Genomic DNA, 230,686 nt, shown 5'->3' on the forward strand with positions numbered 1-230,686 from the left:
TCCCACGAGCACCTGTTTGACCTGTTGCCTTACGAGGCGCGCCTGGTTTGTATTCGACTTCTAAGCCATACGTAGACTGGTGAAGCTTAAAGTCGTCGACGTCAGCTGGATTGCCTGGGTTGTAAAAGCTGATCGCATAGTCTTTACGTTCAGGGTGGGCCGTATAGACGTAATAGCACTGGGACAGCGTTCTCCAGCAAGGATCAATTGCCCGAAGTAGGCGCCCATCAATGAAGTCGTCCAGGGCCTCAAGCATTGCCGCACAGATAGCGTTGTGCTCTTCGGGGAAAACTGGCCTAGAAGGTGCGATCACAATCCGAAAGCGCGGTGCGGCAAGCGTATGGCTATGGCTGGTGTACACGAAGTGCTCAAGGTTCAGATCGAGTAGGGCATCTTCCACTTCCTCCAGAGCAACCATGTCGTCGTCATAACCCATACCAAGCTTCTGGTCGATATCGAAAATGATGACTGACGAGGAGATCACGTTGGAGTCGTTGCGTGTGGGTAATCTAAAAGTGGCCGGCACGAACGTCTTGGCATTCGTTTTCTCGACCAAAACTGTTGGGAGTTCAAAGTGTGTCTTGAACAGGGACTTCAGGGAGTCTGTTGTTTGAGTGGTTACATGGCCTGTCGCGGCTGATGTTTGTGTTGAATACTTGATTGTCATTTTGGTTGCCTTCTTTGCTTTAAGGGCTCTCACCGCCCTGATGTATCCAGTATTAAAAATGAGCAAACCTTCGCGCAACACTTTTCTAAAGTATTTGGGCTTCGCTAGTTAGTGGAAAGCAATCAAGAGCTGAGCAGCGTGATGTATATAGGTCGAAGCGATGAGTTCCGTGCTTCTGGGCTTTCAAGTAGTAAGTTGAGCTGAGGCGTATTTACAAGAAGTCTTCCTAAGCCAAAGATGTGGCCCATCACCCCCGTCCTGGAGCTACCCCCACTACCCAACTCTCTATTAAGAAGAAAAAAGAAATGGGCTACCCCCACTACTACCAGGGCAGTGCTTGGGCCGCTAAAACATTTGGTTCAGGAGGACTTTTTCTTGGGTCGTTTGATTGAGGCTATGTATAGGTAACTTATTTAATTTGCCTATTTATTTGGTTTGGCATTGATTCAGTAGTTGCTCATTTTTAATACTAGATACATCAGAGCGGTGAGAGCTCTGAAAACATCAAAGAAGGTAATTGATATGAATGCAGTTAAATCAATAGGCGCCAAGGTAGAAGCCGAGCGCAAAGTAATTATTATCGACAACAACGAACAATCCCTGGACAAGGCGCTTGAGCTTAAAGAGTACGCCAACGTCACTCGCTTAGTGTCAGTCGACGGCAATGTCCTCCGCGCAGTCTCTGTCGCTTATAAGACCTCATCAGGACTCCACAGCGAAGCTCAGGGTCAGATCACTAAGTGCATCTACAGCATGTCGAAGCTGTCCATCGCTCTGCTCATCGCTACAAACGACGGCAGTGACAAAGCGTTCGACAGCTCTGCATTCGAGATCGCCCGTGATGCTTTCGTAAGCGGCAAGCTCGAAGAGAAGGCAAACGTCCTGGCCACGGCCACTGGCCGCGCACCCGAGGCCTGCTTCAATCTGATCCAACGCAAGCTCGCTCAGATGAATGAGCAGATGAACGCGAAGACAAACCTTCTCACAGCTCCTGGCGAGACCGCAGAGAGCCCAGAAGCGATCACAGCGATCATCCTGAAGGATGGAGGCAGGTTCGCCGTTAGCCTGCCCACGGGCGACGGCAAGACGTCCAAGATCAACAACCCAGTCATCCAGCACTACCTCGACGCCGGCAAAAAAGTCCTGGTGATCTCCCACCGTCGCTCGATCAACAAAAACGCGGCAAATATGGAAGGCATTGTCAGCTACGACGAGTGCGACCACCCAGAAATCCTAGCCAATGCAAAAGGCTTGAAAATAGTCGTCAACTCTCTCTCTAACTACAAGTTCAAGCATTTCATCAGCGGCGTCGACCTGGTGGTGATCGACGAAGCCTCGCAGGTCATCAGTCACGTCCTCGGTGGCGAAGTTAAGAGCCGCCAGGCCGTATGGGACACCCTGAATTTTGTCGTCAAAAACACCGCTAACGTGATTTTCAGCGATGCAGACATCGACAGCCGCTGCATGACGATGCTGGGTGAATGCAGGCTTTTCAGGAAGGCCGCTGACCACTCGAATATTACAGTCCGCACCGGTGACATCAATCACGTCCGCGCCTTGGCAGTTGAAGCTGCTGTAGGCACTGATGAGGTAGCTCCAAAAACCGTGCTGATCGCCTGTGACGTAGTCAAAGAAGCAATGGCCTTGGCAAAAGCAATCGAAAAGAAAGGCGGCCCCAAGGCTCTGGTGATCAATGCTGACAATGCGCGATGGCCGGAGCAGGCGGCGTTCATTGCGAATCCCAACTCAGATTTGCATAGAGTCGTAATTTACAGCCCGGTCATCACATCTGCGCTGTCGATTACGTCAGGCCACTTCAAGTCGCACTTTGGTATTTTTCAAGGCCAGATCGTGCCGGGTGACGCCATTCAGATGTTACGCAGGGACAGGACTGCCGAAACATTCGTGGTCGGGATCAAGCACCCGCAGTACAACAAGCTTGAAGCAGTGGAAGTGGCTTACAAAAATGACGAAGTGAGGATGGAGGAGCTCTTGGCATGTCTCACAATCGACGACGAGGCTAAAGACAAGATTCGCTCCGTTGCGTTTGCAAACGTCAAGCTAAGCGAGTTCCAGTGCCTTGAGTACACACATCGTTCCCAGGAGGCATGGTTGCGGGACAACATTCAGAACTGCTTGCCTGCAAGCCTGATCGCCCGTGGATTCAACATCGAAGTTCTTGAGTACGACGAAGTACAAGCCGAGGCTGGCTCGCGAGCTGATGGCCAGGCACGCAAAGCAGTTAAAAACGAGATCGCAACCAAGCTCATCAATAGCGCTAAAGGCAATGAGGCGTTGATCCAGGCCGTTGTGGAGGCCGGCTCAGCAAACGAGGAAGAGTTCCTGCAAGCGGTTAGAGGCCAGGCTGCAGCGGTAATGAAGGTCAGTGACTTCAACAAGTCGGATGCCAAGCTCTGGGGGTTCGGCGAAGGTGAAGCGAAGATTGTGAAATACCGAAAGCTGCACCAGCACTTCCACTGCGACCAGTTCGTCGAGTTGAGCGCACCGAAAGTCCTGTCTCTTCTCAAACCTGTCGTCCAGGTGATGAGCGAAACGAGTGATTGGTCGGGAGATGACAGTGTTGCGCTCTTCGACAAGCTCAACGCCATTCGCTCTGACGTCATCAACTTCGGTATCAGAATTGGATCAGCTAAAAGTGAGCAAGCGAAAAAGGCAGACATCACCAAGATCTTCGGCCAGTTTGGACTTAGCGTAAAGCGTCGTGAGCGCACCAAGGATGTTGACGGCAAAAAGAACTTCTTCTACGTGATTACCCCAGATTCACTCGCTCAGATGAACCGCTACATCTAAGTACAAGGCGCCAAGGAAGGCGCACTAATATACCCAATATAAATATTTTGCCAAACTTGCTAAATGCTATTGAACGGCCAAAAGCTCATATTTATTATGGAAGGTATAGCAAGAATAAAAAAGGAAAGCTATATGACCGCTGCATTGAATATACCTGAGCTCATCAATATGGGCGAAGTGATGGATGTTAGAAATCTGTTTCTGAAACTGAATGGCTACAAGAGCGCAGACCTGGATCTGATTTATAAAACAGGGATGGCTTGCAGGTATGCCGGACAGAATTTCAACTGGAACGAACGCAATGATCAGGTTTTCGGGCGTAAGCCAGTTACTTTTGAGGAAGCCTTGTTCCCACCAGAGCTGCCCCCAGTCCCTAAACCATTTCGTAGCTGGCTCGAAGTGATGGTTTCACTATTTGGCGGTCTGAATGACTGTGAATATGAGCCAAGGAAATACAAGATGAAGTACGTTACCGAGCATACCTATCAGCCGGATTGGGTGGACTCCCTTAACGATAGGTTGGTCTGGGAAGGGAAAGGAGTCATACCTAGTCTCCAGGATGCCAACAAATATAGATGCGTGGCCAGACAGAACGGTGTTCACTTCATCTTCATCTTCCAATGCAAGAACATCAACTGTCCATGGGCCAGGCCTCGAAAAGACGGAACTCGTATGACTCTTGAAGAGTGGTGTAAGAAGGAAGGCTTTGACTTCACATTCGAGGGTGAGGAAGCTGAGTTTAGAAAAACGCCACGATATCTTCATCTGGTCAAAACGTTCGGTAAAGACCGGGTTTCATTGATTGATCAATTGCTTGCCAAGTAACTCTAGATAAACCACATGACGTACAGAACACAAGGGCCACGATGGCTCTTTTTTTTGCGCACAAATAAGTGCTTTTAATAGTGTTATAATATTTACCATAAGAATAATAATAAAGAGCACGACATGCGTAAGATCTTGGGGATCGATCCAGGTCTCTCCGGTGGACTATCAATCATCGACGAGCAGTTCAACTTAATTGCTTGTATTCCAATGCCTACTGTTTTTGTTGACGGCAAAAAGCGTCGGGTTGACCCGCGTCCTGTATTTGACTTCATCAGTCTTCATCAGCCTGAACTAGCGGTTGTGGAGCTGGTTGGTGCAAGGCCTGGCCAAGGTGTCGTGTCGATGTTCAATTTCGGCGATGCCTTCGGTGCCGTCAGGGCTGTCGCTGAGTGCCTGTGCCCTGAGGTTAGGTACTCCAGGCCTCAGGAATGGCGCGGGCATCAGAGCCTTACGGGGCTGTCTAAAGAGCAGATCGCTGAGGTTGCCTATGAGGTGTTCCAGGCTGAGCAGATCTATGGCAAGCCACGGGCTGGCAAGCGTGCTGTACGTGACGGTATATCCGACTCTCTGATGATCGCCAAGTACGGCGTGCGGTTTCTGGAGTAACGGATGGCACGTCGGACTTCACTCACCGAGAAGGTCATCAAAGACCTGGAAAAGCACATTATGCAAACCACGAGCATTCGTATTGCTTGTGGCTGCGCGGGCGTTCCAGTGTCGACCTACTTCTTCTGGCTGAAACAGGCCCAGGAGATCGCCGATGGTGAGGAAGACGAGTCTCTTTTAACCAAAGAAGAGATCCTTTGCTGGAATTACTGGATCGCACTGAGATAGCGAAAGCGAAGTCGTGTAAGCCTGCAATTGACACAGTCATGAAAGCTATCAAGAACGGTGATGCAAACCAGGCGTCTCGCTTACTTAGCAGGCGGCTGCCTGAAGAATTCGGTGACTGGAATCGCAAAGAAGTAACCATCAAGCAAGAGTCCGCAGAAGAATCCAGTACCGGCATCGCCTTAATTCCGTCCATGGGCGCAGACAACGACCTCGATCTGATGCTCCAGCAGCAACAAAGTGATGCGCATTTGCTCGCAAAAACAAAAACAAACGAACTCTCATAATAATAAGAAAGGTTCTCAGATGATTAAGCAAAGAAGTTGGGGTGATTGCGGTGTTGTAACACTAATCAATGCACTAAATGACAATGGTATGACTTTTTTCAATGGCCCACTAGGATACGAGCAAATGGTGGCCCTGTTGAATGACCGTGACAGCGGTCTGACGATTCAAGAGGTAAGTGCGGTACTTTTCTTCACTGGATTCCACCCGACGTATCTGCCACTTGAGGGGTTCCAGGCCGCATCCGGTATAAAAAATGCCTATGTAATTGGAAATAGCGCTCTGCAGTATGGTCTTAAAGGTGAGAAAGCTATCTTTCAAGTTAAGACTAAGTCCGGGCTACTTCATCTCGTATATTTTGATGGTTCCTTCATTTGGGATCCGTCTGTCAATGCTCCAGAACATCCTGGCTTTGAAGACTATGAAGCTATCGTTGATGCTGTTTTCTTCAAACCCACTGCATCTAGAAAGAAACATAATCGCGAAGAATTCATTCGGGTTTTGACTTCAAAATCCAAGCTTCTAACATGGTGCCAAGGAATTCCACGAAGAATTCTGCTCAAAATTCATGGGGCAACTGACAATATTGTTGGTCAGGAATACTTGGTCAAACAGAAAATTGCTGAGTATGAGGCTGGCCGTAAAGTTACCGGAAACAACACTATTTACTCTTCACCGGTTCTAAAGGACGGCGAGACTATTGCGATCCTTGACCCAAACGAGGTGATCCTGCCATGTAGCCATGCAAGCCGGACTTTTAGTTTGTGATCAAAAACAGCCAGCCGCTTGTGCGCAAACAAAGCTCTTCTGATGTGCTGCATACGGTACGGGAAGGTGCTTTGTGAGCTGTATGCAACACATTCGACCTGCGGCCAGGGCTGTCAGGAATGTCGTGTGGGAGCCGATCCCAGGCGCAGGTGGTGGCCTCAGCTCTCAGGGCATGCTGCTCATCACCGGCCAACCTCAAAATCTGGTCAAGGAGGTTCTCTTCCATGGTTCCAGGGGTAACGGTAAGTCCGAATGTCTGCTCATGGCGTTCGGTCAGCATGTAGGGAAGGGGTGGGGGAGTTACTGGCGTGGGGTGATCCTGCGTCGTCAGTTCTCGTCCCTCAAGGACTTGATCGTCAAGAGCCACAGGCTGTTCCCGAAGCTGTTCCCTGGTGCCACGTTCAACAAGTCGATGCGTGAGTGGACGTTCCCGAGCGGGGAAGTCCTGATCTTCGACTACATCGAAAAGAAAGAGCAGTACGAAGCCAAATTCCATGGCCAGGAATACTCGTTTATCGGGTGGGACGAGCTGACGACATGGGCGACCGATGACATCTATGAATCAATGATGTCGACGCTCAGGACGTCATTCAGGCCTACGAAAGCTCAGCCACTCATGCCGCCGCTCCAGGTTAGGTCGACCACGAATCCATGGGGTGTCGGTAAGCGTTGGGTTAAAGCGCGGTTTATTGACGGCAAAATCAGCGGGCAGATTGAGTACAAAAACGGCCAGCGTGACAAGTGCGCGATCTTCGGCACCGTGTTCGAAAACCCTCACCTCAACGACGAGTACAAGCATTGGCTGAGGACGATCAGTGATCCTGCTAAGCGTGCGTCGTGGCTTTTGGGCGATTGGGAAGCGGTCGATGACAGCGCTATGTTCGCTCCGCTTTGGAAGAAAGACCTGCTGCTGATGGCTCCGTTTGAGATCCCGGCGCATTGGAAAGTCGAGAGGTCATTCGACTACGGTCAGTCGACTCCTTTCTGCTGTCTCTGGACTGCTGAGGCCAACGGCGAGTCCGTCTTAATCAATGGCAGACCCTTCTGCCCGCCGAGGGGATCAATCATCGTCGTGGGAGAGGATTACGGTACTCCGCTCAATCCTGACGGCTCACAGCAGAAGCGCGATCTGGGTCTCTTCTTGAGCGCCGGCAACATCGGCAAGCGCCTGAAGTCCAGGGAGTTGAAGCTGCAGGAATCTATCCTAAAGAACCATCCCAAGGTCACTCCAGGCCCCGCAGACAACCAGATTTACAACGGCAGTAAGGTTGACCAGGGAAGTGCTCCCACTGTTGCGAAAGATCTGGCCGCTGAGGGTATGACCTTCGTCAACTCGGACAAGTCTCCGGGCTCAAGGGTAACCAGCGCGCAAATCATGTTCGGTCGTTTGCAAGCAACAATTGAGCAAGATCCAGGAAAGCCTCATATCTACTTCTTCACTAACTGCAAGTTTCTCAATTCGTCTCTTCCTGAGCTTCAGCGAGACGAAGATCAGTTGGATAGCGTTAGTAAGTGCGGTGATGACCATGCCTGGGATGCCCTGGCTTATCGCTTAACTTGGAAGCGCCCAGTAACTTCGATCCAACAAGGTATTCGCTAGTCTCAGAAGTTTGCCGTCAAACAAAGTACAATAGTTGTAGCCAAATAATAATAAGAATAGGCACTAATATATGTCGGTTAGTCAACGCTCCATGCGCAGTCAGAAAGATTATGAGATCCGAAAAGTAATTCGCACTCTTCAAGGTGGAACTGTGGCTATCCGGGCTGCAGGGATTGAGTATCTACCCAAAGAACCCGGCGAAACACCAGAATCTTATCGAAGACGCTTAAACAGGTCTTTCTTAACCAACTACTTCCAGCGCACTGTTGCCAACCTGGCATCGAAACCATTCAGTATGCCGGTAGGTATCAAAAGTGAGCGCTTCCAAGAACTGGCTGCTGAGTACCTCGCAGACGTCGATGGTCGAGGCACAAGTGCTACAACTCTGGCCCATGCATGCACTGCCGATGCCGTGGCAATGGGGTCGACTTTCCTCGCTGGGGACTGCGCGGTCAACGGTGGTAGGCCTTACCTTTATCTGTTGCCTGGCGAAAACATCCTGGCTGCCCGTAAGAACGAAGATGACAAGCTCATCCACATTCGCATCCTCGAAACCGCAGTCGTACAGGACGGCCAATGGGGAGAAAAAGAGGTCAAGCGTGTCAGGGTCTTCGACCGGGATGGAGATGTTGTTACGTGGTCTCTTTACGACGGCGAGACGGATGCCCCAATCGTTCTGGATCAACCGTTTGCCCTCAAAGAGATTCCCGTGACGCCAATCCATGCAGCTGAGGCGATTGCGTCCGATCAGCTCCAGTCTTCTCCGCCGTTGCTGGATCTGGCGTACATGAACATCCAGCACTATCAGGAAAGCTCCGACCAGTCGAACATCCTCCGTATTGCTCGGGTTCCGGTGCTTTTTGCTTCTGGGGTCGCTGAGGACGCTGCTATCACCATCGGTTCGGAATATGCCATCAAAGGTGAGGCAGGCGCTGACCTAAAGTACGTTGAGCATTCTGGTGCTGCGATTGGCGCAGGTCGTGACTCACTCAAAGACCTGGAAACCAAAATGGAGTCCTACGGCCTTGGTCTACTCGAAAACAGTGGTGTTGCGCAGACTGCGACTGGCCACGCATTGAGAGCCGGCGAAACGAATAACAGGATTGCCATGCTTGCTCTGAACGTCGCTAACGCTATGGAGATCGGCCTGGGCTGGGTCGCGTATTTCAACAAGATTGCCGACCCAGACTTCCAAGTGCATATCGATACCGAATATGGAATCAGTTCGTCGACCGAAGACCTTACCGCCTTGGCAAGTGCGCGCACCATGGGCGACCTATCTCGCGAGGACTACCTCCAAGAGATGAAGCGCCGGGGCATCCTGCGCAACGAGTTCAGCCTGGCCGACAACGAGGATCGCCTCTCAGTTGAGCTTGCGTGATGATCTGTGGCCTACTGCCAGCTGGTGGGCCACAGGACATGGACAGCTATGATTCCAGATGCATTCACTCATGACGATCAGCCGGTCTTCGCTGGTCAGTACACCAATGCTGAATGGGACGCCCTGAAGGCCCAGAGTCTTGAAAGCCCGTTTGCATTCAAAATGGGCTGCTGCAAGTCCAGGGCCGTGCTCAAGACCAGTAGCAATGGCCTGCAATTCTTTGCTCACTACTCGGATGAGTGCGCCACGGCTCCCGAGACTGCCTGGCATATCGCGGGTAAGGATCTTGTCTTTGGTGCGCTCAACCTATTCGGTGTCAATCCTCGCAGTGAGGTGCCAGGTGGTACAGGAAGGGATCGTTGGAAAGCTGACATTTACTTCGAGATAGGTGAGCGGAAGATTGCCATCGAGCTTCAGCGGTCGACTCAGCATTTGAAGGATTTCGTGGCGCGCCAAGAACGCTATGCACGCTACGGCGTTGAGTGCTATTGGCTGATCAGGTACGAAGTAGCTATGAGGCTCCTGAACGCGATCATGAAGAAGCGATTCAAGGAAGAATTTAACAGGGTCGTTCCACCCCTTGGCTATATGATCAACACGTGGCCTAATTTTTATTTCGGCATACTCAACCCCGAAAACGACTCCACTAACGTCGTGACTCCTGGCTTCGCTATTTCTCATTTTGAATTGCTAGCCAGCATCATTAACAACGACCTTCACTGGAATGGTATGCAGTGGTCTATTACACCTAATCTGTAGTAGCGATAGCCTGCTTTCGGACTTTTCCCTATACTAGCCATACTAAAATATCTGAGGTGTTAAATGTCCCGTCTTGCTGAATACCGTCAACTTGAAAAACACCTTGCTGAGCAACTGGCCGCACTTGAAGCAATGAAGGGCGACGAGGGCCTCAAGCAGGAAGTCGCGTTCGAAACCAAGCTGCGCGCATTGCTTGCCGAGTACGGCTACAGCCTGCGGAACGTAATCGCTTTGCTAGATCCACAGGCCTCGCGCCGTGCTCCTGCTGCTGTCGACACCAAAGGCACTCGCAAGCCGCGCCAGGTCAAAATCTACAAAAACCCTCACACTGGTGAAGTTGTCGAGACCAAAGGCGGCAACCACAAAACGCTGAAAGAATGGAAAAGCGAGTTCGGTTCCGACACCGTTGAATCCTGGCTGTCCTGAGTCAGTTTGAGTTCAAATGAGGGCCCTGCGGGGCCCTTTTTCGTAGCCATACATGCGGGGTAATCATGGAAAGACATCTCTACAGATTCAGGACAGCGGATCGTCTGCTCGGAAAAGATGCCAGCGAGACTAAAGAGGCCGTGCCGGGTGAGCTTGAGAAGCTTGAGATCTACTTCGCACCGCCTGAGCAGTTGAACGATCCCCTAGAGGGGTACAAAGAAATCTATTGGTCAGGTGATGAGATCGTCTGGGCGAATTTCTTTAGGCATTACCTATTGATACTGGCGCTCCGAAGCTGGGAGGTTGATGACGCGGTCATGAATGGCGTGCCACTTCCTAATGAGCTCCCGATTGGCCAGTACCCTGGAAATCTTCGAGGTGTATTCCTCTTGGCCTTTCAGGAAATGGATAGTCTTTTCCAAAACAATGAGATATTCCAAGGGTACATTAAGGCACTCTCTAAAGCCGAGAGAAAGCACTACAAGCCACAGCTGTTGTTTTACCTGAGCACTCTGCATACGCGTTTCTTAACTATCGTACTTTCAGTCAGTCATAAATACGAGTTAACCGGGGCACATCATCCTGATAATCCCAGTGATCCACTGGGGGACAATGACTTTCATCTGCAGATAATATCGAATATCGAAGCATACGATGGCCTGCATAGAGATTTTGAGTCATATAGGCAAATCGCTGTCACAACCTCGGCTTTCTCCATTAAAGCTGCGCACGTATGGGTCAATGACCATCATGGTGTGAACGACCTAGTAACGGTATTTGCTCCTCGTTATCTCGATCAAATTGACCAGCTTATGCATCCGAAATGGTATGTGGCCTGTTTCATGAAAGAGTGTAATAACTCCGCAATTTGGGGTAGCTACGGAGACAACCACAAGGGTATCTGTCTGAAATATAAAGTTTCAGGTGAAGGTGAAGATCCAGCCCTGTCCCTTGAGATGAATAAGCCGATAGGACTTGGTCGTAGTGGTATCATCTATGGTTTCCAGGGTATGCAGTTCAAGGAGGTTTTTTACGACCGAGAACACTCGGAAATAGACTTCTTTAGATCATTAGGCAACGTCCCAAACGAGGCTTTAGAGGGCTTCTGGTACAACGACGGCCATGGAAATCTGAGTACCACCAGCGAGTGGTTCCAAACCGATTCCAGTGATCTGCGCGAGAAGCACTGGAGTAACCTTGATTTCGCTTTGACCTCAAAGCTTCCCCAGTGGGAGTCCGAAAAAGAGTATCGCTTAGTTCTCAACTCCGGAATGAACATCTCTGACAAAAAGCATCGAATATTGAAGTATCGGTTTTCGAGTCTGGATGGCATCATTTTCGGGATCAAGACGCCATTGGAGCACAAGCTCAAAGCCATCAGGATTATCAAGGCCCACTGTTTGCTTGAAGGACGTGAAGAGTTTCAGTTTTACCAGGCCTATTACGACCCCGAGACGAAAAGCATCCAGCATGGCTTGCTACCCATTTCGATAAATGACGCTGATATAAATGTTGACCCTACAGAGCTTGGATCTTCATCAGCTGAAAGCTAGCTGGCAAAGTGATGCCAGTTTGAGTACAAAGGGCCCTGCTGGGCCCTTTTGTTTTGGAGGTTTCATGGATGCGAATCGTGAAGTTGAGCAGTTCTCTGCCCTATGTGCGCTCGTAGGTCGGCCCATCCTGATTGATTCGGCAGAGCGCTGCTCGGAGCTGTTTCATAGTGGTCAGCGTGCTGGTCTGACGCTGAAGGAGTTGATGTTAGGGCTCTCCGTCGCACACGACCTTGGTAGCCCTACGCCCGATTATGGTGATCTCAATAGACTGATCGTTTACCAAAAGCTTTCCAAGGTCGCGGCTGAATACCGGAAAAATCCTTCAGACAACTCCTGGATGCCCAAAGAAGCTTTTAATGACTCGATTGCGATGAAATCGGTTGATCGCCGTGAGTCCTTTCGAGCGAATATGGAGCATTTCGCACCACTGATAGACGAGATGTACGACGATCTATACGAGCAGGTAGATCGAGAATTTCCTGGCTATCTGAAGCCAAAAGGAGAGCCATTTTCTCATCCCGGTATCGAGTTCATGTTGAGTTGTTCCGTGATTTCAATTGTGCAAAGATTCCGAGCGGCTGTTGAGCACGTGATCAGTGTTCATGGGGCGCCGATGCACATTGAGGGCTTCCCAAGCGGGTGCTGCGGAATCATTTCAGAGCTAATGGGCGACCACCTGAACTCCTTGGAGATTGGTGAGTTCTACTACGTGTCCTCGATGCTGGACGGTGCCTCCCATGCGTGGCTGGAGGTCGATGGTCTTGTGGTGGACATCACTGCTGATCAGTTCCCTGGCCGTCCTGGAGTTTACGTAGATAGGCCCGATGACTGGTATCACTCATGGGAACCAGACACCAGGCACCTAGCAACTCATTGCAGGTCAGCTTTTTTCTACAGCGAAGAGCGCCAATTTTTGGATAGGGTTGTCACCGCCATGGCTAAGATGAACGGCTCCTGACCTCTGTGCTGGCGGAAAACAATCTGAACAACTTTCACTTTAGGACTTTTCCTACATCTTCAGCGTGGCGCGCTTGGTAACATCGGAGTTTTGCTCGACCATCAAAGGAATGCCATGGCTTTTGTTATCAGGGAGGGAGACCCTACGACTACTGGCGGCAAGGTAGTCAAAGGCTCAACAAATACGACTGTCGAGTATCAAAAGGCAGCACGCATCAGTGATCCGGTGTGGTGTCCAAAATGCAGTTCGATGGGTTTTATCGCCGAAGGCAACCCCACAGTCATCGACGAGTTCGTAGCTATCGCTACACATGGCCATGTCGTGCAGTGTGGTTGCCCATTCGGTAGCAACCGGCTGATTTCTACTCAAACCAGCACAATGGCCGCAGAGGATGTAAGCGTTGCCATTGCTCCTGACTTTGCTGCCAAAGCCCAGGCCGCGACCCACATCTGGGCTCAAGCCATCAGCGATGGATCGTATAAAAGCGAATTCACGGCTGGCATCCCTACAAATAATTTAAGCGGTTACAAGCCACCGAAGCTCTGCGTTTTCGCGAAGTCCTGCACAGTCCCTGCTGGCTCTATAGAAGCTGGGAAGGGTAAAGAGCCGGCAGATAATTTCGGTAAAGTCGCGGTTCTTGGGGCTGTTGGAGCCCCTGCAAGTGTTGAGGCTGGCTCCGGTGGCATAACGTACCTCGGTCGGATCGCTGGTCAGCTTGGCACTGAGGGACTTGGTAGGTGGGCCCTTCGAAGCGCTGTGGTAGCTGGCTCGGTCGCTAGCGGATTACTTCTTGCGTTCTGGCCTGCCGACATAGCTGATGGCAGTCTCTATACCGAAGAGCAGCTGAGGGCCATGAGTGAGGCGGCGACGAGGGTTCGCTTCCAATTCCGAAAGGACGAAAAAGGACAGACCCAGGTCTACGGGATTCACACCGCCCAGTCGTCAGGGATGGCGAGTGTCCCTGTTGTGAATGCTCAGTGGAGCGCAGACAAGCAACACATCGAAGCACATGTCGGCGGCATCACTATCATCTGGACTCCAAATGATGGCCCGGTGATCACTGCTCCATCGCCGTATCCTGGTGTGTCAGACGAGCTTTCAAAAGTATTGGTACACCCAATAGCCGAGGACACTGATACCCAGATCGAGATTTATCCCGCCGAAAATGACATAACCTGGCAGGACTGCATCCTGGTGTTCCCGCCAAAGTCAGGTATTCCACCGCTTTATATTGTTTTTGCGAAGCCGGCAGTAAAGCCATTAGAAGTCGGTGTTTACAAGGATCTGAGTAACCGAAGTGTTAAGGATACGCTTGATATAGATCACATCACATCTCAAGCAGCTCTAAGAACATATATCGTTGATAACTTCGATAACGTGACGCCAGAGGAGATTAAATATCTACTGTCTCAGGCGCCAAGTATCGCGATTCCGCAATCGGTACACAGAAAGTATAGCGAAACCTACGCTGGGCGAAATGTAAAGGCCAAACAAAGACTTGACGCCTCAAATCTAAAGGCAGCAGTTGATAGTAACTTTGACGCTATCAAACGAGGATTGCTTGAAGAGGGTTACGCAGAAAGTGATATTGAAAAGGCTCGCGAAGAATTGCATAATCTGCACAAAGAGCAGGGGTGGTACAAATGACTACTAAAATAGAAGACTGTGCGAAGGGTATAGGCAAGAGCTATTCGGGTTTAGTGGCAGAAGGCGTTATTCCGAATAAGAGTCTTCAGTTTCAATTTAAGGGCGATGATGAGCCATACATGTCCATTGAAGACGGTTTGAGCCTGGGGTTCTCTGAGGGGAAGATTCTTCAACATGTCTATGTGACACTTCTCAAAACTGTTGAGGGCACCAAGGAGTACAAGGGCCCTTTGCCGGAGCCTCTGGTCAAGCAGATCAACCAGAGCTGGGTGAGAGAAAGATTCGGCGCTCCGGTAGACTCAAAAGGCCCGGTAACGCTTCCAGTGCTTGGCAAGAAGGGCGGTTGGGATGCCTACAGTCTAGATCCTAAGGTGTACGGATCTGTTCGCATGATCTTTCAGTACACCGAGTCGCTGGCCGTCAACGTCATTCACTTCAAGCAACAGTAGGAATTGCGGGGTAGGGCTTAGCGGTTCTACCCCAGAGCCTTTGTTGTCAAACCACTGATGCTCAGCCCCTGCGCACCAGGTACTTCAATCTTTCCCTTTCCTGAATAACCTGCTCCCTAAGTTCGGAGGGATCGATACTCATGCCACCACGGTCTGTGACTCTAAGCGTCTTTAGGGAGTTGATGGCTAAGATGAACTGCTCTTCCTGGATCTCCCAGACGGTCTTAGGTCTACGCGAGAAGAGCTTCATTGTCCTTCCTCCAATCTGGAATCCATGACAAATCAGCGTCCGGGCTCAGCGCCTTGAGATTGCCCCTAATCATCCCCTGCACTGAATAGCACTCGAAGTTAAACTTGAAAACCTCATGAAGCCGGCTTGCAATTACCTTTCGGTCTTCAGCACTGAATTGCTCTAAGGCTTTGAATATAGCAGAGCCATCCGAAGTGCTGATATGAAGGGATTTGAATGTTTCATTGTATCTTGCAACTGCGTCCATATAACCTCCAGAAGTGACCATGGAAGTATTGTGCTAAATGAGGCCGGGCAATGTCTATATCTATTTTTTGGGAAAAATCGTCATGTTTGCTCAAACCATGCTGCGGGTATTGAAAACACAGATGCGTATATCAGCGGCATACTCTTAAAATAATATCTGCAGCTGCCTTGCCAACAAACCTTGGCCGAAGTAAAAGCCTAGGGAAGCTGCTGAGTGGTTTGCGGCTTAGACACCTGCGCGGGTTAACTTTTTTGTATTGTTTCAAAAAACATGTACATATCTACAGACTCTCCTCTAACAATTTCATTAGAGTCGAAATGAATATGACTATAACTGGGGGCTCCGCATGCCTCTACGCTATTCCTGCCAATCATCGCTGGAAAGTCAAGCATGGTTTTACGGGCTTCTCTCTCTGATAAAGGGTCAGGAATAACAACGTTATATTGCAAATTTCCAAAGTTGATAACTAGGACATACTTAAAGTATTGACTTTCAAACTCGTTTTTGACTTTGAACAAGCCACATCTTAGCTTGCTAGGATCAAAAAAACCCTGAAACTCCCACTGCGCAACTGGAACACCTGAGAACATCTTCGTGTGATCCTTATTCAGAATCCACTCTCTCAATTCGTCCAGCTGGCGAAACTCAACGTCTGGCATCAAGGCAAGTGCCATTTTCACAAACATCTTGTATATGGTTATAGGTCGGTAGGATTGCCTGGGGAGGTTGCATTTTAACTGATGACCACCATCCACACTTACTGTCTCAAATCTAGCCTCACCACCTGCCAGCACGTTTACCGAAATATTTCCGCGCCCTGAAACACTAATTTCAAATTCGTCATCCTTATGCTTAGGATTTTTCCTTCCCTTGATGGTGTTAAAAATTCTATGTGGAAGTGTGTACTTGGAAAATCCATCTTCCAAATAAATAGAAAAGTGATTGTTGCATGCATCACACTCTAGGCGATCTATTAAAGTTCGATTTCCAAGTGACATAGGAATGGCATGGGATACAGACTTAAATGTTGTTTCACCAGGGCCCTTGCCGCAGTATCTGCAATTCCTTGTCGGCCTTTCACGACTAACATCAATAACTAATTGCTCTGTAGAGTCGAGAGCCTTAACAAAAAGCACGTCATAAATAGACTCTACGTCCTTAAATCGCTCGTCATTTTCTAAAAAAAATTCTTCAGACATTAGTCATCCTCACCAAATAGAAGTATTTGTCCATGTAGCTATGAAGGCAATTCATTTGAGCAGTTCTGTACGGCCAACTGGAGCGCGTGCGCATCTAACAGTGCCCGATGCCCCTTGCGCACAGGAACTCTCCGCAATATCTCCGACGCCGCTTCACGGCCTACAAATGACTCGATGGGTTTGACTTCAAATGTCGCCTCAATACCAGCGGCCTCGTACAGGACATCCAGCCAGTAGCAGTCTGCAGGGTTGTCGGAGCACAAGATTTTGCCGTCAAACAGCTCATTCATCCTCTCAGCCACCTGAATAGCCGGGGAGCCTTCGTTCACCAGCTGCTCACGGGTGATCTGATGCATGTCCTGGGCATCGTAGCTCCAGTGATCCCAGTACGAGGCTGGCTTGATCAGGGCCTGGTACTCACCACCAGGAAAGACAACAGCTACTTCGATTGGGTAGCTATCGGGGGCAATCCCGGATGCTTCGAAGTCTATGAAATGAGTTGGGCGCTCGATCTTCATTGGGGCCGTGGTGTGTCCCGAGGATATTCTTCGGCAGGCTCTGCACTGATTTGGCCATCATCAGCAAAAATGCGAATCAACGTCTGAACCAGCGGCTTGGCGAGTCCCATATCCTCGAAGTGTTCGATGAGCATCCACGCCTCGCAGGCGGTGTCGTGCTCATCCATGTCTGCAGTGATCTGATTTGAAACTTCGACCAGGTCAAAATCCTGCAGGGCGACCATTGGCTTGTTGCTCTCGTCACGAATGCCGTGCATGAGCGTGAAAACCTCGTCTTTCTTGATCAGCATGGGCGGCTCCTTGTGTGGATATCATCCTGCCGTGGTGGCAGTTTGGAGTCAAACCGCGTTGCGAGACCTTGGCGCACGGAGCAGGGAAAGCCACTGCTGAGTTAGCCAGTGGATTTTATGTTGGCTAGTTGTACTGAGGGCGAACAATCGACGACTCAGAGCAACCGCAGCCGTATTCTTTCCAGAAAGCATCATCACTCAGGGCCGCCACAGCAGCCTGGCGAGCTCTGATCAAATCAGCTTTCTTCGTCCAGCCTTGGACAAAGACGTCATCTTCAGCCACGAAGTCCGGGCGATTCTCCTTTTTCAGATCAGTAAATTCTTTGATCTGAGTTTCGAATGCATCAATCTCTTTCTGGCTATCAGCGATCTCACGCTCACGGCCTTTGCCGATGAAGTAAAGCCGGGTGTCTGCAACTTCCTTCTGGAACTCGTCCTTGTCTTTGCCACCCAGCGCCTTGGCGAACTCTTCACCTTTGTACCGGGCGTGCAGCATTTTTATGTCGACTTCCATGTTGTAACGATCAGAGTTTTTCATTCCCTGCATCATGGCCTTGAGCGACTGATCAGCCATGGACGTAGAGCTGCCATCGATTTCGGTAATCTTGGAATCACCACAAGCGGTCAACGCGAGGAACGAAGCAACAAGTAAAATCTTTTTCACGTAAAACATTCCTTTGATTTCGAGAGGTTTTTTATACCACAACAATAGTGGCTATTCAATATCGTCGCATAGATAAATCATTGTAATGGTTGATCGGTAACATAAAATCTGCCAGGTAACATTGCCACCGTTACAATGCAAAAATAGCGTTACACCAACTAACGGTATGCCGTAACGATACTTTACTAAAAAGCAACAGCTTGCATTTATATATTGCTGTGGGTCGAGCTCATCCAATACAATACAAATATAAGAAGAAGGGCCAAAGCCCCATGGGTCAAAAATGCAGACAATTACGATTAAATCACTTACGCCTGAAACCGAAGAAATCTGCGCAATCCGACTTGTTGGTGGGTTTGATTCGAAGCACAGACATTACCCGGCACTCGACTTGCTGAGGTTTGACAACAAAGCGCAGTTTGAATTGATTGCTGATTATGCTGAGGCGGGTTGTGCTCAGTCTGTCAGGACTATTGAGAATCTGCTAATCGGCGAGTTGATTCGAGCAAAGGATCTTGTGTTTGAAGGCGTCAGGTACGTGTTTGACGTACAGAGTTTCACTGAGCCAAGCAGTCTGAAGTACCTGGTCTGGGAAGTCCTAGCCCAAATCATTGAAGAATAATAAAAAGGGGAATATAGAATGAGCAGATTCGTAGAGCAGTTCGACATGTACATGCAAGCACACGAGGCATTCAGGCGAGGTAACAATGCTGAAGGCCTCAAAGCTACGCTGTTCCTGATGGCCAACGGAATAGTTAAGCCGGACGCACGCCACCTGTACGAGCTTTGGGAGTCGTCTGTGTATGGAGGCAGTGGCTCAGAAGAACTTTTCCTTACTATGCTTGACCAGGGAATGATCCCGGAGATCCTGAGAGAGGCCAAGGCTGGAAAGTTCGATATCTTGAAAGACTTTATAGATGCGGTTGGGCGGCTAGAAGAAGACACTCGTTATCAGGTGCTGAAAGCTGTTTAATTAGTCAAGAGTTATTTTGCACTAAATCCCCCATGCCATTTTTTATGATATTATGGCTGTACAACATAAAACAATAATAAGAATCCTTGGGGGATTTAATCAATGTTGATGCACAACGGTCTTGTTGTATTCAAAGCCTATGGCGATGAAAACGAAGAGACAAAAGAGCCAGGGGCTCAACCTGAAGTAGATCTTTCCAATCCTGCAATCCAAGCACTCTTGAAAGCTGAGCGTGATCGCCACGCGCAAGAGATGACTGGCCTCAAGAACAAGAACACTGAAATTCTTGGTGAACTCAAGTCTGACAGGGATAAGAGAAAGGCTTTCGAATCTCAAATTCAAGACAAAGAAGATCTTGAAGCTTACAAAGCTGGAAAACTCGACATCACTGCTTTCTCCGATAAGCGAGTGAATGCTGCTGTAGATTCCTACAAACAGGTTCTCGGCGAGAAAGACTCCAGCATTCAAGAACTCGAAAAGAAACTTCAAGAATCTGATATGCGTATCAAACGCATGCATGTAGGGCAGACTATCGGCCAGCTTGTACTAGCCAACGAGTTTGTACACAAAAGCGCCGCCGAAGACATCTCTGATCTTGCTATCCGCGAAGGTGAAGTCGATGCACAAGGTAATCTGGTCTTTCGTGATGAGTATGGCAATGTAAAGCTTGGTCGTGATGGAAAGCCGCTCCAGGGTAAAGAGTGGCTTGACGGCCTGCTGCAAAGGAAACCTCACCTGGCCAAAGATCTCCCTGGATCTGGTGGTAAACAAGGTACAGGTGGGTCAGGTAAAACTGTTACCAAGGCCGACTGGCAGAAGATGTATATGAACGCTAGCGAAAAAGAAGGCAAAGAACTTCTCGCTAGACGTAATAAGGGCGAAATCGTAATCGTCTGAACGAAATACCCGTTGGGGCTCGCCTGAGCCCCCGGTTCCAAATGCTGGCAGGGCCGGCGACTGTTTTGCTCAGTGAGCGACAGATATCCTCAAAAGTACCAAATAAAAATAATAATAAATAGGTATATCAAATGACCCAGAGTAATGCACTCGTCGTTTTGCCGGCTTTTGGCAACGACATTGAAGCGTATGTTAATGAAGTTGTACTGCCTGATGCTATGAAGCGTCTGCGCGCCCGTGTTGTTGCGCGCAATATGGTAACTGTAAACAACGAAGATGAGTCTAAGGAAGTCGGTGATACTGTCCGTGTTCCAATGCCAGTAACTTTCGATGACGTCGACCAGTTTGATGAAGTCAACGGCACAACTGCAACACCTATCTCCGTTAAGAAAGTAGACGTAAAAGTCGACAAGCACTTCTACAAGCAAGTTGAATTCAGCGACATGGAGTTCACTGGCAGCATGTCGGGATCGATTGAGAACGCCCTGGGCGGAATGATCGATGTGATTGGCCGTGGTGTGAACCGTTCGATCTCAAGCCTTGCTCTCGAAATCCCAGGCTTCTCTGGCAACCTTGCCTCCACAAACAAGCGCGACGGCAGCGACCTGATCAACCTCCAAGAGGCTATCGAGCAGGCCAACGTTTACGACAACCGTAAGCTGTACCTCACCAGCCGTTCAAATGCTGATCTATTGAACGTGTACGCGAACTACAACTACAAAGACGCTGAAGCTTCGGGCGTTCTCGGCAACAAATTCAACTTCGACATCATGAGCGACAATCAGGCCATCACGCACAAAGCAGGCTCCGCGTCTGCCAATGCCGGCCTGAAACTGGCTTCTGACGCATCTGCCGGGACACTGGTACTCAACATCACCGCAGCTGTAGGCGACCGGTTTGTCAAAGGTGATGTCATCGTGATTGCCGGCACTGAGCAGACCTTCGCTGTTGGCTCCACCGTTGTCGCTGTAGCCGGTGCCAATGCTGTTCCAGTCACCACCGCCGTCATCGCAACCATCTCGGCAAACTCGGCAGTAACTGTTCTTGGTGATCACCGCATCGACCTGGCCTGCACTCCAACGTTTGCAATGATGGTCACTCGTAAACTGGAAAGCCCAGCTGGTCAGCCAGGTGTCATCTCCGGGTACATCACGGATGAGGTTTCTGGCCTGACTCTGCAGTCGATGATTTGGTACGACGCTTCACGCAGGAAACACCAGTTCCGCCTGGAAACCCTGTTTGGTCTGAAAGTCCTCGATCACTCCCGCGCACTGCGCATGGGTGGTCACTAAGAGCTCCGGGGCCTAGCAGCTAGCAAAGCCCCACGTTCACCAGACCTCCGTTCGCTTACCGGCAGCGGAGGTCTTTAACTTTCAGGAGTCTCAAAATGAGCGAAGTAACCGCTACAAAAGATCGCACGGGCGAAGTGCTGCCAATCGTTCGACCAGGCAAATCCATCGGCAAGTCAGCCTTATCCGGCACTCAGACATTCACGTCGACAGCTCCAGATGGTGAAGCTATCTACATCTTCTGCACGTCCCTGATTCATGTAGCTGAAGGCGCCACGGTCACAGACACCGACGCACCAATCGATGCCAGGGGCGGTGTCTATTTGAATGCAAACCGTGGCCGGTCAATCAGCGTGAAGCTGTTGGCTGGTGAAGATCCGGCTGTCGTATGGATTCACGAGGTTCGCTGATGAATATCCTTGGCCGAAACCTCTTATCGTTGACTGTGTACCACTTGCGCCGTGTTGTGTACGTCGTGATCGGTTTGCCAGTGATCGACAGCGTCACCACGAATCCTGACGGGACTGTTGTCGTCGGTGGTAGCGGCGGCACGCCTGGGCAGACAATCGTCATCACTTTCCCTGACGGCTCCGTGGGCACTGGAATCGTTGGCAACGGCGGTGGTTGGTCGGTGACGTCGCCGGGGGTAGTTGCGCCTGTTCCAAGACCTGAGGATCTCGTCGTCGACCAGGTTCCTACTCCTGATAAACCTACCGTTCCCGAACCAGGCGAAGTGAAGCCAGGCGAAGGTGGTGGGACTGTGATTGGAGGTGGTGGAGCGAATCCAGGTGATGATGTTGAAGTCACGCTACCGGGCGGTGAGACGGGGTCTGGTGAGGCTGGGGAAGACGGCGACTGGGAAGTTGAATTCCCGGATGTTCCTTACGATCCTGAACTTGATCCTGGCGACGTCGGAGTGATCACAAACCCGAAGCCGGGTGAGCCAGTCGTTGAGGATGTCACACCGAATTCGGATGGCACTGTCACCGTTGGTGGTGGAGCGAACCCAGGTGATCAGATCACAGTGACGTTCCCGGACGGATCGACAGGCACTGGCACTGCTGACGAGAACGGGGATTGGACTGTCGTATCTCCTGGAGCCCAGAGCCCAGATCTTGGTGTAGGTGATGTGACGGTGATCGCAAAGCCAGATCCAATGGCGGGTTCAATCTCGGCACCGGACGCAGTCTACGCAGACATCGCGGGCTTGGAGTTTGTTGAGGTTGATGACGCCGGAAACTATATCGCCTGGGAAGAACTGATCGAGCAAATGAAAAAGATTGTCGGGGTGAGCGCTACTGCCAGCGTAACTTCGAAGCTCGGATATAACGGCGGATACGCAAAGAGCGTTATTAAAGTTGGTAGTGCCTACCTGGTTACATTTGACTTCAAAATATTCATTTTTGATAGCCTTCAAGATCTGAGCAGCGGTACAGCAAGAGTCATCGAGAAGAACTATCTGCACAATGGATACTGCGGAGTTTTTAAGACCAACCATACAGGCTATTACCTAAGATCCGATGGCGGCAGAAATAGGCTTGTACGATTCGATGGTGCTGATACTGGACTGGTCTTTGATGTTGTCAATGATAATGTCCCGGATATCGTTAGTCTTGGCTCTGTGGACTGGATGTACAACTCAGACTTCAGCATTTCGTATCTGATCGATCCAGTAACGTTGTCAGTAACACCTGGCCCGGTCTTCAACGATATAAGTTTAAGTTTCGCAGGGTATTCAGGTTGGGCAGCAAATGGGGCAGGGCGCACATTCATCACAGCTGAATCAAACACGACTGGCTATTCTGGAGTGTACGAAGTCAGCGCAGGTGGGGCGAAGTCACTTGTTGTAGAGATTCCTGGTGAGTTAACTGCCGGGGATAAATACCTTTACATTAAGAGTGGCACATCCGTCTCAAGGGTCACTCTGGGCACGATGTCTGTTACTGAATTCAGCTTGGGCCACAAGTTATTGGAAGGCTATTCCCGTGGCGACTTCGCTGTTTTCAGAAACTCAGAGTCATCAGTGACAGTGACATACGATGCCGGTGTTACATTTGAAAAAATCTTTGTAATTCAAAATGACGCGAGCCTGATGTGGGTTGACATGGAAGATGATAGGTTGGTGTTGACAAGGAACTACAGAGAGTTTGATCTACTCGAATATCAGTTGATCGAAGAGTGATATAATATTCACATAATAAGATTTGCATTCAAAAGCAAACAGGATTTCGGATGACAACTAATAAGAAACGTCCCAGTGACCTTGTAACGGTTTGGGACAAAAACCTAGATTCAGTGATTCACGTTCATAGGCCAGGCAATTCTCAGAAAGCTACTGTTCGTCAGGTTGTTGATGCAGTAGTCGCTGCCATTCCGACACCTGACCCAGGTGAGGAAGTTCCTGTCTCTGGCATTGAAACTGGCGCCGTAGTTATGTTGCCAGAGGGCTCATATGCAGATTACTTCGAGTGCGATGGGAGTATTAAGCAAAGCTCGCTGGCCTCGGAGCTGGCCGGAATCATCAATGGTGGGACTCCGAAGTATCAGAGCATCCTGTCGAGCAGTGTGGCCAGGAAATCGCTGACTACTGGTGAGGTTTTGGATGCGGTTTACTTCAAAGGCCTGCTGTTTACCGTCAATAGCGTTTCTCCATTCATAACAGCCTACGACTCTAGCTTCAACTTGGTGTACTCAAATGCTACGGCATTAAGCCACAAGCGGCTGGTAGTTACTGACAATGCGGTCTACTTCCTGAACGGCAGCTACAACATTTACTGCATTCAAGTAAGCGGATCTACAGTAACTGCTGCTTATACCGGCGAGTCCTCCCAGGCATCAAATGGCGGGTTCAGTGCTGTTAGTGTGTCTGCCGATGAAGACCTTTTTTGCTGGATCTCCCTGCGTCGACTGTACAGCCCAAAAACCAACACGAAGAGAATAATCAACGGTGTTTTTTCTATCGGTGGGCTCGATCAGGGCAGCACAATATTAAAGACAGATAGTGGTCGCATTTTCTTCGTCGGTACGTTTGGCGCCTCTGCACCTGGCCTCTATGAGATGTTTCTAGATACTGCCGTCCCTACCGTCTCATCGGCCAGGCTCATCCAGTCAATTTACCCGGCTCCCGACACGATTAAATGCACTGGTGATTTCGTGTATTTCGGCGTTGCAGGGATTCAGTACAAGCTAAACGCCAAGACGGACAGGGTCACATCAGTAACATCACCGTTTTTCGTAAACGCATCCGCTGTCACTCACAGCATCGCATGCCACAACAACTTCCTATTTGTGAACGGCCTCCGAGCTACGGCGAACAATTTTGGCCACGTCTCTTTCGACTACGGCAACACGTTCTCCAAGCTGCCGGCGTTCAACACAAAGATTGCCGGGATGCTCATAGATCCAGTGGCACATAAGGCCTTGTACTTCGGTGACTCCGGCACCATCGGATCTGCTGACGGCTCAGCTGGCAACGTGGAAATCCACCAGCTCACACTGCTCGATAACAACTATTTCAAATTGCCTCTCGTGACCGGGGCGTGCGAGGGGTACAGGTTCTATGTCAAAAAATAAGCTGCACTACGATGACGCCGGCTACGTGTACGGGTACGGCGACCTACCGGGCAATCAGTTCATCGAGGTCGACAATTTTGAGGAAGCGCTCCAGGCGTTCTCAAGCCGGAAGTCCCTGAGGATTGTTGATGGCGAGCTGGTGATCGAGATTTCAAGAGAGGAGAAGCTGAAAGAAGTCACAAGGGCGCGTGACGAGCTGCTGGCCGAGTCAGATCTGCTGCGCGTGAGGCTGCATGACGCTGAAGACATTGCCGGAACCATCGACACCGTATCCAGACAGCGCCTTGCTACGTACAGACAGGCTTTGCGTGATGTGACACTGCAAGATCCTTTCAGCGTGATCTGGCCGGCTTTGGAGACAAACAATGAGTAAGTATTCTGTGTGGCTTGAGAATTCTGGGGATCGGGTGCTTGTGGATGTCGGCAGCAAGGCAGAGCAACATTGGCGTGCGGAGGGGTATGCAGAGCCGGGATTGGTTGTTGATGCCGTTTCTGTGATTGAGGATAAGGCTGTCAAGAAGACCAGGGGCAGGAAGTCCGTGGAGGCCTAGGGTTCTGGTTGGTTAAGTTTACTCACAGTCCCAAATCTTGTTCGATTCGCATTCCCTTCATCAAATTGTCGTTAGAAAACATCTCAAGCGCTCGCTGCTTTACTGCGTTTGCAATATCAACTATCGGATGTCCGTTTGTAATTGACTCCTGATGTTCCGCAGTAGCTCGCTCGATCACTTGTAAATAAATATGCTCGCCATGCTTTTTAATGGCCAGGTGAAAAGGGTTGCTTGAATCAAAGTTTGATTCGACTTGCTTGGTCATTGAAAGGGTTTGGCTCACGACAACACTCCGTTGTTTTAAGTGATACAATAAATAATAGACTCACATAATAATAAGAAGAAAGTCTAATGTCAATTTATCAGGACGTGGCCGTCGAGGCTACTAAGTCTGCACCACCTGTTGCTGTGACCGGCGCGATTATCATGGGCATGTCCATGAGTGATTGGGTCACCATTCTTACGCTTGCATATCTAGTTCTTCAGATATATTTCTCCGTCTTAAAAAATAGACGAGAAACAAGGGAGAGTTTAGTAAAAGAGAAGAATGCTAATGGCTCTAAGTAAGCGTCTTCTCGCCGCTAGCATCGCCGCAACAATCAGTATTGCTTCAGTGCTGGTTGCAAAACATGAAGGACTAGAAACCTCTGCCTATAGAGATCCAATTGGTATTCCAACTATTTGCTATGGCCATACAGCGACAGCGTATATCGGTCAGGTAAAAACCATTGCCGAATGTCAGGAGCTTCTTTCGTCTGATCTTCTAATTGCAATCAGTGATGTCGAGAGCAGGGTGAAAGTGCCAATGACGATTGAGCGTCGGGCCGCCATTGTCTCCTTCGTGTACAACGTCGGAGGCACCAGGTTCGGCAGTTCAACGTTGCTCAAGAAGTTAAATGCCGGTGACGCTCGTGGTGCGTGCGCGGAGCTCAGTCGCTGGATTTATGCCGGTGGAGTGAAGCTAAGAGGACTCGTCTCAAGGAGAGCTGAGGAGCGTGCGTTGTGTGAGGTGGGGCTATGACCAAGTACCTACTGATCGCTGTGTTCGCCCTGGCGGCGCTTCTGAGTGGGATCTACATAAAGCATGACCGGGATCGGCTTATAGGTGATCTGAATACAGCTACCGAACAAATGGCCCGGCTGAACGCGGAGGCGGAGTCTGCGCGCCTGGCGTTGGTGGCAAGGGACGAGCTGGATCGCAGGTTTTTTGAGGAAATGACTAATGCCAAGAATGAAATCGATAGCCTTCGTGCTGACCTTGCTGCTGGTACTAAGCGGTTGCTCGTCCGCGCCTCCTGCCAAAAGCAAGTGCCAGTTGCCGGAACCTCCAGCGTGGATGATGCAGCAGACGCAGAGCTTACAGCCGTTGCTGGACAAGATTATCTACGTCTCCGAGAGCAAATAATCACTACCGAAAGCCAGCTGGCAGGGCTCCAGGAGTACGTCCGTCAGGTTGTCCGGGTGGTGAAGTAATGGCCAGTCTTGCGGACAAAACGATCAAACATCAGATCGCCCTCAGGGGGCAGTTCACTCGTGTTGCCAAACAAGCGGCTCTGCATCTCCAAGCCCTGAAGGTGTCGGTCAAGGCCGAGCTGGATGAGGCCATGACTGCGCGTAATTGGAACGCGGTGGCTCGTTTGCGCAAGACTTTTGTGACCATCGACAAGCTAATCGATGACGAATATTCGCTGATGTCCAGCACGCTCAAATCGGAGCTAGGCGACCTATTTGTCTATGAGTCCGAATTCACAAGCAAGCTCCTTGGATTCGATTTCAGCAACAACATGGTCAGCGAAAAGCTTGTCGAGAGCATCGTCAGCCAAGATCCCTTTGACGGCAAAATTCTAGGCGAGTGGCTCGACGAGCAGAAGCTGGCAACGCAGATCAAAGTGAAACAGACCATTCGCGCGGGCGTGCTCAATGGCTTGCCTACGTCAAAGATCGTTGGAGCGTTGTATGCGGAGCCTGGGAACCCGTTCATAGGTGCCAAGCGTAATGCCGAGATCATGGTTCGTACTGCGTCTGCGCATGTGACATCCCAGGCATCACTGAAGACTTTTGAGCGTGTGGGATTTGGTTCGTATCAGCTCAGTGCTGTGCTCGACTCTCGCACTACGCCGGTATGTCGCGCCCTGGATGGCCAGATCTATCGATTGAGCGACAAGGGCCGGAAAGTGCCACCTTTTCACCCAGGCTGCCGCACTGTGATGATCGCGATCTCTGATGACGAGCCGGCATTCACTGACGGATACCAGGACTGGCTTGGGCGTCAGAGCCCGGCAGAGCAGGAGTCAATCCTTGGGGCTGCTAGATACAGGCTATGGAAGTCTGGGCAGCCGCTGGAGAGCTTTGTTGACCTCGACACGCATCACGTCATTCCGCTCGACCAGCTTAGGTCAAAAGAAGTCCTTCTTAGCCGCTGAGTATCACGGCCAACATCCACCCCCTCTAGTACCACTCTCTTTATAAGAAGAAAGAAGAAAAACGGTAGTAGTGGGGGTGGATTGAAACCCGCTTTATGGCGGAAAACTAAAACTATTGGTTCAGAGAAACGGCTCCTATGTCATACGCAAATTTTGAAGATTACAGAAACGAGTTTGGAGACGACGATCTCCCCGAAGATGCTGAAACCAGGGTCATCAGAGCCATCGACCGCGCCTCGAAGCTCGCAGATACTTACATCCGCTCGAATGGCATCACCGTTCCGCTGACAGACCCTGTGGCAATCGCTGACGTGCGTGGGTCTGTACTGGACATTGCCAGATATAACGCATGGCCTGACACCGACAACGAAAACCTACGCAAACGCTACGAAGACGCCATAGCCTTTTTTGAAGGCATCGCAACGGGCAAGATCCACCTCGTATCCAGCGGCCAGACCACTACCGGCTCCAAGCTCACAAACATCCGCTTGTTCCGTGCGTAAACCATGATTCCATTCATAGCCAGGGCATTCGCCGCTTCCTCGTCAGGCGACCGATCTATCGAGCTCGTGGCCAACACCAAGCAGCTCCAGCTGTTGGCGGCCAAGGTCAGCAAGCTCGGGGCCAACAACCCACATATCCGCGCCGGTCTCCAGGAAGTCGCGGCACTCTGGGAAAACCGGATCAAGGCCAACTTCCGCCGCTCTGTGAATCCCTATGGAGAGAAGTGGCCCGACCTCAAGCATCGCAAAGGCCAACCACTAATCGACACTGGCATGCTGCGTAACAGCGTCACAGGTGAAGTCCGTGGACTCAGCATTGTGCTCGGATCACCACTCGAATACGCAGACACCCATCAAAACGGCATTAGAGTTAAACAGCGCATGTTCCTGCCAAGTAAAGAGCGTGGCCTGCCAGATAAGTGGAAGAATGAGTATGTTAAAATACTAATAAAGAACGTCGAAAAGGCGCTGGCATGAATATCTCTGATCATTTAGAACTAATAAAACTGCAAATAGAAGCTTTGCCGTCAAACCCCACGATCAAATTCTTTTCCGGCGAACTCGAAGTAGATGACCTCAAGGATCTAAAACTTGATGGCAAACGACCGTATATCTTGCTGTCATGCGGTGGCGGAAACGTCCCAGACAAAAACACAAGGGTGAAACTAGAGCTCGATGCAATATTTGGCGCCTGGATTATCGGCAAGGTCGATCCTACATCACACGGAATGTCTTCTATAGCCGCCGACACTGCTGTTGAGATTGCCAAAATGATTGAGAACTTCCGTGGCGACTCCAAAACAAATACAAAGACCCCCGTGTTACAATTAATAAAAGAAGCATTCAACGGTGTAACTGACGGAAAGTCTGGCTATAGCGCATGGACGGTTGTCTGGTCGCAAAGAATCGTGCTTGTTTGAGCTCAAACCAAATACCAACAATAATAAGAATAGGTAATAACATGTCTCTAGGATTTAACGCACCGGATACCACAGTTGGGTACATCGGCAACGGCGGGATTTTGTTTGGCCTGCTGGACGCCAACGATCTTCCCGTTAATGGCTTTTTCAACGTAGGCCAATTATCATCAGTTGTATTGGCTCTATCTTCGGATAAAGTAGAGATGCAGGATATGGTCTATGGCACGCTAGGTGTGGCCAAGTCTAAAATCATCAAGAATACTGCTGAAGTAACATTAAACTTGAAGTCGATTGCTCCTGAGATCGCAGCTCTTGCCCTCAATGGTGCAGTAATTGATGATATTGCTGAAACTGGGGCCACTGCGAAAGTGAAAGCATATAGAGGTCGCAGTGTTATTGTAAATGGGGTGATTGCTGCCGTAACCAGCATTAAAGTCAGCGGTGAAGATACCATTTTGCTGCCAGGGGTGGACTATGTCGTCTCGAACGGGTCTATCTACTTTCATGCAACAGCTAGCATCGTTGATGGCGATACTGTAGATGTTATCTACGACAAAGCTGCCGTAAAGCGTATCGAAGGTATGACTAACTCCGGAGTTAACGTAATGGTAATCTTCGACGGGATCAACATTGCAGAGAACGACTCACCAGTGAAGGTGACATACTACAAAGTAGCCCTTTCACCGGCAGCTCAGCGTCAGCTCCTATCCAGTGACTACGCTGACCAGGAGATCAAGGGTACGCTGCAGGTATCGAAAGCAGTGACGGGCAGTGGACTATCCAAGATGTTTAAGGAAGAGCACGTCGTAGCGGAATAAGTCGCGATAGTATTGTAACTAGGGGGCTAGAGCCCCCTTTTTTTATTTGTCGTCATCAACTACATTGACAATGTTAGTTGTTGATGTATATGGATAGAAGTCCGGAAGATTACTTATAATCTGTCCTTCGTCAAAATAATGATGAGCGATTGATGGGAAAAGCCCTGGATGGACTGGATGAAGCGCGTTCGGATTATGGAACATAGACAGACCTTCAGCCCAACTTTCGTTGGATTCGCCGGTAATTTCAAATGCAAATGTTTTCGGTAGTGAGGCGTTTTCATCATGGTCATGACAGAAACCAGTACGAAACAGCATCACATTTTTAGCACCAAAACCTGACTGCTTGCCCATCCTATTAAATTTTGAAATGGTGCCGCTATTTGAGAACATAACAGCACTGATATGCTCTGAGTCAGGCTGAAAGAAATAGCCCGAAGGGATCTCCTTATCACCTAACTTGTGAGTGTCAATCTTGATAGGCTCTATTACTAGCTTGCCATCCTCATCATAGTGAGATTCGTGCCGAACGCCATAGAGATAGTTAGGTAATGAAGTAGAACTCCACAACATAGACTGCTTGTCATGGAAATCAGCAATAGCAATCACGAGTGGATTACCTTTCACGTGCTCGTGTGTCCAATATTTCTTTTGAAGCTTGCTATAGAGCGGACTGCCAAACTTAATGGGCATTTCATCCATGGACTTTTCTAGCAACTGTTCCCTGGTGTAATTCTCAGCTGGTATGCGAGCCTCATCCTCAGTCAATGGCTTTTTACGCCCGACAATGGTCGCCTCAATGCATACTTTATGCCCATACTTGTTGACGTTAAAGTCGGGGGCGAAGTGAGACCTATCGAACTCGAATTCTTCCTCAATAAGGTAGGCGTTCAGATAAAGTTCCCAAACTCGCGCATCAAACCCGGCTGATTGAAACTGCTCTACAAAATTGCCATCAATGTCAATATAGTGGGGCATCATTTCGCCAATGATGCCTTTTGCAGATGAAAAAGATGGTTCTTCACAGAGACGCCTGAAGAATGGATGGATCTTTTCTTCAGTTACGATAATATTGAAAAGATCCAATGCTTGGCCCTTGTCCCCTTGGGGGAAGACGTTTTGTCCGGTTGCTGTTATTTCTTGCATCTTGCTGATTAGTTGTTTTTCGGCTTCTTCGTGAGTCACTATGCAGGCTTCAATATCGAAGTTTCTATACCGGCCAATCTCATCACGACCTAGTGTCAGCCAGACATAGTCATTATCAGCAATGTCGAGTAGTACAATGCCGAGGACTGATTCATCCTCATTGCTGAACCAATCTACCTCCTTACTGAAAAAGGCAGCACGAGGACTCCGCGAAGGGCCAACTAACGCGGTGAACCTCTTAAGATCTATTCGAGTGATCTTGATATCTTCGCTCACACTACTCTCCATGTATCCTGGGCTTAATCAACAACCAATGTGACATTGCGAATTGTAAATCCACCGCTGCTTATCGTGATTCAAGTATAGGCACTCACCATTTCTGATCGTGTTGGCCAAGTCGTAGGCTCGAAACGATCTCATAGCTTCAGAGTCTATCCGCTCAGGTGATGTCACCACCAGCCACCTCACGGCTTGCATGAACTGCCCATGCCCGAAGATCACCACGGTGCCTGTCATTCCGTGAAGCCGACGCAGTACAGACCTAGCTCGCTGAATGAGGTGACTGAAAGACTCTGTGCCTGGCCCGTCCTCAAAATCAGGATCAGCGGAATTCCAGTAAGCCTCGACCCAAGGCTTCCGCTCAGACGCAGTGGTATTCGCACACCTTGCCGGCGCCAGGTACGTAAATTCCTCAACAGGCCAAATCTCGACCGCGCACTCAGGGAATCTCTGGATCGTCGGCAACGCAGTATCCTGAGCGCGCTCAAACGGCGACATGACGATCAGATCAGGATCTGCTTCGAATGACTCAGCCACAGCTTGTGCTTGAGCCAGGCCGCGTTCGGTAAGGGGGATCAAAGCGGGATCAGAAGAGGCATTCCCAGCGTTCGCAGCGCTCTCGCCATGGCGCACGAAACGTACTCTCAGCATACGACCGGCTCCAACTCGTCCCTAGCCGCAGCCTCGGCAATTCTGAAGAGCTCATCAGTCAGGCGATGTACATGATCAGCGCCCGTTTCAGTCAGCATATTTTCAAACGCCTCCTTAACTTGCGTGTCATCGCGCTTATGCTCCAGCGCAAATGCAATACAGTTGAAGACACAGTCCAGCACATCAAATCTAAAGCCTGGCGCAGAATCCGAATCAACTAAATATTCAAGTGCCACGGACTCCGGCATGTCATAGCCGCTGGCTCGCATGACAGCTGCGCTTTGACGGCAAACATACTCATCTCGCTCGCTCAACGTCAATTCTGAGATCTTTTGCATTACCCGGCCTCATGCCTTTTTTTGAGCTCAAACTGGATTGTATCCTGCGGCTCAATAAACATAAAGAAAATGATATGATGTAGGTATAAGAATAATAATAAGAAAGGCAATCCAATGTCTCTGCTTGACCTCGTTGTGCCATTTAAGAAAGTTGTTATCACTCAAGATATCCCAGGCGTCATGGGTACGAAAGGTAGGAAAGAAGTATCTTTCGATGTCTATGGACTCACCACTGTCGACTTCATTCGACTCGTTGAACATCATGGCAAAATCCTAGCCACTATCTTTCTGCACAATTCGAAAGAGGATCTCAAGAATACTGATAACTCTAAATCGATCATGTTGCAGTTCCCTGAGTTTGGCGCTGCATGTATCGCTGCCGGCTGCAAAGAACCAGATCTTGCTGAGCATGTCGTAAACCTTCCATTGATGACCCAGGTAGAACTAATGGGAGCTGTATTCTCATTGACCTTTCCTGAAGGGGTAAAAAAAAGCCTGGAGAAACTCGCCCCGACAATCGCACTTCTGCTGAAAAAGTAAAAGACTACGAGGCGGAGCGTAAGAGACAAGAAAGTGCCACTGAGGAGTCAGGGCTAGAGAGCTTTCTTGATTCTCTCGTTTCTAACTGTGAATTTCTTATTTCTTGTGGGCATAACACTTCTCGACTCGACCCTTACAACTATTCGATTCGCAAACTATTCAAACTTGCCGTTGTTCAGAAAGAACTGAAGCGCGGTGAGTTGGTGGGAGAGATGTATGCGAATCATATGAGCAGGGTTTCTTGCGTCTCGGGAGATGCAAAACCATTCAATGACGTCATGTCTAAAATTGCCGGAGAGCAATAAAGATGGCCAGTAATGCAGTAATTAATTTAATCCTTAAAGCTAAGGATGAAGCCTCTGGTGTATTGAAAAGCACTGCCGCCAAGGTCACAGCTCTTGTAGCAGCGTTCGGTGGTGCCGTTGCGATTAAAGAAACAGTCCAGAGTCTCACCGAACTGGACTTCGCAGCAAAGCGCCTTGGCATCTCTATGGAGGATCTGACGGCAGCGCAGTACGCGGCGTTCAGTGGTGCAAATGTAAAACCTGATCAGTTTCTTGATGCCCTTGATGAAGTGAGAATAAAAGTTGAAGAGTTCAGCTCCATCGGCTCCGGTGGTGCAGTGGATTTCTTTGAAGTTCTGAATATCTCTGCTGACAAATTTAATAAGCTAAATCCGCTGGAGCAGTTGGACAAGATTTCTGAAACGATAAAGGGGATGTCTGATAACTCCGCCTTTACTTTCCTAGACCAGATTGGATCGGACTCCCTACGAAATCTTCTGCCGGTACTGCGAAATGGTGGTGCCGAGTTCAAAAGACTACGAGCCGAGGCCGAGAGACTCAATCTGACTCTGTCTGATGTAGACACTATCTCAGTAAGTCAGCTTGGGAAGTCTTTTGCTCAACTCGAAAAGGTAGGGAGTACGGCATTCAGTAAGATAGTGGCTGATATTGCACCCGAGCTTACAGCACTTACTGAGCTAGTAACAGAAGCCATCGTTGGTATATCAAAGGATACCAAGGCGCCAGTAAAAGACATTGGTCAAACATTCCTTGACGTCTTTTCGGGTGTTGTTGCAAGTCTTAATTTTACCGTCCAGGTTAAGAATGCGTTCGTAGTTGCTTACAGTGCGATGAAAGAAGTGGTCTTGTCTTTTGCCATTTTCAATCTGAAGCAATTTCAGTTCCTGGACTCTATCTATACTAAAAGCGCTAATGGACTGGTCAACGTCTTCAGAATGGCATTCGCCAAGAATCTGGAGTTTTTGAATTCCACATTCATTGAGCCGATGAAACAATTCGCTGATACCTTCAATTTGGATGGAGCATCAGGCCAGATATCGAAATTTCAAGGCGTTCTAACTAGCCTTCAAGAATCGTCCAGCAAGCCAATCCAAGTGGCAACTGAGAGTAAGAGCATCGGCGAGACGATCAAGCAACTCCAGGTACTGAAAGATGAAGCTCATAAAACTGGCTTGAAGATTTCAAGATTTTTGATGATGGTGATTATCAAAAACAAACCGAAGAAACGATGGCAAGGATCAAGACAAAGGTTCTTGAGAATGAGGACAAAACTAATGCTGAGCTAGCCAGGCGAAAAGACAAGTCAGATCAAGACAAAATAGTAAAGCTTCAAACCAAAAACGCCGCCGCCTCAGCTCAAATTGCGGCTACCCAGGCCCAGCTTCAAGCCGATCTCGCCAAAAAAGAGATCGACATCACCATCTCCAAAATCGACACCAAAAAGCAGATCGAACTCTCTGGCCTGCAGGAACGTGCTCGTCTCGAAAATCTGTCCGCTGTCCAGATTGCTGATGAACGGTTCCGCATTGAAATGGAAGCAGCGAAGAAGCTCAGCGCTCAAAAAAGCGATCCCTTGAAGTCGACATCAAAGCGCTACAGGGCAGCCTGGCCGGTCAGCAAAAACTCCTGGGCGCTACAAAGAATCTCAACGACACGCCAGGCATTCTCGCAGCCATCAATCAACTTGAAGCGGACATCACGAGCAAGCGTGCAGACCAAGCAACTATCGGCGCCGAACTCGTCAATCAAAGTGCTCTGCTCAAAGCGGACAGGGCCGCTCAAATTGGCCAGATCAAAGAGCAGCTGGCTCAGATCAAGGCCGACGCACAGATCGAGCTCCTGGCAATTGGCGGCGATCAGTTCTCATCAGACATCAAGAAGATCGAGTCGGACTTCAAAGACACGATCAAGAATATGGAGTCCCTGGGCGACGACTCCACCGCGATCCAAAAGCTGATCAACGCCAAAAAAGCCCAGGCCGAGATGCAGGAGATCGAGCGCCAGTACGCGACTTTGAAGTCAAAGTTGGAGAAGCATCAGATCTCACCACTGGACTACCTCGACAAAGCGAACGCACTTGAAGATCGTGGTACTAAAGCTGCTGAAATCACCGGGAATCCAGCTGATCTCGAAAAGGTACAGGCAGCAGCGAAGGCAGCCAGGGCTGAAGTATTCGATCTGGGGACTCTCACTGACACTGTGTCGAATAGCCTCCAGGGTGGCCTTGAAGGTCTGTTCACTGACTTTATATCCGGCACCAAATCAGCAAAAGAAGCCTTCGCAGACTTTGCTCAGGGCGTGCTGACAGAGGTATCGAAGATCATTGCGAAGCTGCTGATTCAGCTTGCCATTCAGTCGATGCTTTCGGCGTACACCGGGGGAGCAAGTGCAGGTGCTGGCAGCCTCATGGGGATGGTCGGTGCCGGCGTTAAGCACAGCGGTGGTGGCATCGGTGATTCTGGTCGCAGCCGTAACGTCCCATGGAGCTTCTTTAGAAACGCACCGAAATACCACACTGGAGGTGTGATGGGACTGAAGCCGAACGAAGTTCCGATTATTGCCGAGAAAGGCGAAGAGATGCTGACAGCAAGTGATCCTCGTCATCGCAATAATATTGGTAAAGGAAGTAAAGGCGAATCTAATCCAGCAACCAATATTGGTATTTACAATGTCCTAGATTCTCAATCGCTCGCAAGCTCAATGGAGGGAAAAGATGGTGAGCGCATGGTCATGAACCATATTCGTGCGAACAGAAGTGAGATTAAAAACATGTGATAATATATAGCTACTGACTAATAAGAATAAAAACAATGACAGTAGCTATAAATACATATGCCAGTGGTGCTGCTTGGCTCTCATCTTTATGTGCTGATATTTTGCCGTCAAACTCTTGGTCGGTGGTTCGAAATACTTCTTCCGAGAAGGTGTTTGGGCTGCCGAATGGCCAGGGATTTGTCGCGTTTGTGATTGGTGCTGGAGTGATTGGTGCTGGAGTGATTGAGGTTCAGGCATTCCCTGTTTTCGATCCTGGTAAACCTGTGTCTAACCAGGCAGGTGGTTTTAGCTATGCCTATTCGCCTTTTCTACCGCGTTTTGTGCTGCCCGCTGGTTCGGTGAAGGTTTGGACGTTGGTGAATTCTCGCCGGCTCTGCGGAGTCATCAAATCGGGGTCTTCGTACTACTCGTTTTACGCAGGGCTGATCCTGCCATTCGGGTCGAATCGCGTGTATTCGTTTCCGTGTTTTATCGGTGGTTCAGGTGAGCTCGGTGGTTCCAAGGAGTCTGCATTCCCGTTTATGAGTGGTGGTAATCAATACTGCCCAAAGGTGTGCCTGCCGACTGCCGTGTGGCAAATCGTAGGTGGTAATTCTGGCGGCAACAGTTCGTTCACGAACGAATTTCCATACTCGTATTCCTATTCGTTCATTCATCCCTTTGATGGGAAATTTCACAGGCTGCGGTCGAAGATCGATGGCGGTGCTGTGGTTTACCCATGCCTTGTTGTTAGCTCCGGTCGGGTGTCAGATTCTGATGGACTGAATTCGGATGATGGTACGTGGCTCGGCTACCTCGACGGTGTGTTTGCCATTCCTCAGGGGCGTGCAGCTGAGTCTGTCATCGCGGTTGATGGTGTGGATTATCTGGTCGTGCCGAACGTAGCCAAGGCTTCCGAAACTTACGGGTTGAGGTTGTCATGAAGCACTACTCATCTCGCTACACATCAGCTGATGATCTCGTTGCAGTTATCAGACAGCGGCTGGAGATCGAAGGTTGGACTGTGAACCGTTACGGCGGCTTTTCAGACCCGCGAATTGGCATTCAATTGATGATCTCTAAGGCTTCCTCCTTCTTTTGTTTGAGAAGCTTTGGTGAGTCCAGTCCATACGTCGATTACTACAGTGCGAGCAGCATTGGGCAACGCGGTGTGATCATTTCTGCGGCCAGTGGCTATAGCGGTTCAGCGGGTTTCACGAATCAACCTGGATTTCAGTCCTCGCCAAAGTGCTACGTAGAGTCCGGAGCGGATGCCGGTGTGTGCCATTTCTTCGTCTCGGGCGACCTGGTGATGTTCGTAACGGAGCGTACCGGTGGGAAGTATTCGTGCCTTTCTTTCGGTGTGCTGCCAGTGCTTTCGGCGGGGAGTGGCGGGCAATTCGTAACGTCTACGGAGAGCTACCTGAGCACACAGAGGCAGCCTTTGTTTGCCAATGCTTACGCAACGTTTGGTGTCAGGCTTGCGCATACTGAGTGGTCTGGTTGGGATGTAGGCGGACGGACGTGGGGGCCGCTGAGGCCGAACGGCCAAGGGACACTCATTGGCGTGCCTCACTTCCACCAAAATGGCACGAGCTACGGAAGCGTTGGGGCTGTATCGCGGGCGAAAGGACTCATAGGCGGGCTGGATGGCCTGATCCCGATAACGCTTTTCACCGAGTACGGTGGTGGGTTTGCCCCATACGCAGAGCTGCCTGAGATCTTTCTGCTGCCTATGGATTCATTCGAACCAGGTGCTGTGTACGAGCTTGGATCTCACAAATTCATGATCTTCCCGCAGTACGTGAAAGCGTTTCCGGCTGATCGTAATTACCCACATTTTAACTTGGGCATTGCGGTGCTTTTGGATGGTGCTCAATGAATCAAATCGCTCGAAGCTTCGGGTCATTCTTTTTCGATAATGTCTTCCTGTCGCCTGCCGTGATTGATGCTGGCGTGGTGGTGCCCGGTGCAGAGTTTGCGTTTGAGCTTTGGCATTCTTTCACTGATGCCAAGTCCCTAGCGGGGGTGAGTCAGACAGGTGCATTCGGTGTTGATCTCCAGGGTGAAACGTCCGGGATCATTTACTCGTTCACGTCTGTTGCCTACGGCGTTTCTCTGAGCCAAGCGAATGGCCTGATCGACTACGCGGCCAACTTCGATTTCGGCACTGGGTCTGCGTACAAATTCAGCCTGATTGCTTCGATGGCTCTCGTAATGCCCGAACGGATCGACTGGTCAACACAGCCGGAAATGAGCATTCAGTACCTGACTGAAGTGATCGAGGCATTCGACGGAACTGAGCAACGTATCGCTCTGCGTGACACACCAAGGGTCTCGCTTAACTACATGTATAGCGTGACAGACGATGAGCAGTACAAGTTTGATAACAAGCTCGGGAACATCGGTGGGAGCATGATCGTGCCGGTCTGGCCCCTGCAGTGTCAGCTGGGAATGGCAGTTAAACCTGGTGATACCTCACTCGTGCTGACCAAGATGAACGCTCATGTGGCAGCATCAAATACATTACTGATCTCCGATGGTGAGCTGTCAGAGATCGTGAGTGTCGAGTCCGTTGCAGGGGGCGTGATGACCTTGACCGCCATGGTTAAGAATGACTTTTCCATCAATGCGATTGTGGTTCCGGCTCACATTGCCTACACATCGGACGAGTCCAATTCCAAGTCGCTTACGAACAGTTTTGATCAACATACAGTGTCATTCGAGCTCGACGAAACGGTCTTCATCAAACCCGCCCCAGTAGACAATTTCGAGCGATACAACTCCAGGCCTGTCTTCCCGTTTCGCACCGACTTCTCTGATGACGTAACTACTCAGTACCAGCGCCTGCGTGAGACCCTCGACCCGCTGATCGGTGCCCGCAGGATCTACGAGCGCACCACTGGTGCAGTCCGGATTTTCAGCAAAACCTTTACCTTCTTTTCAGAAGCAGACCGTCAACGATTCGAAGACTTCGCTGAAATCATGAATGGTGCTCAAGGCGAGTTCTACATCACAGGCCCAGGCCGAGCCTTTGAGATCAGCGAAGATATTTTCGACGCAACATACAAATTTAGGATTAAAAGCTCAGGCTATAGAAACTTCGGAAACAGCAAGTCATTCGCCCCGGCTATCGCGATAAAACTGTACAATGGAACTTACATTTACAGAACATTGGTGGGCGCTGTAAGTAATTCCGACGGCACAGAAACCATCACAACAAAAGAAACAACCAGCAACCTAAAAATGCAAGATATTGAATACGTCGCACCATTGTTTCTGGCTCGTTTTGACTCTGATGAATTTCGCTACATCTTCGACACCAACGAAGTGTCGACTATAACTAAAAATATAAGGCAACTCCTGCATGCTGACCCTGAAATCCATTGAAAGAGCGCTTTCATTATCTAGGCCTATTGAACTGTTCCTCTTTGAGCATGGTACGGAAAAATACGCCTATACCAGCGGCAGTAAGCAACACCTCCACACCGATGGCCTGGTCTACAAACCTCTTACCCTGAAGCGCGGTAAAGTCCAGCGGACAGCTGAAGACTACAAAAATAAGCTTACTGTAGAAGTCCCAGGTGACTCACCTGTGCCTCTGCTTTTCCGCAGCCATTTGCCGTCAAACCACGTGACGCTCAAGGTCTTTCAAACACAGCGCGATCTGCCATCTGAGTCGATCAACATCTTTGCCGGTGAGGTCACTAGCGTAACCTGGAACAACAGTATTGCGTCCCTGGAATGCAACCCCGTCTCCAGGTCTTTGGGTCGCCAGGTGCTGCGCTGCGGCTATCAGAGTCAGTGCAATCACCACCTGTATGACACCCGCTGCGGACTCCAAATCCAGGATTGGCAAGAAGACAGCTCCGTGATCGCGATCCGGGACAATGGCTTCACAGTCGAAGTGGCCTCAAAGGAGCATGCTGATGATTACTACCTGACCGGTTTGTTATCAAAGAACGGGAGTGATTTCCGGATGATCACCCAGTCAGTAGGCAATACGTTCAAGCTAATGTCACCTATTGATGGCCTCAAGGCAGGGGATGCTGTCCAAGTTGCTAAGGGATGTGATCACTCAGCTGCTGCATGTCACTCGTTCGATAACTTTGAAAACTTTCTGGGGTTTCTAACCATTCCTACTGAAAACCCGTTTCAAGTCTATTAACAGATACCTATAAGAAAAATAAAGAAGGTACTCAATGATTTATTTTGTGCTGGCGTTGATGGCACTCTCGATCTATATGAATATAAGAGGTCAGCAGAAGCCGCAAAAACCGACAGCGGCTGGCCTTGAAGACTTCAGTTTTCCATCTGCTGCTGAGCGACCGATTCAAGTGCTCGCAGGCACACGACGTATCTCTGGGCCAAACGTCCTGTGGTACGGCGACCTTCGAAATACTGCAATCAAGCAGGTCACCAAGGGAATGTTTGGCTCAAAGAAAACGGTCGTTGGCTACAGGTACTACATGGGGGTTCAGCTTGGCATGTGTCATGGCCCTGACGTGATGTTGAGAGAAGTGAAATTTGGGGATGACGTAGCTTGGTCTGGCCTCAGTACCGGGGGCGCCATCCTAATCAACAAGCCCACGTTGTTTGGCGGTGATGAAAATGGATCCGGCGGGGTATCAGGCACGCTGCGATTTCATCCAGGCACGTGGACTCAGACCGCAAACGACTATCTGGTAAGCAAGGTTGGTAGCGATCTCGTTTCAAGTATTCGTGGTGTTTCGTACTGCGTCATGGAAGGCATGTACATCGGCAACTCAGCAAGCCCACAAGCCACTAGCTTCGTCGTTTCTCGGTTCCCAAAATCTCCAGATGAACGATTCAAGGAATACGAGCAGATAGGTCTCGATGCGAACCCTGCTTTTTTATGTACGAGATGATTGTAAATGGGCTGTACGGCGCTGACCTTGGGTATTCGAGTATCGACTTAGAGACCTTCCTCGAATCCTCGAAGATACTATTTGACGAGGGCATGGGTATTTCAGCTGTGATCGACTCTTCAACTACTGCAGGGGACGTGATCGACGACATCAAGCGCGTAATCCAAGCTTCGCTCCAGACTGATCCAGCAACAGGAGCGCTAAAGCTGAAGCTCATAAGAAATGACTACAGCGTCGAAGATCTCCCTGTGCTGCAGGTGCCGATGATCAAGAACCTAAGCAATTTCACCAGAGGATCGCTGGATACCGCCATTAACGAAGTGAAACTCAAGTACACCAGCTTTGAAGACGATTTCTCGGAGCGCACAGTGATTGCTCAGAACAGTGGCCTTCGACTCCATAAAGGCGACTCAGACGGCCAGACCGTCTCGATGCCAATGGTTAGCACGCGAGAGCTTGCGGCAAAGATAGCGATGCGTGAGATGGCCAGTATGTCTGTGCCGCTAGCAACGTGCGTTGTCGAATGTAACCGTGGGCCATCTTTCAGTGAGGTCGGTGATGTAGTAAGACTTAGCTGGGCGCCGGAGAAGATCGAAAATCTCGTAATGCGTATCACCGATATCGACCTTGGATCGCCAGGAAACAGCGCCATCAGACTCACGCTCGTCCAAGACGTGTTCGGTGTTTTCATGAGCGTCTACGCAGATGGCTCTGAACGTACTTGGGTCAAACCGTCATTCGCACCAGCCGACATCACTCGCTTCGACGTCGTTGATGCTCCTGCAATTTTGACAGCAAAACAGTCAGCCGGAAGCATGCTGATAGCCGCTGAGAATCCAGGCGTGGCACTTGATTATCGATTGGTCGCTAAGGGCGCGGTGGACAGTTCCTTCGTGGATGCTGGGTCGATGCCTTTCACGCCGCTGTTCGCTACCACTGCTGCTTTAGGAGTGGCATGGAGTGCGTCGAGCATGGTGCTTTTTGGGGCTTCTGCGGAGCTTGAATCGCATACTGCAGAGGAGATTCGGCAGGGCCTTGGGCTGATGCTCGTCGTGAGTGCTGCCGGTAGAGAGTGGATTTCGTACCAGACAGCCGTAGCCGGCAACTCTACCAGTGTGACACTTGGCCTGGTCAACCGTGGGCTGTTTGGAACCATGCCGCTTGCTCACCCGGTTGGTGCTCGGGTATGGGCTGTGTCAGAGGGGTTCGGAGTTACTGATTGGCAGTATGTGAAGGGCGAGTCTGTTGGTTATCGCATGCTTCCACGTACCCAGTCGGGCGTTCTTGAGAGCGATGGGGCAACACTGCGGTCGTACAACGTCGCCGGGGCCAACGCGGCGCCATGGGCTCCTGGAAGAGTCCGGGTTAATAGTGGGGAGGGCGGTTTGATCTCGGGCGCGGCAACGATGACCTGGCGTAAGCGAGATGGTGCGGTGCCGGCTGTGATGTTCTACAGCGACGATGTGAGCCAGGTGACTGCTTCGACATACAAAGTCACGGTGCGATCAGGTACGACAGTGGTCAAGACAGTCAGTGGCATTACTGGAGAGTCGTGGGCATTCGATGACGAGCTGGCCCTGAATGGCGGGATCTACTACAAGGCTTTGGCATTCGAGGTCGTTGCGCAGAAAGCGGGGTTCGCGGATTCACCGGTCATTTCGATCAACATCACGCGTTGATGCAAGGGGCCCAGGTGGGCCCTTTGTCATGCCTATTAAGCGGCCTGAGGGGATTCTGCAGGCTGGCTAGTACGGCGAATGAACGTAGGCGGGTATGTCGTACAGACAAAGAGAAAAATCGCCAGAATTGCAAAATCACCTACGACCATTTGGAACGCCGTGAGGACGTAGTACGAGTCATTTGGCAGAAGGCAGGTGATGAAGCCCAGTGGAAGGAACAGGATGTACGCAATCCACTCACCAGCAAAGCCAGCAATGGTTCCGAAAACGTAGCTGTACGTGTCGCTTACCGAAAGCTCACCGGTCGCGAAACTCATTACCAAGCTGGGAGTGAAAACACAGATCAGAAATAAGAACCAAACGCCGTCACTGATTGTGATTTTTTTCATTTTCTACGAGCCCATTCGTCAAAGTGCATTTTTTGAGCGTATCCAACTACCAAGCCCCGGTCATTATCCATCTTGAGCCTGGCGATCATGGCTTTACTCTTAAAACCAACATCGATGTCTGTCCAGCCAGGCTCCGCTTTAATAGCGATGAATGAGCAAAGCGGGTTATCGTAGTCAGCATCCCAGCTTCCGTAACCCTTAGACAGCTTAATGTACTTGTTGTAGGTCGGATTGCTGCTCGTCCCGGTGTCTGAGATGGAGCAGATGATTTCTCGGGATGTTAATCCGTATTCCCGCATGACTGACTCAGGGCCTGTAAAACGCAGAGATAGTGCATCTTGATATGCATTTTTGACGTTACGCTCGAACACTCTGAGGTCTAGGGTGATGCCAGTCCCAGTAAAGCGATCAGCGGACTCTAATACTGGCCCCGACCAAGTATTGTTTAGAGGTGATGCAGTGGCTGCCACTACAAGCTTTGACACTAATAAACCTAATCCAAGTATTATCGCTGTCTTCTTGAAGCTTCTCATTTAGCTAATTCCGTTAACTTGTTGATAGAGAAAGCATGCTGCTCTTGTTTTTGTTGTTCAAGCGTTTTTAGTTATGTCGAAACATAGCCGATAGTGGTTTTTTTGATTACTCCAAGCGCCTCAGCGTTTCTGAAGATTTCGCACGCCCGCAAATTCCCAATCCGGCTGGTTTTCGCGAATTCCTTTAACTTGATTGGTGTCCCAGGCATTGTGGTTTTCGCCTGATCAACCAAGGTTTTTAGGATTTCTGCGTTCGTATCGAGCAAAGTTTCTGGGGTTTTCGGGGTTTCTAGCTGCTCGATCACCAGTGGTGGCGAAGCGCTATCTTCCGAGTCTACAACTGGCTTGATAGAGCGTCCAGAGCTCCGAACACCGGAAAGGATCAGGGCAGGAACGATCTCCAGGGACATTGCAAAACCGAGGCACAAAAAATGAGCAAGTAGTTCTGGAAGGCTCGCAGCCTTGGTCACTGAGGATTTGATGTGGGCTATCTCCAGCGATCCTTCATTGATACGTGTAATTGCCGCTGCACGCTGAGAGGAAGCACGAGCCGCGACAGACTCTTCCAGCTCCAGAGCTTTTGAAACCATTCCACGAGCCCTGAGTTCATTGGCCTGTACCTTTGCATCGGATATCTCTGTATCAAGCTGAGAGATCAAGAGCGAGTCCTGCTGAGCCAAGGAGGTCAGGGCCTGCACTCGATCCGTAGTCATTACGTCATGGGTGGCTTTACTAATCGTGATCGAAGACATAAGACGATCATATGTGGCCCAGCCGCTGACTACTGAAAGCATCAAGGCGCAGGTAATAGTAAGAGCAGCCGTAGACCCGCGCAGCACACGAATCGCCACCGGCCAGGCAAGATACTTAAAGATATCCAAGAGCACCGCCGCCGAAGCAAATAGCAACGCCAAACTCTTATCGTCAATCAGCGCGTATATTGCCAGGGCAACTGAAATTGCCGTAACACTGGACAATAGGAATGCGATTGCGACAAGTAATGCCGACAACTTTTTGCTCATTGTAAACCTCGAAAATCTCTCTATAAGCCCATTATATAAGGGGTTCAGGGCAGTGCAATAGGTCGGCCAGGCTATTTGACATCAAACTACCTTTATATAGATTGCATTTAACTATTGAGTGGGTGAGTCCAATTCAATATGATGTTTGTATTGAACTGCCAAAAAGGAAAATAAAATGAGCAGTAAGTTTTCATTTCGAATTAATCATGAACAAATCGCCAAGGCACTTATTAAGAGTGGTGACTTACACAAAGATGGATGTGCGTGTGGCCTGGAGTACGAGCATGACCAGGCGCAAGAACTTGAAGAGTTGATTGAGCTAACGTTGGAGGTAATCGCAGTATTCGGCGAAGCCGGCTTACGCGCTCTCGTAAATCAGGCAGAGAGACGTGCAGATGAATTGGACATCCAGTTTCGAGCGAAGCTGGCTAAAGAGGCCGAGGCAAAAATACTGGCCCAGGCGAAGCTCTCTGAATTCGATCAGATCGCTCTGCTAAGCGTTGTGGGGAGGATCGGAGGAGATATTGACGCATATGACCTAGCGTCCGGCCTGCTGCTCAGAGGCGCTTACACAGCGAGCGAGCTGTGCCGTCTTCCCAAAGCACAGCTTAGAGAGCTACTGATGTAAAAAAGCATCAGCTAAGAGAGGGGCCAGGGCTGCGGAGTCTTGGCCCTTTTCAAATGACCTGACCAAGAATGTCTTGCCGTCATCAGTGCGTAGCACCAGGCCTTCTTTCACCAGGCGCGCACTCGCATCTCGCTCAGCGAATAGCCCCAAGGCTGTTTTGTCGTCATCGACCTGGCCAAAAATCCAACCGCCATGATCAGCAACGACTTCGCTTAGCTCGTGGTCACTTGGCCTCATAGATCTCTTGATCATCCTTCCGACGCGCTTTGCACCTTTTGTCATCATGATCACAAGCCAGACTATTGGCAGCACGGGGATAGAGATGATGATTCCTCCCCACACGTTAATCTGATGCACAATCCAGCCCAGAAGCGCTAAGAGCGACCGCAAGGGCACCATCCAATTGACTCTCATACCGCACCTTCTGGACTGTGGAGGAATGCCAGGGCAAACAAGTGATACAAGTCATCCGTTATAGTTTCTGACTTTTCGTCAATGCTAAGAATCATGTATTCACATCCTTGAGCGTCTAGAATTCCAATTCCAGGTGTATCTAACCATGCTTTGCAAATATGATTAGTGAGACGTTTCTCACCGTCAAATTCAGCTCCGTCGATAACCCCGTATGTAAGGCCCTCAATCGAGAGTGTCCCTCGCGAATAAACCACATTCGCATCGTAGATTAAGGCGCACCTAGCCATACTTATTCCTTTATTAGTCCATTGCTGATTATAGCGCTTGCCAGGTTTGCCAGCAAACACTAACATCAGAAGGTAGATATAAAGGAGTTCTAGACCATGAAAGGTTTCAGAAGCATCTTGAATGCAGAGTTAGTAGCTCAAATATACCTAGAGGATAAGTCAATTGAGCTTATAAGCAAAAGATCCGGGGTGCCCAGTGACCTGGCAAGGTTTGCATTCACTTTAGCTCTCCGGGGCGTACATCCTAGTAGTCTTAGCCTTATTACTGATTTCAGACTAGACGACCACGTTCGTATACTGTTAGCTGATAAAGCTGTAACTCAAAGCATTAAGGATGATTTCGATAAGTTCAAGGAAGCTTGGCGCAGGTTGCGTGACAGAGAACATGAGCGGCGGGACTCGATATGGCGACTAGAACTAATTAAGCCAGGGTCTAAGTCTGCTGAGCCATACCTGAAGTCTCTTTCAGAAATTAGGAATGCGGACGAAATAGATCCCATCGGCGAAGCTTCTGGGCTGAGCGTAGATGAGGTTTTTGAGTTAGTACCTATCACTTCTGTGCCGGGATCAATTGACTACGTTGGGTATGACGATATTCCAGAGCCGTGGAGTGAGCGGTTTATTCAAGCTAGCGCAGGATCGACTGCTACTATACGTGGTGGTTATGCAGGAGACTGGAAGAAGTTTATCCGGCTGTGGAGCGTCGAAATGGAAATGCTTAAAAGGCACCAAGAAGCAGCAAGCGTGTAAGACAGAAAACGTCTGAGCTTCCGCATCATGCGTTGCTCGACGTTAGATTGCTTGCTGGCTATTATCTCAAGTAACTTAAATAGCCAATTCTTGCTCTTCGGGGAATAGAAGCTTCTTACCTGGTACGTACTCCAAGTAATACCTATTTCCCTGAGATTCTGTTGCTTTGAATTTGCCCCCGAAAATCTTATCAATGATTGCAAGTATGTCTTCGATCATCTTAAAGACTTCGATTTGCTTGGCGGTGAAACGAATGTAGAGGCGTTTACTTCTATTGCTGAATTCGTAGAAGTAGACTCTAACTCTTTCTTGTTCTTCGCTATCTCTTCTTGCAATTTCGTCCTGAAGTTCTGAAATGGTTTCTGGGTCATAGTTAATTCCTTCTTGCGTGATTAGTTTGTGCCATGTCAGGCGTGAGCGTTTGAGTTGTCTGCCGCTGATATGTTTGCCATCAAACTCGAAGCTGATGCCTTTGGGTTGGCCTTCTTCATTGAGCGTGAGGTGTATGTAGACCTTCTGCTTTCTGAGCAAGCGGGTGAAGGTGAACATGTCTCCTTGGGCTTGGTTAGTGGCTTCGATGGCTCCAGCGACCTTGGCGATCATCCTGTGCTTGAACGGCAGGTCATCATCCTTCAATGAGGCCTGGAGCTCCGCGTGAGTGATTGAGACGCCCCACGTATCTTTAGGTCGAGGTGCTTTTGAGAGGCCGAAGCGGTCTTCAATCTCTGACACAGATTCCATGCTGATTGAGCGCTCGTTGCTGTCTTTGACCATGCTGAACGTCTCATCCAGGCGGATGCGGTTGGCAACGATGTGGACGTGCTGGTGGTCTTTGTCCTGGTGCATGACAGCCACGTACTGGTTCGTCTCGTCGAAGCCAAGGTCGTTTAGATACTTTCGCACTGCTGAGCGCCACTGTGACGGGTTGAGTGACTCGCCAGGCCGTAGGGAAAGCATCGCGTGGAAGACCGGCTTAATGGCCTTCTCTGAGTCGATTGTCATACGCCTCATCATCTCAACGCTGTCGAACTCCCTGATCATCTCCAGCACGTCGTCTTCGCTGCCCGCGAGGATGCCTGGAAGCGGGTCTGGGCTTAGGCAGTTCGAGTCGATAGTCCGGATGCCGGTGATTTCGTGATCGTGCTTGGTGCAGCCGAAGATGTACCGGATGCGGCCTTTGAATGAGCCTGAGGATTTGGGGAAAATCTTGCCGATCATAGAAGACCCCCAACGTTAATCTTGGCGATGTGCTTTACCTTGGCCAGAAGCTCGCAACCTGGCTTCTCAGCATTGACCATCGCTGCCAGGCTCATAAGCTCACGTGCGATCTGAACAACGTCAGAGCCGATCTTTGGCTTGACGCTATTGTTCGCTACGAAGTCCCTGATGAAGGCTCCTGCGGCTTTGTATCCGGCCTCGGACATCTTGCTCTCAAGTGACTCCATCTCGGACTTACTAAGCCTTATAGTGATCCTGGTGTCCTTGTTTTGCTTCTCAATAGTTTTCATCTTGTCTCACCTTTTTATTGTTGTTCTAGGAGAGCCTTTAGTACGCAACACCCGGAGGGATGTGAGTAGCCGCTTAATTGTCTGACATAGACACAACTGGCTATAAACAAGCTCTAAACCTATTATGGAAAATGAGCAAAAGGTGGTTCAAGTGAATTTGTAAGTTATTTAAGATTATTTGTTTTTATACCTAATGTTTCGCAAGGTGTGAATGCGAAATCGCAGTATGGTAGTGCGATTTCGCAAACGACTAAAGCGAATTCGCAGTCATGTAAAGCAAAGTCACAAGGCGTATTTGTGCTTTCGCTATAACATAGTGCGAATTCGCAGTCGTATTATGCGTTGATCGATAGTTGGCTAGAGGCTTACGGATTTCGTATCTAAGGTTCGAGAGTCAAGTGGAGTCAAAGTTGAGAGAAAGCCACGACATGCGAAATCTTTAGTAAGGCCTGCGCTTCGGAGAATTTCCTCTTCAATTTTAGAGCTTGCTCCTCTAATCTCAGATAGGTATGCAACTTTATAGCCGTCAGTCACATCTACAGTTTTACCTCTGCCGTCATGATTGCAGAGAACCTTGATATAGAATGCCCCTACGCCTGCGCGCTCAGCGATAGACATGAAGCTGGCTCTCATGATCTTACGCTGAAGATGATCTCCATCTCCAACTCGCTTTGATATGCGCTTGAGGAAATCTCGGACATTAGACTCACTGACTTTATCCTGCGTAACCCCAGGGAAGACATACTCGCCAGAAGAGTGCTTCATCGCATATAAAAGCTGGCAGTAAGCCGAGTCGTTCAGAACCAGATGGAATTCATGTCCATTTTTCAGGGTGTCATTCTCGTTACCTTTATTTCTCTTTGGAAAAATAATGGCGCGTGTTTTATGACACACATAAGAGCGTCGGATCTTGTTGATCTCACCTGGCCTTACTCCGGTGAACAGCATGAAAAGAACCGCAGCCGATACGGGTTTAAATGAAGTTGGCACGTCTCTCAATGGTGGCGTATCAGCAACATCGATACAGCCCTTAATAAAACCATCAAGGTCATGTGGGTTAATGCGAATCTTATCGCGATTAGACTCGTGCCATCCTCCAGTATGCTTCATGATATCGACAGGGTTATACTTGTAGATTGGATCACCCAAATCGTTTTTATACCAAACAATTGAGAACGAGAAAATCCCCCTCAGCAAACCTACTGCTTTATTTGCAGATCTTTCTCTAGGGGGTGTAACTTTTCCGCTTGGCCTGGTCGCCGGCAGAGTAGTTTCCTCGTGTAAATTAGAAACGTCATCGCTTGTTATGCTTGCAATTGCCCTAGAACCATATTTCGGCTTGATATAGTTATTATAGGTTCGCGTGTAATCATCAATCGTTGTTTGAGTGATCTTGTTATTTTTACGTCGAAGTAAGTTTTCGAAAGCCATGTCAAGCGTGAGGCTATCCCTCAGAGACTTAGCTTCTTTGGCTTCCAAAATTACATCAAGGTTCGCGTAGGTCTTTGTGGCCAACTCCCTCACAGATGGCAACTTTGTTGTCTTCACATCAAATGGTTCAAGCTTAATTCTGTGGTCTTTACCTTTGATTTTGCGAACAACAAAAAATGTCTTACCACCAGCCTTAGTAACACGGAGGGCGAGGCCTTTGACCATAATGTCATATACCAACATGTCTGACTTGTCATCGGGACATACAAGGGCTTCTAGTGAAGCCTTATTAAAAATGAATTTTTGAGCGGCCACGGGGGTTCCTTAGATTCGTCTTAACCTGTTGATTTGCTCTGTCTTTTCGTGTCTAATCGTTGGCCTGCTACCCACCGCCCTGATGGTGAAATTGGTAGACACACCGCACTTAAAATGCGTCGTCCTTACGGATGTGCCGGTTCGACTCCGGCTCGGGGCACCATCTTCAGATTCACCCCTTCGTTCCACACCCTTGACTTCAGCCACCCATCATCTGCGTCTAACGTCCTTGCGATGATTTTTGGCTGCCCTGTGTCTATTTTTTAACCAATTCCCTCATCGATAACGCCTGGTAGCTCTTGGGAGCTGCTTGGTAGCTGCGGCTGAAAGCTCCCAATTTCTGGAGCATTCCGAGCTCAGCTCTCGACATCCCTTGCTGACCCGGCAAGAGTCACTCTAAGTGCCTGATTTGACAAGTTTTTCAGCCCAGAAACACGGCTCAAAGCTGAGCTCAGCTCTCGACTGCTCTCCGGAAGCGATGTAGGGCAGAGTGACTTAAAATCCCCCGCTCGTAAGGGCGTGCCGGTTCGATTCCGGCTTCGGGCACCATGAATATCAAGGGCTTGCGTGAGATTTCTCATGCAGGCCCTTATCTTTTGCGCTCCGCAGTTTTAGAGTCTGCTCCGTAACTCACTTGGTCGGGGTGACTTTTTTACCGATCCTTTTCCGGATGTAATTCTCCGTCATCACTACGGTTCTGTGCCCGAGCTGATCCTTGGCCCGCATAATGTCTCCGCTGGATTCTGCTTTGTCGGTACCGGCCTTGGCACGAAAATCGCGCATCAGGAATCCGCTTTATCCACTCCTGCGGCCTCGTGCGCTGCGTCAAACCTCCCTCGCAACATGCTGCTGGTCATTGGCTGGCCGTTGTCCATGACAATCAGTCTGGCGGTCCGGATTCTGTGTCCCGCCTTCCTGGCAAGGATTCGATCAATCACGACCTTCAGTTCCCCTACAATCACAATCCGTCTTTTCGCTCCGACGCCACGGGCGAGTGAAATTGACGAGTTGCTGCCGCATAGATGGACGCCCGTTTAACCACGCAAAGTGTGTTGGGCGGACGCTTGTACTACAAAACCGCTGGTCAGTTTTCAATGCAATCCAATAGGCAAGAGACTATTTTTTGTGATCGGGTCGGTCAGTAACGGGAGGTATTAAGAAGTAATTGAAGCGATAATTTGAGCTGGACCAAATGACGTTGATTTCAGGATGGAGCTTGATTAAGGCGCGGTGCATCGTTCAGGCGATGCGTATCCAGACTTCTAGTCTGCAACGCAAAACCCGCCACCTTTAGCTTGTTAAGGAGAACACAAATGGCAATCAGCGAAGTACTCGAAACACCAGATAAGACGGCTCTAGTCGAAGCTGAGGTGTACCGTTGGTATAAACTCTTCTTTCCGTGGTCACGCGGCGTGTCTTCCAAGTCGGAAGGTGCCATCAAGCCCTTGTACGATGCGTTGGCGAGCGAGTTCCGAGTGGTGCTCACGGATGGTCAAATCATGGGGCGGACTGACTACTGGGAGCGACTCTGGGACCTTTACGGGACGCGTGCTGGAAGCCCCGAATCGCACATCATCAATCTCTCGATCACACCCCTTCCAGGGGACTTCTTCCTGACGGTATTCGATCTCGTCAAGGACGGAATTACCAAGAAAAAAATCGATTCGGCGCTCATGCGCGTCGATCACACCTCCCCATCGGGAATCTCGTGGATTTACGTCCACGAAAGCGAGCACGAGAGGTCGTTCACGTGAGTCGCTCAATTCCCATTCGGCACGCCGGGGTCGGTGCACGACTCACAGTATGCCGAGATTCTCATGGAAACCCTGCGCAAGGGCGAGCCGGTAGGCGTGCTTGTCGCCTCTATCATCGAATCGCAGGTCAGGTCCGTGTGTTTGACTCAAGCAGCGGATGTTGCAATTGGGCCGGTTCGAATAAAGCTGTTCCGGGAAGGTGGGCTGAGCGTGTAACGCTTTTGGTTTCTGGCAGTCAGCAAAAAGCCTGGACATTGCCAGGCTTCATTGAAAATCACTCAGCGCGAATAGAGCTTCCTCACTTGCTCCGTGCGTTCGAGAGAGGATCTGCTCTTTCGCCTTTGAACCCAGCTCCAGAAGGCGTGTATGGGGTGAAGAAAGGCTGCAAGTACGCAAACCAGCATGATGATGAAGAGTGAAATCAGCGGGACGCTTTCGTGCGAGAACATGGTGGGTTACTCCTGTATTCACTATGTCGGACACTTGAGGGTAGTCAACTAAGCTCATGTTTGCATGAGCTTTTTTTAAAGATTTGTTCATTTTTAATGACTTGAAACATGCATCTTTAGCTGTTATTCGCGTAGTTTTGCCACTCAGTCATGAGTCAATCGTCAGAGCTGATCCGGCTCGTGCTTGATCGGATCAGCGTCAGGTTATGGCCGATTTCTGCCTATTACGTCTGACAGAAATCGACCAGAACGAGATTAACCTGACTGGGCAACCAAACCTGCGTTGGCACAGGCCGCCATCATTCGTTCGATACCCAACCCAATAGCCGGGTTTAGCGTTTGATCAGGGAGATCTTCGTGCCTTCGATGCTGACCCCGGCCATTAACCCTTGCTGGTCGAAGATAAACGCGTACGCGTCGTCTTTCAGCGTCGAGCTGGACAGGTTCTTCGAAATCCCTTCATCAACCACAACAACAGTTGGCCCTACACCGATTTCCCAACCCTTGGTCTCACTTACATATTTCAAAGCTTTGTCGGTCATCAGAAAAACTACATAGCCATACGACTGAGCGCCTGCCTGCAGCCCCCATGACCCGGTGACGGAGTTGTAATAACCCGCTACTTTCGTGCCCTTCAATAATTCACCTTCGCCATAGCTGCCGCCGAACACAAGGCCCGCTTTGATGATATTGGGGAAGACAAGCACAGCTTTGGCTTTGTGCGAGAGGGTTTCGGCAAAAGGAGTGGCTTTGTAGAGATTTTGCAACGCTTGCCGAGAGCTGGCATTCAGATCTTCGGCGGTGGCTGCACTGGCATTGTTCAGGAGGCTCGCCGATGCCAATGAGGCTGTTGCGAGGAAGATCGATAGGAAGAACCGCATTGATTGAGTCATTTCCGTACTCCGATAAGGGAGCATTGGATGAGAGCAATAGACAGCGCCTGCGTCAGGCAGGAACCGAATCTACTGAAAGTTACCCGGCGCACCCTAAAGTGTGTGAATCGCAAGCTTCGCTCTTGAAGGATGCAGGCCAAAGCCGCTGATCAGTCGCGATGCCGTCAATTGTATTGACCACTGTGTAAGGGCCGGGTTCGTCGTCAGAAGTTGCTTTTGGCCAATAGCAGTTATTCCGTTGTTCAGCTACGCATTGGTTTTTGTTGATTTTGTAATGCCTGGAAGGGAGCAGGTCGGAATTTTGCATAGCGATTACGCTGTGGAGAGCTCAACATAGCGCTGGTAAAGAGGAGCTGGAGATAGGGCGTTTGGCCGGTGGAACGCCGGATGCACCGTGCGCTGCTTGGCGCCGTAAGAAAGTGCCGGTTCAGTTCCGTCTTCGGGCACCCCTATATATCGAAGGCCTGCATGAGGTTTATCATGCAGGCCTTTGTCGTTTCCGTTTCGCTATTTTTGACAGCATGGAGCTTCAGTTTTGATTTCAGTGATGAAAAAATCAGTATTTGTATTCGGCGCATTTTTGGGGCTGAGCTACATTCCGATCTCCGTGGCCGAGGTATTTACCGATCGTGAGCTCGCCGTCAAGGTCATCGCGGGGCAGAGGGCGTGTTCCCACGTGAACCCCGCTGGCAACTATTCCTTTCAGAACTTTATGAATAACCCGGAAATGGAACTGACGGACGAGGTAAAAGCAGAAACACTCACTGCCGAAAAATCGCCGGACTATCAAGAAGAAATACGACTGGCTCAGGAGGAGATGGAGAGTGACGTGACCGGTAGAGCGGCGCTTTCCCTTCTATGCTCGTATTACAACGCGCCCAAGGGATTCAGTTTTTGGCGGGGGTAAGGCCGGCTCTGTGCTGCAGGGTAACTAGATCGGGCCGATCAGATCGGCCCGAGAATGATGGTCTAGACGAATGCCTGGCCGCGAAATCCGCGCGGCAATCTCTGCAGCCCGGTCATGGCGGTCAGCCGCTGAACCCACTCCGCGCGCCAATCATTTGCAGTATGAGTAACCTTGGCTTTACGCGTCGCACGTCGTGCAGCATTGCGTTCGTCTTTGCGCGCGTCCTTGAACGCATCGGTGTTGCGGCAGCTTCTGCATTTGACCTGGGTGAGTACGTTACTCGAAACCAGTTTGGTGCCTGTATGACCGCAGGCAAGATGCCCGCCAACTTTGAAGTGAGTGACCATTGGACCGTCTCCTTCGTGACGTGTGTTCTTTTGACCTCCTGCCGCCGGTGGCGTTCGTTAATGAAATTCAGGGCAAAAAAAAGCCCGCATGCGGGCGGGCCAAGGGATTCTTCAAAGGAGTCGGGCCACAGTAGGGCGTGCGTTGTGAACGCTGTGTGAAAGGAATGTCGCAAAAAAAAGCCCAGCATCAGGCTGGGTTGCGGTATGGCAGGAGGCTATCAGGCAGGCAGGGTCTCGGTGACGATGTTGTCGCCGTTCATGCTTCCTGAGTCAGGCCTGTCCTTGAGTCGGGGTGTCCGGTTGAACTATCTGAACCGTGGCAGCGGCGGTTCGACAGGGCGCAGCGAAGACAGCGTGCTGCGAATCAGCGGCGCATCTTTTTCGATGTCGTTCAGCCGGTCACGAATTTTCAGGGCCGTCGGGTGCCCGCCTTGATGATCGACCCAGTCGGCAATTTCCTTGCAAGCGGCCGCGAGGCGAGCCTGACGAGAGTCAAGCAGGGTGAGCAGGGTGGTGATGGACTCTTTTTCGGACATGGCAAACACCTCCTTCGAAGGAATCTGACAAGTGGCAGCAAAAAGCCCGCGGGTGCGAGCTCTCTGCCGATGGGGTCGCTGGTCCTTCAGCTGATTTCAGTATAGACCCGCTAAAAAAAAGTGAACTTATTCAGCTTAGCCGAGCTGTCACTTGTGAGCGGGCATTGAGCTGGAGGCATTCACGTCGGGCATCTTCTTCAAGATCGAAGCCGTCACCGATGAAGCCGCGAGTGCGGGTATCGGCGATGCGGTACCAGACGGCGGCATCAGGTGGCGCGTGGCTGACTTCTCCGGCTCGACGGCCATGGATGATGATTTTGTTGCAACGCTTCACAACGAAAATGTCTTCCATGGCACCACCGCCGCTAATTCGTGTTCAGATCAACTATAGAAGCCCTTTGCAATCGTGCAAAAAATAGGCAGGTCAGTTCGTCGGCTGGCTGCCGGATGGATCGGCGCCAGGTTGTAACTGCCAACAACGTGTGGGTCGGTGCCAGCGCTGCGAGAAAGGCCTGATCGTGGGAAACCGCGATGATCGCTCCGGGGAAGCTCCGTAAGGACTGTTCGAATGCCTCTATGGATTCAAGATCGAGATGATTGGTCGGCTCGTCGAGCAATAACAATTGCGCCGGTATTTTGCGCCAGAGCGCGATGGCGATGGCCGCTTTGAGGCGTTCGCCGCCACTGAGCGAGCCGCTCGGCCGGGTGATTCGCTGCGCATCCAGTTGCAACTGAGCCAGGTGGCTGCGCAATGTACCTTCGGTCAATGGTGTGTCGAGCAGGCCCAGTTGCTCGACGATGGAGTGTTGATCGTCCAGCAAGGCCAGTTGCTGATCAAGAAAAGCACTGGGGACATGGGTGACGCATTGCCCACTGCAGGGCGCATAGGCCCCGGCCAGCATGCGCAAGGTGGATTTGCCGCAGCCATTCGGACCGATGACGGCGATGCGCAGAGGGCCTGCAAGCGACAACGTCAGTCGGGACGCAGACCAGGGCGGCTGTGCATCCACCAGTGTTATGACCTGTCGAGTTGTTGGTACCACGGTGCCTGGCAGATTCACCACCACGCATTCAATCAACCGCGCAAGGCGCTCTTGCCGATTCCATTACGACCGACGATAGCGGTGGGGACGCGGTCGAAACTCAAGCTCAGTGAATCGAAAACAGTCTCGCCATTGGCGAACTGAAAACCCAATTGGTTCAGGGAAACGAGTGCAGGCAGACGCGTGACGTGAGTCATCGGCACCTCCTACGGGAAATATGGCGTCTAAGGCGCGGCGGTGAGCATGTTCTCCAGGTACATCGCCAGTCCGACTTCTTCGGCCCTGAGCCCTTTTCGTACCCGCGGCCGAGGCAATTGGGCCAATGCACCGAGTAGAAACCCATCCACCACCGCCGGGTGGATATAGCACTTGCGGCACACCGCCGGGGTGTTGCCCAACTGCTTGGCGACGTTTTTTACCATCTCCACCACATGCCGCTTGGCGTCGGATTCCGGCTCCCATTGCAGTTCTCGCAATAGCGCCAACGCCAGAGCGCTGCCGGCCCAGGTGCGGTAGTCCTTGGCGGTGAAGTCGGCGCCGGTGAGGGTTTGCAGGTAGGCGTTGACGTCGGAGGAGCTCACGGTGTGGCGCTCGCCGTTTTCGTCCAGGTACTGAAACAGGTTTTGCCCAGGGATTTCCAGGCAGCGCTTGACGATCCTCGCCAGGCGCCGGTCTTTCACGGTGATCTGATGTTCGACGCCGCTTTTGCCGCGAAACTGGAACTTGATTGCGCTGCCATTGACCTCGACATGCCGATTGCGCAGGGTGGTCAGGCCATAGGAACGGTTGTCCCGGGCGTATTGGGTGTTGCCGACGCGGATCAGCGTCGCATCGAGCAGCGTGATAACCGTGGCCATGACCTTTTCGCGGCTGAAGCCAGGCGCTGCCAGCAGGGCTTCCAGTTGTTTGCGCAGTTTCGGCAGGGCCAGGCCAAAATCCCTGAGGCGCGAGTACTTGTCGGCATCGCGCACCTCGCGCCAGCGCACGTGATAGCGGTATTGCTTGCGACCCGGGCATCGCGGCCGGTGGCTTGCAGATGGCCGCGCGGGTCGGCGCTGATCCACACGTCGGTGTAGGCCGGCGGCACTGCCAGGGCGTTGATGCGTTTGATTTCGGCAGAGTCGCTGATGCGTTGACCCGCCGGATCGAAGTAACAGAACTTGCCGCGCAGTTTCTTACGGGTAATGCCGGGCTGAGTGTCATCGACGTAATGCAGGTCGGGCGGCAGCACATCGGTCGGCGCGGTATCGGGCATGGCGGTGGTCCTGGGCAGCAGTTCGAGGGCTTGTACAGCCATTGACCGCGCGCTGTCGCCGTGGTGCCAACGATTTCAGGCCAGTACTGCTACCGCTTTGATCTGGGCCCAAAGTTGCTGGCCGGGATGGATGCCCAGTTGATCGCGGGAGTAGCGGGTGATCCGCGCCAACAGCGGTGTGCCGTCAGCCTCGAGGCGAATCAGCACGTGGGCCGCATTGTCGGCGCCCAGCTCACTGACCACTGTGACTGGCAGACGATTGAGAATGCTGCTGTGTTCGACGCTGTGCAGGCTCAAGCTGACATCACGCGCCTGCACCTTGCAGCGCAAGGCTTTCCCTTCGGTCATTGGCGAATGGGGCACACGAATGCTCAGGGCGGTGTTCGGCAGTTGCAAGGTCAGCAGTTGATAGCCAGCGTCATAGGCACTGACGTGGCCCTGGATCACCACGCCGGCGTCGTCACCCAGTGCCAACGGCAGATCGAGGCGGGCCAGGGTTTCGCCGATCGGGCCGCTGGCCAGGGCCTTGCCTTCACTGAGCAGGACAATATGGTCAGCCAACCGTGCGACTTCATCCTGGGAGTGGCTGACGTAGAGCACCGGAATGTCCAGTTCATCGTGCAGCCGTTGCAAATACGGTAGGATTTCGTTTTTGCGTTGGCTGTCCAGCGCCGCCAGCGGCTCATCCATCAGCAACAGTTTCGGGCTGGTGAGCAGGGCGCGAGCGATGCCGATGCGCTGGCGTTCGCCGCCGGACAGGTGCTGCGCATGCCGGTCCAGCAGATGGCCGATGCCCAGTAGTTCGGTGGCGTGCGCCATATCGACCCGGCGTTGCTGTCTGGGGATACGTTTGAGGCCGAACTCCAGGTTGGCCAACACCGACAGGTGTGCAAATAGGCTTGCCTCTTGAAAGACGTAACCGACCGCTCGTTTATGGGGTGGGACGAAAATCTTCTTGCTGCTGTCTTGCCAGACCTCATCGTTGACCTGGATGAAACCTTCTCCGGCTTGCTCCAGGCCGGCAATGCAGCGCAGGCAGGTGGTTTTGCCCGAGCCGGAGTGGCCGAACAGTGCCGTGACGCCACGGCCAGGCAATTGCAGATCCACATCCAGGGCGAACCCCGAATAACTCAATTTCAGGCGTGTTTGAATCATCGATCAGCTCCAGCCCGCTTTGGTTTTACGGCTGGAGTAGAGCGCCAGCAACACCAGGAAAGAGAACACCAGCATCGCCCCGGCCAGCCAATGGGCCTGGGCGTATTCCATGGCTTCGACGTGATCGTAGATCTGCACCGAGACCACGCGGGTCTTGCCTGGAATATTGCCGCCGATCATCAGCACCACGCCGAATTCGCCGACCGTATGGGCGAAGCCGAGAATGGCGGCGGTGATGAAACCAGGACGGGCCAGCGGCAGGATCACGCTAAAAAATGTGTCCCACGGATTGGCGCGCAAGGTTGCCGCGACTTCCAGCGGGCGAGTGCCGATGGCCGAAAAGGCGTTTTGCAGCGGTTGCACCACAAACGGCATCGAATACAACACCGAGCCGATCACCAACCCTGCAAAACTGAAAGTGAGGGTGCCCAGCCCCAGTGATTGGGTGAACTGACCGACGAAGCCGTGCGGCCCGAGCACCAGTAACAGATAAAAGCCAATCACTGTGGGTGGCAGCACCAGGGGCAGGGCGACGATCGCCCCGACCGGGCCGCGCAACCAGGAACGGGTGCGCGACAGCCATAACGCAATCGGAGTACCGATAACCAGGAGGATGACGGTCGTCAGCGACGCCAGTTTCAGGGTCAGCCAGATCGCGGAAAAATCGGCACTCGATAGCGTCATTTAGAGTTGGTAACCGTAGGACTTGATGACAGCAGCGGCTTTCGGACCCTTGAGGTATTCAACCAGTGCCTTGGCGGCCGGGTTGTCTTTGCCTTTGTTGAGGATCACCGCGTCTTGTTTGATCGGGTCGTGCATGCTCGCCGGAACGATCCAGGCCGAACCGCTGGTGACTTTGCCGTCTTTGTAGATCTGCGACAAGGCCACGAAGCCCAGTTCTGCGTTGCCGGTGGAGACAAACTGGTAAGCCTGGGTGATGTTCTGGCCCTCGACGATCTTGTCTTTAACCTTGTCGGTCAGGCCTTCTTTGGCCAGCACCTGAGTCGCAGCCAGGCCATACGGCGCGGCTTTCGGGTTAGCGATGGACAGGTGCTGATATTGGTTTTTCTTCAGCACGTCGCCCTTGGCATCGACGTAACCGTCCTTGGCCGACCACAGCGCCAGGGTGCCGATGGCGTAGGTGAAACGCGAACCTTTGACGGTGTCGCCTTCGGTTTCGAGTTTTTGCGGTGTGGTGTCGTCTGCCGAGAGGAACACCTCGAACGGCGCGCCATTTTTGATCTGGGTGTAGAACTGACCGGTCGCGCCATAGGCGGCTACCAGTTTGTGCCCGGTGTCTTTTTCGAAATCGGCGGCGATCGCCTGGATCGGCGCGGTGAAGTTGGCGGCGACAGCCACCTGGACTTCATCCGCCTGGGCCGAGCCGAAAGCGAATACAGCGAGCAGGCTCGCCAGGCAAGTAGGGGCAAAACGTGAGGCACGAATGGTCATGAAACAGCTCCGTGGTAGGCGAGTGCAGTGGGCAGTTTTTATAGGGGGCGAACTGCGCCGATGCGAGGGGTGAAACGCTATATATCGGAATATATAGCGAAATGCCGGTAAACGGAACGTGTGCTACTTGAGGGTATGCACGATCGTTGTAGCCGCTGCCGAGCCTGCGAGGCTGCGTTCGGCCGCGAAGCGGTCGTGAAACCTATATACAAGGTGTAACTGAAACTCCGCTCCGTCTGATTTCACGACCGCTTCGCGGCCGAACGCAGCCTCGCCAGGCTCGGCAGCTGCTACAGCAGGTTAGCGACGAGTCAGTCGGGTCAGGGCTTCTTCAGCCAGACGCTTTGTCAGCTCTTCGGTGGTCAGTTCAACACCCAACCTGAACGCCTGCCCAGCCCACAGGTTGGCGAATTGCGCCGGTTCCTTGGCCCGCAACGGCATCAGTGCACCACCGGCCAATGGAAAAGCTGGCGCCTTGTCGCTCATAGGCCCCAGTTCACGCATCACCCGATTCAGAATTCCCCGAGCCGGGCGCCCGGTAAAGAGATTGGTGACTGCCGTCTCGCTGTCCTTGGCCGTGCGCAACGCCTTGTGGTGGGCCGCGCTGATCCTGGCTTCCGGGGTGAACAAATACGCGGTACCCACCAGAACCGCCGAGGCGCCCAACTGAAACGCTGCGGCAATCCCTCGAGCATCACCAATCCCGCCAGCGGCAATCACCGGCACTTTCACCGCATCGACAATCTGCGGTACCAGTGCAAAAGTGCCCACCTGAGTGCTTAAGTCATTACTGAGAAACATCCCGCGATGGCCGCCCGCCTCGTAACCCATGGCGATGATCGCGTCGCAACCGTGTTGCTCCAGCCAGACCGCTTCTTCAACGTTCGTCGCCGATGACAGAATCTTTGCGCCGGTGGCTTTTACCCGATCCAGTAGCGATTTCTCAGGCAGCCCGAAGTGAAAACTCACGACCGCCGGACGAAATTCCTCGATGACTGCGCAAGCCGCGTCATCGAATGGCGCACGATTGGACACCGGCGTCGGCGCGTCGAAATCGATGCCCAGTTCGCGATAGTACGGCTCCAGCAGGTTTTTCCAGTCCCGGGCCTTTTGCTCATCGGCGGCTGGTGGTTGATGGCAGAAGAAGTTGACGTTGAAGGGGTGCTGACTGTGCTGGCGAATGGTTTTCAGCTCTTCGCGCAACTGCTCGATACTCAACATCGCGGCGGGCATCGAGCCCAGGCCGCCGGCGTTGCTCACGGCAATCACCATTGATGAATCGGTCGCGCCGGCCATGGGCGCCTGAATGATCGGCAGTTCGATCCCGAGCAGGTCAAGGATGCGGGTGTCTGGCCATTGGCTCATTTGAAAGCTTCTCCGACGTCAAAACAGGGCAGGGACGGTAGTGCCGGTTTGTATCAGCAATGATGGCTGCCAGGCCAGTTGGTTTTTCTGCATGGTTAACGTCGGTTTTTCTGAAAGGTCCGAGTCGCAGTTATGCCTTGGGCAGCCAAGGTGCAGCGAGTGCAAGAGCACCATGGCCGCTACGACGGACACAGGCCAGTACCGGCATCCACGCCAGATCAGTCAGGCGACACTGTACTCGGCAAACATCGGCAGCAATTTGTGAGTCGGTCCGCGCAGCAGGCGCACGGCTTTTTCCAGCAGCAAAAAGAACAGCACCAGCGGCAGGATGAACAGCAGCCCCCCGACCACTGTGGTTTTGATAAAAGGAAACATGACAGCCCCTTCAACGGTTATTCAACGGGATTTCAACGACGATGCAGTCCGCCGCCACCTCCTCCGCCAAACGAGCGATTCATGACCTGGGAAGAGTTGTGATAGTTGTTGAAGCGTTCGTTGCCGGCAGAGCGCGCCGCTGATTCTCGGTTGAGGTTCTGAACCTGCTGGGCATTTGCAGGATTGACCCGAGTAGTACCGCCCTTGACCATCGACTGCCAGCCGTCGTCGGTCTTTTTTTAGACGTTACCGTCATGCCCGGCGTAGACATTGTCGCCGATCTTGGCGGCGCTGCCGTTGCGCCCTTGGACACCTTTGTACTGGGTGGTGTTGCCGGTGGTGGGGGCTGGTAAGGCATTGTCAGCTCCATTGACGGGGCGGTTTTTCAGGTATTTCAGGGCCGCGAAAAAGCATAGCCGCCGGTTTCGCAAATGCTCGGTGGATTTAGGGACTGGATGAAAGTCGGGTAGGGCTATGTATTGCTTTGTGTTATTTCAATGACACCACTCCTTCAACGAATCCATTGGAGACAGCGATGTTCAAAGGCATTTTGATCGACAAAGACGACAGCGGTTACCGGGCCACGCTGCAAGAGATCAGCGAGGATCAACTGCCCGAGGGCGACGTGACAGTGCGTGTGGCGTACAGCACGCTGAATTTCAAGGATGGCCTGGCGATCACCGGCAGCAGTCCGGTGGTGCGAAAATTCCCCATGGTGCCGGGGATTGATCTGGCAGGCAGCGTCGAAGTCAGTGAGCACCCGGACTACAAGGTCGGTGACCAGGTCCTGCTCAACGGCTGGGGAGTAGGCGAAGGTCATTGGGGCGGATTGGCGCAGAAAGCGCGACTCAATGGCGACTGGCTGATTCCATTGCCGAAGGCCTTCACGACGGCTCAGGCCATGGCAATCGGCACGGCCGGTTACACGGCGATGCTCAGCATCCTGGCGCTTGAGCACAACGGCGTAACGCCGGAGCAAGGTGAAGTGCTGGTAACCGGCGCCAATGGCGGGGTCGGCAGTTTTGCCATCGCTCTATTAAGCAAGCTTGGCTATCGGGTGGTGGCGTCGACTGGCCGCACTTCGGAGCACGACTACCTCAAACAGTTGGGCGCCAGTGAGATCATTGATCGCGCGACTCTGTCCGAACCGGGTAAACCCTTGGCCAAGGAACGTTGGGCCGCCGTGATCGATTCGGTCGGCAGCCACACCTTGGCCAACGCCTGCGCCAGCACCAAGGCCAATGGCACCGTCGCCGCGTGTGGCCTGGCGCAAGGGATGGATTTTCCGGCCTCCGTTGCCCCGTTCATTTTGCGCGGTGTAACCCTCGCCGGGATCAATAGTGTGACCCAGCCTAAAGCCAAGCGGGTTCTGGCCTGGAATCGCCTGGCCGAGGACCTGGACTTCGCCTTGTTGCCGCTGATCAGCCACGAAATCGGCTTGAGTGACGCGATCGAAGCGGCGCCGCGATTGCTCGCCGGGCAGTTGCGGGGAAGGGTTGTCGTCGACGTTAATCGCTGACAATGTAGGCGCCGTTGCGGCTCGTCAAAGCCGCAAATCTCAATCAAAGGAGTGGCGCGGCAATGGAAGTGGAACAGGTTTATGTGGATCAATTCAGCGTTTCGGGGCTGAAGGTGCGCACCCGCAATAACGCCGAGCAAACCGCTGAAACGGCGAAGATCGGGCCAATGTGGGGGCGCTTCTTCAGCGAAGGATTGATTGATCGTATTGCGCCGCAGCAACCCGCCTCGCCGGCCTACGGCGTGTATTCCGGGTACGAATCCGATGCCTCGGGCGAGTTTGATGTTACAGCCGGGATGGCTGTCCAGACTCCCGCGCCAGATTACGAGACGATCCGGATCGAACACGGCCAGTATCTGGTGTTCGCGGGTAAGGGGCCGATGCCTGATGCGGTTATCGGTGCCTGGCAACAAATCTGGGGCTATTTTGAGGCCAACCCACAGATCAAGCGCCGATTCGCCACCGACTTTGAGGCTTACACCGCCCCGGAAACCGTGGCGGTGTACATCGGCATCGCCTAAAGCAGCGCTTCACGATCCAGCAACTGCCGCTTGCGCTCCACGCCCCAGCGATAGCCCGACAGGTTGCCGTCGCTGCGTACCACTCGGTGACACGGGATCGCCACTGCAAGGCTGTTCGCACCGCAGGCCTGGGCCACGGCGCGCACTGCTTTTGGCGAGCCGATGCGCTGCGCGATGTCGGCGTAACTGGCGGTGCTGCCGACGGGAATCTCGCCCAAGGCTTGCCAGACACGCTCCTGAAACGCCGTACCACGCACGTCCAGCGGCAAGTCCAGGCCGATGGCCGGCGCTTCGATGAAACCGACAACCTGGGCGATCAGTTGCTCAAACCCCGGATCGGCGCCAATCAGGTTGGCCCGGCGAAACTTGTCCTGCAGATCGCACACCAATTGGTGCGGGTCGTCACCCAGCAGAATTGCGCAGACACCCCGATCACTTTGCGCCACCAGAATCGCTCCGAGGGAGCACTGGCCGACGGCAAAACGAATATCGTTGTTCTGGCCTTCGGCGCGGTAGTCGCCGGGCTTCATGCCCAGTAATTGATCGGCGGCTTCGTAGAAGCGGCTGTTGGAATTGAAGCCCGCGTCATACAAGGCGTCAGTCACCGAGCCGCCATCGCTCAAACGCTCGCGAACCCGACGTGAGCGGTGGGCGGTGGCATAGCCCTTGGGCGTCAGGCCGGTAACGGCTTTAAACACGCGATGGAAATGGAAACTGCTCAGGCCTGCGGCGTCGGCCAGTTCACTCAGTGCAGGCAGGTTCTCGGCCGATTCGATTTGGCGGCAGGCCGCCGCAACCGTGGCGGCATGTTGGGCGGCGACGTCAGTTTGATCCTTTGCAGTGCGTTTGCTGGGGCGGTAACCCGCTGCCTGGGCCTGCTCGGCCGTTTCGAAGAACTCGACGTTCTGCGGTTTCGGCAAGCGTGCCAGGCTGCTGGGGCGGCAATAGATGCCGGTGGTTTTCACGGCGTAGACAAATTGCCCGTCAGCCGACGGGTCGCGTGCAACAACGGCGGCCCAGCGCGGGTCGTTTTCGGTAACAAGCGTGTTCGAAGAAGTGGTCATGGCTTCATGTCCGTTGACGGGTTTCAAACAGATTAAGCAACCGCTGCGGAGGCGACACTCCGGGTCTTGCGGTCGAATTCGACAGCTTCATCCAGCGACACGAAAGGTGAAATTGATTCGCTGCTCGCCAAGCTGTGGATGCTGCCCGTCCTTGATCGGCAAGACGCCGTGATAACGTAAACGATCGACGCCACCCCAGACCACGATGTCACCGTGAAACAACGGCACCCGCTGGCTCTTGTCGCTGCGTTCGAAACCGCCAAACAAAAAAATCGCCGGCAAGCCCAGGGACACTGAAACGATGGGGGCGGCGTAGGAGCCTTCGTCTTTATCCTGATGCAATGACATCCTGGCTCCTGGAATGTAGCGGTTGATCAGGCAGGAATCTGGCACAAAGTGCGCAAATCCTGCTTCCCGCGCTGCCGTTTGCGCCAGTTCGAAAAACACCTCGGGCATCTCCGGCCAGGGTTGCCCGGTTTGCGGATCATGGCGGGTGTAACGATAGCCGTTGCGGTCGGTGGTCCAGCCTAGCGTGCCGCAACTGCTCAGGGCCACCGACATGGTAAAACCACCGGGCGTGACCATTTGCCGAAACGGCGCGGCCGCCAGAACCTGGGCCAGTGCCGGCAACAGTCGGTCGATCAGGGGCAGGGCAAAACCTCTGAGGACGTAGGACTGTTCACCGATCTGCTGGCGCCGGGGCGGCTGCTCGGGCTCGAGGTCGGCGAATAAATCGTGGGTGGTCGGGGTCATGGGGTCATGGCGCATCGTGAAAGATGATTCCAAGGGTATGCCGTTTTCCGCTGTGCAGGCGACTGACGCCGTGGCGCAGGGTCACGCGGTAATAACCGCGAACGCCTTTGACCGGGCGCTGGTTGACGGCGAAGATCAGTCCGTCGCCTTTCTTCAGGCCAATCACCTGGGGGCGCGACTGCATGCGCGGGCGCTGCTCAGTCAGCACGAATTCGCCGCCGGTAAAGTCGTCATCCGGCTCTGACAGTAGAATCGCCACTTGCAGTGGGAAAACGTGTTCGCCGTAAAGGTCCTGATGCAAGCAGTTGTAGTCCTCTGGCCCATATTGCAGCAACAACGGTGTCGGCCGCTCCTGACCGGCGGCATGGCAACGTTTGAGGAATGCTTCGTGGCTGGCGGGGAAACGGGTCGTCAGGTCCATGTGCTCGTACCAGCGATTGGCGATGGGCACGAGACGCGGGTAGAGCGTGCTGCGCAACCGGGCGACCGTGGCCGGTAACGGGTATTTGAAGTACTTGTACTCTCCGCGCCCGAAACCGTAACGGGCCATCATCACCTGTGAACGGAATGGCTCGTGCGATGGGTAGAGCGCGCTCACGTTGTCGCAAGCCTCGTGGCTCAACAACGAGCGGATGATGGCGCAGCCGTCCTGATCGAGTTGTTGTTCCAGCAGGCGCCAGTCCGGCGCACAAGTGCCGTCGATAGAGAGTGTCGGGAAAGTAGACATGTTCTGGCGCCTTGACCAATGGTGAGGTGGCCAGTCTGGGGCGCGCCGATTGAGCGAACACTCCGGCGCTTGCGGTCGAATGTCAGGCGGGGGAGCAGACGTCCATGTTGCCGCTCCCGATCTCGTTACAGCGCTTTGCTGACGCTGATGTCGCTGATCACGTCTTCGCTTGAACCGTGAATTGCGTCCAGAGCGTTTTTGGCTTCTTCTTCAGTACCCTTTTCAAGCTGGGCAAATTCGAAGCGACGTTCGCCGTTGAGTTTGTATTTGATGACGTACTTGGTCGTTTGGGTCACGGTCATGACTGCCTGTTTGCGTGTATGGGCGCGACTCAGCTCAGTTTTGTGCTGGAGCGGCGGACGATCTTGATCGAGTGGGTCAGGGTTGGCTTGCGCGTTACGCTGATGGCCTTGCGGCTGTTGACCATGTCGATGGTGATGTTCCAGAAACCGGTGCTCGGTGCAGTAATTCGTGCCGGGAAGGTGTCGAACGCTCCGCCGTGGTAAGTGTGACGGCCGCCATTCTTGAAACTGCGGAAGTTGGCGTCGTTCATCAAGCGGATGTTGCAGGTTTGGGAGCACTGGATGACGACAATGTCGTCCTCATTGAGGTGCTCGCGCTGGTGGATAAATTTCATGAGGCGCCTCCAGAAGGGCTTTTTCTACAAAATCAAAACGATAGCAGGGCAATTGGCGCAGTTTATCAGCCCGAACGGGTTATTATCCGGCTGTCGGCGTCGTGTTTGACAATTAAAAACAGTTATTCGGAATTCTATGAGCGATAAAAGCAATGAGCCTCGGAGAAAAACAGCATTTACGCTGTCGGAGGGTCTTTATCGGAGGTTTTGTATGAAATGGGGTGTTCTGGTCCTGCCTTTGGCATTGGCGGTGAATGGTTGTGCAAACGTCGCAGAAATCAACGAGACACTGCCGACCATGAGCGTGATCTCAGGTAAGAAGCCCCATGAATATGCGCAATGCCTGGTCGAAAAGCTGGCGTCCAGCCGTGGCGCCTTGCAGCTTGAGCCGCACAAGGACGGTGTGCGCGTGATCGTACCCGGCAAATTTTCCTCGGGGCCGGCGGCCGTCTTCGATATCGAGGAGCGCTCCAGCGGCAGCAGCATCAAGTTGCATGAACGCATGTCCAACGTGCCAATACGTCCGAAGGATGTACAGGCTGCCGCCAATGTGTGCATTTCCGGCTGATAGACTATCGACAGTCAGCCTGATGCCGCCAAAGCGTTGCTTTGGCGGCATTGTCATTTCTGGAGTCACGCATGAAGCGAGAGCAAGTACGGGAGCGCCATGCAGAGGGTCATATCTCTGCCACCCACGTGATTCAGAATCCGGCGAACTCGGGAGAGTGGATCGTGTTTTTCAAGAAGAGCGCCGGGCGCAGTTATTTTTTGGTGGATGAAAACGATGAAGTCGAATCATTCAGTCGCCTGGACGATTTGATCGAAACCGTGCGCGGCCTCGGGATCAAGTTTGCCGAAATCCACATGTAGGGCAGGGCGCCTTACTTGCAGACCACCACCACGCTGCGATTTTTGAAGTTGCCGACATCCACGCCCAGGGTCTTGTCGCTTTCCTTGGTGGCGGGGCTGCCGTTGGTGCTGACGATCCGGTAGCCGGTGCCAGCACACGAGTCATCGGCTTTTTCGTAGCAGGTGGCCCAGGAGTTGGCTTCTCCGGAACAGTCGATGCTCAGGCCCTGCTCGCCGTTTTTCAGGTAAGTGCTTTCTGATGTGGCGCAGCCAGTCAACGCCAGTACCGCAATCAGTGCCAGAAATTTGTTCATGTCGTTATCGTCGTTAAGGGAGAGGGCTAAACGCTGTGACAGCGCCGGTATCGAAAGGTTATGGCGAGTGGCCAGTCCTGCGAAAATAAACCATAAAAAAGCCCTGCTTCAAGGCAGGGCTGCGTTCGCTTCAGGAACCGTTCAGGGTTTGTCCTTGCCGCGCCGCTTTGGGCCAGCAGGTTGATCCTGCAACACCGATGCCACTTCAATCGCCAACGCTTCGGTCGGGAAAGGTCCGGCGATATTCTCGCCAGCAACGCTGTCTACCCACCATTGGCCGTCTTTCGCCTGATTGATCAGGTACCCGTTGACGCTTTTTGCTACCGACATCTATCTGCCTCGTTGGCTGGTTCAATCGCGCCATGATACCGCCAAATGCACTCAACAGGTGCTGATGGGCGTATGGTGGTGCAGATTCTGCGCCGAGTTGAAGACGGTGCACAATGCCGGGTCTCTGCTATCTATTAATAGGCAACGGAACGACTTGCGGAACTATCCGCCAGAATATTTCTCTATGATGGCATCGGTTAGCCAGTGCGGGGCATTGTAAGGTGCGCGCCGCCTGATTAGACTGCGCCGAAACTCGTACAACACAGCCCTTTCAAGGACTTATATGATCAAGAAATGCTTGTTCCCAGCAGCCGGTTACGGTACTCGCTTCCTGCCAGCGACTAAAGCCATGCCCAAAGAAATGCTGCCGGTGGTAAACAAGCCACTGATCCAGTACGGCGTCGAAGAAGCACTGGACGCAGGCTTGACCGAAATTTCCATCGTGACCGGTCGTGGCAAGCGCGCTCTGGAAGACCACTTCGACATCAGCTATGAGCTGGAAAACCAGATCAAGGGTACGGACAAGGAAAAGTACCTGGTCGGCATCCGTAAACTGCTCGACAACTGCTCGTTCTCCTACACGCGCCAGACTGAAATGAAAGGCTTGGGCCACGCGATTCTGACCGGTCGTCCGCTGATCGGCGACGAACCGTTCGCCGTGGTGCTGGCGGACGACTTGTGCGTCAACCTCGAAGGCGACGGCGTACTGACCCAGATGGTCAAGCTGTACAAGCAGTACCGCTGCTCGATCATTGCAATCCAGGAAGTCGACCCGCAGGAAACCAACAAGTACGGCGTAATTGCTGGCGACCTGATCGGCGATGACCTGTACCGCGTTCGCAACATGGTTGAAAAACCAGCGCCTGAAGATGCACCGTCGAACCTGGCAATCATCGGTCGTTACATCCTGACGCCGGACATCTTCGACCTGATCAAGCAAACCGAGCCAGGCAAGGGCGGCGAGATCCAGATCACCGACGCCCTGATGAAGCAGGCGCAAAACGGTTGCGTGATTGCCTACAAGTTTAAAGGCAAGCGTTTCGACTGCGGTGGTGCTGAAGGCTACATCGAAGCAACCAACTTCTGCTTCGAGAACTTCTACAAGACTGGCAAGGCTTACTGATAGCGCTTGACCCAGTTGTTTCACGTGTGAAAACACGCTGAAGGTGTTCCAGGTAAACGCCCCGACTTGTTCGGGGCGTTTGCTTTTGTGCGGACGACAGGCAAAAAAGGCTATTCACTCCATCAACGCCATCCGTTGACGTGCGCCCAGTCCGTTAATCGCGTGCTTGGGGTTGTGGGTGCCCACCACCGCCAAGGCCATTTTCGCTCTCGTTTTTTCAAGTTATCGAAGTGGGAAGTGCCTGTCATTAAACAGCCACTGCGTGATGTCTCAAAAGGGTCATCCCGTTCGAACGGATACTGAGTGATAGGCTTATCCATCTAGTCTTACAGGCGTTTGAGCCTGTTCAAACTTATATGGCGCCGCGATGACGCGACCGCCTGAAGCTTAGCCTTCGATCGCCACACACTTGCCTGCGATCAAATCCGAGTCGCCAGGCTGGTTGTCAGGTTTTCACGGAATCTGTGATGGTCGCTTTATGTGGCCATTAAATTGTACTGGTTTTGTAGCTATAACTGTTTCAAAAGTTGCTGTTTCTTTTAAGTTGACTGGATAACTCGTGGCTTCAGAGCTGATGTCTTGATATTAAGCTTGATTTGCAAGATGTGTGAATTTATTCCAAGAGCACAATATGAAACAAATAGTCGATTGAACTGCAATGTAAATAAATTATAGAAATGTTCTGTTTTCGAATGGAAGGGATGTTAATTTTTTTCCTACATTGCGGGTAATCTTCTGAGGTCAAAACATGGAGTTCGACGTCATTGTTGTGGGTGCAGGAGCAGTGGGTGGGTCAATCGCGTATGAGTTGTCCGCGCGAGGTTTAAGTGTCTGTCGAGTCGGTGAGACAGATCGTACAAATGCAGCGTCAAAGGCTGTCGGAGCGATGAATGGATGCTTCGGAGAAATAACAAGCGGTCCCACGCAAGATGGAGTGGCTTAAGCCCAGCCCACCGGTTCGTCCTCTGCGGGGGGGTAGACGATAAATGTTGGTGATCAGGATTGCGACCACTTTAGAAGCGACCTGCAGGACGCTTCAAATACGTTGGGTGCGCGTTTGAATTCGAGGGCTGTCGATTACCAGCACATTTTTTCATTACTGAGTTGGCTACATCCTCGCCAAGGAAGTGCGCAGGGTTCGTTTCGCGGGAGTATTGCAAAATGTCTCGTGAATTTTTTGTGGATAGTAAGGAGTTTGGTTAATGGCGTTAATAAGTGAGGTAGCATCACACCGAGCAAAATACAAGCGGTGGTCAGCCCTAAGTGTGCTGATGCTACCAGTATTGCTGGTGACAGTAGACAATACGGTGCTTGGATTCGCATTGCCAAAGATCGCCGAGGCCCTGCGCCCGAGCGCGAGCCAGCAGTTATGGATGATCGATGCCTATTCGCTGGTATTGGCAGGATTGCTGATATCGATGGGCAGTCTGGGAGATCGAATCGGTCATCGCAAGTTGTTACTGGCTGGGTCTTTGGGTTTTGTCAGTGTGTCGGTGTTGACCGCGTATTCCGCGACGGCCGAACAACTAATTGCCGGGCGGGCTTGCATGGGCGTGTTTGGTGCGATGCTGATGCCGTCGACCTTGGCATTGATCCGCTCGGTGTTCGATGATCGAGAGGAGCGCAGGTTCGCCGTCGCGATCTGGGCAACGACATTGACGGTAGGATCAGCACTGGGTCCCTTGGTCGGCGGGGGTTGCTGGAGTTTTTCAGCTGGGAGTCGATTTTCCTGTTGGCGGTACCTGTATTGATTCCACTCCTGGTGCTGGGGCCACTGTTGTTATCCGAATCCGAACGGGGCCATTCAGGCCCGTTGGATCCGCTGAGTATCGTGCAATCGATGGTAGCCCTCAGTGCTATCGTTTACGGCATTAAACACAGCGCCAGTAATGGTGTCGACTGGATGGCGCTGACAGCATTTGTTGTGGGTATGGTCGCTGGGTGGATGTTTGTGCATCGACAGCTACGTTTGCCAGTGCCATTGATGGATCTGAGCCTGTTCCGTAGTGGTACGTTTACCGGTTCCGTCGTGATCAATCTGATGAGTCTCGCGTTCCTCGTCGGTTTTGTATTCTTCACCACGCAGTTCTTGCAGATCGTTCTCCAAATGTCGCCCTTGAGCGCCAGCCTCGTGTTGGTGCCTGGCCAGATCATGGCGATCGTGGCGGGTATGGCGGTAGTACCGGTAGCGCAGCGAGTACAGGTGCATGTGCTGATACCGGTTCTAATGGCGTTTGCAGGAGCGGCGTTTTTGCTGGTCGCGAGCATGGGTAGCAGCCTGGTCGTGCTGGTGGTGGCTTTTGCCTTGCTGAACATTGGCGTGGGCGCGATCGCGACAGTATCCAACGATGTGATTTTGTCGGCTGCACCACCGGCAAAGGCGGGTGCGGCGTCGGCCATTAGCGAAACGGCCTATGAAGTGGGCGTGGTGTTGGGGACGACAGTACTTGGCGGTCTCGTCACGGCCTACTATCGCGGTGCACTGCAGCTTCCGGGGTTTTTGAGCGAGGCGCAGACGATGCTGGCGAGTGAGACGCTAGCGGGAGCTAATTATGTGGCGGCAGATTTGTCAGGTGCTCAAGCAAGAGAGCTGATGACGCAAGCGGGAATGGCATTCGAAGGTGGAATCAGTTTGGTTTCGTGGGTGACGTTCGGCTTGGCACTCATCGCGATTTTGATCGCCTGGCGTACTCTGCGTATATCGAAGACACCGCTTGCAGCGAGGAATTGATCGAAAACGAAGGTCGGGCCGTGTAAGCCTTGTAAAACCTGCACGTCCCGACCCTTTCAGCGCTTATGAGTCGCCGGGCGGCTAGCCAGGTCCCTATGGGGTCTGTTGGGCGGCTTTTTCATTTTCTGGCCCTTATTGTTTGCAGCGCTTGCCCAACGGGCTTCTGCGGGTATGCTGATGGCCTGCCGAGGAGATAGAAATGGCCTACGATTTTGACCTTTATGTGATTGGCGCCGGTTCCGGCGGTGTGCGGGCTGCGCGATTTGCGGCCGGTTTTGGCGCAAAAGTCGCCGTGGCTGAAAGCCGCTATTTGGGTGGCACCTGTGTCAACGTCGGCTGCGTGCCGAAAAAACTGCTGGTCTACGGCGCACACTTTGCCGAAGACTTCGAACAGTCTTCCGGCTTCGGCTGGACGCTTGGCGAGGCGAAGTTCGATTGGGCGACGCTGATCGCCAACAAGGACCGTGAGATCAATCGCCTGAACGGCATCTATCGCAACCTGCTGGTCAACAGCGGTGTGACCTTGCATGAGGGGCACGCCAGGATCCTCGACCCGCATACCGTTGAGATCAATGGCGAACGCCACACCGCTGAACACATCCTGATTGCTACCGGCGGCTGGCCGCAGATCCCGGAGATTCCGGGACACGAACATGCGATCAGCTCGAACCAGGCGTTCTTCCTCAAAGAGCTGCCTAAACGCGTGCTGGTGGTTGGCGGTGGTTACATCGCTGTGGAATTCGCCGGGATCTTCCACGGTTTGGGCGCTGAGACCACGTTGTTGTATCGCGGTGATCTGTTTCTTCGCGGCTTTGACGGCGCGGTGCGCAAGCACTTGCAGGAGGAGCTCACCAAGCGCGGCATGGACTTGCAGTTCAATGCGGACATCGAGCGCATCGAGAAGCAGGCCGATGGCAGCCTGAGAGCCACCCTCAAGGATGGTCGCGAGCTGGAAGCTGATTGCGTGTTCTATGCCACGGGTCGACGTCCGATGCTGGACAATCTCGGGCTGGAGAACACCGGCGTCAAGCTCGACAAGAAAGGTTTCGTCGAAGTGAATGAGCAGTATCAGACCGCTGAGCCGTCGATTCTGGCGTTGGGTGATGTGATCGGTCGCGTGCAACTGACGCCGGTGGCGCTGGCCGAAGGCATGGCCGTGGCGCGTCGTTTGTTCAAGCCTGAGCAGTATCGTCCGGTGGATTACAAGATGATTCCGACGGCTGTGTTCAGCTTGCCGAACATCGGCACCGTCGGTCTGAGCGAGGAAGAGGCCCGGGAAGCCGGGCACGAGGTGGTGATCTATGAAAGTCGTTTCCGGCCGATGAAGCTGACCCTGACCGAATGTCAGGAGCGCACGCTGATGAAGCTGGTGGTGGACGCCAGGACCGACAAGGTTCTGGGCTGTCACATGGTCGGCCCCGACGCTGGTGAGATCGTGCAGGGACTGGCAATTGCCTTGAAGGCGGGTGCCACCAAGCGCGACTTCGACGAAACCATCGGTGTGCATCCAACGGCTGCCGAAGAGTTTGTCACCATGCGTACGCCGGTCGCGAGTTAATCGTCCTTCGCTGTGTCTGGCGCGGTCGCAACGACCGCCGCCAGGCGCACGCTTTCATCCAGGCTGGCCTGGGTCTTCGCCAATTTGATTTCCAGTGACTGATTGATCTGCGACTGCTCGTCGACGTTCTGCTTGAGTGCCTGGCTTTCCAGCAGGGCAATACGCAAGCGTTCCTGCAGGAGGGTGCGTTCACTGTCGACGCGGTTGGCTTGCTCCAACAGTTGATCCTGTCGGCTGTTGGCTTGCTTGAGTTGCTCCTGCAACAGGCTCAACTCTCTTAGTGTTCCGCGGTTTTCGGTCAGCAAGCGTTCGTTGTCGCGGTGCAACTGCGTGATCTCATCCTGGCGGACGAGTGCGCTTTGCTGGGCCTGGCGCAGTTCCATCTGGATCTGTTGCACCTGACCTTCGTGGCGGCGCTGCTCCTGCTCGCGCTGTTCCTTGACCGCATTGCGATAGTGCTCAAGCGCATCGCGGGCGTGCAGGTGTTTTTCTTCGAGGGAGCGGATCTGCTCGTCCTTGTCTTTCAAGCGTAACTCGAAATCGGACAGCGCCTGATTCAGACCGGCGTTGCGGGTCTGCTCGGCCTGCAGCATCGAGCGGGTTTCCAGCAGCGCCTCGGATTCCTGCGTTAGCGCCAGGCTTTGAATCTCGTATTGCTGGTGGAGTTCGGTATTCGCCTCGCGGGCTTCATCGAGCTGTGTTTCCAGCGCTTTTCGCTGGCGATCAAACTGTTCGCGCGCCTGGTCGATTGGTTCTTGCGCCTGTTCTTTCAGGCGCTGCGCCAGGCGCGAAACCAACCCTGCCAGCTCATCATCGATGGGTTCGGACGTCTCTTCAGCACGCTCCATACCGCCATCCAGCTCCTTCAAATAGCGATGAATCGTGGTTTTCGAGCCTGTATTACCCATCTCGATCCGTACTGCGTCGATGCTTGGGTTTTCGCCGCGGGCGAGGATCGCCAAACGTGCCGCTTGCACCACTGCTTTATTTACACCGCCACGAGCCATGAGTTCTCCTACGATTTCGTACTGTGGTACGTAACATCAATTACACATTGTACCATCCTATGTTGAAAGTTAAATCCTTTAGATTGCTGGCGCGGGATATACTGGTATTACCCCGTGTGATGAGTCTTGCGCACGGTTTTCGCCCGCCAAAGCGGTACGTTTTCGAGAGCAGAGCCCATGACCGATCTGGATCGCTACCTGCAAGCCGCCACCCGCGACAACACACGTCGCAGCTACCGGGCGGCCATCGAGCACTTCGAAGTCAGTTGGGGCGGGTTTCTGCCGGCGACCAGCGACAGCGTTGCGCGCTATCTCGTCGCGCATGCGGGCTTGCTGTCGATCAATACCCTGAAGCTTCGCCTTTCGGCATTGGCGCAATGGCACAACAGCCAGGGCTTTGCTGATCCGACCAAGGCGCCAGTGGTGCGTCAGGTGTTCAAGGGCATTCGTGCGTTGCACCCTGCTCAGGAGAAACAGGCCGAGCCGTTGCAGCTTCAGCACTTGGAGCAAGTGGTGGCCTGGCTTGAGCAGGAAGCGCAAACCGCCCGTGCTGATGGCGATCAACCGGGATTGCTGAGAGCAAGGCGTGACATGGCGCTGATCCTGTTGGGCTTCTGGCGTGGCTTTCGCAGTGATGAGCTGTGCCGCTTACAGATCGAACACGTGAAAGCCACCGCTCAGTCGGGCATCACGCTCTATCTGCCGCGCAGCAAGAGCGATCGGGAAAACCTCGGCAAGACTTTCCAGACCCCGGCGTTGCAGCGTTTGTGTCCGGTTCAGGCCTACATCGACTGGATCACCGAAGCCGCGTTGGTCCGTGGGCCGGTGTTCCGTGGCATAGACCGTTGGGGCAACTTGAGCGAGGAGGGCTTGCACGCCAACAGTGTGATTCCATTACTGCGCCAGGCGCTGGAGCGTGCGGGCATCCCCGCCGAGCATTACACCAGTCACTCCTTGCGGCGCGGCTTTGCGACCTGGGCTCACCAGAGCGGTTGGGATTTGAAGTCGTTGATGAGTTACGTGGGCTGGAAGGATATGAAGTCCGCCATGCGCTATGTCGAGGCCAGCCCGTTTCTCGGGATGGCGCCACTCGCGGAAAAATCCATTGCCGCTGCTCAGTAAGTTTTCTTCTATTAATACTGTCGGCTAATAGCGAAAACCAATGAGCAGCATGAGGTTTGCCAATGAGCCATCCGGCGATCGAGTGGGTAGGATTCACCCCATCAACTTCTTAACCAAACTTTTCAACCCTGACGGAGAGTCACCGATGCCTATCATCAACAGCCAAGTTAAACCGTTCAAAGCTACCGCTTACAAAAATGGCGACTTCGTACAAGTGTCGGACGCTGACCTGAAAGGCAAGTGGTCTGTCGTGTTCTTCTACCCGGCTGACTTCACCTTCGTTTGCCCGACCGAACTGGAAGACCTGGCTGACAACTACTCCGCGTTCCAGAAACTGGGCGTCGAGATCTACAGCGTTTCCACTGACACCCACTTTGCCCACGCGGCCTGGCACAACACTTCGCCAGCCATCGGCAAAATCGAATACACCATGATCGGTGACCCGACCCACGCCATCTCCCGCAACTTCGACGTACTGATCGAAGAAGTAGGCCTGGCTGACCGTGGCACCTTCGTGATCAACCCTGAAGGTCAGATCAAAATTGTTGAGCTGAACGACGGCGGTGTTGGCCGTGACGCTTCCGAGCTGCTGCGCAAAATCAAGGCTGCCCAGTACGTTGCTGCTCACCCGGGCGAAGTCTGCCCGGCCAAGTGGAAAGAAGGCGAGGCCACCCTGGCTCCGTCCCTGGACCTGGTTGGCAAGATCTAAGTCTTGAAAAAGCATCCCCGGGGCGGGTTTCCGCACCTAAGTAAGCTGCAACCGCCCCCAAAAACGCCCGGGCGAGATTCGCTCGGGCGTTTTTTTCGCCTCAAATAAAGGATCGCCCGTATGTTGGACGCCAATCTTAAAGCCCAGTTGAAATCGTACCTGGAACGGGTCACCCAACCGATCGAGATCGTTGCTTCCCTCGACGACGGTGCGAAATCCCAGGAAATGCTCGAACTGCTGAAAGAAGTTGCCAGTCTTTCTACTCAAATTACGTTGCTCGACAACGGTGACGATGCCCGCAAGCCATCGTTCTCGATCAACCGCCCGGGTGCCGATATCAGTCTGCGTTTTGCCGGCATCCCGATGGGCCACGAATTCACCTCGTTGGTGCTGGCTTTGCTGCAAGTCGGCGGCCACCCTTCGAAAGCCAGCGTTGAAGTGATCGAACAGATCCGCTCGCTCAAAGGCCAGTTCAGCTTCGAGACTTACTTCTCGCTGTCCTGCCAGAACTGCCCGGACGTGGTCCAGGCGCTGAACCTGATGGCCGTGCTCAACCCGAACATCCACCACGTCGCCATCGATGGTGCGTTGTTCCAGGCTGAAGTCGATGACCGCAAGGTCATGGCGGTGCCAAGTATCTACCTGAACGGCGAAATCTTCGGCCAGGGCCGCATGGGGCTGGAAGAAATCCTCGCCAAGATCGACATCAGCGGTGCCGAGCGCCAGGCCGAAAAGATCAGCGCCAAAGAAGCCTTTGACGTGTTGATCGTCGGCGGTGGCCCGGCCGGTGCTTCGGCGGCGATCTACGCTGCCCGTAAAGGCATTCGTACCGGCGTGGCCGCTGAGCGTTTTGGTGGGCAGGTGCTGGACACCATGGCCATCGAGAACTTCATCTCCGTACAGGAAACCGAAGGGCCGAAACTGGCCAGCGCCCTGGAAGAACACGTCAAGCAATACGACGTCGACATCATGAACCTGCAACGCGCTACTGCGCTGATCCCGGCGAAGAATGTCGGCGAGTTGCATGAAGTTCGCTTCGAAAGCGGCGCCAGCCTGAAAACCAGGGCGCTGATCCTTGCCACCGGCGCCCGCTGGCGCGAAATGGGTGTGCCGGGGAGCAACAATACAAGGCCAAAGGCGTGTGCTTCTGCCCGCACTGCGACGGCCCACTATTCAAGGGCAAGCGTGTGGCGGTGATCGGCGGCGGTAACTCCGGCGTTGAAGCGGCCATCGACCTGGCCGGTATTGTCAGCCACGTCACGCTGCTGGAGTTCGACAGCAAGCTGCGCGCCGATGCTGTCTTGCAACGCAAGTTGTACAGCCTGCCAAATGTCAACGTCATCACCAGCGCGCTGACCAGCGAAGTGAAGGGCGACGGCGAGAAGGTAACCGGCCTGGTCTACAAAGATCGTGATTCAGGTGAGTTCAACACGGTCGAGCTGGAAGGGATCTTTGTGCAGATCGGTCTGCTGCCTAACACCGACTGGCTCAAAGGCACCGTCGAGTTGTCACCGCGTGGCGAGATCATCGTCGATGCTCGTGGTGAAACCTCATTGCCGGGCGTGTTCGCTGCCGGTGATGTGACCACCGTGCCGTACAAGCAGATCGTGATTGCAGTGGGCGAGGGTGCCAAGGCTTCCCTGAGCGCATTCGATCACTTGATCCGGGCCTCGGCCCCGGCGTAAGCGCCAAGGCTGAAAACACAAAAACCCCATGAGTGATCATGGGGTTTTTTATGCCTGCCGAAAAGATCGCAGCCTGCGGCAGCTCCTACAAAAGCCCGGTCATGCGTGATTCTGTAGGAGCTGGCGAAGCCTGCGATCTTTTGATTTTGCTTTACATCGGCGCAGGCTGAATGATCTCGACCCAGTACGCATCCGGGTCCTTGATAAACGCCAGGCTCTTCATCCGGCCATCGTTCAAACGCTTCTGGAAATCACAGCCCAGAGCTTCAAAACGCTCGCACGCGGCGCGAATGTCCGGCACCGAAATGCAGATATGACCGAAGCCGCGCGGGTCGGTGTTACCGTTGTGGTAAGCGAACTCCGGATCGTTCTCGGTGCCGTGGTTGTGGGTCAGCTCCAGTATGCCGGGAATCGACTTCATCCACTCGGTACGTGCTGCGGCGTCGGCCGGGATCTGGTTTTTATCGACCAGCGCCAGGAAGTACAGGCTGAATTCGGCTTCCGGGAAGTCGCGCTTTTCAACCAGCGAGAAACCGAGGATACGCGTGTAGAAATCCAGCGACTTGGTGATGTCCTTGACCCGCAGCATGGTGTGGTTGAAAACGAACTTCTGAGTGGCTCTATCAGGTTGGGCGGTCACGCCCGGGAAGGTGTTCAATTCGTGCAGGCTCATGGGCCCTCCGGAAAATAAGTGGGGCTGGCGAATGGTCGCAATGATACGCAAGCGTCCGGGCATCGCCAAACCAAAACGACCAGCTATTGCCTGGCGGCCGAGTGAGGCTCAGACTTTGTGGTTCAATCTGTGAGTACCCCTCGTAATGATCCGACCGTTCAAATCGCTGTTCGTTTTCATGGGTTTGTTTGCACTGGCCACCTCGGTGCAGGCAGACACCCCGAGCATTGCGTGGCCAAGTGGCTGGGAGGTGGAGGCTGTAGCGCCCAATGATGCCGCGCCGCAGGTATCCCGCCAGCGCGCGGTGAAAAATGATGCCGATGGCAACCAGGTGCTGGTGATGGAACTGACGATGACCCAAGTCGAAAGCGGCCATCAGGTCAATTTACAGGGCGTGTTGCTGGAGATGCGCAAATCGGTGCAGAAGGACTTCTTCCTGGGCGGCTATCAAAGTGTCTGCAACAGTATTCACCCGGCCACGTTGAGTCAACTGCCAGCGCTTGAAACCACTTGTACGGTTACCCAGAACGGTCGACACGTGCTGTCCCAAACATTGGTCGCGGCCGTGGAGGCGGACAAGGCCTATGTTCTTTCCTACGCCGGGCAAGCGGCGGCTTATAAGGCAAGTCAGGACGAAATTCAGGCTGCCCGTAACAGCTTGAAACTGTAGCCGAAGAATTGAATCGGCGATCGATTGCGCCAGGGCTCGGCCTCTTTAGATACCCAAAGGGATTAAGCACAAAGTTAGCTGGAAAGTATTGAGTTCTTGCCGAGGCGGCATCCCCGTCACAAGGTATTTCCAACTTTATCGACGACTATCGTCGCATTTGTTAGATGTCCCCCTAAAAAAGCCCTGCATTAGCAGGGCTTTTTTTGTAGTTGCAAAGGGTTAGCCGCGCAACCAGGAATCAACGGTAGCTGCGCCGTATTGTTCCTTCCAGGCTTTCAGGCCGCGGTGGTTGCCGCCCTTGGTTTCAATCAGTTCACCTGTGTGCGGATTGTGATAGACCTTGACCACACGGGCGCGGCGGGTTTTAGGCGCTGCCTGTTGAAGGCCCGACTTCGCCGGGTTCGGGTCGAGGATGGCGACGATGTCGCGCAGGCTCTTGCCGTAGGTTTTCATCAGCCCCTGGAGCTTTTCTTCGAATTCGATTTCTTTCTTGAGCCCGGCATCGTTCTTCAGGGACTCCAGTTGCTTGAGCTGTTCTTGAAGGGCCTTTTCAGCGGCACGAAATTCAGCGAGTCTGGACAATATCTTTACTCCAATAGTGTGTTTGGCTGATACCAACCGCAAACAAAGCTATAAGCCAAGAGCCTTGAAGCGACTCGGTGATAATGGCTCACCTGCCAATCTTGCACAGGCAAGAAAAATTGTAGTAGTTAATTGGCCAAGAGTAAATCCTGTCTTTTTCTTCATGTAACAACAGCAGTGTCTTGATTCAATTTGGGGCAGGATTTCGTTATTTACCAAGCCGGTTAATGGTGACTTAATGCATTAATGAAGTCGGCACCGGGCATTGGCCGGCCAAACAGGTAGCCTTGCAGAAAGTTCACGTGGTGCGTCGTCAGGTAATCGCTTTGCGCCTCGGTTTCTACTCCCTCGGCCACAATTCCCAAGTCCAGCTTGGCCGAGAGTTCGATTATGCTGTCCAGAATGTGCCCGGAAAGAGCATCGGCGCCGATCATCGCAACGAAACTCTGATCGATTTTCAGGAAATCCACATTGAACTGTCGCAGATAACCCAGGCTTGAATGGCCGGTACCAAAGTCATCGATCGCGATCATCACGCCCAACCCGTGAAGTTGCTCGAACAACTGGTGAGTGATGTCTGTGGGCTCGATGAGTTCACGTTCGGTCAGTTCCAGCACCAGGCTGATGCTGCCCGGCACAAAGGCCTCGATGAATTCGCGGCAGTCTTCCACCAGTTCCAGGTCCTGGCAGTGGCTGGCCGTGATGTTGATGCCGATGTGAAACGGCTTGTCGAACGATGCCGACACCGGCGCCAGCAGCGCGCAGGTTTGCTGCATCAAGGCGCGGGTCATCGGCACGATCAGCCCTGAGTGTTCCGCAAACGGGATAAACAGATCCGGCCGCACCAGGCCTTCCTTGGGATGATTCCAGCGCATCAGCACCTCAGTGCCGCTCCATTTCTTAGTGTCACCATGTACCACGGGCTGAAAATATGGAATGAACTCCCCGGCCTCCAGCGCCCGCCGCAGTTCAACGCTGGGCGAAGAGGCACGTTTTTGCAAGACATGCCCGATCAAGCCCGAGATCACGCCAAAAAAAATCAGCAGACTGAACAGCGGCGGATACTCACTGCTCATGTAGCGCCAGGTTTCGCCCTCGGGAAATCCGGCGGCTACGGTAAAGGCATACGGCCCGGAAACCCGCGTGCTTTGCGCCACCGGCAAGGCGGGCAGGGCGCCTTTATGGACTTTCCCGTCGGCGGATAACCAGTTATTGCCCACTTGCAGCAACAGCGAAGTCTGACGCCCGATCAGGCGCAGCAAGTTGCTCAGGTGGTAACCATTGAGTGTGGTTAGCGCGCCTTTTTTGTCATCACTGAGGCGATACACCAGCAGCGCGGTGTTAGGCGTCACCGGGTTGCCGTTCATTAACCACAACTGCCCTTGGGTGTAATCGCCCGGGTTAACCTGCTGCTGATAGTCACCAAACAACGAGCTGCAATAGAGGTTGTTGTCATACACCAGATTGGTCGAGCGCACGAAGGGGTGGCGCGTTACCTGCTCGCGCAGGGCCAGTTTGGCGTCGTTGCAACTGCCACCGGCTAAAGGCAGCAACACCTGTGCCGCCTCCGCTGTGTTGTCGAGCATCAGGTTGAATTGGAGCAGGGCTTCGTCGGCGGTTTGCTCGGAGCTTTGTTTGAGTGCACGTTCGGCTTGCATATTGAGGATGGCGAACCCCAACAGCACCGGCAGTACGCCGCTTAAAACGGTCACAGCAATCCGGATGCTGCGCTTGCGGCGGGACTTTACGGTCAGTGGCATCTGCGAAACCTGCGGCGATGGAACAAGGCGTTCAATGGCCATGATAGTTGGCCGTTTGCGCTTATGCCGCTCAGCGCTAGCTCAGGCTCGAAGCCAGTTTGATAAAGGCCAGGGTTGCCGGCGAAGATTGACGTTGATCCAGCACCGCCAACCCGACTTGACGTTTGACCGACGGTGACAGCGGTATCTTCACACAGCGACAGTCGTCGCCTTCCGGCAATGAGCTTTCGGCGACGACGGTCAGGGCATCGCCACGGCCCACGGTGTCCAGGGTGCTGAGCAATTGCGAGCAGCGAAAGCGGATGTTCGGCGTCAACCGGGCGGCATTGAACAGCCGGGAAACCAGCTCCGAAGAGCCGGCCTCGGTCAGCACGAACGGGTCATGACACAAGTCGCTCAAACTCAGGCTGTCGCGCTTTGCCAGTGGATGACCGGCGGGCAGCAGCGCGACCATTTGGTCCTCCAACAGCGAAAAGGTGTCGAAACGTTCTTCGGGCAGCACCACAAAACCGATGTCAATGCGCCGTTCTTCCAGCCACTGAATCACTTGGCGATCCGGGCCTTCATCGATGTGTACTTCGATGCCTGGATGGGCCGCGCGGTATTGTTTCAGGATCGTTGGCAGCAATTTTATCGATGATGTCGGGCCGAACGAGCCGATGCGTAGGGTGCCGCGTTTCATCCCCGGGCATCTGCGGCTTCCTGGCGCAAGGTGTTGGCCAACCCGAGCATCGCCCGGGCGCGCAGCAGTAGTTGCTGGCCGATGTCGCTGAGTTCGGCTTGGGATTGGTGCCGGTGCAGCAATTCGACGCCCAGCTCTTGTTCCAGCGACTTGAGCGCATGAGAAACCGCCGATTGCGAGATTCCCAGGCGATTGGCCGCCGCTGTGAAACCGCGCAGTTCAGCCACGAGCGAGAAGATTTCCAGTTGCGTCAGGGTCATGAGTGTTTACTCATTTTACGATGATCGGACATTAGCCAGATGATACGGCATCTTTTCTTCTGGTGACTTATGAGTAGCTATGAGCAAAACCCGACAAAGCCGTCGGATACGCCGGTTTACCTGAAGTTGGCGGCGGTGACCATGATCTGGGGCGGGACCTTTGTCGCCGGGCGTTTCCTGGCCGATAGCCTTAGCCCGTTGTTTGCCGCCAGCCTGCGGTTTTTGCTCGCCAGCATCGCGTTGTTGCTGTTTGTGTGGCAGGCCCGGGTGCCGCTGCTGCGACCGAGCGCGAGGCAATGGTTGCAATTAGCGTTGCTGGGGTTATTCGGCATCTTCTTCTACAACCTGTGCTTCTTTTACGGGCTGCATTACATCAACGCGTCACGGGCGTCGTTGATCGTGGCGTTAAATCCGGCGGTGATCGGCCTGGCGTCGTGGCTGCTGTTAAAGGAACGCTTGGGCCGGGCGAAAGTGGCTGGAATTGCGAGCTGTATCGCCGGGGCCAGTATCGTGATCGTCAGCCGAAACCCGCAATTGCTGGCGAGCAATGCCGATGCGTGGATCGGCGATCTGCTGATTTTCGGCTGTGTTCTGAGTTGGGGCGTTTACTCGCTGTTTTCCAGGGAGCTCAATCAGACATTGGGGCCGGTGCAGACAGTCACCTACTCGATTTTGTTGGGCACGGCGATGCTCTGGGCGACCAGTGCACTGCGCGGCGAACTGAGTGTCGATGCGCTGCTCAGCCTGGGGCCGCAACAATGGCTGGGCTTGACGTACCTTGGCGTACTCGGCTCGGCGCTGGCCTATATCGGCTATTACGACGGCATTCGCAAAATCGGTGCGACCCGCTCGGGTGTGTTCATTGCCTTGAATCCACTGACTGCCGTGATCCTCGGTGCATTGCTGTTGGGCGAGCAACTGACGCTGACCATGTGCCTGGGCGGTGGGCTAATCCTGGCTGGGATTTACCTGAGCAACAAACCGCTTGCGTCGGCCGCGAAAAAGGGGATTTGATACAGAAGGCGGACAAACCGTTTTACGCTGTGTAGAATCGAGTTACGCATACAATAATAAACGTCTTCTGGCAGCAGAAGCCTCGCCCACAAGAGCCTTGGGTCGACAATGAAGAGTTTTGGGTTCCAATTGATCTACGGTGACTTCCTCGCCCGCAGCGTTCGGGGCATCTCCTGCGCGCCACCCGGCAGTCTCAGCATTGCTAGCAACTAACGATACGTTAATTCTAAAAATGATGATGAGGCGCCAACCATGGCAGATTTATACGAAAACCCAATGGGCCTGATGGGCTTTGAATTCATTGAGTTTGCATCCCCGACCCCGAACACCCTGGAGCCGATCTTCGAGATCATGGGCTTCAGCAAGGTCGCGACCCACCGTTCCAAGGATGTGCACCTGTATCGCCAGGGCCAGATCAACCTGATCCTCAACAACGAGCCCCACAGCGTCGCATCGTACTTCGCGGCCGAGCACGGTCCGTCGGTGTGCGGCATGGCGTTCCGCGTCAAAAATGCTCAGCAAGCGTTTGCCCGCGCCCTGGAACTCGGCGCCCAGCCGATTCACATCGAAACCGGCCCGATGGAACTGAACCTGCCGGCGATCAAAGGCATCGGCGGCGCGCCGCTGTACCTGATCGACCGTTTCGGCGAAGGCAGCTCGATCTACGACATCGACTTCGTGTTCATCGAAGGCGTGGACCGCAACCCGGAAGGGGCGGGCCTGAAGATCATCGATCACCTGACCCACAACGTATATCGCGGTCGCATGGCCTACTGGGCCAACTTCTACGAGAAGCTGTTCAACTTCCGTGAAATCCGTTACTTCGACATCAAGGGCGAATACACCGGCCTGACCTCCAAGGCGATGACCGCGCCGGATGGCATGATCCGCATCCCGTTGAACGAAGAATCGTCCAAGGGCGCCGGGCAGATCGAAGAGTTCCTGATGCAGTTCAACGGCGAAGGTATCCAGCACGTCGCGTTCCTCAGCGACAACCTGATCGACACCTGGGATCGCCTGAAGAAAATCGGCATGCGCTTCATGACCGCACCGCCGCAAACCTATTACGAAATGCTCGAAGGCCGTTTGCCGAACCACGGCGAGCCGGTCGATCAACTGCAAATGCGCGGGATCCTGCTGGACGGTTCGTCCGAGTCGGGCGACAAGCGTCTGCTGTTGCAGATCTTCTCGGAAACCCTGATGGGGCCGGTGTTCTTCGAATTCATCCAGCGTAAAGGCGATGATGGCTTCGGCGAAGGCAACTTCAAGGCGTTGTTCGAATCGATCGAGCGGGACCAGGTGCGTCGCGGTGTGCTTGCCACCGAGTAAGCCGCTACAGAAATAGCAAAGCCCGGTCAGCATTACTGCTGACCGGGCTTTTTCGTTTTTGCTGTCCGTAGGAGCAAAGCTTGCTCGCGATTGAGGCGCCTCGGTGTATCTGGCGAATTGCGTCATCGTTCATCGCGGGCAAGCCTTGCTCCTACATTGGGCGGCGGCGCTGGCGGACGAGGTGTTTGAAGCCTTCAAACACCAGAACTACCACCGCCAACCAGATCGGAATATAGGTCAGCCATTCCCCAGGCTTGATGCTTTCCCCCAGCAGCAACGCCACACCGAGCAATAACACCGGCTCAACATAGCTCAACAACCCAAACAGGCTGAACGGCAATAGTCGGCTGGCGATGATGTAGACCACCAGCGCCGAAGCACTGATCAATCCCAGCACAGGGATCAGCAGCGACAGCCACGGGTATTGATCGAATACGTCAAAACCTTGTTCACCGCCCCAGACGAACCAGAACGCCACCGGTAGCATCAGGCTCATGTCCAGCCACAACCCCCGAGGTTGTCGGTCTTCAGCCACTTGCGCAGCACGAAGTAGGTGGGGTAACCGACCACCACCAACAACGTTGCCCAGGAAAAACCGCCGACCTGGTACAACTCGTTGAGCACGCCGAGGGAGGCGAAAAACACCGCGACTTTTTGCAGGTAGGACAAGCGCTCGCCGTAGGCAATCCGTCCGGTCAGCACCATCGACAGCGGCAGCAGGAAATAACCCAGCGAGACGTCGAGGCTGTAGCCGTTGAGTGGTGCCCACATAAACAGCCAGAGTTGCAGGCCCAGCAGTGTTGCCGACACGATCAGGGCAGCGAGCAGTTTCGGTTTACCGATCAGACGTTTAAGGATCTCGACCGAGCGCCGCCATTCGCCGGACACCACCATGAACACTGTCATGCAGGGCACGGTCAGGAGCATCCGCCAGCCGAAGATTTCTACGCCGCTCAACGGGGTGAGCAATGAGGTGTAGTAATACATGACGGCAAACAGCACTGAAGCTGTGACCGATAAAGCGATACCTTTAGACAAACTGTCCTCGCGGGGTTGAACGTGAAACCAGGGGGCGGAGGATACGTGGTTTTAGCGTAGAACATTGTCCGATTGATCAAGATCAACCGAATGTGAAACCTGTGGGGCGAGCAAGCTTCGCTCCTACAGGATGTGTGTCAGGCATTACGGGGTTTACGGCCGGACACGAAGTGGCTGACGTCATTGAACCCCGGTGTCGAGGAGTGCCCCGGCGTTACCAGCGAATCGATAAACGCCTCGTCTTGCGCCGTGATCTTCACCGCTTGGGCCTTGGTGTAGACGTCCCACTGTTCCTCGGTGCGCGGCCCGACGATGGCCGAGGTCACGGCGTTGTTGTTCAGCACCCAGGCGATGGCGAATTCGACGATGCCGACGCCACGACCCTGGGTGTATTGCTGGATCTGCTGGGCAATGCGCAGCGATTCAACGCGCCATTCGGTTTCGAGGATGCGTTTGTCCTGGCGCCCGGCGCGGCTGTTGGCGTCCGGCTTCACGTCTGGTGCGTATTTGCCGCTGAGCACGCCGCGCGCCAGCGGACTGTAAGGCACAACACCCAAGCCATAGGCGTGAGCCGCGGTGATTTGCTCGGTTTCAGCCTGGCGGTTGACAATGTTGTACAGCGGCTGGCTGATCACCGGCCGGTCGACACCGAGCTTGTCCGCCACGCGAATCACTTCGGCGATGCGCCAGCCACGGTAGTTGGACAGGCCCCAGTAGCGGATCTTGCCCTGGCGAATCAGGTCGCCGATGGCCGAGATCGTCACTTCCAGCGGTGTGTTGTGGTCTTCGCGATGCAGGTAATAGATGTCGACATAGTCGGTGCCCAGTCGCGTCAGGCTGGCGTCGATACCGTTGAACAGGTGCTTGCGGCTCAGGCCGCTGCGGTTCGGCACGCCATCTACCGGGCCGAAACCGACCTTGGTGGCGAGTACCCACTCGTGACGATTGCCGGCAATCGCTTCGCCGACAATCTCTTCGGAGCGGCCGCCGGTGTAGACGTCGGCGGTGTCGATGAAATTGATGCCCTGGTCCCAGGCCTTGTCGATGATCCGTAGGGAATCTTCGGTGCTGGTCTGTTCGCCGAACATCATGGTGCCCAGGGTCAAGGTGGACACCTGCAGCCCCGAATGACCCAGTGTGCGGTAACTCATGACGAAATCCTTTTGCCGATGGGAAAGGCGTCAATCAAATACCAGAACGGTTACCGGGAGCAATCGGAATATCGACTCAGTTTCACAGGGGGACTCATACAAAAAAGCAAAAGATCGCAGGCTGCGCCAGCTCCTACAGTTGACCGCGTACATTGGGGGGCTCGCGATCTACCGTAGGCGCTGGCGCAGCCTGCGATCTTTTGATCTTGACGTCTTAAACCTTCAACGTCCGCGTCATCCGCAACGCCAACACACTCCCGCACACAATCACCCCCGCCAGCAGATACAACGCCGCATCCGTCGACCCGGTGCTGTCCTTGACCCAACCCACCAGATACGGGCTCAGGAAGCCCGCCATCTGCCCCATCGAGTTGATCAGCGCCAAACCTCCCGCCGCCGCGCCCGCGCTCAGCAGCGCTGTCGGCACCGGCCAGAACATTGGCAGGCCGGTGAGGGCGCCCATGGTGGCGATGGTCAAACCGAGAATCGCAATCGCCGGCGTAGTGGCGAAGTTCACCGCAATCAGCAAGCCCACCGCGCCCATCAGCATCGGCACCACCAGGTGCCAGCGGCGTTCTTTACGCAGGTCCGCCGAACGACCGACCAGCAACATGAAGACTGCCGCCAGCAGGTAAGGAATCGCGCTCAACCAGCCGATCACCAGGTTATCGCTGAACCCCAGGTTCTTGATGATCGACGGCAGCCAGAAGTTGATCGCGTAAACGCCACTCTGGATGCAGAAATAGATCAAGCCAAACGCCCAGATCGCCGGGTTCTTGAACACCGCCAGCAGCGAGTCCGTGGTGGTTTTCGGCTTGCTGGCCAAGTCTTCAGCGTGGTCGGCTTCCAGCACGGACCGCTCGTGCGGGGTCAGCCACTTGGCATTAGCGTAACTGTCGCTGAGCAGGAAGTAGGCGAGGGCGCCGAGGATGATCGTCGGAATCCCTTGCAGCAAAAACATCCACTGCCAGCCCGCCAAACCCGCTTGGCCGGCGCCGAAGTGGTTAAGAATCCAGCCAGAAAACGGGCTGCCGAGCAGGCCGGACACCGGGATAGCCGACATGAACAGCGCCATGATGCGGCCACGGCGGAAGGTCGGGAACCACTGCGAAAGATAGAGCACCACGCCGGGAAGAACCCGGCTTCTGCCGCGCCGGTGAACAGGCGCAAGGTGTAGAACTCGGTCGGTGTGGTGACGAACAACAGACAGGTCGACAGCGAACCCCAGACGATCATCATCAGCGCAATCCAGCGCCGTGGGCCGAACCGGGTCAGCGCCAGGTTGCTTGGCACGCCGCATAGCACGTAGCCGATAAAGAAGATCCCGGCCCCGAGGCCATATACGGTTTCGCTGAACTTCAGCGCGTCGAGCATCTGCAGTTTGGCAAATCCAACGTTTACCCGGTCGAGGTAGTTGAACAGATAGCAGATGAAGATGAAGGGGATCAAACGCAGGGTAATGCGTTTGTAGACGGCGTTTTTATCGTCAGCGATGGCCTGGATAGCTGCGGCGCTCTGTGACATGGCGGCTCTCTCTTTATTATGATTTTTTGCGATGCAAAGGGTAACGTTGATCGCCCTATGAGTCTCGGCCACCCTTCGGGTGATTGTCTTTGTGCCTGAGCACAGGGTTTGCCAACAAGGCCTGTGCGGGTGAACAACCCGTCCCACCACGTTTTCAAGGATCTGCCCAATGTTTGAACTCGATCACGACCTGGCCCAGGACATCGTCGACCGGGCGATGGCTATCCTGCCTTACAACGTCAATGTCATGGACAGTCAGGGGCTGATCCTGGGCAGCGGCGAGCCCGAGCGCATCAACACTCGCCACGAAGGCGCGCAACTGGTGCTGGCCAATGGGCGGGTAGTGGAGATCGACGCGCAAACGGCGATTCACCTCAAAGGTGTACAACCGGGCATTAACCTGCCGCTGTTGCTCGATCAACGGCTGATCGGCGTGCTGGGCATTACCGGCGAACCGGAGCAACTGCGCACCTACGCCGAACTGGTGCGCATGACCGCCGAGATGCTGGTGGGCCAGCGCAACCAACAGGCCGAGCAGCAATGGCGGCGCCAGCGTTGCGATGATTTGCTCGCGTTGCTGCTGACCGACGCCGGGGACTCGCCACGCCTGGTCGACGAGGCGCAACAACTTGGGCTCAAGCCACAACTGACGCGGGTGCCTTACCTGTTTGAATTGGGCATGGAGCATGGACCGGGGCAAACCGTCGAAGCGCTTAGCGCCTGGTTGATCAGTCGATACCCTGACAGTTGGTGCGTCAGCTCCGCGAAGTCTTCGCTGCTGTGGTGCCGGCCGGCGAATCAGGTGATTGAGCATGAACGGCTGCTGGAAAAACTCGATGGCCTGGGCTGGAACATTCTGCGCATCGCCGTGGGTGGGCAGGCCGATGGATTGCCGGGGTTGCGCCGCTGCTATCGGCGGGTCGGGGACCTGCTGGCCTATGGGCGTGATGTGTTGCCGCGCTCGCGGTTGCTGACGCTGAACCGTTATCGGCTGCCGGTGATGCTCTGGCGCCACCGCAACGACGATGCGCTGGACGAATTGCTCAAGCCGTTGCGCAAAGTCATTGCCAGGGACAACAACGGCCAACTGCTGGCGACCTTGCGTTGCTGGTGCGACCACGACGGCCAGAGCCAGGCCTGTGCCGATGCGCTGGGCATCCATCGCAACAGTTTGCGTTATCGAATGGAGCGGATTGCCGAGTTGAGCGGGGTTGATCCGTTGCGCCTGGATGGGATGCTGGCGCTTTACCTGGGTGTGCAGCTTCTCCCCCAAACCGACGCGCCATAAAGACCAAGCGCAGATTCGTAGCAGCTGCCGAGCTGCGCGAGGCTGCGTTCGGCGGCGAAGCCGTCGCAAACCCGGAGTGCAAGGTTTTCCTGACACACCGCAGTGTCTGGCTTGGCGACGGCTTCGCCGCCGAACGCTGCCTCGCAGGCTCGGCAGCTGCTACGTCCGGCGTTCGACGGGGCAATTTGTAGAAATGAACAATAAACGCCATACCCGCTTGTGCAGCGGACCGGCGTCATCGTTGCGGGCAACTGGCAGCATGGAGGCATTGGAACTGGAGAATTCTCATGAAAATCGTCATCGCCCCCGATTCGTTCAAGGACAGCCTGAGTGCCCAGGGCGTAGCCGATGCCATCGCGCTCGGGTTGGTCGAGGTCTGGCCGGATGCGCAATTGGTCAAATGCCCGATGGCCGACGGCGGGGAAGGGACGGTCGAGTCGATTCTGGCGGCGTGCGCCGGTGAATTGCGTCGCGCCACCGTGCGCGGCCCGCTGGGCGCAGCGGTCGAAGCCGCCTGGGGCTGGTTGCAGCACAACTACACCGCGATCATCGAAATGGCCGAGGCCAGCGGCTTGCAACGGGTGCCGCCGGGGCAACGGGATGCGTGCATCAGCAGCACGTTTGGCACCGGTGAACTGATCCGCGCGGCACTGGATGCCGGGGCGCAACGGGTGATCCTGGCGATTGGCGGCAGTGCCACCAATGACGGCGGCGCCGGGGCGATGCAGGCCTTGGGCGTGAAGTTGCTCGACGCGCATGGCCAAATACTCGCCCCCGGTGGCTTGGCACTGGCACAACTGGCCCGCATCGACTTGAGTGCTATCGATCCACGCCTGAACACCGTGCGCTTCGACATCGCCGCCGACGTCAACAATCCGCTGTGCGGGCCCCACGGTGCCTCGGCGATTTTCGGGCCGCAAAAAGGAGCGTCACCGCAACAGGTCCAGCAACTGGACCAAGCCCTTGGGCACTTTGCCGATCTGTGCGCACAGGCACTGGATAATGACGTACGCGATGAGCCGGGCAGCGGCGCGGCAGGTGGTCTGGGGTTTGCGGCCAAGGCGTTTCTCGGTGCGCAGTTTCAGGCTGGCGTAGAAGTGGTCGCCGAACTGGTTGGCCTGGCTGACGCCATCAACGGTGCGGACCTGGTGATTACCGGCGAAGGCCGATTCGATGCCCAGACCTTGCGCGGCAAGACACCGTTTGGCGTGGCGCGGATTGCGCGACAGCAGGGTGTGCCGGTGATTGTGATTGCCGGGACCTTGGGTGAGGGCTATCAGGCGTTGTATGAGCATGGGATTGATGCGGCGTTTGCGTTGGCCAGTGGGCCGATGACGCTGGAGCAGGCGTGCGCCGAAGCGCCGCGGTTGTTGCGCGAGCGGGCGAGTGATATTGCCCGGGTTTGGCGCATCGCTACCCCCAAAACCTGACCCGTAGCAGCTGCCGAGCAGCGCGAGGCTGCGTTCGGCGGCGAAGCCGTCGTCAGCCCTGCACGCGAGGTTTTCCTGGCTTACCGTGCCTGGTATTGCGACGGCTTCGCCGCCGAACGCAGCCTCGCGCGGCTCGGCAGCTGCTACAGGGGGCATCCATCCCTGTGTTTCAGCGCTGAAACACTCGTAGCCTCATGAAATATATTTCCACTTACCCCGCAAAAAAACTCAAGCCCGGCCGATAACCCTCATAGGCGCGCAGAAACTTATTCCAAAAGCTGCGCTAAGCTGATCCGGCCGGTCGACGTGTCCGCCTGACAGCGATCATGGCACGGATGCTCGAAGCCTCAATCACTGAGAATCATCCTATGTCCCTGCGTAATCTGAACATCGCGCCTCGAGCTTTCCTGGGTTTCGCCTTCATTGCCTTGCTGGTTATCGTGCTGGGCGTGTTTGCCGTGAGTCGCATGTCGATCATCCGACAGGCCTCCGTGGACATGGAAAGCAATCAACTGCCCAGCATCACCTTCCTCGGCGTCATGACTGAAAACGTCCTGCGCCTGCGCATTCTCTCGTTCCGTGTGCTGGTGAACCGTGAAGCGGCCGGTCTGCAAGAAGCCGAAACCCGAATCACTGTGCTGGTGGACAAGGTCAAGCAGGCGCAGGCCAGTTATGCCGCATTGCCCGCCGGAGGCGAGGAAAAGGCGTTGTACCAGGCATTCGCCACGACGCTGGACAACTACCTGCAATCCCAGCGCGAGATGATGGACTTATCGCGACAGAACAAGCTGGATGACATGCGCAGCCTGATCAATACCAAGATCAAGGACGGCACCGATCAAATGGGCGAGCAGTTGAACAAGCTGATCGCCATCAACAAGGCTGACGCAACAGCGGCCGACGCGGCGTCCAGCAACCAATATGACTTCGCCATTAACGGCATCATCGCGGTGGCGGTGGTAGCAGCCCTGATGACCGTGCTGCTGGCCTGGCTGCTGACCCGCAGCATCGTCGAACCGTTGAACCGTGCCGTGCAGGCAGCCGAAACCATTGCCGGCGGCAACCTGACCAAAACTATCGAAGTGGACGGTAGCGACGAACCGGCCCGCCTGCTCGGCGCGTTGTCCGCCATGCAAGCCAACCTGCGCAAAACCATTGAACAGATCGCTGGCTCCGCGACCCAGTTGGGCGCCGCCGCCGAAGAACTGAGTGCTGTCACCGAAGAAGCCTCGCGGGGCCTGCAGCAACAGAACAACGAAATCGAACAGGCCGCCACCGCCGTCAATGAAATGACCGCCGCCGTGGAAGAAGTGGCGCGCAACGCGGTGTCGACCTCCGAAGCCTCGAACCAGTCGACCCAGGCTGCCCGTGAAGGTCGCAACCGCGTGGTGGAAACCGTTGAGGCGATCCAGACCATGACCCACGACGTGCAAAACACCTCGGTGATGATCGAAGGCCTGGCGGCTCAGGGGCGCGACATCGGCAAGGTACTGGACGTGATCCGCGCCATCGCCGAACAAACCAACCTGCTGGCGCTCAACGCCGCAATCGAAGCGGCCCGTGCCGGTGAAGCCGGACGTGGGTTCGCGGTGGTGGCGGACGAAGTTCGGGCGCTGGCCCATCGCACCGCGCAATCGACCCAGGAAATCGAAAAAATGGTCGCTGGTATTCAGAACGGCACCGGCGAGGCAGTCTCCTCGATGCAACAAAGCAACCAGCGCACCCACAGCACCCTGGAAATGGCCCGCGCCGCCGGGGTTGCGCTCGAGCAGATCACTCAGTCAATCCATATGATCAACGAGCGCAACCTGGTCATCGCCAGTGCTTCGGAAGAGCAGGCCCAGGTGTCCCGTGAAGTCGACCGCAACCTGGTCAACATTCGTGACCTGGCTATCCAGTCTGCCGCCGGTGCCAACCAGACCAGCACCGCTACCCACGAACTGTCGCGTTTGGCGGTGGATTTGAATGCGATGGTGGCGCGTTTTGTAATTTGAGATAGGGTTGAGACTGGAACACGCGCGACAGGAGAAGTACATGCGCTATTCAGCCCTGACCCAACGCATCGCCGGTGACGGAGCGGCGGCCTGGCAGATTCATGATCGAGCGCTGGAGTTGCGTGAGCAGGGCGTTGATGTACTGCTGCTGTCGGTGGGCGATCCGGATTTCGACACGCCCAAGCTCATCGTCCAGGCGGCCATCGACAGCTTGTTGGCCGGCGACACTCATTACTCGGACGTTCGCGGCACACGGGCGTTGCGCAACAGCATCGCCAGCCGGCATCGGCGACGCAGCGGTCAGGCGGTGGATGCCGAGCATGTGATTGTGTTGCCGGGGGCGCAATGCGCGGTGTATTCGGTGGTGCAATGCCTGCTGGATCCGGGCGATGAAGTGATCGTCGCCGAACCGATGTACGTCACTTACGAAGGTGTTTTCGGGGCCTGCGGGGCAAAAGTGGTACCGGTGGCGGTGCGTCCGGAGAACGGTTTTCGGGTGGATCCGGCCGATGTCGCGGCGCTGATCACCCCCAAAACCCGGGTCATTTTGCTCAATAGTCCGAACAATCCGTCTGGTGCCAGCCTTTCATTGTTGATCTGGCAGGAACTGGCGGTGCTCTGCGTTCGTCACGACTTGTGGCTGATCAGCGATGAGGTCTACAGCGACTTGCTGTACGAGGGCGAGCACATCAGCCCGGCCAGTTTGCCCGGTATGGCCGAGCGCACCGCGACCATTAACAGCCTGTCCAAATCCCACGCCATGAGCGGCTGGCGAGTGGGTTGGGTGATTGGCCCCAAACCCTTGGCCGAACACTTGGTGCACCTGTCGTTGTGCATGCTGTTCGGGATTCCGGATTTCGTGCAGAACGCCGCGCAAGTTGCGCTGGACGGGGACTTGCCGGAAGTGGCGCAGATGCGCGAAGAATATCGCCAGCGCCGGGACCTGGTGTGCGCACGGTTGAACGCGTGCCCGGGCATTCGGCCGATCAAGCCGGATGGCGGGATGTTCGTGATGGTCGATGTACGCCAGACCGGGCTGTGTGCTCAGGGGTTTGCCGAGCGGTTGCTGGAGGGGTATGGGGTGTCGGTGCTGGCGGGCGAGGCATTCGGGCCGAGCGCGGCGGGGCATATTCGACTTGGGTTGGTGGTGGATCAGGTGAAGCTGGCGGATGCGTGTCGACGGATTGCCCTTTGTGCTGCGGATCTTCTGGAAGCGCAGCGCGCCTGATGGGTTGAAGCAAAAAAATCGCAGCCTGCGGCAGCTCCTACGGGGTGTACTCAATTCCTTGCAGGAGCTGCCGAAGGCTGCGATCTTTTGATCTTTAAGCGTTCCAGGCTGAAACATTCACCAGATTCATCGGCCGCTCACCCGCCAACGCCATCAGCAGATTGTCCACCGCACACTTGGCCATCGCCTCCCGCGTCTCGTGGGTCGCCGAGCCGATATGCGGCGTCGCCACTACGTTGTTCAACTGCATCAACGGCGAATCCTGATTCAGCGGCTCGCGCTCGAACACATCCAGCCCGGCCGCGCGAATTTGCCCGTCACGCAACGCCTGGATCAGCGCCGCTTCGTCCACCACTTTGCCCCGTGAAATATTGATAAAGATCGTTTCAGGGCGCATCAAGGCGAACTGCCTGGCACCAATCAACCCTTCGGTTTCAGCGGTCAGTGGCAAAGTCAGGCAGACAAAATCCGCTTGCTGCAACAGCTCGGGCAGACTGCGGTATTGCGCATCAAAACGCTGCTCCACTGCAGGTTTCGGTGAGTGGCTGTGGTAGATCACCGGCATGCCAAAGCCGAAATGCCCGCGCTGGGCCAGCGCTTCACCGATGCGCCCCATGCCGATGATGCCGAGGGTTTTGCCGTGTACATCGGTGCCAAACTGCGCGGGGCCGATGTTGCGGTTCCACTGGCCGGCGCGAACCAGGTTGGCCAGTTCTACTACGCGTCGGGCGGTGGCCAGGATCAGCGCGAAACCGGTGTCGGCGGTGGTTTCGGTGAGCACGTCCGGGGTGTTGCTGAGCAGGATTCGCCGTTCGGTCAGGTAATCGATGTCGTAGTTGTCGACGCCCACCGAAACGCTGGCAATCGCTTCCAGATTCGGTGCGAGGTCGAGCAACGCAGCGTCCAGTTTCAGACTGGCGCCGAGCAAACCCTGAGCCCGGGGCAGGGCCGCGCGCAACTTGGCCAGACCCTCGGCATCCAGGCTTTCGATCAGGGTCACGTCAGTCTGCTCATGCAAGCGAGCCATCAGCAGCGGCGAGAGTTTCTTGTACAGCACAACCTGCTTGTTCATCGTCATCGTCTCAACTTCAATTCAAGGGTGAGCAGCCATCGGCCGTTTCACAACAGCCTTGGCCACGACCCGGTCACTGGCGCCGGGCTTGAGGAAAATCGTCAGCACCACCGAGAGCATCAACGCGCCGCTCATCAACAGATAAGATGCGCCGGGCGAACCGGTGGTGCTGTTCAAATAGCCGACCAGATAAGAGCCGCCAAACGAGCCGAGCGCGCCCATGCTGTTGATCAGCGCCATGGCACCACCGGCAACGTTGGCCGGGAGGATTTCCGGGACAATCGCAAAGAATGGCCCGTAAGGTGCGTACATGCAGGCCCCGGCGATTACCAGCAAAGTGTAGGACCACCAGAAATGTTCAGCGCCCAAGGCGTAGGAGCCGTAGAACGCAATCGAGGCGATCAGCAGCGGCGGCCAGACAAAGCGTTTGCGCTTTTGTAACTTGTCCGAGCCCCAGGATACCGCGAGCATGCCGATCACCGCTGCCAGGTACGGCAGCGCCGAGAGCCAGCCAGCTTCAACCATGTCCATCTGCAAGCCAGCCTTGAGGATTGACGGCAGCCACAGCACAAAACCGTAGACGCCAATGCTCCAGCAGAAAAACTGCAAGGCCAGCACGATCACTTTTGGCGAGCGGAAGGCTTCGGCATAGTTCTTCACGGCTTTGATGCCAACCTGTTCGGCCGCCAGCGCACTTTCCAAGTCGTGTTTCTCCTGGTCGCTGAGCCACTGGGCCTGGGCCGGACGCTCATCGGCCAGCCGCCACCAGATAAACGCCCAGATCACCGCTGGCAGACCTTCGACGATGAACATCCAGCGCCAACTGAAATGCTGCACCAGATAGCCTGACACCACCGACATCCAGAGCATGGTCACCGGGTTGCCGAGGATCAGAAAGGTGTTGGCCCGGGAGCGTTCGGCACGGGTGAACCAGTGGCACAGGTACACCAGCATCGCCGGCATAACCGCCGCTTCGACCACGCCAAGCATGAAGCGAATAACGATCAGCCAATAGGCGTTGGAGACGATCCCGGTCAGGGTGGCCAGGCCGCCCCAGAGGATCAGGCTGACGAAAATCAGTTTTTTGACGCTGTGCTTCTGGGCGTAGATCGCGCCCGGTACCTGGAAGAAAAAGTAGCCGAGGAAGAACAGCGCACCGAGCATGGACGACAGGCCCGGCGTGATCATCAGGTCGGCGGCCATCCCGGAAGCGGCAGCGAACCCGTAGTTGGCGCGGTCGAGGTACGCCAGGCTGTAGGTGATGAACACGATGGGCATGATGTACCACCAGCGGCGGGCGGCGAGCGTTGCAGTTTTCATGATGGTGCTCCTGAGCTTGTTGTTTTTGTCGCAGCAGGTAACGGTCTAAATGTTCAGTGGCCGGGCAGGCCTTTTCGCGGGCAAGTCGCACCGCTCGCTCCTACAGGCGATGCGCTAACCCTGTAGGAGCGAAGCTTGCTCGCGAATGGCGTCCTGGAACTTGGCGGGTAACTCACGGCGGGTCGGCAATCCCTCCATATCCCCCCGGCTCTGCACCGCACGACTGCCAATCCAGTTGGCGCGCTGCACGGCGTCGGCAAAGCTGTGGTTTTCCAGCAGAGCGCTGATCATCCCAACGGCAAAGCCATCGCCAGCCCCGACGGTATCGACAACTGTTTCCACCGGCACACCGGCCACAAAACCCTGGTCCAGATGCGTGCGGTAATAAGCGCCGTGCGGCCCGAGCTTGATCGCCACGGCTTCGGCACCCTGATCGAGGTAAAACGCCGCAATGTCGGCCGGGTCTTCAAACCCGGTCAGCAAACGACCCTCGCTCAAACCCGGTAGCACCCAATGGGCTAGGGCGGCGAGGCGGTTGATCTCGGTGATCATTTGTTGCTCGCTGGCCCACAGGCTCGGGCGCAGGTTTGGGTCGAAAGACACACTGCGACCGGCTGCGCGCATGCGGGTCATCAATTCAAAAGACATCTCCGGGCACTGGCCGAGAGCGCCGGCGGAATGCCGGTGGCGTGCAAGTGCCGGGCGCTGAGCAGTTGCGCGGTAATCGATTGCACCGACAAGTGACTGGCTGCCGAACCACGGCGAAAATACTCGACCACCGGGTCGCTGCCATCATCGGTACGCGACTTGAGTTGAAAGCCGGTGGGGTGTGCCGGGTCGATATCGACGTGGCGGCAATCCAGGCCTTCTTTCTCCAGCGTATCGATCACAAAGCGACCCAGGGAATCAGCGCCGACCCGGCTCAGCCAGGCGACGTTGAACCCCAACCGCGACAAGCCGATGGCGACGTTGTTGTCGGCCCCGGCAATGCGTTTATGAAAATGGCCAACCTCGGCCAGATCACCGTTCTGCTCGGCGACGAACATCGCCATGGTTTCGCCGAACGACAGAATATCGATCTCAGACATGTGCGTTCTCCAACCGTGATTGACCGAGGCGGGCGAGGGTGGCGACGTGTTCGGTGGTCAGTTGCACCAGGTCATCGCCTTGCAGTGGATATTCCGCCGCCCGCATTACGCCTTGGGCCATGTGCCGCAACAGTTGTTCCCACAGATGCAGGTCGGCGGCGCCGGGCGGCATTGCCACCAGTTTGCCGTCGGCCCGGCGGGCCACAGCCTTGCAGTGCACGTAACCGACATGCCGACCGAGCAACCGCGCGGCACTGGCGGCGGACTGGTCTTGCCATTGCCAGTTGCCGATGTCGAAGGTCATTTTGATCGGCAGGTTGTGCTGCTCGACTTCATTGAAGAAACGCTGGAACGGTTCGATGCGCCCTCCGTGCAAGGTCTGGTCGTTTTCGACCAGCAGTTGCACCGGGCTCTGGCTCAGTTGCCGGGCCAACGCCTGGAGATCGTTGTTGTCGGTGAAGTAACCGAGCGAGACTTTCAGCCATTTGGCGCCAAAGGTCTGGGCCCGTTGCAGGGTTATGGCGAGCTCGGGATTGGGTTTCGACTGACCGGCGAGCCACAGCTCGATGGGCGAGGAATAGACGCTTTCCAGGCCATGAGCCTGGGTGGCATCGGCCAGTTGCTCCGGGTCTTCAACCGTCAACAACTCTTCGCGCCATTCGATGCGCGTGGCGCCGGCGGCGGCCAATACGTCGACAAAACTGCCTTGGCCGCGCTGGCGGACCAGGTCGGCGCCATAGCTGGAGAGGCTGATGGAAACGGGTGGTTTATTCATTGTTATCTACCTCTGAAACCGGTTTCATTTTTGTTCAAAAAAAGGCGGCAATTTGTGTGGGGTTCTTGAAGGTCTCTTCGCGAGCAGGCTCGCTTCCACATTGGATTGGCGGCGTACACAAATCCCCTGTGGGAGCGAGCCTGCTCGCGATGGCGTCGGCACAATCACCGAAAATCCCCAAGCGTTGACCCGCGCACAATCAACCGCGCCGCAAAATCCACCGTCCGCACCGGCCCGATATCCCCGCGTAAACGCTTGAGCAAACACTCAAACGCACTCGCGCCGATCTCTGCCGTCGGCTGGGCAAGGGCGGTAATCCCGCTGCCTACCAATGGATACCAGTCCAGATCATCGAGAGCGATCAGTCCGACTTCCTCAAACAGATTGCACCCCAGTTCCCGCAACGAATGAGTGCTGGCCAACGCCGCAATCCCGTTGGCACAGAACAGCGCTTTCGGCCCTGGGCCCGGTGTGTCGAGGAAGGTTTTCAAACGGGAGGTCAGGTTGCTGTCGGTTTCGACAACAGCCCCTTGCAGCGCCGAACGCTGCTCGATCTGCGCCTTGAAACTGCTCACCCGCTCAATCCGCGAGCTGGTGCCGTCAAACGGTTCGGTCACCAGCAGCACATCGCGGTAGCCGCGTTGTTCAAGGTGCGCGAGGGCCATGTCGACGGCGGCCGGATTGTCCAGGCCCACCAGGTCGCTTTCGAGTTGTTCGATCTTGCGATCCACCAGCACCAGCGGTATTTCCCGATGCAGTTCGCGCAGTTCATCGCGGTGATGGCCGAGGGTGTTAACGATCAAGCCTTCGATGTTGTAAGAGCGCAGCAACGCCAGGTGTTGACGTTCCTGCTCGTCGTCGCGGTCGGTGTTGCACACCACCAGGCTGTAGCCGTGTTGACGGCACGCGGTTTCCACGCCATGCATCACGGCAATCGAATAAGGGTTACGGATATCGGCCAGCAGCATACCGATCAGGCGGGTTCGCCCACGCTTCAGGCCACGGGCCATCTGGTTCGGGCGGTAGCCCAGCGCGCTGATCGCCTGCTCGATGCGCTGGGCAATGGCATCGGAGAGCAGGGCACGGTCATCGCCGATGAAGCGCGAAACGCTGGCCTTGGAGACCCCGGCGTGCCGGGCAACATCAAGCATGGTGACGCGGCTGCGCTGGGCGGCGGAAAAAGTGTTCACGGTCTGGAACCTTCTTATTGGAATTATTAGGTCCAGCGCTTTGATTTTGCGCTGAAACCGGTTTCAGGAAACACCAAAACCAAATCCCCCGTCAAGTGAATGGTTAGCTATCTCGTCCTGGACACCGACCGGTGGTGCTCAGACCCACATGCTTAACCACGCCGATCCCAGTAACAGCAGGGCCATCAGCCGATTGAAACGCTGCATCGACCGGGGCGAGCGCAACCATCGTGTGGATCCTGCGCCCAGCACCGCCCAGACGCCCAGGCACGGCAGTGAAATCACAAAAAACACCAGCGACAAAAACGCCACATGCACCAAGCGTTGTTCGCCGTTCCCGGCGAACACACTGACGACGGCCAGCGCCATCATCCAGGTCTTGGGGTTGATCAACTGCAAGCTGGCGGCGCCGACCATTCCAAGCCGAGCCTGAGGCGCTTGAGTGCTGATGGCCTCGGCCGGGGCGAAGAAAATCTGCCACGCCAGGTAGCTTAGCCACGCCACACCGGCCCACTGCATCGTGGTTTGCACGCCGGGCAACGACGTCAGCGAAGAACCGGCGCCCGTGCCGACCAGCAACACGATGGTTGCCGCACTGGCACACGCACCGAAGATGATCGGAACCGCCGCTGCCAAACCGTAGCGGGCGCTGTTGCTCAACACCAGAATGTTGGTCGGGCCGGGGGTGATGGAGGCGACAAACGCAAACAACAGGAAGGGCAGGAACGTCGGGAAAGAGGGGAACATGACAGGCAAACTCCGCTGAAGATCATTGAGCTCGATCTTCACAATCCCCGAGTCACCTGTCTGGAAGATTTGAGCAGCGTTTGCGGTACATCGCCGGGGTCAGGCCATAAGCACGCACGAACCAACGGCCCAAATGACTTTGATCAGCAAACCCCAACTCCATGGCGACTGCCGCTGGTTGCGCGCCGCTGGCAAGCATTCGTCGGGCCTTGGACAGGCGCAGTTGCACCAGATAGGCGTGGGGCGCCAAACCGTAGGCAGCCTTGAACGCGCGGGTCAGGCGAAAGCGATCGACGCGGGTGGCGTCGGCCAGTTGATCGAGGCCGATGTCGAGGTGGGCGTTGGCGTGCAGGTATTCCCGAGCCTTTTGCGCCACCAGCGGCAGGCGTGGGTCTTCGTCGTAACGGGTGCGCCAATGCAGATGGCTGGTCAGGCGCTCGAGCAACCCGTCAAGGGCGGTTTGGCGGACGATTTTCAGTTCGCCACCGTGCAGGGTCTGGAACGCCAGACTGGTGGCATGGGCCAATTGCGGATCAGTGGTCAGGGTGTTGGCGAAACTCAACTGGCTGTTGAGTGGCGCATCTTCGAACAGCGCGCCCAGTTCCCGCTCCAGCCATTGCGGGTCGAGGTACAGCATGCGGTAAGTGAAGCCGTCTTCGGTGGGCGCTTCACCGTCGTGGATGTCACCCGGCTCCAGCAGAAACACCTTGCCTGGCGTGCTTTGATACCTGGCCCGCCGGCAGTTGAATTGCTGCACGCCTTGCTCCGTCACGCCCACCAGGTAACTGTCATGCCAGTGCGGGTCGTAGGCGTGGCCTTCGAAATGCGCGCGCAAGGTTTCGATGCCGGTGTCGGCGTCCTGCGCCAGGTCGATCCAGTTGTGCGAAGTCATGCTGCACCTGTGAGACGGATTGCCGACTGATTAAACGCCTGCAACCCGGCGGCGGCCTAGAACGTTTGTGCAGCCACTAGCCGAACAGTCCCGCTGCAATGTTGATCGAAAACCCGAGAATCGCCGTGTTGAACACAAAACCGATCAGCGATTGCGCCAACACAATCTTGCGCATGGTTCGGGTGGCCACGCCGACATCCGCCGTCTGCACCGCGACGCCGATGGTGAACGAGAAGTACAGAAAGTCCCAGTAGTTGGGAGTGGTCAGGCCCTCGGCAAACCGCAGCGCCGGTTCCTTGCCGTCCCAGGTGTAGAACAGGCGGGCATAGTGCACGCTGAAAATCACCCCGATCAGCAACCACGAGCCAATGACTGTCGCCGCGGTAAAGGCGTAATGCAGCAGCTTGCGCGAGGTTTCCAGGTCTTTGCTGCCGGCCAGTTCGAAGGTGATGGTCGCCAGGCTGGCAATCGCCGCAATGCTCACCACGAACAGCACCAGCCCGGCATTTTCGTCTTCGATCTCGGCAAGGCGTTTGACGTCCGGTGCCTTGGCGCGCGTAGCCAGCCAGACCATCAACACCAGGTAAGTCCAGACCCCGACATTCCAGCCAATGAGGATTTTGCTGATGATCGAATCGGCCGGAGCCAGAATGCCGACCGCGATGCCAAGTGTGGCAGCGGCGGACAGGCGAGGGTGGGTGCGGGCGAGTAGGGGCATGAGAACTCACAGAAACAGAATTCTCCCCACCATAGCTCAGGTGACGGGGCTTTTGTAGGCGCTGCCGAAGGCTCGGGCCGCGTTCGGCAGCTCCTAAGGGGAGCGGGTTTACATACCCGATATTGAATGTGCCATTAATCCTTGTGGCGCTTGCGTACGAGTTTCATCACCACCACAAAAACACCGGCACAAACAACACCGCCAATGTCGCGGTAATCATTCCGCCGATTACGCTGGTGCCAATCGCCTGCTGGCTCGCCGAGCTGGCCCCGGTGGCAATTGCCAACGGCACCACGCCAAGGATGAACGCCAGCGACGTCATCACAATCGGTCGCAACCGCAACCGCGCGGCTTGCAGTGTGGCGTCGATCAGGTCGTGGCCTTCGTCGTACAGGCTTTTGGCGAATTCGATGATCAGGATCGCGTTCTTCGCCGACAGGCCGATGATGGTAATCAGCCCGACCTTGAAGAACACATCGTTCGGCATCCCGCGAAAGGTCACCGCCAGTACCGCACCGAGTACACCGAGGGGCACCACCAGCAACACCGACGTCGGAATCGACCAGCTCTCATACAGCGCCGCCAGGCACAGGAACACGATCAGCAGCGACAAACCGAGCAGAATCGGCGCCTGACTGCCGGACAGGCGTTCCTGCAACGACAGGCCGGTCCATTCCTGGCCCAACCCCGCCGGGCCTTGCGCCACCAGCCGTTCGATTTCCGCCATGGCTTCACCGGTGCTGTGGCCGGGTGCCGGTTCGCCGGAAATACTGATGGCCGGGTAACCGTTGTAACGGGTCAATTGCGCCGGCCCCTGGGTCCATTTGGCCTGGACGAAGGCCGACAGCGGCACCATTTTGCCGTCGTTGTTGCGCACGTGAATCTTCAGCAGGTCTGCTACCTGGCTACGTTGATCACCTTCGGCCTGAACCACAACACGCTGCATCCGTCCCTGATTGGGGAAGTCATTGATGTAGGCCGAACCGACCGCAGTGGACAGCACGCTGCCAATATCCGTAAAGGAAACCCCAAGCGCGTTCGCCTGCTTACGGTCGACTTCCAGTTGCACCTGCGGCGCTTCGGCCAGGGCGCTTTCGCGAACGTTGGCCAGGATCGGACTTTTTCGGCCGCTGCCAGTAATTGACTGCGCGCCTGCATCAACGTGGCATGGCCGAGGCCGCCGCGGTCCTGCAGGCGGAACTCGAAACCACTGGAAGTGCCGAGGCCGTTCACGGGGGGCAGCACGGCAAAAACCACGGCGTCCTTGATCTGGCTCAGGGCGATGTTGGCTCGATCGGCAATCGAAGTCGCCGAGTCATTGCTGCTGCGCTGCGACCAGTCCTTCAAGGTGGTAAACGCCAGCGCCGCGTTCTGGCCGCTGCCGGAGAAGCTGAAACCGAGAATCACCGTGCTGTCGCCCACGCCGGGTTCCGTGGCGTTATGCGCTTCGATCTGCTCCACCACCTTCACCGTGCGATTCTTGCTGGCGCCCGGCGGCAGTTGAATATCGGTGAGGGTGTAACCCTGGTCTTCCACCGGCAGGAACGAGGAGGGCAGGCGACTGAAGCAAACGCCCAGACCAATCAGCAGTACGCCGTAGATCAACAGATAACGACCCGTGCGCTTCAACGCATAGGCGACCCAACCTTGATAACGCTCGGTCAGTTGTTCGAAACGGCGGTTGAACCAGCCGAAGAAACCGCCCTTGGCGTGGTGTTCACCCTTGGCAATCGGTTTGAGCAGGGTGGCGCACAGTGCCGGGGTCAAGGTCAGGGCGAGGAACGCCGAGAACAGGATCGAGGTGGCCATCGACAGTGAGAACTGCTGGTAGATCACACCCACCGAACCCGGCATGAACGCCATGGGGATGAACACCGCCACCAGCACCAGGGTGATGCCGATAATGGCGCCGGTGATCTGCTTCATGGCCTTGCGCGTTGCGTCCTTGGGCGACAGGCCCTCGGTGACCATGATCCGCTCGACGTTCTCCACCACCACAATGGCGTCGTCCACCAGAATGCCGATGGCCAGCACCATGCCGAACATGGTCAGCACGTTGATCGAGAAACCCAGCGCGAGCATGGTCGCAAAAGTACCCATCAGCGCCACGGGCACCACCAGGGTCGGAATCAGCGTATAGCGGATGTTTTGCAGGAACAGGAACATCACCGCAAACACCAGCAACATCGCCTCGCCGAGGGTGTAGACCACTTTGGTGATCGAGACCTTGACGAACGGCGAGGTGTCGTACGGGATCTTGTATTCCACGCCTGCCGGGAAATAGCGTGACAGTTCGTCCATTTTCGCCCGCACCAGCGTCGCGGTGCTCAGGGCGTTGGCGCCAGGTGACAGCTGCACGCTGACGGCGGTGGAGGGTTTGCCGTTCAGGCGAGTGGAGAATTGATATTCCTGACTGCCGATCTCGACCCGCGCCACGTCGCCGATGCGCACCGTGGAACCATCGGGGTTGGCCTTGAGCACGATGTCGGCGAACTCTTCAGGTGTCGATAACTGGCCTTTGACCAGGATGGTCGCGGTGATTTCCTGGGTGGTGCGGGTCGGCAGATCGCCAATGCTGCCGGCCGACACCTGGGCGTTTTGCGCAACGACTGCGGCATTCACATCGGCTGGCGTGAGGTTGAACCCGATCAGCTTCTGCGGGTCGATCCAGATCCGCATGGCCCGTTCGGCGCCATACAATTGCGCCTTGCCGACGCCGTCCAGACGCTTGATCTCGTTCATCACGTTACGCGCCAGATAATCGCTGAGCGCCACATCGTTGAGCTTGCCGTCATTGGAGGTCAGGGTGATCAGCAGCAGGAAACCGGCGGAGACTTTCTCCACTTGCAGCCCTTGTTGCGTGACCGCTTGCGGCAGGCGCGATTCGACGATTTTCAGACGGTTTTGCACATCCACCTGAGCCATTTCCGGGTCAGTGCCGGGTTGGAACGTTGCGGTGATGGTGGCGCTGCCCAGGCTGCTCTGGGATTCGAAATACAGCAGGTGATCAGCGCCGTTGAGCTCTTCTTCGATCAGGCTGACCACGCTCTCGTCCACGGTTTGCGCCGAAGCGCCCGGGTACACGGCGTAGATTTCGATTTGCGGCGGCGCGACCACGGGGTACTGCGCCACCGGCAACTGCGGAATGGCCAGGGCACCGGCCAGCAGGATGAACAACGCGAGCACCCAGGCAAACACCGGGCGGTCGATAAAGAACTGCGGCATAAAAAAGCGTCCTGCTTACTGACCAGTCACCTGGGCAAGTGGAAGAGGGGTGTCGTCGATCTGGACTTTCTCGCCGGGCTTGGCGTGTTGCAGGCCTTCGGTGACGATGCGGTCGCCCGGCTTGAGCCCACCGGTGACGATCCAGCGATCGTTCTGTACCGCGCCCAGTTGCACCGGTTGCTGGCCGACACGCTGGTCCGCGTCGAGCAGCAGTACCTGGGCAACCCCGGCGCTGTCACGCTGGATGGCCCGTTGCGGCACGCTGATGCCTTGCTGGTTCACGGCTTGTTCCAGACGCACGCGAACGAAGCTGCCGGGTAGCAGGTCGAGGTCCGGGTTAGGGAACTCGCTGCGCAGGATGATCTGTCCGGTGCCCGGATCGACCGTGATGTCAGCAAACAGCAGTTTGCCCGGCAGCGGGTAGAGGCTGCCGTCATCCTGAATCAGCGTGGCCTTGACCTGGTCCTGGCCGACCTGCTGCAACTGACCGGAACGGAAGGCCCGACGCAGGTCGTTGAGTTCCCGGGTCGACTGGGTCAGGTCGGCGTGAATCGGGTTCAGTTGCTGGATCAACGCCAGCGGGGTGGTTTCGTTCTGCCCGACCAGCGCGCCTTCGGTGACCAGTGCCCGCCCGACGCGACCGGAAATCGGCGCGGTGACGGTGGCATAACCCAGGTTCAGTTTCGCCCGTGCCACGGCAGCCTTGTTGGCGGCCACGTCAGCGGCGGTTTGTCGGGCACTGGCCCGGGCGTTGTCATAGTCCTGGCCACTGATGGCATTGCCTTCGATCAGCTGTGAATAGCGCTGCTCTTGCAGTTTGGCCTGGAACGCATTGGCCTCGGCCTTGCGCAATGATGCTTCGGCGCTGTCGAGGTCAGCCTTGAAGGGCGCTGGGTCGATGCGGAACAGTACGTCGCCCTGTTTCACGTCGCTGCCTTCACGGAAGGTGCGTTGCAGCACAACGCCGGCCACCCGGGCGCGGACTTCTGCAATCCGCGGCGCGGCAATCCGCCCGCTCAGTTCACTGGTGATCGCCAGTGGCCGCGCTTCGATGGTCTCGATGCGCACGCTGGCCAGTGGCGCCGCTTCTTCAGCGGTCGAGGACTTGTCACAAGCGCTCAGTGTCAACGCCAGTGCAATCAGGCTGAGCGTGGCAAGCAGATTCTTTGACATGTGAATACCCCAATAATGACCCCCAGCATCCTACGGGGAGGCGACGAGAGTAGCGGTGAAGCTTTGTAGTCGCTGTGTGAAATTGTGTAAGGGTTTTACTCGCGGGTGCGTGAGGGCGTATATCCTTGGCCGCTTGATTACTTTTGCGACTGTCAGGCCGCCTTCGCGGGCAAGCCTCGCTCCTACAGGAGAATGCGATACCTCTGTAGGAGCGAGCCTTGCCCGCGAAGAGGCCGGACCCGTCGCCAGCGCACTTTCTGGAAACACCCAATGCCCAACATCCTCCTGGTCGAAGACGACACCGCGCTCTCCGAACTGATCGCCAGCTACCTGGAACGCAACGGCTATTCCGTGAGCGTGATCAGCCGTGGCGATCATGTGCGCGAACGTGCCCGGGTCAATCCGCCGGACCTGGTGATCCTCGACCTGATGCTGCCCGGGCTTGATGGCCTGCAAGTCTGTCGGTTACTGAGAGCCGACTCGGCGACCTTGCCGATCCTGATGCTCACTGCCCGGGACGACAGCCACGATCAAGTGCTGGGCCTGGAAATGGGCGCCGACGATTACGTCACCAAACCCTGTGAACCGCGCGTGTTGCTGGCCCGGTGCGCACCTTGCTGCGGCGCAGCAGTCTCGGCGAACCGCAAACCGCCAACGATCGCATCCTGATGGGCAACCTGTGCATCGACCTGTCCGAGCGCACCGTGACCTGGCGTGAACAGTTGGTGGAACTGTCCAGTGGTGAGTACAACCTGTTGGTCGTGCTGGCCCGGCATGCCGGTGAAGTGCTGAGCCGCGACCAGATCCTGCAACGCCTGCGCGGCATCGAGTTCAACGGCACGGATCGCTCGGTGGACGTGGCGATTTCCAAGCTGCGGCGCAAGTTCGACGATCACGCCGGCGAGGCCCGCAAGATCAAGACTGTTTGGGGCAAGGGTTACCTGTTCAGTCGCTCCGAGTGGGAATGCTGAGTCGATGTTCAGAATCCTGTTCCGTCTGTATCTGGTAACGATCGTCTCGTACAGCGCGGCGATTTACCTGGTGCCGGATGTCGTGATCAAGCTGTTCCATGAGCGCTTTGTCACCTACAACCTCGACTATTCCCGGGGCTTGCAGACTTTGATCGTCAAGCAGTTCCATGCTGTGCCGGTCGAACAATGGCCTGCCTTGGCCGCCGAAATGGACAAGGAATTCCAGCCGTTGGACATCGTGCTGGCCCGCAATGACGATGTGGATTTCTCCCTTGATGAGCAGGAGCGTTTGCAGCGCGGCGAGAACATCGTGCGCATTGGTGACTGGGGTTGGCGGACCCTGGCGGTTGCTCCGTTGAACGAGCAGACGGTGGTGCAAATGGTGGTGCCGCCGGACCCGATGGACGTCAATTTGTTGTACTGGAGCATCAACGTGCTGATCGGCGCGACGATGCTCGCCTGCTTGCTGCTGTGGCTGCGCCCGCACTGGCGTGACCTCGAACGTCTGAAAGGCACCGCCGAACGCTTCGGTAAAGGGCACTTGAGCGAGCGCACGCAGATCTCGCACACATCCAACATCGGCAGCCTGGCCAACGTTTTCGATACCATGGCCGGTGACATCGAAAACCTGCTCAACCAGCAGCGGGACTTGCTCAACGCGGTATCCCACGAACTGCGAACGCCGCTGACGCGGCTGGATTTCGGCCTGGCGCTGGCGCTGTCCGATGACCTGCCGGCACCGAGCCGCGAACGCCTGCAAGGGTTGGTCGCACACATTCGTGAACTGGATGAATTGGTACTGGAGCTGCTGTCCTATAGTCGCTTGCAGAACCCGGCGCGCTTGCCGGAACAGGTTGAAGTATCGCTGGATGAGTTTATCGACAGCATTTTGGGCAGTGTCGATGAAGAGCTGGAATCACCGGACATCGTCATCGACGTGCTGCTGCATGGTCAACTCGAGCGCTTCACCCTCGACCCACGCCTGACCGCGCGCGCCCTGCAAAACCTGCTGCGCAATGCGATGCGCTACTGCGAAAAGCGTATTCAGATTGGCGTACAGGTCTGTGCCAAGGGCTGCGAGATCTGGGTCGATGATGACGGGATCGGCATCCCGGAAGATGAGCGGGAGCGAGTTTTCGAACCGTTTTATCGCTTGGATCGCAGCCGGGATCGTGCAACCGGCGGCTTCGGTCTCGGACTGGCCATCAGTCGCCGGGCCCTTGAAGCGCAGGGCGGGACGTTGACGGTTGAAGCTTCGCCGCTGGGCGGGGCTCGGTTCAAATTGTGCTTGCCAACCCCTGCTTAACGCTGCCTGTAGCAGCTGGCGAAGCCTGCGTTCGGCTGCGAAGCAGTCGCAAAACCGATACACACGGTCATCCTGAAATACCGCATTGCCTGATTTCGCGACTGCTTCGCAGCCGAACGCAGGCTTCGCCAGCTGCTACAGGTCGTACGGTGTCAGTCGAGAATCTCGCTGGACTGAATCAACCCGACCCCGGCCACCTGCATCCGCTCAATCGCCGCGGCCAGCGACCCCTCCATATCAATCGCCCGACAGGCATCCAACACCACAAACGCATTGAACCCCGCGGCTCGCGCATCCAGCGCGGAAAACATCACGCAGAAATCCAGCGCCAAGCCGACCAGGTAAACGGTGTCGATGCCGCGTTCGGTCAAATACCCGGCCAACCCGGTAGGGGTCTTGCGGTCTGCTTCCAGAAATGCCGAGTAGCTGTCGATATCCGGATTGCAGCCCTTGCGGATAATCAGTTGTGCATGCGGCAAATCCAGATCCGCGTGTAACTCGGCCCCAGGCGTATCCCGAACGCAATGAACCGGCCACAACGTCTGTTCACCGTAGGGCAACTGAATCACATCGTAGGGTTTGCGGCCAGGGTGGCTGGGTGCAAACGAGGCATGCCCCGCCGGGTGCCAGTCCTGGGCAATGATGACCTGCCTGAACTGGCCACCCAGTTGATTGATCAATGGCACGATCAAGTCGCCTTCGGGCACCGCCAGTTGGCCGCCGGGGATGAAGTCGTTCTGTACGTCGATCACCAGCAGGGCCGTGCGTGAAGCTTGAAGAGATGGATGTGGCATGGGGTGATTCCTCCTTGGAAGTCAGTCGAAAGCATAGTGACGATTGGCGTTATGCGCTAAGCCGGCTTCTCAAGACTTTGGCCATGTCTTCAAGATCCGCCATCGAGTTGTGCCCGATCAGCATCCACGAATGTTCCAGGTCCGCCCAGTAGACGATGTTCATGTTGTGTCGACGTTCTTGGGCAAAATGCCGGCTGCCGCTGTTGGAGCGGGTGACGCACAGCGCCATCGGGCCGTGGACCGGGTCCAGATAGGTGATCTGCGCGATGGGCACGCCGTCGTATTCGAGAATTTGCGCACGCTTGAGGTCCAGGCGCGGCAGGGCCAGTTGCGCTGGCGCCAGGTTCAGGCCCAGACGGGCGTCGATGGTGCGCAGTTGGGCACGTTGGGTTGCCTCGTCGGTGGGCAAGTGTTCCAGGGTTTGCGGCACGTAAAGCGCCATATAGTCAGCCACCAGCCCGCGCCAGTTGGTTTTTTGCTGACTCAACTGCCAGCCGAGGAACAACCGGTCCGCCAGCACTGTGCTCACTACAAGGCCGGCCGCAGCGGCCAGAAACCAGCGCCGATTCAGTGCCGGCCGGGCAGGGCTGGGCAAGGTGTCAAGCATGGCGTGCAAGCGGTCCATCGGTGCTTGCCGTCCCAGTTCATCGTAGGCGTCTTTGAACGGCAGGTTGCTGCGGGCCAGCCATTGCAGGCGCAGGTTGAGCGCCGGATCATCGTTAATGGCGGCGTCGATGCGGGTGCGCTGTTCAGTGTCGAGCTGGTCGTCGAGGTAGGCCACCAACTGTTCATCCGAAAGGATCGTCGGGCGTAGGGGGCGGTCATCGACGTTCTCCAGAGGTAAAGCTCGGTACAGCCTGCAGGGGTGGGTACTCCGCGAGTTTCAGGCGGGCGGTGGCCAGTCGGCTCATGACGGTGCCGATCGGCACTTGCAGCACCTCGGCCACTTCGCGGTAGGACAGGCCTTCGACATAGGCCAGGTACACCGTCTCGCGTTGGGTTTCGGGCAAGGCATCGACGCGCCGGATAACCTGCGCGGCCAGCACATGGGTTTGCGCCGCGTGTTCGCCGTCGAACGACAGCGCCTCGTCGGCATTCACCAAGCCTTGGCCCAGGCGCACACGGCGGGCGCGCACTTCATTGAGCCAGATCGAGTGCAAGATACTCAGCAGCCAGCGGTCCATGCGTGTGCCGGGCACAAACTGCCCGGCCCGTTCGAGCGCCCGCACGCAGGTGGCTTGCACCAGGTCTTCGGCCACATGCCGTTGTCGGGACAGCAGCAAGCCGTAACGCCATAAACGCGCCAGATGCTGGCCCAACTCTGCTCGTATTGCCTGATCGCTGGCGATGGCGACCTCCGTCCGTTCGGTGTGTCAGGTTTTCGATGAATCGTTGATGGCTTCGGCCAGGTCCTGGTATTCCTCGCAGGTGCTGCCACAGATCGATTTGATGTGCTGCAACTGCTCCTGGGCCAGATCGATACGACCTTTGATCACATAAGCCTCACCGAGGTATTCGCGTACTTGCGCATACTGCGGGTCGAGTTTGACCGATTGCAGGTAATAGCCGATGCCTTCGTCGGTGCGGCCCAGTTTACGCGTGGCGTAGCCGCGATAGTTCAGTGCCTTGGCGGTGTTGGGGTTCTTTAGCGTATCGAGCAGGGCCAGGGCTTCTTCGTAACGACCGTCCTTGGCCAGGCGATAGGCATAGTCCACCCGGTCGTTATCAGGTACCAGGCTGCTGGTTTGCAGCACACACTTGTTCGACTTGCTGTCGAACACCTGGCCTTTGGGGCAATTGGGTTTGGCCGGTGCGTCGTCGTCACCGTGGGCGAACGCCTGCGTGCTGGACAGCGCCGCGACCAACAGCAGCGGGGTGGCGAAAACAGCGAAGCGGATATTCATGGGCGACACTCCATTCAAAAAACAGAATTCAAGGGTAGGCATCCATAGAACACCCGGCCTCGGTGTTTTATTCGTTTCAGATCGAATCGCGCTCCGGCAGCATCCGGCGCAATGTGTCGTCGCGCAGGCCGTAATGGTGAACCAGCGCCATCACCGCATGCAGCCCGGCCAGAATCACAATGGCCCAGGCGACCTGTTCATGCAGGCCTCCGAATACCGACTTCATGCTTTTATCGAACGTCATCAGGGTCGGGACATCAAACAGACCAAAGAAGTTGAACGGTTCGGCCTGAGCCCAACGAAACAGGAAACCCAGCACGATCTGACTCAACAGCAGCAGATACAACGCCAGATGCGCGGTTTTCGCCGCAATGCCAATCAGACCTTGATTGACCGCAGGCAAGCGCCGGCCTCGGGACAGGCGCCAGAGCAACCGACCGATGACAATCACTGCCAGCAGGATGCCGCAGGAAATGTGCACCGACTGCAAACCCTTGCGCAGGGGCGTGCCTTTGGCCAATTGATCCCAGATTTGCGAACTGGCGAACAGGAAAATCACCAGCGCGGCGGTCAGCCAGTGCAGCCATATGGTCAGGCGGTCGTAACGTGTCGGCGAATCGAGCTTCAGGCTATTCATCGGTAATCCTCATGGGCGATGGCAGGTGAACACCGCTGTGTGAACAATTATTCATTTCTTTGTGACGGCCTTTGCAGGGAAAGCATTAAGCCAGACGCTATGCTCGACAGCATTGATGTGTATCGGGAGAACTGTCATGAGAGAACACATTCACCATGCCGCCGCCGATGGCTACAAAACCGGCGCCGACACTTACGTGCGTGGCCGCCCGGATTATCCGCCGCAAGTGGCCGATTGGCTAACGGGCACCTTGGGTCTGGATGACGACAAAACCGTGATCGACCTCGGCGCCGGCACCGGCAAGTTCACCGGGCGGCTAGTGGCTACGGGGGCGCAGGTGATCGCCGTGGAACCGGTGCCGCAGATGCTCGAAAAGTTATCTGCCGCCTATCCAGGAGTGCTGGCCGTCAGTGGCACGGCCACCGACTTGCCGGTGCCGGATGCCTCGGTGGACGTGGTGGTCTGCGCCCAGGCCTTCCACTGGTTTGCCAGCCCGGCAGCGCTGACCGAAATTGCCCGGGTGCTCAAGCCGGGCGGCAAGTTGGGCCTGGTGTGGAACCTGCGCGATACCCGGGTGAGCTGGGTGCCAAAACTGGATGCGATCGTCAATGCGCTGGAAGGTGATACCCCGCGTTATTACACCGGTGCCTGGCGGCTGGCTTTTCCGCACGAGGCGTTTGGGCCGTTGCAGGCTCAACATTTCGGTCATGGGCATACGGGTTCGCCCGAGGATGTGATTTTTAATCGGGTGAGATCGACCAGTTTTATCGCCGCACTGCCGCAAGCGCGGCGGGATAAGGTGGACGCACAAATGAAGGCGTTGATTGACAGCGAGCCGGAACTACGCGGCAAGGACGTCATCACCGTGCCTTATGTGACGGCGGCGTTTGTCGCGGTGAAGGGCAGTTGAATCGGCAGTGTGGCCAATCGCGAGCAGGCTCGCTCCCACATTGGATTTTGTGAACGCCACAAATCCCTGCAGGAGCAAAGCTTGCTCGCGAAGGCGTCACTCCAGACACCACAACGCTCCAGCCAGTCCCGCATTTGGCCGAACCACTGCCTTACTCCCACCAGCGATGCCTTGTTATAGTTCGGGCCTCATTTATGTCCGGTAAAGGATCACTGCCATGTCTCAGTACACTGCGTTCACCGTCGAACTCGCCGACAAAATCGCCCATGTGCAGATCAACCGCCCGGACAAGATCAACTCGATGAACGCCGCGTTCTGGAGCGAGATCATCGAGATCTTCCAGTGGATCGACGACACCGACGACGTGCGGGTCGTGGTGCTCAGCGGGGCCGGCAAACACTTTTCCTCCGGCATCGACCTGATGATGCTGGCCGGCGTGGCCAATGAAATGGGCAAGGACGTCGGCCGCAACGCACGCCTGCTGCGCCGCAAGATCCTTTCCCTGCAAGCTTCGTTCAATGCCGTCGACAATTGCCGCAAACCGGTACTCGCTGCCATTCAGGGTTACTGCCTGGGCGGCGCGATCGACCTGATCGCCGCGTGCGACATGCGTTACGCCGCTGAAGACGCGCAATTCTCGATCAAGGAAATCGACATCGGCATGGCCGCCGACGTGGGCACCTTGCAACGCTTGCCGCGGATCATCGGTGACGGCATGCTGCGTGAACTGGCTTACACTGGTCGCCAATTTGGTGCCGAGGAAGCGCGCGGCATGGGCCTGGTCAATCGCGTCTACAGCGATGCTTCCAGCCTGCTTGACGGCGTGATGGGCATTGCCCGCGAGATCGCCGGCAAGTCGCCGATTGCGATTACTGGCACCAAGGAGATGATCAGCTACATGCGCGACCATCGCATCGACGACGGCCTCGAATACGTCGCCACCTGGAACGCCGCCATGCTGCAATCCACCGATTTACGCGTGGCCATGGCCGCCCATATGAGCAAACAGAAACCCGAATTTCTGGACTGATTAAAAATGACTTCACGCTGGACCACCGCAGTACTGGACACCGATCAACCTGGCGGGTGGGCCGTTGCACGCAGCCCCGAAGGCTTTCTGTTCGATGACAATGGCGCGCTGTTCCCACGGGAATGGCTCAAGCGCCAGGACTTGTCGATCCTTGCCGAACACGGCATCGGCCACCTCGATGGCGAACCGGTCTACCTGATCGAGCTGCGCAGCCACAGCGAAGTGCCGGGCTGCAACTGGAAAGGCCTGCGGGCGTTCATGCTGGAAGGCGATCACACGGTGTACCGGATTCTCGGTTACGCCGCGCAGATCGGCACCTGGTACCGCGAACACCGTTTTTGCGGTAACTGCGGGCAGGCGACCACGCAGGTTCCCCGTGAGCGGGCGATGTATTGCGAACCCTGTGATATCCGTTACTACCCACGGATTTCGCCGAGCATGATTGTGCTGGTCACCCGTGGCGATGAAGTATTGCTGGCCCGTTCGCCGCGCTTCGTCACCGGGGTCTACAGCACGCTGGCAGGGTTTGCCGAGCCGGGCGAGTCGGCCGAGGAATGCCTGATTCGCGAGGTCCGCGAAGAAGTACAGATCGAGGTCAGGAATATCCAGTACATGGGCAGCCAGTGCTGGCCGTTCCCGCACTCGATGATGCTGGGCTTCCACGCCGAGTACGCCGGTGGCGAGATCGTCTGTCAGGAGGACGAGATTGAAGACGCCCAGTGGTTCAACATTCACGCGATGCCGCCGTTGCCGGCGTCGCGCTCGATTGCCCGTTACCTGATCGATGTCTACCTGGCGCGGCGCTTAGGCCACGCTGAACCAGTGCTGCCAGGCTAACCGCACGGTCAAGCCCAGCACCACGGTGATGAACACCGGGCGAATGAACTTCGCTCCGCCACTGATGGCGGAGCGTGCGCCGAAGAACGCTCCGACCATCACCGACAGGCCCATGCTCAGGCCGATCACCCAGTCCACTTGCCCGGAAAACACAAACACCGACAGCGCCGCAATGTTGCTGACGAAGTTCATGCTGCGGGCCACACCGCTGGCCTTCACCAGGTCAATGGGGTACATCAGCATGCTGCTGACGGTCCAGAACGCACCCGTGCCGGGGCCGGCCACGCCGTCATAGAAACCGAGGCCGAAGCCTTGGGTCGATTGCCACTTTTTCCTGATCGGCGCGTCGCTGTCCAGTGGCGCTTTCGGCGTGCCACCAAACAACAGGTAGATGCCACAGGCGAAGACAATCACCGGCAGCATCTTGTTCAGCCATTCCGCCGGCAGATAGTGGGCGACCACCGCACCGGTCAGCGCGCCGACCAGGGTACCGATAATGGCGTGCACCCACTGTTTGGGGTGGAACAGCTTGCGGCGGTAGAAGGTGAAACTGGCGGTGGCCGAGCCGAAGGTCGAACTCAGTTTGTTGGTGCCCAGCACCAGGTGCGGCGGCAGGCCGGCGGTCAGCAGGGCAGGTGTGGTCAACAGACCGCCACCGCCGGCAATGGCGTCGATGAAACCGGCAATGAAAGCGACGAAGGCCAGAATGGCCAGGGTGGAGAGGTCAACGCTGAGTTCAAAAGGCATGGAATCGGCTTATTCGGCGGGGTGCAGAAAGTGGGCTGCGGGGAAGGCCGACATCTTACCCATATCCATCTTCTGCGGCGACCCGCCTGGCCTCTTCGCCTACGGGGACGGCGTACAGCCGTTAGATTTTGCGTCCAGGCCCATTGCCGATCTGCCACACAAACGGTGGCTCGGTCCCGTTAATTGCCCAATCCCCAATAATTCGCGCCTTGTAGATCACCGGATTGTGCGACGACACCGTCCGCGCATTGCGCCAATGCCGATCCAGGGATTTACCCTGACGAATATCCGACGCCCCGAGCGCATTGAACAGCTCGCTGGTAGCACGTTGAATCAGTTCCGTCACCACCACTTGAGCCTTGGCCGATTCGATTTCCGCCGCGACATTCGCCGCCCGCTCCAGCACCTCATCACCAGCGAAACGTGACTCGTAAGCGCGCTGTGCCGGTTGTGCGGCTTTTAGCGCGCTGGCTTCGGCGGCATACACCAACGCCGAGATTTCCCCGACCACCTGCTGCACCTGCGAATCCTGGCTGACATGCTGGGCGTTGCCTTGGCTGTAGATGCGTTTGCGCTCGCGCACCTGATGCGCCACATCGCGCAACGCCGCGCGGCCGATCCCGGCGAGGGTCGCCAGCAGCACCAATTGATAGAACGCCGTCTGGTATTTAAAGCGGGTGGCGAAGTCGATGATGTTTTCGGCGTCCACTTCGGCATTGGTAAACCGCGACGTACCACTGCCGGTGGTGCGTTGGCCGAAACCGTCCCAGTCATCGCTCTGCACAATGCCGGGCTGGCGGGTGCGCACCGCGGCAATCACGTCGCCGCCGGTATCGCTGCGCTGGGCGTAGACGTCGATCCAGTCGGAGAAAATGCTGCCGGTGCTGTAGAATTTCTCGCCGTTGAGCCGCCATTGATCGCCGTGGGGCGAGACTTTGGTGATCACATCGCCGATGGCCACGCTGCCGATTTCGGTCCAGGCGCAACCGACGATGTCACCGGCCACGAAGCGTTTGAACCAGATGTCCCGAGCCGGGCCGGGCGCAGCGTTGAGGCGGTCCTCGGCAAACGCGAAATGCCCGCGAAAGGCTTGGGGTACGTTGGAGTCGGCTTCGGCCAGTTCGATCAGCAGTTCGAACAGTTGCGGCACCGAAGCACCGCCGCCGCCATATTCCACCGGGACCCGGATGGCGCCGAAACCGGCTTCCTTGAGCCATTGGATTGGTTCGTAAGGCAGGCTGCGGGTTTGTTCGCGTTCAACGGCACCGGCCGCGATGCGTTCGAAGATCGGCCGAAAGCGCGCGGCCAGCGTCTCATAGTCGGTGCCGGTGGACAGCGGATTGATTACTGGGTGCTCGGTCATGGGACAGTTCCTGGATAGGCAGTAAGCCAGGGCGATTGCACGGTCCATGCCGAAACCCTGAGGCCCGTTATTGCGGGTTGGTGTGGATTTACTTCGTTTACAACTGTTGCCTTGCCAACAGCGCAGCAACAAATTGCCTTAAGAACACTCGGACTAATGTGGGAGCGGGCTTGCTCGCGAAAGCGGTGTGTCAGCCAACAACGATGTTGAATGTTCAACCGCTTTCGCGAGCAAGCCCGCTCCCACAGGGTTCTCGCTCGGCTCAGGACAGAGGTGTCGCAAGCCGCGATTCAGCACTGGCACGGTTGCTGCTCTGGTCCAAGGACTTCCCAAAAGTCCCGAGGACAAGCCTATGAGTCAGCAAGCCGTAAAATTTGCCTATTGGGTGCCGAACGTCAGCGGCGGGCTGGTGGTCAGCAAGATCGAGCAGCGCACCCACTGGGGCATTGATTACAACCGCAAACTGGCGCAACTGGCCGAAGAGGCCGGGTTTGAATACGCCTTGACCCAGATTCGTTTCACCGCCGGTTACGGCGCCGAGTTCCAGCATGAATCGGTTGCTTTCAGCCACGCGCTGCTGGCGGCCACGACCAAACTCAAGGTGATCGCCGCGATCCTGCCCGGTCCGTGGCAACCAGCGCTGGCGGCCAAGCAACTGGCGACCATCGATCAACTGACCAATGGCCGAGTGGCGGTAAACATCGTCAGCGGCTGGTTCAAGGGTGAATTCCAGGCCATTGGCGAACACTGGCTGGAACACGACGAACGCTATCGCCGTTCCGAAGAGTTCATCCGCTCGCTCAAGGGCATCTGGAGCCAGGACCATTTCACCTTTCGCGGCGACTTCTACCGTTTCGACAATTACAGCCTCAAGCCCAAACCACTGGGTCAACCGGAAATCTTCCAGGGCGGCAGTTCCCGTGCCGCCCGGGACATGGCGGCGCGAGTATCGGATTGGTACTTCACCAACGGCAACACCCCGGAAGGCATCAAGGCCCAGGTCGACGACATTCGGAGCAAGGCTGCGGTGAACAATCATTCGGTGAAAGTCGGGGTGAACGCTTTTGTCATTGCCCGTGACACCGAAGAGGAAGCGCGTGCGGTGTTGGCGCAGATCATCGACCAGGCCGACCCGGAAGCGGTGAATGCCTTTGGCGACGCAGCGAAGCAGGCGGGCAGGGCGTCACCGGAAGGCGAGGGCAACTGGGCCAAGTCGACGTTCGAGGACCTGGTGCAGTACAACGACGGCTTCAAGACCAACCTGATCGGCACGCCGCAGCAGATTGCCGAGCGCATCGTGGCATTGAAAGCGGTGGGCGTGGATCTGGTGTTGGCGGGGTTCCTGCACTTCCAGGAAGAAGTGGAGTACTTCGGCAAACGCGTGTTGCCGTTGGTGCGCGAACTTGAGGCCAAGGCCGGCGTAACGCCGCAAGTCGAAGTCGCCTGAACACCACAAATCCCCTGTAGGAGCAGCCTCGTTTCACTCGGCAGCTCCTACAGGGGACGTCATTCCAGGCCGGGGTTTTTACAGGCCGAGATCGGACAGGCCCGGATGATCGTCAGGACGACGCCCCAGCGGCCAGTGGAACTTGCGGTCGCTTTCCTTGATCGGCAGGTCGTTGATGCAGGCGTAACGGTTGAACATCAGGCCTTGCTCATCGAACTCCCAGTTTTCGTTGCCATAAGAGCGGAACCAGTTACCCGAGTCATCGTGCCATTCATAGGCGTAGCGCACGGCGATGCGGTTACCGGTAAAGGCCCAGAGTTCCTTGATCAGTCGGTAATCCAGCTCCTTGGCCCATTTGCGGGTCAGGAAATCCTTGGCTTCTTCGCGGTTGTTGGCGAACTCGGCGCGGTTACGCCATTGGGTGTCCAGGGTGTACGCCAGGGACACGCGCTGCGGCTCCCGGGAGTTCCAGCCGTCTTCGGCCAGGCGAACTTTTTCGATGGCCGATTCACGGGTGAAGGGCGGTAATGGCGGACGGACTTCGGCATTAGATGACATTTAAATGTCTCCTTCTCAAAGTAAAGTTCAAGCACGTTGTCGGGCTTGATTAGGCGGTTACAGGTCCAATAACTTTCGCGCCATGCATTGCGCATTATCGGCGGCACTGTGATCACCCATCACAAGCGCCACGGTAATGGCACCATCGATCAGGATCAGCAGCTGTTTGGCCAATGCCTGCGGGTCGGTAGCGCCATGTTCGGTGCAGAGCTCGCACACGTAGTCGAGCAGTTTCTGTTTATGCTCTTTGGCGACCAGCCGAACCGGGTCTTGCGGGTCGCCGGTTTCGCCGCTGGTGTTAATGAAGGCGCAGCCGCGGAAGCCTTCCGAGTCGAACCAGGCCTTGAGCACGGAAAACAGGTTAAGCAGGCGGCCGGCCGGGGTCGCGGCTTTATCGACTTCAGTCCTGAACCAGAGCATCCAGCGTACATCACGGCGTTGCAGGGCAGCGACGGTGAGCGCCTCCTTGTTGGCGAAGTAGCGGTAGATACTCTTTCTGGAGACGCCCGCGGTTTTCACCAGAAGATCCATGCCGGTGGCGGCGATGCCACTTTTGTAGATCAACTTTTCGGTGACGTCCAGAATGATGTCGCGTGTGTCGCAGCAGGTTATTTCGTTCATGTGGCGAACAGTAGAACGATCGTTCTCCTTGGTCAATATGTTTTTAAAGATCAAAAGATCGCAGCCTTCGGCAGCTCCTACACCGATCTCTGTAGGAGCTGCCGAAGGCTGCGATCTTTTGACCGTAACAAGACCCAAACCCATCCATGGTGTAAGCTCTCGGGTTCTTCGGATTCGACCTTTTTGCGAGCCTTATGCCGTCGCTTTTCAAACGCTCTCTGCTGCCCAAACTGCGCAGTTTTCCGCTGACCGCCGATGCCGTGACCATTCTGTCCGGCGCCGCCGAGTACCGTCGTTGTCTGCTGGAGAAAATCGCCCAGGCGACCCAGCGCATCTATATCGTCGCGCTGTACCTGCAACAGGACGAAGCCGGCCAGGAAATCCTCGATGCCTTGCACGCCGCCAAACTGGCGCGTCCGGAACTGGACGTGGTGGTCGTCGTCGACTGGCTGCGCGCCCAACGTGGCTTGATCGGCGCCGGCAAGCAGCCGGGTAACTCGGCCTGGTATCAGGAAATGACCGGCACTCACGCAAGTGAGGTTCCGGTGTACGGCGTGCCGGTGCAAACCCGCGAGCTGTTCGGCGTACTGCACTTGAAGGGTTTCGTGATCGACGATTGCGTGATCTACAGCGGCGCGAGCCTGAACAACGTTTACCTGCACAAATTCGACAAGTACCGCTACGACCGTTATCACCTGCTACAGAACAGCGCGCTGGCCGATTCGATGCAGCACCTGATCCAGCACGGTCTGATTGCCTCCAAAGCGGTGCATCGCCTCGACCTGCCGAACCTGCCGACCACCCGCAGCCTGCGCAACGACATCGGCGACCTGCGCAGCCGTCTAAAGCACGCGACCTACGACACCACCCAAGGCAGCACCGCCAAAGGTGAGCTGTCGGTCACCCCGTTGCTTGGCGTCGGCAAGAACAATCCGCTGAGCCGGGTGATCTGCGAGTTGATCGCCAGCGCCCAGCATCAGTTGACCATCTGCACGCCGTATTTCAACCTCCCGCTGGCGGTGACCCGGGAAGTCAACCGGGCCCTGGCCCGTGGGGTGAAGATCGACATCATCGTCGGCGACAAGACCGCCAACGACTTCTACATCCCGCCAAGCGAGCCGTTCAAGGTGATCGCCGCACTGCCGTATCTCTACGAGATCAGCTTGCGCCGCTTTGCCAAGCGCCATCAGCACAACATCGACAGCGGCCAGTTGAACCTGCATTTGTGGCGTGATGGCGACAACACCTATCACCTCAAGGGCATGTGGGTCGATCAGCGCTACACCTTGCTGACCGGCAACAACCTCAATCCGCGGGCGTTCCGTCTCGACCTGGAAAACGCCTTGCTGATTGATGACCCGAAAAGCGAACTGATGGAGCCGCGCCGCAAAGAACTGGCGCAGATCTTCGAAAACACCCGACGCATCGAGCGTTACCAGGACCTGGAAACCCTGCCGGAATACCCGGGGCGGTGGCCAAGTTTCTCAAACGGGTGAGTCGAGTGCGGATCGAGCGATTGCTCTACCGGATGTTGTAAGCCCAAAAAGCAAAAGATCGCAGCCTTCGGCAGCTCCTACAGGGGTGTACACCCTCCCAATGTAGGAGCTGCCGAAGGCTGCGATCTTTTCGCAAACAACGCCGATATTCAGTTCAGACCCAGCTTGCCACGCAGCGTCGACAGATCTTCAGCCAAGGTGTTAACCGGGCCAACCAGCGCCTTACGGTCAGCTTCTTTCACTTTGTCATACGTCTCGAAACCGCCGTCCTTGGTTTTGTATTTCGCCAGGATCTTGTTCACAGCCGCAAAGTTCTTGTCGACTTTGGCAACGAACGCTTTGTCTTGCTTCTCGATCTGCGGACGGAACAGGTCGACGATTTTCTTCGCACCGTCAATGTTGCCCTGGAAGTCATACAGGTCGGTGTGACTGTAACGGTCTTCTTCACCGGAGATCTTGGTGGCAGCGACTTCTTCCAGCAGTGCAGCTGCACCGCCAACGACTTTCTCAGGCGGGAAGGTCAGGCCGGCAACGCGAGTTTGCAGGTCTTTGACGTCATTGTTCAGCTTGTCAGCCAGCGCGCCCAGGTCCTTGGTGCTCTTTTCCGAGAACAGGGTGTATTCGATACGGTGGAAACCGGTGAAGTCTTCGGCTTTCACGCCTTTTTCGTGGTCGTCGACACGCGAATCGATGGACGCATCCAGGTCACTGAACAGCTCGGCAATCGGCTCGATCGACTCGTAGTAAACGCGGGTCGGTGCGTAAAGCTTTTGTGCGGTGGCCAGGTCGCCTTTTTTCACTGCATCAGTGAACTGTTGGGTGTGGCTGCCCAGTTGGTCCAGTTGTTCGGTGACGTAGATCTTGTAGTCCGAGACCGGTCCCACCAGATCCAGCGGCGCCGTCGCCGCGAAAGCCGAAAACGGGGTGTTGAGCAAGCCAAGGGTCAGCAGTAAAGCGAGTGGCGACTTTTTCATGGGACGGTTCCGTGGGGGTTGTTGTGGTCTTTTGTGGTTTGTTATTTGCGTCAAGCAGTGGTTTTTGGGTGCGTAGCATTCAGCAGCGAGCGACCGATAAAGTCCTTGTCGCCCGTCACACCCGGCAAAGTGAAGAAGTACCCGCCGCCCACCGGCTTCAGGTATTCCTCCAGCGGTTCGCCGTTGAGTCGGGTTTGTACGGTGATGAAGCCTTTTTGCAGGTCGGCCTGATAGCAGATGAACAGCAGGCCCATTTCGAGCTGGCCGTTCTTGTTCACGCCGTTGGAGTAGTTGAACGGCCGGCGCAGGATCAGGTTGGCCTGGGTTTCGGCGGTGCGCGGGTTGGCCAGGCGAATGTGCGCGTCGAGCTTGGTCAGCTTGCCTTCAGGGTCCCTGGCGTAGTCCGGGACTTCGGTTTCATGTTGGCCGCCCATGGGCGCGCCGGTACTCTTGACCCGGCCGAGAATGCTTTGCTGTTCCTGCAGCGGTGTGCGATCCCAGCGTTCGACGAAGTTGCGGATGATCCGCACCGCTTGGTAGCTGCCGTTCGCGGCCCAGGCCGGTTCATCGCTGCCAGGCTGGACCCAGACAATGGCGTCCATGGCTTTGCCGTCGTTGGAGTCGGGGTTGGCCGAGCCATCGCGAAAACCGAGGAAGTTACGCGCGCTCTGCGCCGGTACACCTGGTTTCGCCGGGGCTTGCGGCGGTACGCTGCCTTCCTGTTTCCAACGCACCAGCAGCAGGTCTGGCAGGTTTTTCACGATGTCGCGCAGGGCGTGGATGTTGGTGTCGGTGGTGTTGGAGCAGAACTGCAAGCTCAAGTCACCGTGGCAGCAATCGGCTTCCAGGGCATCGTTGGGGAAACCGACCATGCGGATCAGTCGCTTGGGTTTGGCGCTGGCCAGGCCAAAGCGCTCGTCGAACAACGACTCGCCGACCGACACGGTAATCGTCAGGTTGTCCGGTGTGACCACCGGGCCAAGAATCCCTGAATCCACCGGCGGCAGCTTCGGATCAACCTGCGTGACTTCGCCGCCCTTCATCAGGAACGCGATGCGTTCGTTGAGGGTGCGGAACAACCGCTCCAAGTCTTCACGATCGCTGGCCAACACATCGAACGACACCAGCATGCCCGACGCGGGGCGCGGGGTGGTGATGCCGGTCTGGTGCTTGCCATGGAAATCGTGGCGGTCTTCGGTCTTGTCGCTGCTCGGTGCTTCGGTCACTTGCGCAGGGCTGGCGGCGGCCATCGCCGGGCAGCTCAATGCACTGCCGGCCAATGCGACACCGGCGGCGCCCATGCCCATTAATACGCGGCGACGCTGGGCGGAAAACTGTTCTGAATCGGTCATATAAAAGGCGTCTTCTTACAGGCCGGAAAGGCCAAGGGCGGGATCGATTCCATCGAGTACATCGGCCAGAGCCTTGGCCTTGTCAGCAATCTGTTTGCGCTGCTCGGCGCTGACCGTGTCGTAGCTGGCGTAGCCAACCTTGACCTTGAAGCCGTCGAGTTCGACGTCGAAAGCGGTGAGGGCGGCGTCGATTTTCGGCAGTAAGTCGGCGGCGGACTTGGCCAGCAATGGCCGCAGCAGGTCGACGACTTTGCGTGCAACATCGAGGTTGGCGGCAAAACCGTTGAGGTCGGTATGGCTGTAACGTTCTTCTTCACCGCTGCTGGCGCGCACTTCGGCGATGCTGTTGAGGTTGCGCACCACAATGCTCACCAATTGCTCCGGCGGCAGCGACTGGACGAGCAATTGCTGTTTGAGCGTGGTGATGTCGATGATCAATTGCACGGCCACCGGCGCCAGGGCGTCGAGTTTGCGTTGCTGGAACAGCGCGTATTCGAGGCGGTGGAAGCCGACGAAGGCCGGATCCCGTTCGCGCTTTTCGAAGTAATCGGCGCGGGCGTTGACCGGATTGTCCAGCTCCGCCAGGCGCTGGGCGGCCGGGGCGATCCGTTGGTAAGCGGCGCGGGCCGGCACATAAAGAGCCTGGGCCTGGCTCAGATCGCCGGCTTCGATGGCTTGCTCAAGGGCCGTCACGGCTTTGATCAGCGCGCTGCTCTGGCTGTTCAGGTACACACGGAATTCCGACAGCGGACCAATAAACGCGAGCATCGATGGGCGCGCCCTGGCGGCGGCATCGGAGGCGGCAGTCGGGGTCACGTGCAAGATGCCGCGCGGGTTACTCAATAAGCCGCAGGTGATCGCGTAGTCGCCGGGCGCCAGGTTGGCATTAATCACCTGGCTCAGGCCGGGCGCAATGTTTTCCCGTTCTTCGAGCACCAGCACACCGTCGAGGATTTCCCATTCCACGGCACGGTCCGAGCGGTTGACGATGCGGAAACTGCTGCGGCCGGCCGGGACCGTCAGCGCATTCGGTTCGCAACTTTTAGGGTGAATGTTCACCACCACTTCGTCATGGTTGGTCTGGCGCTTGGCGGCGGCCATTTTCGAGGCGTAGTAGAACAGGCCACCGGCGGCGATCATCACGATCACCGAACCGGCCACCGCCCAGCGCAACGCGCGGGGAGGGGAAGCCACGGGAGGAGTAGGCGTTGACATGAAAGCCCTTACTGGCTGGAAACGGAAGATGATTGCTTGGCGGGCGCGGCAGCCGGGAGGAAGAACATCACCAGCGCCACCACCAGATAAATCAGATACGCCCCGAGGGAGCTGACGGTCGGCGCGTCCTGGTAACCGAACATGCCGGCCAGCACCGAGCCCAGCGAGCCGTCCATCGGCAGCGTGGCGCTGAAGTCGAAGAGCACGGTTTGCAGGTGATTCCAGACGCCCGCTTCATGCAGCGCTTGCACCGAGTTGGAGAGGATGCCGGCGGCGACCACCAGAATGAACAAGCCGGTCCAGCGGAAAAACGCGCCGAGGTTCAGGCGCATGCTGCCGGTGTAGATCAGGAAACCAACGATGATCGCCAGGATCAGGCCGAGCAGGGCGCCGATCGGTGCGGCCGGCCCTTCACTCTGCTGGAACACCGCGAGCAGGAAGAACACCGTTTCCAGACCTTCCCGGGCCACGGCGAAAAACACCATGGCGATCAGCGCGGTGACCTGGTGCCTGGAGCCGGCCAAGGCGTGATCGAGAGAGACGTGCAGGGAATGCTTGATCGAACGCGCGACTTTGCGCATCCAGAACACCATCGAACTGAGGATGCCGACAGCCACCAAACCGACGATGCCTTCGAACAGTTCCTGTTGTTTCTGCGGGAATTCGGCGCTCATGAGTTCCAGGCCACCACCGACCAGCAAGGCCAGCGCAGCGGCGAGGAACACGCCGATCCACACGGCAGGCATCCACTGGCCGCGGCCGGTTTGCTTGAGGTAGCTGGCGATGATGCCAACGATCAGCGCGGCTTCAATGCCTTCGCGCAGCATGATCAGAAAGGGAACAAGCATTCAGCACCGTGGTGTTGTTAGAGAGGATGCTAATTTGTAACATAATGACACTCATTCTCAAACAAGTCTGATTGACTTTTATCTGAACCTAAGCTGAACGGCTCAAAAGATCACCTCGTGTTGTAGGAGCAAGGCTTGCCCGCGATGAACGATGACGCGGTCCGACAGCAGGACCGCATCGCCTCAATCGCGGGCAAGCCTTGCTCCTACGGAATTGATGCACCGTGCGCTAATATGCCGCGACACAAATAGAACAAGGCTCACCCCGCTCAATGTCGGAAAAAGACACCATCGCCATTCAACTGGTGCGCGAAGCATTGTTGCAAAGCTGTGCTCCAGGCGCGGTCACCGAAGAGGTGTTGCACAAGGTCGGCATCGATCCGGCGCTGTTGAACTCGCCCGACGCCCGAGTCCCGGCCACCGCGTATGCACGGTTGTGGCGTCTGCTGGCCCGGCGCGGAGACGATGAGTTTTTCGGCATGGACCCACGCCAGCTCAAATCCGGCAGCCTGGAATTTCTCTGCCGCTGCGCCATGGTCCAGCCGAATCTGGCTGCCGGCCTGACCTCGGGCCTGAGCTTTCTGTCGCTGATGCTCGAACACCTGCCAGCGCAACTGGTGCGCCAGCAAAGCCTGGCCGAAATCGTCTTGCTGGAAGATGAGCAGGACCCGTGCCGGGCCTTTGCCTATTTCACCTACTGGATGATTGTCCATGGCGTCGCCTGTTGGCTGGCGGGGCGCAGGATTCCGATTCTGGCCATCGAACTGCGCTGTCCGGCGCCGGATTTTTGCGATGACTATCAGGTGATGTTTTCCGAGAACCTGCGCTTCGACCGCCCGCGCACGCGGATGATTTTCGCCGCTGATTACCTGGACTTGCCGATCAAGCGCAGCCCGGAAGAACTTAAACGGTTCCTGGCCCATGCTCCGGCCAATATCCTGGTCAAATACCGCGCCCCGGAAAGCCTGGCCAGCCGGATCAAACACGACCTGCGGCAACTGCCCGCCGAGCAATGGCCGGAAACCGAGGCTTTGGCCCAGCAACTGTGCATGTCGGCCTCGACCCTGAGGCGGCGTCTGGCTGAAGAAGGGCAGACCTGGCAGGGGCTGAAGGACAGCGTGCGCAAGGAGTTGGCCATCGTTTGGCTGGCCGAACCTTCGATCAGCTTTGCCGAGATTGCGGCGCGACTGGGGTTTGCCGATACGAGTTCGTTCTATAAGGCGTTTCGCAAGTGGTCGGGGACCAATCCGGGGCATTACCGGTGTTTGATTCTTAACGAGGCGAACTAACGGAGTTCGTCCCCCGTAGGAGCTGCCGAAGGCTGCGATCTCTTGATCTTGTTTTAAGGTCAAGATCAAGAGATCGCAGCCTTCGGCAGCTCCTACATGAAGCCCGTAGATATCGATCTTGGCCAAACCAGTCACGCAACTTGATAGCTTTGACCATTGCCCCACTCACCGCGCAGAGTGAGTATTCCTGTGTTAATTACGGTTCCCCCAACCTAATAAAAATACAGAGGGATTCTGGCAATGCGCGATTACTTGTCTGCTACATCGCAGTTCGATTATCTGCACACCGTGGAGGCCGCACTCGCCGGCGATTTGACCGCGCTTAACGCCTGCGTCGAATGTTGCGACCGTCACGCGTTGCCAGGTCGCATCGCGCTGTTCTGGGAGGGTCGCGACGGCGCAAGCGCGACATTCACCTTCAGCGATTTGCAGGACAAGGCTGCGCGTTTCGCCAATTTTCTCCTGGCCCAGGGCGTGCAGAAGGGCGACAAGGTTGCCGGCCTGCTGCCACGCAACATTGAATTGCTGATCACCGTGTTCGCCACCTGGCGCATCGGCGCGGTCTATCAGCCGCTGTTTACCGCATTCGGCCCGAAAGCCATCGAACACCGCTTGAACAGCTCCGATGCCAAAGTGGTCGTGACTGACGCGGTCAATCGTTCGAAACTCGCTGAAGTCGCCGATTGCCCAACCATCGTCACCGTTGGCGGCGCCAAAGGGCAGGGGATCGTCCGTGGCGACTACAGCTTCTGGGCCGAACAGGCCAATTATTCTTCCGTGTGTGAACCGGTACTGCTGAGCGGTGAAGACCCGTTCCTGCTGATGTTCACCTCGGGCACGACCGGCCCGTCGAAAGCACTGTCGGTTCCGCTTAAAGCCATCGTCGCCTTCCAGAGTTACACCCGCGACGCCGTGGATTTGCGCCCGGAAGATGCATTCTGGAACGTTGCCGATCCGGGCTGGGCCTACGGCATCTACTTCGGCGTGACCGGGCCGATGTCGATGGGGCACCCGATCACCTTCTACGATGGTCCGTTCACCCTCGAAAGCACCTGCCGGGTGATCAACAAATACAACATCACCAACCTGACCGGCTCGCCGACCGCTTACCGCCTGCTGATAGCCGGTGGCAACGAATTCGCTCGCTCGATCAAAGGCAAGCTGCGCATCGTCAGCAGCGCTGGCGAGCCGCTGAACCCGGAAGTAATCCGCTGGTTCGCCGACAACCTCGACGTGGTTATCCACGACCACTACGGCCAGACCGAGCTCGGCATGGTCCTGTGCAACCACCACGGCCTGGAGCATCCGATCCACATGGGCGCCGCCGGTTTTGCCTCGCCGGGCCATCGGATTGTGGTGCTCGACGATGGCTACAACGAACTGAGCGTCGGCCAGCCGGGCATTCTGGCCATCGACCGCACCCAGTCGCCGATGTGCTGGTTCAACGGCTATGAAGGCGCGCCGACCAAAGCCTTTGTCGGCAACTATTACCTGAGCGGCGACACCGTCGAGTGGAACCCGGACGGCAGCATCAGCTTCGTCGGCCGTAGCGACGACGTAATCACCACTTCCGGCTACCGCGTAGGCCCGTTCGACGTGGAAAGTGCGTTGATCGAACACCCGGCTGTGATCGAAGCGGCGGTGGTCGGCAAGCCCGACCCGGAGCGCACCGAACTGGTGAAAGCCTTCGTGGTAATTGGCGAGCAATACCGCGCCACGCCGGAACTGGCCGAAGAACTGCGCCAACACGTGCGCAAGCGCCTGGCCGCGCACACGTACCCCCGTGAAATAGAATTTGTCAGTGAATTGCCGAAAACCCCAAGCGGCAAATTGCAGCGCTTTATCTTGCGCAACCAGGAAATCGCCAAGGCACAAGAGGCCGCGGCTCACAAAGCTTCTGCTTGAATCGAAGGACACAATGATGCAGATCGAAAACAAGGTTTTTCTCGTCACCGGCGGTGCGTCGGGCCTCGGTGCCGCCACCGCTGAAATGCTGGTGGCCGCCGGTGCCAAGGTGATGCTGGTGGACATGAACGCCGAGGCCGTCGCGGCTCAGGCTGTACGTCTCGGCGCACACAGCGTCGTGGCGGACATCAGCAACGAAGCCGCTGCCGAAGCCGCCGTCGCCGCGACAGTGAAAGCCTTTGGCGGCCTGCATGGTCTGGTGAACTGCGCCGGCATCGTCCGTGGCGAGAAGATCCTCGGCAAGACCGGCCCGCACGCCTTGGCCAGTTTCAGCCAGGTGATCAACGTCAACCTGATCGGCAGCTTCAACATGCTGCGCCTGGCCGCTGCGGCCATTGCTGAAACGGAAGCGGACGTCGATGGCGAGCGCGGCGTGATCATCAACACCGCGTCGGCGGCGGCCTACGACGGGCAGATTGGCCAGGCGGCATATGCCGCGTCCAAAGGCGCGATTGTCAGCCTGACCTTGCCCGCTGCCCGTGAACTGGCGCGCTTCGGCATCCGCGTGATGACCATCGCCCCGGGCATCTTCGAAACCCCGATGATGGCCGGCATGACCCCGGAGGTCCGCGCGTCCCTGGCTGCTGGCGTACCGTTCCCGCCGCGTCTGGGCAAGCCGGGCGAGTATGCCGCGCTGGTCAGGCATATCATTGAAAACAGCATGCTCAACGGCGAGGTGATCCGTCTCGACGGTGCCTTGCGTATGGCCGCCAAGTAAGGAGCAATTGTCATGAGCCTTTCCAACGATCCGATTGTTATTGTCAGCGCCGTCCGCACCCCGATGGGCGGCTTCCAGGGCGAACTGAAAAGCCTGACCGCACCGCAACTCGGCGCCGCCGCGATTAAAGCCGCCGTCGAGCGTGCCGGTGTGGCGCCTGATGCGGTTGAAGAAGTGTTGTTCGGCTGCGTGCTGTCCGCAGGTTTAGGCCAGGCCCCGGCACGTCAGGCCGCACTGGGCGCAGGCCTGGATAAATCGACCCGCTGCACCACCCTGAACAAGATGTGCGGCTCGGGGATGGAAGCGACCATTCTGGCCCACGACATGCTGGTCGCCGGCAGCGCCGACGTGGTGGTCTGCGGTGGCATGGAAAGCATGTCCAGCGCGCCGTACCTGCTGGACCGTGCTCGCAGCGGTTATCGCATGGGCCACGGCCGGGTGCTCGATCACATGTTCCTCGATGGCCTGGAAGATGCCTACGACAAGGGCCGCCTGATGGGGACCTTCGCCGAAGATTGCGCCGAGGCCAACGGTTTCACCCGTGAAGCCCAGGATGCGTTTGCGATCGCTTCGACGACTCGCGCCCAACAAGCGATCAAGGACGGCAACTTCAAGGCTGAAATCGTGCCGGTGACCGTCACCGTCGGCAAAGAACAGGTGCTGATCAGCAATGACGAACAGCCACCGAAAGCCAAACTCGACAAGATCGCCTCGCTGAAACCGGCGTTCCGCGAGGGTGGCACTGTCACGGCGGCCAACTCCAGCTCAATCTCCGACGGCGCGGCGGCATTGGTGTTGATGCGTCGATCCGAAGCGCAGAAGCGCAGCCTCAAGCCATTGGCGGTGATTCACGGCCACGCCGCGTTTGCCGATACGCCGGGCCTTTTCCCGGTGGCACCGGTGGGTGCGATCAAGAGGCTTATGAAGAAAACCGGCTGGTCCCTGGACGAAGTCGAGTTGTTCGAGGTGAACGAAGCGTTCGCCGTGGTCAGTCTGGTGACCATGAGCAAATTGGAAATCCCCCACGAGAAGGTCAACGTCCACGGCGGCGCCTGCGCGTTGGGCCACCCGATTGGTGCGTCCGGTGCGCGAATCCTCGTGACGTTGCTCTCGGCCCTGCGCCAGAAAGGCCTGACACGCGGCGTTGCAGCGATCTGCATTGGCGGCGGTGAAGCCACGGCCATGGCCGTGGAATGCCTGTATTGATGCTGCCCCCCTGTAGGAGCATGGCTTGCCCGCGATGGCTATCTCAAGGGCGCCATCGCGGGCAAGCCATGCTCCTACAAGAGCAGGGTGCATTCAGGCTCATTTTTAAGGATTCAGCATGATTCCCAATGACGAACAACTGCAGATCAGCGAAGCGGCCCGGCAATTCGCCCAGGAACGGCTGAAACCGTTCGCCGCCGAATGGGACCGCGAGCATCGTTTCCCGAAAGAAGCCATCGGCGAAATGGCCGAGCTGGGCTTCTTCGGCATGCTGGTGCCGGAAGAGTGGGGCGGTTGCGACACCGGTTACCTGGCGTACGCCATGGCCCTGGAAGAAATCGCTGCGGGCGACGGCGCGTGCTCGACGATCATGAGCGTGCACAACTCGGTGGGTTGCGTGCCGATCCTCAAATACGGCACCGACGATCAGAAGGAGCGCTTCCTAAAACCACTGGCCAGCGGCTCGATGCTCGGCGCCTTTGCGTTGACCGAACCGCAAGCAGGCTCCGACGCCAGTGGCCTGAAAACCCGCGCCCGGCTGGAAGGCGATCACTACGTACTCAACGGCTGCAAACAGTTCATCACCTCCGGGCAGAACGCCGGGGTGGTGATTGTCTTCGCCGTCACTGACCCGAGTGCCGGCAAACGCGGGATCACCGCACTGATCGTGCCCACCGATTCGCCGGGTTACAAAGTCGCGCGGGTCGAGGACAAACTCGGCCAGCACGCTTCCGATACTTGCCAGATTCTCTTCGACGACGTGAAGGTCCCGGTGGCCAACCGCTTGGGTGAGGAGGGCGAAGGTTACCGAATCGCCCTGGCCAACCTTGAAGGTGGCCGTGTCGGCATCGCCTCGCAATCGGTGGGCATGGCCCGCGCCGCGTTCGAAGCCGCCCGTGACTACGCCCGCGAGCGCGAGAGTTTCGGCAAACCGATCATCGAACATCAAGCTGTCGCGTTCCGCCTGGCGGACATGGCGACCCAAATCGCCGTCGCCCGGCAGATGGTGCATTACGCTGCCGCGTTGCGTGACAGCGGCAAACCGGCCTTGGTCGAAGCCTCGATGGCCAAGCTGTTCGCCTCGGAAATGGCCGAGAAGGTTTGCTCCGCCGCGTTGCAAACCCTGGGCGGTTACGGTTACCTGAACGACTTTCCGCTGGAGCGGATCTACCGCGACGTGCGGGTGTGCCAGATCTACGAAGGCACCAGCGATATCCAGCGCATGGTAATTTCGCGCAATCTTTGAGAGGACCCCCGTAGGAGCTGCCGAGTGAAACGAGGCTGCGATCTTTTGATCTTGATCTTAAAAACAAGATCAAAAGATCGCAGCCTCGTTTCACTCGGCAGCTCCACAGAGATCGAGCCTTATGCAAAACAGGAGTTATTTATGAGCTACGAAACGATTTTGCTGGAAACCCATGGTCGTGTAGGCCTGATTACCCTCAACCGTCCGCAAGCCTTGAACGCGTTGAACGCGCTGATCGTCAGTGAACTGAACCACGCCCTCGATGGCCTGGAAGCAGATTCGAACATCGGCTGCATCGTGCTGACCGGCTCGAAAAAAGCCTTCGCCGCCGGTGCCGACATCAAGGAAATGGCGGAGCTGACCTACCCGCAAATCTACCTCGACGACCTGTTCAGCGACAGCGATCGCGTGGCCAACCGCCGCAAGCCGATCATCGCCGCGGTCAACGGCTTCGCCCTCGGCGGTGGCTGTGAACTGGCGCTGATGTGCGACTTTATCCTGGCCGGCGATAACGCGAAATTTGGCCAGCCGGAAATCAACCTCGGCGTGCTGCCGGGCATGGGCGGCACCCAACGCCTGACCCGCGCCGTGGGCAAGGCCAAGGCCATGGAAATGTGCCTCAGCGGCCGCCTGATCGATGCGGTGGAAGCGGAGCGTTGCGGGATTGTCGCGCGGATCGTGCCGGCGGATGAGTTGCTGGAAGAAGCGCTGAAAGTCGCGGCGCTGATTGCCAGGAAGTCGTTGCCGATTGCGATGATGGTCAAGGAAAGCGTGAACCGGGCGTTTGAAGTCAGCCTGTCAGAAGGCGTGCGCTTTGAACGTCGGGTGTTCCATGCGGCGTTTGCGACGCAGGACCAGAAGGAAGGGATGGCGGCGTTTATCGCCAAGCGTGAGGCCGAGTTCCAAGGCAAGTAATTCGTCTGCTACCAAAAGATCGCAGCCTGCGGCAGCTCCTACGGGTTCGCGTTCAATCCCGCTCATCGGGGTGAACGCGGTCCTTGTAGGAGCTGCCGAAGGCTGCGATCTTTGCTTTTAAATCAGGTAATTCTTGAGTTCGCGGGCAATCACCATCCGCTGTATCTCGCTCGACCCTTCATAAATCTGGGTAATCCGTGCATCCCGGTAGTAACGCTCCACCGGGTAATCCTCCAGATACCCATACCCGCCATGAATCTGCATCGCCGAAGAACAGACCTTCTCGGCCATTTCCGACGCAAACAATTTGGCCTGTGAAGCCTCCGACAGACACGGCTTGCCGGCACTGCGCAACCGCGCAGCATGCAGGATCAGCAAGCGTGCGGCGTTCAACCGCGTGTGCATGTCCGCCAGCATATTGGCAATGCTCTGGTGTTCATTGATCGGCTTGCCGAACTGCACCCGATCCCTGGAATAGGCCAGCGCCGCTTCAAACGCCGCCCGCGCAATGCCCAACGCTTGCGCGGCGATGCCGATGCGGCCGCCTTCGAGGTTGGAGAGGGCGATGGCCAGGCCTTTGCCGCGATCACCCAGCAGGTTGGCTTCGGGGATCGTGCAATTGCTCAGGGTCACCGCGCAGGTATCGGAGGCGCGAATGCCCATTTTGTGTTCAGTGCGATCAACGATAAAACCAGCGGTATCGGTCGGCACCAGGAACGCCGAGATGCCTTTCTTGCCCAGGTCCGGATCGGTCACGGCAAACACAATCGCCAGTTTCGCCCGCTTGCCGTTGCTGACGAATTGCTTGGCGCCATTGATCACCCACTGGCCATCCCGCAGTTCGGCGCGGGTGCGCAGGTTGTGGGCTTCGGAACCGGCTTGCGGTTCGGTCAGGCAAAAGCAGCCGATGGCCTGACCGCTGGCCAGGTCCGGCAACCAGGTTTTTTCTGCTCTTCAGTGCCGTAATTGAGCACCGGCCCGCAACCCACGGAGTTGTGGATGCTCATCAACGCGCCAGTAGCGCCGTCGCCCGCCGAAATCTCTTCTACGGCCAAGGCGTAGGCGACGTAATCAACATAGGTGCCGCCCCACTCCTCGGGCACCACCATGCCCAGCAGGCCCAGTTCACCCATCTTCGCCACCAGAGCGTCATCGATCCAGCCAGCCTTTTCCCAGGCTTGCGCGTGGGGCGCGATTTCGCCACGGGCAAAATCCGGGCCATGTCGCGGATCATCACTTGCTCTTCGCTCAATTCGATATCGTGCATGGCTCAGCTCCCGCTCTGCTCAAAACCTGTGAAGAAACTCTCGACGTGCTCGGCGTGCAACGCCTGCAGGGTCGGCGGGTTCCAGCGCGGGTTCTTGTCTTTGTCGATCAGCAAGGCGCGCACGCCTTCGATCAGGTCGCCGCGCTCGAACCACTGGCGGTCCAGGTGCAGCTCCAGGGCAAAGCATTGTTCAAGGCTCAAGTGGCGACCGCGACGGAGCATTTCCAGGGTCACGCCCATGGCCAGCGGCGAACGGCTTTCCAGCAGATCGGCGGTGGTTTTCGCCCACTCGTGGCTGTCGGCGACGGTCACTTCGCGCAGTTGTTCCACCATACTCGCCACGTCCGGCAGGGCGAAGAAGTGGTCGATGGCCGGGCGCAGCGCAATCAATGGCGCGTCAGGCAGTTGCTGTGCGGCGAGTTTGGCCAGCACACCTTGCAGGTCCTTGAGTGGTGTTTCGTGCCATTGGAGGTGATCGAGTTGCTCGTCCAGGGTGCCAAGTTTGTCGCTTTCCAGGTACCAGTCGGCCAAGCCGCAATACAGCGCATCGGCGGCGCGGATCTGCACGCCGCTGACACCGAGGTATATCCCCAGTTCGCCAGGAATCCGCGGCAGGAAGTAGCTGCCGCCAACGTCCGGGAAGTAACCGATGGCCACTTCCGGCATCGCCAGGCGACTGCACTCGGTCACCACCCGCATATCCGCGCCTTGCACCAGGCCCATGCCGCCGCCCAGAACAAAGCCGTCCATCAAGGCGAGGACCGGTTTGCAGTAATTGTGGATAGCGAGGTCCAGGGCGTATTCCTCGACGAAGAAGTCTGCGTGCAGGGTGTCGCCGTTTTTATAACTGTCGTACAGCGAGCGGATGTCGCCACCGGCACAGAAAGCTTTCTCACCAGCGCCGCGCAGCACCACCGCGTTGACCTGTGAATCCTCGGCCCAGGCGTCGAGCTGGTTCTGCAGGCGGCGGACCATGTCCAGGGTGAGGGCGTTGAGGCCGGCGGGGCGATTGAGGGTCAGGTGACCGATGTGGTTGCGAACCTCGGCCAGCACTTCGTTTGCCGTGGCGTCCCTGGCTTGAGCCTGCGGAGATGAAACCTGAGCAGTCATCGATAACTCCCTGCTTTTATTGTTCTTTATAGAGAAGCTCGCGCGCGTTGCGCGCGAGCAATGCTGGATCGTATCAGTGCAAATTTGTGATGTACAACCCGGATAACTGCAGGTTGTGTATGCATTTTTACCTTAAGGCAAGATCAAAAGATCGCAGCCTTCGGCAGCTCCTACAGGTTAGGTGTTCGCACGTAATAATGTGGCGAATGCTGATCCCGTAGGAGCTGCCGAAGGCTGCGATCTTTGATCTTCGGCACCCACGACCGATTCGGCTGCCAATGCCCCTCGTTCAGCACACTTAAGCTGTCTGAACAAGGACTTACGACACCTGACCCACCCCGGCAATTGGCATTCTGGCGTCCCTGCCCATAAAAGCGGCCTGGCCGCGATAACTCCAAATAATCCGGGACTCTAGAAGATGAAGATCAAATGGCTGACCTTGCCGGCATTGGCTTTGCTGTGCTGCACCACCGGCGCCAACGCCAAAGAATGGAAAGAGCTGCGTTTCGGCGTCAACCCAAGCTACCCACCCTTTGAATCGACCACCGCTGATGGCGGCGTGCAAGGCTTTGGCGTGGATCTGGGCAATGCGATCTGCGCCGAGTTGAAGCTGACCTGCGTCTGGGTCAGCAATGACTTCGACGGGCTGATCCCGGCGCTGAAGGCCGGCAAGTTCGACGCCATCGAATCGTCGATGACCGTCACCGAAGCGCGCAAGAAACAGATCGACTTCACCGATCGTTTGTACGCCGGTCCGACCGCCATTGTCACCCGCAAGGATTCCGGCTTGCTGCCGACTGCCGAGTCGCTGCGCGGAAAAACCATCGGCTATATGCAGGGCACCATCCAGGAAACCTACGCCCGGGCCAAACTGGCACCTGGCGGCGTGAAACTGCGCGCTTACCAGAATCAGGATCAGGTCTACGCCGACCTGGTGTTCGGGCGCCTCGACGCGTCGATCCAGGACAAGATGCAAGCGCAAATGAGCTTTCTGACTTCACCTCAAGGTGCTGACTTCAAGAACAGCGAAGGCATCAGCGACCCGTTGGTGCCGTCGGACATCGCCATCGGCATCCGCAAGGACAACGAAGAACTCAAAGGCATGCTCAATGCCGCCATCAAGGCCCTGCACGACAAGGGCATCTACGCACAGATCCAGCAGAAGCATTTCGGCGATCTGGACCTCTACAACAACTGATCCTCGCGCCCCGAGCGCTGTGCCGAAGTAACCGGCGCAGCGCTTCAACGTGGGCGCCTCAAGACAGGTGACTGGCGTGAATTCCTTCCTGAATCTGATCGGGCTCGATGTTTCGGCCCTGCAAGGCTATGGCCCATTGTTGCTGCACGGCACCTGGGTCACCCTGAAATTATCGGCGCTGTCGCTGTTGGTGAGCATGGCGTTAGGGCTACTCGGGGCGGCGGCCAAGCTGTCGCCGCTCAAGTTGTTGAACCTGCCGGCGACGTTTTACACGACGCTGATCCGTGGCGTGCCGGACCTGGTGCTGATGCTGTTGATTTTCTACAGCCTGCAAGGCTGGCTCAGCAGCCTGACCGAAGCGATGGGCTGGCCGTACATGGAAATCGATCCGTTCGTGGCCGGGATCGTCACCCTCGGTTTTATCTACGGCGCGTATTTTACCGAGACCTTTCGCGGCGCAATCCTCAGCGTGCCTCGTGGCCAGCAGGAGGCTGCGGCGTGTTTCGGTTTGAACCGCTGGCAGCGTTTCCGCTTTGTGGTGTTCCCGCAAATGATGCGGTTCGCCTTGCCGAGCCTGGGCAACAACTGGCTGGTGCTGCTCAAGGCCACGGCGCTGGTGTCGATCATCGGGCTGTCGGACCTGGTCAAAGTCGCCCAAGAGGCGGGCAAGAGCACCTTTAACATGCTCGATTTCCTGCTGCTGGCGGCGGCGCTGTACTTGCTGATCAGCAGCGCCTCGAACTATGTCCTGCGGGTGCTGGAGCGCCACTATAACCAAGGCGTGCGGGGGATGGCGCGATGATCGAGTTGATTGCCGAATACTGGAAACCCTTTCTGTTCAGCGACGGCTACAGCCTGACCGGGTTGACCATGACCTTGTGGTTGCTGGTGGCGAGCATCGTGATGGGGTTCTTCCTGTCGTTGCCGCTGGCAATCCTGCGCACCTCGCGCTGGGGCCTGTTGCGCTGGCCGGTTCAACTGTTCACTTACGTGTTTCGCGGCACGCCGCTGTATATCCAGTTGCTGATTTGCTACAGCGGGATCTATGGCATCGCGGTGGTGCGTTCGCAACCGTTGCTCGAAGCGTTTTTCCGCGACGCGATGAATTGCACCTTGCTGGCGTTCACCCTCAACACCTGCGCCTACACCGTGGAAATTTTCGCCGGGGCGATCCGCAGCATTCCCTACGGTGAAATCGAGGCTGCCCACGCCTATGGCTTGAGTGGCTGGCGCTTGTATCTGCGGCTGATCCTGCCCTCGGCGTTGCGTCGGGCGCTGCCGTATTACAGCAACGAAGTGATCCTGATGTTGCACGCTACATCGGTGGCGTTCACCGCGACCATCCCGGACATCCTCAAAGTCGCCCGGGATGCAAATGCCGCGACCTTCATGACCTTTCAGGCATTCGGCATCGCCGGGTTGCTGTACCTCGCGATGTCGTTCGGCCTGGTCGGGGCATTTCGCCTGGCGGAAAAGCGCTGGCTGAACTTCCTCGGTCCCGCTCACTAATTTATTTGTCCAGCGCTGCGCCGTAACTGGCGCGGTGGCAGGAGAGGTTTGCATGAACAAACTGACGGTCGAAAACCTGTTTAAACGCTTCGGTGACAATGAAGTGCTCAAAGGCGTCTCGTTGAACGCACGGGCAGGGGACGTGGTGAGCATGATTGGCGCCAGCGGCTCGGGCAAAAGCACCATGCTGCGCTGCATCAACTTTCTGGAACGGGCGGACGAAGGCGCCATCGAACTGGACGGCGAACGCATCGTCACCCGCCCCGGCATCGGTGGCATGCGCGTCGCCAATCCGGCACAGTTGCAGCGCCTGCGCACGCGGCTGGCGATGGTGTTCCAGCATTTCAATTTGTGGAGTCACCTGACTGTGCTGGAAAACATTATCCTGGCGCCGTGTCGGGTGCTCGGGGTTAGCCGCAAAGCGGCTGAAGAAAGTGCTCGTGCCTATCTGGACAAGGTCGGTTTGCCGCAACGGGTCGCCGATCAATACCCGGCGTTTCTCTCGGGTGGTCAGCAACAACGGGTGGCGATTGCCCGGGCCCTGGCGGTGGAACCGGAGATTCTGTTGTTCGACGAGCCGACCTCGGCCCTCGACCCGGAACTGGTGGGGGAAGTACTGAAGGTGATTCAGGCGCTGGCCGAAGAAGGCCGGACCATGTTGATGGTGACCCACGAAATGGGCTTCGCCCGGCAGGTGTCCACTCAAGTGTTGTTCTTGCACCAGGGGCGGGTTGAGGAGCAGGGTGATGCGACTATCCTCGATCAGCCAGGCAGTGAACGTTTGCAGCAATTTTTATCAGGCCGTTTGAAGTGAGAGACGTACATGGCGGATATCCGCGATCTGTCGATCGTACTTGATCGTATCGATCAAGCCATCATCGAAGTGCTGCGACACGAAGGGCGCATCACCTATCAAAAGCTTTCCGAGCGCGTGCACCTGACCCCCAGGCCTTGCCTGGAACGGGTGCGCAAACTGGAACAGCTCGGGGTTATTCGCGGGTACGGGGCGATTCTCGACGAAAAGAAACTGACGCCGGGGCTGTCGCTGCTGGTGTTGGTGGCGTTGTCGAACCAGAGCGGGCGGGCGGCGCAGAAGGCCTTTGAAGCCAAGGTTCGGGCGTGCCCGCAGGTGCTGGAGTGTCGGTTGATCAGCGGCGCGTTTGATTACAGCCTGCGGATGCGCTGCCGGGATATGGAGCACTACCGGGTGCTGACCGAGGTCTGGTTTGATGATCCGGATCTGCACATCGACAAGTTGGTGAGCCATCCGGAGTTGGCGATGGTCAAGACCACGATGGAATAGACGTTTACAGCAAAATAAAGATCAAGGGCAAGATCAAGATCAAAAGATCGCGGCCTTCGGCAGCTCCTACGCGCCTGTGGGCGCTGCCGAAGGCTGCGATCTTTTGATCTTGCCCCTCGCCGAATCGGCTGACGCACACAAGATCTTCAGCCGTTTCCATCACCCGTAACCCCCTTATCAACCGGGTTTTTCCCCCGTCGAAACAGACAATGAGCCTCTCTCAACCCTCATTGAATCTGTGCCCATGCAAACCACCAATACCGTTTTGATGATTCGCCCGACACGTTTCTCCTTCAATCAGGATACGGCGGCGAATAACCGTTTCCAGCGCCCGGCTCAAATCTCTGAAGACGTCCAGCTCAAGGCCTTGCAAGAGTTCGATGGCTACGTCGCCGCACTGCGCGGGCACGGCGTTGAAGTGCTGGTGCACAACGACGCCGAAGCGCCGCACACCCCGGATTCGATCTTCCCCAACAATTGGTGGAGCAGCCACCCCGACGGCACGCTGGTGCTGTACCCGATGCAGGGCCACAACCGGCGGCTGGAGCGGGACAAAGGTGTGCTCGACTGGTTGCGGGATGAGTACCGGGTGGAACAGTTCCTCGATTTGTCCAGCCTTGAACAGCAGGACGTGTTTCTCGAAGGCACCGGCAGCATGGTGCTGGATCGTCAGCAACGGATTTGCTACGCCGGTTATTCCACCCGCACCCACGCCAAAGCGTTGGATCAGGTGGTCAGTCATCTGGGTTACGAGTTGTGTGCGTTCAACGCGATGGACCGTCAGGGCGTCGCGATTTACCACACCAACGTGATGATGAGCGTCGGTACCCGCCTGGCCATCGTCTGCCTGGCCTCGGTCACGAACCCCGACGAACGCCTGGCCCTGCGCTCGCGACTGGAAGACAGCGGCAAGCGGGTCATCGCTCTCGACTGGGCGCAGCTGGAATCCTTCGCCGGCAACATGCTGGAAGTCCACAACGCGGCGGGCGAGCCGCTGCTGGTGATGTCGCGCACAGCCTGGCAATCGCTGGATAGCGCTCAACAGCGCTTGATCGAAACCCACACCACGCCGCTACCGGTAAACATCGACACCATCGAACGCATCGGCGGCGGCAGTGCGCGCTGCATGTTGGCCGAGGTGTTCCTGCCCAAACAACGAGCACTCAAGGAGCACCAGCGATGATCGTCCGTCCCGCCACTCCCAATGATTTACCGACACTCCTGGCCCTGGCCCATAGCGCCGGTACTGGTTTGACCACGTTGCCCGCCGATGCCGCACGTTTGCGCCAGCGCCTGGAATGGGCGGCGAAAACCTTTGCCGGCGACGCTGAACGTGCCGACGCCGATTACCTGTTTGTGCTGGAAAACGATGCCCATGAAGCAATCGGCATCTGCGCCCTGGCCGGTGCCGTCGGCCTGCGCGAGCCTTGGTACAACTATCGTCTTGGGTTGTTTGTGGCAGCCTCGAAAAACCTCGGGATCAATCAGCAGTTGCCGACGCTGTTCCTCGGCAACGACATGACCGGGCATTCGGAGCTGTGTTCGCTGTTCCTGCACGCCGATCACCGTAGCGGCCTCAATGGTCGTTTGCTGTCCAAGGCGCGGTTTTTGTTTCTGGCGGAGTTTCGTGAGAAGTTTGGCGATAAGGTCATCGCCGAGATGCGCGGCTACTCGGACGACGAGGGCATTTCACCGTTCTGGGAAGGTTTGGGGCGGCACTTTTTCAAGATGGATTTTGCTGATGCCGACTACCTGACCGGGCTGGGTAACAAGACCTTTATCGCCGAACTGATGCCCAAGTTCCCGTTGCCGACCTGCCTGTTGCCGGAAGCGGCGCGGTCAGTGATTGGCCGAGTGCATCCGAACACCGAACCGGCGCTGGGCATGCTCAAGGCTGAAGGGTTTGAGCATCGGGACTACATCGACATCTTTGACGGCGGGCCGTTGATTGAATGCGCTACCGGGGATATTCGGGCGGTGCGCGATAGCCAGGTGCTGCAACTGAGCATTGGTACGCCAGGGGAGCAAGCGGCGACTTATTTGATTCATAACCGCCAGTTTGCTGACTGCCGGATTACCGCGGCAACGGCGCGAGTGGCGGCGGGGACGTTGATTGTGGATGCGCAAACGGCTAAGGCGTTGGGGGTGAGCGTGGGGAGCTCGGTGCGGGCAGTGAGTTTGGCGGTGCCGGTGCGGCAACAGTCTGCAGCCTAGATCAAAAGATCGCAGCCTTCGGCAGCTCCTACAGGATCGGGGTCGCACTCGGTCAATGTAGGAGCTGCCGAAGGCTGCGATCCTTTGATCTTCAAGGCTTGGCAGAAAATACATCACCAATGCTGCGCCGCTTGGCGTGCAGTTCACTGGCATGGATCAGCTGTTCAAGGTCTTGCGGCGTAACGTCGATGAAGGCTTCCATATCCGCCAGCGCAAGTTTCAAATCCTCGGCGGTAATGGCCTGGCTATCCGCCAACGGTATCACCGGCACTGGTTCGGCGGGCCGTTTGGGATAACGAATGCTCGTCAGGTTGTTGTACGCCAACGCGCTGAGCAGCATCGCCGAAGCGCTGAGCATTACCGGGCCGAGGGCTTTCCAGTCCAGGGCGATGGTTGCCGGGTCGGCTAACACCAGCAGCAGTGCCAACGCCCCGGCGGGCGGGTGCAAGCAACGCAGCCAGCACATCAAAATCAACGCCATGCCTGCCGCGAGGCACGCGCTGCCCAGGGTTCGTCCGAGCACATGAGCAACCAGCAGTGAAATAACTCCGGCGCTCAAGTAACCACCCAGAATCGACCACGGCTGGGCGAGGGCACCGGAGGACACGGCGAACAACAGCACCGCCGACGCACCCAGCGGACCGACCAAGTGCTGCGCCACTTCAATGCCGAACACCTGGCTGCACAACCAGACGCTAAACAGTGTGCCCAGGGACATGCCGATGGCAGCACGGCTCCATTCCGAGGGGCGGGTATTGATGGCGGCAGGTAACCAGCGTGCGAGCATGATGACAATCGATCCGTTGACAGAACCCTTGACCCAAAAACATGAGCCAAAAAAGGCTTAGCTGGGAAACCCAGAAAGCCCTTGAAGTTGTCCCAACTATTGGGGGAGGAACGGGCACAGTGTGCCGTTCATTCCCGATGCTGACAAATTCATATTAATGCAGTTTCAGTGCATTATTTTTGCAGTATCGCCACCCGCCGGCCGGCCATGAAGCACAGGGTTCCGCCCATCGCGGTCAGTGCGCAGAGGGCGTAGAACATTGTCGGCGCCGGGGTATGCATCAATAGAAATCCGCAGATCACCGGGCTCAAGGCACCACCCAGCGCCGCGAGGTTTTGCGCACCGTAGTAACTGCCGCGCAGGTCTTCCGGTGCCAGGGTGTCGACGAAGAGGAATTCCGCCGGGTAAATGATCATTTCACCGAGGGTGAAAATGAACATCGCCACACACCAGCTCACCAGACCATCGGCCAGGCTGAAACCGATCAACCCGACAATGAACAGGCTGGTACCGCCGGCAATCCAGTAGCGCAGTTGCTCACGTTTGAGGAAGCGGCCGATCTGGTATTGCAGCAGGATCACGCTGATAGCGTTGCAGGCGAGCAGGGCGGCCATGGTTTGCAGGGCGCGTTTGGAATCGTGGGTCACCAGCAGGTATTGCGACAGGTACAAGGTGAAACGGCCGTGGACCACGGTGCTGAACAGGCAGCCGCAGGTAAACATGATCAAGGTGCGGTCGTTCTTGAGGGTGGTCAGGGTCTTGAGAAAACTCTGGGGCTGGCCAAGGGTGGTTGTTTGCGCCGGGTCTTTTGGAATCCCGCTCATCAAGAAAATACTGAAAAAGGCAATACCACCGGCAATCAGGAACGGCGCTATCGGGTACACCCCGGCGATCACCACGCCGAGCATGGGACCTGTGGCGTAGCCGATATTGGTCAAGGTATAGCGCAGGGAAAACGCCTTGGCCCGTTGGCCCATGGGCAGGTTTTCGCTGAGAATCGCTTTTGAGCCGATCAGGAACAATGCCGAAGCGGTTTCGGTGATCACCAGGGTGGCGGTGGTCAGGTACAGGTTCTGGGCGAAGGTCAGCAGCACAAAGCCGATGGCGCTGGAGAGCATGGCCAGGATCAACAGCCGACGCTTTTCCAGACGGTCGATGATGTAACCACCGTAGAGGGCGAGCAGGGTGGCGATGAACACCGCGATGCCCAGCAGCAGACCAACGTCCTGCTGGTTGAGACCAAGCTTGTTGCTCAGGAATAGTGTGAGCAACGGGCTGGTGATGGCGCGGCTGACGACGATGGTCAGCGAGCAAATCATCAATCGGCGGATAACGAGCGAGTAAGTGGCCACGGTGGTGCGGATGTCCTTATTCAGATGTTGTTGTGTTCGGCGCCATACCATGTCGTCTCCATTCGCGGGCAAACCGCGCTCCTACAGGTGCGCGCTAACCCTGTAGGAGCGCGGCTTGCCCGCGAAGAGGCCCGCACAGCCAACGCAACCTTCAAGTCAGCCACCGATCCAGCACCGCAATCGATTCCAGTTCTTCAACCCGCCACAACTGCTCAAGCAATTCCCCAGCCTGCCGCGCCGGCATCACCCGCCCGGCCAGACTGAAAAACTTCTCCTCCAGCACCCCATCACTCAACGGATTCCCCGGCGCGCCCAACGGCACTTCCACACACAGGCTCGCCTGCCGACCGTCCACGGTCCGCACGCTCACGATGGGCTCGCCATCCTCTGACAGTTGCGTGTCCACTTCAAGCCGGATACGCGAGATCCAGTGCGCCAGTCGTGGGTCGCTGCGCTGTGCCTCGTCATACGCTTCCAGGCGGCAATGCCCCAGGACCAGACACGCCGCAAGCGCATACCGCAGACTCATCTGCGCCGCCGCCAGACTGGCGACTTCCTGCCCGCCGCACATGTCCTGCAGGAACCCGCACAACGACACCTGAATGTCCTCGACTTGATCCGCGTCGACCTGCAATTGCGCCAGCAACAACCCCAGCGCATCGATCGCCGAGTGTGTCCCGCGGCACGCCGCGTAAGGCTTGATCGAGCAACGGGAGAGTTTCCACACACGGCCCAAATCAGCGTCCAGCGCCTCAGGCACGGCGGTATTACCCGCTAGCGTCTTGAGAAATCCACCCCAGACATCTTCAAACAACTTCGTCGGGCCGGTGATGCCGCACTGGGCAAATCGTGCGGCCAGCAAACCTCCTTCGGCCGCGCGACCACTGTGGAGTTTTTTACTTTGCGAACCGTCATGAATGAACGCCCAAAGTCCACCGCTGAAACTGCCGGCAATGCCGAGGGCCGACAAGGTTTGCGCGGTATCCAGCCCCAGAATCCGCGCGCTGGCCGCCGCCGCGCCGAACACTCCACAGGTTGCGGTGGAGTGCCAACCGGCGCCGTTATGCGCTGAATAACTGCCGCAGGCTTCCAGCACTCGACGGCCGATTTCGTAGCCAATGACCACGGCGGTGATGAATTCCCGGCCGCTGACGATTTTTTCCGACATCGACACCGCGGCCATGATTGCCGGCAGCACGACGGCGCCGGAATGGTCGCAGCCACCGGTGTCGTCCAGTTCCAGGGCATGGGCGGCGATGCCATTGAGCATCGCCGCCTGAGCGGCGCCGACCCGCCAATCGGTGCCCCAGACCGGCGTGTTGCCGGTTTCACCTTCAAACACTGCCCGTGCCTGTTTCGCCACTTCACTGCCAGCCCCGGCCAGGGTCGCGCCAAAGGTATCGAGAATGTGCCGCTTGGTTTGCGCAACCAGCGCCACCGGCAAATCCTCAAATCGCGTATCAACACAAAACTGCGCCAGGTGTTCCATGCGAAGCACACCACTGTAGGAGCTGCCGAAGGCTGCGATCTCTTGATCTTGCTCGCTCATACACCGTAATCCCGATAATGCCGCTCGTAAACAGCCGCCGGGTGATCTTCGGCCACAGCCGCCGCCGAATCCGCCCACCACTTCGATACTTCGCCCGCCGTGGCGATCCACACGTCCTGGTGCTGCTGAATCCCCTCCAGCAACTCGCGCAGGACGCCGATCCGCCCTGGTGTTCCAATGATTTCCGGGTGCAGCCGCAGCACGTAACACAGGCCAAACCGGTGAAACCCGGTGAAGTCCATTTGCAGGTTGCCGAGGGTGTGGCTGTAGGACGCGATTCGCGATTGCGCCGGTGGTACGGCCGGGCTGAGGTTGAAGGCGAAATAGGGTTCGTCTTCCAGTTCGTAATGCAGCGGCAACTCGATCACTTCGGGCGCCGTCGGGTGAGCGAACGGCAAATCATCGCCTCGCCACGATGAAGACCAGCGAATGCCGTGACCCCGCAGTGCCTCGATAAACCCCGGTGCACCGTTGCCGGCCGGGATGCGAAATCCGGCTGGCCGCTGGCCGGTCAGCGCAATCAAGGCGTCGCAGCCCTTGGCGATCTCGGCGCTTTGCTCGGCCAGGGAAAGATTGTCGTAGTTCTGATGGCGATACCCGGCGCAGGCAATCTCATGCCCGCCGGCCTGGATCGCCCGAATGTGCTCGGGGTTTTCCTCGGCCACGATGCCGGGAATGCACCAGCTACTGGTGACACCGAGTTCTGCGAACAACCCGAGCAAACGGTCGACGCCACGCTGGCTGCCGTAGCGCCAGACCGACAGGGTCTTGTCGCGCCCGGCGACGTCCGGGGCCTGGGTCAGGATGCCGTGGATGTCGTTGTAATCGACGGTCAATACGACGGCGCAGCGATAACCGTCGGGCCAGACTGTGGAATCAACCATGGTGATGCTCCTTCAGCCACCACCGGGCGACATCGCGGCAGGTGGCGAACCACACGTCATCGCGTTGGTGCATGTGCTCGAAGAGTTTTTCCAGCAACAGGATGCGTCCCGGTTTGCCGGTGATCTTGGGGTGAAACAGGGTGGTCAGGCACAGCCCTTCAGTCATGGCGCCGTCGTATTCGCGGCACCAGTTGTCCAGGGTCAGCTCGTAGCTTGCAGTGCGGTCCAGACCGCAGGGGAAGTCCGGCGCGCGGGTGTAGGCGAGGGAGGCGTAGTCGTCCATTTCCCAGCGGCCGGGGATTTCCACCAGCGGTGTGTCGAAGCCGGGAACGTTGACGAGGTACGGCCGGTCATCGCCGCGCATGCTGCTGGAGTAAGTCACACCGGCTTCCACCAGCATCGCCGGGGTTTCGGCGCGCCAGTCGCCGGACGGCGTGCGAAAACCTTCGGCGCGGATGTTCAGGTATTTCCAGAACACCTCGCGGGATTTTTTCATCACGTCCTTTTGCTGATCCAGTGTCAGGGCATAAAAGGATTCGTGTTTGTAGCCGTGGTACGCCACCTCATGCCCGCGCTCGACAATCGCCTGGCACTGTTTCGGCCAGTTCTCCACGACCCAGGCCGGGACGAAGAACGTCGTCGGGATCTGGAATGCGTCGAGCAAATCGAGGATTCGCGGCAGGGCGCGGTAGGGCCCGTAACCGCCGAAGCCAAAGTACTCGGGCTTGTGCCAGATCGAGCCGTTAAGCATGGCATCGCCGGTGGGGCCATCAAGGTCGAAGGCCAGTGCGAGGCAGGCTTTATACTGGTCGGGCCAGGTGGGTTGGGGTGAGGAGGACATCGTGGTGCTCCGCTGATTTATTGTTGAAACACCCGTAGCAACTGCCGAGCAGCGCGAGGCTGCGTTCGGCGACGAAGTCGTCGTAAACCCTGCACGCGAGTTTTGCCTGACACACCGCATCGTCTGATTTCACGACGGCTTCGCCGCCGAACGCAGCCTCGCGCTGCTCGGCAGCTGCTACAGAGCGTAATCGCGTCGGGTTTATTTGCCGGCGTTGATGGTCACCGTCTTGATCGCACCCAGTTCCAGGTCCCATTTCTTCAGAATGGTCTGGTAGCTACCGTCATCGATCATGCTCTGCAGCGCCACTTTCACCGCTTCACTCAACTCAGGCTTTTTCTTGCTCAAGCCCATGCCGGAGAACTGCACCGAAATCGGCTGGCCCACGGTTTTGTACGTGTCCTTTTCCTGAGTCTTCAGGTACGACAAGGTCTCGCTGCCCTGCATCGCCGCATCGATCCGGCTCTGACGCAGTTGCGCACGGGCATCCGCCGAGCCCTCAGTGCCGATTACCACAATCGCCGGTTTGCCGGCCGCTTCACAGTGGGCCTTGCTGTATTCAGCAATCTCCGCCGGGAACGTGGTGCGTCGGCTGGTGCCGACTTTCTTGCCACACAGGTCGGTGATCTCGTTGGTGTCCTTGTTTTTCTGCAAGGTGTAGAACTGCGGACCGCTGGTGAAGTAGTCGACGAAGGTCACGCTGGCCTGACGTTCGACAGTGTCGGTCATGCCCGACAGCACCATGTCGACGCGGTCAGTGGTCAGCGCGTTGATCATTTGCTCGAAGCCGGTTTCCTGCCATTTGATCTTCACGCCCAGGCGCTCGGCCAGGGCGTTGCCCAAGTCATAGTCCAAACCGGTCAAGGTGTTGGTCGCCGGGTCCTTGAAATCCATCGGCGGATAGTTCGGCATGATCGCTACGACGATCTCGCCCTTGGCCTTGATGCTGGCCGGCAACTCGGCGGCAAACGCGACGCTGGAAGCCATCAGGCCGGCGAGTACTGCTGGAATAACTAGGTTCTTCATGGTCGTTCTCTTATGAGTGTTGTGAGGCGGCTCTTGTTTTCCAAGCACGGCACTTAGGTTCGAACGGCAGAAATGAAGCTTTGGGTGCGCGGGTTTTGTGGGCTTATTAGTATTTCTTCGGGGCTTCCAGCCTCCACGATTTGCCCGCCGTCCATAAACACCATGCGGTTGGAAACCTCGCGAGCGAAGCCCAGTTCATGGGTGACGACGATCATGGTCATGCCGGTTTGCGCCAGATCGCGCATCACCGACAGCACCTCACCGACCAGTTCCGGGTCGAGTGCCGAAGTGGGTTCATCGAACAGCATCAGCTTGGGCCGCATCGCCAGGGCACGGGCAATCGCCACCCGTTGCTGCTGGCCGCCCGAGAGTTCAATCGGGTAGCTGTTGCGTTTGTCGGCCAGGCCGACACGGGCGAGCAATTCCAGGGCTTCTTCGTGCGCTTCTTTGGGCGAGCGCTTGAGCACCTGGCACGGGCCCTCGATGATGTTTTGCAGCACAGTCATGTGCGGGAACAGGTTGAAACGCTGGAACACCATGCCGGTGGCCAGGCGTTGACGGGCGATCTGTGACTCGTTGAGTTCGTGCAGTTTGTTGCCGACCACGCGGTAACCCACCAGCTCGCCGTCGACCCAGAGGCCACCCTTGTCAATTTTCTCAAGCTGATTGACGCAGCGCAGCAAGGTGCTTTTGCCCGAGCCGGACGGGCCGATGATGCACAGCACTTCGCCTTGCTCGACTTCGACGTTGATGTCCTTGAGCGCGTGGTACTGGTCGTAATATTTGTTCAGGCTCACGGCCTTGACGATGCTTCTCATGTCGGATTCCTCAAGAACGCTTGCCGGCGCCGCGAGCGAAACGACGCTCCAGACGGCTTTGACCAAAGGACAGAACGGTGACGGCGGCCAGGTACCAGATACCGGCGACGATCAGCAACTCCATCACCCGGGCGTTGGCGTAGTAGATGTTCTGGGCGTTGTAGAGCAGTTCCGAGTACTGGATGACGCTCGCCAGGGAGGTCATTTTCACCATGCCGATGAATTCGTTGCCGACCGGCGGAATGATGATCCGCATGGCTTGCGGCAGGATGATCCGGCGCAGGGCTTGCAGGCGCGGCATGCCGATTGACTTGGCAGCTTCGTACTGGCCGGTGTCCACCGACAACAGGCCGGCGCGCACCACTTCAGCGGTGTAGGCGCCCTGGTTGATGCTCAATCCGAGCAGGGCGGCCACGAACGGCGTCATCAGGCTCACAGTGTCGAGTTCGAACACGCCAGGAATGCCGATGGTGGGGAAAATCAGCGCCAGGTTGAACCACAACAGCAGTTGCAGGATCAGCGGCGTGCCGCGGAACAGCCAGGTGTAGGTCACCGCCACGTAGCGCAGGATCGGGTTGGCCGACATGCGCATGATCGCGGTGATCACCCCGAAGACAATGCCCAGCACCATTGCCAACACCGCCATGACGATGGTGTTGAACAAACCCCACATAATCGCCTGCGAGGTGACGAACTGGCCGATGTAAGACCATTCGATCTTGCCTTCGGCGAAGGCGCGGACCAGGCCGAGAATGGCGATGACGATCACGGTGGCGAAGAAAATCCGCCCGTAATAGCGCCGTGGCACATGGTGGTACTGGGTGATATCGAACTGGTTGTCCGCCAGTTTGCGCTCCGCCTGGAGTCGTTCTGCCTGAGTCTGGCTCATGATGTTTCTCCGTACACTTGGTAATTCAGGCCAACCACAATCCCTGTGGGAGCGAGCCTGCTCGCGAATGCGGTTTTACATTCAACCTTGTTGTTGACTGACCTACCGCTTTCGCGAGCAGGCTCGCTCCCACAGGTTTTGCGTCATGCTTCAGAGACGAAAGCCCTGATAGTTTTCGGTCCACTGCTGTTGGACGGCGAGGGCGGTTTTCAAGCGGCCGATCTGCTCGCGCACCTGTTGCGGCGCGGTGCCGCCCCAGCCACTGCGAGCAGCGATGGCGGCTTCCAGCGTCAGACTGTCGCGTACTTGCGGGGTCAGGCGTGGATCAATCTCGGCCAGCAACGCCGGGGAGGCTTCCCACAATTCGATATCGTGTTTCTCACAGGCCTGGACCAGCGCGCCGGTGATTTCATGAGCTTCCTTGAACGGAACGCCGCGCATGGCCAGCCAGTCGGCGACTTCAGTGGCCAGGGTGAAGCCCAATGGCGCCTGACGCCGCAGTTCTTCAACGTTGACCTTCATGGTCGCGACCATCCCGGCCATGGCTGGCAGCACCAGCAACAGGGTGTCGAGGCTGTCGAGCACGCCGTTCTTGTCTTCGCTGAGGTCGCGGTTGTAGGACAGCGGCAGGGACTTGAGCGTCGACAGCAGTCCGGTGAGGTTGCCGATCAGGCGGCCAGCCTTGCCACGAGCGAGTTCGGCGATGTCCGGATTTTTCTTCTGCGGCATGATCGAGCTGCCGGTGGCGTAGGCATCGTCCAGTGCGACCCAGCGAAATTGCCGCGATGACCACAGGCAAAACTCTTCGGCGAGGCGGGAAATGTTGATCCCGAGCATGCTGGCGATAAACAGGAACTCGGCGACGTGGTCACGACTGGCCACCGCGTCGATGGAGTTTTCACACACGCCGCTGTAGCCCATTTCCCTGGCCGACTGTTGAGGCTCGCGAGCGATGGCGGAACCGGCCATGGCCGCCGCTCCGAGTGGCGACAGCGAGGTGCGCACGTCCCAGTCCACCAGGCGTTGTACGTCACGCAGCATCGATTGGGCGTGAGCCAGCAAGTGGTGGGCGAAAACGATCGGTTGCGCCTGCTGCAAGTGGGTGAAACCCGGGCAGATGCTTTCGATGTGTTGTTCTGCCTGAGCGACCAGCGCTTGCTGCAAGGCCAACACTTCAACGGCCAGGGTGCGGACGTGATCACGCAGGAACAGGCGCAGGTCGTTGGCAGTCTGGTCATTACGCGAGCGGCCAGCACGCAGCTTGCCGCCGAGGGCGCCGAGGCGTTCGGTCAGCAGGCGTTCGATGAAGGTGTGGACGTCTTCGTCGTCCAGGGTCGGGGCGATGCTGCCGGCGCGAAAGTCAGCGCCAATCTGATCCAGGGCGCCGAGCATGGTCTGGGTTTCTTGCTCGCTCAGAAGACCTGCGCGTTGCAGTTCCCCGGCATGCGCCTTGGAACCAGCGAGGTCGTAAGGGGTGAGGCGAAAGTAGCGCTCAGGGCAACGGGACAGGGCCGCCAGGGCTTCGGACGGCCCGCTTTTGAAGCGAGCACCCCAGAGACGGTCGGTGGTTTGAGACATTGTTGTTTTCCTCGTCGTTGCTCGGAAGTTCGAAATTGATCTGGTGTTTTGCCGAAGAGCTTCGCGGGCAAGCCTCGCTCCTACAGATCGGCGTGCAATGCCTGACACCTTGGCCCTGGACGATAAAAATCGACCGGACGTGGTTCGGCTTAAGCAGTTTTCAAGAGGGCAGTTGCATCGATGCGAGAGCTGATCGAAGTGTCAGCTTTTAATGGTGCTAAATCAGTGAGTTGGCACTCAGGTACGGAATTTATTAGCGGTTGCCAAGCCTGGTTTTCTGTGTTCATTATTATTAGCCAGCGTTATTTTTGTTGTTGGACACAGAGTGTTGAATAGGGCGCCAGAGGTAAATAAGCATTATGGAAACCCCACTTTCCAATTCCGGAAACCCGCCGCCAAAACCGCCTCACCGGGCACCGTTGGCGCTCAGTGGTCTGGACTTTAAATTGCTCAAAGTGTTTAAGGCCGTGGTCGAGGCCGGCGGCTTCAGTGCCGCCCAGAACGAGTTGAATGTGGGCCTGGCAGCCATCAGCAAACAGATCTCCGACCTGGAGATCCGCATCGGCATGCGCCTGTGCACCCGAGGTCGAGAGGGGTTTCACCTGACCGAAGAAGGGCGTCTGGTGTATCAGGCGTCGATTGATCTGTTTGCTTCGGTCGATAATTTTCGTGATCGCCTTAGTTCTGCGCAGAATGAACTTATTGGCGACTTGGGCGTGGGGGTTATTGATAACACTATCTCCGATCCTAATTCGCCGTTAGTTGCAGCGCTTAGAAGGATTAATGAGGAGTCGCCGAAAGTAAGGTTTCAACTTCAGGCGTCGCAACTGGATGAAGTTGAACGTGGCGTTGTTGAGGGGCGATTAGTCGCGGGGGTCGTGCCGGTTTATCAACGACGCGAGGAGTTCGATTACTACGCGCTGTATGAAGAACGCTCCGAGGTTTACTGCGCGGCCGGACATCCGTTGTTCTCAGTGCCAGAGGCGGAGATCGGCACCAATGTGCTCAAGGACTACGAGTGCATCAACCACCGTTACGCGATTCACCGCGACAAACTGAATTTCGCCCACTACGACAGCTTTTCAGCCTCGGCGACCCAGGTGGAAGCCGTAGCGTTGCTGGTCAAGACCGGTCGTTTTGTGGGCTTCTTGCCGCAACATTACGCTGCAAGCCTGGTGGCCCAAGGACAGTTTCGGGCGGTCCGCCCGGACCTGATCAGCATCGTGACACCGTTCAATCTGATCCTGCGGCACAACACTGTACGCAGCCCTTTGGTCAAGGCGTTTGCCCAGGCGCTGGGGGTCGATTTGAAGGTTCCGGTTTGAGGGTTAAACGCATCGCGCAACGCCGTACGGCAGGCAAACCGTGGGCGACTTCGTTGCTCAATACCGCCGTTAAACGTGAGTCAAATATGCGTGGCTTAGTGTTTTAATGCCCAAGCGTTGATAGAACGGTTCATTCCACCGCAAGTCGCGAAACGTGGTCAGGGTCAGACCGTTGAGTTCTCGTTTGCGCGAACATTCAATTGCCGTCAGAAGTAACTTTCGACCAATACCCTGGCCCTGAAAGTGTTGGCTGACAGACAGCTCCTGAATATGCAGTTGGTTGTCGACTTCAATGGCTCCGAGAAAACCCGCAAGTGCACCATCGGCTGATTGCGCGACCCAAACGTCGGCGCTTTCTATGGCGTGCAGGTGTTGCCGTGCGTCGGTCACCGGAGCGTCGGCTAACCAGGCGAGTTCAGGGTCGGCGCGAAACAACGCCGCAGCCGAACGCTCGATGGCGGGGAGGGAATTGGCATCGGTGGGTTGGGAGCAGCGAAGGGTGATGATGTTCATGCGGGCATGGTAAACGCGTAGGAGCTGCCGCAGGCTCGGGCCGCGTTCGGACGATCATTTGACCTTTTCAGATCAAAAGATCGTCCGAACGCGGCCCGAGCCTGCGGCAGCTCCTACATGGATCGCGTCAGGGTTTGAGATGCAGCAAGACGTAGTCGTTTTTATCGAAACGTCCGGTTAGCGCGGGTTCCAACGCCCCCAACGACGTGCCTTTCAAGGCCTTGTAGTCGTTCTGGTCCATGATCACCCAGGCAGGCGCCGCGATGCTGCCCAGGTCCTGAGCCGATTCGGTGAAGACCGGTTGCAGGTCTTGTTCGATATTGACCATGAACTTGATCGCCTTGGCATCTTTACCCATGCCAAACAGCACCAGCGGAGCGGATTCTTGCTGGACCTGTGCGAAAGCGGCACGGCTGAAGGTACGCGAATCGTAGAGCTGACGCTCCACCGGCTCGAACACCAGGATGTAAACCGACCACAATCCCAGTACCGCGCAAAACGCCAATGCCTGCGCCCGCCATGTTGGCCGGAACAGCGCAGCGATGGCAATCGCTTGCAGCACGCCGAGCACGATCAACACTGGCGCAAGACCGGTGAGCTGTTCAGGGAAGCGCCGCTGTCCAACCACCAACGCAATGATCAACAACCCCGGAATCAGCAGCCAAAGCGCTTGCATCACGCCGCGCAATGCGCTGAACAACCGACCTCGCGTTGCCTGAAACGGATACGCCGCGATGATCGCGGCCATCGGCAGCATCGGCAGCACGTAACGGGCTTTTTCGCTTGAGGGATCGACAGCCCGACCATCACGATCAACCCGGCCGCCGCGCAGTACAGCACCAGGCGCAGTTGCGGCCCGGCTTCGCGCGGGTTGGTCAGGCAAATGGCGGCCAACGCCAACAAGCCCAACGGATAGGCCAGCGCATAGTTGCCCATGGAGCTGGTGAAGTAATACAGCGAACCGCTGGCCCCCTCACTGCCATCCATGCGCCCCATGAATTGCATGCGAATGACGTCCTGCATGAAGGCCGGGCCACCGCTGATCTTGGCCAGCAGCAACAGCAAGCCGACACACACCACCAGCAGCCCGGCAGCGAGCAATCCGAAGCAGAACAGCCGTTGCCACTGACGATTGAGCAGGAAGTAGCTGCACAACATGCCGGTAGGCACCACCAGGCCAATCGGCCCGCGGATCCCGAAGCCCAGCAGCAGCAAGGCAAAAATCAGCAACCAGCGACGGGGAGCACCGAATTGATCTGCAGCATAACCGAGGTAGAACACGGAAAACGCCACCGCGGCGAGCATCAGGTCCAGGGATACCGCCCGTGTTTCGGTGACAAACGTGTTGGTCAGCAACAGCAGGGCGATGCTCAGCAACGCCCAGCGAGTGGAGTAGGGCGCCAGCAGCCGGTACATCAACGTGACGATCACGGAACCTGCAATCGCACTCGGCAGCCAGGCACTAAACGCGTTCACTTGCCCGAACGGCAGCGACAGCAACCAGATGAACAGGGTGGTCACTGCCGAATAGTCAGCGTACGGCTGACCATAGGTGGTGGGGAAAAACGTTGGCCCGTGGCGCAGCATTTCCTGGGCAAACAACACGAACCGCGAATCAAAGCCGATTGCCGTCTGCTGATAAACCCCGACCATGAACAACAACAGTGCCAACAGCCCCAGAAGGAGGGACTGTCGGCGGATCATGTCGGTTGGTTGAACCACCACCGTCAGGCAACCACAGGTGCGGAAGGCCATTGCTGATGAGGAATCGGCAGTTTGCGAGACTCGCCGCGGCCCATCGGGAAGTACAGGAAGCCGCTGCGCGCCAGGCGCTCGGCGTCATACAGGTTGCGGCCATCGAAAATCACCGGGGCTGCCAGACGTTCACGGATCAGGTCGAAATCCGGTGCCTTGAATTGCTGCCACTCGGTGCAGATGATCAGTGCATCGGCACCGGTCAGTACCGATTCCGGGGTGCCCATGAGCGCCAGCTTCGATTCGTGCGGATACAAATGCTGGGTTTCCTGCATCGCTTCCGGGTCGAACGCGCGTACGTTGGCGCCCGCCGCCCACAAAGATTCCATCAGAACACGGCTAGGTGCGTCACGCATGTCATCGGTGTTCGGCTTGAACGCCAGGCCCCACAAGGCGAAGGTCTTGCCGGCCAGGTCGCCCTTGTAGAACGCATTGACGCGCTCGAACAGCTTGTGTTTCTGGCGCTCGTTGATGGCTTCCACCGCTTGCAGCAAGTCGCTGGAGCAGTTCGCTTCCTCGGCGCTGTGAATCAGTGCGCGCATGTCTTTGGGGAAGCAAGAGCCGCCGTAACCGCAGCCTGGATAGATGAAGTGATAGCCGATGCGCTGATCGGCGCCGATGCCCAGACGCACGGATTCGATGTCGCAACCCAAGTGTTCGGCCAGTTCGGCGATCTGGTTGATGAAGCTGATCTTGGTGGCCAACATGCAGTTGGCCGCGTACTTGGTCAGCTCGGCGCTGCGCAGGTCCATGAACATGATGCGGTCGTGGTTGCGGTTGAATGGCGCGTAGAGCTCGCGCATCACTTCACGTACTTCGTCACGCTCGCAGCCGACGATGATGCGGTCCGGACGGCGGCAGTCGGCAACGGCAGTACCTTCCTTGAGGAATTCCGGGTTGGAGACGATATCGAACTCCAGTTCGCGGCCGTCCAGTTTGCCCAGGATATGTGCGCGCAGGGTGTCGCCGGTGCCGACCGGCACGGTGGATTTCTCCACCAGGATCACTGGCTGGACGCGGTGACGGGCTACCGCATCACCGACTGACAATACGTAGCTCAGGTCTGCCGAACCGTCTTCACTGGACGGCGTACCGACGGCGATGAACAACACTTCGCCATGCTGCACGGCAAGCTTCTCATCGGTGGTGAACTGCAGGCGCTTGGCCTCCAGGCTCTCCTTGACCAGACTGGCCAGCCCCGGTTCAAAAATGCTGACGTGGCCTTGCTTGAGTAATTCGACCTTTTTGGCATCGATGTCCATGCAGATCACATCGTGGCCGACTTCGGCCAGAACGGCAGCCTGAACGAGGCCAACGTAACCACTACCAAATACACTGATTTTCATGGGGCATTCCTAAGAACAGGTGCGCGAGCAGGTCGAGAGTTGATGGTGATGACCCCGAGGATGACAAGGGCCACCCCGAGGCTTTTTGCAAGACTGAAATGTTCGTTGAACGCCGGCAGGCTGGCAGCCAGCAGGTACACCAGGGCATAGCTGATGCTGAGTAGCGAGTAGGCTCGCCCAAGCGGCAAGTCCCGCAGGGCGAGCAGCCAGCAGAGCATCGACAATGCATAGGCAAGGATCGCTGCCAGTACCACGCCGACGGCGGCCAGATCGACGCTGCCATCGCCCAGCGCTGTCAGCCATTGATCGGGGTGCGGCAGACGACTCATGCTCCAGCGCATGCTTAGCTGCGCGGCACTGACCAGCAAGACGCTGCCCAGGGCAAAGGTGATTCCACGGCGCAGGTTCATGTTTGTTGCCCCAGCAAAACCACACCGCCGATCACCAGTGCGACACCCATCCAATGGCGACGGTCGATGGTTTCGTGAAAGACGAAGCGGGCGACCAGGGTAATGAGTACGAAATTGAGGCTGAGCATCGGATAGGCGACACCGACTTCCAGGCGCTGCAACACCAGCAGCCAGACCAGAAGGCCAAAACCAAGGGAGAACAACGCCAGCCACAGCCACGGCGAGCGCAGTTTCTCGCCCAAACCGGACGTTTTACCGCGCCAGCTTTCTACGGCGTACTTCTGGGCCACTTGGCCCAGGCAGGTCAGCAGGCACGCGGTCAGCAACAGAATCAGGCTCATGACGCATCCTGAGGGATGATCAGAATCACCAGATTGCCTTGCTCATAGCGCTTGCCATCTTTAGGCAGCAATTCCAGTTCCTGCAGTTCGTCGTCACCCTTGACCCGCATGACCACGCCGACCGAACCGGTCTTGCGAGCCTCTTGCATCCACTGTTGCACCTGATCGGTGGTGATCCGCCGATTGCCGGTGTCGGGAAAGTCCAGGCCGTATTTAAGTTCGCCGACGGTGTTGTACAGCGCCACTTGCGGACGTTGCAGGCGCCAGGACAGTGCCGCCGCCGCGCCCAGATCATTGCTCAGCAGTTGGCTGGTGCCACCCAGTTCCTGGACGTGTTCGAGGATGAACTGGTCAGGCATCTTGTTGGAGACCACCGAGTTGGGCAGTCCTGCGGGTATCAGCCCGATCAGAATCAGACTGCCAAACGCCGGTGCTGCCCAGCATTGCAGGGGCCGGAAAGCTTGCAGCAGGTTGGCCATGATCCAGCCGATCAGCGCGATAAACACCAGAATCAGGTGGTGCAGCTCAAGTTCGTACAACGGCTTTTTCAGTTGCAGGTAGACCAGTGCGAGCAAAACGACGACGCCCATCACCAGGTTCAGCAAACCGTTGATGCCCAGCGCCCGACCTTGTTCAAGTTTCAAACGGTCCGCCAGCGCGTTGCCCAGCAACAGGGCCAGTGGCAGCAGGCAGGGCAGGATATAGGCCGGCAGTTTGCCCTTGCTCAGGCTGAAGAAAATCAGCGGCATTACCAGCCACAACAGCAGGAAACCGATGCTGGCCTGGCGACGGGTCTGCCAGGCTTGTTTCAGCGCCGTTGGCAGCAACACCGCCCAAGGCAGGCTGAACGCCACCAGCAGCGGCAGGTAATACCACCATGGTGCGTCATGCTGGGCGTCTTCGCCGGCGAAACGCCGAATGTGTTCGTGCCAGAAGAAGAACCGCCAGAAGTCGGGCTCCTGAGCGTGCACGGCCAGGGCCCAGGGCAGGCTGATTGCGATGGCCACGACCACCGCAACGGGGCCGTAGACCAGCAGTTCACGCCAGCGTTTTTGCCAAATCATCCACGGCAAGGCGATCAGCACCGGCAGCAGCCAGGCCAAAAAGCCCTTGGTCATGAACCCCATGCCGCAGGCCAGTCCCAGCGCGGCCCAGCCCAACAGGCGCTGACCGCGGCTCTTGCTGTCCAGCGCAAACCACAGGGCAACCAGGCTTGCGTTGACCCAAAAGGTGAATTGAGGATCGAGGTTGGCATAACCGGCCTGGCCGGCGATGACGGTGAAACTCATGTAGAGCAAAGCGCAGGCAAAACTTTTGCGCGGGTCGTTCCACAGGCGTCGGGCGATCAGATAGCACAGCAATACACTCAGCCCGGTGGTCAGGGCCGAGGCGAAACGTACACCGAACAGATTGTGGCCAAACAATGACTGGCCGATGGCAATCATCCAGTAGCCAGCCACCGGTTTCTCGAAATAACGCAAGCCCATGAAATGCGGCGACACCCAGTTACCGCTCAGGAGCATGTCCTGGCTGATCTGGGCGTAGCGGGTTTCGTCGGGAATCCATAAACCGTGGGTACCCAACGGCAACAGATAGGCAAGCAGCATAACGACCAGCAACACAGGTAATGCCCAGCGTTTACTCATGCGCCTTGCACTCCCAGCCAGCCTTCACGGCCTTCAAGGGCGCCGCGAACTACGCGGCCGGCCGGCAGGGTAGCGAGTGACTCGGGCAACAGGTCGCCCAAGGGTTGAAAATGGATGTCACGCTGGCGAGCATCGGCCAGCAGCTGACGAAAATCGTTGGCCATCAGAATCCCTTCTACCTCGGCATGGATCGTGTAGACGTTCAGTTTTTCGGGGGTAAAGCGGTCCAGGATGAACGCGTTGAAATCTTTGGCAACCACGGTCGGACCGACCACCTCGTCAAAGGTAGGCAGGTCCACCGGGATTTGTGGCGCACCGAGGCGGCCATCGGCCAATATCGGCTGGAACAGGCTCTGGCCCCGGCAGTCGCTGTTATAGCGAAAGCCGAAAGCTTGCTTGGCTTCGATCACACGCTCGTCCGCCCGCCAACCGGCAGAAGCCGAGCAGTCGACTTTTTGCCCGAGGATATCGCTGAGGCAATCAACGCCCCGGCGAATCTGCTCGATCAATTGCGTATCGCTCCAGCGCCCGGCGTTGGCCTGCCAGCCATGGTGATCCCAGGCGTGCAAGCCGACTTCGTGACCTGCGTCCCGGGCCTGACGCATCAGGTGCCCGAGATCGCGACCGATGGGTTTTCCTGGCCAGGCAGTGCCGGCCAGCAAAATATCCCAGCCATACAGGCCCGCGGCGTTGGAACGCAGCATCTTCCAGAGGAATTGCGGGCGGATGAGGCGCCACAAGTGGCGCCCCATGTTGTCCGGCCCGACGCTGAAGAAAAACGTCGCCTTGACCTGGGCCTCATCGAGGATTTCCAGCAACCGGGGCACCCCTTCTCGGGTGCCTCGGTAGGTGTCGACATCGATTCGAAGGCCTGCCTGCATTAGCGCTTGTCCGCGATTTCGAGCATGGCTTCACGCAGGAAGAAGTCCAGCGTGTTGCCGATGGTTTTGCTCATTTCAACGGTAGGTTCCCAGTCCAGCAGGCGCTTGGCGTTGGCAATGCTTGGCTTGCGATGCTCCACGTCCTGGTAACCGGCACCGTAGAACGCCTTGCTTTCCACGTCGCGGAAACCGGCGAACGGAGGGAAGTTGGCACGCAGTGGATGCGCTTCGAACTGACGCAGCAGCTCTTCGCCCAATTGACGGATGCTGGCTTCGTTTTCCGGGTTGCCGATGTTGATGATCTGACCGTTGCACGCGTCGTTTTCGTTGTCGACGATGCGTGCCAGGGCTTCGATGCCGTCAGCGATGTCAGTGAAGCAGCGCTTCTGCTCGCCACCATCGAACAGGCGGATCGGCGTACCTTCCACCAGGTTCAGGATCAGTTGGGTGATGGCACGGGAGCTGCCGATACGGGCCGAATCCAGACGGTCCAGACGTGGACCCATCCAGTTGAATGGGCGGAACAGGGTGAAGTTCAGGCCCTTGGCGCCGTAAGCCCAGATTACGCGGTCCAGCAGTTGCTTGGAGACCGAGTAGATCCAGCGCTGCTTGTTGATCGGGCCAACGATCAGGTTAGAGGTGTCTTCGTCGAAGTTCTTGTCCTGGCACATGCCATAGACTTCGGAGGTCGACGGGAAGATCACGCGCTTGTTGTACTTGACGCAGTAGCGAACCAGTTTCAGGTTCTCTTCGAAGTCCAGTTCGAATACGCGCAGCGGGTTGCGGGTGTATTCGATTGGCGTTGCGATGGCTACCAGCGGCAGGACCACGTCGCACTTCTTGATGTGATATTCGATCCACTCGGAGTGAATGCTGATATCGCCTTCCACGAAGTGGAAGTTCGGGTGGCTGCGCAGGCGCTCGATGGCGTCGGAACCGATGTCCAGGCCGTAGACGTCGTATTTGTCGTCACGCAGCAGGCGCTCGGACAAGTGGTTACCGATGAAACCGTTGACGCCGAGGATCAGTACACGGGTACGACGTGGAGCACGGCCGGATTCGGCGCCGCGCAATACGGACCCGTCTACCAGGCCCAGCTCGGCAGCCAGTTGCGGACCGCTGAGGTACAGGCCGTTATCGTTACGCTGACCGGAAGTGATGACCAGCGAGTCTTCACCGCAAGCGATACGCAGTGGATCAACGCTGATTACACGACCAGGTGCCTGACCTTCGTTGCCCTTGGCGACTTCAGCGCTCCAGACAATCAGTTTGTGCTCGCCCACTGCGCAGAATGCGCCCGGGTATGGCTGAGTGACGGCGCGAACCAGGTTGAACAGTTCTTCAGCCGGTTTTTTCCAGACCAGTTTGCCGTCGGCCGGGGTGCGGCGACCAAACACGGTAGCTTTGGATTCGTCCTGGGCAGTTTCGGTGACTTTGCCTTGCAGCAGGGCCGGCAGGGTGTCACGTAGCAGGGAAGCGGCGGCTTCGCGCAGTTTGCCATGCAGGCTCAGGGCGGTATCGGCACGGTCGATGGCGATCTTGTGCTGAGCGATGATTGCGCCGGCATCGGCACGTTTGACCATGCGGTGCAGGGTCACGCCGGTTTCGGTTTCGCCGTTGACCAGCACCCAGTTGGCCGGTGCGCGACCGCGGTAGGTTGGCAGCAACGAGCCGTGCAGGTTGAACGCACCTTTGCTGGCGGTGGCCAGCAGTGGCTCGCTCAGCAGGTTGCGGTAGTAGAAGGAGAAAATGTACTCAGGGTTGAGCTTGGCGATGCGCTCGATCCACAACGGGTGGTTTACGTCTTCCGGTGCGTGAACCGGGATGCCTTTACGAGCGCACAGTTGCGCAACGGAACCGTAGAAGGCGTTTTCCTTCGGATCATCGGCGTGAGTGAATACCGCGCCGATTTCAAAACCTGCGTTTAGCAGGGCTTCAATGCCGGCACAGCCGATATCGTGGTAGGCGAAGACAACAGCTTTTGCGCTCATGAGTGAACCTGATCTGAAGAAGTGGAAGTGAGACCGTCAACGGTAACAACGGGAGCAGGGGAGGCGGGTTCGTTACGCAGGACCTTCTCGATGAAGAACCGTGGACGCGCCCGGACATCGCTGTACATGCGGCCCAGGTATTCACCCAGAAGGCCCATGCCGATAAATTGACCGCCGGTAAAGACGAACAGCACGGCGAACAGCACGAACGTACCGCCGCCAGCCCAGCCGGCACCGAAGGCCAGGCGCAGGACGACCAGCGCAATGGCAAACAGCACGCCAAGGGCGGCCATGCCGAAGCCGACGATGCTGAGCAGACGCAGCGGGGTGGTGGTCATGCAGGTGATCAGGTCGAACATCAAGTTGACCAGACGCATCGGGCTGTACTTGGATTCGCCGTGTTCACGTTCGGCGTGGGTCACCAGGATTTCCGTGGTGTGCCGGGCAAAGCTGTTGGCCAGGATCGGAATGAACGTGCTGCGCTCGCGGCAGGCGAGCATTGCGTCGACGATGGTGCGGCGGTAAGCACGCAGCATGCAGCCGTAGTCGCTCATGGCCACGCCGGTGGAGCGTTGCACGGCCAGGTTGATCAACTTCGATGGCCAGCGGCGCAAGGCCGAGTCCTGACGGTTGTTGCGCACGGTGGCGACTACGTCATAACCGAGTTCGGCCTGGGCCACCAGTCGCGGGATTTCTTCGGGCGGGTTCTGCAGGTCAGCGTCGAGAGTGATGACCACATCGCCCTTGCACTGTTCGAAACCGGCCATGATCGCCGCGTGCTGGCCGTAGTTGCGGTTGAGAATGACCGCCACAACGTGGCTGCCTTGACGATTGGCAGCATCTTCGAGCAGTTGCGCCGAATTGTCGCGACTGCCGTCGTCCACCAGCACGATTTCGTACTCGTGGTTCAGTTGCGCGCAGGCCGCTTCGGTGCGACGCAACAATTCGGGCAGGCTTTCTTCTTCGTTGTAGACCGGAATAACGATCGACACGCAGTTGATTGGATAAGGTCTCAAAGGCTTCTGTCCATAATGTTTTCAATGGCGCCAACAACGCGATCAACGTCGTCGGTGGTCATGTCGGGGAACAACGGAATCGAACACAGCCGCGCCGAGTTCCATTCGGTATTGGGCAGATAGATGTCCGGGAAACGCTGACGATAATAGGTGTGCAGGTGCGTGGCAATAAAGTGAATGCCGGTGCCGATGTTTTGCTCCTGCAAAGCCTTCATGAACGCTTCGCGGTCGAGGCCGCAACGTTCGGCGTCGATGCGCAGGATGAACAGGTGCCAGGCGTGCTGCTGCGGATACGTCGGAATGGTCAGCGGCTGCACCGGCAGGCCTTCCAGGCGCTGCAGGTAGGTCTGGGCCAGTTGCGTACGCTTGGCGTTGATTTCGTCCAGTCGCTCCAGTTGTACCAGGGCTATGGCGGCATTGATGTCGGCCAGGTTGTACTTGAAGCCAGGCTCGATAACCTGAGCCTGCGGCTTGCGCCCGCCGGTCAGTCGATCGTAGGCATCAACGCCCAGACCATGGAACTTGAGCATACGCACACGAGCGGCCAGGGCTTCATCGTCGGTGACGAACATCGCGCCTTCGGCGCAGGTCATGTTCTTGATCGCGTGGAACGAGAAGATCGCCGTGCCTTGGGAGCCGACGTGACGACCTTTGTAAAAAGTGCCAGCGGCGTGGGCGGCGTCTTCGATGACGGCAATCCCGTGTTTGTCGGCCAAGGCGTAAAGCGGATCGAGATCGAACGCTGCGCCGGCGTAATGCACCGGGATGATCGCCTTGGTACGGGGCGTGATCGCCGCTTCAATGCTTTGCAGATCGGTCATCAGGGTGTCGCGATCGACATCGACAAAAACCGGCGTGGCCCCCAACAGGCAGATCATGTTGGCGGTGGACACCCACGTCTGGGACGGGGTAATGACTTCATCCCCAGGTCCGATACCCAAGGCCAGCAAGGTGATGTGCATGCCGCCGGTAGCGGACGACAATGCCACCGCATGCTTGCAACCGACGTAGTTGGCGAAGTGTTCTTCCAGCGCCTGGTTTTTTGGCCCGGTTGTGATCCAGCCGGAGCGTAATACTTGCTCGACGGCCGCAATTTCTTCATCACCGATACTGGGGCGAGAGAAGGGGAGAAAAGCCTGACTCATGGGGACCTCGGGTCTGAAGCGTCAACGGAATTTCAGCTGTGAAAGTTTGGATCCACTCAAAGCGTAGACGCTAAAACAAAAGCTGCATCAATTAGTTACCGCGGAAATGTGACAAATTGCGTGGGTTGACTTTTGGCTCCTTGCTCGTCAGGTTGGAATTGAGAATCGATGGCTATCCGATCCACTCAGATTAAGCGTGAAAATGTGAAAGGGACATGAAAAACCGGTCGGCGAATCATTTTTCTGAAGTTCAGACAGCCAAAGTTCAGACTTCTACCGTTTATCGCGCCGTATCCACCGCTTGCTCCGGGAGTGTTGCTCCTTACAGCAAGTAGTCGAACTCATTAGTTGTTGTGTTGAACCGTTTTCATTCAGGGTTTTTTCGTTTGATTGACTTACCCGCTACCGACTCCAGGGCTGCCAAAGCCAGCCCGCTGAGCCTTTATCTGACCCGTCTTGCGCCGTCCAGTCAACTAACCATGCGGTATGTTTTGCAGGACGCGGCGGATCGACTGGGCTTCGAAGACATGAACATAGAGGAAATTCCCTGGCACGAACTCCAGCCTGAGGACGTCGTCGCGTTAGTGGCCGCTTTGCGCGCGGATGGTTACGCACCCAATACGTCTTCGCTGTATGTGAACGCAGTGCGCGGGGTTATGAACGAAGCCTGGCGCATGAGCCTGATCAGCCAGGAACACTTGCTGAAAATGCGCTCGGTCAAAGGCATCGCTGGCACGCGGCTGGCCCAGGGGCGTAACCTCAAGCGTTCGTTGATTAAAGAATTGATGGAAGTCTGTGCCGCTGATCCGCGGCCACAAGGTCTGCGAGACGCGGCGATCATTGCGGTGCTTTACGGTTCGGGGATGCGCAAGTCGGAGTCGGTGAACCTGGATCTGAACCAGGTGGATTTCACTGAGCGCAGCCTGCGGGTCACCGCCAAGGGCAACAAACAGTTGATCAAATATGCGCCGGCCTGGGCGTTCGCCAAACTGGACGCGTGGCTGGAGTTACGCCGTTCGCAACTGGGGGAAGGGCTGGAGGACGATCCATTCCTGTTCAACCGCATCCGGCGCGGCAGCCACATTACCCGCGAGCGCATCACCAAGCATGCGATCTATTACATCGCCAGGCAGCGCGGCGCCCAGGTCGGGGTGAAGATCATGCCTCACGATTTCCGACGCTCGTTCATCACTCGTGTGATCGAAGAACACGACCTGTCGATTGCCCAGAAGCTGGCCCACCACAGCAACATCCAGACCACTGCCAACTATGACGTGCGCGATGACAATGAGCGCCGCCGGGCGGTGGACCGTTTCGATCTGTGACTGCTGTCAGTCGCTGAGCACATGGGCATGACCAAGCGTAGTGACACGAACCGCGGCGCCGGCCGGAGGGGCGTGCATGCCGGAGCTGCGTACCAGTAATGATCGGCCCGGCTCGGATTCACCGGGCAGCAACTCCACCGTCAAGGTGCAGGTGTTGCCACCGAAGTCGCGATCGGTGACTACACCGGGACAGCCGTGGGAATCGACTGGCGAGCTATCGATCTGCAATTGCTCGGGCCGGAGCATGATCTGCGCCGAGCCTTTTTTGTCCGGGTTGTTGACCGGGATGCGACCGAGGTCGCAATGGGCCCAACCAGCTTCAATCCGGGCTGGCATGACCACCGCATCGCCGAGAAACAGCGCGGTTTGTTCGTCGTCGGGGTAGCGGTACAAATCCATCGGATGGCCTGATTGCACCAGTCGGCCCTGACGCATCACCGCCAACTGATCGGCGAACGACAACGCTTCGCTTTGATCGTGGGTGACCAGAATAGTGGTCACACCGGCATCAGCCAGCAGCCGCGCGACCATTTTGCGCATGGCCGCACGCAACCCGGTGTCGAGTGCCGAGAATGGCTCATCCAGCAGCATCAGTCGTGGCTGCTGGGCCAACGCCCTGGCCAGGGCAACCCGTTGTTGCTGACCGCCGGACAGTTCGTGGGGCCAACGCTTGGCCATGTTCGAATCCAGGGCGACGCTGTCCATCAGTTCGGCGATGCGATCCTGCCGGGCCGGACCCTTGTCCGCCAGGCCAAAACCGATGTTGGCGGCGACGCTCATGTGCGGGAACAAGGCGCCGTCCTGGGGCACGTAACCGATCAAGCGCTGGTGCGCCGGAACCGAATGCGTGCCGTCGACCAGTATCTGGCCGTTGAGCGAGAGGCTGCCCGAGTCCGGGAATTCGAAACCGGCAATCATCCGCAGCAAGGTGGTTTTGCCTGAGCCAGACGGCCCGACGATCACCGTTCGACTGCCGGTCGGCACCGACAGGCTGATGTTTTCCAAGGCGCGTTGAGTGCCAAAGGATTTGTGGATCGAGTTCAGTTCGAGGGCGTTCATCGGCCAGCCGTGCGTTTGGATTGGTGATAAAGAAGTCCGGTCAGCGGCAGTGACAGCAGGATCATGATCAACGCGTAGGGCGCTGCCGCCGCGTAGTCGATTTCACTGGTCATGGCCCAGAAACCGGTGGCCAGGGTGCGAGTGCCGTTCGGTGCCAGCAGCAGGGTGGCGGTCAACTCGTTGGTGATCGCCAGGAACACCAGCGCAGCGCCGGCAGCAGCACCTGGAGCCGCGAGGCGCAAGGTGATCAGCCAAAGCGCCCGGCCCGGGATCGGCCGAGGCTGCGGGCCATGTTTTCCAGTTCCACCGGGGCCTGAGCGATGCCGGCACGCAAACTCACCAGTGCCCGGGCAGAAACATCAGCAGATAAGCCAGCAGCACGGTGATGGTGGTCTGGTAGATCGGCCGGGCGAAGTGAATTGTCACCGTCACCAAGGCCAGGGCAACCACAATGCCGGGCAACGAACTGGTGATGTAGTTGCAGCTTTCCAATACTCGTTGCAGACGGCCCGGCGAGCGAATCGACAACCAGGCAATCGGGATGGCCGCACAGGTGGTCAGGGCCGCGCCAGCAACACCGAGCAACAGGGTCTGTTGCAGGGCCGGCAGCAAATCAGCCGCCTGCCAGACTTCACTGCCCCCGGCGATCAGCCATTTGCCCAGGGTGATCAATGGAACGCCCAGCGCCAGAGTACAGGTCAGGACTTGAAGCGAGAGGGCGAGCAACGTTGTGTTGGCATCCAGGCGCACAATCCGCTGATCCCGCGCACTGCCCGAGCCAACCCTGGCGTAGCGGGCACTGCCGCGCGCAGCCGATTCGGCGGTCAGCATGGCCAGGCAACACAGCGCCAGAACCCCGGCCAGCATGTTCGCAGCAGGGCCGTTGAAGGTGGATTTGAACTGATCGAAAATCGCGGTCGTGAAGGTATCGAAGCGAATCATCGCGTACAGGCCGTATTCAGCCAGCAGGTGCAGGCCCACCAGTAACGCACCGCCGCAGATGGCCAGGCGCAATTGCGGAAACACCACCCGGAAAAACACGGCCCAGGGCTTGAGGCCGAGGGATTCGGCGACGTCTTCAATGGCCGGATCTAGCCGGCGCAAGGTCGCGGCAACCGGCAGATAAAGAAACGGGAAGTAAGCGATCACCGACACCAGCACGCCGGCCGGCAACCCGTGAATCGATGGCACCAGGCTGACCCAAGCGTAACTGTGAACAAACGCCGGCACGGCCAGTGGCGCAGTGGCCAGCAGCGACCACCAACGCCGTCCTGGCAGGTTGGTGCGTTCGGTCAGCCACGCCAGCGCAACGCCCAATACAACACACAAGGGCAGGGTGATCACTACCAGCATCACGGTGTTGATCAGCAATTCGGCTACCCGCGGCCGAAATACCAACGTCTCGATGGCGGCCCAGCCGGTTTGCCAGGACACGCCCATCACGAAAATAATCGGCAGCAGCGACAACAGCGACACCAGTACCGATAAACCAGTGACCCACGCGCCACCGCGGCCAATGAAGAGGCCGCGGGAGCGTCTCAATGAGTTTGCGGGTATCGCCGAAGCGATACCCGACGGCAGTGTTTCAGGGATCAATTAGAGCAGTCCGGCCTGGGTCATGAGTTCCACCGCTTTTTTGCTGTCGAGCCTGGAGGCATCGACGGCCGGTGCGTCAAGTTGCGAAAGTGGCGTCAGCTTCGGGTTCGATTCAGCGTTCTGGCCCACGGCGTATTCAAACGAATTGCCGTTTTTCAGAATCGCCTGGCCGTCCTTGCCAGTGATCCACTTCAGGAAGGCCTGGGCTTGCTCCTTGTGTTTGCTGGAAGCCAGAACACCGCCACCGGAGATGCTGACAAACGCCCCGGGTCTTTGTGTTTGAAGTAGTGCAGGGCGGTGTTTTGACTGTTTTCGCCGGTCTTGGCCTGATCGACGAAGCGGTAATAGTGGTAGATCACGCCGCTGTCGATCTGCCCGGCATTCACCGCTTTGAGCACTGCGCTATTGCCACGGTAAGCGGTGGCGTTGGTTTTCATCGCTTTGAGCCAGTCAAGCGTTGCGGCTTCACCCTTGAGTTCAAGCACGGCAGCGACGATCGCCTGGAAGTCGGCACCACTTGGCGATGCAGCCCAACGACCTTTCCAGCTCGGCGAGGCGAGGTCCATCAGCGATTTGGGCAGATCTGCTTCAGTCATCTTGGCCGGGTTGTAGACAAACACCGTGGAGCGCGCAGCAATCCCGACCCATTTGCCGTGGGCCGGACGGTAAGGTGAGCCGATTTGTTCGAGAGTGGCTGGCGCAACCGGAGCAAACAGCCCGGCATTCTCGACCAGCACCATGGCCGGGGAGTTCTCGGTCAGGAATACGTCTGCCGGGGAAGCCGCGCCTTCCTGGACGATCTGGTTACCCATTTCGGTGTCGTCGCCGTTACGCACGGTGACCTTGATCCCGGTCTCCTTGGTGAAGCCTTCGATCCAGGATTTGGTCAGGCTTTCGTGCTGCGCGTTGTAGACCACGATGCCGTCAGCCTCGGTGGCGGCGTAGACGTGCCCAGCGCTGAGCAATGCAGTGGTCAGCAGTGCTTTTTTAAGAAAAGAGGGGATACGGGTAGTCATGCTGAGCCAACTCCTGATTTTTTTTGATTTATACATGCGCAATGCTTGAAGAGCGATTCTCATTAACTCTAGAACAATAGGAATCATTTGCATGTTTGAGGCGCGGCGAATGTAAAACCGGGAATGAGAAAAAAACGTGAAAAAAACGTTAATCCGTGTGATCGGCAGGAAGGGAAAGGTGCCTTGAACAGACTGTGGGAGCGAGCCCGCTCGCGAAGAGGACATGTCATTCAACATCTACGTTGATTGACACGACGCCTTCGCGAGCAGGCTCGCTCCCACAAAAAATCACCGGTGCCGCTTATGACTGTGGAATAAACGCCACACTCTGGTCTTCACGACCATGGAACATCCGCTCACCGTTGGTGGGCGTGGTGGTGATGACCTGATGGTCGGCACTCAGGTAGTTCAGGGGCAGGGCGCCGCCATTGCGGTATTGCGCCACAATGATGGTGCGCTGCGGGTCAAAATGCTGGCCGCTGGTGGTTTCCAGCCAGCTCATCAACGCAGCGCTGTCGCCAGTGCGGGGAAGTCCTGATTTTCCTGCACGTAATAGAACGGTGTACCACCGGTTTGCAAGTACATCGGCACTTTGTTATCGACTTCGATCATGACCATGCGCCACTCGTTCAACGGCGCACGCTTGCTGGCCTCGAGCTTGACCGTCTCACCGAACGTGACCACGCCGCCACCGCCGTTGGTCCACGGATAGAGCACGCCGAGCACCGCAAGCAACAGCACCGTGGCCGCGCCAACGCCGATCTTCATCCTGCGACTGCCAAACCGACCCGCCGCATTGCGTTCTGCCATTCGCTTGGTCATCCACCATGCGCCCAGCAGTTGGGCGAATGGCACCAGTGGCAACACGTAATAGCTGCGGCGACTACCGCTGGCGGTGAAAAACAGCATCAACAGGCCCAGCCCCCAGATCAGCCACCGGGTATTGGGTTCGACGTTGCGCCAGTGACGTACGGCGACCCACAACCCGATGATCCAGCACGGCGCCCAGGGCAGTGTGTAGACCGGCAGGTAAATCAGATAGGTGTAAATCGGGCCGATATTGTCGAACGGCTGGAAAAACCGCACGACGTTTTCCCGTAGCACCAGGCCCAGTCCGCTTTCACCATAGGTCGGCGCACCGTAGACGTGGGACAGGATGAACGGCGTCATGTAGAACGCGCCGGCAATTACCAGGGCCAGGCACAGCCGCAGGTTGAGGTGGCGTTTCCAGCGACCTTCCTGCAACAGATGAGGCAATAGCAGCAAGCCCGGCAGAATGAAGCCGATCAGGCCTTTGAACAGCGAGGTCAGCGACAGCAGCAGGAAAAACACCAGGTAGCGGCCGAGCCTAGTGTCGTCCGGGCCGCGCCAGTACCACCAGACCGCCGCGAGCACCCCGCACACGGTCAGGATGTCGGCCGTGGCAACCCGTGCCCAGAATATGAAGTAGAAAGTCGTCGCCAGCATCCAGCCGGCAATCAGGCCGGTGCCTTTGCGAAACAATTGCTCGCCGATCAGGTACACCAGCCAGACGCTCAGCCACGCCGATATCACCGACGACAGACGCAGCGACCAGTGACCCAGGCCACCGGTCAGCCACGCCGTGGCGGTGATCAGCCAATAGGACGGCAGCGGTTTATCGTAATACGGACCGCCCTTGAGATAAGGGTCGAAGTAGTCACCGCTCTGGAGCATCTGCAGGGCGATGTTGGCCCAGCGGGTTTCCGCGCCCCACAATTCCCGTGTGCCCAAACCCAACAACAACATCAGCGCAGTCGCGCCCAGCAGGAGCCACAGCGCGCCCCTGTCACTTGCCCAAAACTTCATTGAGGGTTTCCCTGTAGAACTTTAAGTAGTGGCTAGCACTGCATGTGTGGCGAGCGAGCTTGCTCGCGCCGGGCGGCGTAGCGACCCCCAACATCTTGCGAGCGCTGCGCCCTCGAGCTCGAGCAAGCGCCCTCGCCACAGGCAAGCTTGCCCCTTCAGGTTAAGTGCCCGTCGTTACAACTCAGGGCTGCGTCTGCGGGAAGATCAGAATCTCCAGGTTGCCGCGCTGGTAGCGTTTGCCGTCCACGGGCAACAAGGCGACTTCCTGAACTTCCTGAACACTGTTGACCCGCATCACCACCCCGACCGAGCCTTTCTTGCGCGCTTCGGTCATCCATTGGCCGACGTTATCCATGGTGACTTTGCGCGAAGCCATGGTTGGGTCGTCGAGACCATATTTCAGCTCACCGATAGTGTTGAACAGATCGACTTGCGGACGCTTCAACCGCCAGGACAACGCCGACGCCGCGCCCAGGTCGTTACTGAGTAATGAGCTCGTCGGACCCAAGGCATCCAGGTGTTCGGCGATAAACTGGTCAGGCATCTTGCTGTTGACGATCTTGCCGGGCATCGCGGCCGGCAGCAGCGCCACCAGCAGAAAGATCCCCAGCGCCGGCGCCGCCCAGAGCGTCAATGGCCGCGAGACTTGCACTGCGTTGGCGATGATCCAGCCGGCCAGCACGATGTAGCCAAGGGACAGGCTGAACATCTCCGTGTTTTCGAAGATTTCCCGGGTCGCTTGTACGTAAACCAAGCCGATCAGCGCAGCGCTGGCCAGCACCACATTGAGTACACCGTTAATACGCAGGGCCCGGCCTTTCGCCTGTTCAATCAGACCCACCACGGTATGCCCCATCAGCAACGCCAGCGGCAGCAGGCACGGCATGATGTAGGTCGGCAACTTGCCCTTGCTCAGGCTGAAAAACGCCAGCGGCAACAGCATCCACAGCAGCAGGAAACCGATCGCCGGTTGGCGCTTGTTCTTCCAGGCCTGGATAAAGGTCGATGGCAGCAACGCGGCCCACGGCAGGCTCGATACCACCAGCATTGGCAGATAGAACCACCACGGACGGGTATGTTGTGCATCTTCGGCGGCGAACCGGCGAATGTGTTCGTGCCAGAAGAAAAACCGCCAGAAGTCCGGTTCCCGATAGTGAATGGCAAGCACCCACGGCAAGCAGACCACGGCCGCTACGACAACCGCTATCGGCCCGTAGCGCAACAATTCGCCCAAGCGTCGCTGCCACAGCATGTAGGGCAGGGCGATCAACACCGGCAACAGCCAGGCGAGGAATCCCTTGGTCATGAAGCCCATGCCGCACGCGGCGCCCAATATGGCCCACGCACCGATTCGTGCTTTGGAAGACGGGCTATCGATGGCAAACCACAGCGCCACCAGGCTCAGATTGACCCAGAGCGTGAACTGCGGATCGAGATTCGCATAACCGGCTTGCCCGGCGATCAACCCAAAACTCATGTAGAGCAACGCACAGGCGCCACTTTTACGCGGGTCGTTCCACAGGCGGCGGGCGATCAGATAAGCCAGCCAGATGCTCAGCCCGGTGCTCAACGCCGAGGCGATTCGCACACCAAACAGGTTATCGCCGAATACGGCCTGGCCGATGGCGATCATCCAGTAGCCGGCAATGGGTTTTTCGAAATAGCGGATGCCCATGAAGTGTGGGGACACCCAATTGCCGCTCAAGAGCATTTCCTGGCTGATCTGGCCGTAGCGGGTTTCGTCGGGGATCCACAGACCGTGGGTGACCAGTGGCACTAAATAGAACACCACGAAGGCCAGTAGCAAGCCGGGAACGATCCAGCGTTCGGCGGCTGTCGGTTCTGGCGCAGGGCGGCGGGACGCATGCGCCGCAGGGTGTTGCAACAGATTGTTATGGGACGTCATGAATCGACCTTAACGCAGGGACGTTGCTTGGTTCAGTGAGGCGCCCGGCGCAATCCTGCGCAGGCACAACGCTGGTTGAGTGAATGCAGGCATATCGGCAGCTGAATGTGCGTGTTTCCCTGAATCCAGAGAACTATCAACCTTCCCGGCTGAACAGTTCCTGAAGGAATTCAAGCTTGGAATCCGCCAATGTCCAGTTATTCAGGTAAAAGACAAACTTTCTTGCATCGACATGCCAATGAGTAGCGAACTAATTAGTTCGCTACTCATTACCTTTGATTATTTTGACCTTGTATTACGCTTGGCATCTAACAAGTGATTCACTGCGCGTTGGTTACTTCAGCGCTTTTTTCGCGTAACAGCGAATGCCAATCACCGTCATTCAGTATGCCCAACACCTTAAGTTGCCCGTTGGCGTCAATGCTGACAAACAAGGAGCTGCTGTATTCGCTCGCGGCGGCGTGCTTGAAACCGGTCTGCTTTTCAAAATCACCGATGCAACCGCTGTGTGTGACCAGTACCGAGTTGCGATGGGGGATCTTGTGCGCGACGACATCGTTACGCAGGGTACTGCCGCAACTGGCCAGCCATTCCTGAGTCACCGCTGCTTTACCAAACATGGCGTGCGCCGATTGCTCGGTGCGGGTCACCGGGCTGACGAAGACATCGGTTTGTGCCATGCCCAGGCTCACAAAGCCTTGGCCTACCGCTGCGGAAGCCTGGCTACCGAACTGGGTAATCCCATCGGCCGGGCCCAGGCACGGATTGCTGGAACGGTCGCAACGCTCGGCGTGGCGAACCAGCGCCACCACGTCACCGGCTTGCCAGTGCTTGATCAGTTCGGCCTGGACCTTGGCGCCTGCACTGCCAAGATCTGTCGGGGATCGATGCCACAACATGAAGCCGGTCACCAGGACGGCCACTGTCAACAAGGCTGACACACCGATGATTTTGGTGAGTCGCGATGGCAGCCATCGACGGGACGGCATAGCGGATGTCACTGATTCGACCACGGTCTTGCCCCTTTGCATAACCCGGAAACTGCACGCAACGCAGCCTTGGCCGGGAAAGTTTCGACGAAATTTTAAGTTGCCCAGTCGTACTTCTAACGATGAGCAACACACTAAGGGGCGGGGCGTATGAGCGCGGTGAAACGGATGTGAAAAATTTGCGGAAATTCATTGTTATTCAAGAAACTCTCTCCCTTTAGTTTCAGTGACAGGAGCCTAGTCGATTGACGAGTTATGACACGGGGTATTTGAAAACTACTATCAAATACGCCGTGTAGATTATTTCAAGTTGTTTCCGTGGCGGGTCTGCCAAGCAAATCGACTCGGCAGCCAGGCGCCGCATCGCTGACGGCCAGTTTCATGTCGTGCAGGCGCGCCACAGCTGAAACCATGCTCAGTCCAAGGCCGTTACCCTGCGTATGCCGACTGGATTCGGCGCGGTACAGCCTGCGCAATACCGCTTCGCGCTCCGCCGGCGCAATACCCGGTCCGTTGTCCGTCACGCGAATCCCTATAGCGGTCCGGTCAGCGATCACGGTCAGGTGAATGTCGCTATGGTCCGGTGAAAACTTGATCGCGTTGTCCAGTAAGTTGCAGACAGCATCGAACAACAGTTGCGCATCACCGGCTATAACGGCCGGCATCTGGCTGCCATTGAACGTCAGGCGGATGCCGCGTTCCTCGGCCAGCGGTTCATAGAGCTCCGCAGCATCGGCCGCTATTACATTCAAATCCAGCGGGGCAAAGTGACTGCGGCGCGCGCTGTTTTCGATTTCCGAAATGCGCAGCAAGGCTTTGAACGTTAACAGCAGGCCCTTGGCTTCGGTGAGCGCCGCGTCAATGCTGGCGGCATATTGGGCCTCATCCAGACCACGCCGTTGGGCGCGCTCAAGGCCTGCGATCAGCCGGGTCAGCGGCGTGCGCAGGTCATGGGCGATGTCATCGCAGACACCTTTGACTTCGCTCATCAACCGTCCCAACTCATCCAGCATGCCGTTGACCACGCCAGCGAGACGGTCGATATCATCGTTGTTACCAAGGATCGGCAGCCGACCGGTCAAGTCTCCTTCGATGATGCCTTTGATGGAACGACTCAGTTTGTCCAGGCGCCGGTGGGCCGAGTAACCCAGCACCACCGCGCCGAACAGACCGACCACCAGCAACAGAACACCGCCGGAATACAACGCATTGATCAGCAGTTCATCGAACTCGCGAATATCGTGCATATCCTGGGCGACCAGCAACGTCTTGCCATCAGGCAGGCGATGCACCATGAACCGCACCGGACGATGGTGACCATTGTCCTTGAGCCAGCGAAACTCCTGCGGTTTGTCGTACTCAGCGAACGGCGGCAGGCGATGAATCGCTCCGGCGATAAACTTGCCTTGTTCGTCGAACAGGCTATGGGGCAGACGGCCTTCGACATCCTGCACGGCATGCTTGCGAATCTCGGCTAACTGCAACTCCGGTGATTGCAGGCTGCGGTTTTCGACTTGCCGATAGAGCGCCGTATCGGCTTCGGTTTTGAGGTAGAACGCCGTTTGCCAATAGATGTAGCCGAACAACGCCAGGAATGAGCAACCGAATAGCCCAAGAAACAGCAGGCCGGTGCGAAAACTGATGGTGCGCGGTATTTCACTCAGGTGAACGGAGAACATAGCCGGCTCCACGAATGGTGTGAATCATCGGCAGATCGCCTTCGCCATCCACCTTGCGTCGCAAGCGGCTGATGTGGACCTCGATCACATTCGTGCGCTCGTCGTAGGCGTAACTCCATACCGCTTCAAACAACATGGTACGCGTGATGACTTGCCCGGCATTGCGCATCAGATGCTCGAGCAAGGCGTACTCACGAGGCACCAGTTCGATGACCCGTTCACCACGGCGCACCGTTCGCCGCAACAAATCGATTTCCAGATTGGCGACTCGCAATCGGGGCTCCTGAGTCGTAGCGGGCGGCTCTGCACGGCGCCGGCACAAGGCATCGAGGCGTGCTGTCAGCTCGATGAACTCAAACGGTTTGGTCAGGTAGTCGTCACCCCCGGCGCGCAGTCCGCGAACCCGCTCGTCCAGCGCACTCAAAGCGCTGAGAATCAGCACCGGAGTGCTCACGCTGGCCGCTCGCAACGCGGTGAGCACACCCAAGCCATCAAGGCCGCCAGGCAACATGCGGTCCAGGACGATCAGGTCAAAGGGTTCACTCAAGGCTTTCAACAGGCCTTCGCGGCCATTGTCGACACAGCTCACCGTGAAGCCGTGATCACACAGGGCCGCTTCGATTTCGCGGGCAGTAGGCAAGTCGTCTTCGACGACCAAAACATGGGTCATGGCAGTAGAACCGGTCACGTGGTCGGGACAGAGGTGGCATAGTGTGTCAAAGCCTTGGGCGAAGCTACGTTCCCGCCGGTTAAATAAAAGTTTAGGTTGGATTTCATGGAGACCGTTCCTTGCGCATTCTCGTGGTTGAAGACGATGCCCAGACTGCCGCGTACCTGCTGCGCGGGTTGACGGAAAGTGGCCATGTCGTCGATATCGCCAGCGACGGCAACAGTGGCCTGGGCATGGCCCTGGAAGCGATTCACGATGCGTTGATTGTCGATCGACGTTTACCCGGGCTCGACGGCATCGAGTTGATCAAGGCCTTGCGAAGTCGTGGCCAGCGCGTGCCGATCCTGATGCTCAGCGCCCAGGCGTCCACCGCGCAAAAGGTCGAAGGCCTGCAAGCCGGTTGTGACGATTACCTGGCCAAACCTTATGCATTCGCCGAAGTGCTGGCGCGTCTGGATGCCTTGATGCGTGGCCGCGATCAATCGAACGGGCCGGCACGTCAGCTAGAGGTCGGAGAGTTGCGACTCGACTGTGCCACGCGCACCGCCGTGCGCCAGGGGCGGGTCATTGCCTTGCAGCACCGCGAAGCCCTGTTGCTGGAAAAACTCATGCGCCACAGCGGCCAGGTGGTGACCCGCGACATGCTGCTCGACAGCGCCTGGGACTACGCTTTCGACCCCAACGACAACGTGATCGACAAACACATCCATCGCCTGCGGCGAAAACTCGATGAAGGTTTTGATGACTCGCTGATCAAGACGGTGCCCGGTGTCGGCTACAGCTTTCAGGTCGACACGCCGCAAGATTAAATAAAAGTTTATCTGCCGACGAACGCTCTGGCAGGCACTCCTCGCTATCTTCGCCTCATTCGTGGACTCATCCACAGAGGCTCAAGCGGGAGATAGCTTGCCCATGTCCGTTGCAACCTTGGCGGTGCGCACCTTAGGTTCCGCGCGTTACTCACCGATGTCTTTGATGTTGCTCGGCGTGCTGGCGCTCGGCGGCTGCTCGATGGTGCCCGAGTATCGGCAACCCGAGCTGCCTGTGGCTGCGCATTGGGATGGCGCGCCAGACAGCCAATCGGCGCCAGGCGGGCAGTGGTGGCACGAGTTTCACAGTGTCGAACTCGACTCATTGATTGCCCGAGGCCTGGCCTCCAACTACACGCTCAAGGCTGCGGTCAGTCGGATTGACGAGGCTCGTGCTTCAGCACAAGTCGTGGGCGCCGGCCAATACCCGGCGCTGAATCTGGGGAGCAACTTCCAGCGTCAGAACAACTACGGCACCACGGCAAAGCGCAGCGTCTTTGCCGAAGCCACCTACGAGGTGGACTTCTGGGGCAAACAGCGTGCGGTAGCCGATTCCGCCGACGCCCTGGCCAACGCCAGTGTGTTCGATGCCCATACATTGCGTATGACTCTGGGCGCGAGTATTGCCGACAGCTACTTCCAGGTGTTGTCACTGGAAGAACGCCTGCGTCTGGCCCAGTCGATTGCTGACGATGCCCGGCAAGTGCTCGACCTGGTGGAAGTCCAGGCCAGCCAGGGCGCGGTGTCGAACCTCGAAGTCGCTCAGCAACGCAATGCCATGCAGACCTTTGAAGCGGCGATGCCAGGCTTGCGTCAGCAACGGGATCTGGCGCTGTACCAATTGGCAGTACTGGTCGGTGCGCCACCCCAAGGCTTTCACCTGCAAGGTAACGGGCTCGACACCTTGCAAGTGCCGCAACCTTCGACCGGCCTGCCCATTGGCTTGTTGCGCCAGCGGCCTGACATTCAAGCAGCAGAGGCGCGGCTGACGTCGGCAAACTTCGATGTCGGTGTGGCCCGTGCCGCGTTTCTGCCCAACCTCTCGCTGGACCTGCTGGGCGGCATCGATACGATCGCCGGCGGGCAGATCTGGAGCGCTATCGGCACCCTTAGTCAGCCGTTGTTCGCCGGTGGCCAGCTCAAGGGCCAGTTGCATTTTGACGAGGCTCATGTGCAGGAGCTGACCGCCAGTTACCGTGAGTCGATCATCGAAGCACTGCAAGACGTCCAAACCCAGGTCAGCGCCGCCCGTGAGCTGGACAAGAGTTACGCCCTGAACCAATCGGCCGTCGATTCGGCCCGCGAAGCCGTGCGGCTGGCACAGGTCCGCTACCGGTTGGGCTCGACCGATTTCCAGACCTTGCTGATCGTTGAGCGCACCCAATACCAGGCTGAAGACACGCTGTTGCAGGTGCGCCTGCAACACCTTCAGGCCGCTGTCGGTTTGTTTCGCGCCTTGGGCGGAGATTTTTCCGCCGTCGCCATCGCTTCCAATTCTCCTTCCCAGGTGGCTCACCCATGAATGTTCTACACCCACGTCGTCGCGTTGCTCTCTGGGGCCTGGTGATTGTGTCGCTCGGCGCAGCCCTCGGCGGTTTTCAATGGATCAAGCGGGCCCAGGCAGCACCGGCCAAGTCTGAAGCAGCGGCGGTGCCGGTGCAGATGAGCCAAGTCAGCCGTCAGGATTTGCCCGTCTGGATCAGTGCCATCGGCAATGTGCAGGCCCTCAACAGTGTGAATGTGCGGGTGAGGGTGGACGGCGAGCTGCAAAAAGTTCTGTTCAACGAAGGGCAAACCGTTACCGCCGGCAGCCTGTTGGCGGTGATCGACCCAAGGGTTTATCAGGCCCAGGTCGCTCAAGCCCAAGCCATGGTGGCCAAGGATCAGGCGCAGTTGGCCAATCTGCGGGTCAGCCTGGACCGAGCCAGCAAACTGGCCGCAGCCAAGGCCGGTCCGACTCAGGATGTTGATACCTTCCGCGCGCAACTGGCAGCCCAGCAAGCCACTGTTCAGGCCGATCAAGCAGCGCTGGATACCGCACGCCTGCAATTGGAGTTCACCCAGGTCAAGGCGCCGCTGACCGGCCGTACCGGCCAGCGCCTGCTCGACGTCGGTTCCATTGCCCACGGCGCCGAAGCCACAGGGCTGGTGACGATTACCCAGATGAACCCGATCTCCGTGGCCTTTGCGGTGTCCCAGGATGATCTGGCACAAATCCTCGAAGAAAACGCCAAAGGCGCGTTGCAGGTTGTCGCGATGACGCGTGACGGTCACCAGGAAATCGCCCATGGCCAACTGAGCTTCATCGACAGCCAGGTGGCCGCTGCCAGTGGGCAGATTCAGCTCAAGGCCCAATTCGACAATGGCGCCGGTCAACTGTGGCCCGGAGAGTTGGTGAGCGCGCGGTTGCTGGTCCAGACCCGTCGGGACGTTACCGTGGTGCCGGCCGATGCAGTGCAATTCGGGCGTCAGGGCAACTTTGTCTATGTGGTCGATGCTGATCAGCGGGTGCAGCCGCGTCTGGTCGACGCCGCGACGGTGGTCGCAGGCAAACAGTGGATTCGCCAAGGCCTGGCGGCCGGAGAAACCGTTGTGGTGCAGGGGCAATCCCGCGTCGCGCCGGGGCTGAAAGTCACGCCGGTCAAGCCTGAGAATTCGGCGGCACTGGTGGAGGCTACACCATGAATGGGCTGGCCGGTCTGATTCAACGGCGTGTCGGTCTGAGCTTGCTGGCCCTTGGGGTCATGCTGCTGGGAGCCTTCGCCTATTTTCAACTGCCGGTGGCGCCATTGCCGACCGTGGATTTTCCAACCATCCAGGTCACCGCCAAACTGTCCGGGGCGAGCGCCGAGACCATGGCTTCCTCCGTGGCCACACCACTGGAGCGGGCGTTTGCCGCTGTACCGCAAGTCACGTCGATGACCTCGTCGAGTGCGGCGGGAAAAACCCAGATTGTGTTGCAGTTCGACCTGTCGCGGGATATCGATGGCGCCGCCCAGGATGTGCAAACGGCAATCAACACGGCGACGCCCAATCTGCCCAAGACCATGTCCAGTGCGCCGACCTTCAACAAGGTCAACCCGGCCGAGGGCACCGTGATGTCCCTGGCCGTTACCTCGCCGACCCGCACGCTGCCGGAACTTGATCGCTACGCCGACAATTACATCGCCCAACGTCTGTCGCAGATGCCCGGCGTCGGCCTGGTGGATTTTCACGGCGAACAGAAACCCGCCGTGCGGGTGCAGATCGATCCCGATGCGCTGGCCGCTCGCGGTCTGACCCTGGAAGACGTGCGCAGCGTGATTGGCGTCAGCACCCTCGATCAACCCAAAGGCAGCCTCGACGGACAACAGCGCTCGATCACCCTCGGGGCGACCGACCAACTGCTCGATTCGCAGCATTACCGCGACCAGATCATTGCTTATAAAAACGGCATGCCGATCAAGCTCGGCGATCTGGGCCGGGTGATTGCCGGTGCCGAAGACACCCAGCAAGCCGCGCAGTTGGGCGCCGAGCCAACCGTCATTGTCGACATCCACAAGCAACCGGGTTTCAACCTGTTGTCGACGATTGCCACGATCAAGGCAAAACTTCCCGAACTGACCGCCTCATTGCCGCGAGATGTGCAGGTTCAGGTGGTGGGCGACCGCACCCAGACCATCGAAGCCTCGGTCAATGACATGCAATTCACCTTGCTGCTGTCGATTGCCCTGGTGGTCGTGGTGATCTTTGTGTTCCTGCGCAAAGCCACCGCGACGCTGATTCCCAGCCTGACCATTCCGTTGTCCCTGGTGGCGACGTTCGGGGTGATGTACCTGCTGGGCTACAGCCTCGACAACCTGTCGATCATGGGCCTGGCGATTGCCGTCGGGTTTGTCGTGGACGACGCCATCGTGGTCATGGAAAACATTGTCCGACACCTTGAAATGGGCAAGTCGCGCCTGCAATCGGCGGTCGATGGTTTGCGTGAGGTGGCGTTCACTATTGTCTCGATGACGGTGTCGCTGATCGCGGTGTTCTTGCCGATTCTGTTGATGTCCGGGATTGTCGGCCGACTGATGCGTGAGTTTGCGGTGACCGTCAGCGTGGCGATCATCATGTCTTGCATCGTATCGCTGACCATCACCCCGATGCTCTGTGCCTGGCTGCTCAAACCCCACGCCGAAACCGAGGAAGGACGTTTTGCCCTGGCTTGTGAGCGGGCGCTCACCGGGCTGCACAATGGCTATCGACGCAGCCTCGACTGGGTGCTTGATCACCAGCGGCTGACGTTGGCGGTGGCCGTGGCGACGCTGGCGGCGACGGCGGTGTTGTATGTCGCGATTCCCAAGGGCTTTTTCCCGCAGCAGGACAACGGTTTGATTCAGGGCGTCGCCGAAGCGGCGCCGGATATCTCGCCTATCGCCATGCGGGCGCAGGTCAACCGTGCAGCCGAAGTGATCGGCCAGGATCCGGCGGTGGCCGGGTGTATTTCTGGATCGGCCCGAACCCGACGGTCAGCCAAGGCAAGGTGATGATCAACCTCAAGCCGTTCAGCGAACGCACCGCCAGCGCCGGCGAGGTCATCCGCCGCTTGCAACCGGCCCTCGACAAGTTGTCCGGGATCAAGGTCTACATGCAGGCCAACCAGGATATCCAGATCGGTGGCCGGGCCAGCAAGACCCAATATCAGTACACCTTGCAGGACCCGGACAGCGTCGAGCTGGACCACTGGAGTGGCGTATTGCTGGAAAAACTCAAGACGTTGCCACAGTTGCAACACGTGACGTCGGACCAGCAACAAGCCATTGCCCAATCGACCCTGGTCATCGACCGGCCCACTGCGGCACGCCTCGGGGTGACGGTGCAGGTCATCGACGATGTGCTTTACGATGCCTTCGGCCAACGGCAGATTGCGACGATGTTCACTCAACTGGATCAGAACCATGTGATTCTGGAACTGGACCCGAGCTGGCAAACCTCCACTGCAACACTTGCGCATCTGTTTGTACGCGCAAGTTCCGGCGCCCTGGTGCCGCTGAGCCTGCTGGCGAACGTCAAGACCGAGCAAGTGCCGATCATCATCAACCATCAGGGCGTATTCCCGGCCATTACCCTGTCGTTCGACCTGGCACCCGGACACGCCTTGAGCGAGGCGGTCAGCGCGATCAACCAGGCGTCCCTGGCCGTGGCGATGCCCGACACCGTCGTCGGCAGTTTCCAGGGCACCGCTCAAGCCTTTCAGGATTCACTGAAATCGCAGCCCTGGTTAATTCTGGCGGCCATTCTCACGGTTTACATCGTGCTCGGTGTGCTATACGAGAACGCCATTCACCCGCTGACGATCATCTCGACGCTGCCATCTGCCGGTTTCGGTGCGCTGCTGGCGCTGATCATTTGCGGTCAGGACCTGTCGGTGCTGGGGATGATCGGGATCATTCTGTTGATTGGCATCGTCAAGAAAAACGCGATCATGATTGTCGATTTCACCCTGCAAGCTCAGCAACGGGGCATGTCACCCCGTGAGGCCGTCCGGGAAGGTTGCCTGTTACGTTTGAGACCGATCCTGATGACCTCGCTGGCAGCCTTGCTCGGGGCTGTGCCGCTGGCGTTCGGGCATGGCGCCGGTTCCGAGTTACGCCAACCGCTGGGCATTGCGATTGTTGGCGGTTTGGCGGTTTCACAGATTCTGACGCTCTACACCACGCCCGTGGTCTATCTTTGGTTCGAACGTCGGCGCCGCAGGACGCAGCCCGGCACCGCAGGTGTCACAGTTTGAAACCGGCAGTGGAGCCACGCATGGGGATGGATTTCAAACAGAGCCTGACTAAACGGATTGTGATCGTATTTGCCTTGATGAGCGCCTTCGTCGCGGGGGTCTTTGCGGTGGGCATTATCGCCACGGTACACGTGGTCGAGCGCAAGCTGACGACCACCAGCCTCGGTGGCGGGCTAAACCGTCTGCTGCTGATGGATGACACCGGTGACTGGAGTCATCGACCTGAAAAGGACGAGCTGTTTTTTGTCCAGGGCGGGCAGGGGACCTTGTCCATGGACTCTGAACTGGAAGCGCTGGCCCCGGGCTTTCAGGAAATCGAGTATCAGGGTGACGACTTCTACGCCATGGTCGAGGTGGTGGGCGGGCGCAAATATGTGTTGCTGCGCAACCAACTCAGCCTCGAACAACGTGAGCGTGTGTTGTTCGCGGTGGTGATTGTCGGTTTCATCTTGAGCATTGCCCTGGCGATCCTGTTGGGCTGGCTGCTGGCGCGAAGGGTGATGGCCCCGGTGATTCGACTGGCACGCCAGGTACGCCATCGCGATCAACTACTGGACCTGGCGCCACCGCTGCACCCCGACTATGCCGTGGACGAGGTCGGGGAACTGGCTCTGTCGTTCGACCAGACCCTGGGCCGGCTGCGCGCCGCCCTGAGCCGGGAAAAGCTCTTTACCAGCGATGTCAGCCACGAGTTGCGCACACCGTTGATGGTGCTGGCCAGTTCCTGTGAATTGCTGCTGAGCAATCCCTCGCTGGACCCACGCTCATCGGCGCAGGTCAGTCGCATTGCCCGGGCCAGCGATGAAATGCAGCAATTGGTCGAAACCTTTCTGATGCTGGCTCGCGCCCGTGAGGCTTCCGGCACCGGTGCAAGCGCGACAATAAAAGAAGTCGCCGATGGCCTGGCCGATATTTGGGGGCGGTTGATCCGGGAAAAGGGTATCGAGTTCATCTATGACGCCGCCCACATCTCGGCTGAATGCCATAACCTGACGTTCCTGCAATCGGTCATGAGCAATTTGCTGCGCAACGCCTGGCACTACACCGATCGTGGCTACATCCGGCTGACATTGCGTGAACACGGTTTCAGTGTCGAAGACAGCGGCATCGGTATTCCCGAAGAAAAGCGCCACGCGATGTTCCAGCCATTTGTCCGGGGTGATGAAAACCGGGGAGAGGGGCTCGGGTTAGGGCTTTCACTGGTTCAGCGCATCTGTACCAAGCAGCAATGGCGGGTGGAGCTCAGCAGCCTTGAACCCAACGGTTGTTGTTTCACCGTTGAGCTGATGCCGCGCGACCTGTAGGAGCAAAGCTTGCTCGCGATGGCGGTGTGTCAGTCAGCATTGAGACCGACTGAAACACCGCCATCGCGAGCAAGCTTTGCTCCTACAAGGATGCGGTTAATCAGAGGGCCCCGGGCAACCCCGTTGCGCGGCGGCTGCTTGACTGATGACTGCGGCCAGTCGCTTGACGTTGTTCTGCTGGGCTGTCACCAGATCTTCAATGGACGGACCTGACGGCGTCTGCAAAGTGCTGCGGCAGGTTATCAGCGTGTTATCGCCGGCGCCGAGCGGGCGCAGGCGCCATTTGACGTCGATCAAGCCGTACTGGCCGGGAATCGAGTCGAAGCGCTGCACATCCACCCGCAACGAGACTTTGTGCTGCGGGTTGGCGTTCGACAGTTGGTCCAACAGTGCGCTGCGCAATTCATCCGCAAGGCTTGCACCCCACCAGTCGGTTTCGAGGATCGCCAAGCCACTGTTGCCCTGGCGAATGACGATCTGTGGACGATCCACCTGAGGTGGCACGCTGATGCCTTCGATCTTGATCTCGTCGCCGCTGCCCCGTGCCGGTTGTGCCGGGGTCAGGGTGTGAAAGTGAATCGGATCGCTGCGGCACGCCGTGAGGAGTAACAACGCAGCAACCAACGTAAACTTTGGCGAAAAAGCCATGGGTGTTGCTCCTGTGATCAGTTACGCGGTGGCCCTTGCAGATCCGACGGCGCCGCATTGTCGGGTCGGCCGCGAATCAGCGATTCCGGGTGCCGCCCCAGGTAATCCGAGAGTTCACGCAGGGAACGCGACATGCGTTTGAGTTCGTCCAGGGTCTGGGTCAGTTGTTCGCGTTGCGGCGAGTCTTCTGCGAGGGTCGAGCTGGCCGAGTTCAGGGTCTTGCTGACGTCCGCCAGGGTGGTCTGCACGCGGGGCAGGGTCTTGGTGTTGAATTGCGCCAGGCTTTTGCGCAGCTCGACGAGGTTGCTGTCGAGGTTGCTGGCAATCCGTTCGACCGGCAGTTGGTTGATCTTGTTGACCATGGCCTCCAGTTTTTCCTGCAATTGCTCGAGGCTCCCAGGGATGGTCGGGATGCTGACCGGCCGGGCATTTGGATCGAACGCCACTTTTTCCGCTTTCGGGTAGAAATCCAGTGCGATGTACAGTTGACCGGTCAACAGGTTGCCGTTGCGGGCCTGGGCGCGCAGGCCGTTTTCAATAAAGGTGCCGATCAGGCGCACGCCAGCGGCTTCGTCATTGGGATCATGCATCAGGGCCTTGATCATCTTGGTATGCGCCTGGCCGAGGCGTTGCGGGTAGATCACGATGCCGACATTGACCGGGAAGCTGCGTTTCTTCTCGTCGAAGTCCAGATTGATCGCCACCACCTTGCCGATTTCCATGCCGAGGAATTCCACTGGCGCATCAACCTTGAGCCCGCGCAGGGCCTGGTCGAAACGCAGGCTCAGGTACTGCGGCTTACCGTTGGGCGGGGCGAGGGCAGTTGTCTGGTCGTCGAACAGCTCGAAGGTTTTCTCCTCGGTGGCGGGCTGATCGTTGGGGCTGTAGTCCGGGGCACGAAAGGCGATGCCACCCACCAGCAACGAAGACAACGATTCAGTCTTCACCGCAAAACCGTTGGCGCCGATGTTCAGGTCGATGCCGCTGGCGTTCCAGAACCGGGTGTTCTCGGTGACATAGGCGTCATTGGGCGCATGGATAAAAAGTTCGAGATTGACGCCTTTGCCATCGGCATCCAGCGCATAAGCCACCACTTGGCCGACCGGGATCTTGCGGTAATAAATCGGCGAGCCGATATCCAGCGAACCGAGGTCCTGGGAATGCAGGGTGAAGCGCTTGCCAGGTTCGCCATAGGTGATGGGCGGTGGGTTTTCCAGGCCGTTGAAGTTCTTCGCGCGACCATCGGCGCGCCCGATATCGGCGCCGATGTAGTCTCCGGACAGCAGGGTATCGATGCCCGACACGCCGCCTGCCCCGATGCGCGGGCGTACGACCCAGAATTGCGAGTCTTCGCGGGTGAAGGTTTCGGCCTGCTTGGATAGCTTGATCGTGGCATCGACACTCTTTTGGTCGTTGCTCAATTCAACATCCGAGACTTGGCCGATAACCACATTGCGGTATTTGACTTCGGTCTTGTTGGCGGTCAGACCGTTACCGGTCTTGAAGGTCACGATGATGGTCGGGCCTTCCTGCATCAGGCTGTGCACCACCAGGGAGATCCCCACCAGTACGGCCACAATCGGCACGATCCATACCAGCGATACGCTGAAACGACGGGTCTTGATACTGGCCTGACCTGGGGCTTGCGGCCCGTCAGTGGCTTGCGACTTCATCCATGACCTCCTCGTTGTTTGGTTTATCTAGCTGGCTATCCCAGATCAGTCGCGGATCGAAGCTCATCGCCGAGAGCATGGTGAACACTACCACCAGGCCAAAAAACAGAATGCCCGGACGCGGTTCGATATCGGCCAGGGCTTGAAACTTGACCAGGGAGGCCACCAGCGCCACCACGATCACATCAAGCATTGACCAATAACCGATGACCTCGACGAAACGGAACAGCTTCGACCGCTCCTTGCGCGCCCATTGGCTGTCACGCCGAACAGTCACCAACAGCAACGTCAGGGCGACGAACTTGATGCCGGGCACCGCGATACTGGCGATAAAAATGATCAGGGCAATGTCCCATGCACCGGAGTCCCAAAACTCCAGCACGCCGCTGATGATGGTGCTGTCGGCGCCGTTACCGACCATTCGGGTGTTCATCACCGGCAACAGATTGGCCGGGACGTAAAACGCCAGGGCCGTGAACATATAGGCCCAGGTCCGGGCAAGGGAATTGGTCTTGCGCCGATGCAGCGGCGCACCGCAGCGCTCACATTCGTGAGGGTCGTTGGTCATGTCGCAGGCCAGGCCACAGCTGTGACACAGGCACAGGCCGAGTTCGCTGGCGACCGGAGGCATTGTCATAAAATGTCCCACAGTTCACGGATATCGCGCCCGGCGATGCGGATCATCATCAGGCTGAGAACGGCCAGGGCGAACAGGCCGATACCGGGCAGTACATCCAGCAACCCGGCGAGCTTGATGACCGCGACCATCGCACCCAGCAGGCAGACTTCCAGCATGCTCCAGGGCCTCAGCGTTTCGAGCCAGCGCATGCAGAACCTGAAGCCCGGCGCGCGCTGGCGTGCGAGGGCGAAGCTCAATACCCAGATCAGCAGCAATAACTGGAAGATCGGCGCGATGATCATGGCGATCGCCGCCACCATGGCGATGAAGGTGATGGGCCCCAGACTCAGGGCCAGCACCGAGTCCCAAAGCGTGGCGCTGTTTTTCAGGCCTTTCAGGTTGATGCTCATGACCGGATAGAAATTGGCAAAAATCCACAGCACCAATGCGGTGAAGGTCAAGGCCAGGCGCTGCTCCATCGTCAGGCCGTTATAGCGCTGGAGCACGCCGCCGCAGCGAGTGCACAGGGTTTTCTGATGCTTGGCGAGCGTGACTTTTTCATACACGCAGTCGCAGTGCTCGCAGATGATCAACTGCTCAGTTGTGGCCATGGGTCGCATTCGCAAGGAGGCTAAAAAGTCAGAGCACCACATCAATATAGAAGTGCCTTGCGATTGAGCAAATTAAAAGGCTGAAGGCTGGCGCAGTCGCCATTTTGCAGGAGCCCGTCAGGTGAGGCGCAAAACGGTGGGAGCGAGCTTCGCTTGATTGGCCGGCATCGCTTATTGATGGCCTGACGCATTCAAATGTAGGAGCTGCCGAAGGCTCGGGCCGCGTTCGGACGATCTTTTGATCTTGCTTTTAACAACCAAGATCAAAAGATCGCAGCCTTCGGCAGCTCCTACGGGGGGCGGGGTTCGTCAGTCATTACGGCGTTGCGTCATTAACCGAGCATTTCGCGCAACCGATACCAGAACATGCCCAGTGCCAGCAGCGGTGAACGCAGGGCGCGGCCACCGGGGAAGGTCATGTGCGGCACGGCGCTGAACACATCGAAACCTTGGCTGTGCCCGGCATGGATCGCTTCACCGAGCAATTTTGCGCACCAGTGGGTCACGTTCAGGCCGTGGCCCGAGTATCCCTGGGCGTAGTAGACGTTCGGGTACTGGCTCAAGCGCCCAACCTGCGGAAAGCGATTGGCCGAGATGCCGATCTTGCCGCCCCATTGGTAGTCGATGCGCACGTTCGCCAGTTGCGGGAACACCTTGAGCATTGCCGGACGCATATAAGCCGCGATATCCGCCGGATCGCGCCCGGAGTAGTGGCAGGCACCACCGAACAGCAAGCGTCGGTCCGCCGAGAGCCGGTAGTAATCCAGGCCGACTTTCTGGTCACACAGCGCCAGGTTCTGCGGGATCAATTGCGCGGCGACCTCGGCTGACAGCGGTTCGGTGGCGATGATGTAACTGCCCGCCGGAAGGACCTTGCCGCTGAGCTTCGGCTCGAGCTCTTCCAGATGCGCGTTGCAACCGAGTACCAGGCTGCCGGCGCGGATCGTGCCGCCTGCACAGCGAACTTGTACGGTGCTGCCATGGATGATCTCCAGCACCTCGCTTTGCTCGAAGATCCGCACGCCGAGGGATTCGGCCAGCCGGGCTTCGCCAAGGACAAGATTGAGCGGGTGCAGGTGACCGGAGCCCATGTCGATTAAGCCGCCGGCATACACCTCGCAATTCACTACTTGCTGGCGGATCTGCTCCGGGCCGACGATTCGGGTTTCATGGGCGTATCCGGACTGAGCCAGATCCTCTTGCTCAACCTTGAGCGCAGCAAACTGCGCCGGCGTATTGGCCAATTCACAGAAGCCCCAGCGCAGGTCGCAGTCGATCCCGTGTTCGCGGATTCGATTGCCCACCAGCGCCACGGATTCGACCCCGGCGCGCTCCATGTAATCCACGCCTTCAGTGCCGACATAACGAGCGAACCCGCTAACGTCATGGCCAATACCGCGAATCAACTGCCCGCCATTACGCCCGCTAGCCCCCAACCGATACGCCGGGCTTCCAGCAGGATCACCGAGAGTCCGCGCTGCGCAAGCTCGATGGCGGTGTTCACTCCGGTAAACCCGCCGCCGATCACGCAGACATCGGCCTCCAGGTCCGATGCCAGCGTGGGGTAGGGCGCCAGGTTTTTTGCACTGGCGACGTAATAGGAGTGGGCATGTTCGTTGCGGTACTGATTCATTTATTGGACTTCACTTTGCTCCAGGAACGGGTCATCAGACGCATGATCGCCTGGGGCGGGGTGGTGGAAATGTAGAGTTTGTCGAGCACTTCCTGGGACGGGTAGACCTCAGGGTTGTTCACCAACGCCACGTCCATGTACTGCTTGGCGGCCGGGTTCGGGTTGGCGTAGCCCACCGAGGCGCTGACCTTGGCGATGACTTGCGGGTCCAGCAGGTAATTGATGAAGGCGTGGGCTTCTTTCGGGTTGGCGGCGTCGGCGGGAACGGCCAACAGGTCAAACCACAGGTTGCTGCCTTCCTTCGGGATGGCGTAGGCGATGTTCACGCCGTTCTTCGCTTCCTTGGCGCGATTGGCGGCCTGGAACACGTCGCCCGAATAACCGAAGGCCACGCAGATGTCGCCGTTGGCCAGGTCCGACACGTACTTGGACGAATGGAAATAGGTGATGTAAGGCCGGATGCTCAAGAGCTTCGCTTCGGCCTTTTTGAAGTCTTCAGGGTTTTCGCTGCGCGGGTCCATGCCCATGTAGTTGAGGATCGCCGGGAACACTTCATCCGCCGAGTCCATCATCGATACGCCACACTGGCTGAGTTTCTTGATGTTCTCCGGTTCGAACAGTACGGCCCAGGAATCGATATGGTCGATGCCCAGCACTTGCTTGACCTTGTCGACGTTGTAGCCGATGCCGTTGGTGCCCCACAGGTACGGTACTGAGTGGGCGTTCTGCGGATCGTTTTTCTCCAGCAAGGCAAGCAGTTTCGGATCGAGATTTTTGAAATTAGGCAGTTGCGAGCGATCCAGTTTGAGGAATGCGCCGGCCTTCACCTGACGAGCGAGAAAGTGGTTGGACGGCACTACCACGTCATACCCGGTGCGGCCGGCGAGCAATTTACCTTCCAGGGTTTCATTGGAGTCGAATACGTCGTAGATCACCTTGATCCCGGTTTTACCCTGGAAGTCGGCGAGGGTGGTCTCGCCGATATAATCGGTCCAGTTGTAGACGCTGACGGTGGGTTGAGCTTGCGCAACGGCGCTGAACAACAAGGCCAGCGTGACCGGAACAACGGATTTCAATAGACGCATATCGACACCTCTTCGGGTTGTTGGATTTTTAGGCGTTGGCATTCTTCCTGTGGGAGCGGGCTTGCTCGCGAAGACGGCGGCATAGTCAACATTGATGTCGCCTGACACACCGCTTTCGCGAGCAAGCCCGCTCCCACATGGGAATGCAATTTCATGCGGGAGATTGCTTAGACGCTGAGCAGCAAGAACTCACGCTCCCAGGAACTGATCACACGCTTGAAGTTTTCGTGTTCAGCGCGTTTCACCGCGACATAACCGCGAACGAATTTGCTGCCCAGATAACGCCCGACGGTTTCGCACTCTTCCATTTGGGTCAGGGCGTCCTCGATGGTGATCGGCAGGCGCAGGTTGCGACGTTCATAGGCGCGACCCTGCACCGCAGCGCTCGGCTCGATCTTTTCGACCATGCCGAGGTAACCGCACAACAGGCTGGCCGCAATCGCCAGATACGGGTTCGCGTCAGCGCCCGGCAAACGGTTTTCCACGCGCATGGCGTCCGGGGTTGAGGTCGGCACACGCAGACCAACGGTGCGGTTTTCTTCGCCCCACTCCACGTTCACCGGCGCCGAGGTGTCCGGCAGGAAGCGGCGGAACGAGTTGACGTTAGGCGCGAACATCGGCAGCACTTTGGGGATGTACTTTTGCAGGCCGCCGATGTGGTGCAGGAACAGTTCGCTCATCTTGCCGTCTGCATCAGCGAAGATCGGCTGGCCGGTGACGATATCGACCACGCTCTGGTGCAAGTGCATGGCGCTGCCCGGCTCGTCGCCGATCGGCTTGGCCATGAACGTCGCGGTGACGTTGTGTTTGAGCGCCGCTTCACGCAGCGTGCGTTTGAACACGGTGATCTGGTCAGCGAGGTCGAGGGCATCGCCGTGACGGAAGTTGATTTCCATCTGCGCCGGGCCGTCTTCGTGGATCAGCGTGTCGAGGTCCAGGCCCTGGAGTTCGCACCAGTCATAGACGTCTTCGAACAACGGGTCGAATTCGTTGGCGGCGTCGATGGAAAACGACTGACGACCACTTTCCGCACGACCGGAACGGCCCAGCGGTGCCTTGAGCGGCAAGTCCGGGTCTTCGCAGCGCTGAGTCAGGTAGAACTCCATTTCCGGCGCAACAATCGGCTTCCAGCCCTTATCGGTGTAGAGCTGCAGGACTTTCTTCAGTACGTTGCGCGGCGACAGTTCAATCGGGTTGCCAAACTTGTCGAAGGTGTCGTGGATCACGATGGCAGTCGGTTCGATGGCCCACGGAATCACATAAACCGCGTCAGCAACGGGCCGGCAAATCATGTCTATATCGGCCGGGTCGAGCAGGTCGTAGTAGATGTCGTCGTCGACAAAGTCCCCGGTTACTGTCTGCAAAAGCACACTTTCCGGCAGGCGCATGCCTCGCTCATGCAGGAACTTGTTGGTGGGTGCAATCTTGCCGCGAGCGATGCCGGTCAAGTCGCTGACCACACACTCGACCTCAGTAATCTTGTGATCTTTCAGCCACGTGAACAGCTGATCGAAAGGGACATTCATAAAGACCTCGTTATTGGTTTTAGTAACGCCGGGGAGGGCGGTTTCATCCGACGCAGACTTCCCCTGAGACGCGTTGACGACTATCTTGGGCGAGCCTTGCGGTTCCATCTATCCACTTTAAGCAGCACCAAAACGCACCAAACGAGTGCGTAAGGTCACCCATGACAGCGTGCAATCCGTTACAAGTCCAAGCGTTCAACACCGCCGATGTGGCCGAGCAAATCCGCGCCACTCCAGGTTGGGTACAGCATTACCAGCAGATGTCGCCGGGGCATTTCGCCGGGCGGGTGCGCTATCTGGACTTGCAAGGCGTGGAGATTTACGAAGAGCACATGAACACCGGGTCGAGCAGAATTTCAGCGCCCCCCAGGGTGCCCTGGCATTTTGTTTCGATCGCAGCGACAACGCGCTGTACGTGCTCAATGGCGAGAGCCGCAACATCTGGATTACCCCGGAGAACTACCAGGAAATCGCCGTGGTGTTCGGCCCGGAGTTCGTGCAGCGGCACGGTTTGAACGTCGCACGGCTTGAAGGGCTGTTCATGGCGCCGCTCAATTGTCAGCAGAATGCACTGTTCAGTCGCTGGCTCAGCAGCACCCTGACCCGACTGGCGCAAACCTTTGACCCGCCGAGCCGCGAAGCCCTGACCGAACAACTGCTCGAAGACTGCTTGTATATCCTCGACAACGCCTGCGCGTACCTGGACCGTGGCGGGCTGCAACGCAGGAGCGACGAACGAACGATCATGAAACGCGTTGCCGAGTGGGCGGCGGATTGTCCGGAAGACACCCTGAACTTGTTGCAATTGTCGCAAGTGGCCGGTGTTTCACTGCGCCAGTTGCAACATGCCTTCAAGGCTTACACCGCCATGTCGCCTACTCATTGGCTGCGTCTGCGTCGCCTCAACAGCGCCCGCCGTGAATTGCTCAGCTGTGCGCCGTCGGACACCACCGTTGCCGAAGTGGCGATGCACTGGTCATTCTGGCATCTGGGCCGGTTTTCCAGCAGCTATCGGGCGCTATTCAAAGAGTTGCCGAGCGAAACGCTCAAACGTTCGCGCTGTGCAACGACTCATACTTCAGGGCTTATCTATTAGCGAAGGCTGTTATTGCAAACTGCATTAACAGGTTTTTTTATTTGGAGTTCGGTGACTCCATATCTGCCAGGCATCTCCTGCAAGTGTAACTGAGTGTTTCATGATTAATCTTTAAGTCGTTGTATTTTCATGAAATTAAATAAGTAAGGGTGTTTAAAAATAGTTAGCCCTGTTTGACGCTGCGCAGATGTCTTCTAGTTTTTTGCCTGTCGATGCACACGAAACAACCTGGACAAGGACATCCAGTCCATTTCTTTGTTTATGGCGGCTTGAGCAGCGATCCCCAGATTGCCGAGGATGGTTTTCGGATGTAGTGCCGTGGGTTTTGTGTGTAATTGAAGATTCAACTCTTCCACGGTTTCAGCCACAGACCCAACGCACACAGCAGTACAGCCCCGGCCATGATGCTGCTGCCCAACTGCAACCAGACATTGGCCAGCGGATGCAGCACCACCGCGGCAACGCCGAGCAACACCACGCTCAGTCCCCAAAGCGCCGGCCAGCGCAGTACGGCAAGCAGTTGCTGGCGTTGCATGAGCTGCACATTCGTCAGGAGTACGCCGCCGAGCGCCGCGATCGGGATCGCCGTCAGGCCAAGCACCAGCGGCAATACCGCGAGCAGGGTGGCATTGAGCAGACTGCCAAGCAGCTCACATTTCAACGGCATTCGGGTATCGCCGGCGGCGTAGGCGTAACGCGCCAGCATGGCATTCCAGGCACCGAACACCAAGGGCGTGGCAAACCATCCCAGCAGCGCCGGCAACGGGCCGTCTGCGCTCTGGGCCGGTAACAGAAAATGAATCAACGCCGGGCTGGCGCCCACCAGCCCGAAGGCGGCGGGCAGGCTTAACAAGGTCGCCGCATCCAGCCCCCGGCGCAGCAAGACCAGTCGTTGTTCGCCTTGCTTGCCACTCATCAGGCCCAATAACACCTGGTTCAGGCTCATCAATGCAATCAGCGGCAGGTTGATCAATTTGCGCGCCAGATTGACCCAGGTCACCACGCCTTCACCCAGGTAACTGGCCACCAGACGTTCCAGCAATGCCAGACCCTGACTGGCCAGATTACTGGCCAGCAACGGACCGATTCGCCCAACCAACTCGCGCCCGGCGCCGCTTTCCCCGCGCACCCGCCACGGGCGCCAACCGAATTGCCAGAGCGGTGGCAACAGCGGCAGGCACATCAACAGGCTGCCGGCGAAAAATGCCATCGACAATTCGGCGCTGAGGCTGGAGTGACCGCGCAAAAACAGGTACAGCACCGGTGGCAGATTAAACAGCAGCGAGCCCAATCCCGGCAGGACAAACCGCTGCCGGGCTTGCAACGGAATACTGAACAACGCATGCACCAGCAACCCCGGCACACAGGCCGCCAGCCAACGCAGATTGGCCGCCGCCTCGGCGTGGGCGTCGTTATCCAGGCCCGGGCCGATCAGCCGGACCCACAGCGGCGCGGCCAACGCCAGTACCGCGTACAGGAGCAGCCCGAACGCAAGCAGGCGTGAGGTCAAGCCATTGAGCCAGGCCCGTTGGCGCAGCTCATCGCGTTGCTGAAAAAGGGGCAGGGCAGCGGCAGCGAGCAGCCCGGCCGCGAGGGTCATGCGAATCGCTTCGGGAATGAACACCGCCACCAGAAACGCATCGCTGCGATTGCCGGCGCCCCACGCCGCGACCAACAGCCATTCGCGGGCAAAACCGGCCACCAGCCCGGCCAGGGTTGCCAGGGTCAGCCACAGGGTGCTGCTGAACATTAATGAAACAGGGTGAACAGGCCTTTGCCACCCACCTTGTAATTCAAGTCGTGGGGGCGTTCGCCCATGGGTTTGGCGCCGCTGCCGCCAACGATTTTGTACGGTGCGATGTTTTTTGCTACCAGCGTGTTGGCGGTCACCACCGCGCCGCGTCCGATGCGGGTGCTGTGACCGATCAGTGCCCGCGTCGCGATCCAGGCATAGTCGTCGATATAGATCGGGCCGGAGACCGACCAGAACTCGGGCGCGGCCGTGTCATGGCTGCCGGCGATAATCAGCACATGAGAGGCAATCGCCACATGATCACCAATGATCAATCCGGCGCGGGCATCGATCTGGCAGTGCCACGCAATCACGCTGTCCGCGCCGATGACCAGATTTTCAATGCCCAGCACTTCGGTGTTACGCCAGAGGCTGGAACCCTTGCCGATTTTCGCACCGCCCAGGCGCAGCCAGGCCAGCCGTACGTGATGACTGGGGATCTTGTTGATCAGAATGTTGTAAGCCTGTTCCCAGGCTCTCAGCCAGCGGTCTTTGAGGGTGATCCAGTTCTTGCCGTAACGAGGCACTAGGGTCGTCGGGATGTCCTTGCGCAAGCGTCCGTACAAGCGTTGCGCCAGAGGGTCTTCAATGATCGCTTCGATATCCACCGAACAAATGCTGTAGCGCAGGTTTTCTCCTTCGCCCTCCACAAAGAACACATCGTGGCTCACTCCCCAGGCGTAGGCCGCGATCAGCTCATCGAGGCTCACGCCCAGTTCAACGGCCAGTGAGGGCAGGCGTTCGGGCAGGTCGGCCGAATGAAAAATGCGATGTTTCATGCTTGGCTATCCTTGGGCGCAAGGTGGGAATGGACAATCGTCGGATGCAGGCGGACCTGTTGCAGGCTCAAGCCCATCAACAGCCAGAACAACCCGATCAGTACGAACGTGAAACTGAAATAGTGGTCGAACAGCCCGGTCAGCAGTGCCGCCAGCAGGCCGGCAACGCAACCCAGCCACAAGGAGTTTTCGCCGGTAACCTGACGCACCAGCGTCAATGGACGCACTTCACGCCACCACAGCACGGTAATGGTGACGAACAGCAGCATGCCGGGAATGCCGATCTTGTAGATGAAGTTCAGCCACAGGTTGGAGATGCCCGGCAGGCCGCTGCCGGGCACGGGCGGATCGATCTTGAAGCCGATGCCCAAGGGGTAGCGGAGCATCACCTCCGGGAATTTCGAGTATTCATCGAAACGCACTTCGGTACTGGCGTTGGTCGCCGAGAACATGGTCAGTAGACGTTCCTGCAACGGCGGATAGAACATCACCAGCGCCACCGCGAATGCTGCACCGATGCCGATGATCCGGCCACTGTAGGGCACGCGTTTGTAGGTCAGCCAGATCAGTACCAACACCAGAGCCAGAATCGCCCCTCGGGAAATACTCAACAGTAAACCCGCGCAGCCGAGCACTGCGACGGCCAGGCCTAATGCCCGGCGCAGGCCTTTTTGGGTCCAGCCATACAGCAGCGCCATGGGAATGAACAGCACCAGCACACCGCCGGTGAGGTTGGGGTGGACCCAGGGTGAAGCCATGCGTTGGTAGTTGGCGGAGAAGATGTCCTGCACCGCTTCCGGGTGTGCGTATTTGAGGTCGGTGAGAATCGGGATCATCGACATCGCGTTACGGGTCTTGAGGAACATGAAGGTCGATAACAGCAGCATCGCCAGGTTGCCCAGCAACAGCGCGATCACCAATTTGTCCCGGTCGGCATCGCTGCGCAGCAGCAGGGGCACCATGAATATCAGCGACAGGTTCATCAGCCAGCGCACCCAGTTCACTGGACCGTTGCCATCGGCGTGGATGATGATCATCCCCGAGATGAAGGGGATGATGCTGAACAACATCAACCAGGCCATGGCGCGTTCGGTCGGCCGCCAGAGCAGCAGGTTGCGCGTCTTGCCGATGAAGGACTGCCAGAACACGCCGAGCCAGGTCAGCCCCAGTACGGCTTCACTGATGGTGGTGCGAATCCCCAGCTCCAGCGTGGTGTACGGGATGCTGGTGGCCAGCAGCGCGAAGATCAGCAAACCCCACAGCGGTTTGCGCACCAGGGTGAGCGCCACGGCAAAACCAATCACCACGAAGATGACTTTGGCGGGCGGCAGCGCCCAAAGCAGTACGCCGAAGAGGAGGCCCAACAGCAGAGCGATGATTTTTCCTGGCAGCATCAGCGATACAACGCTCTGAGTAGGGTGTCGAGCCGATAGCGATAGGCTGGCCCGTCAAACTTGCGGGCCCAGTCGCGCAAGGCTTGCGTATCGACGGGTGTTTCGTCCTGCGCCTGATCAATCAGGGCCGCCTTGAGTTGCGCACGGTCATGGGCGCCGAAACGTCGCGCCGAGGGTGGCGCCACTTCATCCAGTGCCGAGCCTCTGGCCACGGCCACCGGCGTGCCGACGCTCAGGGCCTCGATCACCGGCAAGCCAAAACCTTCGGCATAGGAAGGCTGCCACAGGCATTTGGCATGCAAGTACAGCGCATGCAACTGGGCATCGCTCAGTCCATTGACCCAGTGCAATCCCGGTAGTGCGGCCAGCTCAGAGGGCAAATCACTGGCGTGACCGACCAACACCAACGCCGGAACGCGTGGGTTTTCCAGTCGGCAGGCTTGCCAGTTTTCGACGAAAAACGCCATGTTCTTGCGCGGCTCACGGGTGCCCACCACCAGCCAGAAGCGTTCGGGCAGGTCTTCGGGCAGCGGGCCTGGCTCGTCCTGGTACTCGGGGACCAGATTGTTCAGCACCCGAACCTTGGGTTTCGCCCATGGAAATAACCTGACGGCTTCATTGCAGGAGAAACGCGAAGGACACCAGACCTCATCGGCAATCCAGATCGACCAGGCAATCGAGCACGCATCGATCACGCGGTAAGCCAAGGCCTTGACCTTTGATTGATGGAAGTTGTTTTGAGTCAGCTGGAACAGGTCATGTAATACCAGCACATAACGCGTCCCGGCCGGTTTGTGGCCGAGGGGCAAGCCCATGTTGGCGGTAGCGATGTACAAGTCGATGGTGTGTTCACGAAGGGCTGCAGGCAAAAATTTGCGCTCGAAGCGCAGTCGTACCTGGGGCCGTTGCAGGCCGTCGAGCGGGCTTGGCCACGGCGGGCAGACAGCCGTCAAACGTTGCGGGTGCTGCAGCGGTGCTTCGCTGAACAGCACCAGTTCCGTGTCACCACGCTCGAGCAGGGATTCTTCCAGCGCTTTGACTTGGCGGGCGATGCCCGATGAGGGCGCGACGGTGGCGGGGCGATAATCCAGGGCTACACGCATGCTTGGCTGACCTCGGCAGAAGGCAATGTACGGTAAATCTGCTCCAGCTCATTGCCGGCCACCGCCCAGTCGTGATGATCGCGGGCATAACGGCGCGCCTCGTCGGCCAGGCGTGCGGCGAGAGGCGGTTGGGTCAGCAAACGCACCACTGAATCGGCCAGGGCTTCAGCCGTTTCACCGGCCAGATAGTGTTCGTCGGGGTGGATCGACAACCCGGAAGCGCCTTGCCCCGTGCTCACCAGCGGCAGGCCGGCCGCCATGGCCTCCAGCACCTTGAGTTTGGAGCCGCCACCGTGGCGCAACGCGGCAAGAAACAAGGCGCAACGCCCTTGCAGTGCGGGCAGGTCAGGGACAAAACCCAGCCATTCGATACGGCTGTCGGGGAAGCGTTCGGCCCAGGCAGGGGGCAACGCATACCCGGCGACTGCCAGACGCGCCTCGGGACAGCTTTGCCAGACGCGAGGAAAGATCTCCTCCAGCATCCACTCGACAGCGTCGAGGTTCGGGGCGTATTCGTAGTTACCCACGAACAGCACCCGCTGGCTGTCGGAGGCCGCGATCACACCCGCAAACGCGTGACTGTCGACCCCGTTGACCACCACATCGACGGGGGTGGACGTCAGTTGGCGCATGGCCTGCGCATCGGTTTCGGTCACGGCCACGACCTGTCTGGCCGAGTCGAAGGCTTTACGTTCCCAGCGCCGACAGCGCCATTGATCAAAACGCACGAACGGCAAGGCCCAGCCGGGGAAACGATCATAGGTGGCGCCGCCCAGGCTGGATTCGAGGTTGTGTTCGGTGAGGACGAAGTCGCGTGAGGCATTCATCAGCGGTTCAAGGTACGGCTGCAAGCTGTAGCTGTGTTCGATTTGAATCACATCCCAGGGCTCGCGCAACAGTTCGTCGAAGCATTGGCGCAACGGGCGTGACAGGCCATTGACCGTGGTCAACAGCGGCCATGGGGCGAGCAACCCGGCGAGCAGGGTCATCGGGTGTTTGAGCGGGCGCCGGGGGATCACGATCAAGCGCTCGACCCAGGGTTCTATCGCCGCACGCGCGACGGCGTCAGCCCCGGTTTTGGATTGCACCAGCAGGGTTATCCGGTGGCCACGATCGCTGAGTGTCCGCAGCAGGTGATATTGCCGGGTCTTTCCGCCGCTGGTCATGGGCCAGGGCAGATAGGGCAGAATCCAGAGGATTTTCAAATACGGCACTCCATTTCAGCGTTGTCTACCACACCAGAATCTGCAGGGTGGGTTTCACTGCGGGCGCAATTCCATCCGCCAGGTCGAGGCTTTGCCGCGTCCCGGACAGCGGATCGTAAAGGGTGGCCTGGTGAATCTCCGGCAGCTTCAACGTACCCGCTTCGGCGCTCCAGAACATCAACAGGTGTTTGCCGTCGTTGCGGGTCCAGGCCACGCTGTAGAACGTATCCGGCATGCCTTCAAGCAGCGGCGTCTGGCCGGGTTTGAGGCTTGGCCCGGTGATCTCGAGAAACCGTGACAATGCCTGATACACCGGTTTCGGTTCGCCATTGAGATCCAGCAGACCGTAATGCTGGTCGCGGGCCGAGGCTCGATCATCAAGGTCGGACAGCGCGAAGAGAAATATCCGTTGGTAGTCCTGGGTGCTCATCAGTGCCAGGCGACGCAAGGTGTAATCCGCCTGACCATCAACGCCGATCAGCGCCTGCATCTCCCGGGGCCGGCGTAACTCGACCAGCCCCATTCGGTGGCCCAGACATTTTTCAACCCGGCGTTGTGCAACATGTCGTTGAGTTGCTTGCCGCGCAACAGCACCTCGTTTTTGCCCGGCTCGTCGGTTTCCGGGGTCACGGAATAGGGGTGATAGGCGGCGACCATGCCAAGGCTCTGCACCCCGAGCTTGCCCAGCGCCTGGAACATCAAGGCTTTGCCGAGCGTCGGCATCTGACTGTAATAGGCCATACCGCCCATCACCTGGGTTTTACCGGGTGCGGCCTGGTCCAGCGCCTGATGGGTGGCCAGCAGCAGTTGCCCATAGGCGGCGGGATCGACCTGCGGGCGCCAGTTGTTCGGCAGGTTTTGTTCGTTCCAGACCTGCCACGCATCGATATTGGGGTAGCGTTGGGCGAGCATGGCCATGCGCGTGGCGTACACCTTGGGATCTTTCGGTGGATATTGATCCTGAAACGGCGCTCCGGCAGGTGCCCTGGTAATGAAGGGCGCCGAGCCGACCATATAGAACAGCGACTTGAGCCCGGAGGTAGTCAGGGTCTTGTCCAGTTCGTCGAGGGTCGATAGCTGGTAGTCGTTTTCCTGCGGTTCCAGCCGATCCCAATGCAGGTCCACCCGGACCCATTGCAGCCCCAGTTTCTGGTAGGCGCTGATCTGCTTGCGGTACTGCGCCGGGGTGAACCACAAGAAGTGTGCGTTCACCCCCAGGTAGTCTTTCCATACAAGGGGGCGGTCGGGCGCGAGGTTGATCGGCGCGGCAATGGTTTGCGCGCAGAACAACGCCGTGACGCTGAACATCAGCGCCGCAATAAAAGGCAGCAAAGGGCGGCGGCTAGCGGTCATTGGGTTCGTTCCTCACAGGCAGCCGTGAACAGATCGGAAAAACGCCGGGCCGTTGCCGACCATTCGCGCTGTTGCCCCGTTTCGCCGGCCCGGACTGCCCATTGGAGAGCCAGGCCAGGGTCGAGCACCAGTCGTGTCAGGCAGTTGCTCAGCGACTCGACATCACCTTGCTGATAGGTGATGCCGTTGCCACCCGCGACTTCCTCGGCAAAGGCGCGAGCGTCGGAGGTGATCACACCGCGACCGCAGGCGTTGGCCCAGGACAATGCGCCACTGGTGCCACGCATCTGCCCCAGCCAGCCGAGCTTTTTCGATTCGCGGTAGGGCAGCACCATCACATGGTGCGCCTGAATGGCCTGGGCGATCTCGCTGGACGGCAAGTCCAGTTGCCAGTCGACGATGTCGTCGAGTTGCAAATCGCTGATGCGTTGACGCAGGCCATCGAGGTAGTTGCCCGCCGGGTCGAACGTCATCTCCGGCGCGGTACCGCCGGCCAGCGTCAGCCGGACATGACCTCGACATTGCGGGTGCGCGGCGAGTGTCCGGGCGAGGGCTTCGAGCAGGTCTTCGATGCCTTTGCCCCGGTAGATGAAGCCGAAATACAGCAGGCGCAGCGGTTCGAGCGCAGGCAGTTCGACCGGCATGATCGGCAGGTTGCCGTGGGCGATCACGGCCACTTGCCCGGCGCGCAATCCCATGCGCCGCCGCAGGCAATCGCCGCCCAGCCGGGTCAGGGTAATGAGCCGACTCATGCGCCTGGCCAGACGCCGCCCTCATGCAGGGTCAGCGGGTCGGCCAGCAGTGCAGCGGCCTGCGGCATCGGGTGGGGCAGCCGTTCGAGCAGGGTCAATGGCCAGAACAGGCGGGCCCGCCGCCAGATCAGGCGCTCGGGATCATGCACGGTGGCGGTGAGCGGAATCTGCGGCTGTGCGCTGCTCAAGTATTCAAGTGACTGAAACTCGCCGAATCGGCCGCCACCGAGCTCAGCGTGCACCAGATCCACAGTACTCCAGTCCACCGCCTTGAGGCGTGACAGTTGCTGCGTCAGGTCATGACAGCCGGCCAATGGCGTCAGCACCTCGATGCCCAAGCCACGCAGTGCCGTGCAGAAGTGCGCGGCATAGTCTGCTATGCCGGTTTGTTCAGGTGGCAGCGGCGCCAACAGCACGATACGCATCAGGCTGCTCCACGCCGGCTGTTGAGGCGCGCCAGCACCGAGGCGGGCACTTCGAAACGGCGACGATTGAGGATCAGACCATCGACTCGGCCGAACGCGGTGGTGAGCAGCGACATGGCGTTTTCGATCATCGGCACCGTGCTGGTACGTGCTTCAATCACCAACCCGATCAGGTCCGCGCGGCGCAGGAGCAGGAAAGCATCCTGACTTGTCGACAACGCCGAAGCGTCCAGCAACAAGACTTCGCCGGGTTGTGCGGGGTCGGCAGCGTTGACCTTGACCCGGTGGCCGCGCTCTTCAAGCAAGCGGCGCAATTGCTCGATGATGAAACTCACCCCTTCACCATGGCGCGCCGACGTGAGGCCCAGGGCCAGGCCTTCGCGCTCGATGCGATCCATTGGCAACAGGCTATAGAGGCGATAAATACTGGCGGTCATGGCGGCCGGCGTTGCATCGTCGCGGTCGGGCACGCTGCCCCACAGCGGCGCGTGAAACAGTTCTTGCAGACGGGCACCATCGTGGATGCGTTGATCCAGAAGGTAGCAAACGTAGATCGCCAACAAACCCACCGCCAGCCCGGCCGGAACTGCAAACAACAGTATCAGCATGCTTTTGGGGAAGACCCGTGCCGGGTTAAGGGTTGCGTGTTCAATGAGGGCGATATTGCTGATCTGGCTGGTGTCGAGTTCGTGGTCGATACGCGCCTGCTCAAGGTTTTCCGAATAGAGTGCATAGCTCTTTTCAGCGGTGTGCAGTTGTTGGGTCAGACGATTGAGCTCGGGCTCATCGGTCATCACCCGATCACGTTCGGTACGCAGCGCATCGAGGTTTTTGTCGTAGTCGGCGATTTGCCCGATCAGTTTCTGTTGCTGCAACTGTGCATCGATCACCTGTTGCTGGACATTGGTCACCAGGCCGTTAGGCGAGGTGTTCTTGGAGCGTTCCAGGCGGGTTTCTTCCTGGGCGCTCATGATTTGCAGCGCCTGGATGTTCTCCTCGATCTGTTTCACCGCCGGCGCTCCCGGCAGGTAAGTGCGCAACAGCCGCGCTCGCTCCACTTGAAGGGTATTGATCTGGCGCTTGAGGTCGAGCTGCGTCGGGTTGAGGCTGGTTTCGCGAGTGGTCACCACTTCTGCCGGCTGGTCCTTGATTTGCTGACGGGCGTTGATCAAAAAACTACTGAGGCCGGACAGCTGATTTTGCGCATTGACCCGAGCATCGGTGAGACGATCGATCTGGCTAGTGAGGTTTTTCAGGCGCGCATCGACGCTGATCGAGTCGATCTGCTTCAGACGACCCTGCAGCTGCTCCTTGAGGCCCAGAATCTGTGCGGCCACCTTGTCGCCTTCGCCTTGATAAAAGGCATACAGGCTTTTACGACCCAGCACTCGGGCACGTTCCTCAAGATAGGCATCGACCCAGATCTGCACGACCTGCTGCGCTACTTGCGGATCATCCCAGGTGAAGCTGACTTCGATGACCGACGAGCCGGGTTCATGGCTCGCCGAGAAGTTCTTCTCCAGACGGGTCGCCAGGCGGTCGAGAGGGCTTTGTTCTTCGGCAAGTCCCACGAACTGCAATACGCTGCGCACGCTGTCGATCACGCCACCGACGGCTTTCTTGACGTAGAACTTGAGGTTTTTCCAGAAACCTTCAGGTTTTTCGCCCGCCGTCATCGCCAGGTAACGCTCGGCAACCATGTGCACGATGGGCCGACCGGTGAGCATTTTCTCCTCATCGACAATCGGATCATGCTGGGTACTCGGCGCGATGAGGGTCTGGCGGTTGCCGGCCTCGATCGGCACCGTGGTGCTTTCGCGCCCCGGCTTGACCAGCAGCCGCGCATTGGACTCGTAGCTGGCCGGGAGCAAAAAAGCGCCCAGCACGGCGACGACTATGGTGGTGATGACCGCCAGCCTGAACTCACGACGAAAAATGAAGAACAGTCGTAGCAGGTCGCGTAGAGAGCGTATTTCGATCACAGGATCACTCCGTTGAAGGTGCGGGAAACATTGGCTGATAAAGGCAAGTCAAGTGAGTCGATCCTGTTTACGGGGTAACGTTATTGAGGGTCTGGATGTTAGTTGTACTGTTGCCGCTGTTTTTCACGCTTTGACTGTTCAAGTCATAGTTGAAACCCACGCCGATCCCTTTGTTGATCGGGAACAGGCGGGTGAAGTACATGTCCACCGCTTCGACTGTGCTGCCGATCCGCGACTGAGGTACGTAGATCAGGTCGCCGCGCTGCAAGGTGACCATCGGGTGATTGGGGTCGCTGAGCATGCTGCTCAGGTCAACGAAGTACATGTTGTACTTGCCGTTGGCGCCGGTACGCAGCAAGGCGATGTTGGAGCTGTCCGCCGAAGGCAATACGCCGCCGGAACTGAGCAGGGCCTGTTCGATGGACACCGTCCCCGCCAGGTTGAAGAACGCTGGATTTGGGACGGCGCCGCCAATGAACACCCGGTTGCTGGGAGCAATGGCGATATTCACGGTCACCGCAGGCTCACGGAACACATTTTTGTAGCGTTCGGTTATCTCTTTGCCCAAGTCTTCGGGCGTGCGCTGCGCGGCTTTGATCCGGCCGATGTTGGGCATCGAAATGAACCCGTCGGGCCGCACCACGAACAAGGTCATTTCGTCGTTCTTGGCCGGTTCCTGGGCATCGCGCACGATGCGCAGAGTGTCGGCATCCTGGATCAGCACCTGGGCTGGGGGCAGGTCGGCAAGCGTCAGGGCCGCCTGATGCCGGGCCTTGACCGTGTCGCTGTCGGGAAGCGCAACATGCGCGGGCGTGGAGCAGCCGGCCAGCCACAGGGAGGCGGTCAGGATGCTCGACAGACACAGCGTTGAACGTCGATTGGTGGTCGTCATTGACTGCTCAAATCCAGTAGTTGGAAAACATGCCCAGACGACGCTTGAGCGTCGTCGGCAGATGATGTTCGTAGTGGCCAAGGCGATAGCCCAGCAACTTCAATGCACTGCGCAGCAGCACTTCCGGTACCCGGTGCAACGCGCCGGACTCTCGCAGCGCTTGCAGTTCCGCCATCACATAACGCTTGCCTTCGCCACCGGCAGCGCCGAACGCTTCACCGATCCAGCGTTCACGGCCGTAGAACACGCCGATATCGAAATAGCGCCGAAATTCCTGCATCAAGCTGTAGTGGTGCGAGTGCTCCACACAGGCGCTCGCGGCGTAACGCACCAGGTAACCACCCAGCAGCATGCGCGCGGCGACATAGGCGTCTTCGCTGCCGATCACGTCAACCGGGAAACCGCCGATGGCATCCAGTGCGCTGCGGCGATAGATCGAAAAGGAGTCCGAACTGAAACAGGTCTTGATCCCGAGTTCCGGGGCATCGGCCAGGCTTTTGGTACGGCTCTGACTGGTGTAGTTGAACCGTCGCGATTGTGCTTCGAGTATCCCGGCGCCGGGGTGAGGTAACTGGCGTCCATAAGCAACGCCGATGCGCGGGTCCTGTTGCAACTCGTCCAGCAGATTGGCAAAGGTTTGCGCGGTGGCCGGAATCGCGTCCTGAGTCAGCAGAATCATTGCGTCGGCATCGACTTGCTGGCTGGCCCAGCGACGGGTTCCACCGTGATTGAAGTCATTGGCGGCAATCACCTGGACCTGCGCTCCGAAAGCCCGGAAACGGCTGACGGTGTCATCTGTGGAACTGCTGTCGACCACCAGCACCGTGTCCGGTTGCCGGGTCTGGGCTTTGAGCGCCGGCAGCAACCGGTCCAGGTGCGACTGCGCATTGCGGGTCGGAATGATGAGGGCGAGGCGGGTCAAGGTTTCACCTGTGCCGGGGCGCGACCGTAGATGTCGTCAAAACGCACGATGTCGTCTTCACCCAGATATTCACCGCTTTGCACCTCGATCATCACCAGGTCGATGATCCCGGGTTACTCAGGCGATGACGATGCCCGGACGGGATGTACGTGGACTCGTTGCTGCGCAACAGAATCTCCTGATCACCGTTGGTAATCATTGCCGCGCCACTGACGACGATCCAGTGTTCGCTGCGGTGATGGTGCATTTGCAGCGACAACGACTCCCCGGGCTTGACCACGATGCGTTTGATTTTGTAACGCGAACTTTCCTCAAGCACGGTGTACATGCCCCATGGCCGGGTGACCGTGCGGTGCAGGCTGAATGCACTGTGATTCTGACGCTTGAGTTCCTGGACGATATGGCGAACATCCTGGGTACGAGAAGCGTCGGCCACCAGAATGGCGTCCGGGGTATCGACGATGATCAGGTTGCGGATACCCACGGCACCCAGGACACGTTTGGGGGAGTCGATGTAGCAATCGTGAACGTCATGCAGGACAGCTTCGCCATTGACCTGATTGCCGGATTCGTCGCTGGGGGTGAGTTGACGCAGGGCATCCCAGGAACCGATGTCGCTCCAGCCGATGTCGCACGGAATCACCGCCACCCGTTCGGACTTCTCCATCAGTGCCACATCGATCGAGACATCCGGTGCCAGGGCGAAGCTGTCTGCCGCAAGCTCACGCTGGCGGCAACGCTTGTTGTCCAGTGTCACGCCGTCATCAAGACTGGCTTTGGCCGCCGCCAGGACTTCAGGGGCATGCAGTGCCAGCTCTTGCAGCAGGGTGTCGGCGCGAAAGCAGAACATGCCGGCATTCCACAAGTGGTTGCCGCCATCGACATACGCTTGCGCGGTGTCCAGGTCAGGCTTTTCGACGAAACGTGCAACGCGAAAGCCCTGCGCCAGCGCCGAGCCCTGTTCTATATAGCCGAAGCCGGTTTCAGGCTTGTTCGGCTGAATGCCGAAGGTGACCAGGTAGCCTTCATCGGCGAGTGCTCGCGCCTGACTGACGGCAATCAGGAACGCGGCTTCATCGAGGATCAGGTGGTCGGCCGGCATCACCAGCATGTGTGACGCTTCGCCCAGATGTTCTTGAACATGCAGCGCCGCGACCGCAATGGCGGCGGCCGTATTGCGCCCGAACGGCTCAAGGAGCAGGTCAAGGCTCAGGTGTGCAGTGTTGACGCTACGGTAATCGTCCAGTGTCCGAAACAGCAGCTCACGGTTGGTGACCGTCAGCACGCAGGTGACATCGGGTAAATGACCGGCGCGAAGAAACGTCTTTTGCAGCAGGCTTTGGCCATCGCGCATACGCATGAAGGGCTTTGGCATGTTCTGCCGGGAAACGGGCCAAAGCCGCGAGCCTGAGCCACCAGAAATAATGCAGGGGATCAATCCAGCAAGTGTGCTCATCAATAGACTTCCTTCGTGGAAAGAATGGCCGGTACCGTCATGAAAACGATGTACAAATCCAGCCAGACCGACCATTTCGAGATGTACTCGAGGTCGTATTGGACGCGCTTCTGGATTTTGTACAGGGTGTCGGTTTCGCCCCGGTAGCCATTGATCTGGGCCCATCCGGTAATCCCGGGCTTCACCCGGTGGCGAGAGCTGTATTCGCGTACCGCCTCCTCGAAAGGCACACCGGCAGCCTTGGTCGCGGTGGCGTGTGGCCGGGGGCCGACGATTGACATGTTGCCCAGCAACACGTTGAACAGTTGCGGCAGCTCGTCGATGCTGGTCTTGCGAATAAAACGCCCGACGCGGGTGATTCGCGGATCTTCACGCGTGGTTTGGCGTTCCGCGTTGCGGTCGGTCTGGTTGACATACATCGATCTGAACTTGAATACCCGAATCAGCCGGTCGTTGTAGCCGTAACGTTTTTGCCGAAACAGCGCCGGGCCTTCGGAATCGAGCCGCACGGCCAGGGCGGTCAGCAGCAGGATCGGTGACAACAGCACAATGCCCAGCGTCGCGAGGACGATGTCCTCGAAACGCTTGATCAGCGGAGACCAGCCCTTTAGCGGCAACTCGGACGTATTGAACATCAGGATGCCGGCGACATCGGTGATGCGGTTGTGGCCAAAACGCAGTGTGGTGATGTCGGGAACGAGTGCCACGTTCACCGACATCTGGCGCAAGCGTTTGACCAGGTCACCGATTCGGGCTTCCGCCGCCCAGGGAAGGGCGATCAGGACCTGGTTGACCTGCTCGGTGCGAATCAGGTTTTCCAGGTCACGGCTGTTTCCCAGCAGCGGCAGACCCGACAATTCGGTCGGAATACGCTCGGTGCGGTCATCGATGAAACCGATCAGCCCGGAGCGGATATCGCCGTTGCGCTGTATGTGCTCGGCGACGAACAGGGCGCTTTCGGTGAATCCCAGGATGACGGTGCGTTGCAGGAATTTGCCGGTGTCCATCCAGAATCGGAAAAGGCGCAGCAGCAGCAATCGCTCGATGCCGAACATCACCAGGCTTGCGAAAAACCAGAGGGCCAGGTGACGTGCCCTGAAGACTGGCAACAGGTGCAGCCCCTGATACATGAACAGCAGAATGCAGAAGGCGGAGGTCCAGGCCATCAGCATCACTCGAAAACGCAGGCGGTTGCTGAAAAAATCCTCGCGGTACACACCCAGCGCCTGAAACATGATGACGGTCAACAGCGCAAAGAACACCAACAGGCCCAGCACCGTGTGCCACACCTCTTGCGTGAGAGATTCGAGGCAAAAAAGCAGAACGACCGCCGGTAATGCTGCAGACAGGGCATGGGTGAGTTTTACGCCAGCAATGAAAAGTTCCATGAACCCGGCACGTGTCAAGAACCTGCTATCAATCGACTTCTCAAGCATGTCAGCCCTTCACTGCCAGGAAGCCCCGGCTCGACTACAGATGAAAATTAAGGGCAGTGCCAGGTTGCGAACGTAGCGCCGCGCATCTTTGCCAGGTTGGCCATTTCAAATTTCAATGATGGCTTTATAATGCTACCGGCGCTTTATTAGTGTCAACTCGTTGACTTAAATAGGGTGACGAAGGGAGTTTTATTATTGATGGAAGTGATGTGACGTATATTTGACAGGTCATCGTACTGATGCACCCTGCATCCGAATAACGCTCACTTGGCCAGCTGCGGCTGACCGCGTATTTTTTGAGTCTGGTTCAGCCCCTGCATTCTGTCCAATGAGGTCGTCAGACAATTTCATGTGAGCACCATGACAGGTTTCAACCGGTGCGTAGGTCTGTGGCGAGATTTGTTCAGAATATCAGCCCCGGTCTATCACTCGGCCGCATCGGCGAGAGGCTCTGGTGTCGTCTCGGTTTCGTGATGGTGGGTGGATCCGATGAACAGGTACATCGCGGGCACCATGAACAGTGTCAGCAGGGTACCAATCGAAAGGCCCGAGAAAATCACCAGGCCCATGTCATGCCGTCCCGCCGCACCCGCGCCGGAAGCCCACACGAGGGGCGCCACACCCAGCACCATCGCCGCGGTGGTCATCAGGATCGGCCGCAGCCGTACGCCCGCCGCTTCTTCAATGGCCTCGCGCTTGCTGTGTCCGGCACGTTGCAGTTCGTTGGCGAACTGCACGATCAGAATCCCGTGCTTGGTGATGAGGCCGAGGAGGGTGACAAGGCCCACCTGCGTGTACACGTTGATCGACGCGAACCCCATGGTGATGAACGCCAAGGCACCGAAGAGCGCCGGTGGCACTGAAAACAGGATCACCACCGGGTCCCGGTAACTCTCGAACTGGAAGGCCAACGCCAGATAGACGATGAGGATCGAAAACAGGAGCAGGCCGACGAATCCGCCGGATTCCTGAATGAACTGGCGTGATTCCCCGGAGAAGTCGGACGAGTAGCCGGAGGGCGCGACGTTTTTCAGAATACCTCCCAGTTTTTGCAGCAACTCACCCTGAGCCGTGCCACTGACCCCGGAAATGGTCGCCGAGTTGAGTTGCTGGAAGTGGTTGACCGACTCCGGTTCCGTTGAGGTCTCGATATGCGCCACGGTGCGCGCGGGAATCATTGCCCCTGACGGCGTGCGGATGTAGTAGTCGAGAATCTGGTCCGGGTTGAGCCGGTTGAGCTGCGCCACCTGAGGAATGACTTTGTACGAGCGCCCGGCCGTCGAGAAGTAATTGACGTAGTTGCCGCCCAGTGCGGCCGACAACGCCGCGCCAACGTCGGCTTGAGTCATGCCCAGGGCGGCAATTTTTCCCGATCAACCACCAGTTTGGCCTGTGGTTTGTCGAGTTTCAGGTCCAGGTCCGAGAAATAGAACAGCTGCTGTTTCAGCGCCTCGGCCAACACGGCATTGGCCACTTCATTCAGGTTCTCGACTGTGTCGGTGGTGGTGATGACAAACTGCACCGGTAGCCCTTGAGCGCCCGGTAATGACGGTAACGGGAACGCCGCGATGGACGCACCAGGTATCTGACTCCACTTCTGTTGCAGTTCCAGGATCAACTGCGCCTGCGATCGATCGCGGTCGCCCCAGGACTTCATCAGCACGCCGCCAAGTCCCTGGTTCAGCGCCGGCAAACCGGTCAATTGGAACATCTGCGCATACTCAGGCTCCTGTTTCGCAATCTGGAAGGCCTGATCTGCAATCCTTTCCATCTGCTGCGGCGACGCCGTCGGCGGGCCTTTGATCTGCATGAACACCAGCCCCTGATCCTCGGTAGGCGACAGCTCGCTCTTGGCGGTCATGCCACTGGCCGCCACCAGCAGGAACAGCAGGAAGCCGAAGATCACCAGTACCGGCCAGGCATCCAGCCCGGCGGACAGCACGCGGTGATAACGGCCACGTAGCCAGTCGAAATACTCATCCAGCTTGCGGGCGAATTTTCCTTCTTCCTGACCGGTCTTGAACAACCTCGAGGTCATCATCGGCGACAGGGTCAACGCCACCACCGCCGACACCGATACCGCGCCGGCCAGCGAGAAGCAGAACTCCTTGAACAGCGCTCCCGTCAGGCCGCTGCGAAGGCCGATCGGCACGTACGCGGCAATCAACACCACGGTCATGGCGACGATCGGACCACCCAGTTCCCGTGCTGCATGCAACGCGGCCTCCAACACACTTTTGCCTTCCTCCTTGATATGCCGGTCAACGTTTTCCACCACGATGATCGCATCATCGACCACCAATCCGATCGCCAGCACCAACGCCAGCAGCGTCAGCAGGTTGATGGTGTAGCCCAGTAAAAACATGATGAAGAAAGTGCCGATCAGCGACAGCGGAATTGCCACCAACGGCACAATCACCGCACGGAACGAGCCGAGGAACAGGTAGATCACAATCGAGACGATCACCATGGCTTCGGCCAGGGTTTTCACGACCTCCTCGATGGACGTGTTGATGAACGCCGTGGAGTCGTAGACGATTTCGCCACGAACACCCGCGGGCAATTGCGATTGCAGTTCGGGGAATACTTTGCGCACGTTATCGGCGACGTTGAGGATGTTGGCCGTTGGCGCAGTCTTGATACCGATGAACACCGAGCGCTTGCCGGAGAACGCGACGCTGCTGTCGTAGTTTTCCGCCCCGAGGCTGACGGTCGCGACATCTTCCAGGTACACCAGCGCATCGCCGTTCTGCTTGATCACCAGTCGCTTGAACTCATCCACTGTGTGCAAATCAGTCCCCGCGGTCAGGTCGACGGTGATCATTTGCCCTTTGGTCGAGCCGACAGCGGACAGGTAATTGTTGTTGGCCAGGGCCACGGAAACGTCCTGCGCCGAGACGTTATGCGCCGCCAGTTTGTTCGGGTCCAGCCAGGCGCGCATGGCGAATTGGCGGGCACCGAGGATTTCTGCGGTCTGCACACCTTCGAGGGAATCGAGTTTGGGCTTGATCACCCGCACCAGATAATCGGTGATGTTGTTGGTCGGCAAGGTATCGCTGTAGAAGCCAAGGTACATGGCGTCGGTGGTCTGCCCGACGGCCACCGTCAGCACCGGCTCCTGAGCCTGTGCCGGCAGCTGGTTCTTGACCGAATTGACCTGGGTGTTGATCTCGGTCAGCGCTTTGCTGGCGTCATAGTTGAGCCGCAACGTCGCGGTAATGGTCGACGTACTGGTAATGCTCGAGGAGGCGAGGTAGTCGATCCCTTGGGCCTGGGCAACAGCGGCTTCCAGGGGTTGGGTGATGAAGCCGGCAATCGTCGAGGCATCCGCGCCGTAGTAGGCCGTGGTGATGGTCACGACGGTGTTTTCGGTGCGTGGCCACTGATTGACCGGCAACCCGAAGATCGAGCGCAGCCCCAGTATCAGGATGAACAACGAGATGACGACGGCCCAGACCGGTCGCTTGATGAAGGTATCAGTAAATTTCATGGGACACCTTATTGTTCTTGTGGCGTCGGGGCCGCGTCGTTCAGGGGCGCGTTAGTGTTATCGACCTTCACCGACGAGCCGTTTTTGAGCTTCATCTGGCCACTGGTGATCACCAGGTCGCCTTCCTTCACGCCAGAGACAATGGCGACCTGATCACCCCGGGTCGGGCCTGTCTGGATGAAGGTCTGTTGCGCCGAGAGCACGTCCTCGCCCTTGTCATTTTTTGTCGTTGTGGCAATGAATACAGTGGTCCCGTAAGGGTTATAGGTGACGGAAGTCTGTGGAATGGTGAGGTAATGCTGCTTGTCGCCGGACTCGACAGAGGCCCGGGCAAACATGCCGGGCACCAGGCGTTGTACCGGGTTGCCGATGGTGGCCTCGACGGTGACGTTGCGCGTGGTCAGATCAAACTGGGTGTCGATAGACGTGACTTGCCCGGTAAATGTCTGTTTGGGCAGACCATCCGCCGTGACGGTGACGGGTTGTCCGATGGCAATCGCCTGCAACTGGGTTTGTGGCACGCTGAAGTCAATGTAGATGGGATCAAAGGTTTGCAGGGTTGCGATCTTGTCGCCGGGGTTGAGGTATTGGCCGGGATTGACACTGGTAATCCCGATGCGTCCGGCAAACGGTGCACGAATGCTTTTCTTCGCTACCAGCGCCCGTTGTTGCTCCGCTGCAGCGAGTTTTGCTTTCAGGTCGGCATCGTCGGCGTCGACCAGTGCTTGTGACACGGCACGTACCGCGAGTTGCGCCTTGTCACGTTTCAGAACAGTACCGGCCAAATCCGCCGTGGCTTCCAGCGAATGCAGTTGGGCGATGTCGGAATCGGCATTCAACTGGACGAGGAGGGCCTGGGCCGCAACTTCTTGCCCGGGTTTGAAGCCAATGGTGCGAACAATGCCGCCCACTTCAGTTGTCACATCGACCCCGCGCACGGCCTTCATCGAGCCCACCGCCGAGACGCTCGGTTGCCAATCGGCGAGCTGTGCCTTGATAGCGGTCACCACCGAGGGTGGTTGCGGCGCCTTTGATTGGGCTATCAGCTTCGATATTTGGGTGAACTTCACCCCGGCGATGATCGCGACGATGATCAGGACTACTGCGATCATGATGAGCATCGGTCGAAGCAGCCGCCGTTTGCGCGGGCTGCCTGGCTCGGGCGACCGAGGGGGCAGGGCGGTGTCAGTCTTGACGTCATCCATGGAAGTTCTCACTGGTTCGGTTGTTCGAGTCGGGCGGCAAGCGGTTTATCTGAAGGCGTATTCCGCGCGGGTTGCTGAGCGCTGTCGGGCATGACTTCCTTCAGCGACGGCAAACCAAACCGGTCGGGCTTGCCCGCCGTGGCCGGGTCTACGTCAGTGCGGTTCCACCAGCCACCGCCCAGTGCCTGGAAGAGTGCAGTGGTATCGCTATAGCGCGCGCCCTGGGCCTTGACCCGTGCGACGATCGCGTTCTGGTAGGTTTGTTGCGCGGTGAGCAGATTCAGATAATCGACCGCACCGAGCCGAAACTGAGCCTGGGCCAGGTCCAGGCTTTGCTGGGCCGCACGTTCGGCAATCACCTGTTGATTGAGGGCGTCGGCATCGGCTTGCAACGCCCTCAGTGCGTTGGCCACATCCTGGAACGCCGAGACCACGGCGCCACGGTAACGGGCTGCCGATTCGTCGTAGGCCGCCACGGCGGCACGCTTGCGATGTTCCAGTGCGCCGGCGTCAAAGATCGGCTGGGTGATCGATCCAGCGAGACTCCAGATACCCGTGCCCGACGAAAACAAACGAGTGCCGGCCAGCACCTCGGAGCCCAGCGAACCGGTGATGCTGAATTGTGGCAACTGATTGGCCACGGCCACGCCAATGTTGGCACTGGCTTGATGCAGTTGGGCTTCGGCGGCACGCACATCGGGGCGTTGCTCGACGATGGCCGAGGGCAGGCTGACGGGCAGTTCCTCCGGCAGATGGAGCGAGGCCAACTCGAATCGCTCACCCTTGTCCTGGTTCGGAAAACGCCCCAGATAGGCCATCAATTGGTTGCGCGTTTGCGCGAGTTGCTTTTGCAGCGGCGGCAAGGTGGCGCGGGTTTGCGCCAGGCTCGCCTCCTGCGTAAGCACGTCGGTATCGGCGATCGCGCCCAGTTCGCGTCGTGATTTCAACAGGTCGAGCTGATCGCTCTGCAGCTGGATGATCTGCTCGGTGGCCGTCACCTGATCGCGTAAGGAGGCCAGCGTCACGGCAGTGTTGACGACGTTCGAACTCAAGGTGAGGTACGTCGCTTCCAATTGGTAACGTTCGTACTCGGCTTGCGCTGACGTGGATTCAATCTGGCGCCGGACGCCACCGAAAACATCGGGCGCATAGGAAACGCTCAGGGACGCTGAATTGACTGTCAGAATCGGTATCGAGGTGCTACCCGAACCGGCTGAACCCAACGTGACCGCCGACACCTTCTCGCGGGTTTTTGACGCGGAGCCACTCAGTGAAGGAAACAGCGAAGCCTGATCGGCAAACACCAATTCGTTGGCCTGACGCAGCGCCGCTTGCGCCGCCGCCACATCGGCATTGGCGCGCAGGGCTTCTTCGACAAGCGCATTGAGCGTTGGCGAGCGGAACAGCGTCCACCACTGGCCGGGAATATCCATTCCGGCGACCAGTCGTTGCGCCGCGCCACCTGCAACGTCGCCGGCCGAGGCGGTGGTTGAAGGCAGCTTTTCCCGCGAGTAATCGGCGTTTTGCGCGACGTCGGGGCGGGAGAAGTTCGGTCCGACCTTGCAGCCGCCGAGCACGGTCAGGCACATAAAACAAACGAGAACCGGAGCCTGTGCGAGAGGCGTGGCAAGGCGCCGGATTGGGTATTTCAGATTGACCACTGTTTTTACTCTCTCGGGAATGTGGTATCTGCACATTTGAGGAGGGACAGCCCGAACCGGTCATGCCGGTTTTTTTGTGCAAGCTGTCCAACAGGATAGGTGAGTTCGCCAGTTTTGCCGTGGTCGTAGCATGAAGAACGGATCAGTTGGCCGGTTCGCGATATCTTCCGCCCAGCACTGCACGTGGATGGATTGCAGCGCGGACAGGAATTCGGCAGCCGAGTACAGGTTGTTGCGCGCCAGTTGTCCGTACCAGGGCCAGACCGCGATCTAAGGAGCCAGGTCAGCCTTGAACCACTTCTCCGAAAGCCGTTTGACCGTCCCATCCACCAGGGCTGCGCTCAGGGCTTGGTTGAATTTTTCCTTCAAGTCAGTATCCCCCTTCCTGAACGCCAGGGCCTCGCCCGGGCCCCAAATGGGTCCACCTATCTTGGGGCCGACCATATGCGCAGCCTGGTTTTCCGGGTTTAGCAGCGCGGAGGAGAAAAACGTCACGTCATCGAAAGCAAAATCAATGCGGCCTGCGTTCAGGTCCATCATGTGCTCGCCGGACTTTTTATAGGTCCGGATGGTTGCGACATTTTTAAAGTTTTTCTCCACAAAGTCCGTGTAAGCCGTGCCGGACTGAATACCAATGACCTTATCTTTGACCAGCGAGCGCAACTGATCGATGGTGGCTTGGTCGTTGTTCTGATCACCGCTGAGCTTGACCACTTCATCGCTCGGGGCGCTTGCAATCACCGCTGGCGTTGAGCTGACAAACACACCCTGCGTGGCCGCATACGGCTGTGAGAAAGCGACGATGGCCTCACGCTCCGGGGTAATCACGATGGCATCCATCAGCATGTCGAATTTGTTGGCGTTAAGCCCCGCGATCATCCCGTCCCAGTCCTGGGCTTGAAGCTTGCACTCAAGCTGGACTCTCGCGCACAGGTTCTTCAGCAGTTCAGGTTCGAAACCGGCAATCTCGCCGTTGGGTAGCGTGGTGTTCCAGGGTTCGTAAGCCCCCTCGGTGGCCACACGAACCGTTGTCCAGTCCTTCGCAGCGGCCATGCCAGTAAACAGCAGACTGCTGCCCAAGGCGGTACAGGCGAGCAGGTTTCGGGTAAAGCGAGTGATGGAATGCATGTGTTTCCCCAAAGAGTTCGAAAAGGATCGGCAGGGGCAAGCAATGACAGCCAAGGTGGGTCGAGGGCCTATTTATTAGACTGTTGCGTACGAGTCAGGCCGTTCGGCCGTAAAAGCCCAGTTGTTCCTCAGCACTGAACAGCACCCTGGGCTTTTCGTAGTACGAGAAAACAGCCACCATCCGTTCGCGGTTACCCTTGACTGGGGTGACGCGGTGCGCCGTGTTTTTACCGCGAAACACATTGAGCGTGCCGGCGCGCAACTTGAGTGTCTGCACCTGGGAATCACGCCCCTCAAGCAGTTCGGCCACGCCCGCATAGTTGGGATCATCACTGGTGCGCAAGTTGCTGCGGTACTGGAATTCGCCACCTTCTTCGGGGGCCTGCAGCATCAGCGTGGTGGTGAATTCGGACCGATCGAAGTGCCAATTCAAGGTCTCACCCTGGCGGTAGCTCATCACGTTGACGCGCGCCAAGGGGTCGGCCATCACGTGTAAGTGCGGCTTCTCCATGACCGCGGCCAGAAAGGCCACCAGGGGCGGGTACTCGTAGACGCCACTGACAAGGCTGCCCTTGAGTTGGTCTGCGCACAGGGTATGGCTGACCGTCTCGACGTTGCGTAATGCCGGATGATCCGCCGCCAAGCCCTCGATCTGTGGTTTGAAGTAGATATTGTGTGTGCGGCTGTGGGTATGGGATTCGCTGTTCATGGCCGGCTGAATTTGCTTGGCTGCCAGGCCCACGTTGTCCTCTGTGATAAAGCCTTCCAGATTGAACATGCCGTTCTGGTTCAGCTCGTTGCGGGACTTCTCAACCAGGCGGTTCCACTCTTCGCTGCCTTCACGGTCGAGTGGATAGCGCTCAAGATCTATGACGTTGTTCATGATGACCCTCTCGTTGTAGATGGCTCCAACGTACCCCATGAAAATCTTCGCAACAACGGCATTAATTGTTAGCATCCCCCTAGTAAAACTTATGGGAGATGCGCTTATGCAACGGTTGCCACCCCTCAATGCCGTTCGGACCTTCGAAGTCGCCGCAAGGTTGGGCAGCTTTGTGCTGGCGGGTGCAGAGCTGGGCGTGTCGTCGGCGGCCGTCAGCCAGCAGATTCGCCATTTGGAAGACTACTTCGGCAAAAAACTCTTCGTACGCAACGGCAACCGTTTGGCCCTCACCGACGCCGGCTTGGCGATTTATCCACAAACCTCTCGGGCGCTGGGTGACATCGCCGCGATGACCGTGCGCATACTCGAAGGTGAAATGCGCACACGGCTTATTGTCAGCGTTCCGTTTTCCCTGGCCGAATGCTGGCTAGCCCCGAAGCTCTCAGAGCTGCTGGAGATCTACCCACAACTGTCGGTGGATGTTCGTGTGGAAGATGACCCGGTCGACCTCGCCCGGCATGACGTGGATCTTCGGGTCAGCTATGGGAATTATCACTACCCTTCGTTTGAGGCCATCCCTTTGTTCCATGACGAAGTGTTGCCGGTTTGCGCGCCGGAGCTTTGGTATCGGCACGGCAACAAGGACTTCGATCTCACACAGATTCACGAAAGTTTGTTTATCCATACCCAATGGGGCCCCAACTATGCGTCGCATCCTACGTGGGGTGATTGGTTCACCAGCGAAGTAGGGGACTATTCTCCGGACCCGGCACATGGCCGTCGCTCGGGATTGTCGAGCCTGTCGGTGACCCTTGCCAAGCTGGGGATGGGGATTGCTTTGGGGCAGAAGGTGATTGCGAAGCGGGATTTGGAGGCGGGGCGTTTGATTGCGCTTTCTACTGCGTCGTTGCAGCTGGGGCATGCTTATTGTGCGTTTGTGCCTGCGGCCAAGCGGGGGCGGGTGGATGTACAGAGGCTGATTGGGTTGTTGCAGCTTTCAAAAGTTGAGGCGGGCCTGTAGCAGCGGATGTATCCGCGAAATCCAACGCGGTGTATCTGAAACATCGCGCGAGGTTCTTGGCACATTCCGGGCCGATAACAGCCATGAGGGCGGAACCGGATGCTGACTTTTGCGCCGCCGACTTGGAAGACTTCCGCAGGGCGCGCCCTTATTTGTCTTCCTACAGAAACAGGATCGGAGCCAGTGGCGATTCACGTCACCTCTTCGCTGTAGGATCGGTGATCCAAGCGCGCTGTTCCTTTACGGTGGTAGGCCGTTGAATCGGCGCAGCAACTGCGTTAACTGTTCTAGATCAACATCGCTCCAGTCGTCGATACGCTGCCGAAAAACGTCACCCTTGTGAAGAATCGCCTGGCGAATTTTTTTCCGGCCTCGACGGCTCAAACTCAAGATGGTACCTCGACCATCCAAAGGATCCGGTCGGGCTTCGACCAGTTCCAAATCGATAAGCCTTGCCGTCAATCGGCTCGTTGCGCTTCGATCCATCGCCACGGCTTCGGCGACACAACTGACCTTCGCAGGCCCGAACACGTGAAGCCAGTGGGCAATGTGAAACGCTGCCGGTGGCAAGTCTGGGTGGAATTCAGCGGACGTCGCTACTGTCAAGGCGCGCGAGGCGCTCAGCAGCGCACTGAGCTGTTCGCCCAACGCGAGAACGAGGGTCTCTCTTTCGTGGACTGTCTGAATGGCTGTCTTCTTCTCAGGTGTTTCCATTCCTGTCTGTTCCTGTTATTGCCAGCGAAAAACCTGTCGGCCGTTCGTTGATGGACAAATTTTTTTTTGTGAATATAGTGGACTTTAGTCCATTAACTGCTCTGGCTGATAGTGACAACATCACCATGAAAATCAACTCCACGATTGTCCTTACAGGTGCCACCAGCGGAATTGGTCAGCTTGCTGCCGTCGAGCTGGCAAGACGAGGCGCCCACCTGGTGCTCACTGCACGTGATAAGACCAAGGCTGCTGCGACTTGCGAGCGCATTCACGCCGCAGCACCGGGCGCGCGTGTCGACGTTCACTATGCGGATTTCAGCAGTCTCGATTCTGTTGCTGCGCTAGGCTTGGAAATCGCTTCGCGATACGAACGTATCGATGTGTTGATCAACAACGCAGGCCTCCACGCATTTGAGCAGCGTGTCACCGTTGATGGCCACGCCGAGATGCTCGCGGTGAACTACCTCGCTCCCTGGCTGCTGACAGACATCTTAAGAGAGGCGCTGGTTCGCTCGGCCCCATCCCGAATTGTCACGGTCGCGTCCGAGGCTTCAAGACGCAGTGGCGGGCTGACGCCGGAGAAAGACCTCTTCGACACGGCCCCATTCACGCGCCTTGGTTCATCGAGGATCTATTCGAAAACCAAGCTGATGGACATTATGTTTTCGCAGGATCTCGCGCACCAGCTTCATGGTACAGGCGTGGCGGTACACTGCCTCGATCCGGGCTTTAACGTCACGGGCATCGGTCGCGAACTGGGGTTTTCTGGAGCGCTCGTCAGGGCTTTGAACTGGTTGCGCATAGGCGATCCGCAGCGTGGCGCAGATATCATTGTGCGGTTGGCGACCGATTCAAACCTTTCGCCGGCATCGGGTGGGTACTTTTCGGTGAAGGACGCCAAACCAATACTACCGACGCCGCCAGCCGATAACGCCGCTGCCTGTCGAGAACTGTGGGTGGCGACATCAGCCCTTCTCGCAAGCCACGATGGACGACACCTCGAAACGGTTGAATGACATCGCATCTACGATAGCGGAGGTCAGCGGCTCTTCAGCGTCGACGTTTAGAACCACGAGGCCATGATTGCATCTTCATCTTCCTTCTCGATGGGAGAATACGAGGATCGTTCATGATCCCCATGCATCCGGCCAGCGATGAGCAATCGGCGCCGTGATTGCCGATCGCTCCCGAGTTACCTTGCTCAGAGGGTTATAGGCTGCTGGTAGGCTTTTGGTTTGAAGTACAAATGCTCACCCGGGCAATCCCGGCCAGGCTGTCGTGGTCTTTCACCACCTCGGCTTCGATCAGTTCGCTCTGGCCTTCGACCTTCAGCGTCACCCGTGTCGTCGCCCCCAACGGACGAATGTCGCGCACTTCGGCGGCGTAGTGATCATCTCGCTCATAGCGCGACAGCGATACTTCGTGAGGGCGGAATAATTGATTGGAGTCGCCTAGGAAGTGGTAAACAAAATCGCTGGCTGGGTTTTCATACCGTTCGTCCCCAAGGATAAGGACAGCGTAAAGGCCTGTGAGGAAGAAGACAGCGCTAATCCGTCTTTCCTTCGCTTTCGGTGAGAGGTCGCCAGGATTGTTTATGATCCAATATATCCTGCCAGCCACGCCGCGCCAGCGGTAGATCGAGCAAGCGCTTGCCGGTGGCATCGCTGATGGCATTGCCCAGCGCCGCGGCCATGGGGCCCTGGACGATTTCCGCAGCACCGAGAAATGGCTGATCCGGCTGATTAATCATGTGAACCTCGACCTGTTGCGGCACCTCGGGAAAACGCATGATCGGATAGCCGGACCAGTCGAAGCTATGCATGCCATTGGCGTCATAGAGGATGCGTTCGTAGAGCGTCCAACTGGCGGACTGCACGATGCCGCCCTGGATCTGATTGAGCAGCCCATCGGGGCTGACGATTTGCCCGACATCGACGGCGGTAACCACCCGATCAATCGTCACCTGCCCGGTCTGGCGCTGCACATGTAACTGCACAGCGATTGCGCAGTACCCCATGATGTTTTTATAGCGTGCGAAGGCGAAGCCGATTCCGCTGCCGGCGCCTGTTGCTTTTTGTGGCCACCGGAACGCACTGGCCACGCGTTCCACCACCGCCCGTGCTCTTGGGTCGCTCAGGTGCTGCAGGCGAAATTGCACCGGGTCCACTGTGACCCGTGCCGCCAGTTCATCCACGGTGCTCTCGATGGCGAACACGTTGATATGGGCTCCGAGCGAACGCATGGCCGAGGTCCTGAATGGCATGGTCAGAACGAAGTTCAGATCCACCTTCAGGTTGGGTATCTCATACAGCGGAATCGCGTTACGGTCGCCGTCACCCTCAGGTTGGGCGATCGGGACCGAAGGTGCAGGGGTGAAGGGCTTGGCCAACAGCCACGCCGGTAACAGGCGCCCGGCATTGACGATGCGTTCGTTGTGCGGCGTGCTCCAGAGTTCGTATTTCCAGTCACAAAGACGCCCGCTGTCGTCCAGTCCCGCTTCCATTTCGGCAAGCATGGCCGAGCTGTAGGGCTCCCAGAGATTTTCCTGTTCGCGCATCCATTGCACCCGTATCGGCTTGCCGGGAATGGCCATGGCGATCAGCGCGGCATCGGCGGCGGCGTCATCGGCGCCGTTGTGGCCATAGCAACCGGAGCCTTCAGCGTGGATACAACGCACCTGAGCCACCGGCAGGCCGACCATCTCGGCGATGCCCGTGCGCAGAGGGTAGACGCCTTGAGTATGGGTCCAGATGGTCAGTGTTCCATCCTTGAACCAGGCCACGGCACAGGACGGCCCGATGGATCCGTGCATAAGGTATTGCTTGGTCACTCGTGCCTTATAGGCGCGCGGTGCAGGTTGCGTGAGGTCACCCTTGGCGCTCACCGGGTAGCGCCGCGCTGGCAACTCGGTGAGTAATTGATGGATGTGTGTTGAGTCGGGTAGCGGATTGCCTTCTGTCCAGCGGGCAGTGGCGTAGCCCTCGCGCATCGCTTTGATCGCCAGCCATTCATCTGTGGCGACTACAGCGAGGTAACTGCCGTTGCGGACCAGTTTCACTACGCCCGGGAGCTTCCTGAGGGCGGCCTCGTCAATGTCCAGAAGCTGACTGCCGCGCCGGGGTGGGCGTATCACGCGGGCATGCAGCATATCGGGCAGACGCATGTCCTGCACATAGGCGGCACCACCGCTGACTTTTGCCGGGATGTCCAGTCGAGGCAATGATTTGCCGATGAGGGTGAAGCTGCTGGCTGGCTTGAAGGGCGAGTTGCCCGATGCGAAGCGATGCAGTTGAACCCCTGCGACTGCTTGTGCGTAAGTCATGCTGCGGCCTTGTGCATCGTAGATCACCGCGTCCCGCGTGGTCAGGCTGTCGATGGTGCGCTGCCATTGCCGTGCCGCGGACTCGAGTAACAACTGACGCACCTGGGCCGCGGCGTTGAACAGCGCCGTGCCGCTGTCGACGATTGTATGGCTGCCGGCGGTGTAACCTTCATTGGGTGTCAGCGCGGTATCGGCAGTGAGAAAACGGATGAGCCCCGGTGACACTTCCAGGCGTTCGGCGGCGATCTGCAGGAGCGCAGTTTTGACGCCAGTGCCCAGCTCCACTTTGCCGGTGTAGACGGTGATGCCATCTTTCTCATCAATGCGAATCCAGGCGTCCAGATAGGGCGTGGCCCGCAGGCTGCCCGGTAGATCAGGTGCCAGGATCTCCGTACCCAAAGTGTCAACTTCGGTGTCAGCGAAGGCGCGCGGAACACCGGGAAGCATCGCGAACCCCATCACCAGCGCTCCGTTTATCACGAAGGCACGGCGGCTCAGATCGACAGTTTGTGTTGAGGCTTTCATACCTTGCCTCCTTGCGCGATGATCGACTTGATAGCGGCGAGTATCCGTACATGGGTGCCGCAGCGGCACAAGTTGGGCGCCATGTGGCGACGGATCGTTTCATCATCTGGATGAGGGTTGGCCTCCAACAGCGCCTGCGCCCGTACAATCATCCCCGCGATGCAATAACCACACTGGGCGGCCTGTTCGTCGATAAAGGCTTTCTGCAACGGCCCCGGTTGCTCGGCGCTGCCCAGGCTCTCCACGGTGCGCACCGATTTGCCCGCCAGCGCACCGCACGGTGTCAGGCATGAAAACACCGGTTTGTCGTTCACTAACACTGTGCAAGCGCCGCACTGACCCAGACCGCAGCCGTATTTGGCGCCATTGAGCCCCACCTGGTTGCGCAAGGCATACAGCAGGGGCATGTCCTGCGGGATGTCCAGTTCGTGAGTCTTGCCGTTGATGTCGAGTGTGATCACGGTTGCTGCTCCTGAGCCCGAATGCTTTTGATTATCTTGTCGAGATCCGTCCAGGGTCTGGTCGCACAGCTTTCGTTGCGCAAGTACTCGGCAAGTGCAGCCACATGGGCATCGCCCAGGCTATGGGCGAAGGCAGGCATGTAGTGGCTGGAAGCGGCGCTGGACATCGGGATGCCCTGCAGGATGGTTTGGACCAAGTTGCGTGGCGAGTCCGCCATCACCGCCGAGGTGTTTGCCAGCGCCGGCCTCGATTCAATGACGCGCATGGGTGCCGCGCTGCCGTGGCAACTCGCGCAGGCTCCGTCGAACAACGAGGCGCCCAGAAGCGCCGTGGCGCTGGGCTTGATCCCAGAGGTGCAGGGCGGCGATGTGGCAACCGATGAGTGTTTTTTGAGGTCAAGAATGTACTGCGCAATGGCATGGGCATCTTCCGCTGGCAACTGCGCAATGCTCAGACTGACCGGCAACATCGGGCCTGCCGCTGCGCCGTGTCCTTCGGCGACCTCGCCAGTCAGGTAGGCGACCAACTGGGTTTCATTCCAGAGATGTTCCCCTGTGGCCATTCCGCGCAGGGCAGGGGCCGTCCAGCCGTCGACGATACCGCCATTGAATAGCTCGCTGCTTTTCTCCCCGCCAATCAAGTTCAGGGGCGAATGGCAGGATGAGCAGTGTCCGGCGCCTTCGACCAGGTAACGTCCGCGGTTCCATTGCGGCGAATGACCGGGAAGTGTTGCCAGCGGTTCACCATGCAGGAATAGCAGGTTCCAGAAAGACACCAGCGGCCGGAAGTTCATGGGGAAGACCATATGGTTTTCCGGTGCGGTGTATTTGACCGGGGCCACGCTCATCAGGAAGGCATAGGCATCCGCAATATCCACATCGGTCATCTTTCGGTAATGCACGTAGGGGAAAGCCGGATAGAGGAAGTGGCCGTCGCGCGCGATGCCTTCGCGCATGGCTCGGCGAAACGCATCCAGCGACCATTCGCCGATACCTGTTTCGCGGTCCGGGGTTATGTTGGTGGTGAAGAGCGTTCCGAAAGGGGTTGCCAGCGGCAACCCGCCGGCCATGTAGGCGCCCCCTGGCCGTGTGTGACAGACTGCGCAGTCTCCTGCTTCGACAATTCGTCGGCCCCTGTCCATGGAGTCCGGGCGTGCCATCGGAGGCTGGGTGATGATGGAAATTTCCGGCCTCCACATCATCCAGATTGCAAACCCGATACCCACGACGCCGATCGCCAGAACGGCCCCTATGATCGTTCTGCGTTTCATCGCCTTACCTCTCAAGCAGAATAAACGACTGGCTGTTTCCACCGCTTGCGTTTGGCGTACGGCAAACAATCTGCGGCATGAGCTTAAGAGAAGAGGGTTGTGATGGAGTATCCCTCCAGAACGCAACGCTAAATTGCGCCATGCGCAACGACACCGCGATGCGAGTGCATGACAAAGAGAATTAACAACCGTTAACTCGCGCGGCCTCCACCTATGCTCAAAGATAGGTCCCCGGAAAATCTAGAAATGCACCGATGTCATTAAGGGAGTTTCATGGACAAGCTGCTCGCATTGAAGATGTTTATCCAAACGGTCGATTCCAAGGGTTTTTCGTCTGCCGCCAGACAACTGGGCGTGGCGACGTCGTCTGTGACCCGGATGATCGACAGGCTTGAGGCTGAACTCGGTGCTGTGCTGCTCAATCGCTCCACCCGGCAAGTGACGTTGACGGATGCCGGAGCTGCTTATTACTTGAAAAGTCGGGACATTCTGAACGCCATGGCCGATGCGGACGAGTCGGTCTCGGACCGGGGCGAACTCCCCGCAGGACAGCTGCGCATTTCGGTACCTGTGGCGTTTGGGCATCGCCTGATTGCCCCGCATATCGCCTCGCTTTTAGCGCGCTACCCAAGGCTGGTTTTGGATATGACGCTTTCTGACGACATCGTCGATTTGCTCGGTGAGCGCATCGATCTTGCGATCCGCTTGGGATCGGCAGCGGCGATGGACGGGTGATCAGTCGCACCGTCGGTAACTTTCGACGTCGAGTGGTCGCCAGTGCCAAGTATCTGCAGGCTCAAGGGTTCCCCGACCAGCCCATGGACCTCATGCAATACGAATGCATGTGCTTCAGCTATGGCTCGCCGCAGCAGGTCTGGACATTTGCCGATACGGACCAAGAGATTCGTGTGCCCGTCGATGGTCGTTTCAAAAGCAACAACGCCGAGGTCTTGCGCGAAGTTGTGCTGGCCGGCAGCGGGGTGGCGTTATTACCCGATTGGCTTGTCAATGACGACATCGATAGTGGTCGATTGACGTCCTTGTTTGACGCTTTTGTTGTTAATCCGAACAACGCGAGCTCTGCGATATCCGCGCTGTACCTGCCCAATCACCGGGGCTCGAAACGCGTCAATGCGTTTATTGATTTCCTCACGGACTTACTCACTCCTGAAACCCCGCCAGGTGAGTAATCGCCCAATCTTTGCTTTTTGCGAAACGCAACGTTGCGCAGCAGGTGGATTCTCCGAACGGTTGCAGGCGCCTACCTTGGGGGTGTGAAAACCTTCAACGACGGAGACTGCCATGCACCTGCATTCATCCACTATTCAAGTGACCTACGACTTCATTTGCCCATGGTGCTGGATCGGTGAGGAAAATCTACAGCGCGCTCTTTGCGCCTTGGGCGCTTCAACAGACACCTCAATCACTTTCCTGCCCTATCAGTTAAACCCGGATATGCCTGTGCAAGGCATGGATCGCAAAGTCTATCGAAGCGGCAAGTTTGGTAGTTGGGCGCGCAGTCAGTCCATGGATGCACAGGTCACCCACGTCGGTAAGGCTGTCGGCCTGACGTTCGACTATGAACGAGTCGAGAAGACCCCCAATACCCTGGCGGGACACCGGCTGGTGTGGCTTCAACAGCAGGAAGGTAAAGACGCATCCTCCTTGGTCAAGGCTATTTTCAAGGCCTACTTCTGTGAGGGACGCGATATCGGTGACCTCAATGTATTGGCCGACATCGCTGCCGAAACGGGGCTGGATCGAGTGGCAGTCTTCGACTTTCTCAACTCCGATGAAGGCACTACTGAAGTAATGGAACTCGAAGCCGCGACCAAGGCATCCGGTGTGCGGTCGGTGCCGAGCGTTCATATCGGAGAAGACGTGATCAGCGGTGCGCAACCCGTTGAAGTAATGATCCAGGTACTCCAGCGAAGTCTGGTTGCTTAAGCGTTACCCATTTTTCAATCTTTTAAATTCAGGAAATCATCATGACCGATCACTTGTTCAGCACCATCAAACTTGGCCGACTTACTCTCAATCATCGCATCGCTATGGCCCCCCTTACTCGTTCCCGGGCTGGCCAGCCTGGCAACGTGCCCACGTCGATGAACGTTGAGTACTACCGTCAACGTGCCAGTGCAGCGTTGATCATCAGCGAGGCGACTCAGATTTCGCAGCAGGGCCAAGGCTACGCCTGGACGCCCGGCATCCACAGCGATGAGCAAATCCTTGGCTGGCAGGCCGTCAGCGATGCCGTACACGCAGAAGGCGGACACATTTTCCTGCAGCTTTGGCATGTGGGAAGGGTCTCGCACCCGGTGTTTCAACCTAACGGCGGCCTACCGGTAGCACCGAGCGCGCAACCGGTACCCGGAAAGACCTTCATCCTCAATGAGCAGGGAGAGGGCATCTGGGACGATGTGCCAGTCCCGCAGGAGTTGGACGTTGCGGGGATTGAAGCGATCGTTGCTGACTACCGCAAGGCCGCTCGCAATGCCTTGCTTGCCGGCATGGACGGTGTGGAAATTCACGCAGGCAATGGCTACCTGCTCGACCAATTTATCAACAGTGCCAGCAACCAGCGCAGTGATCGCTATGGCGGCAGCATCGAAAACCGAGCACGACTGCTGCTTGAAGTCGTGGAAGCCGTGAGCAAGGAAATAGGCGCCGAGCGCGTTGCTGTTCGATTAACTCCGATGGGGCGTTTTATGGGGATGGGCGATGACACCCCGGAACAAACCTTTGGCTACATTGCATCCCGGCTCAATCACTGGAACCTCGCTTACCTGCACCTGGTTGAACCCATGATGGTTGGCACAGTGCTCGACCAAAGTAACGATCCACGCTGGGACGCCATCATCAAGCAACTGCGCACTGACTTTCACGGCGTACTCATGCTGGCGGGTGGTTACACCGGCCAAACGGCCGAGAAGGCAATCGCTGAGGGGCGTGCCGACCTCATCGCGTTTGGTCGCCCGTTCATTGCCAACCCCGACTTGCCGGCTCGTTTGCGTGGCCGTGCCGCACTCAACCTGGCGGACGGCAACAGCTTTTTTGGCGGCGACGCCAAGGGGTATATCGACTATCCGGTGCTGGCATAACGCAGCGTCGACATCCAGATGTCTTGGGAATCACCACGCCACGAGGAGAAAGGTAATGAAGAGTCCAGATGTTTCGAAAGCCTTGGTCATTGGTGGCTCTCTGGGTGGTTTGTTCGTCGCTACGGCGTTGCGGGCAATTGGTTGGCAGGTCGACGTTTACGAGCGTTCTCCCGCGGCGATGGATAGCCGTGGGGGCGGCATTGTTCTACAAGCGGACGTGCTACAACATTTTCGCTATGCACGCATCAAACATTCAAATGCACTCGGTGTCCGGTCCCATGATCGTCTGTATCTTGATCGGGCCGGTACGGTCGTGCATCAAGAGCCGATGCCGCAAACCCAGACCTCCTGGAACACGCTCTACAACTCATTGTTATCGGCATTTCCTGCTGAGCACTATCACCGGGGTATGAAGCTGGTTGATCTGGCTCAAAGTGAGCAACGAGTGACCGCGATTTTTGAAGATGGCAGCTGCGCCGATGGAGAACTGTTGATCGGCGCCGATGGTGCAAGTTCAACCGTGCGAAGTCTGGTGTTGCCGGGGGCGGGATATACGTATTCGGGGTATGTGGCCTGGCGTGGTTTAGTCGATGAAAACAGACTTCCAGACTTCGCCAAAGCGGAGCTTTACGAGGACTTTGTGTTCCAGCAGGCCCCTGAATCGCTGATGTTGGAGTACATGGTGCCGGGCTTGAACGGCTCGGTTAATCCAGGCGAGCGCCGGTTCAACTGGCTCTGGTATCTGAAAGCCGCACAAGGGCCAGAACTTGGTGCTGTTCTCACTGATCATGAAGGCCGTCGGCGCAGCCACTCCATTCCCCCCGGGCCTTGGCCGCCGAGCAGGATGCATACATCCGAGAAATGGGTGAACAGCATGCCAACCCGGCATTTCGTGAACTGATTCGGCAGACCAAGGATATTTTTGTACAGGCAATCCTTGATCTCAAAGTCCCTCAAATGGTGTTTGGTCGCGTGCTGCTGACAGGCGATGCCGCCTTCGTGCCACGTCCTCACACTGCCGGGAGTACCGCCAAGGCAGCCCGAAATGCACTGTCCATGGCTCAGGCAATCGAGGGTAAGGATGACATCGATGCCGCCTTGTTGGCCTGGCAGCAACAGCAACTTGCTGAGGGTAAGCGCATGGGGGACTGGGGCGTGAGTATAGGCAATCGGATCATGGGTATCATCCAACCTCGCCGAGAGCAGGGTGGTCTTGCCGGCCCCACTGGGGCAGATATAGCCGGATAGGGTTGCCAGCGCCGTCCACGCCCGACTAAAACCACTGTGGTTCTTAGTTGGGAGGTAGTGCAAAACGCCAGATATTGTAACGTTCGGCGCCCCGTGCGACGGCATTGCCCTGACAGATAAGCCATTCAGATCGTCTCCATTTGACCGGACAACCTGTTAATACAGCCATTCGAACTGAAACGTGCAGTGGCCAGCCAGTCCAGTAACTCCACAACACGCCAGCTCTTGTTACTGGCGTCCATCGTCGGGCCGCCTTCACTTTTTACGCAGCGTTTTAAACAAACTGCAGAGCATTGGTCAGATCGCCCATTGGCGTCTGTTCACGGGCAATCATGGCTTCATCCCGCTGTTTCAAACCGTCCAGCTTTTCCAGCTGAAACACACGGGTTAAAAACCGTAGGATCGAGGCGGTGTCATACACGGTGTGATCGACGGTTCCCTTGCGGGCAAAAGGGAGACCACCAATGCCGGAATGCGGGTTCCTGGGCCCCAGCGGTCGCCTTTCGGCGGGGCAACATGGTCCCACCAGCCGCCGTTCTCATCCACAGTGATGATCACCACCATATTTCTCCATTGCGGGCTGCCCTGCAGGGTTTTTATCGCCCGCACGATATGCCGGTCGCCCGAGGCGACATCCGCGTACCCGGCATGCATGTTGAGGTTGCCCTGAGGCTTGTAAAAGCTCACGGCAGGGAGTTTTCCGGCCAGCGCATCGGCAAAAAAAGGTTCGTGGCGGAGTCATCGCCAAGCCCTCCGTCTCGCAGGCGCCTGGCGCGCTCGATGGGGTTATGAGGGCCTTGCTGCCTGAAGTAGTTGAAGGGCTGGTGGTGGTACTGAAAGTTCGGGATTTTTGGTATCGCGCCAGAGTCCGTGAAATGCCACCAAGAAAGTAGCGACGACTGGAGTCAGTCGAAGAGTCTTTAGTGTTGCTATCATTGTTTCGAGTCATTGCGTGTATTCCACTGAAGTAACAAGGCCCCCGTAATCGATCGATAAACCTCATCCTCTCCGAAGCCGGTTTGCAGGCTGGAGCTGGCTGTCTCTGTGGTCGTGAGTTCAATGCCGGTTCGGTATCGCGAGGGGGGAGGAGCGGTCGGACTTAGGGGCCGCCATGAACGAATCACTGCATGCTCAAAGTCAATCTGATAAAGGGGGCCCTTGATAGGGCCCCCATGGACTGGTGAAACTTAGAACTTGTAAGTGAACGTAGCGGTGTACGTACGCGGAGCCGAAGGGAATACCAGAGTTGAGTCGAACAGGTTCGCTGAGGTGAAGTATTTCTCGTTCAATAGGTTATTCACGGACAGTAGGGCTTCCCAAGACTTCTCGGAATAACCAATGGATCCGTTCCATACCGTGTACGCTGGGAGTTGGATTTGTTTCTGGTTGTCAGCCCACTGCTTGTCGACCCAAGTGAAGCCCAGGCTGGCATTCACATTACCGCCCCATGTGGTGGGCTGAGTGTAGTTGCCATACAGACTGGTCACCCATTCCGGTACTCCCGCACGATCAAACTCTCCACCTAGTACACTGCCGGTCGGATCGAAGAAACGCATGCCATACAGTTGCGATGGATCCATACCATAGGCTTTGGCGACAGCTGCGGTATTGAGTACGGTGAAGGGTTGACCCTTCTCGCGAACCTTTTGCTTGGTCGCCGAAGCTGTCATGGAGAAGTTCTGGTTGAGCATCCAGCGCAACTCGCCTTCATAGCCTTTACCATTGACGAGAATGGTGCTGCCATTCGTCGAGTCGCGATAGCTCTTCTCTTGGTCGTAGTAGGCCAGCGCCCCATAAATATTACCGTTAGGGCTGGTGTATTTGAGTCCGAACTCTCTGAGTTTCGAGTCTTGGAGATAGCCGCCGCTTGACACGTCCGAAGGTGCTACGCCGCCGGCCTGGTTAGTCGACAAGGCGGTTGATTCCGCGTAGGTGAAGTAGGGAATGAAGCCCCATGGTGTGTGGTAAGACAAGCTGCCGCTGAACGAGTCCTTCAAGTCGTGGCCGGTGGCTTTGTCTGGGGTTCCATCGCCATTGGCATCACCTACCAGATCACCATTTGTCGCCTGGGCTTTCTCCGTGGCTTTGGCATCGTAGTAATCAAGTCGGTAGCCGAGCAGCAGGTTCCAGTTCTGCCAGGTCATGTCGGATAACATGAATGCACCAGTGTCCTTGGTGATGGATGCATTTTGAGTGTTGTAGTTGCGAAGGTATTGACCAGGGCCAACCTGGACGTTTCCGAGGTGAGCGATGTCGAACGAGTCATCGGGTGTTGGCCCAACGCTCAGATCGCGGCGATCCAGTATTTCGTCGAGGTAGGACTCACGGCCCATGGCGCTGTAGTAGCGATAATT

199 protein-coding genes, 1 tRNA gene and 30 pseudogenes (2 of these 230 only partly in view) are annotated in these 230,686 nt (G+C 57.2%); 99 read left to right on the forward strand and 131 right to left on the reverse strand.

Features of this window, described 5'->3' with window-relative positions; all coding sequences use genetic code 11:
- Positions 1–667 carry the 5' portion of a hypothetical protein gene (locus JFV26_RS27195; protein ID WP_201196654.1) on the reverse strand. The gene continues 632 nt to the left of window position 1, outside the view, so 667 of the gene's 1,299 nt are visible here — the first part of the coding sequence; its start codon is at positions 665–667; the stop codon falls past the left edge of the window.
- Between the two features lie 522 nt (positions 668–1,189).
- Between JFV26_RS27195 and JFV26_RS27200 the strand changes: the two genes are divergently transcribed.
- The 14 genes from JFV26_RS27200 to JFV26_RS27265 all read left to right on the forward strand — a co-directional run bounded on the left by JFV26_RS27200 (position 1,190) and on the right by JFV26_RS27265 (position 14,963).
- The gene (locus JFV26_RS27200; RefSeq protein ID WP_201196656.1) at positions 1,190–3,478 is read left to right on the forward strand and encodes a DEAD/DEAH box helicase family protein; all 2,289 of its coding nucleotides are present in this window, start codon (positions 1,190–1,192) and stop codon (positions 3,476–3,478) included.
- 132 nt (positions 3,479–3,610) lie between these two features.
- On the forward strand, positions 3,611–4,303 hold the full coding sequence (locus JFV26_RS27205; protein ID WP_201196657.1) for a hypothetical protein: 693 nt from the start codon (positions 3,611–3,613) through the stop codon (positions 4,301–4,303).
- A 123-nt stretch (positions 4,304–4,426) separates the two neighbouring features.
- On the forward strand, positions 4,427–4,912 hold the full coding sequence (locus JFV26_RS27210) for a hypothetical protein (protein ID WP_201196658.1): 486 nt from the start codon (positions 4,427–4,429) through the stop codon (positions 4,910–4,912).
- Positions 4,913–4,915: 3 nt separating this feature from the next.
- Positions 4,916–5,140 (forward strand): hypothetical protein, encoded by a 225-nt coding sequence (locus JFV26_RS27215; RefSeq protein ID WP_201196659.1) that lies wholly within the window; start codon positions 4,916–4,918, stop codon positions 5,138–5,140.
- A 38-nt stretch (positions 5,141–5,178) separates the two neighbouring features.
- Entirely contained in the window at positions 5,179–5,424 is a 246-nt protein-coding gene (locus tag JFV26_RS27220; protein ID WP_201196660.1) for a hypothetical protein, read from the forward strand.
- Positions 5,425–5,443: 19 nt separating this feature from the next.
- Positions 5,444–6,190 (forward strand): hypothetical protein, encoded by a 747-nt coding sequence (locus JFV26_RS27225; RefSeq protein WP_201196661.1) that lies wholly within the window; start codon positions 5,444–5,446, stop codon positions 6,188–6,190.
- Between the two features lie 124 nt (positions 6,191–6,314).
- Complete coding sequence (locus JFV26_RS27230) at positions 6,315–7,790, forward strand: terminase large subunit domain-containing protein (RefSeq protein WP_342215484.1); 1,476 nt, start codon at positions 6,315–6,317, stop codon at positions 7,788–7,790.
- Positions 7,791–7,860: 70 nt separating this feature from the next.
- Positions 7,861–9,171 carry a DUF4055 domain-containing protein gene (locus tag JFV26_RS27235; RefSeq protein WP_242487911.1) on the forward strand — a complete coding sequence of 437 codons (1,311 nt, stop codon included), beginning with the start codon at positions 7,861–7,863 and terminating at the stop codon, positions 9,169–9,171.
- 48 nt (positions 9,172–9,219) lie between these two features.
- On the forward strand, positions 9,220–9,930 hold the full coding sequence (locus tag JFV26_RS27240) for a competence protein CoiA (RefSeq protein WP_201196664.1): 711 nt from the start codon (positions 9,220–9,222) through the stop codon (positions 9,928–9,930).
- A gap of 63 nt (positions 9,931–9,993) precedes the next feature.
- Positions 9,994–10,356, forward strand: a complete 363-nt coding sequence (locus JFV26_RS27245) for a histone-like nucleoid-structuring protein, MvaT/MvaU family (RefSeq protein ID WP_201196666.1) — start codon at positions 9,994–9,996, stop codon at positions 10,354–10,356.
- 65 nt (positions 10,357–10,421) lie between these two features.
- Positions 10,422–11,909, forward strand: a complete 1,488-nt coding sequence (locus JFV26_RS27250; protein WP_201196668.1) for a DUF2971 domain-containing protein — start codon at positions 10,422–10,424, stop codon at positions 11,907–11,909.
- A gap of 64 nt (positions 11,910–11,973) precedes the next feature.
- A complete protein-coding gene (locus JFV26_RS33815) occupies positions 11,974–12,867 on the forward strand; it encodes a hypothetical protein (RefSeq protein WP_242487912.1) in 894 nt (297 codons plus the stop codon).
- A 114-nt stretch (positions 12,868–12,981) separates the two neighbouring features.
- Positions 12,982–14,514 carry an S-type pyocin domain-containing protein gene (locus JFV26_RS27260; protein ID WP_201196670.1) on the forward strand — a complete coding sequence of 511 codons (1,533 nt, stop codon included), beginning with the start codon at positions 12,982–12,984 and terminating at the stop codon, positions 14,512–14,514.
- A complete protein-coding gene (locus JFV26_RS27265) occupies positions 14,511–14,963 on the forward strand; it encodes a DUF6392 family protein (RefSeq protein ID WP_201196672.1) in 453 nt (150 codons plus the stop codon). The genes JFV26_RS27260 and JFV26_RS27265 overlap by 4 nt, the downstream gene beginning before the upstream one ends.
- Before the next feature lie 230 nt (positions 14,964–15,193).
- On the opposite strand, the gene JFV26_RS27270 is transcribed toward JFV26_RS27265, so the two are convergent.
- The 5 genes from JFV26_RS27270 to JFV26_RS27290 all read right to left on the reverse strand — a co-directional run bounded on the left by JFV26_RS27270 (position 15,194) and on the right by JFV26_RS27290 (position 18,131).
- Positions 15,194–15,460 carry a hypothetical protein gene (locus tag JFV26_RS27270; RefSeq protein ID WP_201196673.1) on the reverse strand — a complete coding sequence of 89 codons (267 nt, stop codon included), beginning with the start codon at positions 15,458–15,460 and terminating at the stop codon, positions 15,194–15,196.
- A gap of 242 nt (positions 15,461–15,702) precedes the next feature.
- A complete protein-coding gene (locus JFV26_RS27275; RefSeq protein ID WP_201196675.1) occupies positions 15,703–16,659 on the reverse strand; it encodes an HNH endonuclease in 957 nt (318 codons plus the stop codon).
- A 38-nt stretch (positions 16,660–16,697) separates the two neighbouring features.
- On the reverse strand, positions 16,698–17,177 hold the full coding sequence (locus tag JFV26_RS27280; protein WP_201196677.1) for a 3'-5' exonuclease: 480 nt from the start codon (positions 17,175–17,177) through the stop codon (positions 16,698–16,700).
- On the reverse strand, positions 17,174–17,467 hold the full coding sequence (locus JFV26_RS27285; RefSeq protein ID WP_201196679.1) for a hypothetical protein: 294 nt from the start codon (positions 17,465–17,467) through the stop codon (positions 17,174–17,176). The genes JFV26_RS27280 and JFV26_RS27285 overlap by 4 nt, the downstream gene beginning before the upstream one ends.
- Positions 17,468–17,591: 124 nt before the next feature.
- Positions 17,592–18,131: a hypothetical protein gene (locus tag JFV26_RS27290; RefSeq protein ID WP_201196681.1), complete on the reverse strand. Its 540-nt coding sequence runs from the start codon at positions 18,129–18,131 to the stop codon at positions 17,592–17,594.
- Positions 18,132–18,414: 283 nt separating this feature from the next.
- Here JFV26_RS27290 and JFV26_RS27295 point away from each other — a divergent pair, with 283 nt between their 5' ends.
- From JFV26_RS27295 to JFV26_RS27330, 8 genes are all read left to right on the forward strand, one after another.
- Entirely contained in the window at positions 18,415–18,753 is a 339-nt protein-coding gene (locus JFV26_RS27295) for a hypothetical protein (RefSeq protein WP_201196683.1), read from the forward strand.
- Between the two features lie 18 nt (positions 18,754–18,771).
- On the forward strand, positions 18,772–19,104 hold the full coding sequence (locus JFV26_RS27300) for a hypothetical protein (RefSeq protein ID WP_201196685.1): 333 nt from the start codon (positions 18,772–18,774) through the stop codon (positions 19,102–19,104).
- 102 nt (positions 19,105–19,206) lie between these two features.
- Positions 19,207–20,001 (forward strand): hypothetical protein, encoded by a 795-nt coding sequence (locus tag JFV26_RS27305; RefSeq protein WP_201196687.1) that lies wholly within the window; start codon positions 19,207–19,209, stop codon positions 19,999–20,001.
- 131 nt (positions 20,002–20,132) lie between these two features.
- A complete protein-coding gene (locus JFV26_RS27310) occupies positions 20,133–21,293 on the forward strand; it encodes a hypothetical protein (RefSeq protein ID WP_201196689.1) in 1,161 nt (386 codons plus the stop codon).
- A 95-nt stretch (positions 21,294–21,388) separates the two neighbouring features.
- Complete coding sequence (locus JFV26_RS27315; protein WP_201196691.1) at positions 21,389–21,700, forward strand: hypothetical protein; 312 nt, start codon at positions 21,389–21,391, stop codon at positions 21,698–21,700.
- Entirely contained in the window at positions 21,700–23,472 is a 1,773-nt protein-coding gene (locus tag JFV26_RS27320) for a hypothetical protein (RefSeq protein WP_201196693.1), read from the forward strand. The genes JFV26_RS27315 and JFV26_RS27320 overlap by 1 nt, the downstream gene beginning before the upstream one ends.
- 50 nt (positions 23,473–23,522) lie before the next feature.
- Positions 23,523–24,863 carry a hypothetical protein gene (locus tag JFV26_RS27325; RefSeq protein WP_201196695.1) on the forward strand — a complete coding sequence of 447 codons (1,341 nt, stop codon included), beginning with the start codon at positions 23,523–23,525 and terminating at the stop codon, positions 24,861–24,863.
- Entirely contained in the window at positions 24,850–25,236 is a 387-nt protein-coding gene (locus JFV26_RS27330) for a phage tail assembly chaperone (protein WP_201196696.1), read from the forward strand. Before JFV26_RS27325 ends, JFV26_RS27330 begins: the two co-directional genes overlap by 14 nt.
- Before the next feature lie 200 nt (positions 25,237–25,436).
- On the opposite strand, the gene JFV26_RS27335 is transcribed toward JFV26_RS27330, so the two are convergent.
- Positions 25,437–25,697 carry a hypothetical protein gene (locus tag JFV26_RS27335; RefSeq protein ID WP_201196698.1) on the reverse strand — a complete coding sequence of 87 codons (261 nt, stop codon included), beginning with the start codon at positions 25,695–25,697 and terminating at the stop codon, positions 25,437–25,439.
- 68 nt (positions 25,698–25,765) lie between these two features.
- Between JFV26_RS27335 and JFV26_RS35045 the strand changes: the two genes are divergently transcribed.
- The 8 genes from JFV26_RS35045 to JFV26_RS27375 all read left to right on the forward strand — a co-directional run bounded on the left by JFV26_RS35045 (position 25,766) and on the right by JFV26_RS27375 (position 30,078).
- The gene (locus JFV26_RS35045; RefSeq protein WP_201196700.1) at positions 25,766–25,981 is read left to right on the forward strand and encodes a hypothetical protein; all 216 of its coding nucleotides are present in this window, start codon (positions 25,766–25,768) and stop codon (positions 25,979–25,981) included.
- Complete coding sequence (locus tag JFV26_RS27345; protein ID WP_201196702.1) at positions 25,968–26,435, forward strand: lysozyme; 468 nt, start codon at positions 25,968–25,970, stop codon at positions 26,433–26,435. Before JFV26_RS35045 ends, JFV26_RS27345 begins: the two co-directional genes overlap by 14 nt.
- Positions 26,432–26,887, forward strand: a complete 456-nt coding sequence (locus JFV26_RS27350) for a lysis protein (protein ID WP_201196704.1) — start codon at positions 26,432–26,434, stop codon at positions 26,885–26,887. The genes JFV26_RS27345 and JFV26_RS27350 overlap by 4 nt, the downstream gene beginning before the upstream one ends.
- Positions 26,887–27,837: a minor capsid protein gene (locus JFV26_RS27355; protein ID WP_201196706.1), complete on the forward strand. Its 951-nt coding sequence runs from the start codon at positions 26,887–26,889 to the stop codon at positions 27,835–27,837. Before JFV26_RS27350 ends, JFV26_RS27355 begins: the two co-directional genes overlap by 1 nt.
- A 137-nt stretch (positions 27,838–27,974) precedes the next feature.
- A complete protein-coding gene (locus tag JFV26_RS27360; RefSeq protein WP_201196707.1) occupies positions 27,975–28,340 on the forward strand; it encodes a phage protein Gp36 family protein in 366 nt (121 codons plus the stop codon).
- Between the two features lie 66 nt (positions 28,341–28,406).
- On the forward strand, positions 28,407–28,817 hold the full coding sequence (locus tag JFV26_RS27365; protein WP_201196709.1) for a phage virion morphogenesis protein: 411 nt from the start codon (positions 28,407–28,409) through the stop codon (positions 28,815–28,817).
- Positions 28,814–29,260, forward strand: coding sequence for a hypothetical protein (locus JFV26_RS27370; RefSeq protein WP_201196711.1), 447 nt, complete (start codon positions 28,814–28,816; stop codon positions 29,258–29,260). The genes JFV26_RS27365 and JFV26_RS27370 overlap by 4 nt, the downstream gene beginning before the upstream one ends.
- A 41-nt stretch (positions 29,261–29,301) precedes the next feature.
- Positions 29,302–30,078, forward strand: a complete 777-nt coding sequence (locus tag JFV26_RS27375) for a phage tail tube protein (RefSeq protein WP_201196713.1) — start codon at positions 29,302–29,304, stop codon at positions 30,076–30,078.
- Positions 30,079–30,120: 42 nt separating this feature from the next.
- On the opposite strand, the gene JFV26_RS27380 is transcribed toward JFV26_RS27375, so the two are convergent.
- From JFV26_RS27380 to JFV26_RS27390, 3 genes are read right to left on the reverse strand one after another with little or no spacing between them, the layout of a single operon-like run.
- On the reverse strand, positions 30,121–31,500 hold the full coding sequence (locus JFV26_RS27380; protein ID WP_201196714.1) for a hypothetical protein: 1,380 nt from the start codon (positions 31,498–31,500) through the stop codon (positions 30,121–30,123).
- A 27-nt stretch (positions 31,501–31,527) separates the two neighbouring features.
- A complete protein-coding gene (locus JFV26_RS27385; protein WP_201196715.1) occupies positions 31,528–32,154 on the reverse strand; it encodes a histidine phosphatase family protein in 627 nt (208 codons plus the stop codon).
- Positions 32,148–32,492, reverse strand: a complete 345-nt coding sequence (locus JFV26_RS27390; RefSeq protein ID WP_201196716.1) for a hypothetical protein — start codon at positions 32,490–32,492, stop codon at positions 32,148–32,150. The genes JFV26_RS27385 and JFV26_RS27390 overlap by 7 nt, the downstream gene beginning before the upstream one ends.
- A 114-nt stretch (positions 32,493–32,606) precedes the next feature.
- Between JFV26_RS27390 and JFV26_RS27395 the strand changes: the two genes are divergently transcribed.
- The gene (locus JFV26_RS27395) at positions 32,607–33,032 is read left to right on the forward strand and encodes a phage pre-tape measure protein (RefSeq protein ID WP_201196717.1); all 426 of its coding nucleotides are present in this window, start codon (positions 32,607–32,609) and stop codon (positions 33,030–33,032) included.
- Positions 33,033–33,339: 307 nt separating this feature from the next.
- The gene (locus tag JFV26_RS33820) at positions 33,340–34,623 is read left to right on the forward strand and encodes a hypothetical protein (protein ID WP_242487914.1); all 1,284 of its coding nucleotides are present in this window, start codon (positions 33,340–33,342) and stop codon (positions 34,621–34,623) included.
- Between the two features lie 65 nt (positions 34,624–34,688).
- Here the strand turns inward: JFV26_RS33820 and JFV26_RS33825 are convergent, their stop codons facing one another.
- Complete coding sequence (locus JFV26_RS33825; RefSeq protein ID WP_242487915.1) at positions 34,689–34,898, reverse strand: hypothetical protein; 210 nt, start codon at positions 34,896–34,898, stop codon at positions 34,689–34,691.
- A gap of 353 nt (positions 34,899–35,251) precedes the next feature.
- Between JFV26_RS33825 and JFV26_RS33830 the strand changes: the two genes are divergently transcribed.
- Genes JFV26_RS33830 through JFV26_RS27430 form a run of 7 tightly spaced genes read left to right on the forward strand, consistent with a single transcriptional unit; the run spans position 35,252 to position 42,659 of the window.
- Entirely contained in the window at positions 35,252–36,112 is an 861-nt protein-coding gene (locus JFV26_RS33830) for a hypothetical protein (RefSeq protein ID WP_242487916.1), read from the forward strand.
- Between the two features lie 35 nt (positions 36,113–36,147).
- A complete protein-coding gene (locus tag JFV26_RS27405) occupies positions 36,148–37,035 on the forward strand; it encodes a hypothetical protein (protein ID WP_201196718.1) in 888 nt (295 codons plus the stop codon).
- A complete protein-coding gene (locus JFV26_RS27410) occupies positions 37,032–37,973 on the forward strand; it encodes a hypothetical protein (protein WP_201196719.1) in 942 nt (313 codons plus the stop codon). The genes JFV26_RS27405 and JFV26_RS27410 overlap by 4 nt, the downstream gene beginning before the upstream one ends.
- Positions 37,970–39,481, forward strand: a complete 1,512-nt coding sequence (locus JFV26_RS27415; protein ID WP_201196720.1) for a hypothetical protein — start codon at positions 37,970–37,972, stop codon at positions 39,479–39,481. The genes JFV26_RS27410 and JFV26_RS27415 overlap by 4 nt, the downstream gene beginning before the upstream one ends.
- Positions 39,459–40,259, forward strand: a complete 801-nt coding sequence (locus JFV26_RS27420) for a phage BR0599 family protein (RefSeq protein WP_201196721.1) — start codon at positions 39,459–39,461, stop codon at positions 40,257–40,259. Before JFV26_RS27415 ends, JFV26_RS27420 begins: the two co-directional genes overlap by 23 nt.
- 34 nt (positions 40,260–40,293) lie before the next feature.
- Complete coding sequence (locus JFV26_RS27425) at positions 40,294–40,980, forward strand: hypothetical protein (protein ID WP_201196722.1); 687 nt, start codon at positions 40,294–40,296, stop codon at positions 40,978–40,980.
- The gene (locus JFV26_RS27430) at positions 40,968–42,659 is read left to right on the forward strand and encodes a phage tail protein (protein ID WP_201196723.1); all 1,692 of its coding nucleotides are present in this window, start codon (positions 40,968–40,970) and stop codon (positions 42,657–42,659) included. Before JFV26_RS27425 ends, JFV26_RS27430 begins: the two co-directional genes overlap by 13 nt.
- A gap of 35 nt (positions 42,660–42,694) precedes the next feature.
- Here JFV26_RS27430 and JFV26_RS27435 read toward each other — a convergent pair whose 3' ends face one another.
- From JFV26_RS27435 to JFV26_RS27445, 3 genes are all read right to left on the reverse strand, one after another.
- Positions 42,695–43,048, reverse strand: coding sequence for a hypothetical protein (locus JFV26_RS27435; protein ID WP_201196724.1), 354 nt, complete (start codon positions 43,046–43,048; stop codon positions 42,695–42,697).
- Positions 43,045–43,581, reverse strand: coding sequence for a hypothetical protein (locus JFV26_RS27440; RefSeq protein WP_201196725.1), 537 nt, complete (start codon positions 43,579–43,581; stop codon positions 43,045–43,047). The genes JFV26_RS27435 and JFV26_RS27440 overlap by 4 nt, the downstream gene beginning before the upstream one ends.
- A gap of 71 nt (positions 43,582–43,652) precedes the next feature.
- A complete protein-coding gene (locus JFV26_RS27445) occupies positions 43,653–44,603 on the reverse strand; it encodes a hypothetical protein (RefSeq protein WP_242487917.1) in 951 nt (316 codons plus the stop codon).
- Positions 44,604–44,778: 175 nt separating this feature from the next.
- Between JFV26_RS27445 and JFV26_RS27450 the strand changes: the two genes are divergently transcribed.
- On the forward strand, positions 44,779–45,231 hold the full coding sequence (locus JFV26_RS27450; RefSeq protein WP_201196726.1) for a hypothetical protein: 453 nt from the start codon (positions 44,779–44,781) through the stop codon (positions 45,229–45,231).
- On the opposite strand, the gene JFV26_RS27455 is transcribed toward JFV26_RS27450, so the two are convergent.
- The gene (locus JFV26_RS27455) at positions 45,220–45,645 is read right to left on the reverse strand and encodes a hypothetical protein (RefSeq protein WP_201196728.1); all 426 of its coding nucleotides are present in this window, start codon (positions 45,643–45,645) and stop codon (positions 45,220–45,222) included. The genes JFV26_RS27450 and JFV26_RS27455 overlap by 12 nt on opposite strands.
- 383 nt (positions 45,646–46,028) lie before the next feature.
- Here JFV26_RS27455 and JFV26_RS27460 point away from each other — a divergent pair, with 383 nt between their 5' ends.
- On the forward strand, positions 46,029–46,682 hold the full coding sequence (locus tag JFV26_RS27460) for a hypothetical protein (protein ID WP_201196730.1): 654 nt from the start codon (positions 46,029–46,031) through the stop codon (positions 46,680–46,682).
- Positions 46,683–46,757: 75 nt separating this feature from the next.
- Here JFV26_RS27460 and JFV26_RS27465 read toward each other — a convergent pair whose 3' ends face one another.
- The 3 genes from JFV26_RS27465 to JFV26_RS34545 all read right to left on the reverse strand — a co-directional run bounded on the left by JFV26_RS27465 (position 46,758) and on the right by JFV26_RS34545 (position 49,936).
- Positions 46,758–47,900 carry a relaxase/mobilization nuclease domain-containing protein gene (locus JFV26_RS27465; protein ID WP_201196732.1) on the reverse strand — a complete coding sequence of 381 codons (1,143 nt, stop codon included), beginning with the start codon at positions 47,898–47,900 and terminating at the stop codon, positions 46,758–46,760.
- Positions 47,897–48,190, reverse strand: a complete 294-nt coding sequence (locus JFV26_RS27470) for a plasmid mobilization protein (protein WP_201196734.1) — start codon at positions 48,188–48,190, stop codon at positions 47,897–47,899. The genes JFV26_RS27465 and JFV26_RS27470 overlap by 4 nt, the downstream gene beginning before the upstream one ends.
- A gap of 357 nt (positions 48,191–48,547) precedes the next feature.
- Positions 48,548–49,936 (reverse strand): tyrosine-type recombinase/integrase, encoded by a 1,389-nt coding sequence (locus tag JFV26_RS34545; RefSeq protein ID WP_342215485.1) that lies wholly within the window; start codon positions 49,934–49,936, stop codon positions 48,548–48,550.
- A 76-nt stretch (positions 49,937–50,012) separates the two neighbouring features.
- On the opposite strand from JFV26_RS34545, the gene JFV26_RS27480 reads away from it, so the two are divergent.
- Positions 50,013–50,099 (forward strand) — tRNA-Leu (locus tag JFV26_RS27480).
- Positions 50,100–50,566: 467 nt separating this feature from the next.
- Here JFV26_RS27480 and JFV26_RS27485 read toward each other — a convergent pair.
- Positions 50,567–50,913 (reverse strand): annotated as a pseudogene (locus tag JFV26_RS27485) (tyrosine-type recombinase/integrase); the annotation flags it as partial.
- Positions 50,914–51,249: 336 nt separating this feature from the next.
- Here JFV26_RS27485 and JFV26_RS27490 point away from each other — a divergent pair.
- The gene (locus tag JFV26_RS27490; RefSeq protein WP_201196736.1) at positions 51,250–51,690 is read left to right on the forward strand and encodes a hypothetical protein; all 441 of its coding nucleotides are present in this window, start codon (positions 51,250–51,252) and stop codon (positions 51,688–51,690) included.
- Between the two features lie 781 nt (positions 51,691–52,471).
- Here JFV26_RS27490 and JFV26_RS27495 read toward each other — a convergent pair.
- On the reverse strand, positions 52,472–53,032 hold the full coding sequence (locus tag JFV26_RS27495; protein WP_201196738.1) for a lipid-binding SYLF domain-containing protein: 561 nt from the start codon (positions 53,030–53,032) through the stop codon (positions 52,472–52,474).
- 535 nt (positions 53,033–53,567) lie between these two features.
- Here JFV26_RS27495 and JFV26_RS27500 point away from each other — a divergent pair.
- Positions 53,568–53,939, forward strand: a complete 372-nt coding sequence (locus JFV26_RS27500) for a hypothetical protein (protein ID WP_201196740.1) — start codon at positions 53,568–53,570, stop codon at positions 53,937–53,939.
- A gap of 62 nt (positions 53,940–54,001) precedes the next feature.
- Here JFV26_RS27500 and JFV26_RS27505 read toward each other — a convergent pair whose 3' ends face one another.
- From JFV26_RS27505 to JFV26_RS27555, 11 genes and pseudogenes are all read right to left on the reverse strand, one after another.
- Positions 54,002–54,286 (reverse strand): hypothetical protein, encoded by a 285-nt coding sequence (locus JFV26_RS27505; RefSeq protein ID WP_201196741.1) that lies wholly within the window; start codon positions 54,284–54,286, stop codon positions 54,002–54,004.
- A gap of 305 nt (positions 54,287–54,591) precedes the next feature.
- Entirely contained in the window at positions 54,592–54,822 is a 231-nt protein-coding gene (locus JFV26_RS27510) for a hypothetical protein (protein ID WP_054050531.1), read from the reverse strand.
- A gap of 130 nt (positions 54,823–54,952) precedes the next feature.
- Positions 54,953–55,174 (reverse strand): hypothetical protein, encoded by a 222-nt coding sequence (locus JFV26_RS27515; protein WP_201196742.1) that lies wholly within the window; start codon positions 55,172–55,174, stop codon positions 54,953–54,955.
- A 106-nt stretch (positions 55,175–55,280) separates the two neighbouring features.
- A pseudogene (locus JFV26_RS27520) lies at positions 55,281–55,886 on the reverse strand (ATP-binding cassette domain-containing protein); the annotation flags it as partial.
- 11 nt (positions 55,887–55,897) lie between these two features.
- Entirely contained in the window at positions 55,898–56,062 is a 165-nt protein-coding gene (locus JFV26_RS27525) for a hypothetical protein (protein ID WP_201196744.1), read from the reverse strand.
- 27 nt (positions 56,063–56,089) lie between these two features.
- Positions 56,090–57,120: pseudogene (locus JFV26_RS27530) on the reverse strand (DNA topoisomerase IB).
- Between the two features lie 75 nt (positions 57,121–57,195).
- Complete coding sequence (gene modC / locus JFV26_RS27535; RefSeq protein WP_201196745.1) at positions 57,196–58,275, reverse strand: molybdenum ABC transporter ATP-binding protein; 1,080 nt, start codon at positions 58,273–58,275, stop codon at positions 57,196–57,198.
- A 3-nt stretch (positions 58,276–58,278) separates the two neighbouring features.
- Entirely contained in the window at positions 58,279–58,959 is a 681-nt protein-coding gene (modB, locus tag JFV26_RS27540; protein ID WP_201196746.1) for a molybdate ABC transporter permease subunit, read from the reverse strand.
- On the reverse strand, positions 58,960–59,727 hold the full coding sequence (gene modA / locus JFV26_RS27545) for a molybdate ABC transporter substrate-binding protein (RefSeq protein ID WP_242487918.1): 768 nt from the start codon (positions 59,725–59,727) through the stop codon (positions 58,960–58,962).
- A gap of 300 nt (positions 59,728–60,027) precedes the next feature.
- Positions 60,028–61,092, reverse strand: a complete 1,065-nt coding sequence (locus JFV26_RS27550; RefSeq protein WP_201196747.1) for an NAD(P)H-dependent flavin oxidoreductase — start codon at positions 61,090–61,092, stop codon at positions 60,028–60,030.
- Between the two features lie 222 nt (positions 61,093–61,314).
- The gene (locus JFV26_RS27555; protein WP_201197024.1) at positions 61,315–61,467 is read right to left on the reverse strand and encodes a hypothetical protein; all 153 of its coding nucleotides are present in this window, start codon (positions 61,465–61,467) and stop codon (positions 61,315–61,317) included.
- A 535-nt stretch (positions 61,468–62,002) separates the two neighbouring features.
- On the opposite strand from JFV26_RS27555, the gene acuI reads away from it, so the two are divergent.
- On the forward strand, positions 62,003–62,986 hold the full coding sequence (gene acuI, locus JFV26_RS27560; RefSeq protein ID WP_201196748.1) for an acrylyl-CoA reductase (NADPH): 984 nt from the start codon (positions 62,003–62,005) through the stop codon (positions 62,984–62,986).
- Positions 62,987–63,048: 62 nt separating this feature from the next.
- The gene (locus tag JFV26_RS27565; protein WP_201196749.1) at positions 63,049–63,507 is read left to right on the forward strand and encodes a GyrI-like domain-containing protein; all 459 of its coding nucleotides are present in this window, start codon (positions 63,049–63,051) and stop codon (positions 63,505–63,507) included.
- On the opposite strand, the gene ada is transcribed toward JFV26_RS27565, so the two are convergent.
- The 5 genes from ada to JFV26_RS27590 form a co-directional block, all read right to left on the reverse strand.
- Entirely contained in the window at positions 63,504–64,571 is a 1,068-nt protein-coding gene (ada, locus tag JFV26_RS27570) for a bifunctional DNA-binding transcriptional regulator/O6-methylguanine-DNA methyltransferase Ada (protein ID WP_201196751.1), read from the reverse strand. The genes JFV26_RS27565 and ada overlap by 4 nt on opposite strands.
- An 87-nt stretch (positions 64,572–64,658) precedes the next feature.
- On the reverse strand, positions 64,659–65,339 hold the full coding sequence (gene alkB, locus JFV26_RS27575) for a DNA oxidative demethylase AlkB (protein ID WP_201196753.1): 681 nt from the start codon (positions 65,337–65,339) through the stop codon (positions 64,659–64,661).
- On the reverse strand, positions 65,329–66,051 hold the full coding sequence (locus JFV26_RS27580) for a 2OG-Fe(II) oxygenase (RefSeq protein ID WP_201196754.1): 723 nt from the start codon (positions 66,049–66,051) through the stop codon (positions 65,329–65,331). The genes alkB and JFV26_RS27580 overlap by 11 nt, the downstream gene beginning before the upstream one ends.
- 125 nt (positions 66,052–66,176) lie before the next feature.
- Positions 66,177–66,353, reverse strand: a complete 177-nt coding sequence (locus JFV26_RS27585) for a hypothetical protein (RefSeq protein WP_201196756.1) — start codon at positions 66,351–66,353, stop codon at positions 66,177–66,179.
- Between the two features lie 29 nt (positions 66,354–66,382).
- Positions 66,383–66,688, reverse strand: a complete 306-nt coding sequence (locus JFV26_RS27590; protein WP_101208500.1) for a DUF1883 domain-containing protein — start codon at positions 66,686–66,688, stop codon at positions 66,383–66,385.
- Positions 66,689–66,899: 211 nt separating this feature from the next.
- Here JFV26_RS27590 and JFV26_RS27595 point away from each other — a divergent pair, with 211 nt between their 5' ends.
- Both JFV26_RS27595 and JFV26_RS27600 read left to right on the forward strand, forming a co-directional pair.
- Positions 66,900–67,256, forward strand: a complete 357-nt coding sequence (locus JFV26_RS27595) for a hypothetical protein (RefSeq protein ID WP_201196758.1) — start codon at positions 66,900–66,902, stop codon at positions 67,254–67,256.
- Between the two features lie 71 nt (positions 67,257–67,327).
- Entirely contained in the window at positions 67,328–67,558 is a 231-nt protein-coding gene (locus JFV26_RS27600; RefSeq protein WP_054597727.1) for a hypothetical protein, read from the forward strand.
- An 11-nt stretch (positions 67,559–67,569) separates the two neighbouring features.
- Here JFV26_RS27600 and JFV26_RS27605 read toward each other — a convergent pair whose 3' ends face one another.
- Complete coding sequence (locus JFV26_RS27605; RefSeq protein ID WP_201196760.1) at positions 67,570–67,851, reverse strand: hypothetical protein; 282 nt, start codon at positions 67,849–67,851, stop codon at positions 67,570–67,572.
- A 141-nt stretch (positions 67,852–67,992) separates the two neighbouring features.
- Entirely contained in the window at positions 67,993–68,181 is a 189-nt protein-coding gene (locus tag JFV26_RS27610) for a hypothetical protein (protein ID WP_201196761.1), read from the reverse strand.
- A 283-nt stretch (positions 68,182–68,464) separates the two neighbouring features.
- Here JFV26_RS27610 and galU point away from each other — a divergent pair, with 283 nt between their 5' ends.
- The 4 genes and pseudogenes from galU to gorA all read left to right on the forward strand — a co-directional run bounded on the left by galU (position 68,465) and on the right by gorA (position 73,593).
- Positions 68,465–69,304 (forward strand): UTP--glucose-1-phosphate uridylyltransferase GalU, encoded by an 840-nt coding sequence (gene galU / locus JFV26_RS27615; protein ID WP_201196763.1) that lies wholly within the window; start codon positions 68,465–68,467, stop codon positions 69,302–69,304.
- Between the two features lie 748 nt (positions 69,305–70,052).
- Positions 70,053–70,247: an FAD-dependent oxidoreductase gene (locus JFV26_RS34550; protein ID WP_342215486.1), complete on the forward strand. Its 195-nt coding sequence runs from the start codon at positions 70,053–70,055 to the stop codon at positions 70,245–70,247.
- A 328-nt stretch (positions 70,248–70,575) separates the two neighbouring features.
- Positions 70,576–72,035 (forward strand): annotated as a pseudogene (locus JFV26_RS27620) (MFS transporter).
- 199 nt (positions 72,036–72,234) lie between these two features.
- The gene (gene gorA / locus JFV26_RS27625) at positions 72,235–73,593 is read left to right on the forward strand and encodes a glutathione-disulfide reductase (protein WP_201196765.1); all 1,359 of its coding nucleotides are present in this window, start codon (positions 72,235–72,237) and stop codon (positions 73,591–73,593) included.
- Here the strand turns inward: gorA and JFV26_RS27630 are convergent.
- The gene (locus JFV26_RS27630; protein ID WP_201196767.1) at positions 73,590–74,600 is read right to left on the reverse strand and encodes a DNA-binding protein; all 1,011 of its coding nucleotides are present in this window, start codon (positions 74,598–74,600) and stop codon (positions 73,590–73,592) included. The two genes, gorA and JFV26_RS27630, sit on opposite strands and share 4 nt — an antisense overlap.
- Before the next feature lie 177 nt (positions 74,601–74,777).
- Here JFV26_RS27630 and JFV26_RS27635 point away from each other — a divergent pair, with 177 nt between their 5' ends.
- The 4 genes and pseudogenes from JFV26_RS27635 to JFV26_RS34265 all read left to right on the forward strand — a co-directional run bounded on the left by JFV26_RS27635 (position 74,778) and on the right by JFV26_RS34265 (position 78,286).
- The gene (locus JFV26_RS27635; RefSeq protein WP_201196769.1) at positions 74,778–75,722 is read left to right on the forward strand and encodes a site-specific integrase; all 945 of its coding nucleotides are present in this window, start codon (positions 74,778–74,780) and stop codon (positions 75,720–75,722) included.
- A 145-nt stretch (positions 75,723–75,867) separates the two neighbouring features.
- The gene (gene ahpC / locus JFV26_RS27640; RefSeq protein WP_149661727.1) at positions 75,868–76,431 is read left to right on the forward strand and encodes an alkyl hydroperoxide reductase subunit C; all 564 of its coding nucleotides are present in this window, start codon (positions 75,868–75,870) and stop codon (positions 76,429–76,431) included.
- 120 nt (positions 76,432–76,551) lie between these two features.
- Positions 76,552–78,116 (forward strand): annotated as a pseudogene (gene ahpF, locus JFV26_RS27645) (alkyl hydroperoxide reductase subunit F).
- Positions 78,117–78,154: 38 nt separating this feature from the next.
- The gene (locus tag JFV26_RS34265; protein ID WP_274610384.1) at positions 78,155–78,286 is read left to right on the forward strand and encodes a hypothetical protein; all 132 of its coding nucleotides are present in this window, start codon (positions 78,155–78,157) and stop codon (positions 78,284–78,286) included.
- Here the strand turns inward: JFV26_RS34265 and gloA are convergent.
- Entirely contained in the window at positions 78,268–78,789 is a 522-nt protein-coding gene (gloA, locus tag JFV26_RS27650) for a lactoylglutathione lyase (RefSeq protein ID WP_201196771.1), read from the reverse strand. The two genes, JFV26_RS34265 and gloA, sit on opposite strands and share 19 nt — an antisense overlap.
- 145 nt (positions 78,790–78,934) lie before the next feature.
- Between gloA and JFV26_RS27655 the strand changes: the two genes are divergently transcribed.
- Complete coding sequence (locus tag JFV26_RS27655) at positions 78,935–79,459, forward strand: DUF4946 domain-containing protein (protein ID WP_201196773.1); 525 nt, start codon at positions 78,935–78,937, stop codon at positions 79,457–79,459.
- A 219-nt stretch (positions 79,460–79,678) separates the two neighbouring features.
- Here the strand turns inward: JFV26_RS27655 and JFV26_RS27660 are convergent, their stop codons facing one another.
- The 3 genes and pseudogenes from JFV26_RS27660 to JFV26_RS27670 all read right to left on the reverse strand — a co-directional run bounded on the left by JFV26_RS27660 (position 79,679) and on the right by JFV26_RS27670 (position 82,743).
- Positions 79,679–80,041: a histone-like nucleoid-structuring protein, MvaT/MvaU family gene (locus JFV26_RS27660; RefSeq protein WP_201196775.1), complete on the reverse strand. Its 363-nt coding sequence runs from the start codon at positions 80,039–80,041 to the stop codon at positions 79,679–79,681.
- A 224-nt stretch (positions 80,042–80,265) separates the two neighbouring features.
- Entirely contained in the window at positions 80,266–81,801 is a 1,536-nt protein-coding gene (locus JFV26_RS27665; RefSeq protein WP_201196777.1) for an EAL domain-containing protein, read from the reverse strand.
- 76 nt (positions 81,802–81,877) lie between these two features.
- Positions 81,878–82,743: pseudogene (locus JFV26_RS27670) on the reverse strand (LysR family transcriptional regulator).
- Between the two features lie 69 nt (positions 82,744–82,812).
- Here JFV26_RS27670 and JFV26_RS27675 point away from each other — a divergent pair.
- Both JFV26_RS27675 and hppD read left to right on the forward strand, forming a co-directional pair.
- A complete protein-coding gene (locus tag JFV26_RS27675) occupies positions 82,813–83,757 on the forward strand; it encodes a DMT family transporter (protein ID WP_201196779.1) in 945 nt (314 codons plus the stop codon).
- A 252-nt stretch (positions 83,758–84,009) separates the two neighbouring features.
- The gene (gene hppD, locus JFV26_RS27680) at positions 84,010–85,086 is read left to right on the forward strand and encodes a 4-hydroxyphenylpyruvate dioxygenase (RefSeq protein WP_201196781.1); all 1,077 of its coding nucleotides are present in this window, start codon (positions 84,010–84,012) and stop codon (positions 85,084–85,086) included.
- A gap of 151 nt (positions 85,087–85,237) precedes the next feature.
- On the opposite strand, the pseudogene rarD reads toward hppD, so the two are convergent.
- The 3 genes and pseudogenes from rarD to JFV26_RS27695 form a co-directional block, all read right to left on the reverse strand.
- A pseudogene (gene rarD / locus JFV26_RS27685) lies at positions 85,238–86,124 on the reverse strand (EamA family transporter RarD).
- 137 nt (positions 86,125–86,261) lie between these two features.
- Positions 86,262–87,275 carry an aldo/keto reductase gene (locus JFV26_RS27690; RefSeq protein WP_201196782.1) on the reverse strand — a complete coding sequence of 338 codons (1,014 nt, stop codon included), beginning with the start codon at positions 87,273–87,275 and terminating at the stop codon, positions 86,262–86,264.
- A 214-nt stretch (positions 87,276–87,489) separates the two neighbouring features.
- Positions 87,490–88,799, reverse strand: a pseudogene (locus JFV26_RS27695) (MFS transporter).
- A gap of 169 nt (positions 88,800–88,968) precedes the next feature.
- On the opposite strand from JFV26_RS27695, the gene JFV26_RS27700 reads away from it, so the two are divergent.
- The 5 genes and pseudogenes from JFV26_RS27700 to JFV26_RS27715 all read left to right on the forward strand — a co-directional run bounded on the left by JFV26_RS27700 (position 88,969) and on the right by JFV26_RS27715 (position 94,739).
- A complete protein-coding gene (locus tag JFV26_RS27700; RefSeq protein ID WP_201196784.1) occupies positions 88,969–90,087 on the forward strand; it encodes a sugar diacid recognition domain-containing protein in 1,119 nt (372 codons plus the stop codon).
- A 287-nt stretch (positions 90,088–90,374) separates the two neighbouring features.
- Positions 90,375–91,517 (forward strand): glycerate kinase, encoded by a 1,143-nt coding sequence (locus JFV26_RS27705; protein WP_201196786.1) that lies wholly within the window; start codon positions 90,375–90,377, stop codon positions 91,515–91,517.
- Between the two features lie 368 nt (positions 91,518–91,885).
- Positions 91,886–92,653, forward strand: a pseudogene (locus JFV26_RS35050) (MCP four helix bundle domain-containing protein); the annotation flags it as partial.
- Positions 92,648–93,511 carry a methyl-accepting chemotaxis protein gene (locus JFV26_RS35055; protein ID WP_446739953.1) on the forward strand — a complete coding sequence of 288 codons (864 nt, stop codon included), beginning with the start codon at positions 92,648–92,650 and terminating at the stop codon, positions 93,509–93,511. The pseudogene JFV26_RS35050 and the gene JFV26_RS35055, both read left to right, overlap by 6 nt.
- 40 nt (positions 93,512–93,551) lie before the next feature.
- Positions 93,552–94,739: a pyridoxal phosphate-dependent aminotransferase gene (locus tag JFV26_RS27715; protein ID WP_201196790.1), complete on the forward strand. Its 1,188-nt coding sequence runs from the start codon at positions 93,552–93,554 to the stop codon at positions 94,737–94,739.
- 94 nt (positions 94,740–94,833) lie between these two features.
- Here JFV26_RS27715 and JFV26_RS27720 read toward each other — a convergent pair whose 3' ends face one another.
- From JFV26_RS27720 to JFV26_RS27765, 10 genes and pseudogenes are all read right to left on the reverse strand, one after another.
- Positions 94,834–95,811 carry an NAD(P)-dependent oxidoreductase gene (locus JFV26_RS27720; RefSeq protein WP_201196792.1) on the reverse strand — a complete coding sequence of 326 codons (978 nt, stop codon included), beginning with the start codon at positions 95,809–95,811 and terminating at the stop codon, positions 94,834–94,836.
- Between the two features lie 21 nt (positions 95,812–95,832).
- Entirely contained in the window at positions 95,833–97,131 is a 1,299-nt protein-coding gene (locus tag JFV26_RS27725; protein WP_201196794.1) for an MFS transporter, read from the reverse strand.
- 114 nt (positions 97,132–97,245) lie between these two features.
- Positions 97,246–98,219 (reverse strand): annotated as a pseudogene (locus tag JFV26_RS27730) (sugar kinase).
- Complete coding sequence (locus JFV26_RS27735; protein ID WP_201196795.1) at positions 98,212–98,994, reverse strand: sugar phosphate isomerase/epimerase family protein; 783 nt, start codon at positions 98,992–98,994, stop codon at positions 98,212–98,214. The pseudogene JFV26_RS27730 and the gene JFV26_RS27735 overlap by 8 nt, the downstream one beginning before the upstream one ends.
- Positions 98,995–99,158: 164 nt before the next feature.
- The gene (locus JFV26_RS27740; protein ID WP_342215487.1) at positions 99,159–100,184 is read right to left on the reverse strand and encodes a LacI family DNA-binding transcriptional regulator; all 1,026 of its coding nucleotides are present in this window, start codon (positions 100,182–100,184) and stop codon (positions 99,159–99,161) included.
- 138 nt (positions 100,185–100,322) lie between these two features.
- A complete protein-coding gene (locus tag JFV26_RS27745; protein ID WP_201196796.1) occupies positions 100,323–100,931 on the reverse strand; it encodes a LysE family translocator in 609 nt (202 codons plus the stop codon).
- A 52-nt stretch (positions 100,932–100,983) separates the two neighbouring features.
- On the reverse strand, positions 100,984–101,823 hold the full coding sequence (locus JFV26_RS27750) for an AraC family transcriptional regulator (RefSeq protein ID WP_201196797.1): 840 nt from the start codon (positions 101,821–101,823) through the stop codon (positions 100,984–100,986).
- Between the two features lie 76 nt (positions 101,824–101,899).
- Positions 101,900–102,541 (reverse strand): DUF1345 domain-containing protein, encoded by a 642-nt coding sequence (locus JFV26_RS27755; RefSeq protein ID WP_201196798.1) that lies wholly within the window; start codon positions 102,539–102,541, stop codon positions 101,900–101,902.
- A 134-nt stretch (positions 102,542–102,675) separates the two neighbouring features.
- Positions 102,676–105,766: pseudogene (locus tag JFV26_RS27760) on the reverse strand (multidrug efflux RND transporter permease subunit).
- 15 nt (positions 105,767–105,781) lie between these two features.
- On the reverse strand, positions 105,782–106,939 hold the full coding sequence (locus tag JFV26_RS27765) for an efflux RND transporter periplasmic adaptor subunit (protein WP_201196799.1): 1,158 nt from the start codon (positions 106,937–106,939) through the stop codon (positions 105,782–105,784).
- Positions 106,940–107,209: 270 nt separating this feature from the next.
- Between JFV26_RS27765 and JFV26_RS27770 the strand changes: the two are divergent.
- Positions 107,210–107,910, forward strand: a pseudogene (locus tag JFV26_RS27770) (response regulator).
- Between the two features lie 4 nt (positions 107,911–107,914).
- The gene (locus tag JFV26_RS27775; protein ID WP_201196800.1) at positions 107,915–109,216 is read left to right on the forward strand and encodes an ATP-binding protein; all 1,302 of its coding nucleotides are present in this window, start codon (positions 107,915–107,917) and stop codon (positions 109,214–109,216) included.
- A gap of 152 nt (positions 109,217–109,368) precedes the next feature.
- On the opposite strand, the gene pncA is transcribed toward JFV26_RS27775, so the two are convergent.
- The 5 genes from pncA to JFV26_RS27800 form a co-directional block, all read right to left on the reverse strand.
- On the reverse strand, positions 109,369–110,010 hold the full coding sequence (gene pncA / locus JFV26_RS27780) for a bifunctional nicotinamidase/pyrazinamidase (protein WP_201196801.1): 642 nt from the start codon (positions 110,008–110,010) through the stop codon (positions 109,369–109,371).
- A gap of 49 nt (positions 110,011–110,059) precedes the next feature.
- Positions 110,060–110,791 carry an anti-sigma factor family protein gene (locus JFV26_RS27785; protein WP_342215488.1) on the reverse strand — a complete coding sequence of 244 codons (732 nt, stop codon included), beginning with the start codon at positions 110,789–110,791 and terminating at the stop codon, positions 110,060–110,062.
- 40 nt (positions 110,792–110,831) lie between these two features.
- Entirely contained in the window at positions 110,832–111,329 is a 498-nt protein-coding gene (locus JFV26_RS27790) for an RNA polymerase sigma factor (protein ID WP_201196802.1), read from the reverse strand.
- 54 nt (positions 111,330–111,383) lie between these two features.
- Positions 111,384–111,914, reverse strand: coding sequence for a tetratricopeptide repeat protein (locus tag JFV26_RS27795; protein WP_201196803.1), 531 nt, complete (start codon positions 111,912–111,914; stop codon positions 111,384–111,386).
- Positions 111,915–111,990: 76 nt separating this feature from the next.
- Complete coding sequence (locus tag JFV26_RS27800) at positions 111,991–112,551, reverse strand: cytochrome b (RefSeq protein WP_201196805.1); 561 nt, start codon at positions 112,549–112,551, stop codon at positions 111,991–111,993.
- Between the two features lie 136 nt (positions 112,552–112,687).
- On the opposite strand from JFV26_RS27800, the gene JFV26_RS27805 reads away from it, so the two are divergent.
- The 3 genes from JFV26_RS27805 to nudC all read left to right on the forward strand — a co-directional run bounded on the left by JFV26_RS27805 (position 112,688) and on the right by nudC (position 115,328).
- A complete protein-coding gene (locus JFV26_RS27805; RefSeq protein ID WP_201196807.1) occupies positions 112,688–113,461 on the forward strand; it encodes a class I SAM-dependent methyltransferase in 774 nt (257 codons plus the stop codon).
- Positions 113,462–113,678: 217 nt separating this feature from the next.
- Positions 113,679–114,491 (forward strand): crotonase/enoyl-CoA hydratase family protein, encoded by an 813-nt coding sequence (locus JFV26_RS27810; RefSeq protein WP_201196809.1) that lies wholly within the window; start codon positions 113,679–113,681, stop codon positions 114,489–114,491.
- A gap of 6 nt (positions 114,492–114,497) precedes the next feature.
- The gene (gene nudC, locus JFV26_RS27815; protein ID WP_201196811.1) at positions 114,498–115,328 is read left to right on the forward strand and encodes an NAD(+) diphosphatase; all 831 of its coding nucleotides are present in this window, start codon (positions 114,498–114,500) and stop codon (positions 115,326–115,328) included.
- Here the strand turns inward: nudC and JFV26_RS27820 are convergent.
- Positions 115,296–116,075, reverse strand: coding sequence for a TSUP family transporter (locus JFV26_RS27820; RefSeq protein WP_201196812.1), 780 nt, complete (start codon positions 116,073–116,075; stop codon positions 115,296–115,298). The two genes, nudC and JFV26_RS27820, sit on opposite strands and share 33 nt — an antisense overlap.
- A 121-nt stretch (positions 116,076–116,196) precedes the next feature.
- Positions 116,197–117,438, reverse strand: coding sequence for an acyl-CoA dehydrogenase family protein (locus JFV26_RS27825; protein WP_201196814.1), 1,242 nt, complete (start codon positions 117,436–117,438; stop codon positions 116,197–116,199).
- 352 nt (positions 117,439–117,790) lie between these two features.
- Here JFV26_RS27825 and sfnG point away from each other — a divergent pair, with 352 nt between their 5' ends.
- A complete protein-coding gene (sfnG, locus tag JFV26_RS27830) occupies positions 117,791–118,885 on the forward strand; it encodes a dimethylsulfone monooxygenase SfnG (protein ID WP_201196815.1) in 1,095 nt (364 codons plus the stop codon).
- Positions 118,886–118,963: 78 nt separating this feature from the next.
- Here sfnG and JFV26_RS27835 read toward each other — a convergent pair whose 3' ends face one another.
- The gene (locus tag JFV26_RS27835; protein WP_201196816.1) at positions 118,964–119,443 is read right to left on the reverse strand and encodes a nuclear transport factor 2 family protein; all 480 of its coding nucleotides are present in this window, start codon (positions 119,441–119,443) and stop codon (positions 118,964–118,966) included.
- Between the two features lie 57 nt (positions 119,444–119,500).
- Positions 119,501–120,064, reverse strand: coding sequence for a TetR/AcrR family transcriptional regulator (locus JFV26_RS27840; RefSeq protein WP_201196817.1), 564 nt, complete (start codon positions 120,062–120,064; stop codon positions 119,501–119,503).
- 194 nt (positions 120,065–120,258) lie between these two features.
- Here JFV26_RS27840 and pssA point away from each other — a divergent pair.
- Positions 120,259–121,601, forward strand: a pseudogene (pssA, locus tag JFV26_RS27845) (CDP-diacylglycerol--serine O-phosphatidyltransferase).
- A gap of 108 nt (positions 121,602–121,709) precedes the next feature.
- On the opposite strand, the gene efeO (JFV26_RS27850) reads toward pssA, so the two are convergent.
- Genes efeO (JFV26_RS27850) through efeU form a run of 4 tightly spaced genes read right to left on the reverse strand, consistent with a single transcriptional unit; the run spans position 121,710 to position 125,949 of the window.
- Complete coding sequence (gene efeO / locus JFV26_RS27850) at positions 121,710–122,534, reverse strand: iron uptake system protein EfeO (protein WP_201196819.1); 825 nt, start codon at positions 122,532–122,534, stop codon at positions 121,710–121,712.
- Between the two features lie 50 nt (positions 122,535–122,584).
- Positions 122,585–123,886, reverse strand: a complete 1,302-nt coding sequence (efeB, locus tag JFV26_RS27855; protein ID WP_201196821.1) for an iron uptake transporter deferrochelatase/peroxidase subunit — start codon at positions 123,884–123,886, stop codon at positions 122,585–122,587.
- Positions 123,887–123,901: 15 nt separating this feature from the next.
- Positions 123,902–125,101, reverse strand: a complete 1,200-nt coding sequence (gene efeO, locus JFV26_RS27860; RefSeq protein ID WP_201196823.1) for an iron uptake system protein EfeO — start codon at positions 125,099–125,101, stop codon at positions 123,902–123,904.
- A gap of 8 nt (positions 125,102–125,109) precedes the next feature.
- Positions 125,110–125,949 (reverse strand): iron uptake transporter permease EfeU, encoded by an 840-nt coding sequence (gene efeU / locus JFV26_RS27865; RefSeq protein WP_201196825.1) that lies wholly within the window; start codon positions 125,947–125,949, stop codon positions 125,110–125,112.
- Positions 125,950–126,221: 272 nt separating this feature from the next.
- Here efeU and JFV26_RS27870 point away from each other — a divergent pair, with 272 nt between their 5' ends.
- From JFV26_RS27870 to JFV26_RS27895, 6 genes are all read left to right on the forward strand, one after another.
- Positions 126,222–127,238: an AraC family transcriptional regulator gene (locus JFV26_RS27870; protein WP_201196826.1), complete on the forward strand. Its 1,017-nt coding sequence runs from the start codon at positions 126,222–126,224 to the stop codon at positions 127,236–127,238.
- 240 nt (positions 127,239–127,478) lie between these two features.
- Positions 127,479–129,143 (forward strand): AMP-binding protein, encoded by a 1,665-nt coding sequence (locus tag JFV26_RS27875; RefSeq protein ID WP_201196828.1) that lies wholly within the window; start codon positions 127,479–127,481, stop codon positions 129,141–129,143.
- 16 nt (positions 129,144–129,159) lie between these two features.
- Positions 129,160–129,921 carry an SDR family NAD(P)-dependent oxidoreductase gene (locus JFV26_RS27880; protein WP_201196830.1) on the forward strand — a complete coding sequence of 254 codons (762 nt, stop codon included), beginning with the start codon at positions 129,160–129,162 and terminating at the stop codon, positions 129,919–129,921.
- 12 nt (positions 129,922–129,933) lie between these two features.
- A complete protein-coding gene (locus JFV26_RS27885) occupies positions 129,934–131,127 on the forward strand; it encodes an acetyl-CoA C-acyltransferase (RefSeq protein ID WP_201196832.1) in 1,194 nt (397 codons plus the stop codon).
- Between the two features lie 118 nt (positions 131,128–131,245).
- Positions 131,246–132,373 carry an acyl-CoA dehydrogenase gene (locus JFV26_RS27890; protein ID WP_201196834.1) on the forward strand — a complete coding sequence of 376 codons (1,128 nt, stop codon included), beginning with the start codon at positions 131,246–131,248 and terminating at the stop codon, positions 132,371–132,373.
- A 141-nt stretch (positions 132,374–132,514) separates the two neighbouring features.
- Complete coding sequence (locus JFV26_RS27895) at positions 132,515–133,288, forward strand: enoyl-CoA hydratase (RefSeq protein ID WP_201196836.1); 774 nt, start codon at positions 132,515–132,517, stop codon at positions 133,286–133,288.
- Between the two features lie 117 nt (positions 133,289–133,405).
- Here the strand turns inward: JFV26_RS27895 and JFV26_RS27900 are convergent.
- A pseudogene (locus JFV26_RS27900) lies at positions 133,406–134,555 on the reverse strand (acyl-CoA dehydrogenase family protein).
- 3 nt (positions 134,556–134,558) lie between these two features.
- Entirely contained in the window at positions 134,559–135,665 is a 1,107-nt protein-coding gene (locus JFV26_RS27905) for an enoyl-CoA hydratase/isomerase family protein (protein WP_201196837.1), read from the reverse strand.
- 418 nt (positions 135,666–136,083) lie between these two features.
- Here JFV26_RS27905 and JFV26_RS27910 point away from each other — a divergent pair, with 418 nt between their 5' ends.
- The 5 genes from JFV26_RS27910 (at position 136,084) to JFV26_RS27930 (ending at position 139,675) form a co-directional block, all read left to right on the forward strand.
- Positions 136,084–136,863: a transporter substrate-binding domain-containing protein gene (locus JFV26_RS27910; RefSeq protein ID WP_201196839.1), complete on the forward strand. Its 780-nt coding sequence runs from the start codon at positions 136,084–136,086 to the stop codon at positions 136,861–136,863.
- A 76-nt stretch (positions 136,864–136,939) separates the two neighbouring features.
- A complete protein-coding gene (locus JFV26_RS27915) occupies positions 136,940–137,665 on the forward strand; it encodes an ABC transporter permease subunit (protein WP_201196841.1) in 726 nt (241 codons plus the stop codon).
- Complete coding sequence (locus tag JFV26_RS27920) at positions 137,662–138,372, forward strand: ABC transporter permease (RefSeq protein ID WP_201196842.1); 711 nt, start codon at positions 137,662–137,664, stop codon at positions 138,370–138,372. The genes JFV26_RS27915 and JFV26_RS27920 overlap by 4 nt, the downstream gene beginning before the upstream one ends.
- A gap of 52 nt (positions 138,373–138,424) precedes the next feature.
- Positions 138,425–139,186: an ABC transporter ATP-binding protein gene (locus JFV26_RS27925; RefSeq protein ID WP_201196844.1), complete on the forward strand. Its 762-nt coding sequence runs from the start codon at positions 138,425–138,427 to the stop codon at positions 139,184–139,186.
- Between the two features lie 9 nt (positions 139,187–139,195).
- The gene (locus JFV26_RS27930; protein ID WP_007974731.1) at positions 139,196–139,675 is read left to right on the forward strand and encodes an Lrp/AsnC family transcriptional regulator; all 480 of its coding nucleotides are present in this window, start codon (positions 139,196–139,198) and stop codon (positions 139,673–139,675) included.
- Positions 139,676–139,679: 4 nt separating this feature from the next.
- On the opposite strand, the gene JFV26_RS27935 is transcribed toward JFV26_RS27930, so the two are convergent.
- Positions 139,680–139,835 carry a hypothetical protein gene (locus JFV26_RS27935; RefSeq protein WP_201196846.1) on the reverse strand — a complete coding sequence of 52 codons (156 nt, stop codon included), beginning with the start codon at positions 139,833–139,835 and terminating at the stop codon, positions 139,680–139,682.
- Positions 139,836–139,919: 84 nt separating this feature from the next.
- On the opposite strand from JFV26_RS27935, the gene ctlX reads away from it, so the two are divergent.
- Positions 139,920–140,858: a citrulline utilization hydrolase CtlX gene (gene ctlX / locus JFV26_RS27940; RefSeq protein WP_201196847.1), complete on the forward strand. Its 939-nt coding sequence runs from the start codon at positions 139,920–139,922 to the stop codon at positions 140,856–140,858.
- Positions 140,855–141,889 carry an arginine N-succinyltransferase gene (gene astA / locus JFV26_RS27945; protein WP_201196849.1) on the forward strand — a complete coding sequence of 345 codons (1,035 nt, stop codon included), beginning with the start codon at positions 140,855–140,857 and terminating at the stop codon, positions 141,887–141,889. Before ctlX ends, astA begins: the two co-directional genes overlap by 4 nt.
- A 91-nt stretch (positions 141,890–141,980) precedes the next feature.
- On the opposite strand, the gene JFV26_RS27950 is transcribed toward astA, so the two are convergent.
- The 9 genes from JFV26_RS27950 to argH all read right to left on the reverse strand — a co-directional run bounded on the left by JFV26_RS27950 (position 141,981) and on the right by argH (position 151,613).
- Positions 141,981–142,676: an HPP family protein gene (locus JFV26_RS27950; protein ID WP_201196851.1), complete on the reverse strand. Its 696-nt coding sequence runs from the start codon at positions 142,674–142,676 to the stop codon at positions 141,981–141,983.
- Between the two features lie 173 nt (positions 142,677–142,849).
- Complete coding sequence (locus tag JFV26_RS27955) at positions 142,850–144,028, reverse strand: MFS transporter (RefSeq protein WP_201197017.1); 1,179 nt, start codon at positions 144,026–144,028, stop codon at positions 142,850–142,852.
- Positions 144,029–144,179: 151 nt separating this feature from the next.
- A complete protein-coding gene (locus tag JFV26_RS27960) occupies positions 144,180–145,577 on the reverse strand; it encodes an MmgE/PrpD family protein (protein ID WP_242487920.1) in 1,398 nt (465 codons plus the stop codon).
- Positions 145,574–146,461 (reverse strand): polysaccharide deacetylase family protein, encoded by an 888-nt coding sequence (locus tag JFV26_RS27965; protein ID WP_201196853.1) that lies wholly within the window; start codon positions 146,459–146,461, stop codon positions 145,574–145,576. Before JFV26_RS27965 ends, JFV26_RS27960 begins: the two co-directional genes overlap by 4 nt.
- Positions 146,454–147,302: a polysaccharide deacetylase family protein gene (locus JFV26_RS27970; RefSeq protein WP_201196855.1), complete on the reverse strand. Its 849-nt coding sequence runs from the start codon at positions 147,300–147,302 to the stop codon at positions 146,454–146,456. The genes JFV26_RS27965 and JFV26_RS27970 overlap by 8 nt, the downstream gene beginning before the upstream one ends.
- Before the next feature lie 201 nt (positions 147,303–147,503).
- Positions 147,504–148,328: an ABC transporter substrate-binding protein gene (locus JFV26_RS27975; protein WP_201196857.1), complete on the reverse strand. Its 825-nt coding sequence runs from the start codon at positions 148,326–148,328 to the stop codon at positions 147,504–147,506.
- Between the two features lie 53 nt (positions 148,329–148,381).
- Positions 148,382–149,146: an amino acid ABC transporter ATP-binding protein gene (locus JFV26_RS27980; protein ID WP_201196859.1), complete on the reverse strand. Its 765-nt coding sequence runs from the start codon at positions 149,144–149,146 to the stop codon at positions 148,382–148,384.
- 10 nt (positions 149,147–149,156) lie between these two features.
- Positions 149,157–150,035 carry an amino acid ABC transporter permease gene (locus JFV26_RS27985; RefSeq protein ID WP_201196861.1) on the reverse strand — a complete coding sequence of 293 codons (879 nt, stop codon included), beginning with the start codon at positions 150,033–150,035 and terminating at the stop codon, positions 149,157–149,159.
- Positions 150,036–150,185: 150 nt separating this feature from the next.
- The gene (gene argH / locus JFV26_RS27990) at positions 150,186–151,613 is read right to left on the reverse strand and encodes an argininosuccinate lyase (protein ID WP_201196863.1); all 1,428 of its coding nucleotides are present in this window, start codon (positions 151,611–151,613) and stop codon (positions 150,186–150,188) included.
- 359 nt (positions 151,614–151,972) lie between these two features.
- Here argH and JFV26_RS27995 point away from each other — a divergent pair, with 359 nt between their 5' ends.
- Positions 151,973–152,938 (forward strand): LysR family transcriptional regulator, encoded by a 966-nt coding sequence (locus tag JFV26_RS27995; RefSeq protein ID WP_201196865.1) that lies wholly within the window; start codon positions 151,973–151,975, stop codon positions 152,936–152,938.
- On the opposite strand, the pseudogene JFV26_RS28000 reads toward JFV26_RS27995, so the two are convergent.
- The 10 genes and pseudogenes from JFV26_RS28000 to arnB all read right to left on the reverse strand — a co-directional run bounded on the left by JFV26_RS28000 (position 152,889) and on the right by arnB (position 163,982).
- A pseudogene (locus tag JFV26_RS28000) lies at positions 152,889–153,451 on the reverse strand (GNAT family N-acetyltransferase). The gene JFV26_RS27995 and the pseudogene JFV26_RS28000 overlap by 50 nt on opposite strands.
- A 127-nt stretch (positions 153,452–153,578) precedes the next feature.
- A pseudogene (locus JFV26_RS28005) lies at positions 153,579–155,155 on the reverse strand (ArnT family glycosyltransferase).
- Positions 155,156–155,178: 23 nt separating this feature from the next.
- Positions 155,179–156,552 carry a UDP-glucose dehydrogenase family protein gene (locus JFV26_RS28010; protein WP_201196867.1) on the reverse strand — a complete coding sequence of 458 codons (1,374 nt, stop codon included), beginning with the start codon at positions 156,550–156,552 and terminating at the stop codon, positions 155,179–155,181.
- Positions 156,549–156,962 carry a 4-amino-4-deoxy-L-arabinose-phosphoundecaprenol flippase subunit ArnF gene (gene arnF, locus JFV26_RS28015; RefSeq protein ID WP_201196869.1) on the reverse strand — a complete coding sequence of 138 codons (414 nt, stop codon included), beginning with the start codon at positions 156,960–156,962 and terminating at the stop codon, positions 156,549–156,551. The genes JFV26_RS28010 and arnF overlap by 4 nt, the downstream gene beginning before the upstream one ends.
- Complete coding sequence (arnE, locus tag JFV26_RS28020; RefSeq protein WP_201196871.1) at positions 156,959–157,303, reverse strand: 4-amino-4-deoxy-L-arabinose-phosphoundecaprenol flippase subunit ArnE; 345 nt, start codon at positions 157,301–157,303, stop codon at positions 156,959–156,961. The genes arnF and arnE overlap by 4 nt, the downstream gene beginning before the upstream one ends.
- Positions 157,300–158,949: a lipid IV(A) 4-amino-4-deoxy-L-arabinosyltransferase gene (gene arnT, locus JFV26_RS28025; protein WP_201196873.1), complete on the reverse strand. Its 1,650-nt coding sequence runs from the start codon at positions 158,947–158,949 to the stop codon at positions 157,300–157,302. The genes arnE and arnT (JFV26_RS28025) overlap by 4 nt, the downstream gene beginning before the upstream one ends.
- Positions 158,946–159,830: a 4-deoxy-4-formamido-L-arabinose-phosphoundecaprenol deformylase gene (gene arnD, locus JFV26_RS28030; RefSeq protein WP_201196875.1), complete on the reverse strand. Its 885-nt coding sequence runs from the start codon at positions 159,828–159,830 to the stop codon at positions 158,946–158,948. The genes arnT (JFV26_RS28025) and arnD overlap by 4 nt, the downstream gene beginning before the upstream one ends.
- Positions 159,830–161,821, reverse strand: coding sequence for a bifunctional UDP-4-amino-4-deoxy-L-arabinose formyltransferase/UDP-glucuronic acid oxidase ArnA (gene arnA / locus JFV26_RS28035; RefSeq protein ID WP_201196876.1), 1,992 nt, complete (start codon positions 161,819–161,821; stop codon positions 159,830–159,832). The genes arnD and arnA overlap by 1 nt, the downstream gene beginning before the upstream one ends.
- Positions 161,818–162,837, reverse strand: a complete 1,020-nt coding sequence (gene arnC, locus JFV26_RS28040; RefSeq protein ID WP_201196878.1) for an undecaprenyl-phosphate 4-deoxy-4-formamido-L-arabinose transferase — start codon at positions 162,835–162,837, stop codon at positions 161,818–161,820. The genes arnA and arnC overlap by 4 nt, the downstream gene beginning before the upstream one ends.
- Positions 162,834–163,982: a UDP-4-amino-4-deoxy-L-arabinose aminotransferase gene (arnB, locus tag JFV26_RS28045; RefSeq protein WP_201196880.1), complete on the reverse strand. Its 1,149-nt coding sequence runs from the start codon at positions 163,980–163,982 to the stop codon at positions 162,834–162,836. Before arnB ends, arnC begins: the two co-directional genes overlap by 4 nt.
- Positions 163,983–164,368: 386 nt before the next feature.
- Between arnB and JFV26_RS28050 the strand changes: the two genes are divergently transcribed.
- Positions 164,369–165,307, forward strand: coding sequence for a site-specific integrase (locus JFV26_RS28050; RefSeq protein ID WP_201196882.1), 939 nt, complete (start codon positions 164,369–164,371; stop codon positions 165,305–165,307).
- Between the two features lie 6 nt (positions 165,308–165,313).
- Here the strand turns inward: JFV26_RS28050 and JFV26_RS28055 are convergent, their stop codons facing one another.
- From JFV26_RS28055 to JFV26_RS28090, 8 genes and pseudogenes are all read right to left on the reverse strand, one after another.
- Complete coding sequence (locus JFV26_RS28055; RefSeq protein ID WP_201196884.1) at positions 165,314–166,366, reverse strand: ABC transporter ATP-binding protein; 1,053 nt, start codon at positions 166,364–166,366, stop codon at positions 165,314–165,316.
- Positions 166,363–167,959 (reverse strand): annotated as a pseudogene (locus JFV26_RS28060) (ABC transporter permease). Before JFV26_RS28060 ends, JFV26_RS28055 begins: the two are co-directional and overlap by 4 nt.
- Positions 167,960–167,962: 3 nt before the next feature.
- Positions 167,963–168,978 (reverse strand): annotated as a pseudogene (locus JFV26_RS28065) (iron ABC transporter substrate-binding protein).
- A 301-nt stretch (positions 168,979–169,279) separates the two neighbouring features.
- Positions 169,280–170,805 (reverse strand): annotated as a pseudogene (locus tag JFV26_RS28070) (ArnT family glycosyltransferase).
- Positions 170,806–170,986: 181 nt separating this feature from the next.
- Positions 170,987–172,711 carry a lipid IV(A) 4-amino-4-deoxy-L-arabinosyltransferase gene (arnT, locus tag JFV26_RS28075; RefSeq protein WP_201196886.1) on the reverse strand — a complete coding sequence of 575 codons (1,725 nt, stop codon included), beginning with the start codon at positions 172,709–172,711 and terminating at the stop codon, positions 170,987–170,989.
- A 320-nt stretch (positions 172,712–173,031) separates the two neighbouring features.
- Entirely contained in the window at positions 173,032–173,700 is a 669-nt protein-coding gene (gene pmrG, locus JFV26_RS28080; protein ID WP_201196889.1) for a lipopolysaccharide core heptose(II)-phosphate phosphatase PmrG, read from the reverse strand.
- Between the two features lie 305 nt (positions 173,701–174,005).
- Positions 174,006–175,379 carry a sensor histidine kinase gene (locus JFV26_RS28085; protein WP_201196891.1) on the reverse strand — a complete coding sequence of 458 codons (1,374 nt, stop codon included), beginning with the start codon at positions 175,377–175,379 and terminating at the stop codon, positions 174,006–174,008.
- Complete coding sequence (locus JFV26_RS28090; RefSeq protein WP_201196894.1) at positions 175,357–176,049, reverse strand: response regulator transcription factor; 693 nt, start codon at positions 176,047–176,049, stop codon at positions 175,357–175,359. The genes JFV26_RS28085 and JFV26_RS28090 overlap by 23 nt, the downstream gene beginning before the upstream one ends.
- A 119-nt stretch (positions 176,050–176,168) precedes the next feature.
- Between JFV26_RS28090 and JFV26_RS28095 the strand changes: the two genes are divergently transcribed.
- The 5 genes and pseudogenes from JFV26_RS28095 (at position 176,169) to JFV26_RS28115 (ending at position 183,920) form a co-directional block, all read left to right on the forward strand.
- Positions 176,169–176,858 (forward strand): response regulator transcription factor, encoded by a 690-nt coding sequence (locus JFV26_RS28095; protein WP_201196896.1) that lies wholly within the window; start codon positions 176,169–176,171, stop codon positions 176,856–176,858.
- Between the two features lie 103 nt (positions 176,859–176,961).
- Entirely contained in the window at positions 176,962–178,380 is a 1,419-nt protein-coding gene (locus JFV26_RS28100) for an efflux transporter outer membrane subunit (RefSeq protein ID WP_201196899.1), read from the forward strand.
- The gene (locus JFV26_RS28105; RefSeq protein ID WP_201196901.1) at positions 178,377–179,543 is read left to right on the forward strand and encodes an efflux RND transporter periplasmic adaptor subunit; all 1,167 of its coding nucleotides are present in this window, start codon (positions 178,377–178,379) and stop codon (positions 179,541–179,543) included. The genes JFV26_RS28100 and JFV26_RS28105 overlap by 4 nt, the downstream gene beginning before the upstream one ends.
- Positions 179,540–182,616: pseudogene (locus tag JFV26_RS28110) on the forward strand (efflux RND transporter permease subunit). Before JFV26_RS28105 ends, JFV26_RS28110 begins: the two are co-directional and overlap by 4 nt.
- 26 nt (positions 182,617–182,642) lie before the next feature.
- Complete coding sequence (locus JFV26_RS28115; RefSeq protein ID WP_201197019.1) at positions 182,643–183,920, forward strand: sensor histidine kinase; 1,278 nt, start codon at positions 182,643–182,645, stop codon at positions 183,918–183,920.
- 96 nt (positions 183,921–184,016) lie between these two features.
- Here the strand turns inward: JFV26_RS28115 and JFV26_RS28120 are convergent, their stop codons facing one another.
- The 7 genes and pseudogenes from JFV26_RS28120 to JFV26_RS28150 all read right to left on the reverse strand — a co-directional run bounded on the left by JFV26_RS28120 (position 184,017) and on the right by JFV26_RS28150 (position 191,715).
- On the reverse strand, positions 184,017–184,568 hold the full coding sequence (locus tag JFV26_RS28120) for a PqiC family protein (RefSeq protein ID WP_201196903.1): 552 nt from the start codon (positions 184,566–184,568) through the stop codon (positions 184,017–184,019).
- 17 nt (positions 184,569–184,585) lie between these two features.
- On the reverse strand, positions 184,586–186,241 hold the full coding sequence (locus JFV26_RS28125) for a PqiB family protein (protein WP_201196905.1): 1,656 nt from the start codon (positions 186,239–186,241) through the stop codon (positions 184,586–184,588).
- On the reverse strand, positions 186,222–186,878 hold the full coding sequence (locus JFV26_RS28130) for a paraquat-inducible protein A (protein ID WP_201196907.1): 657 nt from the start codon (positions 186,876–186,878) through the stop codon (positions 186,222–186,224). Before JFV26_RS28130 ends, JFV26_RS28125 begins: the two co-directional genes overlap by 20 nt.
- Complete coding sequence (locus JFV26_RS28135) at positions 186,875–187,471, reverse strand: paraquat-inducible protein A (protein WP_201196909.1); 597 nt, start codon at positions 187,469–187,471, stop codon at positions 186,875–186,877. Before JFV26_RS28135 ends, JFV26_RS28130 begins: the two co-directional genes overlap by 4 nt.
- A 332-nt stretch (positions 187,472–187,803) precedes the next feature.
- A pseudogene (locus JFV26_RS28140) lies at positions 187,804–189,104 on the reverse strand (NAD(P)/FAD-dependent oxidoreductase).
- Positions 189,101–190,189, reverse strand: coding sequence for a polyamine ABC transporter substrate-binding protein (locus tag JFV26_RS28145; protein WP_201196912.1), 1,089 nt, complete (start codon positions 190,187–190,189; stop codon positions 189,101–189,103). The pseudogene JFV26_RS28140 and the gene JFV26_RS28145 overlap by 4 nt, the downstream one beginning before the upstream one ends.
- A gap of 167 nt (positions 190,190–190,356) precedes the next feature.
- On the reverse strand, positions 190,357–191,715 hold the full coding sequence (locus JFV26_RS28150) for a glutamine synthetase family protein (RefSeq protein WP_201196915.1): 1,359 nt from the start codon (positions 191,713–191,715) through the stop codon (positions 190,357–190,359).
- A gap of 161 nt (positions 191,716–191,876) precedes the next feature.
- On the opposite strand from JFV26_RS28150, the pseudogene JFV26_RS28155 reads away from it, so the two are divergent.
- Positions 191,877–192,811 (forward strand): annotated as a pseudogene (locus JFV26_RS28155) (helix-turn-helix domain-containing protein).
- A 343-nt stretch (positions 192,812–193,154) separates the two neighbouring features.
- On the opposite strand, the gene JFV26_RS28160 reads toward JFV26_RS28155, so the two are convergent.
- From JFV26_RS28160 to JFV26_RS28240, 18 genes and pseudogenes are all read right to left on the reverse strand, one after another.
- On the reverse strand, positions 193,155–194,561 hold the full coding sequence (locus JFV26_RS28160) for a lipid II flippase MurJ (protein ID WP_201196917.1): 1,407 nt from the start codon (positions 194,559–194,561) through the stop codon (positions 193,155–193,157).
- Positions 194,561–195,382 carry an acyltransferase gene (locus tag JFV26_RS28165; RefSeq protein WP_201196919.1) on the reverse strand — a complete coding sequence of 274 codons (822 nt, stop codon included), beginning with the start codon at positions 195,380–195,382 and terminating at the stop codon, positions 194,561–194,563. Before JFV26_RS28165 ends, JFV26_RS28160 begins: the two co-directional genes overlap by 1 nt.
- Positions 195,379–196,776 carry an O-antigen ligase family protein gene (locus tag JFV26_RS28170; RefSeq protein WP_201196921.1) on the reverse strand — a complete coding sequence of 466 codons (1,398 nt, stop codon included), beginning with the start codon at positions 196,774–196,776 and terminating at the stop codon, positions 195,379–195,381. The genes JFV26_RS28165 and JFV26_RS28170 overlap by 4 nt, the downstream gene beginning before the upstream one ends.
- Complete coding sequence (locus tag JFV26_RS28175) at positions 196,776–197,879, reverse strand: glycosyltransferase family 4 protein (protein WP_201196923.1); 1,104 nt, start codon at positions 197,877–197,879, stop codon at positions 196,776–196,778. The genes JFV26_RS28170 and JFV26_RS28175 overlap by 1 nt, the downstream gene beginning before the upstream one ends.
- Positions 197,870–199,084 carry a glycosyltransferase family 4 protein gene (locus JFV26_RS28180; protein ID WP_201196925.1) on the reverse strand — a complete coding sequence of 405 codons (1,215 nt, stop codon included), beginning with the start codon at positions 199,082–199,084 and terminating at the stop codon, positions 197,870–197,872. Before JFV26_RS28180 ends, JFV26_RS28175 begins: the two co-directional genes overlap by 10 nt.
- Positions 199,085–199,109: 25 nt before the next feature.
- Positions 199,110–200,437: pseudogene (locus JFV26_RS34555) on the reverse strand (beta-xylosidase).
- Positions 200,434–201,614 (reverse strand): annotated as a pseudogene (locus JFV26_RS28190) (glycosyltransferase). Before JFV26_RS28190 ends, JFV26_RS34555 begins: the two co-directional pseudogenes overlap by 4 nt.
- Positions 201,614–203,596: an exopolysaccharide transport family protein gene (locus tag JFV26_RS28195; protein WP_201196927.1), complete on the reverse strand. Its 1,983-nt coding sequence runs from the start codon at positions 203,594–203,596 to the stop codon at positions 201,614–201,616. Before JFV26_RS28195 ends, JFV26_RS28190 begins: the two are co-directional and overlap by 1 nt.
- A gap of 67 nt (positions 203,597–203,663) precedes the next feature.
- The gene (locus JFV26_RS28200) at positions 203,664–204,488 is read right to left on the reverse strand and encodes a polysaccharide biosynthesis/export family protein (protein ID WP_201196929.1); all 825 of its coding nucleotides are present in this window, start codon (positions 204,486–204,488) and stop codon (positions 203,664–203,666) included.
- 7 nt (positions 204,489–204,495) lie between these two features.
- Entirely contained in the window at positions 204,496–205,410 is a 915-nt protein-coding gene (locus JFV26_RS28205; protein WP_201196931.1) for a glycosyltransferase family 2 protein, read from the reverse strand.
- A pseudogene (locus JFV26_RS28210) lies at positions 205,407–206,866 on the reverse strand (mannose-1-phosphate guanylyltransferase/mannose-6-phosphate isomerase). The gene JFV26_RS28205 and the pseudogene JFV26_RS28210 overlap by 4 nt, the downstream one beginning before the upstream one ends.
- Positions 206,866–208,302 (reverse strand): undecaprenyl-phosphate glucose phosphotransferase, encoded by a 1,437-nt coding sequence (locus JFV26_RS28215; protein WP_201196934.1) that lies wholly within the window; start codon positions 208,300–208,302, stop codon positions 206,866–206,868. The pseudogene JFV26_RS28210 and the gene JFV26_RS28215 overlap by 1 nt, the downstream one beginning before the upstream one ends.
- 425 nt (positions 208,303–208,727) lie before the next feature.
- A pseudogene (locus tag JFV26_RS28220) lies at positions 208,728–211,792 on the reverse strand (efflux RND transporter permease subunit).
- An 8-nt stretch (positions 211,793–211,800) separates the two neighbouring features.
- Positions 211,801–212,913 carry an efflux RND transporter periplasmic adaptor subunit gene (locus JFV26_RS28225; protein WP_201197020.1) on the reverse strand — a complete coding sequence of 371 codons (1,113 nt, stop codon included), beginning with the start codon at positions 212,911–212,913 and terminating at the stop codon, positions 211,801–211,803.
- A 92-nt stretch (positions 212,914–213,005) separates the two neighbouring features.
- Positions 213,006–214,586 (reverse strand): efflux transporter outer membrane subunit, encoded by a 1,581-nt coding sequence (locus JFV26_RS28230; protein ID WP_201196936.1) that lies wholly within the window; start codon positions 214,584–214,586, stop codon positions 213,006–213,008.
- Positions 214,587–214,805: 219 nt separating this feature from the next.
- Positions 214,806–214,928, reverse strand: a pseudogene (locus JFV26_RS33845) (glutathione-dependent disulfide-bond oxidoreductase); the annotation flags it as partial.
- Entirely contained in the window at positions 214,929–215,840 is a 912-nt protein-coding gene (locus tag JFV26_RS28235) for a transporter substrate-binding domain-containing protein (RefSeq protein ID WP_242487923.1), read from the reverse strand.
- 40 nt (positions 215,841–215,880) lie between these two features.
- Entirely contained in the window at positions 215,881–216,669 is a 789-nt protein-coding gene (locus JFV26_RS28240; RefSeq protein ID WP_201196939.1) for a HalD/BesD family halogenase, read from the reverse strand.
- Positions 216,670–216,706: 37 nt separating this feature from the next.
- Here JFV26_RS28240 and JFV26_RS28245 point away from each other — a divergent pair, with 37 nt between their 5' ends.
- A complete protein-coding gene (locus tag JFV26_RS28245; RefSeq protein WP_242487924.1) occupies positions 216,707–217,690 on the forward strand; it encodes a LysR substrate-binding domain-containing protein in 984 nt (327 codons plus the stop codon).
- A 240-nt stretch (positions 217,691–217,930) separates the two neighbouring features.
- Here the strand turns inward: JFV26_RS28245 and JFV26_RS28250 are convergent, their stop codons facing one another.
- Complete coding sequence (locus JFV26_RS28250; RefSeq protein ID WP_201196941.1) at positions 217,931–218,404, reverse strand: MarR family winged helix-turn-helix transcriptional regulator; 474 nt, start codon at positions 218,402–218,404, stop codon at positions 217,931–217,933.
- On the opposite strand from JFV26_RS28250, the gene JFV26_RS28255 reads away from it, so the two are divergent.
- On the forward strand, positions 218,395–219,420 hold the full coding sequence (locus JFV26_RS28255) for an SDR family NAD(P)-dependent oxidoreductase (RefSeq protein ID WP_201196943.1): 1,026 nt from the start codon (positions 218,395–218,397) through the stop codon (positions 219,418–219,420). The genes JFV26_RS28250 and JFV26_RS28255 overlap by 10 nt on opposite strands.
- A gap of 185 nt (positions 219,421–219,605) precedes the next feature.
- On the opposite strand, the pseudogene JFV26_RS28260 reads toward JFV26_RS28255, so the two are convergent.
- From JFV26_RS28260 to JFV26_RS28275, 4 genes and pseudogenes are all read right to left on the reverse strand, one after another.
- A pseudogene (locus JFV26_RS28260) lies at positions 219,606–219,901 on the reverse strand (TOBE-like domain-containing protein); the annotation flags it as partial.
- Positions 219,902–219,950: 49 nt separating this feature from the next.
- Positions 219,951–222,251 (reverse strand): xanthine dehydrogenase family protein molybdopterin-binding subunit, encoded by a 2,301-nt coding sequence (locus JFV26_RS28265; protein ID WP_201196945.1) that lies wholly within the window; start codon positions 222,249–222,251, stop codon positions 219,951–219,953.
- Positions 222,248–222,712, reverse strand: coding sequence for a 2Fe-2S iron-sulfur cluster-binding protein (locus JFV26_RS28270; protein WP_201196947.1), 465 nt, complete (start codon positions 222,710–222,712; stop codon positions 222,248–222,250). The genes JFV26_RS28265 and JFV26_RS28270 overlap by 4 nt, the downstream gene beginning before the upstream one ends.
- A complete protein-coding gene (locus JFV26_RS28275) occupies positions 222,709–223,782 on the reverse strand; it encodes a c-type cytochrome (protein ID WP_446739949.1) in 1,074 nt (357 codons plus the stop codon). The genes JFV26_RS28270 and JFV26_RS28275 overlap by 4 nt, the downstream gene beginning before the upstream one ends.
- A 474-nt stretch (positions 223,783–224,256) precedes the next feature.
- On the opposite strand from JFV26_RS28275, the pseudogene JFV26_RS28280 reads away from it, so the two are divergent.
- From JFV26_RS28280 to JFV26_RS33850, 5 genes and pseudogenes are all read left to right on the forward strand, one after another.
- Positions 224,257–225,173 (forward strand): annotated as a pseudogene (locus JFV26_RS28280) (LysR substrate-binding domain-containing protein).
- Positions 225,174–225,285: 112 nt separating this feature from the next.
- On the forward strand, positions 225,286–225,930 hold the full coding sequence (locus JFV26_RS28285) for a DsbA family oxidoreductase (protein ID WP_201196951.1): 645 nt from the start codon (positions 225,286–225,288) through the stop codon (positions 225,928–225,930).
- Positions 225,931–225,971: 41 nt separating this feature from the next.
- Positions 225,972–227,084, forward strand: coding sequence for an alkene reductase (locus tag JFV26_RS28290; RefSeq protein ID WP_201196953.1), 1,113 nt, complete (start codon positions 225,972–225,974; stop codon positions 227,082–227,084).
- A gap of 55 nt (positions 227,085–227,139) precedes the next feature.
- A complete protein-coding gene (locus tag JFV26_RS28295) occupies positions 227,140–227,985 on the forward strand; it encodes an FAD binding domain-containing protein (RefSeq protein ID WP_242487925.1) in 846 nt (281 codons plus the stop codon).
- Positions 227,946–228,332, forward strand: coding sequence for a hypothetical protein (locus tag JFV26_RS33850; RefSeq protein ID WP_242487926.1), 387 nt, complete (start codon positions 227,946–227,948; stop codon positions 228,330–228,332). The genes JFV26_RS28295 and JFV26_RS33850 overlap by 40 nt, the downstream gene beginning before the upstream one ends.
- 274 nt (positions 228,333–228,606) lie before the next feature.
- Here the strand turns inward: JFV26_RS33850 and JFV26_RS28300 are convergent.
- Both JFV26_RS28300 and JFV26_RS28305 read right to left on the reverse strand, forming a co-directional pair.
- Positions 228,607–229,207: pseudogene (locus tag JFV26_RS28300) on the reverse strand (alkaline phosphatase family protein); the annotation flags it as partial.
- A 312-nt stretch (positions 229,208–229,519) separates the two neighbouring features.
- On the reverse strand, positions 229,520–230,686 hold the 3' portion of the coding sequence (locus tag JFV26_RS28305) for a TonB-dependent siderophore receptor (protein ID WP_201196955.1). Its footprint extends 1,314 nt past the window's final position; only the last 1,167 of its 2,481 coding nucleotides appear in the window; its start codon lies off the right edge, out of view; its stop codon occupies positions 229,520–229,522.

The organism is Pseudomonas sp. TH31 (assembly GCF_016650815.1).
Lineage (GTDB): Bacteria > Pseudomonadota > Gammaproteobacteria > Pseudomonadales > Pseudomonadaceae > Aquipseudomonas.

Coding starts and splice junctions, on each gene's coding strand:
- JFV26_RS27980 (WP_201196859.1), bottom strand. CDS start 149,146: ATGAGAAGCATCGTCAAGGCCGTGAGCCTGAACAAATATTACGACCAG.
- pncA (WP_201196801.1), bottom strand. CDS start 110,010: ATGCCACATCCATCTCTTCAAGCTTCACGCACGGCCCTGCTGGTGATC.
- JFV26_RS27285 (WP_201196679.1), bottom strand. CDS start 17,467: ATGCTGATCAAGAAAGACGAGGTTTTCACGCTCATGCACGGCATTCGT.
- JFV26_RS28100 (WP_201196899.1), top strand. CDS start 176,962: ATGTCCGTTGCAACCTTGGCGGTGCGCACCTTAGGTTCCGCGCGTTAC.
- JFV26_RS27395 (WP_201196717.1), top strand. CDS start 32,607: ATGTCTCTGCTTGACCTCGTTGTGCCATTTAAGAAAGTTGTTATCACT.
- JFV26_RS27975 (WP_201196857.1), bottom strand. CDS start 148,328: ATGAAGAACCTAGTTATTCCAGCAGTACTCGCCGGCCTGATGGCTTCC.
- JFV26_RS28010 (WP_201196867.1), bottom strand. CDS start 156,552: ATGAAAATCAGTGTATTTGGTAGTGGTTACGTTGGCCTCGTTCAGGCT.
- JFV26_RS27835 (WP_201196816.1), bottom strand. CDS start 119,443: ATGTCATCTAATGCCGAAGTCCGTCCGCCATTACCGCCCTTCACCCGT.
- JFV26_RS27375 (WP_201196713.1), top strand. CDS start 29,302: ATGTCTCTAGGATTTAACGCACCGGATACCACAGTTGGGTACATCGGC.
- JFV26_RS27430 (WP_201196723.1), top strand. CDS start 40,968: ATGTACGAGATGATTGTAAATGGGCTGTACGGCGCTGACCTTGGGTAT.
- efeO (WP_201196819.1), bottom strand. CDS start 122,534: ATGAAAAAGTCGCCACTCGCTTTACTGCTGACCCTTGGCTTGCTCAAC.
- JFV26_RS27455 (WP_201196728.1), bottom strand. CDS start 45,645: ATGAGAGTCAATTGGATGGTGCCCTTGCGGTCGCTCTTAGCGCTTCTG.
- JFV26_RS27350 (WP_201196704.1), top strand. CDS start 26,432: ATGACCAAGTACCTACTGATCGCTGTGTTCGCCCTGGCGGCGCTTCTG.
- JFV26_RS27300 (WP_201196685.1), top strand. CDS start 18,772: ATGAGCAGATTCGTAGAGCAGTTCGACATGTACATGCAAGCACACGAG.
- JFV26_RS27270 (WP_201196673.1), bottom strand. CDS start 15,460: ATGGACGCAGTTGCAAGATACAATGAAACATTCAAATCCCTTCATATC.
- gloA (WP_201196771.1), bottom strand. CDS start 78,789: ATGAGCCTGCACGAATTGAACACCTTCCCGGGCGTGACCGCCCAACCT.
- JFV26_RS28120 (WP_201196903.1), bottom strand. CDS start 184,568: ATGGCTTTTTCGCCAAAGTTTACGTTGGTTGCTGCGTTGTTACTCCTC.
- gorA (WP_201196765.1), top strand. CDS start 72,235: ATGGCCTACGATTTTGACCTTTATGTGATTGGCGCCGGTTCCGGCGGT.
- JFV26_RS27415 (WP_201196720.1), top strand. CDS start 37,970: ATGAATCAAATCGCTCGAAGCTTCGGGTCATTCTTTTTCGATAATGTC.
- modC (WP_201196745.1), bottom strand. CDS start 58,275: ATGATTCAAACACGCCTGAAATTGAGTTATTCGGGGTTCGCCCTGGAT.
- JFV26_RS28225 (WP_201197020.1), bottom strand. CDS start 212,913: ATGCTCATCATGATCGCAGTAGTCCTGATCATCGTCGCGATCATCGCC.
- JFV26_RS27605 (WP_201196760.1), bottom strand. CDS start 67,851: ATGAACAAATTTCTGGCACTGATTGCGGTACTGGCGTTGACTGGCTGC.
- JFV26_RS27930 (WP_007974731.1), top strand. CDS start 139,196: ATGGCGGATATCCGCGATCTGTCGATCGTACTTGATCGTATCGATCAA.
- JFV26_RS27665 (WP_201196777.1), bottom strand. CDS start 81,801: ATGCCACTGACCGTAAAGTCCCGCCGCAAGCGCAGCATCCGGATTGCT.
- JFV26_RS27995 (WP_201196865.1), top strand. CDS start 151,973: ATGGAAACCCCACTTTCCAATTCCGGAAACCCGCCGCCAAAACCGCCT.
- JFV26_RS27275 (WP_201196675.1), bottom strand. CDS start 16,659: ATGTCTGAAGAATTTTTTTTAGAAAATGACGAGCGATTTAAGGACGTA.
- JFV26_RS27510 (WP_054050531.1), bottom strand. CDS start 54,822: ATGTCCGAAAAAGAGTCCATCACCACCCTGCTCACCCTGCTTGACTCT.
- JFV26_RS27235 (WP_242487911.1), top strand. CDS start 7,861: ATGTCGGTTAGTCAACGCTCCATGCGCAGTCAGAAAGATTATGAGATC.
- JFV26_RS35055 (WP_446739953.1), top strand. CDS start 92,648: ATGCAAGCCAACCTGCGCAAAACCATTGAACAGATCGCTGGCTCCGCG.
- JFV26_RS28150 (WP_201196915.1), bottom strand. CDS start 191,715: ATGAATGTCCCTTTCGATCAGCTGTTCACGTGGCTGAAAGATCACAAG.
- JFV26_RS28250 (WP_201196941.1), bottom strand. CDS start 218,404: ATGGAAACACCTGAGAAGAAGACAGCCATTCAGACAGTCCACGAAAGA.
- JFV26_RS27590 (WP_101208500.1), bottom strand. CDS start 66,688: ATGAAATTTATCCACCAGCGCGAGCACCTCAATGAGGACGACATTGTC.
- JFV26_RS27385 (WP_201196715.1), bottom strand. CDS start 32,154: ATGCTGAGAGTACGTTTCGTGCGCCATGGCGAGAGCGCTGCGAACGCT.
- acuI (WP_201196748.1), top strand. CDS start 62,003: ATGTTCAAAGGCATTTTGATCGACAAAGACGACAGCGGTTACCGGGCC.
- JFV26_RS27465 (WP_201196732.1), bottom strand. CDS start 47,900: ATGATCGGCAAGATTTTCCCCAAATCCTCAGGCTCATTCAAAGGCCGC.
- JFV26_RS27690 (WP_201196782.1), bottom strand. CDS start 87,275: ATGAGTTACCGCACACTGGGTCATTCGGGGCTGCAGGTGTCCACCTTG.
- ahpC (WP_149661727.1), top strand. CDS start 75,868: ATGCCTATCATCAACAGCCAAGTTAAACCGTTCAAAGCTACCGCTTAC.
- JFV26_RS27750 (WP_201196797.1), bottom strand. CDS start 101,823: ATGACTTCGCACAACTGGATCGACCTGGCGCAGGACGCCGACACCGGC.
- pmrG (WP_201196889.1), bottom strand. CDS start 173,700: ATGCCGTCCCGTCGATGGCTGCCATCGCGACTCACCAAAATCATCGGT.
- JFV26_RS27820 (WP_201196812.1), bottom strand. CDS start 116,075: ATGCCTTTTGAACTCAGCGTTGACCTCTCCACCCTGGCCATTCTGGCC.
- JFV26_RS28160 (WP_201196917.1), bottom strand. CDS start 194,561: ATGTTCAGCAGCACCCTGTGGCTGACCCTGGCAACCCTGGCCGGGCTG.
- JFV26_RS27905 (WP_201196837.1), bottom strand. CDS start 135,665: ATGACTGCTCAGGTTTCATCTCCGCAGGCTCAAGCCAGGGACGCCACG.
- alkB (WP_201196753.1), bottom strand. CDS start 65,339: ATGCGCCATGACCCCATGACCCCGACCACCCACGATTTATTCGCCGAC.
- JFV26_RS27585 (WP_201196756.1), bottom strand. CDS start 66,353: ATGACCGTGACCCAAACGACCAAGTACGTCATCAAATACAAACTCAAC.
- JFV26_RS27960 (WP_242487920.1), bottom strand. CDS start 145,577: ATGAGCGAGCAAGATCAAGAGATCGCAGCCTTCGGCAGCTCCTACAGT.
- JFV26_RS27765 (WP_201196799.1), bottom strand. CDS start 106,939: ATGTCAAAGAATCTGCTTGCCACGCTCAGCCTGATTGCACTGGCGTTG.
- JFV26_RS27600 (WP_054597727.1), top strand. CDS start 67,328: ATGAAGCGAGAGCAAGTACGGGAGCGCCATGCAGAGGGTCATATCTCT.
- JFV26_RS28125 (WP_201196905.1), bottom strand. CDS start 186,241: ATGAAGTCGCAAGCCACTGACGGGCCGCAAGCCCCAGGTCAGGCCAGT.
- JFV26_RS27460 (WP_201196730.1), top strand. CDS start 46,029: ATGAAAGGTTTCAGAAGCATCTTGAATGCAGAGTTAGTAGCTCAAATA.
- JFV26_RS28145 (WP_201196912.1), bottom strand. CDS start 190,189: ATGCGTCTATTGAAATCCGTTGTTCCGGTCACGCTGGCCTTGTTGTTC.
- JFV26_RS27420 (WP_201196721.1), top strand. CDS start 39,459: ATGCTGACCCTGAAATCCATTGAAAGAGCGCTTTCATTATCTAGGCCT.
- JFV26_RS27405 (WP_201196718.1), top strand. CDS start 36,148: ATGACAGTAGCTATAAATACATATGCCAGTGGTGCTGCTTGGCTCTCA.
- JFV26_RS27315 (WP_201196691.1), top strand. CDS start 21,389: ATGAGCGAAGTAACCGCTACAAAAGATCGCACGGGCGAAGTGCTGCCA.
- JFV26_RS27245 (WP_201196666.1), top strand. CDS start 9,994: ATGTCCCGTCTTGCTGAATACCGTCAACTTGAAAAACACCTTGCTGAG.
- JFV26_RS27700 (WP_201196784.1), top strand. CDS start 88,969: ATGTTTGAACTCGATCACGACCTGGCCCAGGACATCGTCGACCGGGCG.
- ada (WP_201196751.1), bottom strand. CDS start 64,571: ATGACCACTTCTTCGAACACGCTTGTTACCGAAAACGACCCGCGCTGG.
- JFV26_RS27735 (WP_201196795.1), bottom strand. CDS start 98,994: ATGAATAAACCACCCGTTTCCATCAGCCTCTCCAGCTATGGCGCCGAC.
- JFV26_RS27265 (WP_201196672.1), top strand. CDS start 14,511: ATGACTACTAAAATAGAAGACTGTGCGAAGGGTATAGGCAAGAGCTAT.
- efeB (WP_201196821.1), bottom strand. CDS start 123,886: ATGACCGATTCAGAACAGTTTTCCGCCCAGCGTCGCCGCGTATTAATG.
- JFV26_RS27965 (WP_201196853.1), bottom strand. CDS start 146,461: ATGGTTGATTCCACAGTCTGGCCCGACGGTTATCGCTGCGCCGTCGTA.
- JFV26_RS27890 (WP_201196834.1), top strand. CDS start 131,246: ATGATTCCCAATGACGAACAACTGCAGATCAGCGAAGCGGCCCGGCAA.
- JFV26_RS27655 (WP_201196773.1), top strand. CDS start 78,935: ATGATCCGACCGTTCAAATCGCTGTTCGTTTTCATGGGTTTGTTTGCA.
- JFV26_RS27360 (WP_201196707.1), top strand. CDS start 27,975: ATGTCATACGCAAATTTTGAAGATTACAGAAACGAGTTTGGAGACGAC.
- modB (WP_201196746.1), bottom strand. CDS start 58,959: ATGACGCTATCGAGTGCCGATTTTTCCGCGATCTGGCTGACCCTGAAA.
- modA (WP_242487918.1), bottom strand. CDS start 59,727: ATGACCATTCGTGCCTCACGTTTTGCCCCTACTTGCCTGGCGAGCCTG.
- JFV26_RS27320 (WP_201196693.1), top strand. CDS start 21,700: ATGAATATCCTTGGCCGAAACCTCTTATCGTTGACTGTGTACCACTTG.
- JFV26_RS33815 (WP_242487912.1), top strand. CDS start 11,974: ATGGATGCGAATCGTGAAGTTGAGCAGTTCTCTGCCCTATGTGCGCTC.
- sfnG (WP_201196815.1), top strand. CDS start 117,791: ATGAGTCAGCAAGCCGTAAAATTTGCCTATTGGGTGCCGAACGTCAGC.
- JFV26_RS27345 (WP_201196702.1), top strand. CDS start 25,968: ATGGCTCTAAGTAAGCGTCTTCTCGCCGCTAGCATCGCCGCAACAATC.
- JFV26_RS27440 (WP_201196725.1), bottom strand. CDS start 43,581: ATGAGAAGCTTCAAGAAGACAGCGATAATACTTGGATTAGGTTTATTA.
- JFV26_RS27920 (WP_201196842.1), top strand. CDS start 137,662: ATGATCGAGTTGATTGCCGAATACTGGAAACCCTTTCTGTTCAGCGAC.
- JFV26_RS27565 (WP_201196749.1), top strand. CDS start 63,049: ATGGAAGTGGAACAGGTTTATGTGGATCAATTCAGCGTTTCGGGGCTG.
- JFV26_RS27985 (WP_201196861.1), bottom strand. CDS start 150,035: ATGAGCCAGACTCAGGCAGAACGACTCCAGGCGGAGCGCAAACTGGCG.
- JFV26_RS27610 (WP_201196761.1), bottom strand. CDS start 68,181: ATGTCGGTAGCAAAAAGCGTCAACGGGTACCTGATCAATCAGGCGAAA.
- JFV26_RS28085 (WP_201196891.1), bottom strand. CDS start 175,379: ATGTTCTCCGTTCACCTGAGTGAAATACCGCGCACCATCAGTTTTCGC.
- JFV26_RS27635 (WP_201196769.1), top strand. CDS start 74,778: ATGACCGATCTGGATCGCTACCTGCAAGCCGCCACCCGCGACAACACA.
- JFV26_RS27210 (WP_201196658.1), top strand. CDS start 4,427: ATGCGTAAGATCTTGGGGATCGATCCAGGTCTCTCCGGTGGACTATCA.
- JFV26_RS27280 (WP_201196677.1), bottom strand. CDS start 17,177: ATGAAGATCGAGCGCCCAACTCATTTCATAGACTTCGAAGCATCCGGG.
- efeU (WP_201196825.1), bottom strand. CDS start 125,949: ATGCTTGTTCCCTTTCTGATCATGCTGCGCGAAGGCATTGAAGCCGCG.
- JFV26_RS27390 (WP_201196716.1), bottom strand. CDS start 32,492: ATGCAAAAGATCTCAGAATTGACGTTGAGCGAGCGAGATGAGTATGTT.
- JFV26_RS27925 (WP_201196844.1), top strand. CDS start 138,425: ATGAACAAACTGACGGTCGAAAACCTGTTTAAACGCTTCGGTGACAAT.
- arnT (WP_201196873.1), bottom strand. CDS start 158,949: ATGAGTAAACGCTGGGCATTACCTGTGTTGCTGGTCGTTATGCTGCTT.
- JFV26_RS34550 (WP_342215486.1), top strand. CDS start 70,053: ATGGAGTTCGACGTCATTGTTGTGGGTGCAGGAGCAGTGGGTGGGTCA.
- JFV26_RS27505 (WP_201196741.1), bottom strand. CDS start 54,286: ATGGTCACTCACTTCAAAGTTGGCGGGCATCTTGCCTGCGGTCATACA.
- JFV26_RS27425 (WP_201196722.1), top strand. CDS start 40,294: ATGATTTATTTTGTGCTGGCGTTGATGGCACTCTCGATCTATATGAAT.
- JFV26_RS27205 (WP_201196657.1), top strand. CDS start 3,611: ATGACCGCTGCATTGAATATACCTGAGCTCATCAATATGGGCGAAGTG.
- JFV26_RS27970 (WP_201196855.1), bottom strand. CDS start 147,302: ATGTCCTCCTCACCCCAACCCACCTGGCCCGACCAGTATAAAGCCTGC.
- JFV26_RS27705 (WP_201196786.1), top strand. CDS start 90,375: ATGAAAATCGTCATCGCCCCCGATTCGTTCAAGGACAGCCTGAGTGCC.
- JFV26_RS35045 (WP_201196700.1), top strand. CDS start 25,766: ATGTCAATTTATCAGGACGTGGCCGTCGAGGCTACTAAGTCTGCACCA.
- JFV26_RS28170 (WP_201196921.1), bottom strand. CDS start 196,776: ATGCTGCCAGGAAAAATCATCGCTCTGCTGTTGGGCCTCCTCTTCGGC.
- JFV26_RS27490 (WP_201196736.1), top strand. CDS start 51,250: ATGGCAATCAGCGAAGTACTCGAAACACCAGATAAGACGGCTCTAGTC.
- JFV26_RS27305 (WP_201196687.1), top strand. CDS start 19,207: ATGTTGATGCACAACGGTCTTGTTGTATTCAAAGCCTATGGCGATGAA.
- JFV26_RS27725 (WP_201196794.1), bottom strand. CDS start 97,131: ATGAAAACTGCAACGCTCGCCGCCCGCCGCTGGTGGTACATCATGCCC.
- JFV26_RS27910 (WP_201196839.1), top strand. CDS start 136,084: ATGAAGATCAAATGGCTGACCTTGCCGGCATTGGCTTTGCTGTGCTGC.
- JFV26_RS28265 (WP_201196945.1), bottom strand. CDS start 222,251: ATGAAAGCCTCAACACAAACTGTCGATCTGAGCCGCCGTGCCTTCGTG.
- JFV26_RS27515 (WP_201196742.1), bottom strand. CDS start 55,174: ATGGAAGACATTTTCGTTGTGAAGCGTTGCAACAAAATCATCATCCAT.
- JFV26_RS28175 (WP_201196923.1), bottom strand. CDS start 197,879: ATGCGTGTAGCCCTGGATTATCGCCCCGCCACCGTCGCGCCCTCATCG.
- JFV26_RS27870 (WP_201196826.1), top strand. CDS start 126,222: ATGTCGGAAAAAGACACCATCGCCATTCAACTGGTGCGCGAAGCATTG.
- JFV26_RS27225 (WP_201196661.1), top strand. CDS start 5,444: ATGATTAAGCAAAGAAGTTGGGGTGATTGCGGTGTTGTAACACTAATC.
- JFV26_RS28285 (WP_201196951.1), top strand. CDS start 225,286: ATGCACCTGCATTCATCCACTATTCAAGTGACCTACGACTTCATTTGC.
- JFV26_RS28295 (WP_242487925.1), top strand. CDS start 227,140: ATGAAGAGTCCAGATGTTTCGAAAGCCTTGGTCATTGGTGGCTCTCTG.
- arnE (WP_201196871.1), bottom strand. CDS start 157,303: ATGAGCCTGATTCTGTTGCTGACCGCGTGCCTGCTGACCTGCCTGGGC.
- JFV26_RS28130 (WP_201196907.1), bottom strand. CDS start 186,878: ATGACAATGCCTCCGGTCGCCAGCGAACTCGGCCTGTGCCTGTGTCAC.
- arnD (WP_201196875.1), bottom strand. CDS start 159,830: ATGCAGGCAGGCCTTCGAATCGATGTCGACACCTACCGAGGCACCCGA.
- JFV26_RS27355 (WP_201196706.1), top strand. CDS start 26,887: ATGGCCAGTCTTGCGGACAAAACGATCAAACATCAGATCGCCCTCAGG.
- JFV26_RS28135 (WP_201196909.1), bottom strand. CDS start 187,471: ATGGCCACAACTGAGCAGTTGATCATCTGCGAGCACTGCGACTGCGTG.
- JFV26_RS27330 (WP_201196696.1), top strand. CDS start 24,850: ATGTCAAAAAATAAGCTGCACTACGATGACGCCGGCTACGTGTACGGG.
- JFV26_RS27200 (WP_201196656.1), top strand. CDS start 1,190: ATGAATGCAGTTAAATCAATAGGCGCCAAGGTAGAAGCCGAGCGCAAA.
- JFV26_RS27370 (WP_201196711.1), top strand. CDS start 28,814: ATGAATATCTCTGATCATTTAGAACTAATAAAACTGCAAATAGAAGCT.
- JFV26_RS27895 (WP_201196836.1), top strand. CDS start 132,515: ATGAGCTACGAAACGATTTTGCTGGAAACCCATGGTCGTGTAGGCCTG.
- JFV26_RS28245 (WP_242487924.1), top strand. CDS start 216,707: ATGAAAATCTTCGCAACAACGGCATTAATTGTTAGCATCCCCCTAGTA.
- JFV26_RS27885 (WP_201196832.1), top strand. CDS start 129,934: ATGAGCCTTTCCAACGATCCGATTGTTATTGTCAGCGCCGTCCGCACC.
- JFV26_RS28200 (WP_201196929.1), bottom strand. CDS start 204,488: ATGACGACCACCAATCGACGTTCAACGCTGTGTCTGTCGAGCATCCTG.
- JFV26_RS27720 (WP_201196792.1), bottom strand. CDS start 95,811: ATGAACAAGCAGGTTGTGCTGTACAAGAAACTCTCGCCGCTGCTGATG.
- JFV26_RS27470 (WP_201196734.1), bottom strand. CDS start 48,190: ATGAAAACTATTGAGAAGCAAAACAAGGACACCAGGATCACTATAAGG.
- JFV26_RS28275 (WP_446739949.1), bottom strand. CDS start 223,782: ATGGCCGGCGGGTTGCCGCTGGCAACCCCTTTCGGAACGCTCTTCACC.
- JFV26_RS27240 (WP_201196664.1), top strand. CDS start 9,220: ATGATTCCAGATGCATTCACTCATGACGATCAGCCGGTCTTCGCTGGT.
- JFV26_RS27825 (WP_201196814.1), bottom strand. CDS start 117,438: ATGACCGAGCACCCAGTAATCAATCCGCTGTCCACCGGCACCGACTAT.
- JFV26_RS27325 (WP_201196695.1), top strand. CDS start 23,523: ATGACAACTAATAAGAAACGTCCCAGTGACCTTGTAACGGTTTGGGAC.
- JFV26_RS27580 (WP_201196754.1), bottom strand. CDS start 66,051: ATGTCTACTTTCCCGACACTCTCTATCGACGGCACTTGTGCGCCGGAC.
- arnB (WP_201196880.1), bottom strand. CDS start 163,982: ATGAGTCAGGCTTTTCTCCCCTTCTCTCGCCCCAGTATCGGTGATGAA.
- JFV26_RS27445 (WP_242487917.1), bottom strand. CDS start 44,603: ATGAGCAAAAAGTTGTCGGCATTACTTGTCGCAATCGCATTCCTATTG.
- JFV26_RS27310 (WP_201196689.1), top strand. CDS start 20,133: ATGACCCAGAGTAATGCACTCGTCGTTTTGCCGGCTTTTGGCAACGAC.
- arnF (WP_201196869.1), bottom strand. CDS start 156,962: ATGAACCTGCGCCGTGGAATCACCTTTGCCCTGGGCAGCGTCTTGCTG.
- JFV26_RS28290 (WP_201196953.1), top strand. CDS start 225,972: ATGACCGATCACTTGTTCAGCACCATCAAACTTGGCCGACTTACTCTC.
- JFV26_RS27630 (WP_201196767.1), bottom strand. CDS start 74,600: ATGGCTCGTGGCGGTGTAAATAAAGCAGTGGTGCAAGCGGCACGTTTG.
- argH (WP_201196863.1), bottom strand. CDS start 151,613: ATGTCTCAAACCACCGACCGTCTCTGGGGTGCTCGCTTCAAAAGCGGG.
- arnA (WP_201196876.1), bottom strand. CDS start 161,821: ATGAGCGCAAAAGCTGTTGTCTTCGCCTACCACGATATCGGCTGTGCC.
- JFV26_RS28090 (WP_201196894.1), bottom strand. CDS start 176,049: ATGACCCATGTTTTGGTCGTCGAAGACGACTTGCCTACTGCCCGCGAA.
- astA (WP_201196849.1), top strand. CDS start 140,855: ATGATCGTCCGTCCCGCCACTCCCAATGATTTACCGACACTCCTGGCC.
- JFV26_RS27805 (WP_201196807.1), top strand. CDS start 112,688: ATGAGAGAACACATTCACCATGCCGCCGCCGATGGCTACAAAACCGGC.
- JFV26_RS27450 (WP_201196726.1), top strand. CDS start 44,779: ATGAGCAGTAAGTTTTCATTTCGAATTAATCATGAACAAATCGCCAAG.
- nudC (WP_201196811.1), top strand. CDS start 114,498: ATGACTTCACGCTGGACCACCGCAGTACTGGACACCGATCAACCTGGC.
- JFV26_RS27295 (WP_201196683.1), top strand. CDS start 18,415: ATGCAGACAATTACGATTAAATCACTTACGCCTGAAACCGAAGAAATC.
- efeO (WP_201196823.1), bottom strand. CDS start 125,101: ATGTCAACGCCTACTCCTCCCGTGGCTTCCCCTCCCCGCGCGTTGCGC.
- arnT (WP_201196886.1), bottom strand. CDS start 172,711: ATGACGTCCCATAACAATCTGTTGCAACACCCTGCGGCGCATGCGTCC.
- JFV26_RS28105 (WP_201196901.1), top strand. CDS start 178,377: ATGAATGTTCTACACCCACGTCGTCGCGTTGCTCTCTGGGGCCTGGTG.
- JFV26_RS27935 (WP_201196846.1), bottom strand. CDS start 139,835: ATGGAAACGGCTGAAGATCTTGTGTGCGTCAGCCGATTCGGCGAGGGG.
- JFV26_RS27715 (WP_201196790.1), top strand. CDS start 93,552: ATGCGCTATTCAGCCCTGACCCAACGCATCGCCGGTGACGGAGCGGCG.
- JFV26_RS27250 (WP_201196668.1), top strand. CDS start 10,422: ATGGAAAGACATCTCTACAGATTCAGGACAGCGGATCGTCTGCTCGGA.
- JFV26_RS28230 (WP_201196936.1), bottom strand. CDS start 214,586: ATGTGCCTGACCGTGCTCGGCGGCTGCAAGGTCGGACCGAACTTCTCC.
- JFV26_RS33820 (WP_242487914.1), top strand. CDS start 33,340: ATGGCCAGTAATGCAGTAATTAATTTAATCCTTAAAGCTAAGGATGAA.
- JFV26_RS27410 (WP_201196719.1), top strand. CDS start 37,032: ATGAAGCACTACTCATCTCGCTACACATCAGCTGATGATCTCGTTGCA.
- JFV26_RS33850 (WP_242487926.1), top strand. CDS start 227,946: ATGGGTGAACAGCATGCCAACCCGGCATTTCGTGAACTGATTCGGCAG.
- JFV26_RS34265 (WP_274610384.1), top strand. CDS start 78,155: ATGGGGTTTTTTATGCCTGCCGAAAAGATCGCAGCCTGCGGCAGCTCC.
- JFV26_RS27875 (WP_201196828.1), top strand. CDS start 127,479: ATGCGCGATTACTTGTCTGCTACATCGCAGTTCGATTATCTGCACACC.
- JFV26_RS27675 (WP_201196779.1), top strand. CDS start 82,813: ATGAGTAGCTATGAGCAAAACCCGACAAAGCCGTCGGATACGCCGGTT.
- JFV26_RS27840 (WP_201196817.1), bottom strand. CDS start 120,064: ATGAACGAAATAACCTGCTGCGACACACGCGACATCATTCTGGACGTC.
- galU (WP_201196763.1), top strand. CDS start 68,465: ATGATCAAGAAATGCTTGTTCCCAGCAGCCGGTTACGGTACTCGCTTC.
- hppD (WP_201196781.1), top strand. CDS start 84,010: ATGGCAGATTTATACGAAAACCCAATGGGCCTGATGGGCTTTGAATTC.
- JFV26_RS27810 (WP_201196809.1), top strand. CDS start 113,679: ATGTCTCAGTACACTGCGTTCACCGTCGAACTCGCCGACAAAATCGCC.
- JFV26_RS28240 (WP_201196939.1), bottom strand. CDS start 216,669: ATGAACAACGTCATAGATCTTGAGCGCTATCCACTCGACCGTGAAGGC.
- JFV26_RS27435 (WP_201196724.1), bottom strand. CDS start 43,048: ATGAAAAAAATCACAATCAGTGACGGCGTTTGGTTCTTATTTCTGATC.
- ctlX (WP_201196847.1), top strand. CDS start 139,920: ATGCAAACCACCAATACCGTTTTGATGATTCGCCCGACACGTTTCTCC.
- JFV26_RS27745 (WP_201196796.1), bottom strand. CDS start 100,931: ATGTTCCCCTCTTTCCCGACGTTCCTGCCCTTCCTGTTGTTTGCGTTT.
- JFV26_RS27220 (WP_201196660.1), top strand. CDS start 5,179: ATGAAAGCTATCAAGAACGGTGATGCAAACCAGGCGTCTCGCTTACTT.
- JFV26_RS28215 (WP_201196934.1), bottom strand. CDS start 208,302: ATGCTTGAGAAGTCGATTGATAGCAGGTTCTTGACACGTGCCGGGTTC.
- JFV26_RS27215 (WP_201196659.1), top strand. CDS start 4,916: ATGGCACGTCGGACTTCACTCACCGAGAAGGTCATCAAAGACCTGGAA.
- JFV26_RS27550 (WP_201196747.1), bottom strand. CDS start 61,092: ATGAGCCAATGGCCAGACACCCGCATCCTTGACCTGCTCGGGATCGAA.
- JFV26_RS27525 (WP_201196744.1), bottom strand. CDS start 56,062: ATGACTCACGTCACGCGTCTGCCTGCACTCGTTTCCCTGAACCAATTG.
- JFV26_RS27755 (WP_201196798.1), bottom strand. CDS start 102,541: ATGCCCCTACTCGCCCGCACCCACCCTCGCCTGTCCGCCGCTGCCACA.
- JFV26_RS27260 (WP_201196670.1), top strand. CDS start 12,982: ATGGCTTTTGTTATCAGGGAGGGAGACCCTACGACTACTGGCGGCAAG.
- JFV26_RS28115 (WP_201197019.1), top strand. CDS start 182,643: ATGGATTTCAAACAGAGCCTGACTAAACGGATTGTGATCGTATTTGCC.
- JFV26_RS27795 (WP_201196803.1), bottom strand. CDS start 111,914: ATGAATATCCGCTTCGCTGTTTTCGCCACCCCGCTGCTGTTGGTCGCG.
- JFV26_RS27555 (WP_201197024.1), bottom strand. CDS start 61,467: ATGTTTCCTTTTATCAAAACCACAGTGGTCGGGGGGCTGCTGTTCATC.
- JFV26_RS27495 (WP_201196738.1), bottom strand. CDS start 53,032: ATGACTCAATCAATGCGGTTCTTCCTATCGATCTTCCTCGCAACAGCC.
- JFV26_RS27880 (WP_201196830.1), top strand. CDS start 129,160: ATGCAGATCGAAAACAAGGTTTTTCTCGTCACCGGCGGTGCGTCGGGC.
- JFV26_RS27800 (WP_201196805.1), bottom strand. CDS start 112,551: ATGAATAGCCTGAAGCTCGATTCGCCGACACGTTACGACCGCCTGACC.
- JFV26_RS28055 (WP_201196884.1), bottom strand. CDS start 166,366: ATGAACGCCCTCGAACTGAACTCGATCCACAAATCCTTTGGCACTCAA.
- JFV26_RS28165 (WP_201196919.1), bottom strand. CDS start 195,382: ATGAAACATCGCATTTTTCATTCGGCCGACCTGCCCGAACGCCTGCCC.
- JFV26_RS27775 (WP_201196800.1), top strand. CDS start 107,915: ATGTTCAGAATCCTGTTCCGTCTGTATCTGGTAACGATCGTCTCGTAC.
- JFV26_RS27595 (WP_201196758.1), top strand. CDS start 66,900: ATGAAATGGGGTGTTCTGGTCCTGCCTTTGGCATTGGCGGTGAATGGT.
- JFV26_RS27950 (WP_201196851.1), bottom strand. CDS start 142,676: ATGCTCGCACGCTGGTTACCTGCCGCCATCAATACCCGCCCCTCGGAA.
- JFV26_RS33830 (WP_242487916.1), top strand. CDS start 35,252: ATGGAGTCCCTGGGCGACGACTCCACCGCGATCCAAAAGCTGATCAAC.